This is a genomic window from Paraburkholderia tropica (genome assembly GCF_900109265.1).
Lineage (GTDB): Bacteria > Pseudomonadota > Gammaproteobacteria > Burkholderiales > Burkholderiaceae > Paraburkholderia > Paraburkholderia tropica.
Map to the genome: position 1 here is coordinate 227,002 of NZ_FNZM01000002.1, position 230,686 is coordinate 457,687.

The 230,686-nt window shown below is 66.2% G+C and carries 195 protein-coding genes, 1 other RNA gene and 4 pseudogenes (2 of these 200 running past the window's edge); 104 read left to right on the forward strand and 96 right to left on the reverse strand.

Annotated elements, in window-relative coordinates:
- Positions 1-654, forward strand: the 3' portion of a protein-coding gene (locus BMY06_RS03410) for a glutamate-5-semialdehyde dehydrogenase (RefSeq protein WP_065065150.1). 618 nt of this gene lie to the left of the window's left edge; 654 of the gene's 1,272 nt are visible here — the last part of the coding sequence; its start codon lies off the left edge, out of view; it ends in the stop codon at positions 652-654.
- 36 nt (positions 655-690) lie between these two features.
- On the forward strand, positions 691-1,107 hold the full coding sequence (locus BMY06_RS03415) for a CopD family protein (protein ID WP_074981532.1): 417 nt from the start codon (positions 691-693) through the stop codon (positions 1,105-1,107).
- Between the two features lie 36 nt (positions 1,108-1,143).
- On the opposite strand, the gene BMY06_RS03420 is transcribed toward BMY06_RS03415, so the two are convergent.
- Positions 1,144-1,602 carry a nuclear transport factor 2 family protein gene (locus tag BMY06_RS03420; protein ID WP_065065148.1) on the reverse strand — a complete coding sequence of 153 codons (459 nt, stop codon included), beginning with the start codon at positions 1,600-1,602 and terminating at the stop codon, positions 1,144-1,146.
- Between the two features lie 746 nt (positions 1,603-2,348).
- Here BMY06_RS03420 and BMY06_RS03425 point away from each other — a divergent pair.
- Entirely contained in the window at positions 2,349-2,951 is a 603-nt protein-coding gene (locus BMY06_RS03425; RefSeq protein ID WP_074981534.1) for a YadA-like family protein, read from the forward strand.
- A gap of 178 nt (positions 2,952-3,129) precedes the next feature.
- On the opposite strand, the gene BMY06_RS03430 is transcribed toward BMY06_RS03425, so the two are convergent.
- Positions 3,130-3,987, reverse strand: a complete 858-nt coding sequence (locus BMY06_RS03430; RefSeq protein WP_065065146.1) for a MurR/RpiR family transcriptional regulator — start codon at positions 3,985-3,987, stop codon at positions 3,130-3,132.
- A gap of 277 nt (positions 3,988-4,264) precedes the next feature.
- On the opposite strand from BMY06_RS03430, the gene edd reads away from it, so the two are divergent.
- The 4 genes from edd (at position 4,265) to BMY06_RS03450 (ending at position 9,236) form a co-directional block, all read left to right on the forward strand.
- The gene (gene edd, locus BMY06_RS03435) at positions 4,265-6,151 is read left to right on the forward strand and encodes a phosphogluconate dehydratase (RefSeq protein ID WP_065065145.1); all 1,887 of its coding nucleotides are present in this window, start codon (positions 4,265-4,267) and stop codon (positions 6,149-6,151) included.
- A 79-nt stretch (positions 6,152-6,230) separates the two neighbouring features.
- Positions 6,231-6,872 (forward strand): bifunctional 4-hydroxy-2-oxoglutarate aldolase/2-dehydro-3-deoxy-phosphogluconate aldolase, encoded by a 642-nt coding sequence (gene eda / locus BMY06_RS03440; protein ID WP_065065144.1) that lies wholly within the window; start codon positions 6,231-6,233, stop codon positions 6,870-6,872.
- Between the two features lie 432 nt (positions 6,873-7,304).
- On the forward strand, positions 7,305-8,666 hold the full coding sequence (locus BMY06_RS03445; RefSeq protein ID WP_065065143.1) for a GntP family permease: 1,362 nt from the start codon (positions 7,305-7,307) through the stop codon (positions 8,664-8,666).
- A 66-nt stretch (positions 8,667-8,732) separates the two neighbouring features.
- Entirely contained in the window at positions 8,733-9,236 is a 504-nt protein-coding gene (locus BMY06_RS03450; RefSeq protein ID WP_065065142.1) for a gluconokinase, read from the forward strand.
- A gap of 112 nt (positions 9,237-9,348) precedes the next feature.
- Here the strand turns inward: BMY06_RS03450 and purB are convergent, their stop codons facing one another.
- Positions 9,349-10,737: an adenylosuccinate lyase gene (gene purB / locus BMY06_RS03455; protein ID WP_065065141.1), complete on the reverse strand. Its 1,389-nt coding sequence runs from the start codon at positions 10,735-10,737 to the stop codon at positions 9,349-9,351.
- Between the two features lie 234 nt (positions 10,738-10,971).
- Between purB and BMY06_RS03460 the strand changes: the two genes are divergently transcribed.
- The 7 genes from BMY06_RS03460 (at position 10,972) to BMY06_RS03490 (ending at position 18,778) form a co-directional block, all read left to right on the forward strand.
- On the forward strand, positions 10,972-12,762 hold the full coding sequence (locus tag BMY06_RS03460; RefSeq protein WP_074981536.1) for a tetratricopeptide repeat protein: 1,791 nt from the start codon (positions 10,972-10,974) through the stop codon (positions 12,760-12,762).
- 55 nt (positions 12,763-12,817) lie between these two features.
- Positions 12,818-13,774: a LysR family transcriptional regulator gene (locus BMY06_RS03465; protein WP_065065139.1), complete on the forward strand. Its 957-nt coding sequence runs from the start codon at positions 12,818-12,820 to the stop codon at positions 13,772-13,774.
- Between the two features lie 282 nt (positions 13,775-14,056).
- On the forward strand, positions 14,057-15,358 hold the full coding sequence (locus BMY06_RS03470) for a Glu/Leu/Phe/Val family dehydrogenase (protein WP_065065138.1): 1,302 nt from the start codon (positions 14,057-14,059) through the stop codon (positions 15,356-15,358).
- 305 nt (positions 15,359-15,663) lie between these two features.
- The gene (locus BMY06_RS03475) at positions 15,664-16,557 is read left to right on the forward strand and encodes a glutamate/aspartate ABC transporter substrate-binding protein (RefSeq protein ID WP_065065137.1); all 894 of its coding nucleotides are present in this window, start codon (positions 15,664-15,666) and stop codon (positions 16,555-16,557) included.
- Between the two features lie 81 nt (positions 16,558-16,638).
- On the forward strand, positions 16,639-17,379 hold the full coding sequence (locus tag BMY06_RS03480) for an amino acid ABC transporter permease (protein WP_065065136.1): 741 nt from the start codon (positions 16,639-16,641) through the stop codon (positions 17,377-17,379).
- A complete protein-coding gene (gltK, locus tag BMY06_RS03485) occupies positions 17,379-18,056 on the forward strand; it encodes a glutamate/aspartate ABC transporter permease GltK (RefSeq protein WP_065065135.1) in 678 nt (225 codons plus the stop codon). The genes BMY06_RS03480 and gltK overlap by 1 nt, the downstream gene beginning before the upstream one ends.
- Positions 18,053-18,778, forward strand: coding sequence for an amino acid ABC transporter ATP-binding protein (locus tag BMY06_RS03490; protein ID WP_065065134.1), 726 nt, complete (start codon positions 18,053-18,055; stop codon positions 18,776-18,778). The genes gltK and BMY06_RS03490 overlap by 4 nt, the downstream gene beginning before the upstream one ends.
- A 150-nt stretch (positions 18,779-18,928) precedes the next feature.
- Here the strand turns inward: BMY06_RS03490 and BMY06_RS03495 are convergent, their stop codons facing one another.
- Positions 18,929-19,849 (reverse strand): class II glutamine amidotransferase, encoded by a 921-nt coding sequence (locus BMY06_RS03495; protein ID WP_074981539.1) that lies wholly within the window; start codon positions 19,847-19,849, stop codon positions 18,929-18,931.
- Positions 19,850-20,163: 314 nt separating this feature from the next.
- Here BMY06_RS03495 and pyrC point away from each other — a divergent pair, with 314 nt between their 5' ends.
- The 3 genes from pyrC to rnpB all read left to right on the forward strand — a co-directional run bounded on the left by pyrC (position 20,164) and on the right by rnpB (position 22,697).
- Positions 20,164-21,219, forward strand: coding sequence for a dihydroorotase (gene pyrC, locus BMY06_RS03500; protein ID WP_065065132.1), 1,056 nt, complete (start codon positions 20,164-20,166; stop codon positions 21,217-21,219).
- Positions 21,220-21,245: 26 nt separating this feature from the next.
- Positions 21,246-22,199, forward strand: coding sequence for a DUF3025 domain-containing protein (locus BMY06_RS03505; RefSeq protein ID WP_074981747.1), 954 nt, complete (start codon positions 21,246-21,248; stop codon positions 22,197-22,199).
- 87 nt (positions 22,200-22,286) lie between these two features.
- Positions 22,287-22,697, forward strand: an RNA gene (gene rnpB / locus BMY06_RS03510) — RNase P RNA component class A.
- 91 nt (positions 22,698-22,788) lie between these two features.
- Here rnpB and BMY06_RS03515 read toward each other — a convergent pair.
- Entirely contained in the window at positions 22,789-23,211 is a 423-nt protein-coding gene (locus BMY06_RS03515; RefSeq protein WP_065065131.1) for an OsmC family protein, read from the reverse strand.
- Between the two features lie 669 nt (positions 23,212-23,880).
- Here BMY06_RS03515 and rplM point away from each other — a divergent pair.
- The 3 genes from rplM (at position 23,881) to erpA (ending at position 25,292) form a co-directional block, all read left to right on the forward strand.
- On the forward strand, positions 23,881-24,309 hold the full coding sequence (rplM, locus tag BMY06_RS03520; protein ID WP_065065130.1) for a 50S ribosomal protein L13: 429 nt from the start codon (positions 23,881-23,883) through the stop codon (positions 24,307-24,309).
- Between the two features lie 11 nt (positions 24,310-24,320).
- On the forward strand, positions 24,321-24,713 hold the full coding sequence (gene rpsI / locus BMY06_RS03525) for a 30S ribosomal protein S9 (protein WP_065065129.1): 393 nt from the start codon (positions 24,321-24,323) through the stop codon (positions 24,711-24,713).
- Between the two features lie 213 nt (positions 24,714-24,926).
- Positions 24,927-25,292, forward strand: a complete 366-nt coding sequence (gene erpA, locus BMY06_RS03530; protein ID WP_065065128.1) for an iron-sulfur cluster insertion protein ErpA — start codon at positions 24,927-24,929, stop codon at positions 25,290-25,292.
- 79 nt (positions 25,293-25,371) lie between these two features.
- Here the strand turns inward: erpA and BMY06_RS03535 are convergent, their stop codons facing one another.
- On the reverse strand, positions 25,372-26,526 hold the full coding sequence (locus tag BMY06_RS03535; RefSeq protein WP_074981541.1) for an anhydro-N-acetylmuramic acid kinase: 1,155 nt from the start codon (positions 26,524-26,526) through the stop codon (positions 25,372-25,374).
- Positions 26,527-26,796: 270 nt separating this feature from the next.
- Here BMY06_RS03535 and tyrS point away from each other — a divergent pair, with 270 nt between their 5' ends.
- The 4 genes from tyrS (at position 26,797) to BMY06_RS03555 (ending at position 30,812) form a co-directional block, all read left to right on the forward strand.
- Positions 26,797-28,062, forward strand: coding sequence for a tyrosine--tRNA ligase (tyrS, locus tag BMY06_RS03540; RefSeq protein WP_074981543.1), 1,266 nt, complete (start codon positions 26,797-26,799; stop codon positions 28,060-28,062).
- A 49-nt stretch (positions 28,063-28,111) separates the two neighbouring features.
- Positions 28,112-28,594 carry a D-aminoacyl-tRNA deacylase gene (gene dtd / locus BMY06_RS03545; protein ID WP_065065126.1) on the forward strand — a complete coding sequence of 161 codons (483 nt, stop codon included), beginning with the start codon at positions 28,112-28,114 and terminating at the stop codon, positions 28,592-28,594.
- 35 nt (positions 28,595-28,629) lie between these two features.
- Complete coding sequence (locus tag BMY06_RS03550; RefSeq protein WP_065065125.1) at positions 28,630-29,301, forward strand: histidine phosphatase family protein; 672 nt, start codon at positions 28,630-28,632, stop codon at positions 29,299-29,301.
- Positions 29,302-29,666: 365 nt separating this feature from the next.
- Complete coding sequence (locus tag BMY06_RS03555) at positions 29,667-30,812, forward strand: branched-chain amino acid ABC transporter substrate-binding protein (RefSeq protein WP_074981545.1); 1,146 nt, start codon at positions 29,667-29,669, stop codon at positions 30,810-30,812.
- A 125-nt stretch (positions 30,813-30,937) separates the two neighbouring features.
- Here the strand turns inward: BMY06_RS03555 and BMY06_RS03560 are convergent, their stop codons facing one another.
- The 9 genes from BMY06_RS03560 to BMY06_RS03600 form a co-directional block, all read right to left on the reverse strand.
- Complete coding sequence (locus BMY06_RS03560) at positions 30,938-31,888, reverse strand: oxygenase MpaB family protein (protein ID WP_074981547.1); 951 nt, start codon at positions 31,886-31,888, stop codon at positions 30,938-30,940.
- A 28-nt stretch (positions 31,889-31,916) separates the two neighbouring features.
- Positions 31,917-33,005: a Holliday junction branch migration DNA helicase RuvB gene (ruvB, locus tag BMY06_RS03565; protein WP_065065122.1), complete on the reverse strand. Its 1,089-nt coding sequence runs from the start codon at positions 33,003-33,005 to the stop codon at positions 31,917-31,919.
- A 155-nt stretch (positions 33,006-33,160) separates the two neighbouring features.
- Positions 33,161-33,742 (reverse strand): Holliday junction branch migration protein RuvA, encoded by a 582-nt coding sequence (ruvA, locus tag BMY06_RS03570; RefSeq protein ID WP_065065121.1) that lies wholly within the window; start codon positions 33,740-33,742, stop codon positions 33,161-33,163.
- A 110-nt stretch (positions 33,743-33,852) separates the two neighbouring features.
- Positions 33,853-34,395, reverse strand: a complete 543-nt coding sequence (ruvC, locus tag BMY06_RS03575; protein ID WP_065065120.1) for a crossover junction endodeoxyribonuclease RuvC — start codon at positions 34,393-34,395, stop codon at positions 33,853-33,855.
- A 185-nt stretch (positions 34,396-34,580) separates the two neighbouring features.
- The gene (gene purH / locus BMY06_RS03580) at positions 34,581-36,146 is read right to left on the reverse strand and encodes a bifunctional phosphoribosylaminoimidazolecarboxamide formyltransferase/IMP cyclohydrolase (RefSeq protein ID WP_074981548.1); all 1,566 of its coding nucleotides are present in this window, start codon (positions 36,144-36,146) and stop codon (positions 34,581-34,583) included.
- Between the two features lie 64 nt (positions 36,147-36,210).
- Entirely contained in the window at positions 36,211-36,444 is a 234-nt protein-coding gene (locus tag BMY06_RS03585; RefSeq protein WP_065065118.1) for a Fis family transcriptional regulator, read from the reverse strand.
- On the reverse strand, positions 36,441-37,541 hold the full coding sequence (gene dusB, locus BMY06_RS03590; protein ID WP_065065180.1) for a tRNA dihydrouridine synthase DusB: 1,101 nt from the start codon (positions 37,539-37,541) through the stop codon (positions 36,441-36,443). The genes BMY06_RS03585 and dusB overlap by 4 nt, the downstream gene beginning before the upstream one ends.
- 249 nt (positions 37,542-37,790) lie before the next feature.
- The gene (locus BMY06_RS03595; protein ID WP_074981550.1) at positions 37,791-39,098 is read right to left on the reverse strand and encodes a UbiH/UbiF/VisC/COQ6 family ubiquinone biosynthesis hydroxylase; all 1,308 of its coding nucleotides are present in this window, start codon (positions 39,096-39,098) and stop codon (positions 37,791-37,793) included.
- A 26-nt stretch (positions 39,099-39,124) separates the two neighbouring features.
- Positions 39,125-40,573 (reverse strand): aminopeptidase P N-terminal domain-containing protein, encoded by a 1,449-nt coding sequence (locus BMY06_RS03600; protein WP_173816773.1) that lies wholly within the window; start codon positions 40,571-40,573, stop codon positions 39,125-39,127.
- Positions 40,574-40,764: 191 nt separating this feature from the next.
- On the opposite strand from BMY06_RS03600, the gene BMY06_RS03605 reads away from it, so the two are divergent.
- On the forward strand, positions 40,765-41,376 hold the full coding sequence (locus BMY06_RS03605; RefSeq protein WP_065065116.1) for a glutathione S-transferase: 612 nt from the start codon (positions 40,765-40,767) through the stop codon (positions 41,374-41,376).
- A 138-nt stretch (positions 41,377-41,514) separates the two neighbouring features.
- On the opposite strand, the gene BMY06_RS03610 is transcribed toward BMY06_RS03605, so the two are convergent.
- The 3 genes from BMY06_RS03610 to BMY06_RS03620 form a co-directional block, all read right to left on the reverse strand.
- The gene (locus BMY06_RS03610) at positions 41,515-43,122 is read right to left on the reverse strand and encodes an FMN-binding glutamate synthase family protein (RefSeq protein ID WP_065065115.1); all 1,608 of its coding nucleotides are present in this window, start codon (positions 43,120-43,122) and stop codon (positions 41,515-41,517) included.
- 274 nt (positions 43,123-43,396) lie between these two features.
- Positions 43,397-44,623, reverse strand: a complete 1,227-nt coding sequence (gene mnmA / locus BMY06_RS03615) for a tRNA 2-thiouridine(34) synthase MnmA (protein WP_074981552.1) — start codon at positions 44,621-44,623, stop codon at positions 43,397-43,399.
- A 33-nt stretch (positions 44,624-44,656) separates the two neighbouring features.
- Positions 44,657-45,169, reverse strand: coding sequence for an NUDIX hydrolase (locus BMY06_RS03620; protein WP_074981554.1), 513 nt, complete (start codon positions 45,167-45,169; stop codon positions 44,657-44,659).
- A gap of 350 nt (positions 45,170-45,519) precedes the next feature.
- Between BMY06_RS03620 and BMY06_RS03625 the strand changes: the two genes are divergently transcribed.
- Genes BMY06_RS03625 through BMY06_RS03635 form a run of 3 tightly spaced genes read left to right on the forward strand, consistent with a single transcriptional unit; the run spans position 45,520 to position 48,465 of the window.
- Positions 45,520-46,671 carry a Re/Si-specific NAD(P)(+) transhydrogenase subunit alpha gene (locus BMY06_RS03625; RefSeq protein ID WP_074981556.1) on the forward strand — a complete coding sequence of 384 codons (1,152 nt, stop codon included), beginning with the start codon at positions 45,520-45,522 and terminating at the stop codon, positions 46,669-46,671.
- Positions 46,672-46,684: 13 nt separating this feature from the next.
- Positions 46,685-47,011 carry an NAD(P) transhydrogenase subunit alpha part 2 gene (locus BMY06_RS03630; protein WP_065065111.1) on the forward strand — a complete coding sequence of 109 codons (327 nt, stop codon included), beginning with the start codon at positions 46,685-46,687 and terminating at the stop codon, positions 47,009-47,011.
- Complete coding sequence (locus BMY06_RS03635) at positions 47,011-48,465, forward strand: NAD(P)(+) transhydrogenase (Re/Si-specific) subunit beta (RefSeq protein WP_065065110.1); 1,455 nt, start codon at positions 47,011-47,013, stop codon at positions 48,463-48,465. Before BMY06_RS03630 ends, BMY06_RS03635 begins: the two co-directional genes overlap by 1 nt.
- Before the next feature lie 117 nt (positions 48,466-48,582).
- On the opposite strand, the gene BMY06_RS03640 is transcribed toward BMY06_RS03635, so the two are convergent.
- Positions 48,583-49,269: a helix-turn-helix transcriptional regulator gene (locus tag BMY06_RS03640; RefSeq protein WP_065065109.1), complete on the reverse strand. Its 687-nt coding sequence runs from the start codon at positions 49,267-49,269 to the stop codon at positions 48,583-48,585.
- A 197-nt stretch (positions 49,270-49,466) separates the two neighbouring features.
- The gene (locus BMY06_RS03645; RefSeq protein ID WP_065065108.1) at positions 49,467-49,859 is read right to left on the reverse strand and encodes a VOC family protein; all 393 of its coding nucleotides are present in this window, start codon (positions 49,857-49,859) and stop codon (positions 49,467-49,469) included.
- Between the two features lie 322 nt (positions 49,860-50,181).
- Between BMY06_RS03645 and BMY06_RS03650 the strand changes: the two genes are divergently transcribed.
- Positions 50,182-50,976, forward strand: coding sequence for a glycosyltransferase family 2 protein (locus BMY06_RS03650; RefSeq protein ID WP_074981558.1), 795 nt, complete (start codon positions 50,182-50,184; stop codon positions 50,974-50,976).
- A gap of 81 nt (positions 50,977-51,057) precedes the next feature.
- Here the strand turns inward: BMY06_RS03650 and BMY06_RS03655 are convergent, their stop codons facing one another.
- From BMY06_RS03655 to BMY06_RS39880, 8 genes and pseudogenes are all read right to left on the reverse strand, one after another.
- Positions 51,058-52,383 (reverse strand): THUMP domain-containing class I SAM-dependent RNA methyltransferase, encoded by a 1,326-nt coding sequence (locus tag BMY06_RS03655; RefSeq protein WP_065065106.1) that lies wholly within the window; start codon positions 52,381-52,383, stop codon positions 51,058-51,060.
- Positions 52,384-52,545: 162 nt separating this feature from the next.
- A complete protein-coding gene (locus BMY06_RS03660) occupies positions 52,546-52,854 on the reverse strand; it encodes a HigA family addiction module antitoxin (protein WP_065065105.1) in 309 nt (102 codons plus the stop codon).
- Between the two features lie 23 nt (positions 52,855-52,877).
- Positions 52,878-53,156, reverse strand: a complete 279-nt coding sequence (locus BMY06_RS03665) for a type II toxin-antitoxin system RelE/ParE family toxin (RefSeq protein ID WP_074981560.1) — start codon at positions 53,154-53,156, stop codon at positions 52,878-52,880.
- Between the two features lie 228 nt (positions 53,157-53,384).
- Positions 53,385-55,571 (reverse strand): site-specific recombinase, encoded by a 2,187-nt coding sequence (locus BMY06_RS03670; protein WP_074981562.1) that lies wholly within the window; start codon positions 55,569-55,571, stop codon positions 53,385-53,387.
- A gap of 165 nt (positions 55,572-55,736) precedes the next feature.
- Positions 55,737-56,495 (reverse strand): PqiC family protein, encoded by a 759-nt coding sequence (locus BMY06_RS03675; protein ID WP_074981564.1) that lies wholly within the window; start codon positions 56,493-56,495, stop codon positions 55,737-55,739.
- A complete protein-coding gene (locus BMY06_RS03680) occupies positions 56,492-58,144 on the reverse strand; it encodes a PqiB family protein (protein ID WP_074981565.1) in 1,653 nt (550 codons plus the stop codon). Before BMY06_RS03680 ends, BMY06_RS03675 begins: the two co-directional genes overlap by 4 nt.
- Positions 58,137-58,802: a paraquat-inducible protein A gene (locus tag BMY06_RS03685; RefSeq protein ID WP_065065100.1), complete on the reverse strand. Its 666-nt coding sequence runs from the start codon at positions 58,800-58,802 to the stop codon at positions 58,137-58,139. Before BMY06_RS03685 ends, BMY06_RS03680 begins: the two co-directional genes overlap by 8 nt.
- A gap of 311 nt (positions 58,803-59,113) precedes the next feature.
- A pseudogene (locus BMY06_RS39880) lies at positions 59,114-59,725 on the reverse strand (paraquat-inducible protein A); the annotation flags it as partial.
- Positions 59,726-60,397: 672 nt separating this feature from the next.
- Between BMY06_RS39880 and BMY06_RS03695 the strand changes: the two are divergent.
- Entirely contained in the window at positions 60,398-60,934 is a 537-nt protein-coding gene (locus BMY06_RS03695) for a YceI family protein (protein WP_065065178.1), read from the forward strand.
- A 132-nt stretch (positions 60,935-61,066) separates the two neighbouring features.
- Positions 61,067-61,636, forward strand: a complete 570-nt coding sequence (locus BMY06_RS03700) for a YceI family protein (RefSeq protein ID WP_074981752.1) — start codon at positions 61,067-61,069, stop codon at positions 61,634-61,636.
- A 103-nt stretch (positions 61,637-61,739) separates the two neighbouring features.
- Here the strand turns inward: BMY06_RS03700 and secF are convergent, their stop codons facing one another.
- The 5 genes from secF to queA form a co-directional block, all read right to left on the reverse strand.
- A complete protein-coding gene (gene secF, locus BMY06_RS03705; RefSeq protein WP_065065099.1) occupies positions 61,740-62,690 on the reverse strand; it encodes a protein translocase subunit SecF in 951 nt (316 codons plus the stop codon).
- 15 nt (positions 62,691-62,705) lie between these two features.
- Positions 62,706-64,760, reverse strand: coding sequence for a protein translocase subunit SecD (gene secD / locus BMY06_RS03710; RefSeq protein WP_065065098.1), 2,055 nt, complete (start codon positions 64,758-64,760; stop codon positions 62,706-62,708).
- Positions 64,761-64,946: 186 nt separating this feature from the next.
- Positions 64,947-65,276: a preprotein translocase subunit YajC gene (gene yajC, locus BMY06_RS03715; protein WP_065065097.1), complete on the reverse strand. Its 330-nt coding sequence runs from the start codon at positions 65,274-65,276 to the stop codon at positions 64,947-64,949.
- 337 nt (positions 65,277-65,613) lie between these two features.
- Complete coding sequence (gene tgt / locus BMY06_RS03720; protein WP_074981567.1) at positions 65,614-66,813, reverse strand: tRNA guanosine(34) transglycosylase Tgt; 1,200 nt, start codon at positions 66,811-66,813, stop codon at positions 65,614-65,616.
- A 112-nt stretch (positions 66,814-66,925) separates the two neighbouring features.
- On the reverse strand, positions 66,926-67,987 hold the full coding sequence (queA, locus tag BMY06_RS03725) for a tRNA preQ1(34) S-adenosylmethionine ribosyltransferase-isomerase QueA (protein WP_065065095.1): 1,062 nt from the start codon (positions 67,985-67,987) through the stop codon (positions 66,926-66,928).
- A 317-nt stretch (positions 67,988-68,304) separates the two neighbouring features.
- Between queA and recG the strand changes: the two genes are divergently transcribed.
- The 6 genes from recG to ubiA all read left to right on the forward strand — a co-directional run bounded on the left by recG (position 68,305) and on the right by ubiA (position 75,685).
- Positions 68,305-70,602 (forward strand): ATP-dependent DNA helicase RecG, encoded by a 2,298-nt coding sequence (gene recG / locus BMY06_RS03730; RefSeq protein WP_074981569.1) that lies wholly within the window; start codon positions 68,305-68,307, stop codon positions 70,600-70,602.
- Positions 70,603-70,771: 169 nt separating this feature from the next.
- Complete coding sequence (locus tag BMY06_RS03735) at positions 70,772-71,731, forward strand: hydrogen peroxide-inducible genes activator (protein WP_065065094.1); 960 nt, start codon at positions 70,772-70,774, stop codon at positions 71,729-71,731.
- Between the two features lie 427 nt (positions 71,732-72,158).
- A complete protein-coding gene (locus BMY06_RS03740; RefSeq protein ID WP_074981571.1) occupies positions 72,159-73,610 on the forward strand; it encodes a catalase in 1,452 nt (483 codons plus the stop codon).
- A gap of 146 nt (positions 73,611-73,756) precedes the next feature.
- The gene (locus tag BMY06_RS39475) at positions 73,757-73,933 is read left to right on the forward strand and encodes a hypothetical protein (RefSeq protein ID WP_156773907.1); all 177 of its coding nucleotides are present in this window, start codon (positions 73,757-73,759) and stop codon (positions 73,931-73,933) included.
- A gap of 167 nt (positions 73,934-74,100) precedes the next feature.
- Positions 74,101-74,589, forward strand: a complete 489-nt coding sequence (locus BMY06_RS03745) for a Dps family protein (RefSeq protein WP_065065092.1) — start codon at positions 74,101-74,103, stop codon at positions 74,587-74,589.
- A gap of 232 nt (positions 74,590-74,821) precedes the next feature.
- Positions 74,822-75,685 (forward strand): 4-hydroxybenzoate octaprenyltransferase, encoded by an 864-nt coding sequence (ubiA, locus tag BMY06_RS03750; RefSeq protein ID WP_065065175.1) that lies wholly within the window; start codon positions 74,822-74,824, stop codon positions 75,683-75,685.
- A 216-nt stretch (positions 75,686-75,901) separates the two neighbouring features.
- Here ubiA and proC read toward each other — a convergent pair whose 3' ends face one another.
- From proC to BMY06_RS03780, 6 genes are all read right to left on the reverse strand, one after another.
- The gene (gene proC / locus BMY06_RS03755) at positions 75,902-76,717 is read right to left on the reverse strand and encodes a pyrroline-5-carboxylate reductase (RefSeq protein ID WP_065065091.1); all 816 of its coding nucleotides are present in this window, start codon (positions 76,715-76,717) and stop codon (positions 75,902-75,904) included.
- 21 nt (positions 76,718-76,738) lie between these two features.
- On the reverse strand, positions 76,739-77,437 hold the full coding sequence (locus tag BMY06_RS03760) for a YggS family pyridoxal phosphate-dependent enzyme (RefSeq protein WP_065065174.1): 699 nt from the start codon (positions 77,435-77,437) through the stop codon (positions 76,739-76,741).
- 271 nt (positions 77,438-77,708) lie between these two features.
- On the reverse strand, positions 77,709-78,938 hold the full coding sequence (glcF, locus tag BMY06_RS03765) for a glycolate oxidase subunit GlcF (protein ID WP_065065090.1): 1,230 nt from the start codon (positions 78,936-78,938) through the stop codon (positions 77,709-77,711).
- 18 nt (positions 78,939-78,956) lie between these two features.
- Positions 78,957-80,045, reverse strand: a complete 1,089-nt coding sequence (glcE, locus tag BMY06_RS03770; RefSeq protein WP_074981753.1) for a glycolate oxidase subunit GlcE — start codon at positions 80,043-80,045, stop codon at positions 78,957-78,959.
- A 282-nt stretch (positions 80,046-80,327) separates the two neighbouring features.
- Positions 80,328-81,833 (reverse strand): FAD-linked oxidase C-terminal domain-containing protein, encoded by a 1,506-nt coding sequence (locus BMY06_RS03775; protein ID WP_065065089.1) that lies wholly within the window; start codon positions 81,831-81,833, stop codon positions 80,328-80,330.
- A gap of 195 nt (positions 81,834-82,028) precedes the next feature.
- Positions 82,029-83,444 (reverse strand): FAD-binding oxidoreductase, encoded by a 1,416-nt coding sequence (locus BMY06_RS03780; RefSeq protein ID WP_074981573.1) that lies wholly within the window; start codon positions 83,442-83,444, stop codon positions 82,029-82,031.
- Between the two features lie 277 nt (positions 83,445-83,721).
- Between BMY06_RS03780 and BMY06_RS03785 the strand changes: the two genes are divergently transcribed.
- A complete protein-coding gene (locus BMY06_RS03785; protein ID WP_074981574.1) occupies positions 83,722-84,303 on the forward strand; it encodes a cob(I)yrinic acid a,c-diamide adenosyltransferase in 582 nt (193 codons plus the stop codon).
- 199 nt (positions 84,304-84,502) lie between these two features.
- Positions 84,503-85,705, forward strand: a complete 1,203-nt coding sequence (gene hmpA, locus BMY06_RS03790) for an NO-inducible flavohemoprotein (protein WP_065065086.1) — start codon at positions 84,503-84,505, stop codon at positions 85,703-85,705.
- Positions 85,706-85,802: 97 nt separating this feature from the next.
- Here hmpA and BMY06_RS03795 read toward each other — a convergent pair whose 3' ends face one another.
- Entirely contained in the window at positions 85,803-86,735 is a 933-nt protein-coding gene (locus tag BMY06_RS03795) for a GlxA family transcriptional regulator (protein ID WP_231957756.1), read from the reverse strand.
- A gap of 407 nt (positions 86,736-87,142) precedes the next feature.
- Here BMY06_RS03795 and galU point away from each other — a divergent pair.
- A pseudogene (galU, locus tag BMY06_RS03800) lies at positions 87,143-88,006 on the forward strand (UTP--glucose-1-phosphate uridylyltransferase GalU); the annotation flags it as partial.
- A gap of 273 nt (positions 88,007-88,279) precedes the next feature.
- On the opposite strand, the gene BMY06_RS03805 reads toward galU, so the two are convergent.
- Both BMY06_RS03805 and BMY06_RS03810 read right to left on the reverse strand, forming a co-directional pair.
- On the reverse strand, positions 88,280-88,732 hold the full coding sequence (locus tag BMY06_RS03805) for a GDP-mannose mannosyl hydrolase (protein WP_065065084.1): 453 nt from the start codon (positions 88,730-88,732) through the stop codon (positions 88,280-88,282).
- A gap of 280 nt (positions 88,733-89,012) precedes the next feature.
- Entirely contained in the window at positions 89,013-90,896 is a 1,884-nt protein-coding gene (locus BMY06_RS03810) for a hypothetical protein (protein WP_143064401.1), read from the reverse strand.
- 223 nt (positions 90,897-91,119) lie between these two features.
- On the opposite strand from BMY06_RS03810, the gene BMY06_RS38430 reads away from it, so the two are divergent.
- From BMY06_RS38430 to BMY06_RS03845, 8 genes are all read left to right on the forward strand, one after another.
- A complete protein-coding gene (locus tag BMY06_RS38430; protein WP_124261797.1) occupies positions 91,120-91,425 on the forward strand; it encodes a hypothetical protein in 306 nt (101 codons plus the stop codon).
- A 458-nt stretch (positions 91,426-91,883) separates the two neighbouring features.
- Entirely contained in the window at positions 91,884-92,879 is a 996-nt protein-coding gene (locus BMY06_RS03815; protein WP_065065081.1) for a GlxA family transcriptional regulator, read from the forward strand.
- A gap of 329 nt (positions 92,880-93,208) precedes the next feature.
- Positions 93,209-94,690: a mannose-1-phosphate guanylyltransferase/mannose-6-phosphate isomerase gene (locus BMY06_RS03820; protein WP_074981754.1), complete on the forward strand. Its 1,482-nt coding sequence runs from the start codon at positions 93,209-93,211 to the stop codon at positions 94,688-94,690.
- Positions 94,691-94,721: 31 nt separating this feature from the next.
- Complete coding sequence (locus BMY06_RS03825) at positions 94,722-96,110, forward strand: undecaprenyl-phosphate glucose phosphotransferase (RefSeq protein WP_074981756.1); 1,389 nt, start codon at positions 94,722-94,724, stop codon at positions 96,108-96,110.
- 108 nt (positions 96,111-96,218) lie between these two features.
- Positions 96,219-98,444, forward strand: coding sequence for a polysaccharide biosynthesis tyrosine autokinase (locus BMY06_RS03830; protein WP_074981576.1), 2,226 nt, complete (start codon positions 96,219-96,221; stop codon positions 98,442-98,444).
- Between the two features lie 77 nt (positions 98,445-98,521).
- Positions 98,522-99,640 carry a GDP-mannose 4,6-dehydratase gene (gene gmd, locus BMY06_RS03835; protein ID WP_065065078.1) on the forward strand — a complete coding sequence of 373 codons (1,119 nt, stop codon included), beginning with the start codon at positions 98,522-98,524 and terminating at the stop codon, positions 99,638-99,640.
- Between the two features lie 5 nt (positions 99,641-99,645).
- Entirely contained in the window at positions 99,646-100,605 is a 960-nt protein-coding gene (locus tag BMY06_RS03840; protein WP_065065077.1) for a GDP-L-fucose synthase family protein, read from the forward strand.
- 184 nt (positions 100,606-100,789) lie between these two features.
- On the forward strand, positions 100,790-102,133 hold the full coding sequence (locus tag BMY06_RS03845) for a glycosyltransferase WbuB (RefSeq protein WP_065065076.1): 1,344 nt from the start codon (positions 100,790-100,792) through the stop codon (positions 102,131-102,133).
- Between the two features lie 80 nt (positions 102,134-102,213).
- Here the strand turns inward: BMY06_RS03845 and BMY06_RS03850 are convergent, their stop codons facing one another.
- Positions 102,214-102,912, reverse strand: coding sequence for a hypothetical protein (locus tag BMY06_RS03850; RefSeq protein ID WP_124263321.1), 699 nt, complete (start codon positions 102,910-102,912; stop codon positions 102,214-102,216).
- A 175-nt stretch (positions 102,913-103,087) separates the two neighbouring features.
- Here BMY06_RS03850 and BMY06_RS03855 point away from each other — a divergent pair, with 175 nt between their 5' ends.
- Positions 103,088-103,768, forward strand: a complete 681-nt coding sequence (locus tag BMY06_RS03855; protein WP_231957755.1) for a DapH/DapD/GlmU-related protein — start codon at positions 103,088-103,090, stop codon at positions 103,766-103,768.
- A 97-nt stretch (positions 103,769-103,865) separates the two neighbouring features.
- On the opposite strand, the gene BMY06_RS03860 is transcribed toward BMY06_RS03855, so the two are convergent.
- The 3 genes from BMY06_RS03860 to BMY06_RS03870 all read right to left on the reverse strand — a co-directional run bounded on the left by BMY06_RS03860 (position 103,866) and on the right by BMY06_RS03870 (position 107,991).
- Positions 103,866-105,170, reverse strand: coding sequence for a polysaccharide biosynthesis/export family protein (locus BMY06_RS03860; protein WP_231957754.1), 1,305 nt, complete (start codon positions 105,168-105,170; stop codon positions 103,866-103,868).
- A 164-nt stretch (positions 105,171-105,334) separates the two neighbouring features.
- Positions 105,335-106,573: a glycosyltransferase gene (locus tag BMY06_RS03865; protein WP_173816771.1), complete on the reverse strand. Its 1,239-nt coding sequence runs from the start codon at positions 106,571-106,573 to the stop codon at positions 105,335-105,337.
- A complete protein-coding gene (locus BMY06_RS03870; protein ID WP_065065073.1) occupies positions 106,570-107,991 on the reverse strand; it encodes a sulfite exporter TauE/SafE family protein in 1,422 nt (473 codons plus the stop codon). Before BMY06_RS03870 ends, BMY06_RS03865 begins: the two co-directional genes overlap by 4 nt.
- 349 nt (positions 107,992-108,340) lie before the next feature.
- On the opposite strand from BMY06_RS03870, the gene BMY06_RS03875 reads away from it, so the two are divergent.
- Positions 108,341-109,546 (forward strand): acyltransferase family protein, encoded by a 1,206-nt coding sequence (locus tag BMY06_RS03875; protein ID WP_080180179.1) that lies wholly within the window; start codon positions 108,341-108,343, stop codon positions 109,544-109,546.
- Between the two features lie 46 nt (positions 109,547-109,592).
- Here the strand turns inward: BMY06_RS03875 and BMY06_RS03880 are convergent, their stop codons facing one another.
- The gene (locus BMY06_RS03880) at positions 109,593-110,924 is read right to left on the reverse strand and encodes a glycosyltransferase (protein WP_080180178.1); all 1,332 of its coding nucleotides are present in this window, start codon (positions 110,922-110,924) and stop codon (positions 109,593-109,595) included.
- A 315-nt stretch (positions 110,925-111,239) separates the two neighbouring features.
- Here BMY06_RS03880 and BMY06_RS03885 point away from each other — a divergent pair, with 315 nt between their 5' ends.
- Entirely contained in the window at positions 111,240-112,487 is a 1,248-nt protein-coding gene (locus BMY06_RS03885) for an oligosaccharide flippase family protein (protein ID WP_065065072.1), read from the forward strand.
- A gap of 87 nt (positions 112,488-112,574) precedes the next feature.
- Here BMY06_RS03885 and BMY06_RS03890 read toward each other — a convergent pair whose 3' ends face one another.
- The gene (locus BMY06_RS03890) at positions 112,575-113,741 is read right to left on the reverse strand and encodes a glycosyltransferase (RefSeq protein ID WP_237181321.1); all 1,167 of its coding nucleotides are present in this window, start codon (positions 113,739-113,741) and stop codon (positions 112,575-112,577) included.
- Positions 113,742-114,196: 455 nt separating this feature from the next.
- On the opposite strand from BMY06_RS03890, the gene BMY06_RS03895 reads away from it, so the two are divergent.
- A complete protein-coding gene (locus BMY06_RS03895) occupies positions 114,197-115,156 on the forward strand; it encodes a glycosyltransferase family 2 protein (RefSeq protein ID WP_244144287.1) in 960 nt (319 codons plus the stop codon).
- Positions 115,157-115,197: 41 nt separating this feature from the next.
- Here BMY06_RS03895 and aroG read toward each other — a convergent pair whose 3' ends face one another.
- The 4 genes from aroG to BMY06_RS03915 form a co-directional block, all read right to left on the reverse strand.
- Complete coding sequence (gene aroG / locus BMY06_RS03900; protein WP_065057150.1) at positions 115,198-116,271, reverse strand: 3-deoxy-7-phosphoheptulonate synthase AroG; 1,074 nt, start codon at positions 116,269-116,271, stop codon at positions 115,198-115,200.
- A gap of 465 nt (positions 116,272-116,736) precedes the next feature.
- Entirely contained in the window at positions 116,737-118,203 is a 1,467-nt protein-coding gene (gene tldD / locus BMY06_RS03905) for a metalloprotease TldD (protein WP_065057151.1), read from the reverse strand.
- Between the two features lie 82 nt (positions 118,204-118,285).
- Entirely contained in the window at positions 118,286-119,149 is an 864-nt protein-coding gene (locus BMY06_RS03910; RefSeq protein WP_065057152.1) for a carbon-nitrogen hydrolase family protein, read from the reverse strand.
- Between the two features lie 82 nt (positions 119,150-119,231).
- On the reverse strand, positions 119,232-123,707 hold the full coding sequence (locus tag BMY06_RS03915) for a YhdP family phospholipid transporter (protein ID WP_074981580.1): 4,476 nt from the start codon (positions 123,705-123,707) through the stop codon (positions 119,232-119,234).
- A 397-nt stretch (positions 123,708-124,104) separates the two neighbouring features.
- Between BMY06_RS03915 and glnE the strand changes: the two genes are divergently transcribed.
- Positions 124,105-126,969, forward strand: coding sequence for a bifunctional [glutamate--ammonia ligase]-adenylyl-L-tyrosine phosphorylase/[glutamate--ammonia-ligase] adenylyltransferase (gene glnE, locus BMY06_RS03920; RefSeq protein ID WP_074981582.1), 2,865 nt, complete (start codon positions 124,105-124,107; stop codon positions 126,967-126,969).
- Between the two features lie 23 nt (positions 126,970-126,992).
- Here the strand turns inward: glnE and recN are convergent, their stop codons facing one another.
- Both recN and BMY06_RS03930 read right to left on the reverse strand, forming a co-directional pair.
- Positions 126,993-128,672 (reverse strand): DNA repair protein RecN, encoded by a 1,680-nt coding sequence (gene recN, locus BMY06_RS03925; RefSeq protein ID WP_065057156.1) that lies wholly within the window; start codon positions 128,670-128,672, stop codon positions 126,993-126,995.
- 59 nt (positions 128,673-128,731) lie between these two features.
- Positions 128,732-129,643, reverse strand: a complete 912-nt coding sequence (locus BMY06_RS03930; RefSeq protein WP_065057157.1) for an NAD kinase — start codon at positions 129,641-129,643, stop codon at positions 128,732-128,734.
- A 292-nt stretch (positions 129,644-129,935) separates the two neighbouring features.
- Between BMY06_RS03930 and hrcA the strand changes: the two genes are divergently transcribed.
- The 3 genes from hrcA to BMY06_RS03945 all read left to right on the forward strand — a co-directional run bounded on the left by hrcA (position 129,936) and on the right by BMY06_RS03945 (position 132,693).
- Positions 129,936-130,955 carry a heat-inducible transcriptional repressor HrcA gene (hrcA, locus tag BMY06_RS03935; protein WP_065057158.1) on the forward strand — a complete coding sequence of 340 codons (1,020 nt, stop codon included), beginning with the start codon at positions 129,936-129,938 and terminating at the stop codon, positions 130,953-130,955.
- Between the two features lie 207 nt (positions 130,956-131,162).
- The gene (gene hemH, locus BMY06_RS03940) at positions 131,163-132,242 is read left to right on the forward strand and encodes a ferrochelatase (RefSeq protein ID WP_074981586.1); all 1,080 of its coding nucleotides are present in this window, start codon (positions 131,163-131,165) and stop codon (positions 132,240-132,242) included.
- Positions 132,243-132,285: 43 nt separating this feature from the next.
- Positions 132,286-132,693 carry an RNA-binding S4 domain-containing protein gene (locus BMY06_RS03945; RefSeq protein WP_065057160.1) on the forward strand — a complete coding sequence of 136 codons (408 nt, stop codon included), beginning with the start codon at positions 132,286-132,288 and terminating at the stop codon, positions 132,691-132,693.
- Here the strand turns inward: BMY06_RS03945 and BMY06_RS39480 are convergent.
- Positions 132,665-132,826, reverse strand: coding sequence for a hypothetical protein (locus tag BMY06_RS39480; protein ID WP_167371393.1), 162 nt, complete (start codon positions 132,824-132,826; stop codon positions 132,665-132,667). The two genes, BMY06_RS03945 and BMY06_RS39480, sit on opposite strands and share 29 nt — an antisense overlap.
- A gap of 371 nt (positions 132,827-133,197) precedes the next feature.
- Between BMY06_RS39480 and grpE the strand changes: the two genes are divergently transcribed.
- From grpE to BMY06_RS03970, 5 genes are all read left to right on the forward strand, one after another.
- Positions 133,198-133,758 carry a nucleotide exchange factor GrpE gene (grpE, locus tag BMY06_RS03950; RefSeq protein WP_065057162.1) on the forward strand — a complete coding sequence of 187 codons (561 nt, stop codon included), beginning with the start codon at positions 133,198-133,200 and terminating at the stop codon, positions 133,756-133,758.
- Positions 133,759-134,122: 364 nt separating this feature from the next.
- Positions 134,123-136,069 (forward strand): molecular chaperone DnaK, encoded by a 1,947-nt coding sequence (gene dnaK, locus BMY06_RS03955; RefSeq protein WP_065057163.1) that lies wholly within the window; start codon positions 134,123-134,125, stop codon positions 136,067-136,069.
- A gap of 277 nt (positions 136,070-136,346) precedes the next feature.
- The gene (dnaJ, locus tag BMY06_RS03960) at positions 136,347-137,477 is read left to right on the forward strand and encodes a molecular chaperone DnaJ (RefSeq protein ID WP_065057164.1); all 1,131 of its coding nucleotides are present in this window, start codon (positions 136,347-136,349) and stop codon (positions 137,475-137,477) included.
- Positions 137,478-137,531: 54 nt separating this feature from the next.
- Positions 137,532-139,445 (forward strand): aminodeoxychorismate synthase component I, encoded by a 1,914-nt coding sequence (pabB, locus tag BMY06_RS03965; protein ID WP_074981588.1) that lies wholly within the window; start codon positions 137,532-137,534, stop codon positions 139,443-139,445.
- 87 nt (positions 139,446-139,532) lie between these two features.
- Complete coding sequence (locus BMY06_RS03970; RefSeq protein ID WP_074981590.1) at positions 139,533-140,483, forward strand: cation diffusion facilitator family transporter; 951 nt, start codon at positions 139,533-139,535, stop codon at positions 140,481-140,483.
- A 75-nt stretch (positions 140,484-140,558) separates the two neighbouring features.
- Here BMY06_RS03970 and panB read toward each other — a convergent pair whose 3' ends face one another.
- From panB to BMY06_RS04005, 7 genes and pseudogenes are all read right to left on the reverse strand, one after another.
- On the reverse strand, positions 140,559-141,374 hold the full coding sequence (gene panB / locus BMY06_RS03975) for a 3-methyl-2-oxobutanoate hydroxymethyltransferase (protein WP_074981592.1): 816 nt from the start codon (positions 141,372-141,374) through the stop codon (positions 140,559-140,561).
- Positions 141,375-141,420: 46 nt separating this feature from the next.
- Entirely contained in the window at positions 141,421-142,101 is a 681-nt protein-coding gene (locus BMY06_RS03980) for a deoxynucleoside kinase (RefSeq protein ID WP_065057168.1), read from the reverse strand.
- Entirely contained in the window at positions 142,098-142,688 is a 591-nt protein-coding gene (gene folK / locus BMY06_RS03985; RefSeq protein WP_074981595.1) for a 2-amino-4-hydroxy-6-hydroxymethyldihydropteridine diphosphokinase, read from the reverse strand. Before folK ends, BMY06_RS03980 begins: the two co-directional genes overlap by 4 nt.
- A gap of 69 nt (positions 142,689-142,757) precedes the next feature.
- Positions 142,758-144,368, reverse strand: a complete 1,611-nt coding sequence (gene pcnB, locus BMY06_RS03990) for a polynucleotide adenylyltransferase PcnB (RefSeq protein WP_074981597.1) — start codon at positions 144,366-144,368, stop codon at positions 142,758-142,760.
- Complete coding sequence (locus tag BMY06_RS03995; protein WP_065057171.1) at positions 144,365-145,051, reverse strand: histidinol-phosphatase; 687 nt, start codon at positions 145,049-145,051, stop codon at positions 144,365-144,367. The genes pcnB and BMY06_RS03995 overlap by 4 nt, the downstream gene beginning before the upstream one ends.
- A 716-nt stretch (positions 145,052-145,767) precedes the next feature.
- A pseudogene (gene hda / locus BMY06_RS04000) lies at positions 145,768-146,490 on the reverse strand (DnaA regulatory inactivator Hda); the annotation flags it as partial.
- Between the two features lie 16 nt (positions 146,491-146,506).
- A complete protein-coding gene (locus BMY06_RS04005) occupies positions 146,507-147,586 on the reverse strand; it encodes an AI-2E family transporter (protein ID WP_065057172.1) in 1,080 nt (359 codons plus the stop codon).
- 236 nt (positions 147,587-147,822) lie between these two features.
- Between BMY06_RS04005 and purM the strand changes: the two genes are divergently transcribed.
- Positions 147,823-148,884: a phosphoribosylformylglycinamidine cyclo-ligase gene (gene purM, locus BMY06_RS04010; protein ID WP_074981599.1), complete on the forward strand. Its 1,062-nt coding sequence runs from the start codon at positions 147,823-147,825 to the stop codon at positions 148,882-148,884.
- A 116-nt stretch (positions 148,885-149,000) separates the two neighbouring features.
- Here purM and kynA read toward each other — a convergent pair whose 3' ends face one another.
- The 3 genes from kynA to kynB are packed head-to-tail and all read right to left on the reverse strand — an operon-like array spanning position 149,001 to position 151,898.
- Entirely contained in the window at positions 149,001-149,966 is a 966-nt protein-coding gene (gene kynA, locus BMY06_RS04015) for a tryptophan 2,3-dioxygenase (RefSeq protein ID WP_074981601.1), read from the reverse strand.
- 10 nt (positions 149,967-149,976) lie between these two features.
- A complete protein-coding gene (gene kynU / locus BMY06_RS04020) occupies positions 149,977-151,227 on the reverse strand; it encodes a kynureninase (protein ID WP_074981603.1) in 1,251 nt (416 codons plus the stop codon).
- A 29-nt stretch (positions 151,228-151,256) separates the two neighbouring features.
- Positions 151,257-151,898 (reverse strand): arylformamidase, encoded by a 642-nt coding sequence (gene kynB / locus BMY06_RS04025; protein WP_074981605.1) that lies wholly within the window; start codon positions 151,896-151,898, stop codon positions 151,257-151,259.
- Between the two features lie 131 nt (positions 151,899-152,029).
- Between kynB and BMY06_RS04030 the strand changes: the two genes are divergently transcribed.
- On the forward strand, positions 152,030-152,539 hold the full coding sequence (locus tag BMY06_RS04030) for an Lrp/AsnC family transcriptional regulator (protein ID WP_065057177.1): 510 nt from the start codon (positions 152,030-152,032) through the stop codon (positions 152,537-152,539).
- An 81-nt stretch (positions 152,540-152,620) separates the two neighbouring features.
- Here the strand turns inward: BMY06_RS04030 and BMY06_RS04035 are convergent, their stop codons facing one another.
- Positions 152,621-153,133 carry a flavin reductase family protein gene (locus BMY06_RS04035; protein ID WP_065057178.1) on the reverse strand — a complete coding sequence of 171 codons (513 nt, stop codon included), beginning with the start codon at positions 153,131-153,133 and terminating at the stop codon, positions 152,621-152,623.
- 203 nt (positions 153,134-153,336) lie between these two features.
- On the opposite strand from BMY06_RS04035, the gene msrA reads away from it, so the two are divergent.
- Positions 153,337-153,885 (forward strand): peptide-methionine (S)-S-oxide reductase MsrA, encoded by a 549-nt coding sequence (gene msrA, locus BMY06_RS04040; RefSeq protein WP_074981607.1) that lies wholly within the window; start codon positions 153,337-153,339, stop codon positions 153,883-153,885.
- Positions 153,886-153,941: 56 nt separating this feature from the next.
- Here the strand turns inward: msrA and BMY06_RS04045 are convergent, their stop codons facing one another.
- From BMY06_RS04045 to pdxH, 3 genes are all read right to left on the reverse strand, one after another.
- Entirely contained in the window at positions 153,942-155,312 is a 1,371-nt protein-coding gene (locus tag BMY06_RS04045; protein ID WP_080180177.1) for a DUF72 domain-containing protein, read from the reverse strand.
- Between the two features lie 105 nt (positions 155,313-155,417).
- Entirely contained in the window at positions 155,418-156,632 is a 1,215-nt protein-coding gene (locus BMY06_RS04050) for an SAM-dependent methyltransferase (RefSeq protein WP_065057180.1), read from the reverse strand.
- A gap of 176 nt (positions 156,633-156,808) precedes the next feature.
- On the reverse strand, positions 156,809-157,450 hold the full coding sequence (pdxH, locus tag BMY06_RS04055) for a pyridoxamine 5'-phosphate oxidase (protein WP_065057181.1): 642 nt from the start codon (positions 157,448-157,450) through the stop codon (positions 156,809-156,811).
- 199 nt (positions 157,451-157,649) lie between these two features.
- Between pdxH and tcdA the strand changes: the two genes are divergently transcribed.
- The gene (gene tcdA, locus BMY06_RS04060) at positions 157,650-158,540 is read left to right on the forward strand and encodes a tRNA cyclic N6-threonylcarbamoyladenosine(37) synthase TcdA (RefSeq protein ID WP_065057182.1); all 891 of its coding nucleotides are present in this window, start codon (positions 157,650-157,652) and stop codon (positions 158,538-158,540) included.
- 7 nt (positions 158,541-158,547) lie between these two features.
- Here the strand turns inward: tcdA and BMY06_RS04065 are convergent, their stop codons facing one another.
- The 4 genes from BMY06_RS04065 to BMY06_RS04080 all read right to left on the reverse strand — a co-directional run bounded on the left by BMY06_RS04065 (position 158,548) and on the right by BMY06_RS04080 (position 161,502).
- Entirely contained in the window at positions 158,548-158,985 is a 438-nt protein-coding gene (locus tag BMY06_RS04065; protein ID WP_074981609.1) for a hypothetical protein, read from the reverse strand.
- On the reverse strand, positions 158,985-159,542 hold the full coding sequence (locus BMY06_RS04070; RefSeq protein WP_065057184.1) for a nucleotidyltransferase domain-containing protein: 558 nt from the start codon (positions 159,540-159,542) through the stop codon (positions 158,985-158,987). The genes BMY06_RS04065 and BMY06_RS04070 overlap by 1 nt, the downstream gene beginning before the upstream one ends.
- A gap of 169 nt (positions 159,543-159,711) precedes the next feature.
- Positions 159,712-160,560, reverse strand: coding sequence for a thioredoxin (gene trxA, locus BMY06_RS04075; RefSeq protein WP_065057185.1), 849 nt, complete (start codon positions 160,558-160,560; stop codon positions 159,712-159,714).
- A gap of 57 nt (positions 160,561-160,617) precedes the next feature.
- Positions 160,618-161,502, reverse strand: a complete 885-nt coding sequence (locus BMY06_RS04080; RefSeq protein ID WP_065057186.1) for a pirin family protein — start codon at positions 161,500-161,502, stop codon at positions 160,618-160,620.
- A gap of 290 nt (positions 161,503-161,792) precedes the next feature.
- Here BMY06_RS04080 and BMY06_RS04085 point away from each other — a divergent pair, with 290 nt between their 5' ends.
- Positions 161,793-162,698: an EamA family transporter gene (locus BMY06_RS04085; protein WP_065057187.1), complete on the forward strand. Its 906-nt coding sequence runs from the start codon at positions 161,793-161,795 to the stop codon at positions 162,696-162,698.
- 116 nt (positions 162,699-162,814) lie between these two features.
- Here BMY06_RS04085 and BMY06_RS04090 read toward each other — a convergent pair whose 3' ends face one another.
- Complete coding sequence (locus BMY06_RS04090) at positions 162,815-164,416, reverse strand: N-acetylmuramoyl-L-alanine amidase (RefSeq protein WP_074981610.1); 1,602 nt, start codon at positions 164,414-164,416, stop codon at positions 162,815-162,817.
- On the reverse strand, positions 164,398-165,009 hold the full coding sequence (gene tsaE / locus BMY06_RS04095) for a tRNA (adenosine(37)-N6)-threonylcarbamoyltransferase complex ATPase subunit type 1 TsaE (RefSeq protein WP_074981612.1): 612 nt from the start codon (positions 165,007-165,009) through the stop codon (positions 164,398-164,400). Before tsaE ends, BMY06_RS04090 begins: the two co-directional genes overlap by 19 nt.
- A gap of 161 nt (positions 165,010-165,170) precedes the next feature.
- Between tsaE and queG the strand changes: the two genes are divergently transcribed.
- The 10 genes and pseudogenes from queG (at position 165,171) to BMY06_RS04145 (ending at position 173,586) form a co-directional block, all read left to right on the forward strand.
- Positions 165,171-166,412: a tRNA epoxyqueuosine(34) reductase QueG gene (gene queG, locus BMY06_RS04100; protein WP_244144295.1), complete on the forward strand. Its 1,242-nt coding sequence runs from the start codon at positions 165,171-165,173 to the stop codon at positions 166,410-166,412.
- A 196-nt stretch (positions 166,413-166,608) separates the two neighbouring features.
- Complete coding sequence (locus BMY06_RS04105) at positions 166,609-167,103, forward strand: methylated-DNA--[protein]-cysteine S-methyltransferase (RefSeq protein ID WP_074981766.1); 495 nt, start codon at positions 166,609-166,611, stop codon at positions 167,101-167,103.
- The gene (gene xerD, locus BMY06_RS04110) at positions 167,100-168,164 is read left to right on the forward strand and encodes a site-specific tyrosine recombinase XerD (RefSeq protein WP_080180176.1); all 1,065 of its coding nucleotides are present in this window, start codon (positions 167,100-167,102) and stop codon (positions 168,162-168,164) included. The genes BMY06_RS04105 and xerD overlap by 4 nt, the downstream gene beginning before the upstream one ends.
- Positions 168,165-168,209: 45 nt before the next feature.
- Positions 168,210-168,701 carry a Cys-tRNA(Pro) deacylase gene (gene ybaK, locus BMY06_RS04115; protein ID WP_065057360.1) on the forward strand — a complete coding sequence of 164 codons (492 nt, stop codon included), beginning with the start codon at positions 168,210-168,212 and terminating at the stop codon, positions 168,699-168,701.
- Positions 168,702-168,886: 185 nt separating this feature from the next.
- Complete coding sequence (gene plsY / locus BMY06_RS04120; RefSeq protein WP_074981616.1) at positions 168,887-169,513, forward strand: glycerol-3-phosphate 1-O-acyltransferase PlsY; 627 nt, start codon at positions 168,887-168,889, stop codon at positions 169,511-169,513.
- A gap of 291 nt (positions 169,514-169,804) precedes the next feature.
- A complete protein-coding gene (locus BMY06_RS04125) occupies positions 169,805-171,604 on the forward strand; it encodes a methyl-accepting chemotaxis protein (protein WP_074981618.1) in 1,800 nt (599 codons plus the stop codon).
- Between the two features lie 218 nt (positions 171,605-171,822).
- Positions 171,823-172,038: pseudogene (locus tag BMY06_RS40625) on the forward strand (DUF4160 domain-containing protein); the annotation flags it as partial.
- A gap of 38 nt (positions 172,039-172,076) precedes the next feature.
- Positions 172,077-172,661, forward strand: a complete 585-nt coding sequence (locus BMY06_RS04135) for a DUF2442 domain-containing protein (protein WP_124263387.1) — start codon at positions 172,077-172,079, stop codon at positions 172,659-172,661.
- 73 nt (positions 172,662-172,734) lie between these two features.
- Positions 172,735-173,046: an ArsR/SmtB family transcription factor gene (locus BMY06_RS04140; protein ID WP_074981624.1), complete on the forward strand. Its 312-nt coding sequence runs from the start codon at positions 172,735-172,737 to the stop codon at positions 173,044-173,046.
- A gap of 39 nt (positions 173,047-173,085) precedes the next feature.
- The gene (locus BMY06_RS04145) at positions 173,086-173,586 is read left to right on the forward strand and encodes an SRPBCC family protein (protein ID WP_074981626.1); all 501 of its coding nucleotides are present in this window, start codon (positions 173,086-173,088) and stop codon (positions 173,584-173,586) included.
- A gap of 122 nt (positions 173,587-173,708) precedes the next feature.
- On the opposite strand, the gene BMY06_RS04150 is transcribed toward BMY06_RS04145, so the two are convergent.
- A complete protein-coding gene (locus tag BMY06_RS04150; RefSeq protein ID WP_065057196.1) occupies positions 173,709-174,194 on the reverse strand; it encodes a YajQ family cyclic di-GMP-binding protein in 486 nt (161 codons plus the stop codon).
- Between the two features lie 242 nt (positions 174,195-174,436).
- Between BMY06_RS04150 and murB the strand changes: the two genes are divergently transcribed.
- Positions 174,437-175,501, forward strand: a complete 1,065-nt coding sequence (gene murB, locus BMY06_RS04155) for a UDP-N-acetylmuramate dehydrogenase (RefSeq protein ID WP_074981628.1) — start codon at positions 174,437-174,439, stop codon at positions 175,499-175,501.
- Between the two features lie 84 nt (positions 175,502-175,585).
- On the opposite strand, the gene BMY06_RS04160 is transcribed toward murB, so the two are convergent.
- Positions 175,586-176,413, reverse strand: a complete 828-nt coding sequence (locus BMY06_RS04160) for an EAL domain-containing protein (protein WP_065057198.1) — start codon at positions 176,411-176,413, stop codon at positions 175,586-175,588.
- A gap of 328 nt (positions 176,414-176,741) precedes the next feature.
- Between BMY06_RS04160 and hmgA the strand changes: the two genes are divergently transcribed.
- On the forward strand, positions 176,742-178,100 hold the full coding sequence (gene hmgA / locus BMY06_RS04165; RefSeq protein ID WP_074981630.1) for a homogentisate 1,2-dioxygenase: 1,359 nt from the start codon (positions 176,742-176,744) through the stop codon (positions 178,098-178,100).
- Positions 178,097-179,413 (forward strand): fumarylacetoacetase, encoded by a 1,317-nt coding sequence (fahA, locus tag BMY06_RS04170; protein ID WP_074981632.1) that lies wholly within the window; start codon positions 178,097-178,099, stop codon positions 179,411-179,413. Before hmgA ends, fahA begins: the two co-directional genes overlap by 4 nt.
- 565 nt (positions 179,414-179,978) lie before the next feature.
- On the opposite strand, the gene BMY06_RS04175 is transcribed toward fahA, so the two are convergent.
- The 3 genes from BMY06_RS04175 to BMY06_RS04185 form a co-directional block, all read right to left on the reverse strand.
- Complete coding sequence (locus BMY06_RS04175) at positions 179,979-181,142, reverse strand: MFS transporter (RefSeq protein WP_074981634.1); 1,164 nt, start codon at positions 181,140-181,142, stop codon at positions 179,979-179,981.
- Between the two features lie 134 nt (positions 181,143-181,276).
- Complete coding sequence (locus BMY06_RS04180) at positions 181,277-182,461, reverse strand: MFS transporter (RefSeq protein WP_065057201.1); 1,185 nt, start codon at positions 182,459-182,461, stop codon at positions 181,277-181,279.
- Between the two features lie 393 nt (positions 182,462-182,854).
- Positions 182,855-183,730, reverse strand: a complete 876-nt coding sequence (locus tag BMY06_RS04185; RefSeq protein ID WP_080180174.1) for a crotonase/enoyl-CoA hydratase family protein — start codon at positions 183,728-183,730, stop codon at positions 182,855-182,857.
- 117 nt (positions 183,731-183,847) lie between these two features.
- On the opposite strand from BMY06_RS04185, the gene BMY06_RS04190 reads away from it, so the two are divergent.
- Positions 183,848-184,408 (forward strand): plasmid fertility inhibition factor family protein, encoded by a 561-nt coding sequence (locus BMY06_RS04190; protein WP_074981636.1) that lies wholly within the window; start codon positions 183,848-183,850, stop codon positions 184,406-184,408.
- 72 nt (positions 184,409-184,480) lie between these two features.
- Here BMY06_RS04190 and BMY06_RS04195 read toward each other — a convergent pair whose 3' ends face one another.
- Complete coding sequence (locus BMY06_RS04195; protein WP_080180173.1) at positions 184,481-185,524, reverse strand: LysR family transcriptional regulator; 1,044 nt, start codon at positions 185,522-185,524, stop codon at positions 184,481-184,483.
- Positions 185,525-185,700: 176 nt separating this feature from the next.
- On the opposite strand from BMY06_RS04195, the gene BMY06_RS38435 reads away from it, so the two are divergent.
- The 4 genes from BMY06_RS38435 to BMY06_RS04210 all read left to right on the forward strand — a co-directional run bounded on the left by BMY06_RS38435 (position 185,701) and on the right by BMY06_RS04210 (position 191,347).
- On the forward strand, positions 185,701-185,967 hold the full coding sequence (locus tag BMY06_RS38435) for a hypothetical protein (RefSeq protein WP_124263308.1): 267 nt from the start codon (positions 185,701-185,703) through the stop codon (positions 185,965-185,967).
- Positions 185,968-186,095: 128 nt separating this feature from the next.
- The gene (gene aspT, locus BMY06_RS04200) at positions 186,096-187,778 is read left to right on the forward strand and encodes an aspartate-alanine antiporter (protein WP_065057204.1); all 1,683 of its coding nucleotides are present in this window, start codon (positions 186,096-186,098) and stop codon (positions 187,776-187,778) included.
- Positions 187,779-187,846: 68 nt separating this feature from the next.
- Positions 187,847-189,532, forward strand: a complete 1,686-nt coding sequence (gene aspT / locus BMY06_RS04205; RefSeq protein WP_065057205.1) for an aspartate-alanine antiporter — start codon at positions 187,847-187,849, stop codon at positions 189,530-189,532.
- Between the two features lie 153 nt (positions 189,533-189,685).
- Positions 189,686-191,347: a bifunctional aspartate transaminase/aspartate 4-decarboxylase gene (locus BMY06_RS04210; RefSeq protein WP_065057362.1), complete on the forward strand. Its 1,662-nt coding sequence runs from the start codon at positions 189,686-189,688 to the stop codon at positions 191,345-191,347.
- A 102-nt stretch (positions 191,348-191,449) separates the two neighbouring features.
- Here BMY06_RS04210 and BMY06_RS04215 read toward each other — a convergent pair whose 3' ends face one another.
- Entirely contained in the window at positions 191,450-192,685 is a 1,236-nt protein-coding gene (locus BMY06_RS04215; protein ID WP_074981640.1) for an MFS transporter, read from the reverse strand.
- A gap of 495 nt (positions 192,686-193,180) precedes the next feature.
- Here BMY06_RS04215 and xdhA point away from each other — a divergent pair, with 495 nt between their 5' ends.
- Genes xdhA through xdhC form a run of 3 tightly spaced genes read left to right on the forward strand, consistent with a single transcriptional unit; the run spans position 193,181 to position 197,807 of the window.
- On the forward strand, positions 193,181-194,776 hold the full coding sequence (xdhA, locus tag BMY06_RS04220) for a xanthine dehydrogenase small subunit (protein WP_074981642.1): 1,596 nt from the start codon (positions 193,181-193,183) through the stop codon (positions 194,774-194,776).
- Positions 194,777-194,824: 48 nt separating this feature from the next.
- The gene (gene xdhB, locus BMY06_RS04225) at positions 194,825-197,179 is read left to right on the forward strand and encodes a xanthine dehydrogenase molybdopterin binding subunit (RefSeq protein WP_074981644.1); all 2,355 of its coding nucleotides are present in this window, start codon (positions 194,825-194,827) and stop codon (positions 197,177-197,179) included.
- Between the two features lie 28 nt (positions 197,180-197,207).
- Complete coding sequence (xdhC, locus tag BMY06_RS04230) at positions 197,208-197,807, forward strand: xanthine dehydrogenase accessory protein XdhC (RefSeq protein ID WP_074981646.1); 600 nt, start codon at positions 197,208-197,210, stop codon at positions 197,805-197,807.
- Positions 197,808-197,875: 68 nt separating this feature from the next.
- On the opposite strand, the gene BMY06_RS04235 is transcribed toward xdhC, so the two are convergent.
- The 3 genes from BMY06_RS04235 to BMY06_RS04245 form a co-directional block, all read right to left on the reverse strand.
- Positions 197,876-198,850 carry a LysR family transcriptional regulator gene (locus tag BMY06_RS04235; RefSeq protein WP_074981648.1) on the reverse strand — a complete coding sequence of 325 codons (975 nt, stop codon included), beginning with the start codon at positions 198,848-198,850 and terminating at the stop codon, positions 197,876-197,878.
- Between the two features lie 195 nt (positions 198,851-199,045).
- Complete coding sequence (locus tag BMY06_RS04240) at positions 199,046-199,699, reverse strand: 2-hydroxychromene-2-carboxylate isomerase (protein WP_065057211.1); 654 nt, start codon at positions 199,697-199,699, stop codon at positions 199,046-199,048.
- 104 nt (positions 199,700-199,803) lie between these two features.
- Positions 199,804-201,399, reverse strand: coding sequence for a TAXI family TRAP transporter solute-binding subunit (locus tag BMY06_RS04245; protein WP_074981650.1), 1,596 nt, complete (start codon positions 201,397-201,399; stop codon positions 199,804-199,806).
- Positions 201,400-202,106: 707 nt separating this feature from the next.
- Here BMY06_RS04245 and BMY06_RS04250 point away from each other — a divergent pair.
- Both BMY06_RS04250 and BMY06_RS04255 read left to right on the forward strand, forming a co-directional pair.
- Complete coding sequence (locus BMY06_RS04250) at positions 202,107-202,460, forward strand: BON domain-containing protein (RefSeq protein ID WP_065057212.1); 354 nt, start codon at positions 202,107-202,109, stop codon at positions 202,458-202,460.
- Positions 202,461-202,760: 300 nt separating this feature from the next.
- Complete coding sequence (locus BMY06_RS04255) at positions 202,761-203,021, forward strand: hypothetical protein (protein WP_065057213.1); 261 nt, start codon at positions 202,761-202,763, stop codon at positions 203,019-203,021.
- Between the two features lie 178 nt (positions 203,022-203,199).
- Here the strand turns inward: BMY06_RS04255 and BMY06_RS04260 are convergent, their stop codons facing one another.
- Positions 203,200-203,850: a sulfite exporter TauE/SafE family protein gene (locus BMY06_RS04260; RefSeq protein ID WP_074981651.1), complete on the reverse strand. Its 651-nt coding sequence runs from the start codon at positions 203,848-203,850 to the stop codon at positions 203,200-203,202.
- Between the two features lie 361 nt (positions 203,851-204,211).
- On the opposite strand from BMY06_RS04260, the gene rarD reads away from it, so the two are divergent.
- Positions 204,212-205,105, forward strand: coding sequence for an EamA family transporter RarD (gene rarD / locus BMY06_RS04265; protein ID WP_074981653.1), 894 nt, complete (start codon positions 204,212-204,214; stop codon positions 205,103-205,105).
- 175 nt (positions 205,106-205,280) lie between these two features.
- Entirely contained in the window at positions 205,281-205,661 is a 381-nt protein-coding gene (locus tag BMY06_RS04270; RefSeq protein WP_074981655.1) for a DUF5594 family protein, read from the forward strand.
- Positions 205,662-205,709: 48 nt separating this feature from the next.
- On the opposite strand, the gene BMY06_RS04275 is transcribed toward BMY06_RS04270, so the two are convergent.
- Genes BMY06_RS04275 through BMY06_RS04295 form a run of 5 tightly spaced genes read right to left on the reverse strand, consistent with a single transcriptional unit; the run spans position 205,710 to position 209,589 of the window.
- Complete coding sequence (locus BMY06_RS04275) at positions 205,710-206,567, reverse strand: sulfite exporter TauE/SafE family protein (protein ID WP_373681570.1); 858 nt, start codon at positions 206,565-206,567, stop codon at positions 205,710-205,712.
- A 56-nt stretch (positions 206,568-206,623) separates the two neighbouring features.
- Positions 206,624-208,249: a bifunctional protein tyrosine phosphatase family protein/NAD(P)/FAD-dependent oxidoreductase gene (locus tag BMY06_RS04280; RefSeq protein WP_074981656.1), complete on the reverse strand. Its 1,626-nt coding sequence runs from the start codon at positions 208,247-208,249 to the stop codon at positions 206,624-206,626.
- Between the two features lie 28 nt (positions 208,250-208,277).
- On the reverse strand, positions 208,278-208,709 hold the full coding sequence (locus tag BMY06_RS04285; protein ID WP_074981658.1) for a YeeE/YedE family protein: 432 nt from the start codon (positions 208,707-208,709) through the stop codon (positions 208,278-208,280).
- Between the two features lie 3 nt (positions 208,710-208,712).
- Positions 208,713-209,228 (reverse strand): YeeE/YedE family protein, encoded by a 516-nt coding sequence (locus tag BMY06_RS04290; RefSeq protein ID WP_074981771.1) that lies wholly within the window; start codon positions 209,226-209,228, stop codon positions 208,713-208,715.
- Between the two features lie 25 nt (positions 209,229-209,253).
- Positions 209,254-209,589, reverse strand: a complete 336-nt coding sequence (locus tag BMY06_RS04295) for an ArsR/SmtB family transcription factor (protein ID WP_065057220.1) — start codon at positions 209,587-209,589, stop codon at positions 209,254-209,256.
- Positions 209,590-209,883: 294 nt separating this feature from the next.
- On the opposite strand from BMY06_RS04295, the gene BMY06_RS04300 reads away from it, so the two are divergent.
- The 3 genes from BMY06_RS04300 to BMY06_RS04310 all read left to right on the forward strand — a co-directional run bounded on the left by BMY06_RS04300 (position 209,884) and on the right by BMY06_RS04310 (position 212,129).
- Positions 209,884-210,789, forward strand: a complete 906-nt coding sequence (locus BMY06_RS04300) for an MBL fold metallo-hydrolase (protein ID WP_074981660.1) — start codon at positions 209,884-209,886, stop codon at positions 210,787-210,789.
- Between the two features lie 154 nt (positions 210,790-210,943).
- A complete protein-coding gene (locus BMY06_RS04305) occupies positions 210,944-211,912 on the forward strand; it encodes a quinone oxidoreductase family protein (protein WP_065057222.1) in 969 nt (322 codons plus the stop codon).
- Positions 211,913-211,952: 40 nt separating this feature from the next.
- A complete protein-coding gene (locus BMY06_RS04310) occupies positions 211,953-212,129 on the forward strand; it encodes a DUF1427 family protein (RefSeq protein ID WP_065057223.1) in 177 nt (58 codons plus the stop codon).
- Between the two features lie 54 nt (positions 212,130-212,183).
- On the opposite strand, the gene BMY06_RS04315 is transcribed toward BMY06_RS04310, so the two are convergent.
- On the reverse strand, positions 212,184-212,639 hold the full coding sequence (locus BMY06_RS04315) for a host attachment protein (protein ID WP_065057224.1): 456 nt from the start codon (positions 212,637-212,639) through the stop codon (positions 212,184-212,186).
- Positions 212,640-212,915: 276 nt separating this feature from the next.
- On the opposite strand from BMY06_RS04315, the gene BMY06_RS04320 reads away from it, so the two are divergent.
- Positions 212,916-213,536, forward strand: a complete 621-nt coding sequence (locus BMY06_RS04320) for a pyridoxamine 5'-phosphate oxidase family protein (RefSeq protein ID WP_065057225.1) — start codon at positions 212,916-212,918, stop codon at positions 213,534-213,536.
- Between the two features lie 82 nt (positions 213,537-213,618).
- On the opposite strand, the gene BMY06_RS04325 is transcribed toward BMY06_RS04320, so the two are convergent.
- Positions 213,619-213,753 carry an entericidin A/B family lipoprotein gene (locus BMY06_RS04325; RefSeq protein ID WP_065057226.1) on the reverse strand — a complete coding sequence of 45 codons (135 nt, stop codon included), beginning with the start codon at positions 213,751-213,753 and terminating at the stop codon, positions 213,619-213,621.
- Positions 213,754-213,946: 193 nt separating this feature from the next.
- Positions 213,947-215,050: an MraY family glycosyltransferase gene (locus BMY06_RS04330; protein WP_065057227.1), complete on the reverse strand. Its 1,104-nt coding sequence runs from the start codon at positions 215,048-215,050 to the stop codon at positions 213,947-213,949.
- Positions 215,051-215,247: 197 nt separating this feature from the next.
- Here BMY06_RS04330 and BMY06_RS04335 point away from each other — a divergent pair, with 197 nt between their 5' ends.
- A complete protein-coding gene (locus BMY06_RS04335) occupies positions 215,248-216,138 on the forward strand; it encodes a GntR family transcriptional regulator (RefSeq protein ID WP_080180172.1) in 891 nt (296 codons plus the stop codon).
- Between the two features lie 172 nt (positions 216,139-216,310).
- On the forward strand, positions 216,311-217,354 hold the full coding sequence (locus BMY06_RS04340) for a glycosyltransferase family 2 protein (RefSeq protein ID WP_074981662.1): 1,044 nt from the start codon (positions 216,311-216,313) through the stop codon (positions 217,352-217,354).
- Between the two features lie 68 nt (positions 217,355-217,422).
- Here BMY06_RS04340 and BMY06_RS04345 read toward each other — a convergent pair whose 3' ends face one another.
- Positions 217,423-218,766, reverse strand: coding sequence for a calcium-binding protein (locus BMY06_RS04345; protein WP_237181324.1), 1,344 nt, complete (start codon positions 218,764-218,766; stop codon positions 217,423-217,425).
- Positions 218,767-219,322: 556 nt separating this feature from the next.
- On the opposite strand from BMY06_RS04345, the gene BMY06_RS40445 reads away from it, so the two are divergent.
- From BMY06_RS40445 to BMY06_RS04360, 3 genes are all read left to right on the forward strand, one after another.
- Positions 219,323-220,438 carry a sugar transferase gene (locus BMY06_RS40445; protein ID WP_065057229.1) on the forward strand — a complete coding sequence of 372 codons (1,116 nt, stop codon included), beginning with the start codon at positions 219,323-219,325 and terminating at the stop codon, positions 220,436-220,438.
- 139 nt (positions 220,439-220,577) lie between these two features.
- Positions 220,578-221,795: a polysaccharide biosynthesis/export family protein gene (locus tag BMY06_RS04355; RefSeq protein WP_124263307.1), complete on the forward strand. Its 1,218-nt coding sequence runs from the start codon at positions 220,578-220,580 to the stop codon at positions 221,793-221,795.
- A gap of 56 nt (positions 221,796-221,851) precedes the next feature.
- Positions 221,852-224,092, forward strand: coding sequence for a GNVR domain-containing protein (locus BMY06_RS04360; RefSeq protein WP_074981664.1), 2,241 nt, complete (start codon positions 221,852-221,854; stop codon positions 224,090-224,092).
- Positions 224,093-224,412: 320 nt separating this feature from the next.
- On the opposite strand, the gene BMY06_RS04365 is transcribed toward BMY06_RS04360, so the two are convergent.
- The gene (locus tag BMY06_RS04365) at positions 224,413-225,483 is read right to left on the reverse strand and encodes an acyltransferase family protein (protein ID WP_074981667.1); all 1,071 of its coding nucleotides are present in this window, start codon (positions 225,481-225,483) and stop codon (positions 224,413-224,415) included.
- A gap of 392 nt (positions 225,484-225,875) precedes the next feature.
- Between BMY06_RS04365 and BMY06_RS04370 the strand changes: the two genes are divergently transcribed.
- The 4 genes from BMY06_RS04370 to BMY06_RS04385 all read left to right on the forward strand — a co-directional run.
- On the forward strand, positions 225,876-226,979 hold the full coding sequence (locus BMY06_RS04370) for a glycosyltransferase family 4 protein (RefSeq protein ID WP_074981669.1): 1,104 nt from the start codon (positions 225,876-225,878) through the stop codon (positions 226,977-226,979).
- 32 nt (positions 226,980-227,011) lie between these two features.
- Complete coding sequence (locus tag BMY06_RS04375; RefSeq protein ID WP_065057367.1) at positions 227,012-228,229, forward strand: glycosyltransferase family 4 protein; 1,218 nt, start codon at positions 227,012-227,014, stop codon at positions 228,227-228,229.
- 127 nt (positions 228,230-228,356) lie between these two features.
- Entirely contained in the window at positions 228,357-229,748 is a 1,392-nt protein-coding gene (locus BMY06_RS04380) for a hypothetical protein (protein ID WP_124263306.1), read from the forward strand.
- Positions 229,745-230,686: the 5' portion of an oligosaccharide flippase family protein gene (locus BMY06_RS04385; RefSeq protein ID WP_074981671.1), read on the forward strand. It continues 357 nt past the right edge of the window; 942 of the gene's 1,299 nt are visible here — the first part of the coding sequence; the start codon lies at positions 229,745-229,747; the stop codon falls past the right edge of the window. The genes BMY06_RS04380 and BMY06_RS04385 overlap by 4 nt, the downstream gene beginning before the upstream one ends.

Sequence of the window (230,686 nt, forward strand, 5' to 3'; positions counted from 1 at the left end):
GGCAAGAGCCTGATCGAACGCCTGATCGCCGAAGCGCGCGTGCCGATGATCAAGCACCTCGACGGCATCTGCCACGTCTACGTGGACGACCGCGCCGATCTCGCGAAGGCGCTCACCGTGTGCGACAACGCGAAGACGCATCGCTACGGCACCTGCAATACGATGGAAACGCTGCTGGTCGCACGCGGCATCGCGCACGACGTGCTGCCGCCGCTGGGCCGTCTCTATCGCGACAAGGACGTCGAGCTGCGCGTGGACGCCGCAGCGCGTGCGATCCTCGCGGACGCCAACATCGGCCCGCTCGTGGACGCGACGGAAGAAGACTGGCGCACCGAGTACCTCGCGCCGGTGCTGGCGATCAAGATCGTGGACAACCTCGATCAGGCCGTCGATCACATCAACCTGTACGGCTCGCATCACACCGACGCCATCGTCACCGAAGACCACGACCGCGCGATGCGCTTCCTGCGCGAAGTGGATTCGGCAAGCGTGATGGTGAACGCCTCGACGCGTTTCGCCGACGGCTTCGAGTTCGGTCTGGGCGCGGAAATCGGCATCTCGAACGACAAGCTGCACGCGCGCGGCCCGGTCGGCCTCGAAGGGCTGACGTCGATGAAATACGTGGTGCTCGGCCACGGCGAAGGCCGCCAGTAGAGCGCGGCGCATCCCCAAAAACAACAAGGATTACCGATGCTTTGGGTCAAGACGTTTCATATCGTGCTGATCGCCTCGTGGTTCGCCGGTTTGTTCTATCTGCCGCGAATCTTCGTCAATCTCGCGATGGAAACGGAGCCCGCCGCCATCAACCGTCTGCTGATCATGGCGCGCAAGCTGTACCGCTTCATGACGCTGATCGCCGTGCCCGCACTGCTGTGCGGGCTGTGGCTGTGGCTCGTGGTGGGCATCGGGCGCGGCCAGGGCTGGATCCACGCGAAGGTGGGCGTGGTGGTGCTGCTGATCGTCTATCACGCGTATTGCGGCCGCCTGCTCAAGACCTTCGAGCGCGGCGAGAACACGCGATCGGACAAGTGGTATCGCATGTTCAACGAGCTGCCGGTGCTGGGCATGCTGGCGGCCGTGGCGCTTGCTGTGATCAAGCCGTTCTGATTTCCCTTCCTCACGTTTTTCCCGCGACGGGCAGCCTCAGATGCTGCCCGTTTCTTTTCTGCGCATGCGCGACGCGGCCACGCGCCAGCCATCCGCGCGCTTCACGAACACGTCGGTGAAGCGGTATTCGACCGCCTTGTAGCCCGACGCGGGCGTATAGCGGTTGATGCCTGTCGCGACGGCAATATCGCCGAGCACCTGCACGCGCACGTCCCTAAGCACCTGCGAGCCGCCTTGCGGCTGCGCGGCGGCGGCCAGCAGTTCGCGCTTGCTGCGGCGCACGTCGCCGGGAAATACTTCGAAGAACTTATCGTCGAGCAGGTCGTTGAGTACCGGGCGGTCGCCCGTCGATGCGGCTTGCGTCCACTGGTATTCGAGCATCTGAACCTGAAGCGTTTCGGAAAGGGGATTGCTCGTGGGCGCGGCGGCGCTCGCGAGGGCGGCAACCGACAGCGTGAGCGCGCTGGCGGCGACGAGAATCTGCATGCGTTTCATGACGTTTCCTGACGTGAGACCGCGAACCGGCGTGGCTCGCGCGAACGGGGAAACGTTGGGAGATGCGGGGGACTGACCAGCGTGAAGGCGCGTGCCGTTTGCACGTGAATCGCGGGATCGTGACTGCCTGAGTGGCATCGCGAGGCGTTGACCTCGTTCAGCGTTTCCTCTCAAAACCAGTCTATTTATCTGACAGATTTAGCGGAATAGGACAAATCTCAAAAGCGGACGACCGTGTCTGGCGTGCCGTTGCATCGTGTGATGACGGGTCGATATTGAGGATGTCAAAAAGCGTTGCACGGTAGTCAGCAAGTATTTTGCCCATTTTTTTTCAGTGCTGAAACTGGGAGTTGGCGATTGCGGAGCGATATTTTCTTTCGGCTGTTATCCGATTAATAAGAAAATTCTCGGGGATGCCTTTTGCGGTGAATAAGTAAATATTCAGCAGGTTATTTTTTGCCAAAATCTTTGCTACTCGGTGTTTAAGAATTTTCGTATGTTCTGCTTAGTGACTGCTTAATACAGTCGCCAGTGTCATCGCCAGCCAAGGCGTTCCCGTGATCGATGCATGTGATTCGGGTTTCAAGGCTCGGCGAATTCGACGAGAACCGCTGACATTTCAAGTCAGTGCTTTCTTTGCATGGAAAGCAGCGTCGCCAGATTACTTCGTGAATCTGGTCGTGATCTCTGCTGTTTGCGTGCAAGGAGTATTCCGCTAGCTATTCCGTCACGAATCAGGGCACGAAATGAACAAGACATACAGATCAATCTGGAACGAGACCACGGGGACGTGGGTCGCGGTGCAAGAGGACGCGGCGGCGCGCGGCAAGCGTTCCTCGAAGGCTGTGATTGCAGGCGCGAGCGGGATCGTCGGCGTTCTCAATGTCATTGGCGTGATGGGCGGCGCGGCGCTGGCCACGTCCGCGCACGCAGACAAGGCGTCGGCCACGGGAGAGAACTCGGTCGCGCTGGGTGCGAATTCGGTGGCGGATCAGGCGAACACGGTGTCCGTCGGTTCGGCGGGCAACGAGCGCCGCATCACGAACGTCGCCGATGGCGTAGCGGGCACGGACGCTGTGAACATGCGCCAGTTCCAGTCGGGCATGACGGAGATGCAGCGCAACGCCTACGGCGGTATCGCGGCGGCCACGGCGCTGACGATGATTCCGGACGTCGACCAGGGCAAGACCATTGCGGTGGGCATCGGTACCGCCAACTACAAGGGCTACCAGGCCACGGCGCTCGGCGTGTCGGCGCGCATTACGCAGAACGTCAAGGTCAAGATGGGCGCGGGTTACAGCGCGGGCGGCGACACCACGTGGGGCGGCGGTATGTCCTACCAGTGGTAAGCGCCTGACGGCGAGCGCGGAGGCGGGGCAGCCAGCCCGCTTCTGATCGCGCCGGATTCGGCCGGGGCGTGCGGCAGCGCACCGCTCAGCATGCCCGGCTATAAGGCAAAGCGGACTCCCTTGGGAGTCCGCTTTTTTTTGCTCGATGTTCGCCGCTGCAGCGCGGGGCGTCGAGCGTTCAACCGTTGGCGTCGAGTCTGCGACGATCGATGATGTCTTTCGCGCCGGCGAGCTTTTCCGCGAGCTCCGGGCCGCGCTGGAGCGCAACGCCCACCGCCAGGATGTCGCCGATCGCGAGGTGCGAAGTGCGCGAGGTCATCGGCGAAAAAACATCGGTGTCTTCGTCCACGTTTGCGTGCAAGCCCACACTCGCGAGGCGGGCAAGCGGCGAGGTACCGTGCGTGATCGCGATGACCTTCGCGCCGCGATCGAGCGCGGTGCGGGCGGCGTCCACCACGTCGCGCGTGCGTCCCGTATTCGAAATGGCCACGACCACGTCGCCGGGACCGAGCAAGGCCGCCGACATCAGGAACGTGTGCGGGTCCGAGTAAGCGACGCTCGGCATGCCGAGGCGGAAGAACTTGTGCTGCATGTCCTGCGCCGCGATGCCCGAACCGCCCGCGCCGTAGAACTCGATGCGCGCCGCTTTCGCGAGCAGATCGATCGCGGCGCCGAGTGCGTCGGTGGAGAGGTTGTTGCGCACCTGGAGCAGCGCGCCGATCGTGCGTTCGAGCACCTTCGCCGCGACGCCTGGCACCGGCTCGTCGGGACTCACATCACGGTAAACGGCCGGCAGGGCGCTCGGCAGATCGCCAGCCACGGCCTGCGCGAGCCGGATCTTGAACTCGCGGAACCCCGAGAAGCCGAGCGCGTGACAAAAACGCGCGATCGTCGGCTGGCTCACGCCGGCGCGCTGGGCAACTTCGGTCATCGAAAGATCGAGCAGCTCGCGGGGCGCGTCGACGATGTAATCGGCGAGCTTGCGCTCCGATGGACGCAATTGCTCGCGGATGGCCTTCACCTGGGACAGCAGCATTGGGAAACTCGCACTATGCTGAAAGATCCGTGGACTATAGCGGATCATGGGTCATGTACAAAAACTACAGAATCCTGACCGATGGTGCAATTGGGGGTTGTGCCGGATCGAATGAAATCAAGCTAAATAGAGGTTTTTGCAGCGCTTGCACCATTCGATCCCAGGGCAAAACCGGGATTGCGACCGTGTAGTTTTTCTACTAACATCGCGCCATCGCTGTTTGGACCGCGTGATGTGTCCCCGAGCGCCTGAGCGAGATAACAAGGAAGGAGATTCGATGGTTTCCCCGCATTCGCAGTTGATGAAGGTCACGCAACGCGTGATCGAGCGCAGCAAGCCGACGCGCGAGGCCTATCTCGCGCGCATCACGGCGGCGCAGGACCGTTTCCCGGCACGCGGTGCGCTCTCGTGCGCGAATCTCGCTCACGGTTTCGCCGGTCTCGAAGGGCGCGACAAGATTGCCATCAAGGCGATCCGCGAACCGAACATCGGCATCGTCTCGTCCTACAACGAGATGCTCTCGGCCCACGCGCCGTACAAAGACTTTCCCGACATCATCAAGAAGGCGGCCCGCGAAGGCGGCGGCGTCGCGCAATTCGCGGGCGGCGTGCCGGCGATGTGCGACGGCGTCACGCAGGGCAATGCCGGCATGGAGCTGTCGCTGTTCTCGCGTGAAGTGATCGCGATGAGCACGGCGGTCGCGCTCACGCACAACATGTTCGACGCGGCGCTGTGCCTCGGCGTGTGCGACAAGATCGTGCCGGGCTTGCTGATCGGCGCGCTGCAGTTCGGCCATCTGCCGACGATCTTCGTGCCCGCTGGCCCGATGACGAGCGGCATCTCGAACGACGACAAGGCCAAGGTCCGCCAGAAGTTCGCGACCGGCCAGTGCGACCGCGACGCGCTGCTCGAATCCGAAGCCGCCGCGTATCACGGCCACGGCACCTGCACGTTCTACGGCACGGCCAACAGCAACCAGATGCTGATGGAAGTGATGGGCCTGCATCTGCCGGGCTCGGCCTTCATCCATCCGCATACGCCGCTGCGCGACGAACTCACCGCCGCTGCCGCGCGCCGCGTGCTCGAACTGACGGTCGAGCGCGGCAACTACACGCCGATCGGCCACGTGGTCGACGAAAAGTCCGTGATCAACGGCATCGTCGCGCTGATGGCGACGGGCGGCTCGACCAACCACACGCTGCACCTCGTGGCGATGGCGCGTGCGGCGGGCATCCTGATCGACTGGAACGATTTCGACGAACTGTCGGCGGCCGTGCCGCTGCTCGCGCGCGTCTATCCGAACGGCAAGGCCGACGTGAACCATTTCCACGCGGCGGGCGGCATCGCTTTCCTCGTGCGCGAACTGCTCGACGGCGGCCTGCTGCATGAGGACGTGAAGACGGTGGCGGGCGAAGGGCTGCGTCACTACACCGAGGAGCCGAAGCTGCTCGACGGCAAGCTCACGTGGGTGCCGGCCGTGGAAAAGAGCGCCGACGACGCCGTGTTGCGTCCGCTCGCCACGCCGTTCCAGCCGGACGGCGGTCTGCGACTGATGCAGGGCAAGCTCGGTCGCGGTGTCATCAAGGTCTCGGCGGTTGCGCCGCAGCATCGCAAGCTGAGCGCGCCCGCAATCGTGTTCGACTCGCAGGAAGCGGTGCAGGAAGCGTTCGATCGCGGCGAGCTGGAGCGCGATTTCGTGGCGGTCGTGCGCTTCCAGGGCGCGCGCGCCAACGGCATGCCGGAGCTGCACCGCCTCACGCCGCTGCTCGGCGTGCTGCAGGACAAGGGCTTCCACGTCGCGCTCGTGACCGACGGGCGGATGTCGGGCGCGTCGGGCAAGGTGCCCGCGGTGATCCACGTGTCGCCGGAAACGCTGCTGCACGGCCCGATCGGCAAGGTGCGCGACGGCGATACGATCGTGATCGATGCGGAACGCGGCGTGCTCGACATCGAAGTCGATCAGGCCGAATGGGACGCGCGCCCGGTCGCGCAACCGGCGCATCAGGAAAGCAATGAAGTGGGCTTCGGCCGCGAGCTGTTCGGCGTGTTTCGCGCCGCCGCGGCGCCGGCCGAGCTGGGCGCGACGGTGTTCGGCCCGCTCGTCGGCGAAGTGCCGGCCAGTGCGTCGGCCACGCAGCACGCGCCGCAGACCGCGAGCGCCTGAACAACTGAGCGCCTGAGCGGCCGACGTCACCGCGACGCGGCAACGCAACGAACAGAATTCATCATCAAGGAGCCTGAACATGGCACAAAGCACGGTGGCCGACATTGTCCGCCTTGGCCCGGTGATTCCGGTGCTGGCCTTCGAAACGCCCGAACAGGGCGAGCACGTTTCGCGCGCGCTGCACGCGGGCGGCGTGAAGGTGCTGGAAATCACGCTGCGCACCAAGGCCGGTCTCGAAGCGATCGAGCGCGCGGCGCAGATCGCGCCGGATATCGCCGTCGGCGTCGGCACGATCACGAAGCCCGAGCATTGCGCGCTGGCGAAGAAGGCGGGCGCGACGTTCGGCGTCTCGCCGGGCCTCACGCGTGAAATCCATCAGGCGTCGCTCGACGCGGGTCTGCCGCTGCTGCCGGGCGTCATGACGCCGACGGACATCATCGTCGCGATGGAACTCGGCTACGAGATCGTCAAGTTCTTCCCGGCCGTTCCCGCGGGCGGCCTGAACATGCTGCAGGCATTCCACGGCCCGTTCCCGACGCTGAAGTTCTGCCCGACCGGCGGCATCAGCGCCGAAACCGCGCCGAATTTCCTCGCGCTGCCCAACGTGGTGTGCGTGGGCGGCTCGTGGCTCACGCCGAAGGCCGCGCTCGCGGCGCAGGACTGGGCAGAAGTCACGCGTCTCGCGCGCGCGGCGAGCGAGCTTTCGCGTCCGGTGCGCTAAGGCGTCCGCTCGATCGACGAGGAAAGGCAACTAACTGAAGTTTGATTCACGATCGACGGACAACGGGCGCAAGCGCGCGCCGCACGAGTCGGCGCTTCGGCACGCTAAATAAGGTGCTGATCGCCGTCGCCGGGCGGGCGATTTCCGGACCGCCCGCACCGCCTGGACCGGCCGTTCAGCCCGGCGGTGCCGACGTGCTTTCCCGCCCGTTTCCGTCGCGTGTTTTCACGAGCCGCGCAGGCTGCGCCCGAGAGGGCGTGCGCCTTGCGCGGCTCGCTCGTCTTTCGAGCAGACAACCCGGAAAGTCGTTATAACCTCTACAATCCCGGCCCGGCGACGGCCGACCCCCTGCGTTTTCCACGTGCGCGTTTTTCAAGATGCCGCAGGCGCGGCGGCGCGGGGATACCGAACAACTACCTGGAGAGGAGCCTCATGGGAGTGGCCCACGGCAGTTCGCTGCTGATTTACGCGCTCGTCGCGATTGCCGCGCTGATCCTGCTGATCACGCGTTTCAAGGTGTATCCGTTTCTGGTCCTGATCATCGTTTCGCTGCTGCTCGGCCTCGCCGTCGGCATGCCGATGGATCAGATCGTCAAATCGTTCGAGACCGGCAACGGCAACACGCTCGGCCACATCGCGATCGTGGTGGGCCTCGGCACGATGCTCGGCAAGATGATGGCCGAATCGGGCGGCGCCGAACGTATCGCCACCACGCTGATACGCTGGTTCGGCGAGAAGAACATCCACTGGGCGATGATGTGCGTGGCCGTGATCGTCGGCCTGCCCGTGTTCTTCGAAGTCGGTTTCGTGCTGCTGATTCCGATCGCGTTCAACGTCGCCAAGCGCACCGGCAAGTCGCTGCTGCTGATCGGTCTGCCGATGGTCGCGGGTCTCTCGGTCGTGCACGGCCTGATTCCGCCGCACCCGGCCGCGCTGCTCGCCGTGCAGGCGTATCACGCCGACATCGGCCGGACCATCGCGTATGGTCTGATCGTCGGTATTCCGACGGCGATCGTCGCCGGACCGCTGTTCGCGCTGTTCATCCACCGCTTCATCAAGCTGCCGGAGAACAATCCGCTCTCCGCGCAGTTCGTGAGCAAGGCCGATCCGAAGCCCGACAGCGAGCTGCCGAGCTTCGGCATCACGCTCTTCACGATTCTGCTGCCGGTGATCCTGATGCTGGTCGGCTCGTGGGCGGACCTCGTGTTCGCGCCGAAGACGCTGCCGAACAATCTGTTGCATTTCATCGGCACCTCGGATGTCGCGCTGCTGATCGCCGTGCTGGTAAGCTTCTGGACCTTCGGCGCGCAACGCGGCTTCAATCGCGAGCAGATCCAGAAGTTCTGCGGCGACTGCCTCGCGCCGATCGCCGGCATCACGCTGATCGTGGGCGCGGGCGGCGGTTTCGGCCGCGTGCTGATGGACAGCGGCGTCTCGAAGCAGATCGTCGAACTCGCACAGACGGCGCATCTGTCACCGCTTTTGCTCGGCTGGCTGGTCGCCGCGCTGATCCGTCTCGCGACGGGCTCGGCCACGGTCGCGATGACCACCGCCTGCGGCATCGTCGCGCCGATCGCCTCGGCGGCCGGCGTCACGGTTCAGCCGGAACTGCTCGTGCTCGCCACGGGTTCGGGCTCGCTGATCTTCTCGCACGTCAACGACGGCGGATTCTGGCTGATCAAGGAATATTTCGGCATGACCGTGGGTCAGACGTTCAAGACCTGGTCGCTGCTGGAGACCATCATTTCGCTGCTGGGCCTCGGACTGACGTTCGCGCTCTCGGCAGTGGTGTAACAGGTAAATTTGCATGAGGCGGCGCGCGGCATTCACGCCGGGCGGCCGCCGACTGAGGAGCAGTAGATGATTCTGATTGCAATGGGCGTGTCGGGCGCCGGCAAGACGCGTATCGGCGAGATGCTGGCCGAGCGCCTCAAGTGTGCCTTCACCGACGGCGACGCTTTCCACAGCGAAGCCAACAAGAAGAAGATGCACGACGGCATTCCGCTCACCGACGACGACCGCTGGCCGTGGCTGCGCACGATTCGCGCCGCCATCGAGGAAAAGCAGCGCGCGCACGAGACGGCCGTGTTCACGTGCTCGTCGCTCAAGCGTTCGTACCGCGACATCCTGCGCGGCGGCGATCACGACGTCGTGTTCGTGTATCTGAAGGGTTCGTACGAAGTGCTGCACGAGCGCCTCGCCACGCGCACCGGCCACTTCTTCGATCCGTCGCTGCTGCAAAGCCAGCTCGACACGCTCGAAGTGCCGGGCGCCGACGAAGCGATCGAGGTGAGCATCGAACTCACGCCGGAGCAGATCGTCGACGACGTGCTCAAGCAGCTCGAAACGCGCCGCGTGGGTTGATCCGCGCGGCGGTTTTGAACGGCTGCAAATAAAAAAGCCCCGGCTTCGCACCGGGGCTTTTTGTTTGGCCGCGCCGCAAGGGCGCTTGCCAAAACAGACTTACGAAACGGATTTACGAAATGCGCTTCGCGAGTTCGGCAGCCTTGCCGATGTACGACGCGGGCGTCATGTCCAGCAGACGCTGCTTCGCGTCTTCAGGAATCGCGAGACCCGTGACGAAGGTTTGCAGCGCTTCGCGCGTGATGCCCTTGCCGCGCGTGAGTTCCTTCAACTGCTCGTACGGGTTTTCGATGCCGTAGCGGCGCATCACGGTCTGCACCGGCTCGGCCAGCACTTCCCACGTGGCGTCGAGGTCGTCGTTCAGACGCTGCGGGTTCACTTCGAGCTTGTCGATACCGCGGATCAGCGCGTCGTAGGCGAGCAGCGAGTAACCGAACGCGACGCCGATATTGCGCAGCACCGTCGAGTCGGTCAGGTCGCGCTGCCAGCGCGACACGGGCAGCTTGTCGGCGAGGTGACGCAGCGTGGCGTTCGCGAGACCGAGGTTGCCTTCCGAGTTTTCGAAGTCGATCGGATTGACTTTGTGCGGCATCGTCGACGAACCGATTTCGCCGGCCTTCAGCTTCTGCTTGAAATAGCCGAGCGAGATGTAGCCCCACACGTCGCGGTCGAGGTCGAGCAGGATCGTGTTCGCGCGCGCGACGGCGTCGAACAGTTCGGCCATGTAGTCGTGCGGCTCGATCTGGATCGTGTACGGGTTGAACGTGAGCTTCAGGCGCTGTTCGACGACGTTCTTCGAGAACGCTTCCCAGTCGAATTCCGGATACGCCGAGAGGTGCGCGTTGAAGTTGCCGACCGCGCCGTTCATCTTGCCGAGCAGCTCGACCTTCTCGATGCGCGTGATTGCGCGCGCGAGACGGGCGGCGACGTTGGCGACTTCCTTGCCGAGCGTCGTCGGGCTGGCGGGCTGACCGTGCGTGCGCGAGAGCATCGGCTGGTCGGCCTGTGCGTGCGCGAGCGCCACGAGGCGCTGATGCACCGAGCGCAGCGCCGGCAGGATCACGTGCTCACGCGCGCCGGCGAGCATCAGGCCGTGCGACGTGTTGTTGATGTCTTCCGAGGTGCAGGCGAAGTGGATGAACTCGCTGGCGCGCTCCAGTTCCGGCTGACCCTTCACCGATTCCTTGAGCCAGTACTCGACCGCCTTCACGTCGTGGTTCGTCACGCGCTCGATGTCCTTGATGCGCGCGGCGTCGTGCGCCGTGAAGTTCTCGGCGAGCTTGAGCAGGAACTGCTCCGACGCTTCCGAGAAGCGCGGCACTTCCGCGAAACCGGCTTGCGACAGCGCGATCAGCCAGTGGATTTCCACGGTCACGCGATTGCGCATGAAGGCGGCTTCCGAGAGCCAGTCGCGCAGGGCTTCGGTTTTTGAGGCGTAGCGGCCGTCGAGCGGGGAGAGCGCGTTGAGCGCGAAGAGGGTATCGGGACGAGTGTCGGACATGATGGGGACGTAACGTGTGGCGTTACGATCAGAAAGGAACCGGGGGGAGCCGAGTATTTTATCACCACGCTGACAGCGTCCGGTCGGGGATTCGGGGCGGCTTGCAGGCGGGGCCGCCTGGTCGCGTGAGGCGCGCTGCGTCAGAGTTTCGGAACTGTCTGACAGACATAGGGAGGGCGGCGGCATACGGTGATGAGGTCGGCGGCGTTGGCCGCTTCTCGTTTTCCGATCCGCATGAACCGCGATTCCCTTTTTCCTCCGCTCGACGACGCAACTGCACTCGTCGATGCCGCGCTCGCCGAACACCGCGCCGGGCGGCTCGACGCCGCGCAGACGCTGTACGAGCGCGCCCTCGCTCGCGATCCCCGCTGCGCGCGTGCGCTGCACTATCTCGGCGTACTGGCGATGAGCCGCGGCGAGCTTGTCCGCGCCGCCGAACTCATGGATCGCGCGCTGGCGCATACGCCCGCCGATGCCGAGTGCTTGAGCAATCGCGGCGTGGTGGCCGCGCGGCAGAACGATCACGCGCGCGCAGCGATGTTCCAGCGCAAGGCGCTCGCGTGGTCGCCCGATTTCGCCAACGCGCACAACAATCTCGCCAACGCGTTCATGGCGCTGGGCGACCTCGCGGGTGCCGAGCACCATTACGCGCGCGCCCGCGAGATCGATCCGCAATCGGCGCATTTCGCCTTCAATCTGGGACGCGCGCTCGAAAAGGCGGGACGCGCGGACGCCGCCATCGCGCAATTTCGCGCGTCGCGCGCGCTCGCGCCGCACGATACGGCGACGCTCGCGCATCTGGGCAGGCTGCTGCGCGCGGCGGGCGAACATGCCGAGGCGGCGGCCTGCTTCGAGGCGATCGTCGCGCGCGAACCGGACAACGCACACGCGCTCTTCGAACTCGGCTACGCCTACGACGCGATGCATCGCTATGACGAGGCGATCGCGCTCTATCAGCGCGCCGCGGCACTGCGGCCCGACGCGGCGGGCGTCGTCAACAATCTCGCGTTTGCCTACACGGCGCTTGCGCGCTATGACGAAGCCGAAACGCACTATCGGCGCGCGCTGGAATTGAATCCGGATCTGCCGGAGTCGCGCTTTCAGCTCGGCATGCTGCTGCTGCGCCGCCAGGAATACGCACAAGGCTGGCCGCTGTTCGAGAACCGCAAGACCACCGCATTCGGCAAGCCGAACTATCGCAAGCTGCCGCCGCCCGAATGGCAGGGCGAGCCGCTTACGGGCAAGCGTTTTCTGATTGCGCGCGAGCAGGGCGTGGGCGATCAGATCCAGTTCGTGCGTTACGCGCAGTGGCTCGCCGCACAGGGCGCGCAGGTCGATGCGTGGGTCGCGCCCGAACTGGCGCCGCTGGTGGCGACGGTGCCGGGCGTCGCGCGCGTGCTCGACGCCGCGCCCGGCGACGCCGATATGGCGCGCGACTACGACTTCTGCTGCGACGTGATGAGCTTGCCGCTCAAATTTCCCGGCCGCCCGATTTACGCGCCGACTTCCTATATGCACGCCGATCCGGCCCTCGTCGAGATGTGGCGCATGCGCGTGGCGGCCCGCTCGGGCGGTGTGCGGCGGCGCATCGGGCTCGTCTGGGCGGGCAATCCGCGTCATCATTTCGACGCCTTCCGCTCGCTGCCGCTGAAGGCGCTGCTGCCGCTCGCCGCGCTCGACGGCCACGCCTGGTTCGCGATCCAGAAGGGCGAGGGCGTGCGGCAACTGCCCGACGTGGCGGGCCGCTGGCCGCTGCACGCGGTCGGCGACGATCTGCCCGATTTCGCCGCCACGGCCGCGCTGATCGAGGCGCTCGATCTGGTGATCACCGTCGATACCTCGGTGGCGCATCTGGCCGGCGCGCTCGGCAAGCCGGTGTGGGTGCTGCTCGCCGCGCAGCCCGACTGGCGCTGGGGCATGGGCCGCGCCGATTCGGTCTGGTATCCGTCCGCGCGGCTGTTCCGGCAGACCACGCTCGGCGACTGGCGCGGCGTGGTGGCGGAACTGGAGGCCGCGCTGCGCTGACAGCGCCCGCGCGCGGGCCTAGAATGCGGACTTCTCATTTGCTCGCCGGTCCCGCATGGAACTCAAATGGCTCGAAGACTTCGTTTCGCTGGCGGAAACGCATAGTTTCAGCCGCTCGGCCGAACTGCGGCACGTGACGCAGCCGGCGTTCTCGCGCCGCATCCAGGCGCTGGAGGCGTGGCTCGGCACCGAACTGATCGACCGTTCGGTTTATCCGACGCGTCTCACGCCGGCGGGGCAGGTGTTCTACGAGCAGGCGCTCGCGATGCTTTCGCAGTTCCACGAAGCGCGCACGCTGCTGCGCGGGCATACGGCCACGCCCGCGGAGACCATCGAATTCGCGGTGCCGCACACGCTGTCGCTCACGTATTTCCCGCGCTGGCTGCAACGCGTCGAGGCCAAGCTCGGGCGCATCCACACGCGGCTGCGCGCGCTCAACGTGCACGACGCTGTGCTCTCGCTCGTGGAAGGCGGCTGCGATCTCGTGATGGGCTATCACCATCCGAGCCATCCGGTCACGCTCGATCCCGCGCGCTACGACACGCTCACGCTCGGCATCGAATCGATCAGCCCGTATTCGGCGCCGCAGCGCGCCGGACGTGCACGCTACACGCTGCCGGGCACGCCGGACGCGCCCGCGCCGTATCTCTCCTACACGCCGAACGCCTATCTCGGACGGATGACCGAAGTGATCGTGGCGAACGCGCCCGCGCGCCTCTATCTGGACCGCGTCTACGAAACCGATATGGCCGAAGGGCTCAAGGCGATGGCGCTGGCGGGCCACGGCATTGCGTTTCTGCCGCACAGCGCGGTGGAAGACGCCGTCGCGCAAGGCAAGCTGATCCGCCTCGACCGCGGCACGCGCGGCGCGCCCGAAGGCCAGTTTACGCTCGATATGGAAATCCGCCTCTATCGCGACAAGCTCGCCGCGCAAGGCAACGACGCGCGCGAAGCGCTCGTGCGCGCGGTCTGGGACGCGGTCAGCGATGAACTCGCGCGCAACGGCGCATAACCGTCACGAAAATCGCTCGATGCAAACGCGGTACCGACTGATGCGCAGTAGCCGCGCGCGTTCGTGCGCATTCGCGTAGAAGGTCTTTTTCGCGCGCAGCAACAATGCGCGCCGCCGCGCCTGCGCAGTCGTAAAACGCCCGTAAATAGCGGATCCAGCGACAAGTTTTTTCGACTTTCATGACGTTATGCAAGAAAAGCATGACGCGATGACCAAACGGCATTGGCATAGATGTGGGCCTTTTCTGACAATGGCACCACTTCTTCGATCGCTGGAGCGTTCATGTCTTCCCAACAGCAGTCTGCAGTGTCTTCGTCGGTTCCTTCGTATCTTCACGCGGACGCACTCGGTCCGTGGGGCAACTATCTTCGTCAGGTCGACCGCGTCGCGCCGTATCTCGGTTCGCTGTCGCGCTGGCTCGAGACGCTCAAGCGTCCGAAGCGTATTCTGATCGTCGATTGCCCGATCGAACTCGACAACGGCACCGTGGCGCACTTCGAAGGCTATCGCGTCCAGCACAACGTTTCGCGCGGTCCCGGCAAGGGCGGCGTGCGTTATCACCAGGACGTTACGTTGTCCGAAGTGATGGCGCTGTCGGCATGGATGTCGGTGAAGAACGCGGCCGTGAACGTGCCGTACGGCGGCGCGAAGGGCGGTATCCGCGTCGATCCGCGCACGCTCTCGCGTGGTGAGCTCGAGCGCCTGACGCGCCGCTACACCAGCGAAATCGGCATCATCATCGGACCGAACACCGACATTCCCGCGCCGGACGTCAACACGAACGAGCAGATCATGGCGTGGATGATGGACACGTACTCGATGAACCAGGGCCAGACGGCCACGGGCGTCGTGACCGGCAAGCCCATCTCGCTCGGCGGCTCGCTGGGCCGCAAGGAAGCGACGGGCCGCGGCGTGTTCGTGGTCGGCTGCGAAGCCGCGCGCCGCAAGGGTCTGTCGATCGAAGGCGCACGCATCGCCGTGCAGGGCTTCGGCAACGTGGGCGGCATCGCTGCCCGCCTGTTCCAGGAAGCCGGCTCGAAGGTCGTCGCCGTGCAGGATCACACCGGCTCGATCTACAAGTCGACGGGTCTCGATGCAGCCGCGCTGCTCGACCACGTCGCGAAGACGGGCGGCGTGGCGGGCTTCGCCGGCGCCGACATGCTCGGCAACGACGAATTCTGGACGATCGAAACCGACATCCTGATTCCGGCAGCGCTGGAAAACCAGATCACCGAGCACAACGCCGGCAAGATCCGCACGAAGATCATCGTGGAAGGCGCGAACGGCCCGACCACGACGGCCGCCGACGACATCCTGCACGACAAGGGCGTGCTGGTGATTCCTGACGTGGTGGCGAACGCGGGCGGCGTGACGGTCTCGTACTTCGAATGGGTGCAGGACTTCTCGAGCTTCTTCTGGACCGAAGGCGAGATCAACGAGCGCCTCGAACGCGTGATGCGCGAAGCGTTCACGGCGGTCTGGCAGGTGTCGAGCGAGCAGGGCGTGTCGATGCGTACCGCGGCGTTCATCGTTGCGTGCAAGCGCATCCTGATGGCGCGCGAAATGCGCGGTCTGTATCCCTGATTGACGAATGTTTACGTTTGCCGCGCGGCGCCCGATTTCCGGGCGGCATGCGCGCGGCATCGGTACAAAATACGTGCGGCCTACCCAGGCCGCGCGTCAAGGCGGACGGTCTCCACAAGGGGCCGTCCGCCTTTTCTTTGGGCTTTTCTTTTGGGCGTTCCAGGCAGGCCGGCAATGTGGCTTCCGTGTGTGCGGCAAGCCTTACACGCGGGCGCGTGCGCGCTTACAACGCCAGGGTCCATCCATATACTTTCAAAATAATTACTTTGCTACACTGGCCGCGATTCTTGCAAAGGAGATCACAGATGAAAATCAAAAAGGCCGCGCTCGTTCTCGCCACTCTCGGACTGGTCGCCGCGAGTGCTCAGGCGCAGGACTCGGGGACGCTGAAAAAAATCAAGGACACCGGCGTCATTTCGCTGGGCCACCGCGAATCGTCGATCCCGTTTTCCTACTATGACGACAAGCAGAACGTGATCGGCTACTCGCAGGACTTCGCGATGAAAATCGTCGAAGCCGTGAAGCAGAAGCTGAATATGCCGAACCTCAAGGTCAAGATGGTTCCGATCACGTCGCAGAACCGCATTCCGCTCGTGCAGAACGGCACGGTCGACATCGAATGCGGCTCGACCACGAACAACGCGGAACGCCAGCAGCAAGCTGCGTTCACGAACACGATTTTCGTGATCGGCACGCGTCTGATGACCAAGAAGGATTCGGGCATCAAGGATTTCGCCGACCTCAAGGGCAAGACCGTCGTGACGACGGCGGGCACGACCTCGGAGCGTCTGCTGCGCAAGATGAACCAGGACAAGAACCTGGGCATGAACATCATCAGCGCGAAGGACCACGGCGAGTCGTTCCTGACGCTCTCCACGGGCCGTGCCGTCGCGTTCATGATGGACGACGCGCTGCTCGCGGGCGAACGCGCGAAGTCGAACAATCCGGGCGATTTCGTGATCGTCGGCACGCCGCAATCGCGTGAAGCGTACGGCTGCATGCTGCGCAAGAACGACCCCGAGTTCAAGAAGGTCGCCGACGACGCGATCGCCAAGGTCGAGACCTCGGGCGACGCCGACGCGATCTACAAGAAGTGGTTCGAGTCGCCGATTCCGCCGAAGGGCCTCAACCTGAACTTCCCGGAAAGCGAAGACATGAAGGCGCTCTTCAAGAGCCCCAACGACAAGGCCATCGACTAAGTCCGGTCGCGGCATTGATCAGCGTTTAGAACGGAACGGAAGAAGCGGCGCTTCTTCCGTTCTTTTTGTTGGAGTCTCTTCATGTCCTATCACTGGAACTGGGCCATTCTGCTCAGCCCGGTCTCGACGGGCGAACCCACGACCTACCTCGGCTGGCTCATTTCGGGTCTCTGGGTGACGGTGTCGGTGTCGCTGTGCGCGTGGGTGATCGCGCTCGTCGTCGGTTCGATCTTCGGCGTGCTGCGCACGGTGCCGAACACATTCCTCGCGGGTCTCGGCACGGTCTACGTGGCGATCTTCCGCAATATTCCGCTGATCGCGCAGTTCTTCATCTGGTACTTCGTGTTGCCGGAAATCCTGCCGCCTTCGATCGGCAACGCCTTCAAGCAACTGCCGCCGGGCGTGCAGTTCTTCTCGGCGTCGGTGATCTGTCTGGGCCTCTTCACGGCCGCGCGCGTGTGCGAGCAGGTGCGCTCGGGCATCAACGCGCTGCCGCGCGGCCAGCGCGCCGCCGGTCTCGCGATGGGCCTCACGCAATGGCAGACCTACCGCTACGTGCTGCTGCCGGTCGCGTACCGCATCATCGTGCCGCCGCTCACGTCCGAGTTTCTCAACATCTTCAAGAACTCGGCGGTCGCGTCGACCATCGGTCTGCTCGATCTTTCGGCGCAGGCGCGTCAGCTCGTCGACTACACGGCGCAGACCTATGAGTCGTTCATCGCGGTCACGCTCGCCTACGTGCTGATCAACCTGATCGTCATGATGCTGATGCGCTGGGTCGAAGCGAAAACCCGGCTGCCCGGCTATATCGGAGGCAAGTGATGCATCATTTCGACTGGAGCGGTATTCCGGGCGCACTGCCTACGTTGTGGACCGGCGCCATCGTCACGTTCAAGATCACGCTCTGCGCGATCGTCGTGGGCGTGCTGTGGGGCACCCTGCTCGCGCTCATGCGGCTTTCGGGCGTCAAGCCGCTCGAGTGGTTCTCGAAGGGCTACGTCACGGTGTTCCGCTCGATTCCGCTCGTGATGGTTCTGCTGTGGTTCTTCCTGATCGTGCCGCAGGTCCTGCAGAATCTGCTGGGCCTCTCGCCCGACATCGACATTCGCCTCGCGTCCGCCATGATCGCGTTCTCGCTGTTCGAGGCCGCCTATTATTCGGAAATCATTCGCGCGGGCATTCAGGCGGTGCCGCGCGGACAGGTGAACGCGTCGTTCGCACTCGGCATGCGTTACGGCCAGGCCATGCGCTTCGTGGTGCTGCCGCAGGCGTTTCGCGCGATGGTGCCGCTGCTGCTCACGCAGGCCATCGTGCTCTTTCAGGACACCTCGCTCGTCTACGTGATCAGTCTCGCCGACTTCTTCCGCACGGCCGCCAACGTCGGCGACCGTGACGGGACGATGGTCGAGATGGTACTGTTCGCGGGCGCATGCTATTTCGTGATCTGCGTGATCGCGTCGAGCCTTGTGAAAGGTCTTCAGAAAAAGGTCGCAAGATGATTTCAATTAAGAACGTTTCGAAGTGGTACGGCCAGTTCCAGGTGCTGACCGACTGCACGACGGAAGTGAAGAAGGGCGAAGTCGTGGTCGTGTGCGGCCCGTCGGGTTCGGGCAAGTCCACGCTGATCAAGACCGTCAACGGTCTCGAGCCGTTCCAGCAGGGCGAGATCCTCGTGAACGGCGAGTCGGTGGGCGACAAGCGCACCAATCTCTCGAAGCTGCGCTCGAAAGTGGGCATGGTGTTCCAGCATTTCGAGCTGTTCCCGCATCTGTCGATCACCGAAAACCTCACGCTCGCGCAGGTGAAGGTGCTCGGCCGCAGCAAGGACGAAGCCAGCGAGAAGGGCCTCAAGCTGCTCGATCGCGTGGGTCTGCGCGCGCATGCAGACAAATTCCCGGGTCAGCTTTCGGGCGGCCAGCAGCAGCGCGTGGCGATCGCGCGGGCGCTCTCGATGGATCCCATCGCGATGCTGTTCGACGAACCCACCTCGGCGCTCGACCCCGAGATGATCAACGAAGTGCTCGACGTGATGGTCGAACTCGCCCAGGAAGGCATGACCATGATGTGCGTGACGCACGAAATGGGCTTTGCGAAGAAGGTCGCGCACCGCGTGATCTTCATGGACAAGGGCGCCATCGTCGAGGACGACCGCAAGGAAGACTTCTTCGCCAATCCGAAGTCGGATCGCGCGAAGGATTTTCTGGCGAAGATCCTGCACTGATGGGGTGAACCCGCGCCGGCCGTCGTTCGGCGGCCAGCAAAAAAAGCCGCGCGGCCCTTCGGGCTGGCGCGGCTTTTTTACGTGCGCGAGGTGGCGTGATGTGGCGTGGTGCGGCGTGAAGTTGCGCGAAGTTGCGCGGATAAAAAGGCCTTATTCGCCCCAGCTCTGCAACGCCGCCACGGCTTCCGGATCGACGGCGCCGGGCTGCTGCGCGCACGGCGACACGCGCGACGCGCTCGCCGACGCATCGAGCGACGGATTCTTGAGCTTGTCGAGCACCTTCTGCGGCACCGGCACGCTGGTCTGCGCGACGACTTCGCCGTGCTGGAACATCAGCAGGTCGCCGGGCGCGAAACGCGTCCAGACTTCGTTGTCGGTGAGCGGAGCGGTAGCGATCACGGCCACGCGGTCCTCGGGCGTCGTGTACTTCGCGAAGTCGATCGACACGTCGGCATCGACGAGATGCGCCGTGGAGAACGGCCAGCGCCGCACCAGATAGTAGAGATGCGTGGAGCAGTGCGCGAACAGCGCCTGACCGTTCGACATCAGGAAATTGAAGACGCCGAACTGCGTGATCTCGCGCGTGAGCGTTTCGAGCGTGGCGAACAGTTCTTCGAGCGGCGGCTGCGAAGTCGGAAACGCCTGGCGCAGCCCTTGCAGCAGCAGGCAGAACGCGCGTTCGCTGTCGGTGTTGCCCACCGGCTGATAGACGCCCGACATCACCGGATTGAAGTCCTGCAGGTCGCCGTTGTGCGCGAAGATCCAGTGGCGGCCCCACAGTTCGCGCTGGAACGGATGGCTGTTCTCCAGCGCGCAACTGCCCTGGGTGGCCTTGCGGATATGCGCGATGGTGTTGCGCGACTTGATGGGGTAGTTCTTCACCATCTCGGCGATGGGCGAGCGCGCCGACGCCTGATTGTCGATGAAGAGGCGGCAGGCCTTGTCCTCGAAGAACGCGATCCCCCAGCCGTCGGCGTGGTGGTCAGTGGCGCCGCCGCGCGCCGCGAATCCTGTGAAGGAGAACGTGACGTCCGTCGGCGCGGCGCAGTTCATTCCGAGAAGTTGGCACATGGTGCTGGTGTCGTGCTGCGGGCGAAGCTGGGCGCGTGACCCGGTACAATGATGATTTTCCAAGCATATCACCGGCCCGCCGCGCGCCAATACGAAATTTGTCGGATGCTTTCCGCCCGGGCTCACAAGGCCGCCGCGCGGGCATCGGCGAGTCGTGTCAGGTCGCGCGTTGTCGTGCGCACGCGACGCCTTCCGTCGTCGGACGTGCTGGCAGGTGATCAGACGCGCCGCGCGCCGCCCGCGATATGCATGGAATGTACGGAACGCCGCCGCCGGCGCTCCGATCGATCCCTAGCCGCGCCTCACATCACGCCATGAACGCATCTTCCCCCACGACCCTCACGCTTTCCCGCCCCGACGACTGGCACCTTCACGTGCGCGACGGCGCGATGCTGGCGGCGGTCCTGCCGCACACGGCGCGCCAGTTCGGCCGCGCGATCATCATGCCGAACCTCAAGCCGCCGGTCACGACGACCGAGCTGGCTTCCGCGTATCGCGACCGCATCCTCGCGGCGCTGCCCGCGGGCCTGAAGTTCGAGCCGCTGATGACGCTGTACCTGACCGACAACACGCCGCCCGAGGAAATTCGCCGCGCGAAGGCGAGCGGTTTCGTGCATGGCGTGAAGCTGTATCCGGCGGGCGCGACCACAAATTCGGACGCGGGCGTGACCGACATCCGCAAGTGCGCGAAGACGCTCGAAGCGATGCAGGAAGTGGGCATGCCGCTGCTCGTGCACGGTGAGGTGACGAGCGCCGACATCGACCTGTTCGATCGCGAGAAGGTCTTCATCGACCGCGTGATGACGCCGCTGCGCCGCGACTTCCCGGGCTTGAAGGTGGTGTTCGAGCACATCACGACGAAGGACGCCGTCGATTACATCCGCGCCGATAACGCCGCGCCAGGCCTGCTCGGCGCGACGATCACGGCGCACCATCTGCTCTACAACCGCAACGCGATTTTCCAGGGCGGCATCCGTCCGCACTATTACTGTCTGCCGGTCCTCAAGCGCGAGACGCATCGCGTGGCGCTGGTCGAGGCGGCCACGTCGGGCGACGCGCGCTTCTTCCTCGGCACCGACAGCGCGCCGCACGCGAAGGGCCTGAAGGAACACGCCTGCGGCTGCGCGGGTTGCTACACGGCGCTGCACGCGCTCGAGCTCTACGCCGAAGCGTTCGACAACGCGGGCGCGCTCGACAAGCTCGAAGGCTTCGCGAGTTTCTTCGGTGCGGACTTCTACGGCCTGCCGCGCAGCGCCGAAAAGGTCACGCTGCGCCGCGAAGAGTGGACGCTGCCCGCTGAAGTGCTGGCCGGCGACGTGCCCGTCGTGCCGCTGCGCGGCGGCGAGACGATCGGCTGGAAGCTGGTTTGAGTTTGATGTCCGGCGAGACGTCCGGCATGACGCAAGGCGCGGTGTCCGGCGCGGTGCCGCAGGCGCTCGATGCGCACGCATCGAGTGCGGCGCGCGCCGAGCCTGCGGCATCTGCGGCTTCGCTCAAGCGCCGCAGCCTGCCCGAAGGCAGTTTCGCGGACATCGACTGGGCGCGGCCGTGGTTCGCCCAGCACGCGGCGCGCGGGCGGCGCTGGCAGCAGGCGGCGCTCGCGGGCTACGCGCGCTATCTGGAAGAGCTGAACGCCGATGCGCGCGCGGCCGGTCATCGCACCGGGCGCGGCGAGGCGCTCGGCTTCATCGCTCAGGACGATCTGCCCGAGGGCGCGTCCTACGAAGGGCACATCGCCGCGACAGGCGGCGTGCCCACGCGCCACAACCTCCACGACTTCTTCAACGCGCTGCACTGGTTCGCGTTTCCGCGCATCAAGGCGGCGCTCAACGCGCGTCAGGCGGCGGCGATCGATGTGCTGGGCGTGGGTCCGAGGCGCGGCGACGTGCGCGACGCGCTCACCTTGTTCGACGAAAACGCCGTGCTGTTCGCGTGCGCCGATCCGGCGCTCACGCAGGCGCTGCGCGGCTTCGACTGGCGCACGCTGTTCGTGACGGCGCGCACGCACTGGGAATCGGCGATCGGCGAAACGCTGGACGGCGCGGCGCGCTGCGAAGTGCGCGTGTTCGGCCACGCGCTGCTCGAAAAGCTCATCGCGCCCTATGCCGCGTGCACGGCGCATGCGTGGATCGTCGCGGTGCCGCAGGCCTATTTCACGTGGCCGCGCGCCGAACGCAACGCGTATCTCGACGCCACTGTCAGCGCCGAACTCGCCGCGAGCGAGCAGTTGAGCGGACGCAGCTTCGCGCCGCTGCCGGTGCTCGGCATTCCCGGCTGGTGGACGCCCAACAAAAACGGCACATTCTACGACGACGCCACGGTGTTCCGTTCGGGCCGACGCGCGCGCTGAATCGCGCCTGCCTGGTCGCTGCGTAGTCGGCGCATAGTTCAGGCGCGGCGGGCACAGTCCGCGTGACCGTGCTAAGATCGCGCCCGCAAAGCAGGCTAGGCAGTCGCGGCCCCGAGGTTTCGGCCAAGGGGGCGAGGAAAGTCCGGACTCCACAGGGCAGGGTGATGGCTAACGGCCATCCGTGGCGACACGCGGAACAGGGCAACAGAGAACAGACCGCCGATGGCCCGATTTCGGTCGGGATCAGGTAAGGGTGAAACGGTGCGGTAAGAGCGCACCGCGTCTGCGGTGACGTAGACGGCACGGTAACCTCCACCCGGAGCAATTCCAAGTAGGCAGGCGCGCATCTTCGGGATGCAGGATGGGGCCCCCATTTCGTCTGCGGGTAGGAAGCTTGAGCGCGTCAGCAATGGCGCGCCTAGAGGAATGGCTGCCACGCGCGGCGCGTCCTCGGACGCGGCGTGTGCACAGAATCCGGCTTATCGGCCTGCTTTGCCGCCTCATATCGACAAAAAGCCGGCGCGGTTCATTGAGAACCGCGCCGGCTTTTTTCATTTGCTGCGGCCGGAATCGCCGGTGTGCGCGTGTCTTACGCTGCGACGATCTCGAACGAGTGCGTGATCTCGGCGGTTTTGCCGATCATGATCGACGCCGAGCAGTACTTGTCGTGCGACAGATTGATCGCGCGTTCCACGGTCGCCGGGTTCAGGTTCTTGCCCGTCACGGTGAAGTGGAAGTGGATCTTCGTGAACACCTTGGGGTCTTCGCTCGCGCGGTCGGCCTTGAGCGTCACACTGCAGCCGCTCACTTCCTGACGGCTCTTCTTCAGGATCAGCACCACGTCGTAGGCCGTGCAGCCGCCCGTGCCGAGCAGCACCATTTCCATCGGACGCGGCGCGAGGTTGTGGCCGCCGCCTTCCGGTGCGCCATCCATGTTGACGAGGTGACCGCTGCCCGTTTCGGCGGCGAAGGCCATGCCGTCCTGACCCATCCAGCTAACTTTGCATTCCATGCGCTTGCCTCAGCTCAATATTCTCGATTCAGCCGGCATTGTAGCCCGCGTCTTACAGGTATGTCCGGGGGGACATGGCGCGTGCGGCTTATGCCCGTCGCTTGCATGTTGCGGCGCCACATCCCACGATCAAGAGGGATTTCCCTGACGCAATTAGGGAGATCGCTCTAGTTGTCCTGCACGTGCGCGCTGACGCAATTTCTTAGTTCATTGATTGTTATGGGAAAAATCGCAAGCGCCGCGCGAAATCGAAATTTCACATTATGGTTTCGTCTTTCACAATATAAATTTCCTTGCGTCGCACAAGGCCGATCCGTATAATTCGTCTCATTGGTTGTCGTGCTTCACGACACCTCAGCATGTCTCCTCCACCCTCCTCCAAAAGGTGGATTAAGCCCGAGCCAACACGCTTGGGCTTTTTTTCGTCCGCGTTTTTGTGCCCGATCCTGTGCGCCTGGCGCCTCGCCAGCAGAAAGTCCGCACAAATTTTGACCGCTGCTCAAATTTCCCTTTATAATCCAAGGTTTCCCGCATTCATGCCCGCGGGAGAAACGGGTAACCCGATGAAAACAAAGGGAAGCCCGACCAGGGAGAGCCTGCGCCGGCGCCAACGAGTGCCACTACACAAGCAGGACCGAATCAGGGCACAAGTTATTTTTTGGATCGATCATGAAGACTTTTTCCGCCAAGGCACATGAAGTGCAGCGCGAATGGTACGTGATTGACGCGACGGATAAGGTTCTCGGCCGTGTCGCCAGCGAAGTGGCGCGCCGTCTTCGCGGCAAACACAAGCCTGAGTTCACCCCGCACGTCGACACTGGCGATTTCATCGTCATCATCAACGCCGGCAAGCTGAAGGTCACGGGCAACAAGACCACGGACAAGAAGTACTACCGTCACTCGGGTTACCCGGGCGGTATCTACGAAACGACGTTTGGCAAGATGCAAGAACGCTTCCCGGGCCGCGCGCTCGAGAAGGCAGTTAAGGGCATGCTGCCGAAGGGCCCCCTGGGCTACGCGATGATCAAGAAGCTCAAGGTCTACGCAGACGCAACGCATCCGCACTCGGCACAACAGCCGAAGGCGCTCGAGATCTAAGGGGAGCCCACATGATCGGTAACTGGAATTACGGTACGGGCCGCCGCAAGAGCGCAGTCGCTCGTGTCTTCATCAAGTCGGGCAAGGGCGACATCATCGTCAACGGTAAGCCCATCGCCGACTACTTCTCGCGCGAAACGTCGCTGATGATCGTGCGTCAACCGCTGGAACTCACGAACCACGGCGCGACGTTCGACATCAAGGTGAACGTGAACGGCGGCGGCGAAACCGGCCAGGCCGGCGCAGTTCGCCACGGCATCACGCGCGCGCTGATGGACTACGACGCAACGCTCAAGCCGGCACTGTCGCAAGCTGGCTTCGTGACGCGTGACGCACGTGAAGTGGAACGTAAGAAGGTCGGTTTCCACAAGGCACGTCGCCGCAAGCAGTTCTCGAAGCGTTAATCGCGCTTTGGCGTGCGCTCCTCGCGGAGGCGCACGTTACTGCAAAAACCGCCTCGCGCAGGAATGCGCCGGGCGGTTTTTTCGTTTACGGGGCACGCCCCTATTCGAGATATGAGTCAAGAATGTGGCGAGAAACCCTTGATTTCCTGGGCTTAAGCACGAACTCAGGAACAGCCCTACAATAGCGGCTAGAAGCTTTTTTGGAGAGTTCGAATGAACGCTGTCACCGAGACCCCCGTGACTGAAATGCCCGGTCCCTTCGTTTTTACCGACGCAGCGGCTGACAAGGTCAAGCAACTGATCGACGAGGAAGGCAACCCGGAGCTGAAGCTGCGCGTGTTCGTGCAAGGCGGCGGCTGCTCGGGCTTCCAGTACGGATTCACGTTCGACGAGACCGTCAACGAAGACGACACCGTGATGAACAAGAACGGCGTCCAGTTGCTGATCGACTCGATGAGCTATCAGTACCTCGTCGGCGCCGAGATCGACTACAAGGACGATCTGAACGGCGCGCAATTCGTCATCAAGAACCCGAACGCCTCGACCACCTGTGGTTGCGGCTCGTCGTTCTCGGTCTGAACGAAGCGCAGCAGTCGTAAAAAAACGGGGCGTCATGCCCCGTTTTCTCGTTTACATCGCCGATCTCGCGCCGCGGTCTTCAGCGTGGATAAATCGCCCCCAGCACGCGCTCGCCCGCCGCGCCCGTGACCGCCGGCAGATTGCCCGGCTCGCGCGCCGCGCAGCGCATCGCCAGCCACGCGAACGCGAGCGGCTCCACCTGCTGCGGCGGCACGCCGAGCGCTTCGGTCGTCATGACCGGCACGCCGGCCACGCCGCCCGTCTCCAGCGCCTTCTGCAGCGCGTCCATCAGCACCGGATTGCGCGCCCCGCCGCCGCACACGTACACGGCGCGGCAATCGCCCGCATGACGCTCGATCTCGCGCGCGACGCTCACGGCCGTCAGCGCGACGAGCGTCGCCTGCACGTCGGCGGGCGCGAGCGTGCCGAAATCCTTCAGCTTGGCGTCGAGCCACTGCGCATTGAACAGATCGCGTCCGGTGCTCTTGGGCGGCTGCTGCTCAAAAAACGCCTCGTCGAGCAGGGCGTTCAGCAATGGCTGCTGCAAGGTGCCGCTGGCGGCGAACTGGCCGTTCTCGTCGTAAGGCTTGCCCAGATGGCGCTCCGACCAGAGGTCGAGCAGCGCATTGGCCGGGCCGCAGTCGAAGCCGCGCACCGAGCCCGTGGCGTCCAGAATCGTGATGTTGCTGATGCCGCCCAGATTGCAGACGACGCGCGTTTCTTCCTGCGAGCCGAACAGCGTCGCGTGGAATGCGGGCACGAGCGGCGCGCCCTGGCCGCCCGAGGCGACGTCGCGGCTGCGGAAGTCCGCGATCACGTCGATATGCGCGAGTTCGGCGAGCAGCGCCGGATTCTGGATCTGCACCGTGAAGCCTTTTTCGGGCCGATGCCGGATGGTCTGGCCGTGCGCGCCGATCGCACGCACCTCGCCGGCGTTCACGTTGCCCGCGCGCAGCAGTTCGTGGCAGCAGACCGCGTAACGGGCCGCGAGCGCGTTGCCCGCAAGCGCGGCGCGCTCGATCTCGTTTTCGCCCGGCTGCTGCAGCGAAAAGAGCGCCTCGCGCAGCCCCTGCGCGAAACCGACGAATGCCTCGGCCAGCACGACCGGCCGCTGGCCCTGCTCGAAGCGCACGGCGATGCCGTCCACGCCGTCCATGCTGGTGCCCGACATCAGGCCGAAATACACGCCGTCGGCGGGATGTGCGCTGTCTTTTCGTGCTTCGCGTGGCGCCACGTTCTGCTCCTCTCGGAAAGGCTAAGAAGGGAATCTGACGATGATTATCGGGGCAATAGCCGTTCGGCGTAAGCCGTTCGGCGTAAGCCGTTCGGACGAATGGAGCGGATCGGCGGATTGTGCGACCCTGTGTGCTGGTTCCCGGACGCGTCCGCGAGCGCGATTCGCCGTGAAAAACGGCGCATGCCGCCGCAATCCTCGGCCCTGTCAGTCGAATCACGTAAAATCCCGGGTTAGTCCCAGACCTAACGCACTCCAATCGATCGAAGCATGAGCACCGATTCCGCATCTTCCAATGGCGCCCACAGCGGCGCCAAACCCGCCTTTCCGGTCACCGACGAAGTTCGTCACGCGCTCGCCGTCACGAAGCGCGGTGTCGACGAACTGCTGATCGAAGAAGAATTCGAGCAGAAGCTCGCGAAAAGCGCGGCCACCGGCAAGCCGCTGCGCATCAAGCTCGGCCTCGATCCGACCGCGCCCGACATCCACATCGGCCACACGGTCGTGCTCAACAAGATGCGCCAGTTGCAGGATCTCGGCCATACCGTGATCTTCCTGATCGGCGACTTCACCTCGCTGATCGGCGACCCGTCGGGCCGCAACGCCACGCGTCCGCCGCTCACGCGCGAGCAGATCGAGTCGAACGCCAAGACGTATTTCGAGCAGGCCGCGCTCGTGCTCGACCGCGAAAAGACCGAAATCCGCTACAACAGCGAATGGTCGATGCCGCTCGGCGCCGACGGCATGATCAAGCTCGCGTCGCGCTACACGGTCGCGCGCATTCTGGAGCGCGAGGACTTCACCAAGCGCTTCCAGAGCGGCGTGCCTATCTCGATCCACGAGTTCCTTTACCCGCTGATGCAGGGTTACGACTCGGTCGCGCTCAACGCCGACCTCGAACTCGGCGGCACGGACCAGAAGTTCAACCTGCTGGTCGGCCGCGAACTGCAAAAGCAGTACGGCCAGGAACAGCAGTGCATCTTGACCATGCCGCTGCTCGAAGGTCTCGACGGCGTCGAAAAGATGTCGAAGTCGAAGCACAACTACGTCGGTATCAGCGAAAAGCCGAACGACATGTTCGGCAAGCTGATGTCGATTTCCGACACGCTGATGTGGCGTTACTTCACGCTGCTCTCGTTCCGTCCGATGGACGAGATCGAAGGCTACAAGCGTGAAATCGAAGCGGGCCGCAATCCGCGCGATTTCAAGGTGCTGCTCGCGCAGGAAATCGTCGCGCGCTTCCACTCGCAAGGCGACGCCGAGCGCGCGCTCGAAGACTTCAACCACCGCGCGAAGGGCGGCGTGCCGGACGATATTCCGTCGGTCACGCTCGCGGGCGCGCCGCTGGCGATCGGCCAGTTGCTCAAGCAGGCGGGCCTCGTGCCGTCGACCAGCGAAGCGCTGCGCAACATCGAGCAGGGCGGCGTGAAGATCGACGGCGCCACCGTGTCCGACAAGGGCCTGAAGGTCGAAGCGGGCGAGTTCGTCGTGCAGGTCGGCAAGCGCCGCTTCGCGCGCGTGACGCTGACCGCGTGATGGCGCGTTCAGGCTTGAACGGCGCGCGCGCGTCGAAGGCGCGCGCTCGATGATCGCGCTGATTCAACGCGTGCGCCGCGCGCAGGTGGACGTCGAAGGACGCGTGACCGGTGCGATCGGCCAGGGGCTGCTCGCGCTCGTCTGCGCGGAGCGCGGCGACACCGAGGCGAACGCCGACAAACTGCTCGCGAAGCTGCTGGGCTACCGCGTGTTCAGCGACGCGGCGGGCAAGATGAATCTGCCGGTGCAGAACATCGACGGCAACGGGGCGGCGGGCGGACTGCTGCTGGTGTCGCAGTTCACACTCGCCGCCGACACGAACAGCGGCCTGCGCCCGAGCTTCACGCCGGCCGCGCCGCCCGACGAGGGCCGCCGTCTGTTCGACTATTTCGTCGCTGCGGCGCGCGCGAAGCATCCCGTCGTGGAAACCGGCGAATTCGGCGCCGACATGCAGGTGTCGCTCGTCAACGACGGTCCCGTGACGTTCTGGCTTCAGGTGCGCAACGACGCATCCGCTGGCGCACGCAACTAACCGCGGTTACCGTTCCGCTCTTTCATCGCCGACTCATGACCACGCAGATTCTTTTCATCCGTCACGGTGAAACCGCCTGGAACCGCATCAAGCGCATCCAGGGCCATATCGACATTCCGCTCGCCGAGAGCGGCGTCGAGCAGGCGCAGCGGCTCGCCGCGAAGATCGCGCAGGCCGCGCATGCGGGGACGCGACTCGATGCGGTATGGTCCAGCGACCTGATGCGCGCGCAACAAACGGCGCAGCCGATTGCCGACGCGCTCGGCTTGCCGCTGCAACTGACCGAAGGCGTGCGCGAGCGCAACTACGGCGCGTTCCAGGGCCACGACAGCAACGAGATCGCCGAGCGTTTTCCCGATGAATACGCGCACTGGCAAACGCGCGATCCCGGTTTCGAGCCGCCCGAGGGCGAGTCGCAGCGCACGTTTTATCACCGCGTTCTGCACGCGCTGGAACCGATCCTCGCAAAGCATTCGGGAGGCCGCATCGCGGTCGTCGCGCATGGCGGCGTGCTCGATTGCATCTACCGTTTCGCCAACGGCGTCGAGCTGGCCGCGCCGCGCGCGTGGCCGTTGCTGAACACGAGCGTCAATGTCGTCGATTTCACGCGCGACGGCAGTGTGACGCAGGCGAGCGTCGTCAACTGGGGCGATGTCTCGCATCTGCCCACGGCCAGCGACGACGACGGCCTCAAGCGCGCGACCTGAGCGCGTTTGTGCGTCACTTGAGCGCTGGATAAGCGTCATCTGAGCGCCAACTGAGCGCATCCCCACGTCTCGGGCCATCCGGCCCGGGCATCCCCCTCCGCATCGCTGTCAAGCGGCTTACCCGCCTCTTACGACGCCTTTCCAAAGGCCAACCGCGATGCGGAGGCGCCTGATACCATTCATCCGACCTTTGTGCTTTGCCGCATCGGTGGGGCCTCGCCGCGATTTCCCGTGTTCCGGGCGATGGCCGCGGGCGCCGGCCGCGCTTTGAAGAGGCGTGCGCGCGCACCACGGGCAGGCGGTGCCGACGAAGCCAGGGTTGCATACGAAAGGCAGTTTCCAGAACAAATCGCAGGAGATTTTCAATGACGTTCAAGCTTCACACGCTGTTGCCGGTCAGCGCCGCCGTGCTCGCATTCGGCGCGATGTGCGCGAATGCATCCGCGGATCAGGTGGTCAAGATCGGTCACGTCGGCCCGCTCACGGGCGGCTCGGCCCACCTCGGCAAAGACAACGAAAACGGCGCGCGTCTCGCGATCGAAGAGATCAACGCCAAGGGTCTGACGATCGGCGGCCAGAAGATCACGCTCGCGCTCGACGGTCAGGACGACGGTGCCGACCCGCGCCAGGCCACCCAGGTCGCGCAGAAGCTCGTCGACGACAAGGTCGTCGCCGTGATCGGCCATCTGAATTCGGGCGCATCGATTCCCGCCTCGAAGATCTATAGCGACGCCGGCATCGTGCAGATCTCGCCGTCGTCGACGAATCCGTCCTATACGCAGCAGGGCTTCAAGACCACGTACCGCGTGGTCGCCACCGACGCGCAGCAAGGTCCGGCGCTCGCCGACTACGCGCTCAAGAGCCTGAACGTGAAGAGCGTCGCCGTGGTCGACGACTCGACCGCCTACGGCCAGGGCCTCGCGAACGAGTTCGAAAAGACCGCGAAATCGCTCGGCATGAAGGTCGTTTCGCACGACGCGACCAACGACAAGGCCGTCGATTTCCGCGCGATTCTCACCAAGATCAAGGGCGAGAATCCGGACGCGATCATGTACGGCGGCATGGATTCCACCGGCGGTCCGTTCGCCAAGCAGGCGCGCCAGCTCGGCCTGCGCGCGAAGGTGCTGGCGGGCGACGGCGTCTGCACGGAAAGCCTCGCGCAGCTCGCGGGCGCGGCGGCGGACAACATCGTCTGCTCGCAGGCCGGCATGGCGCTCGAGCGCATGGACGGCGGTGCGGCGTTCTCGGCGAAGTATCAGAAGCGCTTCGGCCATCCGGTCGAATACGATGCGCCGTTCACCTATGACGCGGTGTATATCGTCGTCGATGCGATGAAGCGCGCGAACTCGACCGACCACGCGAAGATCCTCGCGGAAATCCCGAGCACAAACTACAAGGGCGTGATTGGCGAGACCGCGTTCGATTCGAAGGGCGATTTGAAGCACGGCGTGATCTCGCTCTACAACTACAAGGCGGGCAAGAAGACGCTGCTCGACGTGGTGAAGATGTAAGTGCGCGCGCCGCGTCACGTTGTGTTGCGCTGATTCACGCCGGGTTACGCGGCAAGCGCGATGCGGCGCCGGTGCGAAAGCGATGCAAGGCGGCCAGTCTGCGCGAGCGGGCTGGCCGTTTTCTTTTACGTGGACGATGCCGGCGGGGCGGCCGCGCGTCGGCGCGCGCGTTTCGAGACGCCGTTGACGAGCGCCCAGCGCAGCACCGGCGCCACGGCGCGCATGCCGGGCTGCACGACGGCGCGGCGCGCAAAGGCGAAGCGCTCGAAGCCCAGCAGCCGCAGCGCGAACGGCGGCAGCAGGTCGATGCCCGCCTGACGCATCAGCGCGCCCGCGGGCCGCATCGCGGGGCGCGGCGCGGGTGCGTCCATCAGCACGCGCACGACTTCGCTCGTGCGCTCGCTGGCGACGAGTTCGGCTTGCATCGATTCGAGGTAGGCGGCGATTTCCGCGCGCGACGTGGGCACCTCGGTCGCGCCCAGCAACTGCGCGATGCGCGCGACTTCGGCGTAGTACCGATCCTGCTGCGCGCCCGGCAGCGCGGGATTCACATAACGCAGATACGCCGCGAGAAAACTCGACACCTCGGCCACATGCACCCACGTGAGCAGCGCGGGGTCGCTGGCGCGATACGGGCGTCCGTCGGGCGCGAAACCGGTCACGCTTTCATGGATGGTTTTGACGCGTGCGATCAGCGCGAGCGCGTCGGCGCGGTTGCCGTAGGTCGTGCCCGCGATGAAGGTCGCGGTGCGGCGCAGGCGGCCGAGGATATCGGTGCGAAAGGTGGAGTGGTCCCAGACGCCCGCGAGCGCGAGAGGATGAAGCGCCTGCAACAGCAGCGCGCTAATGCCGCCCGCCATCATGCCCGCGAAGTCGGCGTGCACTTTCCAGCAGATGGCGTCGGGGCCGAACAGGCCGGGATCGCCCGGCGGATTCGAATAATCGAGCTTCGGACCGCTGCCCGTGGTGAGATGCGTGACGCTCTCGGCGAGCGCCATGCGCAGGCGATGCGAGAGCTGGCCGACGAAGCCGCTCGGCTCGGGAGCGTCGTGGCGGCGGCCGGCGTGCTCGGACATCGTGGACTCGCTCGCGGGACGGCGCGCCTTACGACGCGTCCGGCTCCCAGTCGGTGCCGCGCGCGTCGCGGGCGTCGTCGGGCACCGTCAGGCCGAAGTGGCGATAGGTGAGCTGCGTGGCCACGCGTCCGCGCGGCGTGCGCTGCAAAAAGCCCTGCTGGATCAGATACGGCTCAAGCACGTCCTCGATCGTGTCGCGCTCCTCGCCGATCGCGGCGGCGAGGTTGTCCACGCCCACCGGGCCGCCGTCGAACTTGTAGAGAATCGCTTCGAGCAGCTTGCGGTCCATCAGGTCGAAGCCGACGGGATCGACGTCGAGCATGCGCAGTGCGGCGTCGGCGACCTGCGCGGTGATCGAGCCGTCGGCCTTCACTTCGGCATAGTCGCGCACGCGGCGCAGCAGGCGGTTGGCGATACGCGGCGTGCCGCGCGAGCGGCGCGCGATTTCGAGCGCGCCGTCGGGATGAATCTGCGCGCCGAGCAGCGCGGCCGAGCGCTGCACGATCCGCGAGAGTTCGCCCGCGTTGTAGAACTCGAGCCGCGAGACGATGCCGAAGCGGTCGCGCAGCGGGTTCGTGAGCATGCCCGCGCGCGTGGTCGCGCCGACGAGCGTGAACGGCTGGAGATCGAGTTTCACGCTGCGCGCGGCCGGACCTTCGCCGATCATGATGTCGATCTGATAGTCCTCGAGCGCCGGATACAGGATTTCCTCGACGACCGGCGAGAGCCGGTGAATTTCGTCGATGAACAGCACGTCGTGCGCTTCGAGATTGGTGAGCAGCGCGGCGAGGTCGCCCGCGCGTTCGAGCACCGGTCCCGACGTCTGCCGCAGATTGACCCCCATTTCGCGCGCGATGATGTGCGCGAGCGTGGTCTTGCCCAGACCGGGCGGCCCGAACAGCAGCACGTGGTCGAGCGGCTCGGAGCGGCGCTTGGCGGCTTCGATGAAGATTTCGAGCTGGCCGCGCACCTTTTCCTGGCCGACGTATTCCTCGAGCTGACGCGGGCGCAGCGCGCGCTCGAACGCCTCTTCGCCGGACGAGGCGGGCGAGGCGGAAATCACGCGCTCGGGCGCGGCGCTGACGCGGTTGGCGGCGAGTTTGTCGGTTTCGATCATGCAGCGATTGTACCGCGCGACCTGGGCGCGGGCAGGGCGCTTTCAGGCCGCGCGGCGCGTTGTTCCGCTTCGCAACTAACAGCCGACGTTGGGCCTCAATGCAGCACTTCACGCAGCGTGCGACGTCCTGCGCCGCACGCGAGCGTGGCGGACGCTCAACCCTTCGACAGCGCCTTGAGCGCGAGCTTGATGCCTTCGGACACGCCCGTGCCGGCCGGCACGTTCTTGATGGCCGCGACGCCTTCCTTTTCGGAATAGCCGAGCGCGAGCAGCGCGTTGAGGATGTCGCTGGCGTGATCGGACGGCGACGCCGCAGCGGCCATCGCGCCCAGGTCGGCGCCGAGCTTGCCCTTGAGTTCGAGCAGCAGACGTTCGGCCGTTTTCTTGCCGATGCCGGGCACGCGCGTGAGGCGCGCGGAATCCTGCATGGAGACCGCCTGCGCGAGGTCGTTGACGCTCATGCCCGAGAGCACCGCGAGCGCCATGCGCGCACCGATGCCGCTGATCTTGAGCAATTCGCGAAACGTGGCGCGTTCTTCGATCGTGCCGAAGCCGTAGAGCAGATGCGCGTCTTCGCGCACGATCATCTGCGTGAGCAGCACGACTTTTTCGCCATTGCTGGGCAGGTTGTAGAACGTGCTCATCGGCACGTCGACTTCGTAGCCGACGCCGTTGCAGTCGATGAGCAGGTGCGGCGGGTTCTTTTCCAGCAGTACGCCGGCAATGCGACCGATCATGGCGGATTCAGTGATGAGGGAAAGCGCAGAGTGTAGCGGAGCGCGGCGCGCGCGCGGTCAACGTTAGCCGTCCGGCCAGGATTTTGCGGCGCGATCAGCCGGTCAGCCAATCAACCAATCAATCGCCCGCGCCGCACGCGCACGCCTTTTTTCGCGAGCGCGGGCGCAATGCCGCCGAGCGTCGCGAGCGTGTCGCCGCCGTGAGCGTGGCAGATCGCCATGCCGAGCGCGTCGGCGGCGTCGGTGCCCGGCGTGCCGGCGAGGTTCAGCAGGCGCACGACCATCTGCTGCATCTGCTCCTTGGTCGCGCGACCGTAGCCGACCACGGCCTGCTTGAGCTGCAGCGCGGTGTATTCGGCCACCGGCACGCCGCCGGAAACCAGCCCGCAGATGGCCGCGCCGCGCGCCTGGCCGAGCAGCAGCGTCGACTGCGGATTGACGTTGACGAAGACTTTTTCGATCGCGGCCTGGTCGGGCGCGTGCTGGCGGATCAGCGTCGAAACGCCTTCGAAGATCGTGCCCAGGCGCGTCGGCAGATCGGCATCGGCGGTGCGGATGACGCCGCTCGCGACGTAGGAAAGCGTGTGGCCGTGACGTTCGATCACGCCGAAGCCCGTGACGCGCAAGCCGGGGTCGATGCCGAGAATTCTCATGAAATGCGGGAAAAACGAGTGTGTTTCGGATGGTACAACGAATGCCGGCGATGCCGCGAGCCATGCGCGGCACGGCGTGGCCTCATGCACGTGCGACGCGCCGCAAAGAAAAAGCCCGCTGGACGCGTGGTCCAGCGGGCTTTCGCCTGTTAAAGCGTGCCGATCAGCTGCGGATCAGCGATGAATCAATGACGGAAGTGGCGAATGCCCGTCATGACCATGGCGATGTTGTGCTCGTCGGCGGCGGCGATCACTTCGTCGTCGCGCATCGAGCCGCCCGGTTGGATCACGCAGGTCGCACCCGCGTTGACCACCACGTCGAGGCCGTCACGGAACGGGAAGAACGCGTCCGACGCCACAGCCGAACCCGCGAGCTTCAGGCCCGCGTTTTCCGCCTTGATGCTGGCGATGCGCGCCGAGTCCACGCGGCTCATCTGGCCCGCGCCCACGCCCATCGTCATGCCGTTCGCGCAGAACACGATGGCGTTCGACTTCACGAACTTCGCGACGCGCCAGGCGAACAGCAGATCGTCCATTTCCTTCGGCGTCGGGTGACGCTTCGTCACGACGCGCAGTTCGTGCGGCTGCACGTTCTTCGAATCGAGCGACTGCACCAGCAGGCCGCCGCCCACGCGCTTCAGATCGAACGCGTTATGGCCTTCGCCCAGCGCGATTTCGAGCAGACGCACGTTCTGCTTCGCCGCGAACACGGCCTTGGCCGCGTCCGAGAACGACGGCGCGATCAGCACTTCGACGAACTGCTTCGACACGGCTTGCGCCGCGGCTTCGTCCACTTCGCGGTTGAAGGCGATGATGCCGCCGAACGCCGAGGTCGGATCGGTCTGGAACGCCTTCGAATACGATTCGAGCGCGTCCGTGCCCACCGCCACGCCGCACGGATTCGCATGCTTGACGATCACGCAGGCGGGCACGTCGAAGGTCTTGACGCATTCCCACGCCGCGTCGGAGTCGGCGATGTTGTTGTACGACAGTTCCTTGCCCTGGAGCTGCTTGTAGTTCGCGAGCGCGCCGGCGGGCGAGGCCAGATCGCGGTAGAACGCGGCGCTCTGGTGCGGGTTCTCGCCGTAGCGCAGGTCCTGCACCTTGTCGAACGCGAGGTTCAACGTAGCCGGGTAGGCGTTGCGCGACTTGTGCTCCAGCGCGTCGGTCAGGCTCGTCAGATAGTTCGTGATCGCGCCGTCGTACTGCGCCGTGTGCGCGAACACCTTGGTCGCGAGGCGGAAGTTCGTGGCGTAGCCGACGTTGTTGCCGTTCGCGCGCATCTCTTCGAGCACCGTCGCGTAGTCGGTCGGGTCGACCACCACCGTGACGTCGCGATGATTCTTCGCCGCCGAGCGCAGCATGGTCGGGCCGCCGATGTCGATGTTCTCGATCGCGTCTTCCAGCGAGCACTCTTCCTTCGAGATCGTCTGGACGAACGGGTAGAGGTTCACGACCAGCAGGTCGATCGTCGGGATGTCGTGCTTTTCGAGCGCGGCCATGTGTTCCGGCAGGTCGCGGCGCGCGAGGATGCCGCCGTGAACCTTCGGATGCAGCGTCTTCACGCGCCCATCGAGCATTTCCGGAAAGCCGGTGTAGTCGGCGACTTCGGTCACGGGCAGGCCCGCGTCCGCGAGCAGTTTCGCGGTGCCGCCGGTCGAAAGGATCTTGACGCCGAGGTCCGACAGCGATTTCGCGAAGTCGACGATGCCTGACTTGTCGGAAACGGAGATGAGCGCTTGCTTGATCATGATGGGGGAGAGTTGCCGGGAGATCGAGGAGTGAGCGCCGGAAGCGGCAGGCGGGCGACGGCCGTTACAGCAGGCCGTGCTGCTGGAGCTTCTTGCGCAGCGTATTGCGGTTGATGCCGAGATACTCGGCGGCCAGCGACTGGTTGCCGCCGGCCTGCTCGAGCACCACCTCGAGCATCGGTTTTTCGACGCACGCCATCACCATTTCATAGACGTCGTGCGGATTGGAGCCGTCGAGGTCCTGGAAATACATGCCCAGACTCTCGCGGACGGATTGTTCGATGTTGTGCTTGCTCATGCTGCCAGTCGATCGGTTGGTTCGCGCCCGCCGTTTTGCTCGCCTTCCGCGCCGCTTTCTTCGTCGACATAGACGAGACGGTCGGATACGGCCTTCTGCTCGTCGAAGAACTGGTTGACGGCGGCGAGCTGTTCGCGCGTGGTGTCCAGCGTATTCATGCGGTGCCGGAAGGTATTGGCGCCGCAAAGGCCGCGAGTGTACCAGCCGATATGCTTGCGCGCAGTACGCACGCCCGTAAACTCGCCATAAAACGCGTAGTGGTCCTCCAGATGCTCATTCATGATGGTCTGGATTTCGTCCACGCGCGGCGACGGCAGCAGCTCGCCGGTGACGAGGAAATGCTCGATTTCGCGGAACAGCCACGGACGCCCCTGCGCAGCTCGGCCGATCATGATCGCGTCGGCGCCGGTGACGGCGAGCACGTGCTGCGCCTTCTGCGGCGTGCGGATGTCGCCGTTGGCGACGACCGGAATGCGCGCGGCGGCCTTCACGGCGGCAATCGTTTCGTACTCCGCGTCGCCGTGATAGAGGTCGGCGCGCGTGCGGCCGTGCACGGTGAGCATGGCGATGCCGCTTTCCTCGGCGATGCGCGCGATGGTCAGCGCGTTGCGGTTGTCGCGGTCCCAGCCGGTGCGGATCTTGAGCGTGACGGGCACGGCGTCCGGCCCCACGCCCACGGCGTCCACCACGGCCTTGACGATGCGTGCGACGAGCGGCTCGTTTTGCAGCAGCGCGGAACCGGCGGCCACGTTACAGACCTTTTTTGCCGGGCAGCCCATGTTGATGTCGATGATCTGCGCGCCGTTTGCGACGTTATACCGCGCCGCTTCGGCCATCATCTGCGGGTCGGCGCCCGCGATCTGCACGGAAATGGGTTCCACTTCGCCCGCGTGATTGGCGCGGCGCATGGTCTTTTCGCTCTTCCAGAGCTGCGCGTTCGACGCGACCATTTCCGACACGGCGTAACCCGCGCCGAGACGCTTGCACAACTGGCGGAACGGCCGGTCGGTGACGCCCGCCATCGGGGCGACGAACAGGTTGTTACGCAGGCTGTGACGGCCGATGGTAAGGCCGAGGGGGGACCCGGATGTGGACATGACGCGCGAAAAATGCAGCGGCGCGCCCGGTTGGCTCCGACAGAGGTCGAAGCAGGCGGCGCGGCGGCTCAAAAGGGGAAACGTCTATTTTAGCGTTAACAAGATGCGGGGGCTCGGGTCGCGGACCCTGGTGTGGCGGGGGCGTTGATGGAATCGAGGCTGCGCGGGCCGGGCGGGGACGCCCCGGCGCGCTGCTTTTAAATACGATTCGACCCTGAGCGCAATTTCAACCGCGGACGCTGTGCCGCCTCAACTGCGCTGCCCGAACATCATCTGCCGCGCGAGCGCCGCCTTTACGGGCGGCACGAATTCGAGCGCAGTCAATGCGAGGCCGCGCAGCGTCGCGAGCGGCGGGAAATCGATGGTGAACAGACGCGCGAGCGTGTCGGTGGCGCCGATCGTCAGGCGGCGGTCGAGGGCGCGGCGGCCCGCGAAATCGGCGAGCGCGAGCGGCGTGGCGCCGTGTTGCGCGAGCGCGTCGGCGAGCGCGTGGGCGTCGCGCAGACCGAGATTGAGACCTTGTCCCGCGACCGGATGCAGGGTTTGCGCCGCGTTGCCGACCGCCGCGATGCGGCTTTGGCCCGACACCAGCGTGTCGAGCGCCGTGAGGCCGAGCGGAAACGATGCGCGTCCGTGGATCTGCGTGAAGCGGCCCATGCGTGCGCCGAACGCCGCGCCGAGTTCGGCGAGGAAATCGGTGTCGGAAAGGGCCGCGCGGCGTTCGGCTTCGTCCGGCGCGCTGCACCAGACGAGCGCGTAATCGGCGCCGCGCACGCCGCCCATCGGCAGCAGCGCGATCGGGCCTTCCTCGGTGAAGCGTTCCCACGCCACGTGCAGCTGCGGCGCCGAGACCGTCACCACGCCGACGAGCGCTGTCTGGCCGTAATCGCGCGTACGCTTTTGCGTCGGCGATTCGGGCGCGGAGTCGGCTTCATCGATATCAACATCGGCTTCAGCGCGCGATTCATCAGAAGCTTCCTGCTTCTTTTTCCGTTCCGATTGCGCGCGATACAGCCCGCCTTCCGCGTTCACGAGAATGCGCGCACGCAGCGTACGCACGACGCCCGCGCTTTCCACGGGCAGCGTCACGCCGTCGTGATCGACGGTGGGTTCGTGCGCCTGCGTGTGATGCAGCCAGTGCACGCGCGTGCCGGGCAGCGCCGCCTTGAGCGCGTGCGCGAGCGACTGCACGATCGCACCGTAGCGCGCGACGTAACCGAGCGCGGGCAACGCGTAATCGTGACGGTCGATCAGCGTGCGGCCGAAGTGACCGCGCTGCGAGACGTGGATGCGCTCGATGGGCGTCGCGTCCTGCGGCCACGCGAGCGCTTGCAGCAGCGTGCGGCTGCCTTGCGAGACGGCGATCGCGCGCGGGTCGCCCGCGCAGTCTTCGGGTTCGCGTGCGTCGATCAGCGCGACCGACAGTTGCGCCGTCGCGCTGCGTCCGGCCAGCCAGCCCGCGAGCGCGAGCCCCACCGGCCCCGCGCCGACGATCAGCACGTCGTAGTCGTAGGGCGCGCGGTCGGCGTGCGTCGAAGGGTCGGTCGCTGCGTTCATAGTGGTTCTGTCGGTTCTCGTCGTGCTCACGCGCCGCGGCGCGCGTCCTGCATCAGGGCTTCGATTTCGTCGGCATGGACGGGCACGCCGCGCGTGATCAGCTCGCAGCCGGTTTCGGTGACGATCGCGTCGTCCTCGATACGGATGCCGATGTCCCAATAGCGCTCGGGCACGTCTTCGGCCGCGCGCACGTAAAGGCCCGGCTCGATCGTCAGCGTCATGCCGGCGCGCAGCGTGCGCCACGGCGGCGGGGCGTCGGCTTGCGCGCCCGGCGTGCCGCGCTCGCGATAATCGCCGACGTCGTGCACATCCATGCCGAGCCAGTGTCCCGTGCGATGCATGTAGAAGCGCGCGTAGGCGCGTTCGGCGATCACGTCGTCGACCGAGGCGAAGCGGGTTTTGTCGATGATGCCGGTGTCCAGCAGCCCTTGCGCGAGCACGCGCACGGCGGCGTCGTGCGGCGCCTCGAAGTTCACGCCCGCGCGCGTGGCGTCGATGGCGGCCTGCTGCGCGGCCAGCACGATGTCGTACAGCTCGCGCTGCGCGCTCGTGAAGCGTCCGCTCGCGGGAAACGTGCGCGTGATGTCGGCGGCATAGCCGTTCAGCTCGCACGCGGCGTCGATCAGGATCAGGTCGCCGTCGCGCGCCACGGCGTTGCCCGCCGGATAGTGCAGCACGCAGGCGTTCGCGCCCGCGGCGACGATCGAGCCGTAGGCGGGCGACTGCGCGCCGTGCTTGCGGAACGTGTAGAGCAGTTCGGCTTCGATCTCGTACTCGTGCATGCCGGGGCGGCAGGTCTGCATCGCGCGCACATGCGCGAGCGCGGAAATGTCCCCGGCGCGGCGCATGGTGTCGAGTTCGTGGGCGTCCTTGATCAGACGCATGTCGTCGAGCAGCGGAATCAGGTCGTACGCGGCGGCGGGCGCGGTCGTGCCGCCGCGCGCCTGCGCCCGCACGGCGTCGATCCAGCGCTTTACCTGGGCGTCGAAGCGCTCCGACGCCGCGAGCGCGTAATGCAGCGCGGGGCGGTTCGCGATCAGACGCGGGATCTGCGTGTCGAGGTCGTCGAAAGGCAGCGCGGCGTCGAAGCCGAACGCCTCGCGCGCGCCGTCGGGCCCGAAGCGGAAGCCTTCCCACGTTTCGCGCTCGACGTTCTTCGCGCGGCAAAAGAGGATCGACGACGGCTGGTTCTCGCCCGCGTTCGCGTCGAGCACGAGCAGCGCCTCCGGCTCCGTGAAGCCGGTCAGGTAGTAGAAATAGCTGTCGTGCCGGTAGGGATAATCGGCGTCGCGGTTGCGCAGCACTTCGGGCGCGGTCGGCACCAGCGCCACGCCGCCGCCCTGGGCGCGCAGCGCGGCGAGTACGCGTTCGCGGCGCGCGCGGTAAAGCTCTGCGCCGCCGTCGGGGCCGCGCGGCGCATCGGCAGCGGCGCGCGAAGCGGCCGAGGCGCTTTCCGTGAGGGTCGTGTCCATCATGCGATTGTAGCGTGCGATCGTAGCGTCTGATTGTCGGGTCCGACAGGTGTCCCGATGCTGCGGCGCGGGGCGTCCAGGCTGTCGTCTTCCTGACGCATCTGTCGGCAAAATCCTGCGTGACCGAAGTCAACCCGTCAGAATTTGGCGAATCCAACGTATACTTCGGCCGGATTACAGAAAAGGCAGGTGCGATGAAACTTATCGGTTCGCTCGGCAGCCCGTATGTCCGCAAGGCGCGGATCATGCTCGCTGAAAAGAAAATCGACTACAAGCTGGTGCTTGAGAACGTGTGGGGCGAGGAAACCGCCATCCACGATTTCAACCCGCTGGGCAAGGTGCCGTGTCTCGTGATGGAGGACGGCGAGGCGGTGTTCGATTCGCGCGTGATCTGCGAATACGTGGACATGCGCTCGCCGGTCGGCAAGCTGATTCCGCAGAACGGGCGTGAGCGCGTCGAAGTGCGGTGCTGGGAAGCGCTCGCCGACGGCATGCTCGACGCCGCCGTCCTGATCCGCTCGGAATACACGCAGCGCACGCCCGAGCAGCGCAGCGAAGCGTGGATCGAGCGTCAGCAGCGCAAGATTCAGGAAGGTCTGAAGGCGATGGCCAAGGGTCTCGACGCCAACGCGTGGTGCGCGGGCAACCGCTACACGCTCGCGGATATCGCCGTGGGCTGCGCGCTCGGCTATCTCGACTTCCGCCAGCCGGAACTCGACTGGCGCGAGCCGTATCCGAATCTCGCGAAGCACTTCGAGAAGCTGATGCAGCGCGCGTCGTTCGCGGACACCGTGCCGCAAGGCTGAGGTCCGCCGCCCGCGAGGCTCGGTCTCGCGGACACAAAAAAGCGCGCAGATTCGCTCTGCGCGCTTTTTTTTTCGCCATGCGTGCGCTACGCCGATGACGTTGCGCATGCATCGATCGCTGCGTCAATGACTCCGTCGTCAGACGATCTTTTCCACTTCCGGCGCGAACGAATCGCTGCGCGCGACCGGCCACCACTTCTCGTACAACTGATAGCGATAGCGGCCTTCGAGCAGATCGCCGGGCTTCAGATACTTGAGCAGCTCCGACATCAGCTTGACTTCATACGACGACACGCGCCGCACGATGTGATGCGCGCGCAGATCGGCGGGGCTGGCGAGACCGGCGGCCTGGATCAGTTCCTGCAGCGCGTGCAGCGTGTTGCGATGGAAGTTGTAGACGCGCTCGCCCTTGTCGGGCACGTTGAGCGCGCGCTGGCGCACCGGGTCCTGCGTGGCGACGCCGGTCGGGCAGCGGTCCGAGTGGCACTTCTGCGCCTGGATGCAGCCGACCGCGAACATGAAGCCGCGCGCCGAGTTGACCCAGTCCGCGCCGATTGCGAGCGTGCGCGCCACGTCGAACGCGGTGATGATCTTGCCGCTCGCGCCGATCTTGATCTTGTCGCGCAGGCCGATGCCGACGAGCGTGTTGTGCACCAGCAGCAGCCCTTCCTGGAGCGGCGTGCCGATGTGATCGGTGAACTCGATCGGCGCCGCGCCCGTGCCGCCTTCCGCGCCGTCCACGACGATGAAGTCGGGCAGGATGCCGGTTTCGAGCATGGCCTTGGCGATGCCGAAAAATTCCCACGGATGGCCGATGCAGAGCTTGAAGCCGGTCGGCTTGCCGCCCGAGAGCTTGCGCAGGCGCTCGACGAATTCGAGCAGGCCGCGCGGCGTGGAGAACTCCGAATGGCGCGACGGCGACACGCAGTCCTGCCCCATCGGAATGCCGCGCGTCTCGGCGATTTCGGGCGTGACCTTCGCGGCCAGCAGCATGCCGCCGTGGCCCGGCTTCGCGCCTTGCGAAAGCTTCACCTCGATCATCTTCACTTGCGGCTCGTGCGCGAGGCGCTGGAATTTTTCGGCGCTGAAGGTGCCGTCGTCGTTGCGGCAGCCGAAGTAGCCCGAGGCGATTTCCCAGATGATGTCGCCGCCGTGTTCGCGGTGATACTTCGAGAGCGAGCCTTCGCCCGTGTCGTGCGCGAAGCCGCCTTTTTTCGCGCCGAGGTTGAGCGCGCGGATCGCGTTCGCGGAAAGCGCGCCGAAGCTCATCGCCGAGACGTTGAAGAGCGACATCGAGTACGGCTGTTCGCGGGTCGCGCCGACCAGTATGCGGAAGTCGCTGCTGTCGAGTTTCGTCGGCGCGAGCGAGTGGCTGATCCACTCGTGGCCGACGGCCTTCACGTCGAGTTCGGTGCCGTACGGGCGGCTGTCGACGACGTTCTTCGAGCGCTGATAAACCACGCTGCGCTGCACGAGCGAGAACGGCTTTTCGTCGGTGTCGTCTTCGACGAAATACTGGCGGATTTCGGGCCGCACGAATTCGAACAGGAAGCGCAGATGGCCCCAGAGCGGGTAATTGCGCAGGATCGCGTGGCGTTGCTGGGTCATGTCCCAGAGGCCGAGCGCGACGATCAGCGCGGGCACTGCGGCACACAGCCACGACAGGTGATGGAGCGCCGCTGCGATCACGCAGGCTGCGAGCAGCAGCACCGCGCACCACATGGCGAGGTAACGTCGGGAAAACATTCGGGGACTCCTCGATCTCTTGTGTCGTCGCGCCAGCCGGTCGGGCGGCGCGCGTTCGCCGCGCCCGGGTAACGGCGGCGGCGTGCCCGAATGATGCCGCAAGTTCGTGAAACTAGCCGGGAGGCGGGCAAATTTGCCGCATTGACAAATGCGCGAGGAAAGCTGCGCGCAAGATTTGCGCAGCGATTCGCCAAGCGAGGGAGGAGGAGGGAGCGCGCGGCGCAGGGTGCGCCGCGCGTGTCGAGCCTGAGCCTGAAATTGAGCTTGAGTCTGCTCAGGCCTGGCCGGCCGTCGCGGCGCCGGTTTTCGCACCGGCGGCAAATTGTGCCGGTTTCTTGCGCGGCGAGCGCTTCTTCTTCGGCGCGACCGGTGGCAGCACGGCGGGCACGTGCGGTTCGAGCGTCGTGACCGCTTCGATGATGCCGCCGCCGAGGCACACCTCGCCGTCATAGAGCACGGCGGACTGGCCGGGCGTCACGGCCCATTGCGCGTCCGGGAAATGCAGCGAGAACTGGCCGTCGCCGAACTCAGCCGCATTCGCGAACGAGCAGGGCGCATCGGCCTGGCGATAGCGCGTCTTCGCGCCGCACGCGTGGCCGTCGGCCGGCGGCTCGCCCGCGACCCAGCTCACGTTGCCCGCGCGCAGATCGTGCGCGAGCAGCCACGGGTGATCGTGGCCCTGCACGACATAAAGCGTGTTCGACGCGATGTCCTTGCCCGCCACGAACCACGGATCGCCGCTGCCGTCCTTGCTGCCGCCGAGGCCAATGCCCTTGCGCTGCCCGAAGGTGTAGAACGCGAGGCCGATATGCTCGCCGACCGTCTTGCCGTCGGGCGTCATCATCGGGCCCGGTTTGGTCGGCAGATAGCGGTTCAGGAAGTCGCGGAAGGGCCGCTCGCCGATGAAGCAGATGCCGGTCGAATCCTTCTTCTTCGCGTTCGGCAGGCCGATCTGTTCGGCGATCTCGCGCACCTTCGTCTTGGGAATCTCGCCGAGCGGGAACATCGTCTTCGAGAGCTGCGCCTGGTTCAGACGATGCAGGAAGTACGACTGATCCTTGGTGTGATCGAGCGCCTTGAGCAGTTCGAAGCGGCCGTTGCTTTCGTTCTGGCGCACGCGCGCGTAATGGCCGGTCGCGATGGTTTCCGCGCCCAGCGTCATCGCGTGGTCGAGGAAGGCCTTGAACTTGATCTCGGCGTTGCAGAGCACGTCGGGGTTCGGCGTGCGGCCCGCGGAATACTCGCGCAGGAACTCCGCGAACACGCGGTCCTTGTACTCGGCGGCGAAGTTCACCGCTTCGACGTCGATGCCGATCAGGTCGGCGACCGACACCACGTCGATCCAGTCCTGACGCGTCGAGCAGTACTCGCCGTCGTCGTCGTCTTCCCAGTTCTTCATGAACAGACCGACGACGTCGTAACCCTGCTCCTTGAGCAGCCATGCGGTCACCGACGAATCCACGCCGCCCGACATGCCTACCACCACTCTACGTTTGCTCATCTTCTGCTGCCTTGTTGCGCCGGATCGCGGCGCTTAGCCTTTGGGTCCCACGGTGCCTGCCGTGCCGCTCGCCTTCGGCCCGACCGCGTGCGTCTGCACGAAATCGAGCGGCGCGCGCTTGCCCGCGAGGTAATCGTCGACGCATTGCATCACGAGCGGCGTGCGATGGCGCTCGCTCGCGGCGCGCAGCTCGTCGACGCTCATCCACAACGTGCGGACGATGTCCGGATCGAGCGCGCGATCTTCCGGTTCGGCCGCGACGTTGCCGCAATACGTGAAGCGCAGATAGGTCGTGCCGGACTCGCCCGGCTTGCCGAAGTGCGTCATGTACATGCCGACGAGCGCCTCGGGCGCGAATGCGTAGGCGGTTTCCTCGAGCGTTTCGCGTACGACGGCTTCGTGCAGCGTCTCGCCGGCCTCCAGATGGCCGGCGGGCTGGTTCAGGCGCAGGCCGTTCGCCGTGTGCTCCTCGACGAGCAGAAAACGCCCGTCGCGCTCGACGACGGCGGCCACGGTAACGTGGGGTGCCCAGGTTTCATCGTTCATGGGCCGCTATTTTACCGGGACGCGCCAAACGCTGCCCGGGGCCGGATCGTCGGCGCGACGCGCGGACGGCGATGCCTGGGATGCCTTGCCAATCTGCCGGGCGGCTCGCCAGGCGCGCCGCCAACCGTCCGGTCGGACGACATGCCGCGTTGTAGGCGATGCAAAAAAAGGGGATAAATCCCGCTTCAAAGGCCGCGCCCCTTTCGGTTAAAGTGGTGCGTCGTTTGCCGTTGCCTTGCCCGTTTGAGAATGTCGAGAACGTTGCAATAAGAGCCGGCGCGCCTCGTCGGCCTTACTCCGCTCGATTCGAGCCAGATCAGAAAGAGAAGCAGGCCGAGGAGGAAACAACGATGCATATCGGAGTGCCCGCAGAAACCCGGGCGAACGAAAGCCGTGTGGCCGCGACGCCCGAGACCGTCAAGAAATACGTCGCGCAGGGCCATACGGTCACCATCCAGGCAGGCGCCGGTGTCGGCGCGAGCTTTCCGGACGAAACCTATACGGCCGTCGGCGCGCAGATCGCCGACGCGGCTGCCGCATTCGGCGCCGATCTCGTGCTCAAGGTCCAGTCGCCGAGCGTCAGCGAACTGGCCTTCATGAAGCGCGGCGCGGTGCTGGCCGGCATGCTCGATCCCTTTAATGCGGACAATGCGCAACGGCTCGCCGATGCGGGCCTGACCGCGTTCGCGCTCGAAGCCGCGCCGCGCACCACGCGCGCGCAAAGCCTCGACGTGCTGTCGTCGCAGGCCAATATCGCCGGCTACAAGGCGGTGCTGGTGGCGTCGAACCTGTATCCGCGCTTCATGCCCATGCTGATGACCGCCGCCGGCACCGTGAAGGCCGCGCGCGTGCTGATTCTCGGCGCGGGCGTGGCGGGCCTGCAGGCGATCGCCACGGCGCGGCGGCTGGGCGCGGTGATCGAGGCGTCGGACGTGCGTCCGGCGGTGAAGGAGCAGATCGAATCGCTCGGCGCGAAATTCCTCGACGTGCCCTACGAAACCGACGAGGAGCGCGACGCCGCGCAAGGCGTGGGCGGCTACGCGCGGCCGATGCCGCCGTCGTGGCTCGCGCGCCAGGCGGCGCTGGTGCATGAGCGCGCGCGTCAGGCCGATATCGTCATTTCGACCGCGCTGATTCCGGGCCGCGACGCGCCCACGCTGCTGCCGTCGGAAACCGTGCAGGCGATGAAGCCGGGTTCGGTCGTGATCGACCTCGCGGCCGGCCGCGGACCGATCGCCGACGCGGCCGCCGGGCGGCGCGGCGGCAATTGCCCGCTGACCGTCGCGGACCAGGTGGTGACGGCGCACGGCGTGCAGATCTGCGGCTACACGAATCTCGCGTCGATGGTGGCCGCCGACGCCTCGGCGCTCTACGCGCGCAATCTGCTCGACTTCCTCAAGCTGATCGTCACGAAGGAAGGCACGCTCAACATCGACCTCGCGGACGACATCGTCGCGGCCACGCTGCTGGCTCGCGACGGCGCCGTCACGCGCAAGGCATGACGAGGAGACCGAGATGGAACTCATCAACCATACCGTCATCAATCTGATCATCTTCGTGCTGGCCGTGTACGTGGGCTATCACGTGGTCTGGAACGTCACGCCCGCGCTGCACACGCCGCTCATGGCCGTGACCAATGCGATCTCCGCGATCGTGATCGTGGGCGCGATGCTCGCCACCGGCCTGACCGTGGGCTTCGCGGGCAAGTTCTTCGGCACGCTGGCCGTGCTGCTCGCGGCCGTGAACGTGTTCGGCGGCTTTCTGGTCACGCGGCGCATGCTGGAGATGTTCCGCAAGAAAGAGCCGAAGAAGCTCCCGGCGGCCGGCAAGGAGGGCGCGTGATGAGCATGAACGTCGTTACGCTGCTTTATCTGGTGGCGTCGGTCTGCTTCATTCAGGCGCTCAAGGGGCTGTCGAATCCGCGCAGCGCGCGCGCCGGCAATCTGTTCGGCATGGTCGGCATGGCCATCGCGATCCTCACGACGATTGCGCTGATCGTCAAGGAATCCGCGCAATTCGGCTCGAATCTCGGGCTGGGCCTCGGGCTGCTGTTCGCGGCGCTGATCGTCGGCGGCGGGCTGGGCGCGTTCGTGGCCGCGCGCGTCGAAATGACGAAGATGCCCGAACTCGTCGCGGCCATGCACTCGCTGATCGGTCTCGCGGCGGTGTGCATCGCGTATGCGGTGGTGTCGGAGCCGGCGGCCTTCGGACTCGTCGCGGAAGACGCGCCGTATCCGGGCTTCCTTCCGTACGGCAACCGCATCGAACTGTTTATCGGCACCTTCGTGGGCGCGATTACGTTCAGCGGCTCGGTGATCGCCTTCGGCAAGCTCTCGGGCAAGTACAAGTTCCGGCTGTTTCAGGGCGCGCCCGTGGTGTATCCGGGCCAGCATCTGATCAACCTGATGCTCGCGCTCGGCATGATCGGCTTCGGCATTCTGTTCTTCGTCACGCAGTCGTGGCTGCCGTTCATCATCATGACGCTGATCGCGTTCGCGCTGGGCGTGCTCATCATCATTCCGATCGGCGGCGCGGACATGCCCGTGGTGGTCTCGATGCTCAACTCGTACTCGGGCTGGGCGGCGGCGGGCATCGGCTTCTCGTTGAACAACGCGATGCTGATCATCGCCGGTTCGCTGGTGGGTTCGTCGGGCGCGATCCTCTCGTACATCATGTGCCACGCGATGAACCGCTCGTTCTTCAACGTGCTGCTCGGCGGCTTCGGCGCGGAAGCGGGCGCGGCGGCAGTGGGCGGCGCGCAGGAGCAGCGTCCGGTGAAGTCGGGTTCCGCCGACGACGCCGCGTTCATGCTCGGCAACGCCGAAAGCGTGGTGATCGTGCCGGGTTACGGCCTCGCCGTGGCGCGCGCGCAGCATGCGCTCAAGGAACTCACCGACAAGCTCGTCGAAAAAGGCGTGGACGTGCGTTACGCGATTCACCCGGTCGCGGGCCGCATGCCGGGCCATATGAACGTGCTGCTCGCCGAAGCCGAAGTGCCCTACGACATGGTGTTCGAGATGGAGGACATCAACAACGAGTTCGGCCAGACCGATGTGGTGCTGGTGCTCGGCGCAAACGACGTGGTGAATCCGGCCGCCAAGAACGATCCGAAGTCGCCGATCGCGGGCATGCCGATCATCGAGGCGTACAAGGCGCGCACGATCATCGTCAACAAGCGGTCGATGGCGGCCGGTTACGCGGGGCTCGACAACGAACTCTTCTACATGGATAAAACCATGATGGTGTTCGGCGACGCGAAGAAGGTGATCGAGGATATGGTGAAGGCAGTGGAGTAAGCGCTGCGTTCATCGGCGGCCTGGCCGGTGGACCATGCAGAAGAAAAAGCGCGCAGCGATGCGCGCTTTTTTATTGGCGCGGTGCTTCACGCACATTCATCGTGCAAGAGGAAAGCCTCAGCGCGACGGCGCATTCACGTGCCGCAGATAATCGGCGAGCCGGCGTCCACTCACGTCGGGAAACGGTTCGAGCACTTCCACGCTTTCCATGCGCTCGATGTTGAAGTTGCGAAAGCCCTCGCGCATTTCGCACCACGCGCCGACCGTCCACTGCGCGCCCCAATAGACCAGCCCGAGCGGCCAGACGCGCCGCAGCGTCTGCGCGCCGATGCGGTCGCAATACGCGAAGCGCACGACGAGCCGCGAATCGACGGCGCGGTGCAGCGCATCCACTTTGTCCGAATACGCGCGATCGACGTGATACGACGGCGCGAACACGGCGATGCGTTCGAGCACCGCGCGTTTTTCGGCGGGCATGGCGGCGGCGATCTTCGCGAGCGCGCCGCGCGCGCCGGTGCCGAGCGCCGCGCCGCCCCACGACTCGGCCATGCGCGCGCCGACGGCGAGCGCGGTGAGTTCGTCGGCGGTGAAGGTCAGCGGCGGCAGGCTGGCGGTGCGCGCGAGCCGGTAGCCGATGCCCGCTTCGCCTTCGATCGGCACGCCCGACAGTTGCAGGTCGCGCACGTCGCGATAGACGGTGCGCGGCGAGACTTCGAGCCATTCGGCAAGCTGCTGCGCCGTGGTGAGACGGCGTCCGCGCAGCAGTTCGGCGATGCGGAAAAGACGGTCGGCGCGGCGGGTCATGGCGGTCGGGCGCGGGAGACTCGATGGGCGGGAACGGCGCGGTGTGCGGCTTGGGCGGCGGCGCGGGGCGTCCGCATAAATTGCGTTGTGCGGATTGCGTTGCGCAGATGATAGCGCCGCGCGCGCACCGCGCCTTGCCGCGTGCCGTCGCTAATGCGCTGCTGACACGCCGCCGATACGCCGCCGCTGCGCCGCGTTCAGCCCAGCTTGGCCGCGTGCAGCCCGACGCGATTGCCTTCCGTATCGATGAAAAAGCCGATGTAGCCGTAATTGTTCGGCAGTTCCAGCGCCGGGCCTTCCTTGCGGCCGCCCGCCTTTTCGACGCGATCGAGCACGGCCGTGACCGACGGCTGCGCGTTCAGATACACGAGCACGCCCTTGGTGTCGGGGCGGGCGTCGCGCGGATTGAACACGATGCAGCCGCCGGTTTCGTTGTCGGTATGCGCGAACAGGGCCATCGGCACGCCGCCCATGACTTCGCGCTGCAAGGACGTATCGAAGGCGGTTTCGTAGAACCGGGCGGCGCGCTCCAGATCGTGCGCGGGGATTTCGAACCAGGAAATGACGCGGGTGGCTTCAACGGTCGACATGATGCGCTCCTCGAATGAGCAGGTTGGACGAGATGGATGAAAACTGGCAGCAGATGACGGCACGTGGCGCACGCCGCGTGTGCCGCGCGCGCTGCGTTTTGTGCCGAGTTTCGCCGGGCGTGGTGGTGTTCGGACGGCGTGGAGAGGAGTGTGCGGCCCGCCTGCTGACAGCGTCCTGTCAGTAGGCTGCGCTCAACGTCTTTATCTTCGCGCGACGCGTTTTCGAGTTTTTCTGAGAGAGGCGCGGACGCGACTCTGCTGTAATCGTTTCCATCTCCTCCTTCATCCGCGGCCGCTTGCCGCCGCGCTCACCGCATCGCTCATGTCTCCAAACGTTTCCATCATCACGCCCACGGCGAACCGCGCCGCGTTTTTGCCCGCCATCGCGCGCTGCGTGGCGCGCCAGCAGGCCGACTGGGAGTGGCTCGTGCTCGACGACAGCCCCGAGCCGAACGCGTTCATGCGCGATCTCGCGCAGCGCGACGCCCGCGTGCGCTACCTCTGGTCGAGCGAGCCGATGACGATCGGCGCCAAGCGCAACCGGCTCGTGAGCGAGGCGCGCGGCGAACTGATCGCCCATTTCGATGACGACGACCACTACGCCTCGCACTATCTCGCGGATATGACCGCGTTGCTGCGCCAGAACGACGCCGCGCTGATCAAGCTCTCGACGTTCTGGATGTACGCGCCGCACACGCGTTTTCTCGGCTACATGGATCTGAACGCGCGCGTCGGGCTGCACTATGTGCTGAAGGGGCAGGAGGTGAGCACGGTGACGTTCCACGAGAAGATGCAGATCGGCGCGGACTTCATCCTCTTTTACGGTTTCGCCTACGTGTATCGCAAGTCGCTGTTCGAGATCGCGCGCTTCGACGATGTGAATCTCGGCGAGGACGAAAGCTTTATCCGGCGTGTGGTGAGCGCGGGCAAGAACGTGCTCGCCGCCGAGGATGCGCGCGGGAGTTGCTTGCATCTGATCCATCCGGCTTCGACGTCGCGCTGTTTTTCGCGCCACAGCTTGCCGGACTTCCTGCTGCCGAAGCTTTTTCCGGAGTACGAAGGGTATCCGCTGCCGGTCGATGCTGGCGGAGCGAAAGTGGGGCCGTCGCGTGTGTGAGCGCGAGGTGTGCGGAGTGAAGTCGTGGTTACCGGCGCGGCGGGGAGCCGCGCCGGTCGAGGCGCAGTTTAGTCGCGCGATTTAGTCGCGCGAGTCGGCGGGCTGGCTGCCCGCGTCGGCGTTACCCGCCGCCGGGCGCTGACGCACGCTGCCTGCGATCAGGTCGAAGCGGAACAGACGGCATTCGAGCGCGCCGTTGAACAGCGGCGTCTTGGCCGATTCGCGCAGGCGCAACTGGCCCGGCAGCTTGCGGTCCGAGGTCAGGATGAACGCGCGCCAGCCCGTGAAGCGCTGCTTGAGCGCGTCGCCGAGCGCCTGGAAGAACTCGGCGTCGGGCGCGTCGGTGTGGGCGCGTCGGAAGGCGTCCGGTGCATCGTAGTCGTCTTCGTTACGCGGATTGCGCTCGCGCAGCTCGCCGCGCGCGTTGCGCCCGCGCACCTCGATACGCTCGCCGTACGGCGGATTCGCCACCAGAATGCCTTCGCCCTCGGCGGGCGGCGTCATGTTGCGGGCGTCGAGCTGCTTGAGCGGCACCTTGCCGAGCCCGGCGCGCGCGAAGTTGGCGCGCGCCTTGTCGAGCATCACGTCCGAAATGTCGCTGCCGAAGATCCGCAGATCCTGCGCGCGGCTCAGCGCCGTATTGCGCGCCGTGTTGGCCTCGCTCTTGAGGTGACGCCAGGCGGCCGAATCGGCCTGCTTGAGGCGTTCGAAGCCGAAGCTGCGCTCCAGACCCGGCGCGATGTCGAGGCCGACTTGCCACGCTTCCGCGAGGAAGGTGCCGGAGCCGCACATCGGATCGTAGAGCGGCTGCTCGGGCGTCCAGCCCGTCAGGCGCAGGATGCCGGCCGCGAGATTCTCGCGCAGCGGCGCCGCGCCCTTGTCGAGACGCCAGCCGCGCTTGAACAGCGGCTCGCCGGACGTGTCGAGATAGAGCGTGCACTCGGTGGCGGTCAGGAAAGCGAAGATGCGCACGTCGGGATAAGCGGTATCGACGCTCGGACGCGAACCGGCCTTGTCGCGCATGCGGTCGCAGATCGCGTCCTTCACGCGCAGCGTGGCGAATTCGAGGCTGCGCAGCGGCGACTTGATCGCGGTGATGTCGATGCGGATCGTCTCGTTCGGCGAGAACCACTTTTCCCACTGTTGCTCGCGGGCGAGCGCGTAGATGTCCTGCTCGCCGCGATACGGACGCTGGGCGATCTTGAGGAGCACGCGGCTCGCGATGCGCGAATGCAGGTTCGCGGCCATGCCGCCGGCCCAGTTGCCGCGGAAATGTACGCCGCCGGGCACTTCGGCGCCGACCTGGAGCGCGCCGGGCGGCAGGCGCCGTTGCGCGGTTTCCGCGAGTTCGGCGGCGAGCGCGGCTTCGAGGCCACGCGGGCAGGGGGCGAAGAAATCGAAAGACATGAGAAAAGAGAGGTGACGCTGCGGGGGAAGGCGCTATTGTACGCGGGTTGTGGGGGCGGGCCGGAGCGCGTGTCCGCCAGGGCGCCGGAAGTCGGGCGCTTGCTGCCCGCATGGGCATGCAAAGGCGCGCGCCAGAGGGCGTGGGACCGCGTCAGGCGGCCCTCAGCGCGCCGCCACGACGGCTTGCGCGGCCGCGCGCGCAAGCGGCCGGATGCGCGGCCGCGGCTGCCGGCGCGCTTGCCAGAGATCCCACTGCGTCTGCAGCCCGAGCCAGTGTTCGGGCGTGGTGCCGAGCCACGCCGACAGCCGCAGCGCGAGATTCGCCGTCATGCCCGCCTTGCCGTTGAGCAGGTTCGACAGCGTGACGCGGTTGATATGCAGATCGTGCGCCGCCTGGGTCACGGTGATCTCCGGCGGAATCCATTCGCGCAGGACTTCGCCGGGATGTGGCGGATTGTGCATTCTGCTCATACGTGTGCCCTTAGGGGTAATCCTCAGTGGTAATCCTGATAGTCGACGAGGATGGCGTCGGCGCCTTCGAACAGGAAAGTGAGACGCCAGTTGCCGTTGACCCACACCGCCCAATGCCCGGCGAGACTGCCTTGCAGCGCGTGCAGGCGCCACGGCGGCGCGTTCATGTCCTGCGGCCCGCGCGCCTGATCCAGCGCGCCGAGCAGCAGGCGCAGACGCGACGCGTGGTGCGCCTGGATGCCCGCCTTGCTGCCTTCCAGAAAAAACGATGCAAGACCTTTGTGCCGAAAGGTTCGAATCATGAGGACTGTAGCCCAGGTGACTACACGCGGCAACGGCCTCCGGTGGCGTGCCGCGACGTAGATCAAACGTGAGGAACGCCTCGCAGACGGAAAAATGCATGCACACAAAGTGCAAACTGCGTGCGAGGCGGATGCGTCCCTCAGCGTCGCGCCGGCGCGGTGAGGACGCGATGGCCGGCGTCAACCTGGGCGGTAACGTTGGCCGAACGGCAGATCAAAACGCGCGTTTCACTCGTTGTCTTCACGCAACTGGCCGCGGCGCATCGGCCACACCAGGTCGGCAGGATGCCGCGTCACGCGCCGCCAGAACGCGCGCATGAGCGGGCGCACATCCTTGCGCGCGAGGTCGCGCGAGCGCAGCGCCATCTGCAAGGCGAGCGCGAAGCTCACCGTCACGTTGAGCACCGCCATGCTCGCGACGCCCGCCACGGCCCACCACAGCTCGCCGCTCTTGAGCGTCGCCGGGCCGAGCACGCCCATCGCCACGCCGATCGAACCGGCCGAGAGCGTGACGTGGCGCACCTCGAAGTGAAACGCGACCGCCGAGACGATCGCCGGCACGAGGCCGAGCATCATGCCGAGCACGAGATTGCCCCACACGCCCGCCGCGTTCAGGCGGCAAAAACGCGCGAGCCGCGCAGCGCCCGAGGTGCCGAGCGTCATGCGCAGACGGCGGTTCCACGCCAGCGCGTCCTCGACGCGATGGAGCACGAACCAGTTGTCGGCCCAACCGGCGAACAGGCTCGACGCCCACAGCAGCACGCCCGTGAGCGCGGCGTAGAACGGCGTCGGGCCGATCAGCGAGAAGGATTGCAGCGTTGCGTGCGCCTTGGCGGGCGAGATCAGATCGGCGTGAAACAGCCAGCCGCACACGAGCTGGATCGCGAGGCAGGCCGGAAACACGAGCAGCACGTTGCCGAGCACGGCCGCCGCCTGGGTGCGGATCAGCGCCACCACCGACGAGACGAAGCGCACGCGTCCCGGCGCTTCGTTCGCGCCGTCGAGTTCGCGCGCGAGCGTGGGCGCGGTCATCGCGGGCTGCTTGGTCGCGAGCGAGAAGTGGCAGAAGTGCATCACGAGGAAGCTCAGCGCGTAGTTGATGCCCGCGAACAGCCCTTCGATCATCGACGGCAGATGCGCGCCCGTGATGCCGAATTTCACGTACACCGTCACCGCCGTGACGAGGCCGCCGCCCGCCGCCATGCGCAACATCGTCAGATATTCGGCGCGGTCGCGTGCGATGTAGTGCTCGCCGGTGTCGGCGGACAGCTCGACGACCTTGCGCGAGAGCAGCGCGAAATTGCTGCGCACGAGGTGCGAGACGCTCTGGCTCGCCTGGTTCGCCCAGACGAGATCGGCGGCGAGGCGCGCCTGCGTGCGGGCGTCGTCGCTGGACATCCAGGCGTCGAGCAGATGCTCGGCGCGCACGATGCGCATGCGCATGCGTTCGACCTGGAACACGGTGTCGACGCGCACGCCGTGTCGGTAGAGATGGGCGAAGACGTCGTCGGTGGCTTTGCGGCATTCGTCGAGCAGCAGGCGCAGCCACGTCACTTCCTGGCGCAGCCGCGCGGCGTCGCCCGAGTCGCGCGCGTTTTCGACGGCGAGCATCGCGCGCGTGAGGCGGAAGAACGGCAGCTTTTCGACGGCGACGTGCGATTCGTCGCGCGACAGACGGCTGCGCACGGTCGGCGAGAGGCCCGTCGAGCTGATCTGGCAACTGAGATTGTGCAGCGCGGTCAGCAGGTCGAGCGTGAACTCGGTGCCTTGCGGGGCGCGGCTGGCGCGGATGTCGTCGGGCGACGCGGATGCGGTTTGCGCAAGCGCTTGCGGCTCGGCGATCAGCGCGCGCAGGCGTGCGAGCACGTCGGGCGGCAGCGTCGCGATCCACTCGGGATCGTGCGTGGCGGGGAACATCAGCGTGACGAGCGCGGCCAGATCGCGGCGGTTCGGTGCGGGCGGTATCAGTTGCGCCTGGACGCGGCCGACCAGCGCGCCGAACAGGCCCGAGTGAACCGGCATGCCGCCGTCGCACAGCAGCGAGATGCTGTCGCTTTCCCGCAGCAGCTTGCGCACGATGGCGCCGACGTTCGCCTTCCAGCCAGGATTGCGGTCGAGCACGTGCAGCAGGTAGCGCAGGCGCGCGTGTTCGGGCGGCGGCGGGGCGTCGGCGTCGGCGTCGGACTCGGCTGCGTTGGCTGAGTCGGCGAACGTGTCAGGCGCGGACGGCACCACCCGGCCGGCGCCGTCGAGCTTGCCGCGCCGGTGGATCCAGTGGGCGAGTTCGATCAGCCAGTCGCTGCGTTCGGCGTAGGGCGCGTCGGCGTCGGCGGTGGCGAGCAGGGCGTCGAGCTGCTGGCCGGCGCTGCGCGAGGCGCGCCATTTTTTCCAGAGCGTGGGGAAGGAGCGAAACATAGGCAAACGGTCAAAGCGACAAGGCAACGCGACATTATCGCGGGCGGCGTGCGTTTGACCGTTTGAGATGGGCCGGCGCGGCATGAGCGCGGCGCCGACTGGCGAGACGCGGGTGGGAGCGCGCGCCGCGCTCCGTCGAGGAAGCGGCGCGCGATGAGCGAGCCTTTACCCCCCCGATCCCGCCGATTCAGCGACCGGCGCGACTTGCGGGCAGGCGATGCTGACGGGCTTCGTTTTGACGACGGCGGCCTTGGCGCCGCCTTTCGACACCGCCGCCGCCACCGCTGCCGCGGCGCCCGTCACCCGCGGCGTGGCCGCGAGCGCGCGCACGCCGCTCGAAATGGCCTGCGAGAGCGATGCGACGGCGCGCCGGTGGCCGACCACGAGCGCGTCGTAGCCGTCGCCGACCGGTTCGTTGAGCACGCTGCGGCAAGTCATGACGGTCTGGGAGTCGAGCGAGCGCACGCTCCAGACCGCGTCGATCAGCGCATGCGAGCCCGGCCACGATTCGAAGCGCTGCACGTTCACGCTCACGCGATAGACCGGCACGCCTTCGGGATGCGGCGAGCCGTACACGTCGATCGTGTTCAACTGCTGCGTGAGGTCGCCCGACAGCGCGCGGCGGATCTCGTCGCCGGGCATCGACGCCCAGCGTTCCTGTTCGAGCACGCGCACCTGGGTGGCGTCGGTCTGCACCACGAACTGCGCCTTCGCGACCTGCGGCGGCACGTCGACGGGCGCGAGTTCGATCAGCCACGCCGGATTGCCGTTCGTCGCGGCGGCGGGCTGGGTCCGCGCCGCGTCGTCGGTCGGACTCAGCGTGTAGAAGTGGCTGCTGGGCGAGGCGCAGCCCGCCAGCGCCGTCAGCGCGGCGAGGGCAGCAAGGGCGGCAAGGCGCCGGAGCGGGCGCCGGCGATACGTCATGGCTTGTCTCCTGATTTGCCGCGCAGCAGCGATTCGGGATGGCGCTCGAGGTAATCCGAGAGCGCGTTGAGCGATTGCAGCGTGCGCGTCAGTTCCTGCAGCGCCTGATGCACGTCCGATTGCAGCGGCGAATCCTGCTGCAAGGTGGACTGGGCGGCGCTGAAGGTCTTCTGCGCCTCGTCCAGCGTGCCGCGCATCTGCGGCAGAAGCTGGTCGTTGACCTGACCGAACAGCTGGTTCGCGCTCTTGAGCGATTCGTTCAGGTTGTTGCCGATCTTGTCGAACGGAATCTGATCGAGCTTCTTGGCGATGTCGGCCACCTGAAGCTGCAGCTCTTCGAGCGAGTTCGGCACCGTCGGCAGCTCCATCGGGTCGCGGTCGAGATCCGCCTTGGCCGGACCGGCCTTCGGGAAGATGTCGAGCGCGATGTAGAGCTGGCCGGTGATCAGGTTGCCGGTGCGCAACTGGCCGCGCAGGCCGCGCGAGACGAGCCGCTTGATCAGTTCGTGGCTCTGCGGCGTATGCGGCGCGGGCGCTTCGCCGCGCGTGCGGCGCGACAGACGCAGCGGATACAGATCCATCGTCACCGGCATGGTGAAGTTGTGCTCCTTGGGATCGTATTCGATGCCGATATCGGTCACCTGGCCGAGCACGATGCCGCGGAAGTCCACGGTCGCGCCCACGGCGAGGCCGCGCAGCGACTGGTTGAAGTACATGACCACGCGCACCGGCGCGCCGTCCGGCTCGCGCATCGCTTCGCTTTCGTCGGAGGCGAGCGTGAAGGTCGCGGCGTCGGGCGCCTGCGGACCCATCGCCTGACCCGGCGGCGCCTGGAAGGCGAGACCGCCCGTCACGACCGTCGCGAGCGACTGCGTGTTGACCTTGAAGCCGCTCGAATCGAGCTGCACGTTTACGCCGCTCGCATGCCACCAGCGCGTATTGGTGCCGACGTACTGGTCGTACGGCGCGCTGACGAACACCTGCACGGTCACGCCCGTGCCGTCCTTGTCGAGCGAATAGCCCGTGACCTGGCCGACCTGGATGCGGCGATAGAAGATCGGCGTGCCGATATCGAGCGAGCCGAGGTTTTCGCTGTGCAGCGTGTAGCGGTGGCCTTTTTCGTCGATGGTGACGGCGGGCGGCGTTTCCAGTCCGGTGAAGTCGCTGGCGGTTTCTTCCGAACGGCCCGCGTCGGCGCCGATGTACGAGCCCGAGAGCAGCGTGCCGAGGCCCGAGACGCCGCTCGCGCCCACGCGCGGACGCACCACCCAGAAGCGGCTGTCCTTCTTGGCGAAGTCTTCGGCATCCTTGGTGAGTTCGACGGTCACGAGCACGCGCGAGAGGTTCGGCGAGAGCTTGATGGCGCGCACCGAACCGATATCGACGTCCTTGTACTTGACCTTGGTCTTGCCGGGTTCGAGGCCTTCGGCGCTCATGAAGCTGATGGTGATGGTGGGCCCGCGGGTGGCCACCGACTTCACCACGAGCGCCACGCCGATCAGCGCCGCGATGAGCGGCACGATCCAGACGAGCGAGGGCAGCCAGCGCCGGGGTTTGACGATGTCCGGTTCGGGCAGGTCGGGCGGCAAGCCGCCGCCGCCGGAACCCGCCCCGCCGGGGACCGGGGTCGGTCCTTTCGGACTATTCATGTGGGTGATCCTGAGAGTGTTGCGTGGGTTGTTGCTTGTCTTCGTCCACCGGATCCCAGATGAGGCGCGGATCGAACTGCATCGACGCGATCATCGTCAGGATCACGACCGAGCCGAACGCGATGGCGCCAGGGCCCGCCGTGATCACCGCAAGTGACTGGAAGCGTACCAGCGCCACGGTCAGGGTGACAACGAAGACGTCCAGCATCGACCAGCGGCCGATGAATTCGACCAGCCGGTAGAGTTTGGTGCGCTCGGCGGGACGCCACGTGGAGCGGCGCTGCGAGGTGAAGCAGAGCAGCCCGAGCACCGACAGCTTGAGCATGGGCACCAGAATACTGGCGATGAACACGATTACGGCGAGCGGCGCGTCGCCCGAGGTCCAGAAGTAGACGACGCCGCTCATGATGGTGTCGTCCTCGTCGCCGACGAGCGAGGCCGTGTGCATGACCGGCAGGATGTTGGCCGGAATGTAGAGCAACGCGGCGGCGATCAGCAGCGCCCAGGTGCGCATCAGGCTGTCCGGGTGGCGCGTGTGCAGCGGCGAGTGGCAGCGCAGGCAGCGCGGATGCGCGATGCCGCGCTGCAACGGCTGGACGTGGCCGCAGGCGTGGCAGGAGATCAGGCCGGCGTCGGCGGCGGTGAGGTATTTTTTCATCGCGAACCCTCGGGACGGGCGGGCGGGGTGTCGGGTGGCGCGTCTTGCCCGGCGTCGCGCGCGGTGCCGCGAATTTCCGGATCGGCGAGCGCGTCGGATCCGGCGACGTGCGCGAGCACCGAGGGCACGCCCGGATCGAGCAGCCCGCGCGGGTCGATGTCGTGGCCGTCGGCCGTGTGCGGGGTGGCGGGCGTGTCCAGCCCGTCGTTGCCGCCGTGGCCGCCGTTCCCTCCGTTACCGCCAGGCAGGCCCGGACCGCCGTTCGCGCCGCCCTCTGCCGCCGGACCCGAGCGGCCGCGGCGCGCGGCGAGCGCGCTTTCGCGCAGGGCGTCGGCGATATCCCAGAGCGTGCGCGAATCGAACGTCACGACCACGGTGAACATCAGCGTGAGCGCGCCGAACGCGAATAGCGCCGTCTCCGGAATCACGCGCGCGAGGCTGACCATCTTCACGATCGTGATCAGCACGCCGAGCATGAACACTTCGAGCATGCCCCAGGGCCGCACGAACTGGATCGCGCGCAGCACGAGATCGAAGCCGGGCGGGATGAAGCCGCGCCGGATCGGCAGCAGCACGTAGAGCAGCGCCACCATTTCGGTGAGCGGGAAAAGGATGGTTGCGCAAAAGACCATCACCGCGACGATCTGCATGTCCTCGTTCCACAGCACCACGAGCGCGCCGAACAGGCTCGATTCCGTGGTGATGCCGTTGGCGTCGAGTTCGATGATCGGAAACGACTGCGCGATGATGAAGGTGAGCAGCGCGGCGATCGTGATCGCGCAGATGCGGTCGAGCTGCGACGAGGCGCTGTGATAGAGCGTGGCGCCGCAGCGCGTGCAGCGCGCGGTTTCACGCCCGAGCAGGCGAGGTTTGCGGTAGAGCGCGTCGCATTCGTGACACGCGATCAGTTTTTCCTGGGCCATGCGGGCAGGTGGCGCAAAACGACGTGAACGGGACATGCAGCGCGGGCCGAACGGCAGCATGGCAACGCGACACGCGCGGCGCGCCTGGCCATGTTACCAAAGGGCACCTGACGCGCGCGTTTGCTTGCGCGGCGTGCGCGGGTAGCGTCTGGACAGCGGGCAACAGCACGTAGGCGGCCTTTCGGCGCGAGCATCGGCAAGCTGTAGCAATTTGCGGGCCGGGCCCTTGCGGCCATTCCGGCGACCCGCTCGACCGCCCCGGCGATCCGGGCTGCATGACGGGCGAGGAGTGTGCCACGTTTGCGCCGCCGATGCGCGCGAGCCAGCATGGCCGCGCATGCCGGCTGCGCGGCGCCGGGCGATGCCACGCCGGGCGCGAGTGCGCGGCTAGCCGCGCTATTCTCTATCCGCAGATGTTTGCAGTCACGCGCATAGGCTATCTTTGCAGCTGAGAGGCCGATTCGACGGCCCTCCCTCCTCGGGGCTCGCGCGGGCGGCGGGCGTCGTTGTCGGAGGAGACCGGCGCCCGCATCGGGGAAGATCATGGAAGGATTGTCCGGGCTGGCGCGTTTAGTCAGCGGGAGGCGGCGACGGGGCCCGCTGGCGGGCAGGGCGAGGGCGGTTCGGGTGCCGGTCGCGCCGGTCGCGCGGTGGGGCACGGTGCTGATTGGCATGGTCTGCACGCTATTGACGGCGCTCGTGCCCGGCGGCGCGGCGTTCGCGCAGATCGACGCCGACAGGAGCACACTCGTGGCGATCTCGCGGCAGATGAACGTGCCGGTCGAAGGGCGCTTCATGAAGTTCGACGCGCAGATCGCCTTCGATCCGGCGAAGCCCGCGGGCGGCACGGCGCGCATCACCGTCGATACCGGCAGCTACGACCTCGGCAGCCCGACGTACAACGATTCGGTGCGCGGTCCCGAGTGGTTCGACGCGAAGGCGTATCCGCAGGCCACTTTTGTGTCCACGTCGATCACCTCGACCGGGCCGAACCAGTACAGCGTGAGCGGCAACCTGACCATCAAGGGCCGCACGCAGCCCGTGACGGCGCCCGTCGTGCTCACGCAGCAGGGCGGCACGCAGACGTTCGACGGCACCTTGCCGATCCACCGTCTGGCGTTCGGCATCGGCACGGGCCAGTGGAAGGACACGTCGACCGTCGCGGACGAAGTGCTGATCAAGTTTCATATCGTCGTCGCGCACCGGTAGGGGGCAACGCACGCGGCGGCGCGTTTCTTTTCCATGACGTTGCCGACTCAGGAGACGCACTTGAACAAGAACGCCTTGCACAACGCAAAGTACGCCGCGAAGTATGTAGCGAAGCACGCCACTAAGCACGCCTTGCCGAAAGCGGCCGCCGCCGCCGCGCTGGTCCTCACCGCCTCGCTCGCGCACGCCGCCGACGTGTATCAGCTCGATCCGAACCACACCTACCCGAGTTTCGAGTCCGACCACTTCGGCGGCCTCTCGGTGTGGCGCGGCAAGTTCACGAAGACCACGGGCACGGTCACGCTCGACCGCGCGGGCAAGACCGGCACGGTCGACGTGACGATCGACCCGGCTTCGGTGCAGACGGGCAACACGGAACTCGACAAGCATCTGCGCGGCGAGGAGTTCTTCGACGTCGCGAAATATCCCACCGCCACCTACAAGGGCACGCAGATCGTGTTCGACGGCGACACGCCCAAGGAAGTGATCGGCACGCTCACGCTGCACGGCGTGACGAAGCCGCTCAAGCTCGAGATCGAATCGTTCAAGTGCATGCAGCACCCGATGCTCAAGCGCGAAGTGTGCGGCGTGGAAGCCGAAGCCGAGTTCGACCGCGACGCGTTCGGCATGGACATGGGCAAGAAATACGGCTTCAAGATGGCGACGAAGCTGCACATCCAGGCCGAAGGCATCAAGCAGTAAGCGCTGCGCTTTACGCTGCACGCGCGCAAAAAGAAAAGCCCCGCGAGATTCGCGGGGCTTTTTTTGTCCGTCTGCGTTCGAGGGAACGCGGCGCAGGTGTGACTTAAACCTGCGCGCCGGCGTTCGGATCGTTCGGATCGAACTTGTCCTTCTTTTCCTTGATGAGGTCCTCGCGCTTCACGCCGAGCCACATCGAAAGCGAAGCGGCCACGAACACCGACGAGTAGATACCGAACAGAATACCCACCGTCAGCGCCAGCGCGAAGTAATGCAGCGTCGGACCGCCGAAGAAGAACATCGACAGCACCATCATTTCCGTACAGCCGTGGGTGATGATGGTTCGCGACATCGTGCTCGTGATCGCGTGGTTGATGACCTGCACCACGCTCATCTTGCGTTCGCGGCGGAAGGTCTCGCGAATCCGGTCGAAGATAACGACCGATTCGTTGACCGAATAACCGAGCACCGCCAGCACCGCCGCGAGCACCGAGAGCGAGAACTCCCACTGGAAGAACGCGAAGAAGCCGAGAATGATCACCACGTCGTGCAGGTTGGCGATCACGCCGGCCACGGCGTATTTCCACTCGAAGCGGAACGACAGATAGATGATGATGCCGACGACCACGCACGCGAGCGCGAGCAGGCCGTCGGTGGCGAGTTCCTTGCCCACCTGCGGACCGACGAACTCCACGCGCTGCAGCAGCACTTGCGGATTATCGGCCTTGAGCGTGTTCATCACCTGGTCGCTTTGCTGCGCCGAGGAGAGGCCCTGCTTGATCGGCAGGCGGATGAGCACGTCGCGCGAGGTGCCGAAGTTCTGCACCTGGGCGTCGCCGTAACCGATCTTGCCGAGCGAGTCACGCACCGGTTCGAGCGGCACCGCCTGCGGGTACTGCACTTCGATGACCGTGCCGCCCGTGAATTCGATCGACAGATGCAGGCCGCGGTGGAACAGGAAGAACACCGCCGCGATGAACGTAATGAAGGAGATCGCGTTGAAGATCAACGCGTGCTTCATGAACGGGATGTCTTTGCGGATGCGGAAAAATTCCATTTTCTAGTCTCCGTATCAGCGGGACGAGCCGGTGTTGTCCGGGCCGCTCGCATTGCGGCGGCGCACGGTGGGCTTGCCGCGTGCGGCGCCCTTCGCGCCGGCCTTGGCCGATTCGCGCTTGGCTGCGCTGGCGGTGTTGCTGGCGAGCGCACGGCCCGTGTCGGTGTCGGTGTCCGCGTCGGAGAGTGCGGGCGCGCCCGCCGCTTCCGGTTCCGGACGCCACACCTGACCGACGGCCAGCGACTTGAGCTTCTTCTTGCCGCCGTACCAGAGATTCACGAGACCGCGCGAGAAGAACACGGCCGAGAACATCGAGGTCAGGATGCCGATACAGTGCACGATCGCGAAGCCGCGCACCGGGCCCGAGCCGAACGCGAGCAGCGCGAGACCGGCGATCAGCGTGGTGACGTTCGAGTCGAGAATCGTCGCCCAGGCGTGCGCGTAGCCGTTCTGGATGGCCAGTTGCGGCGGCGCGCCGTTGCGCAGTTCTTCACGCACGCGCTCGTTGATCAGCACGTTCGCGTCGATCGCCATACCGAGCGCGAGCGCGATAGCGGCAATGCCCGGCAGCGTGAGCGTGGCCTGCATCATCGAGAGCACGGCCACCAGCAGCAGCAGGTTCACCGACAGGCCGATCATGGAGATCATGCCGAACAGCATGTAGTACGCGATCATGAACACGGCGATCGCGGCGAAGCCGTAGACCACCGAGTCGAAGCCCTTGCGGATGTTGTCCGCGCCAAGGCTCGGACCGACCGTGCGTTCTTCGATGATGTCCATCGGCGCCGCGAGCGAACCGGCGCGCAGCAGCAGCGCGAGGTCGGCGGCGGCTTGCGGCGTGGGCTGGCCCGTGATCTGGAAGCGGTCGCCCAGTTCCGACTGGATCGTGGCCACCGTCAGCACTTCGCCCTTGCCCTTTTCGAACAGCACCATCGCCATCGGCTTGCCGATGTTGTCGCGCGAGACGCTGCGCACCGCGCGGCCGCCCGCCGAGTCGAGACGGATGTTGACCGACGGACGCTGATGCTCGTCGAAGCCCGCCGACGCGTCGATGATGCGGTCGCCCGTGAAGATCACGGCCTTGCGCAGCAGCACCGGCGCGGCGTTGCCTTGCGTGAACAGCTCGTCGCCCGGCGGCACGGGGTCGCCCGGATTCGGATGCAGACCGTTCGGGTCGGCGAGGCGCGCTTCGAGCGTCGCCGTGCGGCCGATGATGTCCTTCGCCTTCGCGGTGTCCTGCACGCCCGGCAGTTCGACCACGATGCGGTCGTCGCCTTGCTGCTGGATCACGGGCTCGGACACGCCCAGTTCGTTCACGCGGTTATGCAGCGTCTGGATGTTCTGCTTGAGCGCGGCGTCCTGCACGGCCTTCTTGACCGCCGGCGTGAAGGTGCCGACGAGCTGCACGCCGCCTTCCGGCGCGTTCTGCGTGGCCCACACGAGTTCGCTGATGCCGCCGGTGCCCGACAGCAGCTTGCTCGCCTGGTCGGCGACGGCCGGATCGGCGAAATTGATCACGACGCTCTGGCCGACGCGGTTCACGCCGCCGTCGCGGATATTCTTGTCGCGCAGAAGCGTGCGGGCGTCCGAAGCGTCGGAGTCGAGCTTCTTGTTGAGCGCGCCGTTCATGTCGACCTGGAGCAGGAAGTGCACGCCGCCGCGCAGGTCCAGACCGAGGTACATCGGCAGCGCGTGCAGCGCCGTCAGCCAGCGCGGCGAGGCGCTCTGCAGGTTCAGCGCGACGATGTACTGCGGATCGCTCGGGTCGGCGTTCAGCGCCTTGTTCAGCGCGTCCTTGAGGCGCAGCTGGGTGTCGGTGTCGGCCACGCGCACGCGAATGTTCGCGTTCATCGACGAGTTGTCGAAGGTGACGTCGTCGGCCTTGATGTTGGCCGCCGCCACTGCGGCTTCGACCTGCGCGAGCGTGCCGGAGTCGAGCTTCACGGTGGCTTTACCGCTCGACACCTGGACCGCGGGCGCTTCGCCGAAGAAATTGGGCAATGTGTACACGAGGCCGATGACTAGCGCCACCAGCATCACGACATATTTCCAGAGGGGATAACGGTTCATTGGTTGGCCCAACGGGGGAGGGGGATGGCCATCTCGATGCGAGCGCGTCCGGCAAGGCCCGCTTGCCGCCCCGCGCGAGGCGCTTCAGCGCGCCTCAGGGTGATGCAGGGGGCCGGGCCGGACGCACCAGACCGCGGACTCAGCCACGGCCTGAAGTGATCGACGGGGTGATCGATCGTCTGGCGCTTACAGCGACTTGATCGTGCCCTTCGGCAGGATGGTCGTAACCGACGACTTTTGCACGGTGACTTCCGTGCCGTCGGAGATTTCGACGCCCACATAGGCTTCGCTGACTTTGGTGACCTTGCCGACGATACCGCCGCTGATGATGACTTCGTCGCCCTTGGCCATGGCGGCGAGCATGTTGCGGTGTTCCTTCTGGCGCTTCATCTGCGGACGGATCATGATGAAGTACAGCACGGCGAACATCAGAATCAGCGGCAGGAAGCTCATCAGGCTGGATTCTGCGCCGCCGGCTGCGGAGCCTTGGGCGAAGGCATTGGAAATGAACGACACGTTGGTCTCTCCGTTTATACGATCACTACGATCAAAGGTACGATCAAAAAGCGAGCCGATTATTCTACCACCGGCTTAATACGCGACGACGACGCCAAATGGGCTTTCCGATCAAGCTGTTAACACCTGGTTGCCCCGCTGCGCGAAGCATGGGTTGCGCGGGTGCGACCGGTGCAGGGCGGCCCGAACGGCGATTTGCCCGCCTGGGCGGCGCTGTCGCGAAAGGTAATTGTAAAGTCTGACGGCACTCGCCGTCGCGCGCGATCGGAAACCTTCGAAAGCGCGCGCCGGCGCTGCGATCGGGACCCGATCGGGGCTCGATCAGAGTCGATCAGACTCAGTCCACCCCGCGCGCGCGGTTTTCGGCGAAACGCTGACGGAAGGCCTCGAAGGTCTTCGTCTCGATCGCCGTGCGCATCTCGCTCATCAGTTCCAGGTAGTAATGCAGGTTGTGGATCGTGTTGAGCTGCGCGCCGAGAATCTCGCCCACGCGGTGCAGGTGATGCAGATAACCGCGCGTGAAGTGGCGGCAGGTGTAGCAGCCGCACTGCTCGTCGAGCGGACGCAGCGAGTTCTTGTGCGTGGCGTTGCGGATCTTGATGTCGCCGAAACGCGTGAAGATCCAGCCGTTGCGCGCGTTGCGGGTCGGCATCACGCAGTCGAACATGTCGACGCCCGCGGCCACGCCCGCCACCAGATCTTCCGGCGTGCCTACGCCCATCAGGTAGTGCGGCTTGTCGGCGGGCAGCTTCGGCGCGATGTGCTGGAGCACGCGCATCATGTCTTCCTTCGGCTCGCCCACCGAGAGCCCGCCGATCGCGTAGCCGTGGAACGGCATCTGCGACAGACCGGCGAGCGATTCGTCGCGCAGATCCTCGAACATGCCGCCCTGCACGATGCCGAACAGCGCGTTCGGGTTGCCGAGGCGGTTGAACTCGTCGATCGAGCGCTGCGCCCAGCGCATCGACATGCGCATGGAGTCGGCGGCTTCCTTGTGCGTGGTCGGCACGCCGTTGGTCGCGTAAGGCGTGCATTCGTCGAACTGCATGACGATGTCCGAGTTCAGCACCTTCTGGATCTGCATCGACACTTCGGGCGAGAGGAACAGCTTGTCGCCGTTCACGGGCGAGGCGAAGCGCACGCCGTCTTCGGAAATCTTGCGCAGGTCGCCGAGCGAGAACACCTGGAAGCCGCCCGAATCGGTGAGGATCGGCCGGTTCCAGCCCATGAAGCGGTGCAGGCCGCCGTGCGCTTCGATGGTTTCCAGACCCGGACGCAGCCAGAGGTGGAAGGTGTTGCCGAGGATGATCTGCGCCTTCATTTCCTCCAGCTCGCGCGGCTGGGTCGCCTTGACGGTGCCGTAGGTGCCCACGGGCATGAAGATCGGCGTTTCGACCACGCCGTGATTGAGCGTGACGCGGCCGCGGCGCGCGAGGCCGTCGGTGCCGAGCAGTTCGAATTTCAGGCCGTTTTGCGGGCGTTCGCCCAGATAGGCGCCGTGTTCGGCGCGTGCGTTGCTTTGCTGACCGTCGGTCATGCGTTTGACTCCTGTGCAACCGGAAAACAGTCCGGCGCGGATGGTGATGCGCCGCCGCGCGACGTTTGACGCGCGCGGCGGCGGGGAACGGTGGCGGCTTTAATGCCTGGCTTTATGCCTTGAGCGCGTCTGCGGTGCGCGTGAGCAGCATGGCGTCGCCGTAGCTGAAGAAGCGATAACGCTCGGCGATGGCGTGACGATACGCCGCACGAATCGTTTCGATGCCCGCGAACGCGGACACCAGCATCAGCAGCGTCGATTTCGGCAGGTGGAAGTTCGTCACGAGCCGGTCCACCACGCGGAACTGATAGCCCGGCGTGATGAAGATGTCGGTTTCGGCCTGGGTGGCCGCGAGCGGGCGGCCTTCGCGCTCGGCGTCGCGCGCGGCGGCTTCGAGCGCGCGCATCGAGGTCGTGCCCACGGCGATCACGCGGCCACCGCGCGCGCGCGTGGCGGCGATCTTGTCGACGAGCGATTGCGGCAGTTGATACCACTCGCTGTGCATCGTGTGATCGGCGATGTTTTCCACGCGCACCGGCTGGAACGTGCCCGCGCCGACGTGCAGCGTGAGCGTTGCGCGCTCCACGCCCTGGGCGTCGAGCTTCGCGAACAGCGCGTCGTCGAAGTGCAGGCCCGCCGTGGGCGCGGCCACCGCGCCCGGATTCTGCGCGAACACGGTCTGGTAGCGGGTTTCGTCGCCGGCGTCGGCGTCGTGCGTGATGTACGGCGGCAGCGGCAGACGGCCGAACTGCTCGATCAGCGTGAGGCAGTCGTCGGGGAAGTGCAGCGTGTAGAACGGCTCGACGCGCTCGCCCACCGTCACGTCGAAGGCGTCGGCCAGACGCAGCGTGGTGCCGGGCGCCGGGCTCTTGCTCGCGCGGATCTGCGCGAGCGCCGTGCGCGCGCCGGTCAGGCGCTCGACGAGCACCTCGATCTTGCCGCCGCTGGCCTTCTGGCCGAAGAAACGCGCCTTCAGCACCTTGGTATCGTTGAACACCAGCAGATCGCCGGGCGCGATGCACGCGGGCAGATCCGCGACGGTGCGGTCGGTCAGCCGGGCGGGCTGGACGGAATTGTCCACTTCCAGAAGGCGGCTCGCGCTGCGCTCGGGCAGGGCGATCTGCGCGATCAGTGCTTCGGGAAGATCGAAATCGAAATCGGAAAGCTTGAACATGCGGCCTGATGAAACGGAAATGCGCCAAACGGCACTACGCCGACGGTGCGGCGCGCGGCGGTGAAAAGCGGTTGTTGCGGCGGTCTGTGCCGCGCCCGGAGTGCGCCGGGAACACGTTCGGAACGCACCTGGAACGTACCCGGAACTCGCCCGGGCGGCCCGCTCGCGCCCCAAAAAAGCGCCCGGACTGTCTGCCCGCGCGCCCTGAAACGCTATGATTGCGGGGGTACGCACGACGAGGCGGCCTGCACGGCAGGCAGTCGCGCCGATGCGCCGCGCCTGACCGGAAAGCCGATATTGTACTTGCGAAGCCGCCCATGCCCTCGTCCGTTAGTCGAATGATGTCCGAAGCCGATCCCGCGAGCGTCCCGCACGACGACCCGCGTGCGGACGCGCGCGACGAAACGGCGGACGCGCCCGCGCCGCGCAAGCGCGCGGCCGCGAAGAAAAGCGCCGCGAAACCGGCGGAAGACGACGCGAAAGCGAAGGCGAAGGAAAGCGCGAAAGAAAGCGCAAAAGAGAAGGACAAACCCAAGCTCGCCAAAACCGCCGACAAGCTCGCCAAACTCGGCCTGCGCAGCGACATCGACCTCGTGCTGCATCTGCCCATGCGCTACGAGGACGAAACCACGCTCACGCCCATCGGCGAGCTGCTGCCCGGCGGCGTCTCGCAGACCGAAGGCGTGGTGTTCGACAACGAAGTCGCGTATCGGCCGCGCCGCCAGCTCGTCGTCAAACTGCGCGACCACAACGGCGACGAACTGCATCTGCGCTTCCTGAACTTCTACGGCTCGCAGGTCACGCAGATGGCCGTCGGCAAGCGCCTGCGCGTGCGCGGCGACGTGCGCGGCGGCTTCTTCGGCATGGAGATGGTGCATCCGGCCGTGAAGGTCGTGGAAGGCGACGCGCCGCTGCCGCAGGCGCTCACGCCGGTCTATCCGTCGACGGCGGGCGTGAGCCAGGCGTATCTGCGCAAGGCCATCGACAACGCGCTGTCGCGCGCGCATCTGCCCGAACTGCTGCCGGAATCCGTCGCGCGCGAGTTCATGGCGCCGCTCGATCTGCCCGGCCTGATGGACGCGGTGCGCACGCTGCACCATCCGCCCATCAACGCCGACGAGCACGCGCTGATCGACGGCACGCACCCCGCCTGGACGCGCATCAAGTTCGACGAACTGCTCGCGCAGCAGCTCTCGCTCAAGCGCGCGCACGAGGAGCGCCGCACGCGCGCCGCGCCCGCCATGCCGCGCCACGTCGCGGGCCGCAAGAGCGAGACCACGCTGCTCGCGCGTCTGCGCGAACAACTGCCGTTTACGCTGACGAACGCGCAGGAACGCGTGGTGGGCGAAATCGCGCACGATCTCGAACAGCCGCATCCGATGCAGCGCCTGCTGCAAGGCGACGTGGGCGCGGGCAAGACCGTGGTCGCGGCGCTCGCGGCGGCTCAGGCCATCGACGCCGGTTATCAGGCCGCGCTCATGGCGCCCACTGAAATCCTCGCGGAGCAGCACGCGCGCAAGCTGCGCGGCTGGCTCGAACCGCTCGGCGTGCAGGTGGCGTGGCTCTCGGGCAGCCTCAAGGCGAAGGAAAAGCGCGCCGCGCTCGAAGCCGCCGCGCTCGGCACCGCGCAGCTCGTGATCGGCACGCACGCGATCATTCAGGACGCCGTGGAATTCGCGCGCCTCGGTCTCGTGATCGTCGACGAACAGCATCGCTTCGGCGTGGAGCAGCGCCTTGCCTTGCGCGCGAAGGCGCAGAACGCGAAGTCGCCGGACGACGCGAAACGCGAGTTCCAGCCGCATCAGTTGATGATGACCGCGACGCCGATCCCGCGCACGCTGGCGATGACCTATTACGCCGACCTCGACGTGTCGACCATCGACGAACTGCCGCCTGGCCGCACGCCGATTCTGACCAAGCTCGTCTCCGACGCGCGCCGCGAGGAAGTGATCGCGCGCGTGCGCGCGGCGGCGCTCACGGGGCGTCAGGTGTACTGGGTGTGTCCGCTGATCGAGGAAAGCGAAACGCTGCAGTTGCAGACGGCGGTGGAGACCTATGAAACGCTCGTGGCCGCGCTGCCCGAACTGACCGTCGGGCTCGTGCACGGGCGCCTCGCGTCGGCGGACAAGGCGGCCGTGATGGACGGCTTCTCGCGCAACGAAGTGCAGTTGCTGGTGGCGACGACGGTGATCGAAGTGGGCGTGGACGTGCCCAATGCGTCGCTGATGGTGATCGAGCACGCCGAGCGCTTCGGTCTCGCCCAGCTTCACCAGTTGCGCGGGCGGGTGGGGCGCGGCACGGCGGCGTCGGTCTGCGTGCTGCTTTACACCGGGCCGCTGTCGCCCACGGGCCGCGCGCGTCTGCAAACCATGCGCGAAACCACCGACGGTTTCGAGATCGCGCGCCGCGACCTCGAAATTCGCGGCCCCGGCGAGTTTCTCGGCGCGCGCCAGTCGGGCGCGGCCATGCTGCGCTTCGCCAATCTCGAAACCGACACCTGGCTGATCGACCCGGCCCGCGACGCGGCCGAACGCCTGCTGCACGAGTATCCGCACGTGGTCACGCAGCATCTGAACCGCTGGCTGGGTGCGCGCGAGCAGTATCTGAAGGCGTAAACAGATCATTTCTCATGCTGACGGCACGCGCGCGGAACCTGCGCGCGTTCTCGCCGTCTGACCCTGTTCGTGATCCCGCCCCGCATAGGGGCGTTGATTATTGGCGAATCGCCGCCATAGGTGTATAAGTACAAACTATTGATTCACCCTTTTTGATTGGTCCCTAGAAATGACGCTCACTGAATTGAAATACATCGTCGCGGTTGCTCGCGAGCGCCACTTCGGACGGGCCGCGGAAGCCTGCTTCGTGAGCCAGCCGACGCTGTCGGTGGCGATCAAGAAGCTCGAAGACGAACTCAACGTGCAGATTTTCGAGCGTGGCACGAGCGAGGTGAGCGTCACGCCAATCGGCGAGCAGATCGTCACGCAGGCGCAGCGCGTGCTGGAGCAGACGCTCGCCATCAAGGAAATCGCCAAGCAGGGCAAGGACCCGCTGATCGGGCCGCTGCGCCTCGGCGTGATCTACACCATCGGGCCGTATCTGTTGCCCACGCTCGTCAAGCAGATGATCAAGCGCGTCCCGCAGATGCCGCTGATGCTGCAGGAGAACTACACGCTCAAGCTGATCGAGTTGCTCAAGCAGGGCGAGATCGACGTGGCCATCATGGCGCTGCCGTTCCCGGAAACGGGTCTCACGCTGCGTCCGCTCTACGACGAACCGTTCGTGGTCGCGTTGCCTTCGGGCCATGCGTGGGAAAAGCGCCCGAAGATCGATCCGGACGATCTCAAGCAGGAAACCATGCTGCTGCTCGGCAGCGGTCATTGCTTCCGCGACCACGTGCTCGGCGTGTGTCCGGAACTGATGCGCTTCTCGCAGAACGCGGACGGCATCCAGAAGACCTTCGAGGGCTCGTCGCTGGAAACCATCCGTCATATGGTCGCGAGCGGCGTGGGCATTACGGTGCTGCCGCGTATGTCGGTGACCGAGGTCAAGCCGCATGCGGGCGGCGTCGATTCGGGCCTGCTTTCGTACGTGCCGTTCGACGAACCCGTGCCCGATCGCCGCGTCGTGCTGGCATGGCGCAAGAGCTTCACGCGCATGCCCGCGATCGAAGCGATCGTCGATGCGATTCACGCCTGCGAATTGCCCGGCGTGAAGAAGATCGAAGCGCCGGTCGAGGCGGTCTAACGCTTTCCTTCCGTTGTCGCGCCGCGCCCTGACATAGGGCGCGGCGTTTTCCTCCCTCCGCGCAGGCATTCGTCTGCACTCCCGTTCCTCAATTCCGACACGCCTTGCGACCCCAATAAACTCAGTCTATTTGATAGATTAAATAAATCAAATTATCACTATCAATAGTTTTTGATACAGTTTCCTCAACCGATCCCCAACACGATCAACCGGAGGAAGCGATGCAAAACCAGCTCAACACGTCCGCTGTCAACCACGCACCGTCGCGCGTTGCGTCGAGTTTGCGCACCGTCGCGTTTTCGCTGCTCGTCGACCGCGCGCTGTCGGCCTGAATCGGCCTGAATATCCGCCGCATCGAATTCCGCGCCGCATCGAATCCCCGCAATTGGCTGTACGCCTCAATCCCCACGAAACCCAGGAGTCCAGGATGACCGAACGCACTCTCACCTCGGCCGCAGGCGCCCCCGTCGTCGATAACCAGAATTCGCAGACCGCCGGCCCGCGCGGCCCCGTGATGCTCCAGGACGTCTGGCTGCTCGAAAAGCTCGCGCACTTCGACCGCGAAGTAATTCCCGAGCGTCGCGTGCATGCCAAGGGCTCGGGCGCGTTCGGCACGCTCAAGGTCACGCACGACATTTCGCACTTCACGAAGGCGAAGGTGTTCGGCGAAGTCGGCAAGGAAACGCCGCTCTTCATCCGCTTCTCGACGGTTGCAGGCGAGCGCGGCGCCGCCGACGCCGAGCGCGACGTGCGCGGTTTCTCGATCAAGTTCTACACGGAAGAGGGCAACTGGGACATCGTCGGCAATAACACGCCGGTATTCTTTATCCGCGATCCGCTCAAGTTCCCCGACTTCATCCACACGCAAAAACGCGATCCGCGCACCAACATGCGCAGCAACGTGGCGGCGTGGGACTTCTGGTCGCGTCATCCAGAATCGCTGCATCAGGTGACGATCCTCATGAGCGATCGCGGCATTCCGAAGAACTATCGCCAGCAGCACGGCTTCGGTTCGCACACGTTCTCGTTCATCAACGCGAACAACGAGCGCTTCTACGTGAAGTTCCACTTCAAGTCGGCGCAGGGCGTGGAGAACTACACCGACGCCGAAGCCGCGCAAGTGGTGGCGCAGGACCGCGAATCGGCGCAGCGCGATCTGTTCAACGAGATCGAGAAGGGCAATTTCCCGAAGTGGCATTTCCGCGTGCAGGTGATGCCGGAAGCCGATGCCGCGAAGGTGCCGTACAACCCGTTCGACATCACGAAGGTGTGGCCGCAGAAGGATTACCCGCTGATCGACGTGGGCACGATCGAACTGAACCGCAATCCGGAGAACTATTTCGCCGACGTCGAGCAGGCTGCGTTCACGCCCGCGAACGTGGTGCCGGGCATCAGCTTCTCGCCGGATCGTCTGTTGCAGGGCCGCCTGTTCTCGTACGGCGACACGCAGCGTTACCGCCTCGGCGTGAACCATCACCAGATTCCCGTGAACGCGCCGCGCTGCCCGTTCCACTCGTATCACCGTGATGGCGCGATGCGCACCGACGGCAATCTCGGCGGCAACGTGAATTACGAGCCGAACCGTTTCGGCGACTTCGCGCAGCGTCCCGGCGCAGGCGAGCCGCCGCTCGCGGCCGGTGCGGTCGATCACTACGATCATCGCGAGGACGGCGATTACTACAGCCAGCCGGGCGCGCTGTTCCGCCTGTTCGACGCCGGTCAGCGCGAGCGTCTCTTCGCGAACATCGCGCGGCATATCGCTGGCGTGCCGTCGGAGATCGTGCAGGTGCAGCTCGAACATTTCCGCCGTGCCGATCCGGCTTACGCGGAAGGCGTGATCGCCGCGATGGCGGCGCTCGCGGAAGCGAAGTCGAAGTAAAGCGATAAAAGGCAGGTAAATCAGGGAGTAGTGCACGGAGTGGTGCTGAAAGCAGCGGCGGGGCGTATCGACGTCCCGCCGCGCCCATCATCCGCGCCGCAGGAACCGAGGACGAGGCCGCGAGCCTCAAGCAAAGGAGCCGGATCATGACCAGAACGATGACGATGACGCTCAAGACCGTCGGCGCGGGACGCGGCGCCGAGATGGCGCGCACGCGCGCGCAGGGCACGCAGTTCGTGCGCCGCGTGGTGAGCTACGGCATCTTGACGAGCACGCTCGTGGCGATCGCCGCACAGGCTCTGGCGCATTTCGTCGCGCGCTGACGACGCCGGGAACACGCGCTGCTTGTGCCTTGTCCGACCTTGGGGCCGGATGCCCTTGGGTTTTACGCTACACTGACGCCCGATCGAGCGTTTGCGGGGCGCCTGCGGTATCGAGGCGAACGCGACGCCAGCGACCGGAAGTCTCACTGCTATAAATAGGAGTCGTCATGGCCAAGAAATCTGCTGTGCAGCACGTGAATATCGGCATCAGCGACAAGGATCGCAAGAAGATCGCGGACGGTCTTTCGCGCCTGCTCGCGGACACCTACACGCTGTATCTGAAGACGCACAACTTCCACTGGAACGTCACGGGTCCGATGTTCAATACGCTGCACCTGATGTTCGAAGGGCAGTACAACGAACTGGCGCTGGCCGTCGACGCGATCGCCGAGCGCATCCGCGCGCTGGGCGTGCACGCGCCGGGCAGCTACAAGGACTTCGCGAAGCTCTCGTCGATTCCGGAAGCCGACGGAGTGCCGGCCGCCGAAGACATGATCCGCCAGCTCGTGGAAGGCCAGGAAGCCGTGGTGCGCACCGCGCGCGCGATCTTCCCGGCAACGGAAGCCGCCAACGACGAGCCGACCGCCGACCTGCTCACGCAGCGCATGCAGACGCATGAAAAGACCGCGTGGATGCTGCGTTCGCTGCTGGCTTGATACACGGTTGATGTGCATGATTCCCGGTTAAAGCGCCACGCGCCGATGCCGGGACACAAAGCCCGCTGGTTGATCCGGCGGGCTTTTTCATTGACGGTGCGTGTTCGAGGGCGTGCGAGCGCGGCTTCGCGGACGCATCGCGCCCGATTTCCCGCGCGCGCCGATGATGAACTCGCGGCGAAGCGTCGCCGCCGTGGCCTACAATAGCGGCATCGTTTTTTGCGCTCCCATCATGTTCGCCCGACTCCCGCTCTATCTGCGGCTCGTCCGCATGGACAAGCCGATCGGCAGCCTGTTGCTGCTGTGGCCGACGCTCAACGCGCTGTGGATCGCCTCGAACGGCCATCCGTCGCTCTCGCTGCTCGTGATCTTCACGGTGGGCACGGTGCTGATGCGCTCGGCGGGCTGCGCGATCAACGATTACGCCGACCGCGATTTCGACCGTCACGTCAAACGCACCGCCGAACGGCCGATCACCTCGGGCCGCATCCGCGCGTGGGAAGCGGTGGCAATCGCCGCCGGACTCGCGATCGTCTCGTTTCTGCTGATCCTGCCGCTCAACGGGCTCACGAAGCAGCTTTCAGTGGTGGCGCTGTTCGTGGCCGCGTCCTATCCGTTCACCAAGCGCTTTTTCGCGATTCCACAGGCGTATCTGGGCATTGCGTTCGGTTTCGGCATTCCGATGGCCTTCGCCGCGATTCAGGACCACGTGCCTGCGCTCGCATGGATCATGCTGATCGCGAACGTGTTCTGGTCGGTGGCCTACGACACCGAGTACGCGATGGTCGACCGCGACGACGACATCAAGATCGGCATTCGCACCTCGGCGCTCACGTTCGGCCGCTACGACGTGTTCGCAATCATGCTCTGCTATGCGGTCACGCTCGGCATCTACGTGTGGGTGGGCATGACGCTGCAATTCGGCTGGCTTTACTGGCTCGGCTGGGCGGCGGCCGTGGGCTGCGCGATCTATCACTACACGCTTATCCAGCACCGCGAGCGCATGGCGTGCTTCGCCGCGTTCCGTCACAACAACTGGCTCGGCGGCGTGCTGTTCGTGGGCATCGCCGCGCATTACCTCGTGGCCGGTTCGTAAGCGCGACGCACGTTGCGAGTGTAAAAAAAGCGCCTCGAAATTCGAGGCGCTTTTTCTTTGCGCTGCCGGTTGGCGCGGCGAATCACGCATGACGCGCGATGCGCGACGTGGTGAACACGTGGCAAACACCGCGCGACCACATGGCAAACACCGCGACGCACGGCGAGACGCCGCGCGACCGCGACTTCCCACCGCCGCGCCTGCGGCTCGTGCGGCTTACTGCTTGCCGAACTCTTCGCCCATTTCCTTCGCACGCGCGTCGGCGGCCAGTGCGCCGCGCACGATGGCGTCCTTCACGGCCGAGGCGTCGAACGACGCGAGCGCCGCCGCCGTGGTGCCGCCCTTGGACGTGACACGCTCGCGCAGCACCGCGGGCGTTTCATCCGACTGCAGCGCGAGTTGCGCCGCGCCCGCGAACGTGGCGATGGCGAGCGCGCGGCCTTGCTGCTCGTCCATGCCGAGCTGGCGGGCGGCTTCCTCGAGCGCTTCGATGAAATAGAACACGTAGGCCGGACCGCTGCCCGAGATGGCCGTGACGGCGTCGATCTTGCTCTCGTCGTCGAACCAGACGGTCTGGCCGACGGCGCCCAGCACGTTCGAGGCGAGTTCGCGGCCCGCCGCGTCCACGCCGCCGCTCGCGACGAGACCGGTCGCGCCCATGCCGATCAGCGCGGGCGTGTTGGGCATCGTGCGCACGATGCGCGTGTGGCCCTTGAGCCAGCGCGACAGATCTTCGATGCGGATGCCCGCGAGAATGCTGATGACGACCTGATGCGCGCCCAGATGCGGGGCGAGCGATTCGGCGACGACCTTGGCGATCTGCGGCTTCACCGCGAGCAGGATGGCGTCGTAGTCGGCCAGCGCCGCGTCGGCGCCCGCGCCGGTGCGAACGCCGAACTGTTCCTCGCTGCGCTTGCGGGCGTCCTCGTTCGGATCGATCGCATACAGGTTGGCGGCGGGAACGCCCTTGCGGATCAAACCGCCGATGAGTGCGGCGGCCATGTTGCCGCCGCCGATGAAGGCAATTTTCATGGTGTGGAGTGCGTACTTGAATCAGTGAGAATAATCGCGCCCGCCAAAGATCGCGGTGCCGACGCGCACGATCGTGGCGCCTTCGAGCACGGCCGCTTCGAGGTCGGCCGACATGCCCATGGAGAGCGTGTCGAGCGCGAGGCCGTCGGCGCGCAGCGCGTCGAACAGCTCGCGCAGCTGCCGGTGCGGCGCACGTTGCGCCTCGGGCGTTTCAGCCGGCTCGGGAATGGACATCAACCCGCGCAGGCGCAGGTTGGGCAACGCGGCGATGGCGTGTGCGATTTGTACGGCTTCCTCCGGCGCGGTACCGCTCTTGGAAGCTTCGCCGCTCACGTTGACCTGCAGGCACACGTTGAGCGGCGGCATGCCCGCGGGTCGCTGTTCCGACAGGCGCTGGGCGATCTTCAGTCGATCGATCGAATGGACCCAGTCGAAACGCTCGGCCACGGGCCGCGTCTTGTTCGATTGCAGCGGCCCGATGAAATGCCATTCGAGGCTCGCGCGCAGGTCCGCGAGCGCCTCGATCTTGTCCACCGCTTCCTGCACGTAGTTCTCGCCGAACGCACGCTGACCGGCGGCATGCGCGGCGCGCACGTCGTCGGCGGGGAAGGTTTTCGACACCGCGAGCAGCGCAACGGATTCCGGCGCGCGCCCCGCACTGCGGGCGGCGGCGGCGATGCGCTCATGGACGGCTTCGAGGTTGTGGACGAGATCGGTCATCGGATTGGAGGCCGGCCGCGCAGCGCTGCCCGCGGCCGTTACGGCGCACATGAAACGAACGAAGGCAATTATACGGACTGCGCCGGGCCGCGAAACCTCCGCCGAAAGACGTAGGGCTTTTCGGCGTCATGCGGGGGGCAATTTCTGACGGTGCGCATCGGCGTCGCGAGCCCTGACGGATTGGCTCCTACGCCATCCGGCCGACTGTTGGCGCGATCGGCGAATCGCTACGCTGGGACGTGTTTTTTCGACGTCCGGCGCCTTGCCGGCCTCAATTCGCCGCCAGCATATGTTCGATCAACTCAATCCAGTGCGTGACCGGAATCGCCGTGCCGCTTTGCAGGTGTGCGATACAGCCAATGTTGGCCGAGACGATCAGTTGCGGCTCCAGCGCCTTGAGCCGATCCACCTTCTGATTGCGCAGTGTGTACGAGAGGCGCGGCTGCGTGATCGAATAGGTGCCCGCGGAGCCGCAGCACAGGTGACTGTCCACGGGCAGACGCACGTCGAGCCCGAGCGCGCGCAGCACGTGCTCCACGCCGCCGCGCAACTGCTGGCCGTGTTGCAGCGTGCAGGGCGGGTGGTACGCCACGGTATGAATGCCGCGCCGCCGCGTGGCCGCGAGCAACTGGTCCTCGAATGGCGGCAGGATCTCGGCCAGGTCGCGCGTGAGTTCCGCAACCCGCCGCGCCTTCTCCGCGTAGACGGGGTCGTGGCGCATCAGGTGCGCGTATTCCTTGACCGTCGCGCCGCAGCCGGAGGCGTTCATCACGATCGCCTCCACGCCTTGCTCGATATGCGGCCACCAGGCGTCGATGTTCGCGCGCACGTCGTTCAGGGCGTCGTCGGCGTAACCCATGTGCAGACGGATCGCGCCGCAGCAGCCCGCCTGCGGGGCCACCACGGTTTCGATGCCCAGCGCGTCGAGCACGCGCGCCGTGGCCACGTTGATGTTGGGCATCATCGAAGGCTGCACGCAACCGGCGAGCATCAGCATCTTGCGGGCGTGTTTCGCGGTCGGCCAGGCGAGCGGGCGCTGGCGCACCGGCACCTTGTCGCGCAGCCGTCGCGGCAGCAGGGCGCGCACTTGCTGGGCGAAGCGCATGGCCGGCGAAAACAGCATGCGGCGCGGCAGGAAGCCCGCCAGAAAACGCCGGGTCAGACGCTGGCGCAGCGGGCGCGGCACGCGCTCTTCGGCGAGCTTGCGGCCGATTTCCACGAGCCGGCCGTACTGCACGCCCGAGGGGCAGGTCGTCTCGCAACTGCGGCAGGTGAGGCAGCGGTCGAGGTGCGTGAGCGTGCTTTTCGAGACCGTCGCGCCTTCCACCATCTGTTTCATCAGATAGATGCGCCCGCGCGGGCCGTCGAGTTCGTCGCCGAGCAACTGGTACGTCGGGCAGGTCGCGGTGCAGAAGCCGCAATGCACGCACTTGCGCAGGATCGCGTCGGCTTCGTCGCCGTCGGGGGTGTTGCGAATGAAGTCCGCGAGGTTCGTCTGCATCGCCGCGTGATGGTCAGGTCAGAAGTCGGAATACAGGCGGCCGCGATTGAAGATGCGGGCCGGGTCGAACGCGGCTTTCAGGCCGCGATGGATCTTCATCAGTGGCGCGGGCAGGGGCGTGAACACGCCCGCGCTGCGGTCGTACTCGTGCCCGGTGCGGAACATCGTGGCGTGGCCGCCCGCCTGCTTGGCGGTGATGCGGACCGTCTGCGCGTCGGTTTCGGTAATCCACCAGCGCTGCGCGCCGCCCCATTCCATCAACTGCGCGCCGGGCAATTGCAGCGGCTCGGCGATCGAGGGCAGTGCGAGACGCCAGAGCGCGGCATTGGGCGCGATGGAGGCGAAAAACGGGTCGGTTTGCTCGCGCAGGCCCGCCCAGAAGCGTTCGGCTTCCACGGCGTCCACCACCTCGCCGCCGAGCGCGGTGCGCGCGGACTTCACGGCGGCTTCGGCGCCCGCCAGACGCACGGCCAGCGTGCCGTTGCGCCAGGCGCTGGCCGTCATCGGCAGCGGGCGGCCGCCCCATTCGTTGAGCTTGCGCACGGCGTCGGTGCCGTTCATGTCGAAGCGCAGCGTGGTTTCGGCCTGCGGCACCGGCAGTACCTTGACCGAGAGTTCGAGCATGAGGCCGAGCGTGCCGAGCGACCCCGCCATGAGCCGCGCCACGTCGTAGCCCGCCACGTTCTTTACGACCTGGCCGCCGAAGTGCAGCACCTCGCCGTGGCCGTTCATGACCACGGCGCCCAGCACGAAGTCGCGCGCCGCGCCTGCCGCAGCACGCCGGGGCCCGGCGAGGCCCGCGGCAACGCAGCCGCCGAGCGTGGCCTGGGTGCCGAAGTGGGGCGGCTCGAACGCCAGCATCTGGCCGCGCGCCGCCAGTGTCTGTTCGATCTCCAGCAGCGGCGTGCCCGCGCGCGCCGTGACCACCAGTTCGGCGGGATCGTAGGCGACGATCCCGCGGTGCGCGCGCGTGTCGAGCACCTCGCCTTCGAGCGCCTGGCCATACCAGTCTTTCGTGCCGCCGCCGCGAATACGCAGCGGCTGGCCGTCGGCGGTCGCCGCGCGAATGCGCTCGGACCAGCTCGCGACGATGTCCTCTTCTTCCATGTCGTCCATGGCGCGTTTGTCGTTGTGGTGCGTTCGATTGTACTGACGCGCCCCGTGCTGACAACCCGGGGCAGGCCCGCATGGCGCGCGTTCGCAAGGGTGGTTGACCGAGGGCGCGACCCGGCGCGCATGACACCCCGCAAAGCGCATGCGCTGCGCATGCCGAGCGGGCCGATTCGGCGTGCGCAGCCGCGTGCCTCCTCGCATCGTCCCGTGTGGCTGCTGCCGCGCAGGCTCGATGAAGCCGCCGCAGCGCGGCGCGCGCCCGCGTCGGCGCGCGGCTCAGAAACGCGGCAGATCGGGATGCGGCAGCAGATTGCCGCGCACGTGCATGCGGCCGTATTCGGCGCAGCGCGCGCGCGTGGGGATGCCTTTATCGGGATTGAGCAGGCCCGCCGGGTCGAACGCGTGCTTTACGGCATGGAACGCATCACGCTCCTGGGGCGAGAACTGCACACACATCGAATTGATCTTTTCGATCCCCACGCCGTGCTCGCCCGTGACCGTGCCGCCCAGTTCGACGCAGGTTTCGAGGATATCGGCGCCAAAGGCCTCGGCGCGGTGCCATTCGTCGAGATCGTTGCCGTTGAAGAGAATCAGCGGGTGCATGTTGCCGTCGCCCGCGTGGAACACGTTGATGCAGCGCAGCCGGTACTGCGCCTCCATTTCGTGGATGCGCGCGAGCAGCGGCCCAATCGCGCGGCGCGGCACCGTGCCGTCCATGCAGTAATAGTCGGGCGAGATGCGCCCGGCGGCGGGGAAGGCGTTTTTGCGGCCCGACCAGAAGCGCAGGCGTTCTTCCTCGGTGCGCGAGATCTGGATACGCGTCGCGCCATGTTCGCGCAACACGACGGTCGTGCGCGCGATTTCGTCGGCGACTTCCTCGGGCGTGCCGTCGGCCTCGCACAGCAGGATCGCGGCTGCGTCGAGGTCGTAGCCCGCTTTCACGAATTCCTCCACGGCGCGCGTGGCGGGTTTGTCCATCATTTCGAGACCGGCGGGAATGATGCCGGACGCGATGATGCCGGCCACGGCGTCGCCGCCTTTCACCACGTCGTCGAAGCTCGCCATGATGACCTGCGCGGTCTGCGGACGCGGGATCAGCTTGACCGTCACTTCGGTCACGATGGCGAACATGCCTTCGCTGCCGATCATGACTGCGAGCAGATCGAGCCCCGGCGCGTCGAGCGCGAGCGAGCCGAACTCCACGATCTCGCCGTCCATCGTGACCGCGCGCACGCGCAGCACGTTATGCACGGTGAGGCCGTACTTGAGGCAGTGCACGCCGCCCGAGTTTTCGGAAACATTGCCGCCGATCGTGCAGGCGATCTGCGACGACGGATCGGGCGCGTAATAGAGACCGTAAGGCGCGGCCGCCTCGGAAACGGCCAGATTGCGCACGCCCGGCTGTACGGTGGCCGTGCGTGCGTAAGGATCGACTTCGAGAATGCGCTTGAAGCGCGCGAGCGAAAGCACGATGCCGTGGCGGATCGGCATGGCGCCGCCGGACAGGCCCGTGCCCGCGCCGCGCGGCACGATCGGCACGTCGAGGCGTCGGCAGATCTGCACGATGCGCTGGACCTGCGACTCGGTTTCCGGCAATGCCACCGCGAGCGGCAGGCGCCGGTAGGCCGCGAGGCCGTCGCACTCGTAGGCCACGGTGTCTTCTTCCCGGTGCAGCAGGCAATGCGCGGGCAGCACCGCCATCAGTGCCTGAACCACCTCGCGCTGCCGCTGCGCGAGGGCTTCGGGCGAGAGTTCGGGCATCTTCGCCTCGGGTGCGTTCATGTCTCCTCCTGCTCGTGGGGTTCGCCGCGTGCGGCGGCGGTAGCTGCCGATGCTACTGCGCTGGCCGCAGCCGTGTCAGTCGTCTCTGTCGTGTCAGCCGCTGCAGACTTGGCGGGCGCTGCAGACTTGGCGGGCGCGCGTCTCGCGGCGCGCCTCGCATTGCGACGCTTGCAACGCGTGCACCAACCAGCCAGCTTACGCCGCCCAGCTGAAAATCTTGCCGGGATTCATCAGATTATGCGGATCGAGCGCATGCTTGATGGCGCGCATGGTGTCGACGGTATCGGCGCCGTGCTCTTCCACGAGGAAGTCCATCTTGTGCAGCCCCACGCCGTGCTCGCCCGTGCAGGTGCCGTCCATGCGGATCGCGCGCTGCACGATGCGATGGTTCAGGCGTTCGGCCTCGTCGATTTCGTCGGGCTTGTCGGGGTCGATCAGGATCGCCACGTGGAAGTTGCCGTCGCCCACGTGGCCCACGATCGGGCAGGGCAGCGCCGAGGCCTTCAGGTCGGCTTCGGTTTCCGCCACGCATTCGGCGAGGCGCGAGATTGGCACGCAGACGTCGGTGGTCACGGCGCGGCAGCCGGGTTTGAGTTGCAGCATCGCGAAGTAGGCGCTGTGACGCGCGTTCCACAAGCGGCTGCGGTCTTCGGGGCGCGTGGCCCATTCGAACCCTTCGCCGCCGTTTTGCGCCGCCAGTTCCTGCACGGTTTGCGCCTGTTCGGCCACGCCCGCTTCGGTGCCGTGAAACTCGAAGAACAACGTGTGCTTCTCGCGCAGGCCGAGGTTCGAATGCTTGTTGATTGCGCGCACCGCGAGCGCGTCGATGAATTCCACGCGTGCGATCGGCACGCCCATCTGAATCGTTTCGATCACGGCGCGCACGGCTTCGGCCATCGAGGGAAACGCGCACACCGCCGCCGACACCGCTTCCGGCTGCGGATACAGGCGCACGGTGATTTCGGTGATCACGCCCAGCGTGCCTTCGGAGCCCACGAACAGGCGCGTGAGGTCGTAGCCCGCCGACGACTTGCGCGCGCGCGTGCCGGTCTTGATCACTCGGCCGTCCGCGAGGATGGCGGTCAGGCCCAGTACGTTCTCGCGCATCGTGCCGTAGCGCACGGCGTTGGTGCCCGAGGCCCGCGTCGCCGACATGCCGCCGATGCTCGCATCCGCGCCCGGGTCGATCGGGAAGAACAGGCCGGTGTCGCGCAGCGCTTCATTGAGCTGCTTGCGCGAAATGCCGGGCTCGACGGTGACGGTGAGGTCTTCGGCGTTGATCGAGAGCACGCGGTTCATTTGCGAGAGGTCGATCGATACGCCGCCTTGCACGGCCAGCAGATGGCCTTCGAGCGAGGAGCCGTTGCCGTACGGAATGATCGGCACCTGGTGGCGCGCGCACAGCTTGACGATGGTTTGCACGTCTTCGGTGCTCTGCGCGAACACCACGGCGTCGGGCAGTTGCGGGTCGAAACGCGACTCGTCGCGGCCATGATGGGCGCGCACGGCTTCGGCGGTCGAGACGCGCTCGCCGAAAGCGCTGCGCAAGGCGTCGAGGAGTTCGGCGGGGAACGGGCGGCGTGCGAGAGCCGGCGGCGCGGGATGATTCACGCGGGTGTCTCCTTCGTTGGCGTGGCCGATCGCGCAGACCGGCCTCTATGCGTGTGGGTCGTGCTAACTGGTGCGTTTCATTTTACGCTGAACGTTCGCGTACGCGTTTGCGCCTCGGTCGGCGCGCGCGGGCGCATGCTGCACTGCACGACGGGCAGCGGCGGGTCGCACAGCCCTATCTATAATGAGCCGCGCACATGCTGCCGCAATCCGGTCGATGCACGACGGGTTCGCGCATCGACGGCATCTACGGAATCTACGTTTTGGGAGAAACACGATGGGCAATCGCCTGAGCAAGATCGCCACGCGCACCGGCGACGACGGCACGACGGGACTCGGCGACGGCAGCCGCGTCAGCAAGGACGACGCGCGTATTGCGGCGATCGGCGACGTCGACGAACTCAATTCGCAGATTGGCGTGCTGCTGTGCGAGCCGCTGCCCGACGACGTGCGCGCCGCGCTCGTCGCGATCCAGCACGACCTGTTCGATCTGGGCGGCGAACTCTGCATGCCCGGCCACACGATGGTGACCGACACGCATCTGGCTCGCCTCGACGACTGGCTCGCGGCCTGGAACGCCACGCTGCCGCCGCTCAAGGAATTCATTCTGCCAGGCGGCTCGCGTCCCGCCGCGCTCGCGCACGTGTGCCGCACGGCCTGCCGCCGCGCGGAACGGGCAATCGTGGCGCTCGGCGAGTCGGGCGCGGCGATCGAGGCGGCGCCGCGTCGCTACGTGAACCGGCTTTCGGATCTGATGTTCGTGCTTTCACGCGTGCTCAACCGCGCGGCGGGAGGCGACGATGTGTACTGGCGTCACGACCGCGGCGCAGCACGCGGCGCCGAATTCTCGAACGAATAGGCTGAGTCGGCGAGCAATCGCGGACGTCCTGAACAGCGGCACACGATCGTCGCGCGCTGCATCAGTCCACGTTATGGTCGCACCCTTAATTTCGTGGATGCGTCGGATTATCTGTCGCAGGGTGCGACAAAATGCCTGGGTTAGCGCGTCCTCGTTAAAGATGTATTGTACGTACATCTTTAACGAGGAGAAGCCGCACATGACTGCGCTCACCGCCGACCAGATTGCCCGAGTCAAGGCCACCGCGCCCGTTTTCGCCGAGCACGGCACGACGATCACGAAGCACTTCTACCAGCGCATGTTCAACGCGCATCCGGAACTGAAGAACATCTTCAACCAGACGCACCAGAAGAGCGGCAGCCAGCCCGAAACGCTCGCGCGCGCCGTCTATGCGTACGCGGCCAATATCGACAATCTGGGCGCGCTCGGCGGCGCGGTCACGCACATCGCGCACAAGCACGCGAGCCTGAACATCCGTCCTGAGCACTATCCGATCGTCGGTCGCCATTTGCTGGGGGCGGTCGTCGACGTGCTCGGCGAGGCGGTCGATCAGCCGACGCTCGACGCCTGGGCCGTGGCCTACGAGCAGCTTGCGAACATCATGATCGGCGCCGAGGCGAAGCTCTATGAAGCCGCGTCGTGGAGCGGTTTCCGTCCGTTCAAGGTGATGCGCAAGCAGGTCGAGAGCGACGAAATCACCTCGTTCTATCTGGCGCCGGCCGACGGCGCGAGCGCGGGTGGCTTCGAACCGGGCCAGTACGTGAGCGTGACGCGCTACGTCGACCAGTTGGGCGTCGATCAGCCGCGCCAGTACAGCCTCTCCGATGCGCCGCACGGCCGCTGGCTGCGCATTTCGGTCAAGCGCGAGGATGGCCGCGCCGACACGCAACCGGGCCACGTCTCGAACATCCTGCACGCCGATGTCGAAGAGGGCACGATCGTGCACGTGAGTGCGCCGATGGGCGAATTCACGCTCGACCGCAAGAAGAGCACGCCGGTCGTGCTGATGAGCGGCGGCGTTGGCATCACGCCAATGACGTCGATGCTCGCCACGCTGCTGGCGGAACGCAGCGAGCGCAAGATCGCGTTCGTGCACGCCTGCCGCAACGGCCGCGTGCACGCGTTCAAGGACTGGCTGCGCCGCAGCGCCGCCGAGCATCCGAACCTCAAGCGCGTGGTGTTCTACGAAGCGGTCGGCGCTGACGATCGCGCGGGCGTCGACTACGACTTCGAGGGCCGTCTGGACATCGGCCGCGTCGAAGCCGACGTGATGTTGCCGGATGCCGACTACTACCTCTGCGGCCCGGTCGCGTTCATGCGCGCACAGCGCGAAGCGCTCGTGGCGCGCGGTGTCGATCCGGCGCGCATCCACACCGAGATCTTCGGTTCGGGCATGCTGTAACCAGGTTCACGCGAAGGCGCTTTCAGGGCGCCATGGCGACACAAAAAACGCCGCGCGGTCTGCACGACCTCGCGGCGTTTTGCATGGCGTTTGTCGCTCACTCGTTCGACGCGCGCCGGTTCACCGCGCGATAGCCGGAGGGCGATATCGACAGGCGGCGTCGAAAGATCCGCGCAAGCCGCTCGCCGCGCGGCACGCCGCAGCGTTGCGCGATTTCGTCGATCGGCAGATTGGTTTGCGCGAGCAGCAGACAACTCGCGTCGAGCCGCGCGCGCAGCAGATATTCGGACGGCGTGAGCCCGGTCTGCGTCTTGAAGTGGCGCAGGAAGTTGCGCATGCTCATTTGCGCGACGCGCGCGGCGTCGGCGACCGAAATGGGCTGATGGTAGTTCTCGCGCAGCCAGTGCGCGGCCGAGCTGATCTTGCCGTTCGGGCTGTCCGATTCGCCATCGTCGAGCATCGGGCCGAGACGTTCCCACGCGCCCGGCATCGTATCGTCCGAAACGCGCTGCGCGAGCGCCACGCCGTGATTGCGCTTGAGCACCTTGAGCGCGGCGATCAGCGCCTCGGGCGGCGTGACCACCGAGGCGCACGCGTGATGCGCTTCGAGCGCGCGCCGCAGCCGTTGCGCCGACGCCGCCGCGATCAGGCCGCTGCGCAGAAACGAGACATCGGCGGCCGCGAGCACGGTGCGTCCTTCGCCGAGCGCGCGAATGATGCGCACCTTTGGCGCGAGCGCCTGCAACCGCGCAAGCAGCCGCTCGTTTTCGCGCGCCTCTTCGGCGCCGGGACCGCCCGCGATGAAGAGCGTATCGAAGCCGTTGCGCAGCGGGCCGTGCACGCTATCGGTCCAGATTCGCAGACCGCATCCGCTCGCGACGCTGCCGCCGTCCTCCGAGAGCACGGCGAGCGAATAGACCGGCAGCGGCCCGACGCCCGCATCGTTCGCGATACGAAACACGTCGGCGAGCAGGCTCACGTCGCCGAGCGGAAAGCCCTCGAAAACCAGGATGCCGATACGTTTGGCCATGGTCGCCAGCTTAAGGTGGGGGCGCGTCCGTAAGGCGGCTTGCCGGCAGATCACCCGATCGATGTGCATGGCCGGTTCCTCGCGCAAGGATGGATTCGCAGGAGTACGTTGCATTGTTCGGGGCGCTCGCGCGCCACGTTTGACTGGGGTTCATGATAGGCGTGGTGTCGCGTGCGCCGCTCGCCGCAGTCGGAAAACGCCGAGAGATTGGCAGAATGGCTCGATATGCGCTGGTTAAGCTGGCCTCGCATCCTTCGTGACCGGGCGCGGCGCGAGCCGCTGCAATATCGATACCCGGCAAGCGCCGCGCGGCGATCGCGCGAGGCTCACGACGGAGCGGCAAACCCCACGGCAACTCCCGCGCGCGGCGTATCCGGCGGCGCGATCCACCGAACGGCGAGGCGAACATGATCAAGCTGCGCAAGGCGGTATTTCCGGTTGCCGGTCTCGGCACGCGATTTCTCCCGGCCACCAAGGCGAGCCCCAAGGAAATGCTGCCGGTGGTCGACAAGCCGCTGATCCAGTACGCCGTCGAGGAAGCGGTGGCCGCCGGCATCACCGAACTGATTTTCGTGACGGGTCGCGGCAAGCGCGCGATCGAGGATCACTTCGACAAGTCCTATGAGATCGAGCGCGAGCTGGAAGCGCGCGGCAAGGCGGAACTGCTCGCGACCGTGCGCAGCATCAAGCCGTCGCACGTCGAGTGCATTTTCGTGCGCCAGCCGGAGCCGCTCGGGCTCGGCCACGCGGTGTTGTGCGCGCAGAAGATCATCGGCGACGAACCGTTCGCCGTGCTGCTCGCCGACGATCTGATCGACGCGCAGCCGCCCGTGCTCACGCAGATGGCGCGGCGCTTCGATCACTATCACTGCTCGCTCGTCGCGGTCGAGGAGATCGCGCGCGCGGATGCGGGCGCGTACGGCGTCGTCAAAGGGCGCGCGTGGGACGAGCACGTGTTCCGCATGTGCGGCATCGTCGAAAAGCCCGCTCCCGACGAGGCGCCTTCGACGCTCGGCGTGGTCGGCCGCTATGTGCTGATGCCGGGCATCTTCGATCATCTGCGCCGCTTGCGGCCCGCGCCGGGCGAGGAACTGGAGTTGAGCGACGCGATCCAGTCGATGCTCGCCGACGAGCAGGTGCTCGCGCATCGCTTCACGGGGCGGCGCTTCGATTGCGGCAGCAAGCTCGGCTACTTGCAGGCGACCGTCGAGTACGCGCTGCGTCACGCCGAAGTGGGCGAGGCATTCGGCGCGTGGCTACGGGCGCGCGAGCGCAGCGACGGCAACGAGGGTGACACGGCGCAGGCCGCGCGCGAGCCGCGCAAGCCGCACACGCCGCACACGCCGCACGATGGGCCGGATCTGCATCTCGTGCGCGATGTACCCGACGCCGACGCAGCCGACGACTTCGCCACGCCGCTCACGGCGACCTGAAGACGCGATCGCGCAAACGCATTCACGCAAACGCCATCCCACGAACGCGCGCCTGGCGCTCGCGCGCGTTCGCCTTCACCGGCAACATCGCCACATCGCCACAACAATCGCTCAGGAAAAATAAGCCTTCGTATTCGGATGCACGTCGTCGCGCACGAGCAATTCTTCGGGCGCGAGCCACGCGTACTGACTGTGCTGATCGAAGCGCCCGACCGGCACCGTGCTGTCGAGCGTGAACGCGTAGGCGAGCACGACATAGTGCGTGCCGATGCCGTTCTCCGCCGCGAAATTATCCGGATACAGGTGTTCGTACACGCCGCCGAAGCGCGCCGCCGCGCGTTGCATGCCCGCGATGCCCAGCTCCGTTTCGACGATGCGCGTGAACGCCGCGTCGAGCCGTTCCTCCTTGCGGATGCGTCCGCCCGGCACGAACCATGTGCCGCGCGCGGGACGATTGCGCCGCTGGCCGACCAGCACGCGGCCTTGCGCGTCCACGACGATCAGGTCGATCGCGACGAGCGGCGCGAGACGCACCACGTCGAGAAATTCGGTTGGCGACAGCATGAGCGAGCGGTCCAGTGGGAGTGGAGAGGGCACAACCCGACGCGCGCTCGCCTCGTATGCGTGGCGGACGACTGGACGAAACCGGCGAAGCAGGCCGCAGCGCGTTCAACAGCAGTCTAGGCGTGTCAATTTCGTGGCGCACTGTCGTTTGCCGCCGAAGTTTCGCTATCGCGGGCCAAGTTGCGCATTCGCGCTTGCCTTGCCGGTTCGATCGGCGTCACGATCCCAGCTATTGGAATGGCGCGAAATGAAGGCGGAGGCCGCGCGGCCTCCGCAAGCGCTACCGCGTGACGTAACCCGCCGGCGTGATCGCGTTCGCTTTTGCGATGGCCGCGTTGCCCGACACCACGTAGACCGGCGATTCGGTCAGGCTCAGCGGCAGCATGCCGTCCTTGTAGCTCATCGTGCTCGCGTTGCCCATCATGTCGAACACGCTCACGTTGCCCGCGCTGCCGCGCGCGTCCACCTGCAACGTCCAGTTGGTCGCGCGCTTCGCGTCGAAGCCGGCGCTCGCGCTCCAGCGCGCGTCGTCGTGGCTCCAGAGCGCCGTGATCACCTTGCCGTCGGGCCGCGCGAACGCGTAGGCATAGACGCCCGGCGGCGTGTTGCGCAGCGGGCCGAGCGTGATCGTGCCGTCGACCAGACGCGTCATCGCCGCAACCGCGAGCGCGGCGGGCTTCGGACTGATGTTGCCCGCGCCGTACGCGCCTTGCGCGTGATCGAGTTCGAAGAACACGCCATAGCCCGCCGACGTTTGCGGCATGTCCTGCGAATAGAACACGTAGGTCACGTCCGCGCCTTCGCCGAGCATGATCAGATGCGTGCGCGCGACCACCGCGCCTTGCGCGTAGAGCGTTTGCGCATCCGGATAGTGCGGGCCGTAGGTCTTGCCGATGTCGTAGCTGATGCCGGTTTCGGTGACGAACAACGGCGCGCCGGGCTTGAGCAGATCGCGCATGGTCGCGCGCAGATCGCGCATCGCGGTGGGCAGCGCGGGCCCTTTTCCGACGCCTGTATCGATCACGCGTTCGGGCGGATGCGAGGGACTCGTGCCGAAATCGTAATAGCCGTGGATCGTCATGCCGTCGAGATAGCGCGCAATACCCAGTTGTGCGAAGTGTTTGAGCCACTTCGCGTTGTCGCCGACGCCCGAGTACGTGAGCCCCATCACGACGCCGTTCGGGTCCGTCGCGTGAATGCCCTGATACACCGACGCATAGGTCGCGACGAAATTCGCATCGGTGTCGCGCCAGGGCAGGCCGCCATCGGGGTCGGGCTCCCACGTCACCTGATAGTAATTGCGCGACTGGCGCGGAAAGGTCTTCGCGCGCACGCGCGCCGACTCGGTGCCCACGCGCGTCATGAAATCGCGCAGCGCGGCCTGCGAGGCGGGCGCGTAGCTGTGCGTGAAGGTGTCGGTGATCTGCGCGGCCTTGTCGGGCGGCGCGGCCCATTTCGGAATGCCGTCGAGCAGGATCAGCCGCATGATGTCGCCTCGCTCGAACCAGCTTGCGAGTTGCGGCTTCGACGGATCGAAGGTGTTCGGCCCGTTCGGCTCCATCGTGTACCACTTGCGCTCGTCGTTGGCCCACGAGAGGCCGAGATCGGTATAGAGCGGACGATAGCCGTCGCCGCCGCAGCAATGCTGGCCTGGCGCGATGAACGCGGTGCCCTGGCCGCCGAAGCGATGCAGGTCCTGCCGCGCGTAACGCGGCGCGGGCAGCACGGCGTTCACGTCGGGCAACACGCCGAAGCTCGTGATGCCGGCCGGCCGCGTGCCGCGTTGAGGCAAGCTGCCGGTGGGGTCCGAAGCCATCGACGCGAGCGTCGCCGAAAATGCGAAATAACCCGCTTGCGGCAGCGTGCAGGTGAGCGTCGTCACGCGCGTGCCGCCGGTCACGGCGAAACTGCCGCTGGCCTGCGTGCGGCTCCATGTATCGTCGATCCGCCATTGCACCTTGTCGTCGCCTTTCGCGCGCGTCACCACGTCGATGCGCACGCTCTTGCCGCGCGCAAAGAGACGCGTGCCGTCGCTGCCCGGGGTATCGGCCGTGATCGGTTCGTCGCCCGCGGGCGCGGCGGCGTTGCCCGGCGCGCTGCGGCACGAGGCGGCTTCGTCGGCGCGGCAGCTTGCTGAAGCCAGCACGCCGAACACGAGTGTCATGGCGAAGAATGCGAACTTGAAGCGCGCGAGCTTGAAGCACGCCAATGTGCAGCATGCGTCGCGTTGCGCATTGCTATCGTGCTGATGTTTCGAACGCTCTCGTTGTGCCGACGCATGCACGATGCGCCGCGAGAGGGTTGTTCGGAAGCCGCTCGTCAGCCGCGCGTCAGGGACCGATGAGCTCGATACGTCTGTCGATGGCGCTGCCACTACGTCTCGTGCGATGAATGCAGTCGTGTGCGTCGCAACAGCCGCTACGCGTATCGATCGCCTGTCGCCCGATTTGTGTGTCGGCCACGCATCACTCGAACACGCGAATGCGGACATCGTAAGAAAGCGCATGGCATTCATCGGCGGATTCCTCGCCCGGTTTCGCGGGTTAAAAAAGCATCAAAAGGCAAGCCTAAAGGCTGCCGATGAGCGTGCGCCGCCAGGCTCCAGTCATTTCGCGCAATTCTGTGCGTTGCCCAACATAATTCACACCAATATGGCAATGCGTATCGATAAAACAACTGTAATGGTTATCTGATATTGTGCGCTGCAACCTGATTTAAAAACGTCTAATATCCTCTCAGTGCGCAGAGAAATGGCGTTTTCAGCCTGGTTTCACGTCTTTAAATCAGACGAATCAGCGCACTGTCTTTGAGTTCCCGCCTCATTCCATCCTGCGCCTGGCGTAAAGATCGGAAAACTTCGCAGTATTCGTCGTATCAATGGTGCGTTTGTCGAGGCTTTAATCTGAGCCATTCCGCGGACCACCGGCTTTCGTTCATCACATTGAGCGATTTCCCGCCGGGGCGGATTGTTTCCGATAAAAGCCGTAATGTGCATGCTTCAAATCGGTCCGCGACCGGACTAAATGCGCCAATGTCTCGCCACTTTCGGTCAGTCGTCGTTGCGCGATTTTTTATCTGCCTATGATGCACTGCACACGGAATGCTATTACCAGGACTTTTCACTAGGACGGGGGCTGTTTAGGGGAAAAGCATGGCATACGCAAGTCTGGATTTGCCGTCGTTTGCTCATCCGCATTTCGTTACCGCGGGTGTGAGTCGTGAAGTGCGTCATATCGCAATACTGCTTTTCGATGGCTGTTCGTTGCTTGGTGCCGGTATCGTGGCGGAAGTGTTTCATGTCGCCAATGAATTGTCGTCCGATACCGCCAGGCGCTCGCCTTACGATGTCAGCATTCTTTCCGCAGATGGCGGCAACGTCACCTGCTCGTCGTCGGTACGCGTCTGGACGGATGGTCTCGATGCGCGCCACTACGTCGGCTTCGACGCGCTGTTCGTTGCGGGCGGGAAGGGCGCGTTCGCCGCGGCCAACGATGAACGCCTGATTGCTTGGCTGCGTCACGTGCATGCGAACACCGCCACCATCCGGCCGATCGGTGAAGGGCGTTCGTTGCTCGAAGCCGCGAATCTGTGTGGTCAGCGCACGCAGCGCGAGTTCGGCTCTTACGCGATGCAGAACACGCGTGAGGACGCAGGCGGCGACGCCGGCGACCGGCTCGAGTCGATGAAGAGTGCGCTGACGCTCGTCAAACGCGATCTCGGCGTGGATGTCGCGCGCGCCGTGACGGAGCGCCTGATGCCCGATTCGGGCGGCAACCTCTTGCCGTTTCTCGGCGATGCGCTCGGCAGCGCGCCCGCCGACAAGGTGAGGGCGGCCGCGCGCTGGTTGCAGGAAAACTGCCAGCGGACCATTTCGATCGCCGACGCCGCGCAGGTTGCGGCGATGAGCGAGCGTAATTTTCTGCGCCGTTTCAAGCTGGAGATGGGCATCACGCCATCAGACTATCTATTGCATGCGCGGCTGGCGATCACCTGCAGTCTGCTCACCGATTCGGAGTTGCCGGTCGACAAGATCGCGCGCCGTACCGGCATGGGCAACGGCGACCGTCTCGCGAAAATCTTCCGCAAACGCATGATGATTTCACCTTCCGAATATCGCGAGCAGAGCCGCCGGGAAGCCGGCGGATGAACCTCGCGGCCGCTCGACGGCATGCCGCGCGAGGTTGCGCGGTATGGCGCGGCGGCGCATGAGCCGGCCGCCCGGCGGCCGAGCCACAAGCCAGAGGTCCGATAGCCGCCTGCCCGCACGCCGACGCGGCCGTCCATCGCCTATATCGTTTTGCCGCCGCTTGTTCGCGGTTTCGGGTCGCTTGTCGCGAGACACGGCGATCCCGCCCGATATGCAGGAGTCCGAACATGATGCAAAGATCAGGGATTCAGCAGGCCACGGTTCAAGCTCCCTTGCCGCCGATGCAGCCGATGTCGTCGCCGCCGGTTTCGTCGACGGCCGATACGCCGATGTCGCAAGCGTCGCGCTCGGAGGACACCGCGTGCACGCGCATCGTGCCCGTCGTGCTGGCCGGCGGTTCGGGCACGCGCTTGTGGCCGATGTCGCGCGAACACTTTCCGAAACAGTTGATCGGCGTGGTCGGCAGCGACACGCTGCTGCAGGCCACCGTGCATCGTCTCGACGGCTTCGCGCCCGAATGGCAGGTCGCGGGCGCACCGATCGTGGTGTGCGGCGAGGCGCATCGATTCGTGATCTCCGATCAGTTGCACGCGTGCGGCATGGATGCGCGGCTCGTCGTCGAGCCCGCGCGTCGCGACACTGCGCCCGCGCTCACGCTCGGCGCCGCGCTCGCGAGCGCCAACGGCGACGATGCGATTCTCGTCGTGATGCCGTCCGATCACGCGATCGCCGACGTCAAGGCCTTGCAGCGCGCGCTCGAATGCGCCGCGCGCCACGCGCAGCGCGGCGCCATCGTCACGCTCGGCGTGCCGCCGCGTTCGCCGGAAACGGGCTTCGGCTACATCCGCATCGGCGAGGCGCTCGAAGCGGGCGCGCATCGAATCGACGGCTTCGTCGAAAAGCCCGCGCCGGAACTCGCCACGCAATACGTGGCGCAAGGCGGCTACTGGTGGAACAGCGGCATCTTCGTGATGCGCGCGAGCGTGTGGCTCGAAGCGCTGCGCGCGTTGCAGCCTGACATGCACGCGGCGTGTCTCGCGTCCTTCGTCGGCGGCCAGCAGGATGGCGACGTGTTCCGTCCGTCCGCGCAAGCCTTCGCGGGCACGCCGGCCGACTCGATCGACTATGCGGTGATGGAGCGTCTGTCCGGCAGCAACGGCTGGGCGCCCGAAGGCGTGGTGGTCGCGCTCGACGCGGGCTGGTCCGACCTCGGTTCGTGGGACGCCGTGTGGGCCGCGATGGACAAGGACGAAGCGGGCAACGTGGGCCGCGGGCGCGTGATCTTCGAAGGCGCCGTGGCGAGCTACGCGCATTCGGAAGGGCGGCTCGTGGCGTGCGTGGGCACGACCAATCTCGTGGTGGTCGAAACCGCCGACGCGGTGCTCGTGGTCGACCGCTCGAAAGTGCAGGACGTGAAGGGGCTCGTCGCGCGCATCAAGGCGCAGCACGCGCCCGAAGCCGACGCGCACCGCAAGGTGCAGCGCCCGTGGGGCTTCTACGACTCGATCGATCATGGCGAGCGCTTTCAGGTCAAGCGCATCGTCGTGACGCCGGGCGCGCGGCTCTCGCTGCAACTGCATCATCATCGCGCCGAACACTGGACGGTCGTGCGCGGCACCGCGCTCGTCACGCGTGGTGAGGAATCCTTTTTGTTGAGCGAAAACGAATCGACCTACATTCCGCTGGGCACGCGCCATCGGCTCGAGAATCCCGGCAAGGTGCCGCTCGAGATCATCGAGGTGCAGTCCGGCGCGTATCTGGGCGAAGACGACATCGTCCGTTTCGACGACACTTACGGACGCTGCAATTGAGCGGCCCGGCACGATCGGCAAGGTGACCGACATGCGCGAGCTTCAAAATCTGATGGCGAGAGTGCTGGACGTGACGGCGGTGTTCGTCGGCGCGAGCGTGGCGGCGCAGATCCGTTTCGACGATCTCGCGCCGCGCGGCATGAACGAGGCGTTTGTGTTGCTGGCGGCGGCGTTCGCGCTCGTGATCTTTCCGGCGTTCGAACTGTATCAGTCGTGGCGCGGCCGCTCGAAGGCGCTGATGGCGGGCCAGGTGGCGCTCGCGTGGATCGTCGTGCAGGGCTGCGCGCTGATCGCCATGTACTCGACCATGCATCACGTCGATGCGGTGTCGCGGCTGTGGTTCGCGTACTGGACCGCGGTGGCGGCCGGGCTGCTTATCGCGTGGCGCGTGATCGCGCATGGCGTGCTCTCGCACGTGCGGCGCGCGGGCATGAATCTGCATCAGGTGGCGATTGCGGGATCGGCGGCGCAATGCGACGAGATCGTGCGGCGCATCGATTCGGAACCCGGCTCGGGCTTTCGCGCCACGGCGCTCTACAACACCGTGCCCGACACGCCGCCGCGCAACGGCACCGGCGCCGCCTTGTGCGACACCATCGAGGGCTTCGCGCAGTTCATCCGCGAGCACGACGTGCATGAATTGTGGCTCGCACTCTCGCTCGCCGAGGAGCGCACGGTGGTGCGTCTCGTCACCGAGTTTCGCAACGATCTCGTGAACATCCGCTTCATTCCGGATGTGCGTTCGCTCGCGCTGTTCGACACCAGCAGCGTGATCGAACTGCTCGGCGTGCCCGCGATCAATCTGGTGGCCTCGCCGCTGCCCGCGAGCGCGCAGTTCAAGAAGGCCGTGTTCGACCGCGTGTTCGCAACGTGCGCGCTCGTGAGCCTGATGCCGGTGCTGTTCGGCATTGCGCTGGCGGTGAAGATTTCGTCGCCGGGACCGGTGCTGTTCAAGCAGCGGCGCAAAGGCGCGGACGGGCGCGTGTTCACGATCTACAAGTTCCGCACGATGCGCGTGCACAGCGAGGCGGCCGGCACGCTCAGCCAGGCCACGCGCGGCGACCGCCGCGTGACGCGCGTGGGCGCGTTCCTGCGCCGCACGAGTCTCGACGAACTGCCGCAGTTCTACAACGTGCTGCGCGGCGACATGTCGGTGGTCGGCCCGCGTCCGCACGCGCTCGAACACGACGATCTCTACCAGCGCGTGGTGACGGGCTACATCCACCGTTACCGCATCAAGCCCGGCATCACCGGCTGGGCGCAGGTCAACGGCTTTCGCGGCGAAACCGACCGGCTCGAAAAAATGGAGCTGCGCGTGGCGCACGATCTCTACTACCTGGGCCACTGGTCGTTCTGGCTCGACATGCGCATCATCGCGGCGACGATTGCGCACGGACTGTTCAGCCCGAACGCGTATTGAGCGCTCGGGCCCTGGAGCCGCGCGGTCCGGTCCCCGCGCGGCTCCCGCATGCAACGCACGCGGACGACGTGCGGCGCATGGGCTTCACCGGATCTCGGGAGACGGAAGATGGCGATGAACTATGTTGACGGCGGCTACGCCGTGAGCACCGAAGAGCGGTATCTGGGCGACTACCTGCAAACGATCGTCGCGAACTGGCGCACCATCGTGGTCGTGACGATCGCCGTCACGCTGCTGGGCGCGGCTTACGCGTTTCTCGCGACGCCCACGTATCGCGCCGACGTGATGTTCCATCTCGTCGACAAGACGGACAGCAGCAAGAAAGATCCGGGCCTGCCGCCGATCAACGGCATGTTCGACGAAAAGACTTCGGCCAACGGCGAGATCGAGATGCTGAAGTCGCGGCTCGTCACGCAGGAAACCGTGAACCGGCTGCATCTGGACATCGCGGCGCGGCCGCGCGAAATGCCCGTGCTCGGCGGTATGCTGGCGGGCTTGGAGAACGGCAGTTGGGGCATCCGGCTGCCGTCGTTCCTGCGCTCGAATAATTACGCGTGGGGACGCGGCGCGATCGCGGTGTCGCGCTTCGACACGCCCGACGCGCTCTACGATCAGGACTTCACGCTGATCGCGGGCGAGGACGGCGCGTACGTGCTGCGCGACGCCGAAGGCGCGGCGCTGCTGCAGGGCCGCGTGGGCGAGGACGTGACGGCCAACACGGCCGACGGTCCGATCTCGCTGCACGTCGACAGCCTGAGCGGCCCCGCGGGCACGCCGTTCACGCTCACGCGCGCCTCCACGCTCACCACCGTCGAGCGCCTGCAACGCGCGCTCGACGTGTCCGAAGTGGGGCTGCAGTCGGGCGTGATCCGCGCGAGCCTCGAAGGCCACAACAGCAAGCTCACGGCCGACATCCTCAACAACATGGCGCGCGAGTTCATCCGCCAGGACGTGCAGAGCCGCTCGGCCGAAGCCGAGCATATGCTCGCGTTCCTCGACGAACAGTTGCCGCAACTGCGCAAGCAGCTCGACGACGCCGAGCAGAAGTACAACAACTTCCGCAACCAGCACGGCACCGTCGATCTCGGCGAGGAAAGCCGTCTGCTGCTTCAGCAGGTCGTGGACAACAAGACGCGCCTCGAAGATCTGCAACAGCAACGCGCCGAACTCGCGCAGCGCTTCACCGAGCATCATCCGGCCGTGGCCGCGCTCGATGCGCAGATCGCCGCGCTCGCCAGCTCGCAGGCCACGCTGCAAGGCAAGGTGAAGAGTCTGCCCGATACCGAACAGGCGGCCGTGCGTCTGCTGCGCGACGTGCACGTGAATACCGAGCTCTACACGAACCTGCTGAACAGCGCGCAGCAATTGCGCGTGGCGAAGGCGGGTCAGGTCGGCGACGTGCGCGTGGTCGACTTCGCGGAAGCGCCCGACGATCCCGTGCGTCCGAAGCGTCTGCTCGTGATCGTGCTGTCGATCGGCGCGGGCATCGTGCTGGGCATCCTGATCGCCTTCATGCGCAAGTCGCTGTACGGCGGCGTGGAGCGCCCCGACGAACTCGAAGCGGCGCTTGGCGTGCCGGTCTTCGCGGTGGTGCCGCGCAGCCACAAGCAGCTGCGTCTGCAACATCACGTCGCGACGCGCCGGCGCGGCCTGCACGTGCTTGCGCAGCAGTCGCCGCAGGACATCGCGGTCGAAGGCGTGCGCAGCCTGCGCACCACGCTGCAACTGTCGCTGAACGAGGCGAGCAACAACATCGTGATGCTCACCGGCTCGCGGCCCGACATCGGCAAATCGTTCCTCTCGGTCAATCTCGCGGCGCTGGTCGCGTCGGTGAACAAGCGCGTGTTGATCGTCGACGGCGACATGCGGCGCGGCGACGTGCACTCGCACTTCGGCATCGCGCATCAGCCCGGCCTTTCCGATGTGCTGCTCGGCGCCGACCTGAACGCGGCGATCCAGCGCGAAGTGCTGCCGGGTCTCGACGTGCTCGCAAAAGGCTCGCTGCACGCGCATCCGTCCGAGCTGCTGATGAGCGCGCGTTTCGAAAGGCTGCTCGAAGAACTGAAGTCGAAGTACGACCTCGTGATCGTCGATACGCCGCCGGTGCTCGCGGTGACCGACTCGACAGTGATCGGGCGTTATGCGGGCACGACGCTCCTCGCGATCCGGCACGGCCGCCATCCGCTCTCCGAACTGGAAGAGACGGCCAAGCGGCTGCGCAACGGCGGCGTGAATCTGTGCGGCGTGCTGCTCACGGACGTGCCGCAGACGGGCGCATTCGTCGGCGGCGGCTATCGCGGCGGCTACTACGGTTACGAAAGCATCGCAGGGTAAGTGAGCGGCGCCTCGGCCCGCATGCGGGCGGCCGGCGCGCCGAACAATCCATTTCGCTTTGACGCGAGGAGAGAACGATGGCTCGGAAGGTTGCGTTGATCACCGGCATCACCGGTCAGGACGGGTCGTATCTGGCAGAACTGCTGTTGAGCAAGGGCTACGAGGTGCATGGCATCAAGCGCCGCTCGTCGCTGTTCAACACCGATCGGATCGATCATCTGTATCGCGACGTGCACGACCCGGAGCAGGGCATTCAACTGCATCACGGCGAACTCACCGATTCGACGGCGCTCCTGCGCGTGATCCAGCGCGTCGCGCCCGACGAGATCTACAACCTCGCGGCGCAAAGCCATGTGGCGGTGTCGTTCGAGGAACCCGAGTACACGGCGAACGCCGACGGCCTCGGCACGCTGCGCATTCTCGAAGCGATCCGCATTCTCGGCCTCACGCAGAAGACGCGTTTCTATCAGGCCTCGACCTCGGAACTCTACGGGCTCGTGCAGGAAGTGCCGCAGCGCGAGACCACGCCGTTCTATCCGCGCAGCCCGTATGCGGTTGCGAAGCTGTTCGCATACTGGACCACGGTGAACTATCGCGAAGCGCACGGCATCTACGCGTGCAACGGCATTCTGTTCAACCACGAGTCGCCGCAGCGCGGCGAGACGTTCGTCACGCGCAAGATCACGCGTGCGATCGCGCGTATCGCGGTCGGCCTGCAAAAAGAGCTGTATCTGGGCAATCTCTCGGCGATGCGCGACTGGGGCCATGCGCGCGATTACGTCGATATGCAATGGCGCATGCTCCAGCAGGATCATCCGGAAGATTTCGTGATCGCGACCGGCGTGCAGTACAGCGTGCGCGACTTCGTGCGCACGGCGGCGGAAGAACTCGGCGTGACGGTGCGTTTCGAAGGCAATGGCGTCGATGAAGTGGGCATCGTCGAGCACGTGGAAGGACGCGAGACGCGCCTCGAACCGGGCAATGTGATCGTGCGCGTCGATCCGCGTTATTTCCGGCCGACCGAAGTGGAGACGCTGCTCGGCGACGCCACCAAGGCGCAGGAAAAGCTCGGCTGGCGTCCAACCACGTCGTTCCATTCGCTCGTCAAGGAAATGGTGCGCTCCGACTACCAGATCGCGCGGCGCGACGCGCTCGTCACGCTCGCGGGCTTCCGCGCGCTCGAACATCACGAGTGACGGGCATGGACACGAACTCCCGCATCTTCGTGGCCGGCCATCGCGGCATGGTGGGTTCGGCGCTGGTGCGCGCGTTGCAGGCGCGCGGCTACCGCAACCTCGTTACGCGCACGCGCGCGGAACTCGACCTCACCGATCAGTCGGCCGTCGACGCGTTCTTCGACACCGCGCAGATCGACGCGGTGCTGCTCGCGGCCGCGAAAGTCGGCGGCATTCTCGCGAACTCGACGCAGCCCGCGCAATTCGCCTACGACAATCTCGCGATCGAAACCAACGTGATTCGCGCGGCGTATCAAACGGGCGTGGAGCGGCTGGTGTTCTTCGGCTCGTCGTGCATCTATCCGCGCGAATGCCCGCAGCCGATCCGCGAAACCTATCTGCTCACGTCGCCGCTCGAACCGACCAACGAGGCCTACGCGATCGCGAAGATCGCGGGCCTCAAGCTTTGCGAGGCGTACAACCGCCAGTACGGCACGCACTACGTCTCGCTGATGCCGACCAATCTGTACGGCCCCAACGACAACTACGACCTCGGCAGCAGCCACGTGCTGCCCGCGCTGATCCGCAAGGCGCACGAGGCGCGCGCATCCGGCGCGGCGTCGCTGACCGTGTGGGGCTCGGGCACGCCGCGGCGCGAGTTCCTGCACGTCGACGACCTCGCGGACGCGACGATCTTCGTGCTCGAACACGAGACCGGCGACGGCGTCTACAACGTGGGCGTCGGCGAGGATCTGTCGATTCGCGAACTGGCCGAGCGCGTCTGCGAGACGGTGGGCTTCGAGGGCGAACTGGTGTTCGACACCAGCAAGCCCGACGGCACGCCGCGCAAGCTGCTCGACGTGTCGCGCCTCGGCGGACTCGGCTGGCGCGCGCATATCGGGCTCGAAGAAGGGCTCGCGCGCACCTACGGCGATTTTCTGCATACGCACGGCGCGCCGGTGCTCGAAGCGCACGCGCAAGCCTGACCGGGATTCGGTTGTTGTTGGCGGCGGGCGTCCTGTGCGGACCGGCGAATGGCGCCCGCTTTTTTTTCCGGTCCGTCCTCGCGTCGCACGGGTACGCCGGCGCGCGCTGTTTGCAATCGATACATCGCGACGCAACGCGCAACATCGCGAACATCGCGACAGAACACGAACCAGGCACGAGCCGATGAGAATCCTGATCTACGGACTGAACTTCGCGCCCGAAGTCGCGGGCGTGGGCAAGTACACGGCCGAGATGGTCGACCAGCTCGTGGCGCGCGGCCACGACGTGCGCGTGGTCTGCGCGCCGCCGTATTACCCGCAATGGCGCGTGCAGGACGGCTATCGCGCGTGGCGCTACCGGCGCGAAAGCTGGCACGGCGTGCCGGTGTCGCGCGCGCCGCTGTGGGTGCCGTCGAAGCCGGGCGGACTCAAGCGCATCGTGCATCTGGCGAGCTTCGCGCTGATGTCGCTGCCGGTGCTCGTGCGCGAGGCGCGCTGGCGTCCGCAGGCGGCGATGCTGATCGCGCCGACGCTCTTTTGCGCGCCCGGTCTGCTCACGGTGGCGCGCTTGATCGGCGCGAAAACCTGGCTGCATATTCAGGATTTCGAAGTCGATGCCGCGTTCGATCTCGGGCTGCTGCAAGGCGGCGCGGGCTCGCGCGTCGCCAATCTCGCGCGCGCGTTCGAGCGCGCGGTGCTGCGCCGCTTCGACGTGGTGTCGTCGATTTCGCCGCGCATGGTCGAGCGCGCCGTCGACAAGGGCGTGGAGCCCGCGCGCGCCGTGTCGCTGCCGAACTGGGTCGACACGCACGCGATCTTTCCGCTGCCGCAGCCGAGCGTCTATCGCGCGAAGCTCGGCATTCCGCTCGATCACACGGTCGTGCTGTACTCGGGCAGCATGGGCGCGAAGCAGGGCATCGAGATTCTCGCGGATGTCGCGGCGGCGCTCGCGGCGCGGCCCGACATCAGCTTCGTGTTCTGCGGCGACGGCGCGGGCAAAGCCGATCTCGAAGCGCGCTGCGCACCGCTGCCGAACTGCCACGTGCTGCCCTTGCAGCCGACGGCGATGCTCAACGAACTGCTCAACGTCGCCGACATTCACGTGCTGCCGCAGCGTAACGATGCCGCCGATCTCGTGATGCCGTCGAAGCTGACCGGCATGCTCGCGAGCGGGCGCGCGGTGGTGGCGATGGCGCGGCCCGGCACGAGTCTCGCGGATGTGGTGGCGGAAACGGGCATCGTCGTGCCGCCGGAAGACGGCGCGGCGCTCGCATCGGCCATCGTCGCGCTGGCCGCCGATCCGGCGCGGCGCGCGACGCTCGGGCAGGCCGCGCGGCATTACGCGCAGCGCATGCTGTCGCCGCACGCGATCATCGGCGCGCTGGAAGCGCGGCTGGCGGGACTCGTCGGCGCGATCGTGGGCGAGGAAGCGGTGGTGGCGGCGCAGGCGTCGGCACAGGCCTCGGCGCAGGAGCGGGCCGAGGCGAAGGGCGCGGCGCTGAGCGAGGTCGAGCATCGCGACGCGTGAGTGTGCAGTGGCGTTTGCGCCGATTAAGCAGGATGCCGCTGCCATTCAGAAGCGGGTTCGAAGTATCGCGACGCCGCGCCTCACCACGGCGAGCGATAGAGCTGCGCGGCGGCCGCGCGCTGCGATCCGTACGGATTGCCGTAGATCTTCGCGCTCGGCGAAGTCGTGCTCGCGCCCCAGTCGTAGGCGCCCCACGCGCCGCCTTGGGCGCTCGATGCCGCGTCGGGCGACGCGGCGCGCGCGAGGCGGCTGTGCGTGCTGCTACGGCTGCCGCTTGCGCCGTTCAGCGCGCTCGCGCCGCGTGCGCGGCTCGATGCGCCCGCGCGCGTTCCGCCGCTGCCGCCTGCTGCCGGACTGCCCGTCGTATAGAAGTCGGTCGGGCTCACGATGCGCATGCGCGACTCGCTCATCAAGGCTTTCTCCTGCGCGCCGGGCGACGAACCGTCGCTGCTATACGCGCCGCCGCCGCTGTACGGATTGTGCGAGGCGGTCGGGCTGCCGAGCAGACGTTGCGCGTCGGCGCGCGTGCGGCGCGCGGCGGAGGTCAGGGTGTCGTCGGAGTCGCTGTGCCGGCCGTTCGCCGATGCCGATGCCCCGGACGCGGCATCGTCCTGTGCACGCGTCGGCGACGGCCAGGCGGCGAGCGCCGCGCAGAGGGCGAGCAGCGTCGTTGTCCGGGCGGCGAACGCCACCGGCGAACGCACCGCGCCGCGCCTCGCCGACGCGGCATGCGATGAAATCGGCGGAATCGGTGGGCCCGGTCGGCGAAGCGTGGTCATGAGCATGGTTCCCGCGCGCCGCGAACGGTGCGGCGCCATGCTTGCATGGTGCCTGCGCGGCTTCGCGTCGCTGCGCCAAAACCCCGGCCATCTCGGCCACGCGTGCGAGGCGCGCCGGTCGTCGCCGGATAATGGAGCCGTCACCCGCACAGACCCGAACGGGCGAGGAGCGCTCATGGCTGATCTGGTCGAAGGACTCGCCGCGCGGCACGATGCGGGCGGCGCGATGCACGCAGCAGGCGGGGCGGCGCCGCCGTTGCGCGCGCAGGAAGCGTCCGCCACGTCCACCACGTTTGCCACGCCCGCCGATCTGCCCGTGATCGACCTGAGCCGCGCGGGCAAGGGCAACTATGTCGCGCGGCGCGGCAAGCTCGTGCAGGCCGCGTGGTACGTCGTTGAGACCTGCGTGCTCGACAACCGGCTGCTGCCGTTCTCGGCGCTGCGCGTGGGTCTGCTGCGGCTGTTCGGCGCGAAGATCGGACAGGGCTGCCGGCTCGTGCATCCGATGCGCGTGAAGGCGCCGTGGAATCTCGAACTGGGCGACAACTGCTGGATCGGCGTCGACGTCTGGCTCTACAACCAGGCGCCGATCCGCGTCGGCTCGAACGTGTGTCTCTCGCAGGGCGCGTTTCTGAGCGCGGGCTCGCACGACATGCGCACGAACATGGACCTGCGCGTCGCGCCCATCGTGATCGAGGACGGCGTGTGGGTGTCGTCGAAATGCGTCGTGCAGATGGGCGTGACCATCGGGCGCTCGGCGGTCGTCACGCCGCTGTCGGTCGTGCACCGCTCGCTGGAGGCGGGCGGCGTGTACGGCGGCAATCCGTGCCGGTTCATCCGCCGGCGGTTCGAGTGATCGAGTGATCGTGAAATACAGAACGGGCCCTTGAAACAGGGCCCGTTTTACATGCAGCGCGCGGTGCTACGCGCGCTCGCTCAACACCACGCGCCGATCAATACCCGTACCCGACCGCGCGTCCCGCCGAGGCCGCCTGCGTGCTCGGCAGGATCAGGTTGACCACGCGGCTCCACTTCACGAGCGAAGAGGCGTCGACGAAGATCACGTCGCTCGGGTTCAGTTCGAACTCGTCGGCGGTGGCCATGGATTCGGGCGATGAAGCATCGAGGTGATACACGGTGCGATGGCCTTCCTTCTGCCCGCGCACGACGTAGACCTGCGAGGCGTCGCCGGAACCCTGGCTGATGCCGCCCGCGTTGCCGAGCGCTTCGTTCAGCGTGAGGCGGCCGTTGTCGAGCGGAATGCTGCCCGGATGCCCGACTTCGCCCAGCACGTAGACCTTGCTGTCGTTCTCCGAAAACACGCGGATCAGGTCGCCGTTCTGCAGGATGATGTTGTCGGGATTCACGCCCTTCTTGATCATGTCGGGAATGTTCACCAGCACCGTCTTCTTGCCGCGCGTCACGCTCACGCGCGAGCGGTCGCCCGCTGCCGTGAAGCCGCCCGCGCGGTTGATCGCCTCGGGCAGCGACATCGTCATGTCGTTGAGCACCATCAGGCCCGGCGTGCGCACTTCGCCGTCCACGTAGACGCGGCGGCTGCGATACGCCTCGATGCGCAGCGTCACCTGCGGATTGTGCAGATAGTACGAGAGCTTGCTGGCCACGAGATTGCGCGCGTCGAGTTCGGTCAGCCCGGCCACGTGGATCGGCCCGACGTACGCGACCTGGATCGTGCCCGACGAATCGACCGTATAGCCCGACACCACCTGGCTCGTGCTCTGATCCTGCTGCCCGTTGCTGCTGGACGAGGTGGTCGGCAGATTCATTTCGGGGTGATCCCAGACGACGATGGAGAGCACGTCGCCGGGACCGAGCGTGTAGGGCTTGGGCGTGCCGAACAGCGACTCGACGTCGTTGGGCACGACGGTGGGCCGCGCGGCGTGTTCCTTCGCGATCAGCGCGGGGTTGATCTCGACGAGCGCGTTAGGCGGCGGCGCGTCGTTGTTCGCGCCGCCCGATTGCGCCGCCTGGGTGGCGGCCTTTGCCTGCGTGACGCTCGACGGCGCCGTCATGCCCGGCGAGAACGCGCAGCCCGCGACCAGCGAAACGAGTGCCGCGAGTGCCGCCGCCGCGCCCAGCGCGCCGCGCGATCCACGTGTTGCGCGCCGCCCGGCGCGTGCTTGTTGTTCTGTGTGTGCGTCTGCTTGTGCGTTCATGTTGGCGTTGATGTGTGTGTCTGCGAGTGCCGCTGCGTCGGCGCTCGTCACGCTCGAACCACCCGGTATGCTGTGTGACATGGCTTGTCCCCTCAGTTCAGGAATCGCTCACCCCCGGCCGGCGCGCAACGCCATCGCGTGCTGCGCCGCTCCGTCGCCATGCGGCCTGACTGCGCCGCGTGTGATTGTTCAATCGTTATCTGTGTGATCTGCCGTGTTGTACCCGGCCTGTTTGCAATACGGACTCAGTTGCGCAACGTGGCCGTCGCTTCCGGCTGCTCGGCGGCATCGACGTGCAGCGCGCGCGGCGAGCGCGCACGCGCGGCGGCATGCGACGGATGCTCGTGCAGCAGCGCGAGCAGCGAGCGCACCATGCCGCTCATCGCATAGCGCGTCTCGAAGGTGCGCTGCGCCTGCGCGCGCATCACGCCGCGCTGTTGCTCGTCGAGACCGCGCCAGGCCGACAGCAGTCCGGCCGTGCCCGCGACCGTATCGGGCGCGACGAAGCCCGCGCCGTCCGATTCGATGTCGCGCCACACGTTGACCTTGTCCGACACCAGCACGGGCAGCCCGCACGCGAGCGCCTCGGCCACGGACACGCCGAAATTCTCCTGATGCGAGGGCAGCACGAACACATCGCTCGCATGGAACGCGCCCCACTTGAGATTGCCTTGCAGCATGCCGGGCCAGCTGATGCGATGCGCGATGCCGTGGGTCTGCGCGATTGCCTGCAACGCGGGCTGCCAGTCGTTCTTGTCGGGGCCGGCCATCAGCAGATGGGCGTCGGGCGTCGCGCGCGCGTGTTCGGCGAACGCGTGCACCAGCAGATCGCAACCTTTCTTCGGATGCAGACGGCCGAGAAACAGCACGATGCGCTTGTTCTGCAGATGCGGGTGCGCGCGCAGGAATTCCTCGCGCAGCGTGCCGGCGTCGAGCGCGGGCGGATGGGTGCCGAACGGCACGACGCGCTCGTTGGCGCGATACAGCCAGAACGATTCGCGCGCGAGCAGGCGCTCTTCCTCGGTCGTGAAGATCACGGCGGCGGCGTCGCGCAGCACACGGTATTCGGCCCACGGCCAATAGGCCCATTTCTTCAGATGCTTGAGCGGATAGGTGATGCGGAACCACGGATCGAGCATGCCGTGCGCGTAAACGTAGTAGGGCAGACGCGTCGAACGCAGCGCGCGCCACGCGCCGTAGCCGTGGTATTGCCAGAGACCGTGAACGATCGCGGCGTCGAAGCGCGTGGCGTTCTCGCGCAGCCAGGACGCGTAAGCCGGGCAGTAACCATAATGGCCGCGCGCCGGACCGAGCGCGTGAAGCGGCAGCGGAAAATCGCGCACATAGGGCGCGTCGATCGGATCGAGCGAGGCGACTTCGATGCGATGACCGAGGGCCGCCATCGCAAGGCCGCTCTGGCGCACGCCTTCGATGGGACCGCCCGAACGTGGATCGACGGTGGACACGAGGTGCAGGATTTTCATCGGGGCTCCGGAGTCGCGTAGGGAGTGAGCGGCGCCGGCGCGGGCGCCGGGGGACGAAAGGCGGGCTCGGTGCGTTCGTGCCTGCGCGGGCGTTGCGGGGGATGCGAGTACGGGTCGGCCTGCGCGCGGCGGCGCTGCACGTCGATGCGGTAATGAAGCTGCGAATACAGCGCGACGACGAGACCGAGCGCGACGCCATACATCAGGCCCGAGAAACGCGGCCCGAGCGGATTGCCGCCGATCGACGCGCCCGGCAGCGCGGCCAGCATCAGGATCGCCATGCTGAACGGCATCAGCAGCGGCTCGCGCGGCGCGATGCGATGCCAGCGCCGGAACGCGAAACCGGCCGCGACGAGCGCGGCGAGCACCGCGATCGGCATGCACGCGCCGAACACGACGCCTTCCGCGTAGAGCTGATAGACCCAGAAGTTGTGGCCCGCGACCCAGTCGCTGGTGTCGAAGTAGTCGGCCTTGCTGAAGGTCTCGCGCACGTAGGGGAAATAGATCGGCGAGTAGCGGTAGACGTGGCCGTAGCCCTTGCCGAACAGCAGCGTTTCCGCCGACGCCGTCACCTGATCGTACTGATCGCGGATTTCGGCGATGCGCGTGATGGTGGTCGGGTCGCGGTCCGAGTCGGAGTTCTGCGCCGCGAAGATGCGCTGCGACCAGTGATTCGTGATCGACGGGAACAGCCACGCGGTGCCCACCGCGATCGCCACCACGCACAGCAGCGCCGCGCCGGTGCGCACGGCCGATTTGATCAGATGACCGATCGACGGCGCGGCGAGCCACGCGGCGAACATGGTGAGCAGCACGGTCGCGAGCAGCAGGCTGCGCGTGACGCTCAGCAGCTCGACCACGAGCGTGGCGAGGAACACGAGCACCATCCACACCGAGAAGCGCCGCGCGACGATGAACTGATGCAGCAGCATCGCCTGCAACGCGAGCATGGTCGGCGAGACGATGCGAAAGCGGATATCGGACAGCGGCCCGCCCACGGCGAACATGCCGAACAGGAACGTGAAGACGAGGCCCAGCACGTTCGCGTAGTAGAGCGCGTTCTGTATCTGCGCGATGCGCACCGGATGCCATGGGCGGCACATCGCGAAGTAGCCGAGCGCGAACAGCAGGAACGGCAGGATCACGCGCAGATAGTTGCCGACCGGATTGTGCTGGAGCAGTTGCGCGACGAGACTGCCGCCGAGACTCAGCGCGAGCATGACTGTCACGAACGAGCGCAGGCGCGACTCGCGCGTGAAGCGCGGGCCGATCATCATCAGGATGGCGGCGGCGGCCAGCGCGGGAAACACCGCCAGCCATTGCGCGCCGTGGCCGAACTGCGAGTCGGGCGCCTTGTAGTCGAAGGCGAGCGGCACGAAGCACAGCCAGATCCAGAGGACCGCATGTTTGTTGCGCATCGGCGTTCCTCCCGGTGCGGTGCGTGGTTGCGCAGGCGGCCGACGCCGCATGCGGAGTTTCGCCCCAATATAAAACGCAGCGAACGCGTTGCCATGACGCTGGCGCGAAGGGACAGAATTGTGGCGGCTGAAAAAAAAATGATCGATCTGTCACCGTGCGTCTGGCCGAGAACGCCGGGAAGTTGGCGCACGCCGACAGGCGGGCTTGCGCAAGATGGGGTCGGCGAGCATGCCGCGCCGGATGACCGGGCGCGGGTCGGTCGGCGCGTCGTTGGCTAACGAAAGCGAAGCAGCGAAGCAAAGCAACGAATCAACCCCGCATCGGGGATCGCCATTGCGAGGAGGCGTCATGAATCTGTTGCGCGGCACGCCGCCCGCGGTGCGCGGACGATCGATCGAACTCGACTTCGTGCGCGGCATCGCGATCCTCGCGGTGATGGGCTTTCACTTTCATACGGTCCACACCGGCTACGCGTGGGTCGACATCCTCGAATATCCGCTCAAGAGCTTCGGTCACGAAGGCGTCAATCTGTTCTTCACGCTCTCGGGCTTTCTCGTCGGCGGCCTGTTGCTGCGGCAGTACGCGCAGAACGGACGCATCGCCGCGCGCCGCTTCATCGTGCGCCGCATCTTCAAGATCTGGCCCGCGTACTACGCGCTGATTCTCTTTCACGTGGTGTCCGGGCGGCATCCGCGCGACACCTTCCTGTGGCAGAACCTCACGCATCTGCAGAACTACTTCGGCACCTCGATTGCGCAGACGTGGAGCCTCGCCGTCGAGGAGCATTTCTATCTGTTCCTGCCCGCGCTGCTGATCGTGCTCGCGCATTTCCGGCTGCGCGCCAACGCGCTGATCGGCGTGATGGCCGTGCTGTGCACGCTCGTGCTCGGCGCGCGCAGCATCGCCGTGGCGAGCGGCAATCTCGACGCCGCGTTCAACTACACGCAGTACCGCATCGACAGCCTGCTGTTCGGCGTGATGCTCGCGACGGTCTACTGGATGAAGCCCGAGGTCTGGCGCGGGATCGCCGCGCGCAAGGGCTGGCTCGTGAGCGCGGTGCTGCTGCTCGTCGCGTGGCTCACGCTGGCGACGCGTCATGTGGCGCTCGACGAAAGCATCGGCTTCACGCTGCAGGCCGCGGGCTTCTGCGCGCTGCTCGTGCTCGTGCTCGAACATTCGGGCGGCTTGCGCGCGTCATGGCTGTATCGCGCGATTGCGTGGCTCGGCGTGTATTCGTATGGGATTTACCTCTGGCATTCGCTCGCGCTCGCGCCCGGCGATTTTCTGATCCGCAAGCTCGCCGCGCTGCACGTGCCCGCGCTGGCCGCGTGGCCGGTCGTGCTCGGCGCGCAGTTTTTCGTCGCGATCGTGCTCGGTTATGTGACGACGCGCGCAATCGAGTTTCCGTTCCTGCGTCTGCGCGATGCGGTGTTTCCCGACCGCCGTCCGGCCCGCGCGAGCGCGGCCTCCGCGCCGACCGCACCGGGTCCGGTCACGACCACGCCGGCTTCCGGCACGCCCGATGTCGACGGCAAGATAGGCGGCGTGGCGTGATGAATGCGCTCCCCTGAACGCGTTCGCTCCGCCCGCCTGAAAGCGCTCACACCATCGCGTCCTGCAACGTGTGCTTGAACTGATCGAGCGTGTTGCGCGCGAGCAGATGCGCGTCCATGCGCGCGATGCCCGCACCGGGCGCGCGCGCGTTCCAGCCCTGCGCGAGCGTGTCGATCGCGTGGGCGATGGTGGCGGGTTCGAGATCGTCGAGCAGCGGACCGAGCGCGCCGTCGCGGCAGAACCAGCCGATCAGGCCGTCGGCGCTCGCGAGCACCGGCTTGCCGAAGCGATACGCCTGCACCAGCACGCCGCTCATGCCGTAGTGCTTGTGGTAGCCGAGCCAGACGGCGTCGCAGGCGGAGAACAGATCGCGTTCCATGTCGTCGGGCACGAAGCGGTCGAAGATCACCGGCGCGGGCGTCAGATGCGGCGCGTGCGCGTTGATGAAGGCGCGCGTTTCGTCGTCCTGCTGACCGGCGATCACGAGGCAGGGCGCGTCGCCCTTGTGCATCAGCGCCTGCATCAGTTCGCGGATGCCCTTGCGCTCGCCGATCGCGCCATACACGAGCAGATAGCGCGTACGCGCATCGAGCCCGAGACGCGCGCGCGCGATCTGCGGATCGACGGCGTCGATCTCCGGAAACGGATCGGCGACGTAGGCGAGGCGAGTCGGGCGCGAATTCGCGTGCGACGTCGATTCGGGCGACGCAGCCGTGCGCGTCATGCGCGCGAGCCAGTCCGGCAGCGTCGGGTCGATGGTGAGCAGCGTGCGCAGACCGCGTGCGCGCAGACCGCGCCGGAACAGCATCGACTTCACGAGATCGACGAACGGACGGCGCGGCGTGCGCAGCCCGGCCTGCGCGTGATGGAAGGTCATGCCCATCACGATGGCGATCCACGGCGTCTTGCCGAAGGGCGTGTCGAGCGCCGCGAGCGTGTAGAAAAAGTAATCGGCGTAGGGCACGACCACGAGTTTCACGCGCGTCGTGCGGCTGATGTCGGCGAGCGCGCGCGCGTAGAAGTCGCGAAAGCGCATGTACACGCTGCACGCGTATTGCAGGCCGCGCGGCACCGTATGCAGATCGAGCAGCACGACGCGCAGATCGGGCCGCGCCTCGCGCAGGAGGCGCTGGACGAGCGGATGCTCGGCATACGCCGTGTCCGTGACGACGAGGCAGCGATGGCCGCCTTCCACGCAGGCCTGCGCGACCCATTCGACGTAGCGCCAGCGGTGGCCCGTGAAGTTGGGTTCGATGATCGCGATCCACTCGCCGTCGGCCGTCGTGCCGTCGCTGGCGGTGCCGCTCGAGGCGGCATCGGCTGAATCGACGTCATCGGCATCGTCACGGCGGTATCTGGCGATCGACACGGTTTCCATGTGGTCGGCCTGTCTGAGGATTGTGCGTTTCACCATAGCAGCGACGCGCGTGCGCCACGCGCCAAAATGCGGGCCGGGTTGGCCGAAAATGCCTGGCAGCTAGCGGTGGGTGCGCGGGCGGGTGCGCTATGCGGTACGCGCCACACGCCGCAACATCGCGCGTCCGATTCCGCCTGGCAGATGGCGTCTGGTGACATTTGCGCCGCGGTAACGTCCAGAGGTCGGCCCCGCGAGACCCAGGGCCGGCGCTGCGCGCCGTTCACGCGCGCATTGCACGAGCGAGTACGGCATCAGTACCGGATAAGGAGAAGCGGATTGCGCGCGATGCGGGTGCCGGCGTGGCCGGTCAAGGCGGGGTTCGGTCCCGGCGCGGCGACGTGGGTGTTGCTGCAGCAGGTCGTCGTGCGCGGCCTCGTGGCCGTCAAATTTCTGGTGATCGGGCGCATTCTCGGGCCGTCCGCGATCGGTCTCGCGAGCGTGGCGCTGCTCGCGGTCGCGATCGCCGAAGCGCTCTCCGACACCGGGCTTGCGCAGGCCGTGATCCAGGGGCCGACGCCGCCCACGCGCGATCAGACCGGTAGCGTCTGGACCACGCTCGCCACGCGCGGCCTGCTGATCGCGCTGCTGCTGGTCGCCTGCGCGCCGCTGATGGACGCGCAATTCCATCTCGGCGGCGCGCTCGGCCTCGTGCAGCTGGCGGCGCTGCTGCCGCTGTTGCGCGGCCTCGCGTCGCCGGCCTATTTCATTGCGCAGCGCGAGCGGCGCTTCCAGCATATCGCGGGCATCGAGATCGCCGCCGCGTGCGTCGATTGCACGGTCGGCGTGGGTCTCGCGCTCACGGGCATGGGGCCGTACGCGCTGTTGCTCGGCATGATGGTCGGCGAGGCCTTCAAGAGCGTGCTGACGTGGACCACGCTCGCGCCGCGTCCACCGATCCGGCTGCGCTGGTCGGGCATCGGCCATTACGTGGGGTTCTCGCGCTGGATCTGGGCGAGCAGCGTGATCATCCTCATCACCAACCAGTTCGACAAAGTGGTGGTCGGCAAGCTGCTCGGGCCGGCGCAACTGGGCGCATGGCAGATGTCGTCGAAGCTCGCGCAGATGCTGCTCGCCGATGCCGCCATCGCCATGTCGCAATATCTCTTTCCGACCTTCGCCGCGCATCATCGCGGCGGCGCGCAGGCGGCCGCGCGGCTGTTCCGCATCTACCTCGGCGTGACGGCGCTCGGTCTCGCCGTCGTGGTGATCGTGCTGCGATTCGCGGCCGAGCCGCTGTTCTCGCTCGTGCTCGGCGCGGCGTGGCTGTCGGCGGTGCCGCTGTTTCGCATCTTCGTCATCAACATGGCGATCAGCGCGCTGAATTCGGTGCTCGCGTCGTATGTGCGCGCGGTCGGCGATGCGCGCGCGGTCACGGTCGCCTCGCTGATCCAGGTCGCGACGCTCGCGGTGAGCGTGCCGATCGCCACGCAGCATTGGGGCGTGATGGGCATCGCGTGGTCGATGACGCTGGGCCTTGCGTCGGGCGCGGGCTGGATGCTGTATCGCGTGTGGCGCAAGCGCTGACGCTTGTGCACTGAGTGTCGATGCGCGTCGATGCGCGTCGATGTCGGGCGCGGCGTGCGGCGTGCGTCAAATGCGACTCAGACGCACTCAAGCCCGCAGCGACGCCTCGACGATTTCCGCAAGCTGATGCCCGAGCGTCGGCGTGTTGAGCCGGCAATAGGCCGCGTGCGCGGCCGTGGCCATCTCGCGCATCGTATCGGGCGGCAGCGCCCACGCGCGGCGCAGCGTGGCGGCGAGCGCGGCGACGCCGCCGTCGCGCCGGAACAGAAAACCGGTGTGGCCGTCTTCGACGTAGCCCGGCTCCGGTCCCATGTGCTGGCGCAGCCGGTTGTGCACGACGGGCGGCAGACTGAGCGCGAACATGTGCACGACCGACAGCCCCGCCGAGCCCGGATAGCAGCCCACGCGGCAGCGGCGGCTGATGGCGGCGATGGTGTCGTCGTCGTAGAGCGCGCCGTACCAGATCACGTCGCTGCGGTCGCGATAGCGGCGCTGCAGACTCGCGGCATGCTCGCCGCCGCCGACCACATGCAGCGCGATATCGCAGCCTTCGCGATGCAATTGCGCGATCACCTCGATCAAGCCCTCGATCTGCGAATTCTCGCGCAGCCGTCCGATGAAGAGCACGCCGTTTTCCGTGCCGGTTTTCGCGCTCGGCTCGACCGTCGACGAAACCTGGAGCGAGTTGTTGGCGACCACGAGCTTGCGCGCCGGGCAGCCGATGCGCACGAGCGAGCGCCGCGACGCCTCGGTATAGCAGACGTAACGCTGCGCGAGCGCGACCGCGATCCGGTAACAGAGCGTGCGCACGAATCCCGCATGCGTGTGGCGATACAGCCCCTGACCGTGGATCAGCACCGGCACGCGCATGGCGCGGCCCGCGATGAGCGCGAGCCAGAGCGAGAGATAGCGGACGTCGGCGAAAATCAGCACGGCGTCGGGACGTTCGAGAACGATGCGCGTGAGCACGCGGCTTTGCATGCGGATGCGCCGCGAGGACAGGCCCGCAATGCGCGTCTCGACGAATTCCTCGCAATCGGGCCGCTCGCGCGAAAAGCCGTTCGCCTCCATGCCTTCCGAGCACGCGAACACCTTCACGCAGAACAGGCGGTTCAGCGATTCGATCACCTCGACGCGATAGCGCGCGATCAACGGCTGCACGTAGAAGACGACCGGCCGGTCGCGCACGGCGCTGCGCGCCTCGTGGTCCTGTGCGTAGAGGCTCGTCCCGGAAGAAACGATCTTGTTTTCCACAGCCTGGCTCCAGCGTGCAGACGCGGTCAAAAGGGGACGAGTGTCTCGGGTAAGCGGAATTCAGCCGGTCAAATTTTCATATCCTCAGAATGTTGTAGGCGAGCCGTAGCAAAAGTGGAACCCGAAAATTTCTATTGAATCCGTGCCGCTCGCGAGGCCGCGCTATGGGCGATGCGGCATCGATAAACGCACGGAAAAAGTGCGAAAAATGGCGTAAACCGACCGGCAGATTGGCGGGATGGGCGCGTGCGAACGCGAGTGTCGCTTTGTGTTCGACAACGTTTCGTTGAATTCAGCCGATGAATAGAATGTTTCGGACAACTTCGTTCTGGCGACTCGGCGACGACCGCGACCTCGGGTAATCTCGGAGCAAGCGGAAGAACGTGCGCGCGATGTGCGTGGCGCAGACGACACGCGCAGCGACCGGCGTGTGCCCGGCGAATGCGGAGAAACCGATGACGATGATCACAGGCGATGCATCCCCACCTTCGTTCGTGGACGGCGCAACCACGCAGCACACGCGTGCGTCCGCTGCGACGGGCGCGCGCGTCGCCGTCGTGATCGCCACCAAGGGCCGCCCGGCCGCCACCGCGTTTGCCGTGCGCCTGCTCGCGCGGCAAACGGTGCCGCCCGCGCAGATCATTCTTTCCGCGAGCTGCGAAGACGATCTCGGTCCCTACGACGCCGAAGGTCTGCGCGTCGATGTGCTGATCGGCAGCGCGGGGTCGAGCGTGCAGCGCAATCGCGCGCTCGACGCGCTCGCGCCCGATATCGACATCGTGATTTTTCTCGACGACGACTTCGCGCCCGAGCGTCACTGGATCGCGCAATGCATCGAGGCGTTCGAGGCCGATAGCGGGCTTGTCGGCGTGTCGGGGCGCACGTTGCGCGACGGCGCACAAGGTCAGCCGGCGACGTGGGACGAAGCGCTCGCGCTCATCGACGGCGCGCACGACGAGGCGCGCCAGCGTCCGCCCTTGCGTGCGTGCGACGAGCTTTACGGCTGCAATATGGCGTGCCGCGCGCACGCGATCGCCGATCTGCGTTTCGACGAACGGCTCGTGCTGTACGGCTGGCTGGAGGACAAGGATTTTTCGCGACGCCTCGCGCGCAGCGGGCGGCTCGCATACTGCGACTATCTGCTCGGCGTGCATCTGGGCCTGCGCGGCGGGCGCGTCTCGGGACGCCGCTACGGCTATTCGCAGGTGGTCAACGCGATGTATCTGTGCCGCAAGGGCGTGATGTCGCGCAAGGAAACGGCGAGCAACATCGTGCGCGCGCTCGGTATGAACTGCCTGAAGTCGATGCGGCCCGAGGCGCATCTCGACCGGCGCGGACGCCTGATCGGCAACGTGATCGGCATTGCCGATCTGTGCATCGGCGCCGTGCGTCCGGAGCGCGCGGCGCGGCTTTGAAGCCTGCGCCGCGCGCGGTTTGCCGATGAAGGCGTTGCCGCTTAATTGCCGCTGCCGCGCGCGACGCGGCGCTGCTTGACGCTTTCCGCGAGACCTTCGAGCACGTTCACGCTGTCTTCCCAGCCGATGCACGCGTCCGTGATGCTCTGGCCATAGGTGAGCTCGCAACCTTCCTTGAGGTCCTGGCGGCCCGCCACGAGGTGCGATTCCACCATCACGCCGACGATGCGCTCGTCGCCCGCCGCGATCTGGCGGCCGATGTCGGCGCACACGGGAATCTGGTTCTCGTGCTTCTTCGAGCTGTTGGCGTGGCTCGCGTCGATCATCAGACGCGCGGCCAGACCCGCCTTGCCGATGTCGGCGCACGCGGCGTTCACGCTTTCCGCATCGTAGTTCGGCGTCTTGCCGCCGCGCAGGATCACGTGGCAGTCCTCGTTACCTGCCGTCGAGACGATGGCCGAGTGGCCGCCCTTCGTCACCGAGAGGAAATGGTGCGGCTGCGACGCGGCCTTGATCGCGTCGACGGCGATCTTCACGTTGCCGTCCGTGCCGTTCTTGAAGCCGACCGGGCAGGAGAGGCCCGACGCCAGTTCGCGGTGCACCTGCGACTCGGTCGTGCGCGCGCCGATCGCGCCCCACGAGATCAGGTCGGCGATGTACTGCGGGCTGATCATGTCGAGGTATTCGGTGCCCGCGGGCAGGCCCAGTTCGTTGATCGAGACGAGCAGTTCGCGCGCCGTGCGCAGGCCGTCGTTGATCTTGAAGCTGTTGTCCATGAACGGGTCGTTGATGAGACCCTTCCAGCCCACCGTCGTGCGCGGCTTTTCGAAGTACACGCGCATGACGATCTCGAGTTCGTTCTTGAAGCGCTTGCGCTCCTCTACGAGGCGCTTCGCGTACTCGACCGCCGCCTTCGTGTCGTGAATCGAGCACGGTCCGACGATCACGATCAGACGGTCATCCATGCCGTGCAGGATGCGGTGCATCGCGCGGCGCGATTCGTAGATCAGCGTCGAAGCGGCTTCCGAGCACGGGAATTCGCGGATCAGGTGCGCGGGCGGCGTCAGCTCCTTCAGTTCGCGGATACGGACATCGTCGGTGTTGTGCGGGGGCATGTTGTTTTCTCCTGATCCTGGGTGCGTAGCGTGCGTCGGTCGGACGGTGCTTCAAAAATCGGTTAGATGAAAATGCGGCTCTGAGGCAATGCACGAAAAGTGCGGGACGAAAAAAAACCGCCAGGCTTTGCTGGCGGTTTCTCGTGTGTTCGGGGTCCTGCGCGTACTATCAACCCTCTCGATCCGCCAGCGGTCTGAGATACCAAAAGAAGTAAAAATAAAACTTCGTGGCGAACATGGCGGATTGGGTGTCTTTAAAACGGTTTCGCTGAAAAAGCGTTCGTTACGTCGAAAAGGGTGATTGCCTTTATACCCCGGCGCTCTCGCGGCTGGCAAGCGGGTTTGCGAGAAAAAGCGGATTATCCGCGCAATTGCGCGGTGCGATGCAGAAAATCCGCGTGGCGGTGCGGAATTTCCGCATCGCCACGCATCGCGCGCCTGGACTGACCTGCGCGCGCGCCTGCCTTAAACCGTGCCGCCGACCGTCATGCGGTCGATGCGCAGCGTCGGCTGGCCGACGCCCACCGGCACGCTCTGGCCCTCCTTGCCGCACACGCCCACGCCCGAGTCGAGGCGCATGTCGTTGCCGATCATGCTCACGTACTTGAGCGATTCCGGGCCGCTGCCGATCAGCGTCGCGCCCTTCACGGGGTAGGTGATCTTGCCGTTCTCGATCATGTACGCCTCGGACGCCGAGAACACGAACTTGCCGTTCGTGATGTCGACCTGGCCGCCGCCGAAGTTCACGGCGTAGAGGCCGTTCTTCACCGAGGCGAGGATTTCCTGCGGGTCCTTGTCGCCGTTCAGCATGTAGGTGTTGGTCATGCGCGGCATCGGCAGCGCGGCGTACGACTCGCGGCGCGCGTTGCCGGTCACCGGCATCTTCATCAGGCGCGCGTTGAGCGAATCCTGAATGTAGCCCTTGAGAATGCCGTCCTCGATCAGCGTCGTGCACTGCGTCGGGTTGCCTTCGTCGTCGATGTTGAGCGAGCCGCGGCGATTCGGAATCGTGCCGTCGTCGACCACGGTGACGCCCTTGGCCGCCACGCGCTGGCCGATCTGGCCCGCGAACGCCGACGAACCCTTGCGGTTGAAGTCGCCTTCGAGACCATGGCCGATGGCTTCGTGCAGCAGCACGCCGGGCCAGCCCGGCCCGAGCACGACGGTCATCGCGCCCGCGGGCGCCGGACGCGCTTCGAGGTTCACGAGCGCCGCGTGCACGGCGTCGTCGACGTATTTGCTGAGCACGTCGTCGGTGAAATAGCCGTAGTCGTAACGGCCGCCGCCGCCGCCGCTGCCCACTTCGCGGCGGCCGTTCTGTTCGGCGATCACCGTGACCGAGACGCGCACGAGCGGACGGATGTCGGCGGCGAGCGCGCCGTCGCTGCGCGCGACCAGCACCACGTCGTATTCGCCCGCGAGACCCGCCATCACCTGGGTGATGCGCGGATCGCGCCCGCGCGCCATCTGCTCGATGCGTTCGAGCAGCTTGACCTTTTCGGTGGCTTCGAGCGAGCCGAGCGGGTCGGAGGGCAGATACAGATCGCGGCCCGCGATGCCCTTGAGCGAGGTGGCCACCTTGATCTTCTGCTTGCCGCCGCCGGCCTGGGCGATCGAACGCGTGGCGATGGCCGCCTGGCGGATTGCTTCGGGCGAGAGGTCGTCGGAGTAGGCGAACGCGGTGCGCTCGCCCGAGACCGCGCGCACGCCCACGCCCTGGTCGATGCTGAAGCTGCCCGACTTCACGATGCCTTCTTCCAGGCTCCACGCTTCGCTGCGGGTGGTCTGGAAGTAGAGGTCGGCGTAGTCGATGCGGTGCGTGAAGATCTCGCCGAGCGTGCGCGTGAGCACTGCCTCGTCGAGGCCGTAGGGCGTGAGGAGCAAGTCCTTCGCGGTCGCCAGATTGCGGATGCCGGGTTCGATGATGTTCATGCGCTCAGTGGGATCAATCGATGAGTCTGTGAAGGAAGATTCGGGCGCGGTGCGCTCAATTCAAGTGGCGCGCCCGGGTTCGTCAGGCACGGTCGAGCACGCGATGCCGCCACGCAGGCAGGCTCGCGCGCACGGCGGCGATACGGTCGAGGTCGAGGTTGCCGATCACCACGCCGGGGTTTTCGTCGAGCACGTCGACGACTTCGCCCCACGGGTCGATCAGCATGCTGTGGCCCCAGGTGCGGCGGCCGTTCTCGTGCGTGCCGCCCTGCGCCGCGGCGAGCACGTAGCACTGGTTCTCGGTCGCGCGGGCGCGCAGCAGGATCTCCCAGTGCGCGCGGCCCGTGGTGTACGTGAACGCCGACGGCACGACCATCAGCGCGCAGCCGTCCGGGCCGCCCATGCGGCGGTACAGCTCGGGAAAGCGCAGATCGTAGCAGACCGACAGGCCCACGCGGCCGAACGGCGCATCGAAGGTCTGCACCTCGGTGCCGGGGCGGATGGTGCGCGCCTCGTCGAACGATTCGGCGCCTTTCTCGAAGTTGAACAGGTGAATCTTGTCGTAACGCGCGCGCTCCGCGCCGCTCGGGTCGAACACGAGCGTGGTGTTGAGCACGCGGGTTTCCTCGGGCGCTTTCAGCGGCAGCGTGCCGCCGATGATCCATACGCCGTGGCGCTGCGCGGCATCGGCGAGAAAGCGCTGGATCGGGCCGTCGCCGTAGGCTTCGCGGATCGCGAGCTTGTCGGTGTCCTTGTGGCCCATGAAGCAGAAGTACTCCGGCAGCAGCACGAGCTGCGCGCCCTGCGCGGCGGCGTCGGCGATCAGGCGTTCGGCTTCGGCGAGATTGCGCGCCGGATCGGGCGTGCTGACCATCTGCAGCGCCGCGACGCGGAACGGGGTGATCGGTGGGGTGGACGGGGCGGCGTGGGAGGGAGATTCGCTCATCGGCGGCTCGTGAGTGGACGGTGTTCGTTGCCGGCCCGTTCGGGCGGCCGCGCCAGCAAGGAGGAGTTCCGTGATCCGGACCTCAATGCGCCGCCGCCGGGACCTGCGTGTCCATCTTACCCTGATCGCCGCGCAGACGCTCGACGTGGGGTTTGGCCCAGGAGCCCGTGATCGCGTAGCCGCGCGCGAACGCCGACTCGACCGTGTGCGAGAGCGCGATGTCGCCGGCCAGCGCCGCGAGACCGAGCAGCGGATTGATGATCGCGGCGACCACCACGCCCGCGCCCGCGCTCACCGTGGGCACGACATGCACGCGCAGGTCCTGGGTTTCGTGCGCGAGATCGACGGTGCCCTGCATCTGCGCGCGGCCCGGCGCGGTGACGAGCCGGAAGTCGCTGGTGCGGCCGATGCCGTTCTCGATCTGCCCCGTGCCCGTGATGCTCGTGAAGGGCAGGCCCTGGCCGATCACGTCGCGGAAGTCCATGGTCGCGAAGCGCGCGAGGCTTTGCAGGCTCAGCACGCCGAGCAGCGTGGCCACGCCCTGATCGATCTTGAGGATCTGGCCGTGGCGCAGGTCGAGCGCGAGATTGCCGTTGAGCGTCGGGAAGTCGATCTTCGAGGGGCCGCCGCGCCAGACCAGATTGCCGCTCAGCGTGCCTTCGCCGTTCTTGACGGCGTGCGCCACGCCCGCGCGTTCGAGCAGCTTGCCCGCGTCCTTGATATCGACGTGGAAATCGAGCGCGGTGCGGCGCGGCGTCTGCGAGGCGCCGCCGGCCGTGTCGGCAGGCGCGGTTTCGTCGCCGATCGCGCGCCAGTTTTCGGTGGCCGTGAAGTGCGCGTCCGGGTTCAGGATGTCGAGCTTGTCGAGCTGCCAGACCGGCACGCCGTTCTCGTCGTAGTTGTGCGCGTTGATCTGCAGGCGGCCGAGGTCGCGGCCGCGCACGATCAGCTGGTTCACCACGAGGTCGATCGACGGCATGTTCTGCGCGGGCTGCGAAACGGCCTGGCCGAGCAGGTCGTTTTCGGTCGCGGCGGGCACGACCAGACGCGCGAGGCGCGCTTCGAGCGTGCCCGGCGATCCCGGCACGGCGCCCGGTTTCCACGAGACGTGGCCCGAGACCTGGTTCGAGGCGAGATTGGCCTGCCATTCGTTGCCGTGCTCGCCGCTGCGCGAGGCGCCGACGATCACGTTTTCCCAGTGGCGCTTGAGCAGCGTCAACATGCCGACGTGGACCGCGAAGCGCGACGGCAGGTACTGCGCGAACGCGCCGGCGGGGGCGAGCGGGGCGGCGGCAACGTTTGCCGCGCTGGCCGCCGTGTTGGCCGACGCCGTGTTCGGCGCATTGACCGACGCGCCGCTCGCCGGATTCGCCACGGCGTTGGCCGCGCTCGTCGCGGCGGGGCTGGAGGCGCCGTTCGTCATGGCCGTCGCGGCCGCGTTCGCCGGTGCGCCGGTGCTGGCGGCTTCGCGGTGATCGGCTCGATCGGCATGTTCCGCCGCAGCGGTTGTGTTGCTCGCTGCCGCCTTGCCGCGCAGTTGCTGGACTACGAGGCGCCAGGCGTCGGCGTCGAAGGCGGGCAGGTCGACGGCCGCCGTCACGCCTTCGGCGGGCAGATCCGCAGGCTTGTTCATGCCGATCGCGCCGCGCACCACGTCCGGCACATGGCCCGGATTGCGCCGCAGCACGTAACGCGCCGCGAGCGGGCCGAGCGTGAGTTCCGCGTGCTGATAATTCGCGGCGTCGGTGGCGCCGGCGACCGTGCCCGCGTCGCCCGCGTCGCCGGTGCCCGGTTGCAGATCGAAGCGCAGCGGCATCTGCGCGCCCGCGGCCTTGCCGAACGGCGCGGGCAGGTCGATCGCGAGATCGGTGAGATCGGAACTCGCCTTCACGTCGGGCAGATGGCCGCGCGCGCCGTCGACCGAAAGCGAGTAGGGCGCCGTGCCCGAGAAGCGGTCGAGCACCGCCGCCGCCGTGCCGTGCAGATTGAGCCCGCGCGCCGCATCGACGGCCACGTTGCCCGCCACGTCCAGCTTGTAGCGGCCGTCCTCGCGCAGCCCGCCGTTCGCGCGCAGGTCGCCGCCGAGGAAGCGGCCCGTGAGGCGCTCGACCTGGGCGCTGCGGTTCGTGAAGCGCACCTTGCCGTTGAGCGCGGAGAGCGGCGGCACGTTGTCGGCGGCCAGCGTGTTGTTCTCGAAGCCGATCGCGCCGGCCACCAGCACCTTCGGCATCGGCTTGCGCGGGATCGTGAGCTTGAGCGCGAGCGTGGCCGGCCCTTGCGCGCGCACCTTTGCGGGCGCGTGCTTCGAGAGCGCGCCGATCGAGCTGTTGTCGGCATAGGCGAGCAGGTCGGCGAGCGGCCCGCGGCCCGCGCCCTGGATCACGAGGTCCGAGCCCTTGACGCCCAGTTCGTCGATGCGGCCGTTCACGTCGCGCAGCACGAAGTCGCGGTAATGGCCGCGCGCCACGTCGAAGCGCAACTGCTTTTCCTTGAGCGTGAACACGCCGTCGATGCCGTCGAACGCGGGCCACACATTGGGCACGCCGTTGCGCATGGTCTTGGGCGGATACGGCGACGGATCGAAACGGCCGTTCTGGAACGGCGCGACGATGCGGAACTGGCCCGCGTCCGGATCGCGCGAATAGGGGAATTTGGCGAGGTCGCCGTGAATCTCGATGGTCGCGCCTTTCGAGATGCCCGCCTGCAGCCCGTGGCCAAGATAGATGCGCGTTTTCTCGCTGATGCTGGTGGGTAGATAGCGCGCGATGGCGTTGACCTTGGCCTCGTCGAAATGCGCGACGAGGTCGAGCGCGCCGCGACCGTGGCCCGGATTCGTGTAGTGCGCGGTCATCCTGGCGCTTGCGTCCGGGTTCTGCACGCCCAGCTCGGTCACGTCGACGGCGAAGGCCTTGAGCTTGTCGCCCGGATTGCGCTGCGCGGCCACGGTCCACTTTGCCGTGCCGTACAGACGGTCGAAGGTCAGGCGCGGGTCGTCGAACACGCCCGGCAGCGTGACTGCCGACTTCGAGGCGTCGAGGCGGATCGTGCCGTGCGACTCGTCGGCGTCGATATGCCCCCAGAGATTTTCGAAGCCCGGCAGGCCCGCGCGCGGGTGATTGCGCGGCGTGAGGCCCGGCCCCGGTTCCTGCGCCGCCACGCTGATGCCCTGCAGGTCGCCCTTGAAGCGGTAGTGCAGGATCGGCTCCGCCGCCGTCGAGCGCTGCTCGGTGGCCGCTTCGCCCGCTTCGGGCGCGGCGCGTTCGAGCGCGAGTTCGTAATCGGCGACGAGCCCTTGCGGATTGAAGCGCACCAGCGCGTTCAGCACGCGGCTGGGCAGCGGCAGCGCGCGCATGAACTCGGCGAGGATGCCGAGGTCGATGCGGTCGCCGCGCACGCTCACGAGCTGGCCCGCCTGCAGCGTCTGCTGGCGAAAGCGCGCGTCGAGCGTGGTGAGCGCGAGCGTGCGCACGAGCGGCGTGCCGTCTTCGAGCGGCGGCTGGCCGAGTTCGGCGTGGAAGTCGCGCAGTTGCAGCGTGAAGTCGCCGGGCGCGAGACCCATGCGCCAGTTGAAGCCGGCGACCGGCAGATCGAGGAGAGGCTGCGTGGGCTTCACGCGCAGCGCGATCGTGTTGCCGCTCAGCACGCCGTCGGCGGACTGGATGCGGCCGTTCTCGAAATGCGCCCAGATGGTGTTGTCGATGCGTCCCGCATAGGTCGTGATCGGCAGCGGAACGTAGCGCGCGAGCGTGGGCAGATCGACGGGGCCGGTCGACACATAGGCGTTGCCGCTCCAGGTGTTCGGCTTGCCGGCGGGCGCGAGGCGCGAGTGCTTGAACTGCGCGCGGAAATCGAGCGGACCGTGCAGCACCGTGCCCTCGGCGGGCGCCTGCAGCGCGATGCGGTGATCGTAACCGTCATTGAGAATCGCGAGGCGGATGTCGGACAGCTTCAGCTCGGGCGCGTCGCGCGTGGCGTCGGCCCAGCGCAGCGTGCCGCCGCGCAGCACGATGGCTTCCTGGCGCATCAGCCAGGTCGTGAACGTGGCGTTGCCGGTATGCGCGGTGGGTACGGGCACGCCCGCGACTGTGAGCGTGCCGTCGTCTTCGCGCGTGATCAGCACGTCGGGCCGCTCGACGATCATGCTCGACAGCAACGGCTCGAACAGCACGAGCGAGCGCCACGACACCGAGGCGGTCGCGTGCGGCACGTTCAGCGCGAGCTGGCCCTGGCGATTGCGGATCGTGAGGTCGGCCACGTCGATGCCGGGCTGGAAGCCGGACCAGTGCGGCGAGAGTTTGCCGATGCGGAAATCGGCGTGGATCTTGTCGGAAACGAGCTTTTCGATGCGCGGACGGAAGTCGTCCACATGCGGCAGCACGACGTAGCGCAGACCGAGCAGCAGCACCGAAACGATGAAATACAGGACGAGCGCGATGCACGCCAGCACGCGCAGCGTGTGACGGAGTACCGGGTGGTGATGCTGGGAGCCCGCGTCTGCACTTTCCCGGCTGGCGTGTCCGGTGGGGTGCGGGCCGGCGGGGTCGTTACGCTCGGACATGCTGCGGCGGGTGGGGTATGGTAGCGTTGCGATCTGACGACGAAATGTATCACACAGGGCCGTATACAAGGCCATCCGGGGAAGCCGGGATGGCCGGTGGCGCGCGGCGTTTTACATGACGGGCAGGGCGGGTGGCGCGCACTTCGGTGTCCGGCGCAACGTTGCGGGCGAGGCGCCTGCGCACAGGCTCGGGGCCTCGCATTTGCAAGCCTTGCAACGGAACGTCACAGCAAAACTTCATGGCGGATCCTCGTGCGCGTCATCTTCGTCGCTTCGCGGTTCGCGCGTGTTTTGCGTGCGTCCCACGTGCGTCCCGTGTATTTTCCCTTTCCCGTGCATCTTTCATCCGCGCGATCATCGACGTTTATCTCCGCTTATTCCGCCGGGCCAGGCTTTCATGACTGACATTCCCCTTCTGAGTTCCAGTTATTCGCGCTATGCGGCGCGCGCTTATGCGGCCCGTCCCGGCCTCGAAGCCCAGGTCGAAGCGCTCGCCGCCGCGCCGCTCACGCGCGAGCGCATCGTCGCGCGGCTCGACGCGCTGTGCGCGCAGGCGAGCGGCCAGACGCGTGACGCAGCAAGCGGCGCACCTGCTCAGGCAGACGCTCAAGCAGCACCGGCCGCACCGATCGCACCGACCGCCCTCACCGACGAACAGTTGAAAACCGCGCTGCGCCAGTTGCGCGTGGAAGTGATCTGCGCGGTGATGGAGCGCGATCTCGGCGGTGTCGCCGACGTCGCCGAAGTCACCGGCACGATGACCGATTTCGCGGAAGTCACGATCCAGCGCGCGCTGGCGGTCGTGAGCGCCGATCTCGAAACCGTGTTCGGCGAGCCGCGCGGCCCGAACGGCGAAAAGCTCACGCTCGGCGTGGTCGGCATGGGCAAGCTCGGTGGGCGCGAGCTCAATGTGTCGTCGGATATCGACCTGATCTTCGTCTACGAAGACGACGGCGAAACCACCGGCGGCCAGCGCTCGCCGATCGCCACTCAGGATTACTTCACGCGCGTGGGCAAGCGGCTGATCGGCGCGCTCTCGGACGTGACCGCGGACGGCTTCGTGTTCCGCGTCGACATGCGGCTGCGGCCGAACGGCGACTCGGGCCCGCTCGTGTGCAGCCTCGGCATGCTGGAGGAATATTTCTACGTGCAGGGCCGCGAGTGGGAGCGCTACGCGTGGATCAAGGGGCGGCTGGTGTCGGAGCGCGAAAGCGACAGCGCGCAGCGCCTCGCCACGCAACTCGATTCGCTCGTGAAGCCCTTCGTGTACCGGCGTTACCTGGATTTCGGCGTGATCAGCGCGATCCGCTCGCTGCATCTGCAGATCCGTCAGGAAGCGCAGCGCCGCGCCATGATGCGCCCCGACAAGGCCGACGACATCAAGCTCGGGCGCGGCGGCATCCGCGAAATCGAATTCAGCGCGCAGGTGTTCCAGCTGATTCGCGGCGGCCAGGACGCGGGCTTTCGCGTGCGCCCGACGCTCGCCGTGCTCGGCTACGCGGCGGCGCGCGGCTTGATCGCGCCCGAGGTCTGCCACGACCTCACGCTCGCCTATAACTTTTTGCGCGAGCTGGAGCACCGCCTGCAATACCGCGACGACGCGCAGACGCACGCGATGCCCGTCGACGACGCCGAACGCGCGGCGCTCGCGAAGTCGATGGGATTCGCCGACTACGCCACGCTGATGAGCGTGCTCGACGCGCACCGCGAAAAGGTCGAGCACCAGTTCGACCAGATTTTCTCCGACAAGGTGGCCGGCGAAAGCGGCTGCGGCGCGCCCGAGGACGGCGCGGCGGCGTGGGTGTGGAGCGGCGCGCTCGCCGAGGAAAGCGCGGACGGCGCCCTGCTCGAACGTCTCGCGGAACTCGGTATCGACGATCCGGCGCCGCTGCTTGCGCGCCTGCGCGGGCTGTGGACCTCGGCGCGCTACACGGGCCTGCCCGAAAAGAGTCGCGAGCGCTTCGACGTCGTCGCGCAGCGCGCGCTCGACGCGGCGCGCACGCTGGAGCCGCGCGCGCGGCGCGGCGTCACGCTCGCGCGCATGTTCGACCTGCTCGAAACGGTGATCCGGCGCGGCGCCTATCTCGCGCTGCTGACCGAATACCCGGATGCGCTCGACCGCGTGCTCAAGGTGCTCGGCGCGTCGCGCTGGGCGTCGGGCTATCTGATTCGCCATCCGCAACTGCTCGATGAACTGCTCGACGACGAGGCGATTTCCTCGCCGTTCGACTGGCCCGAGTTTTCGCGCCTGCTGCGCGCGCGCCTCGCGGCCGCCGCCGACGTCGAGCAGCAAATGGACTTGCTGCGCCACGCGCACCAGGCCGAAGTGTTCCGCATCCTGCTCAACGACCTGGCCGGACGGCTCTCGGTCGAGCACGTGAGCGACCGCCTCTCGGAACTCGCCGACGCGGTGCTCGACGCGACCATCGAAACCGTCTGGAAGCAGTTCGCGAAACGCCACCGCGAGGTGCCGCGCTTCGCGGCGATCGCGTACGGCAAGCTGGGCGGCAAGGAACTGGGCTACGCGTCGGACCTCGACATCATCTTTCTCTACGACGACGAGGACGAGCGCGCCGCCGAAATCTACGCGACTTTCGCGCGCCGCCTGATCACCTGGCTCACGACCGCGACGGGCGCGGGGACGCTGTTCGACGTCGATCTGCGGTTGCGGCCGAACGGCGAATCGGGGCTGCTCGTCACCGATCTCGACGCCTTCCGCCGCTATCAGCTACGCGAAGGCGACGCCGCGAATACGGCGTGGGTGTGGGAGCACCAGGCGCTGACGCGCGCGCGTTTTTCGGCGGGCGACGCGGGCATCGGCCATGCGTTCGAGGCGATCCGCGTGCAGGTGCTCACCACGCCGCGCGACGCCGCGCCGCTCGCGCAGGAGATCGTGCAGATGCGTCAGCGCGTCGAGGACGGCCATCCGAACCGCACCGAGCTGTTCGATCTGAAGCACGATCGCGGCGGCATGGTGGATATCGAATTTCTCGTGCAGTACTGGGTGCTGCTGCACGCGGCGCAGGACCCGGAGCTGATCCGCAATACAGGCAATATCGCGCTGCTGCGCGAGGTGTCGCGCTTCGGGCTGATGAGCGAGGCGGAGGCGGACACGATCGGCGCGGCGTACCGGCTGTATCGCAAGCTGCAGCATCAGCTGCGGCTCGACGGCATGGAGACGGCGCGCGTGGATCCGGCGCGCGTCGAGCGCGAGCGCGAGACCGTGCTCGCGTTGTGGAAGCGGGTGTTTGGGGAGGCGTGAGGGAGAAATGTCAGGCTGCCAACCTAAGCCGCCAACATCTCCTTCGCATGCCGCCGCGTGGTCGCGGTGATCTCCAGCCCGCCGAGCATGCGCGCGACTTCTTCCACGCGGCCCGGCTTGTCGAGCGGCGTGACGACCGACACCGTGCCGCCGTTGCCGTCGCCGGACTTCGACACCTGGAAATGGTGATCGCCGCGCGCGGCCACTTGCGGCAGGTGCGTGACGCACAGCACCTGGCGCGCTTGCCCGAGTTGATGCAGCAGACGGCCGACCACTTCGGCCACGCCGCCGCCGATGCCCGTGTCCACTTCGTCGAAGATCAGCGTGGGCGTGGGGCTCGCGGCGCTGGCGATCACGGCGAGCGCGAGGCTGATACGCGCGAGTTCGCCGCCCGAAGCGATCTTCGCGAGCGGGCGCAGCGGCACGCCCGCGTGGCCCGCGACGCGGAACTCGATCTGCTCAAGCCCGTGCTGGCCGCCGATCGGCTCGCCATTCGAGCCGTTGCCGAGCGGCACGAGCGCCACTTCGAAACTGCCGCCCGCCATCGACAATTCCTGCATGCCTTGCGTGACCGCTGCGCCGAGCGCCTGCGCGGCCTTGGCGCGCGCTTTCGACAGCCGGCGCGCTTCGGCGAGATAGGCGTTCTGCGCTTTGTCCGCGGCGGCGCGCAGGCCGTCGAGGTCGGAGGCGGCGTCGAGCGCGGCGAGTTGCTGGCGGCGCGCCGCGTGTTCGTCGGGCAGCGACTCGGCCGGCAGACGGAATTTGCGCGACGCCGAATGCAGCGCATCCAGACGGTGTTCCACCTGCGCGAGCCGGTGCGGATCGAGGTCGAGACGCTGCGCGTAATGCGAGAGCGAATAGGACGCTTCCTGAAGCTGGATGGCGGCCGGTTCGAGCGCGGCGAGCGCGTCGTTGAGTTCGTTGTCGACTTCGGCGAGGTCGCGCAGCTTCGAGACGATCGAGTTCAGATGCGAAATCATCGCGTCGTCGGATTCGGAGAGCGCCGCGAGCGCGCCTTGCACGCCGTCGATCAGATTCGCGGAATTCGAGAGCCGCGTGTGCTCCGCGTTCACTTCTTCCCATTCGCCCGGCTGCGGCGCGAGCTTGTCGAGTTCGGCGAGCTGCCACGCGAGACGCTCGCGCTCCAGTTGCAGCTCGCGGTCGCGCGACATGGCGGTCTGCACGGCCAGACGCGCGTCGCGCGCATCGCGCCACGTGCGCGTGACGGCGGCGGCGAGGTCGGTGATGCCCGCGTGCGTGTCGAACAGCTCGCGCTGCGCGTCGGGGCGCATCAGCAGTTGATGCGCGTGCTGACCGTGAATGTCGACGAGCCGTTCGCCCACATCGCGCAACTGCGCGAGCGTGGCGGGCGTGCCGTTGATGAAGGCGCGCGAGCGGCCGTTGCTGTCCACGACGCGGCGCAGCATGACGACGCGCTCGCCGTCGGGCAGCGCGAGCGCCTGCTCGTCGAGCCATTGCTGAATGTGCGGCGGCGTGTCGAATTCGGCGGTGATGTCGGCGCGGCTTTCGCCCGTGCGCACGACGCCCGCGTCGGCGCGCGCGCCGAGCGTGAGCGCGAGGGCGTCGATGAGAATCGACTTGCCGGCGCCCGTCTCGCCGGAGAACACGGAAAAACCGCTGTCGAATTCGAGGTCGAGCGCGGCGACGATCACGAAGTCGCGTATCGAAAGGTGGCGGAGCATGGCGTCTTGGGTCGGGCTGGCGTGCCGTTTATACAGGGTTGTGGCGGTTTTGGGCGCGGTTAGTCCTGCGGGTCGTCCTGCAGCGACGGATGCTCGTTCCAGTGCAGCTTCTTGCGCAGCGTACGGTAGTAGCTATAGCCGACCGGATGCAGGAAGGGCACGGTATGGCGCGAGCGGCGCACCTCGATGACGTCGTTCAGTTCGACGGCCGTGAACGACTGCATGTCGAAATTCACGTTGACGTCGCGGCCCGCGACGATCTGGATGCTCACCTTGCAGTCGTCGGGCAGCACGATCGGGCGGTTCGAGAGCGCGTGCGGCGCGATCGGCACGAGCACGATGCCCTGCAGCTGCGGATGCAGAATCGGCCCTTGCGACGAGAGCGCGTAAGCCGTGGAGCCCGTGGGCGTGGCGACGATCAGGCCGTCCGAGCGCTGGTTGTACATGAAGCGGCCGTCCACGTGCACGCGCAGCTCGGCCATGCCGGAGAAGCCGCTGCGGTTCACCACCACGTCGTTGAACGCGAGCGCCTGATAGATCGGAGCGCCGTCGCGCGTGATGCGCGATTCGAGCAGCGAGCGCTCCTCGCGCTCGAAGCTGCCCGCGAGCAGTTGCGGCACGATCTCCTGCATGTCGGAGAACGGAATGTCGGTGATAAAGCCGAGCCGCCCATGGTTGATGCCGATGAGCGGCGTGCGGTAGGGTGCGAGCTGGCGGCCGATGCCGAGCATCGTGCCGTCGCCGCCGAGCACCACGGCCACGTCCGCGCGCGCGCCGATTTCGGCGGGCTGGAGCGACGGATAGCCGGTGGCGCCGATTTCCTGGGCGGTCTGCGCTTCGAACACGACGTCGAAGCCGCGTTGCGAAATGGTCTGGGCGAGCGCCATCAGCGGCTCGCCGATGCCTTGGGTGTTGCTGCGCCCGACGAGCGCAACCGTCTTGAACTGGCTCTCAATCTTCTGGATCTGCATGCCGCAATTACACCATAGTCAGGTCCCGAAAAGGAACCTGTGAGCCAATACGGGCGGGGCGGCGGCCGAAAAAACGCCGCCTCGCGGGCGATGCGCCCGCGGGTGCTTTTCCCGCGCAACGCGGCGCCTTTCTCCCAAAAGCCGGTGACGCGCCGATGACAGCGACCCATTTCGGGGGCTACGCCGCGTAGCGGGTTCCGCCAGCCGGCGGCCCGCTGCCGGCTCGGCCCGCCGCCCGCGCGCCCGCGTGCGTACTCGCCCCGAACCCGGCATTAGGCTAAAATTTTCAGTCATGTTAGATCCCCGCGCACAAACCCTCCTCAAGACGCTGATCGAGCGCTACATCGCCGAAGGTCAGCCGGTTGGCTCGCGCACGCTGTCGCGATTCTCCGGGCTGGAGCTGAGCCCGGCGACCATCCGCAACGTGATGTCGGACCTGGAGGAGCTGGGGCTCGTGTCCAGTCCGCACACCTCGGCGGGGCGCGTGCCCACGCCGCGCGGCTACCGCCTGTTCGTCGACACCATGCTCACCGTCGAGCCGTCCGGCGACGAGGACGCGCTCACGCGCGCGGTGAAAACCACGCTGCGCCCCGGCGAGCCGCAGAAGGTGGTGGCGGCCGCGGCCAGCGTGCTCTCGAATCTCTCGCAGTTCGCCGGCGTGGTGCTCACGCCGCGCCGCAGCCACGTGTTCAAGCAGATCGAGTTCATGCGCCTGTCGGACAAGCGCATCCTGCTGATTATCGTGACGCCCGAAGGCGACGTGCAGAACCGCATCATGGCGACGCAGCGCGACTTCGCGCCTTCCGAGCTGATCGAAGCCTCCAATTACATCAACGCGCATTTCGCGGGCCTCTCGTTCGACGAGGTGCGCCGCCGCCTGCGCGAGGAAATCGACGCGCTGCGCGGCGACATGACCACGCTCATGCACGCCGCCGTGACCGCGAGCACCGAGGAGTCGGACACCGGCGAGACCGTGCTGATCTCGGGCGAGCGCAACCTGCTCGAAGTGGCCGACCTGTCCTCGGACATGGCGCGCCTGCGCAAGCTGTTCGACGTGTTCGACCAGAAGACCAGCCTGCTGCAACTGCTGGACGTCTCCAGCCACGCGCAGGGCGTGCAGATCTTCATTGGCGGCGAGTCGCAACTCGTGCCGATCGAGGAAATGAGCGTGGTGACCGCGCCGTACGAAGTGAACGGCAAGATCGTGGGCACGCTGGGCGTGATTGGCCCGACGCGCATGGCCTACAACCGCGTGATTCCGATCGTGGACATCACCGCGCGGCTGCTCTCGCTCACGCTCAGCCAGAACTGAGCGGCTTGCCGGCCATGATCGGCGAAAGCGGCGCGCCGCGCCATTAGCCGAATGGCTAACGTTGCGGCGCGAACTGCGCTGCGTTGCCTGACGTACGCCGCCGCACACGCGCGGCCCGCCCGCCGCCTGGCTGACCCGAAGCCGCCCGCTATAATGATCCCTTGTGCAACCGTTGCTGCGCTGCTCGCGCGGCGTCCCTGATCGCCTATGCGTTTCGACCTCGAGCGGCCCCTGCAATCCGCTGTCGCGCATCGTGTTGCGGTGCTGCTGATCAATCTCGGCACGCCCGACGCGCCCACGCCGCGCGCCGTGCGCCGCTATCTCGCGCAGTTTCTCTCCGACCCGCGCGTGGTCGAGATTCCCGCGCCCATCTGGCAGGTCATTCTGCGCGCGCTGATTTTGCCGCTGCGCGGGCGCTCGTCGGCGAAAAAGTACGCCGCCGTGTGGACGCCCGAGGGCTCGCCGCTGCGCGTGCACACGCAAAAGCAGACCGACGCGCTGCGCCATCTGCTGCAAATCAACGACTACACGGTGCTGGTCGATTACGCGATGCGCTACGGCACGCCCGACATCCCGGCGATGCTCAATCAGCTCAAGCTCGCGGGCGCCGAACGCATCCTGCTCGTGCCAATGTATCCGCAGTATTCGGCCTCGACCACGGCCACGGCCTTCGACGCCGCGTTTGCTGCACTGCGGCGCATGCGCAATCAGCCCGAGATCCGCACGCTGCGCGGCTATCACGACCATCCGGCCTACATCGCCGCGCTGGCCGCGCAGGTGCATCAGTACTGGAGCGCGCACGGCAAACCCGATTTCGCGGCCGGGGATCGTCTCGTACTGAGCTTTCATGGCGTGCCGAGCCGCACGCTCGATCTCGGCGACCCGTACCACGAGCAGTGTCAGCAGACTGCGTCGCTGCTCATGCACGCGCTGGAACTTACGTCGGTCGAATGCCGCGTCACGTTCCAGTCGCGCTTCGGGCGCGCGCAGTGGCTGCAGCCGTACACGGCGCCCACGCTCAAGGAGCTGGGGCAGGCGGGCGTGCGGCGTGCGGACGTATTCTGTCCGGGTTTCACGGCCGATTGCCTGGAAACCATCGAGGAAATCGGCATGGAAGTCCGCGACGAATTCCTGCACGGCGGCGGCAAGGAGTTCCACCGTATTCCGTGCCTGAACGACTCGCGCGCGTGGATCGCGGCGCTCGGCGAGATCGTGGCGCAAAACCTGCAAGGCTGGCCTGTGCAGGCGGCGAGCGCCGGCGTGCATGCTGCGGGCGCGGTGGCGTGAAGCTGCTGCGCCGCGCGCGTTTCGCTTAATCAGGACGCAACGTATGAACTACAAAATTTCGACGGAGCCGGGCGCGCGACTGCGCATCGACAAGTGGCTCTGGTCCGCGCGCTTTTTCAAGACGCGCTCGCTGGCTACCGATGCGGTCGGCAAAGGCCGCGTGCGCATTGGCGGCGAAGCGGTGAAGGCGTCGAAGGAAGTGCGCGTGGGCGATCGCGTGGAATTCGAAATCGATCACGTGGTCTGGGAAGTGGATGTGCTGGGAATCTGCGAGGTGCGCGGCCCGGCCAGCGTGGCGCAGACGCTTTACGCGGAAACCGAAGCCGGGCGCGCCCGGCGCGCGGCCGAGCAGGAACGGCGCCGGCTCTTTCGCGAACCGGCGGCCGTATTGCAGGGCAGACCGACCAAGCGGGACCGCCGCACTATCGACAAACTTTCGCGTGAGGATTGAAGAGGGCTTCCATCGTGGCGTGGACGCCGCCGTATTCGGTGGTGTTCTCGTTCACGACGCCGGACATGCAGATGGTGGTGGTTCCGGCGATGAGTACCAGAGCGACCACCGATATGGCAAAGGTCAGTTTCACGGTACTCCCCAAGGGATCGCGCCAAAACGGCCAGGTAAACCCGGTTTCGGGTTCAATCGGTGCGGTGCCGCGCTCAGGGTATACGTGTGATTGAGCAGCACCTGTTCCTGAGTGTAGGTCAGGTGGGCGGCGCACTCAATTTCAATTTTTCCGCACTGCGGTAATGATTGTAACGGGCAGTTTCGGCGGTTTGACCGTTGTATAAAAAACCGCTGGAAAGCCCTTGAAACAAGCGATCCGGCACCCATGTGCTGTCGCAATGTACGAAGCATCTGTCGCGCCGGCACAACGGCTGCCGGGGCGGCGGAACAGACGGTCCGCACGGGCCGGTGCTTCGTGTCCCTTTTTACTATTCAACGACGTTCAGCGACATGGAAAACACGCAAGAGAACCCGACGAGCCAGAACCCCACGCCCGCGGACGACGCGTCCCAGGCCGCCGCACAGCCGCAGGCCGACGCCGGCCAGGTGGAGCAAGGCGGCGCGGACGCCGCGCTTGCCGAGGCGCAAGCGAAGGTGGCCGAGCTGCAGGACGCCTTCATCCGCGCCAAGGCCGAGACGGAAAACGTCCGCCGCCGCGCGCAGGAAGACGTCGCCAAGGCTCACAAGTTCGCCATCGAAAACTTCGCCGAGCACCTGCTGCCGGTGGTCGACAGCCTCGAAGCCGCGCTCGCGCACGGCTCGGACGACCTCGCGAAGGTCAACGAAGGCGTCGAGCTCACGCTCAAGCAGCTGAGCGGCGCGCTGGAAAAGGGCAAGGTCCTCGCGATCAACCCGGTCGGCGAGAAGTTCGATCCGCACCGCCATCAGGCTATCTCGATGGTGCCGTCGGAGCAGGAAGCCAACACCGTCGTCAGCGTGCTGCAAAAGGGCTATGTGATCGCCGACCGCGTGCTGCGTCCGGCGCTCGTCACGGTGTCGCAGCCGAAGTAAGCGGTGTAAAGGCGCGCACCGCCGGGCGTCGGCAGTCAGACTGAAGACGCGGCGTCGCGCTCCCGTCATCCGCTGTAGCGCAGTCGTGCTTTCCGGCGGCCTTGCGGTCGTTTCGTAAGGCTTTAGAAAGCGAAGGTGGCGCTTTTTCCAAAACATCGCGAAAATGCGTCGCCGATTGAAAAAAATTAACGGACGCATAGCCCAAACCCCTTGAAAAGCGCCAACGCGGCACTTATTTGGGCAGCAGTTCCGAATTGAAGTGGACGCCAGCCGCGATCACGCGGATTGCAACCTTGTTGAAACCGCGTCGAAAACCGCGCAAAGCGGCGTCCGCGCAGCGATCAAAATTGGAGATTTGACAAAAATGGGCAAAATTATTGGTATTGACCTCGGCACCACGAACTCGTGCGTGGCGCTGATGGAAGGCAATCAGGTCAAGGTGATCGAGAACTCCGAAGGCGCCCGTACGACGCCGTCGATCATCGCCTACATGGACGACAACGAAGTCCTGGTCGGCGCGCCGGCCAAGCGCCAGTCGGTCACGAACCCGCGCAACACGCTTTACGCGGTCAAGCGCCTGATCGGCCGCCGCTTCGACGAGAAGGAAGTGCAGAAGGACATCAACCTGATGCCCTACAAGATCGTCAAGCACGACAACGGCGACGCCTGGGTCGAAGCGCATGGTCAGAACCTCGCGCCGTCGCAGGTTTCCGCAGAAGTGCTGCGCAAGATGAAGAAGACCGCTGAAGACTACCTCGGCGAGCCGGTCACCGAAGCCGTGATCACGGTTCCCGCGTACTTCAACGACAGCCAGCGTCAAGCCACCAAGGACGCGGGCCGCATCGCCGGTCTGGAAGTCAAGCGCATCATCAACGAACCGACCGCAGCCGCGCTCGCGTTCGGTCTGGACAAGGCCGAAAAGGGCGACCGCAAGATCGCCGTGTTCGACCTCGGCGGCGGCACGTTCGACATCTCGATCATCGAAATCGCGGACGTCGACGGCGAAATGCAGTTCGAAGTGCTCTCGACCAACGGCGACACGTTCCTCGGCGGCGAAGACTTCGACCAGCGCATCATCGATTACATCATCGGCGAGTTCAAGAAGGAGCAGGGCGTCGACCTCTCGAAGGACGTGCTCGCGCTGCAACGCCTGAAGGAAGCCGCTGAAAAGGCCAAGATCGAACTCTCGTCGGGCCAGCAGACCGAAATCAACCTGCCGTACATCACGGCGGACGCATCGGGTCCGAAGCACTTGAACCTGAAGATCACGCGCGCCAAGCTGGAAGCGCTGGTCGAAGACCTGATCGAGCGCACCATCGAGCCGTGCCGCGTCGCGATCAAGGACGCAGGCGTGAAGGTCGGCGACATCGACGACGTGATTCTCGTCGGCGGCCAGACGCGTATGCCGAAGGTGCAGGAAAAGGTGAAGGAGTTCTTCGGCAAGGATCCGCGCCGTGACGTGAACCCGGACGAAGCCGTTGCAGTCGGCGCCGCGATTCAAGGTCAGGTTCTGTCGGGCGACCGCAAGGACGTGCTGCTCCTCGACGTGACCCCGCTGTCGCTCGGTATCGAGACGCTCGGCGGCGTGATGACGAAGATGATCAACAAGAACACCACGATCCCGACCAAGCACTCGCAGGTCTACTCGACGGCGGACGACAGCCAGTCGGCCGTGACGATCAAGGTGTTCCAGGGCGAACGCGAAATGGCGGCGGGCAACAAGCTGCTGGGCGAGTTCAACCTCGAAGGCATTCCGCCCGCACCGCGCGGCGTGCCGCAGATCGAAGTGAGCTTCGACATCGACGCGAACGGCATTCTGCACGTCGGCGCGAAGGACAAGGCGACCGGCAAGGAAAACCGCATCACCATCAAGGCGAACTCGGGCCTGTCGGAAGCCGAAATCGAAAAGATGGTGAAGGACGCCGAAGCGAACGCGGAAGAAGATCACCGTCTGCGTGAGCTGGCCGACGCGCGCAACCAGGGCGATGCGCTGGTTCACAGCACGAAGAAGGCCGTGGCCGAGTACGGCGACAAGATCGACGCTTCCGAAAAGGAAAAGATCGAAGCTTCGCTGAAGGAACTCGAAGACACGCTGAAGGATTCGTCGGCTGACAAGGCGACGATCGAGGCGAAGGTCGAGGCGCTGTCGGCGGCATCGCAGAAGCTCGGCGAAAAGATGTACGCCGACATGCAGGCGCAGCAGGCCGGCGCCGCAGCGGGCGCGGGTGCCGAAGCCGGCGCCGAGCAGGCCGCGAAGAACGATGCCGACGACGTGGTCGACGCCGAGTTCAAGGAAGTCAAGAAGGACTAAGCCGGTGCGAACGGGCCGCCGCCCACGGGTGGCGGCTCGAACGAATGGACCGGAGCACGGCCGCATCGGTTACGATGCGCGTCAGCATTGCAGCGCCTGGCGAGCCTTCCGGCTCTCCGGGCACATTTGTTTTATGGAGGCCGTTCTGTAACAGGGGCCGCAAGGGCGCGAAAAGTGCCCGCGCGGGGCGTGAAAGGAACGGCGAACGGGTCACGAGATCCAGCATTCAAGAGGAGCCGGCGTGCGCTGCAAAGCGTCAGGCCGGCGTTGAACCGATATGGCGAAACGGGATTACTACGAGGTTCTGGGCGTCGCGAAGAACGCGAGCGACGACGAAATCAAGAAGGCGTATCGCAAGCTGGCGATGAAGTATCACCCCGACCGCAATCCGGACAACAAGGATGCGGAAGAGCATTTCAAGGAGGTCAAAGAGGCCTACGAAATGCTGTCGGACTCGCAAAAGCGCGCGGCATACGACCAGTACGGCCATGCGGGCGTCGATCCCAACATGGGCGGCGCGGGCGCGCAGGGCTTCGGCGGTTTCGCCGACGCCTTCGGCGACATTTTCGGCGACATCTTCGGCCAGGCGGCCGGTGCGCGCGGCGGCCGCAGCGGCCCGCAGGTGTACCGCGGCGCTGACCTGCGCTACAGCATGGAAATCACGCTGGAGCAGGCGGCGCACGGCTACGAGACGCAAATCCGCGTGCCGGGCTGGAGCGGCTGCGAGGTCTGCCACGGCTCGGGCGCGAAGCCCGGCACCAAGCCGGAAACCTGCCCGACCTGCCACGGCTCCGGCCAGGTGCGCATGTCGCAGGGCTTCTTTAGCATCCAGCAGACCTGTCCGAAGTGCCACGGCACGGGTTCCTACATCCCCGAACCGTGCACGGCCTGTCACGGCGCGGGCAAGGTGAAGGAAACCAAGACGCTCGAAGTGAAGATTCCGGCGGGTATCGACGACGGCATGCGCATCCGCTCGGCCGGCAACGGCGAGCCGGGCATCAACGGCGGTCCGTCGGGCGACCTGTATGTGGAAATCCACATCAAGCAGCACGCGGTCTTCGAGCGTGACGGCGACGACCTCCATTGCCAGATGCCGATTCCGTTCACCACGGCGGCGCTCGGCGGCGAGATCGAAGTGCCCACGCTGGCGGGCCGCGCGACCTTCACGGTTCCGGAAGGCACGCAGTCGGGCAAGACGTTCCGTCTGCGCGGCAAGGGCATCAAGGGTTTGCGTTCGAGCATCGCGGGCGATCTGTACGTGCACGTGCAGGTCGAAACGCCGGTCAAGCTCACCGACAACCAGCGCGATCTGCTCCAGCAGTTCGAGAAGTCGCTCGTGGAAGGCGGTTCGCGCCACAGCCCGCAGAGCAAGAGCTGGTTCGACCGCGTGAAGAGCTTCTTCGACTGATGCGCGTTCCCACGCGCGTCGGGTTGCATCGATGCAGTAGCAGGTAGCAAGTCCATGGCAGTCAATCCTGGCGGCGCGGTGTTCGCGCTGCTCGACGACGGCGACTCGACGGCCACGCGCCGCTCGAGCCGCCTCTACACGGGGTTCGTGCGCGAAGTCGCGTGCGAACGCGCGGCGGATCTCGACGCGGCCTGCGCCCAGGTGCAGGCCGAACAGCGCGCGGGGCGCCACGCGCTCGTGATCGGCGATTACGAATTCGGGCGCGCGCTTGAATTCGCGAAGCACGATGCGGCGTCATCGGCGCCATCGTCAACGGCCTCCGCCAGTCAGCCAACGCAGCACGGCCACGCCGCGCTGCGTTTTTTATTGTTCGCGCACTGCGAAATGCTTTCGCGCGAGGAAGCCGACGCGTGGCTCGCCGCGCGCGAAGGCCGTGAATCGCCCGCGCCCGCGGGCATCGCGGCGGTGACGATGGGTGTCGATCGCGAGCGTTTCGAGCACGACATCCACGCCGTGCAGGACGCCCTGCGCATCGGCGACTCGTATCAGATCAACTACACGTACCGGCTCGATTTCGAGACGTTCGGCACGCCCGTCGCGCTGTACCGGCGTCTGCGCGAGCGTCAGCGCGTGCGTTATGGCGCGCTGATCGCATTGCCGGGCGACCGCTGGGTGCTGTCGTGCTCGCCGGAACTGTTCGTCGAGAAGCACGGCGAGACGTTGCGCGCGAAACCGATGAAGGGCACCGCCGCGCGCGACCCCGATGCGGCGCGCGATACCGCCGCCGCGCAATTCCTCGCGAACGATCCCAAGAATCGCGCTGAAAACGTGATGATCGTCGATCTCCTGCGCAACGATCTGTCGCGCGTGGCGCAGACGGGCTCGGTGCGCGTGCCGGCGCTGTTCAGCGTCGAGCCGTATGCGTCGGTCTGGCAGATGACGTCGACGGTTGAAGCCATCGTGCGCCAAGGCACCACGTTCGCCGACGCGATGCGCGCGCTGTTCCCGTGCGGTTCGATCACGGGCGCGCCCAAGCATCGCACGATGGAGTTGATCGAGGCGCTGGAGCACGGGCCGCGCGGGCTGTACACGGGCACGATCGGCTGGCTCGACGCCGCGCCGGACGGCGAGGCCTGCGGCGACTTTTGCCTCTCGGTCGTGATCCGCACGCTGACGCTCGACGCCGCACAATCCGGCGACGCGGTCATGCGCCGCGGCCAGATGGGCGTGGGCGCGGGCATCGTGCTCGACAGCGTGGCCGCCGACGAATACGAGGAGTGCCGTTTGAAAGCACGTTTTCTGACTCAGGCCGATCCCGGCATCGAACTGTTCGAGACGATGTACGCGACGCGCGCGCAAGGCGTGCGTCACCTCGACCGTCATCTCGCGCGGCTCGCGGCGAGTGCGGCGTGGCTCGATTTTCCGTGCGACGTCGAGGCGTTGCGGGCGCGTTTGAGCGAGACCTGCGCGAGCTTTGTCGACGAGGATGCGCCGCATCGCGTGCGCGTGGCGCTCGCCAAGCACGGCGAGTTCGTGCTCACGAGCGCGCCGCTCGCGCCGCTGGCGTCGGAAACCGTGGGCGTGTTACTGGCTTCGGATCACGGCTATGCGCCGGTTGCATCCGCCGATGCGCTGCTGCTGCGCAAATCCACGCGCCGTGTCGACTTCGACCACGCGTGGCGCGAAGCGGAGACGCAGGGCGGCTTCGACATGCTGTTCTTCAACGAACGCGGCGAGCTGACCGAAGGCGGGCGCTCGAACGTGTTCGTGAAACTCGGCGGCCAGTGGTTCACGCCGCCGCTCGCGTCGGGGCTGCTGCCGGGCGTGATGCGCGGCGTGCTGCTCGACGACGAGGCGTTCGGCGCGCAGGAGCGCGTGCTCACGCGCGACGACGTGCTCGACGCCGAAGCGCTGCTGCTGACCAACGCGCTGCGCGGCGCGCTGCCCGCGCGCTTGATGCTGATCTGAACGACCGGACAGGCGCGCGACAGATTTCGCGCGCCTCGGTTAGCCTGCTAGCTGCCTGGCCCCGGCAGGGCCGCGGAGAGCGGCGGCATGGCACGACCTTCCTTCTTGAACATGCGGGACGAGAGCGCCGTGCTGCGCCTCTCGATCGCCACCACGCTGCTGATCGCCACGGGCGGCGTGCTGTTCGGCCTCTTTTCCGGCTCTTTCTCGATCATTTTCGACGGCGTCTACTCGCTCGTCGACGCCAGCATGAGCGCGCTCGCGCTCGCCGTCGTCCGCCTGATCACCTCGCATGCCGTCGACGTCGATTTGCCGCGCAAATGGCGCGAGCGTTTCACGATGGGTTTCTGGCATCTCGAACCGATGGTGCTCGCGCTGAACGGCACGCTGCTCGTCGCGGTCACCGTCTATGCGCTGATCAACGCGATCACGAGCCTGCTGGGCGGCGGCCACGCGCTGCACTTCGGCCCGGCGCTGGTCTACGCGGTGCTGACGGTGAGCGTCTGCGCGGCGATGGCCCTGCTCGAAGTGCGCGCCAACCGGCGCATCCGCTCGGACTTCCTGCGGCTCGACATCAAGTCGTGGATCATGTCGGCGGGCATCACGGCGGCGCTGTTGATCGCGTTCGGCGCGGGCTACGCGATCGAAGGCACGGCGTGGGCAAGCTACACGCCGTATATCGACCCTGCGGCGCTGGCCTTCGTCTGCGTGGTCATCATGCCGATTCCGCTCGCGGAGATCCGCCAGGCGCTGCTCGACATGCTGCTGGTGGCGCCCGCCGACCTCAAGGCGCAGGTCGATGCGATCGCCGTGAAATTCGTCGAGCGTTACGCGTTCCAGTATCACCGCGCCTACGTGGCGAAAGTGGGGCGGTCGCGCGAAATCGAGCTGTATTTCGTGGTGCCGCCCGAGATGCCGGCGAAGCGGCTCGCCGAATGGGACGCGATCCGCGACGAGATCGGCCGGGCCATCGGCGGCGACGAAGCGCACCGCTGGCTCACGATCATGTTCACGTGCGACCCGGAATGGGCGGAATGAGAGGGGAGGGAACGGGCGCGGGCGTGTGCGGCCCGCGCGTGCATCGGCTGAATCAGAACGCGTCAGCAGAACGCGTCAGAACACGTGTTCGGGACCGGGGAAGCTGCCTTCCTTGACGGCCTGCACATAGGCGCGCACGGCCGATTCGATGTCGGGCTGACCCGTCATGAAGTCCTTCACGAAACGCGGACGCTTGCCGGGGAAAATGCCCAGCATGTCGTGCAGCACCAGCACCTGTCCCGAGCACTCGACGCCCGCACCGATGCCGATGGTCGGAATGCGCAGCTGCTTCGTGACTTCCGTGCCGAGCGCCGCCGGCACCGCTTCGATCACCACGAGTTGCGCACCGGCGTCCTGCAGCGCGAGCGCGTCGCGGATCAGTTGCGTCGCGCCCGCATCGCTCTTGCCCTGCACCTTGAAGCCGCCGAACGCATGCACCGACTGCGGCGTAAGACCGATGTGCGCGCACACGGGCACCGCGCGCTCGACCAGCATCTTCACGGTGGGCGCGAGCCATTCGCCGCCCTCGATCTTCACCATCTGCGCGCCCGCGCGCATCAGCTTGACCGAGTTCGCGAAGGCGTCTTCGGGCGTGCCGAAGGTACCGAACGGCAGATCGGCGACGATCAGCGCCTTGGGCTGCGCGCGCGCCACCGACGCCGTGTGATAGGCGATGTCGTCGATGGTGACGGGCAGCGTGGTCGTGTGGCCCTGGAGCACGTTGCCGAGCGAGTCGCCGATCAGCACGGAATCGACGCCCGCACGGTCGCACAGCGCCGAAAAGCTCGCGTCGTAGCAGGTCAGCATGGCGATGCGCTCGCCCGCGTCGCGCATTGCCTGGAGTTTGGGCACGGTGACCGCGCTGCGGCTCGTTTCCTGCAGGTAAGTCATGGGGAATCCGTTTGGAAAAGAGAGAAACCGGAGAGGAGCGCGCCGCTTAGAGCGACGTGCCCTTGACGAAGGATTCCTTGCGGCCGCGCATGGTTTCGATACGTTCGGCGATCAGCGCAAGGTCCGCATCGGAATCGAGCGGGTGCAGATTTTCCACGCCGACGGTCAGCACCGGCGCATGGTCGTAATGATAGAAAAATTCGTTGTAGCTGTCGCAGAGGCTACGCAGAAAGGCATCGGAAATGTGCTGCTCCGCAGCCACCGCGCGCTTCTGGATGCGCGCGTAGAGCGCTTCCGGGCTCGCCTGCAGATAGACGACGAGGTCGGGCGCGCTCGTCTGCGCGGGCAGCCGTTCGGCCAGCGCGCGATAGAGCGGCAGTTCGTCTTCCGGGAGCGTGAGGCGCGCGAACACGTCGTTGCGCTCGGCGAGGAAATTGGTCACGAGCGGCACACCGGCGGCGCGGCGCGCGGCCACTTCGTGCGAGAGGCGCTCGCGCTGCAGGGCCACCGAGAGCTGCGCGGCCAGCGCGTGCCGCGAGGCGTCGCGCCAGAAGCGTTCGAGAAAGGGATTGTCGGCGTGCGACTCGAACAGGGTCTGCATCGACCAGCGTTCGGCCAGACGCGTGGCGAGCGCGGTCTTGCCCGCGCCGATCGGCCCTTCGATCGCGATGTACTGATACGCCGGACGGGCCGCGCGTGCGGTGACGACGGGTAGCGGCGTGCTCATCCGCAACGGCCCGTGGGCGTGCCCGGCGTCGCGACCGTCGTGCTGGCGGAGGCGCTGTTCGACGATGCGTCGGCCGGCGCCTGCGACGCCATGCCCAGACACTGGCACAGCGGCTTCATCTTCTCGATGCGCTGGTCGGCCACGCCGGGCAGGAAGTCGCTCACGCGGCCCTTGCCGGGAATCTCCAGTTCGGGATCGACCTCGGCGAGCGGCGCGAGCACGAACGCGCGCACCGTCATGCGCGGATGCGGCACCATGAGATCGGGTTCGTCGATGATCTCGCCGCCGTACAGCAGGATGTCGATGTCGAGCGTGCGCGGCGCGTTGCGAAAGGGGCGTTCGCGGCCGAAATGATGCTCGACGCGGTGACACAGGCCGAGCAGCTCGCGCACGGCGAGCCGCGTGTCGAGCTTCACGACGCAGTTGAAATAGTCGTCGCCGCCCGCGTCGATCGGCGCGGTGCGGTACAGACTCGATTTCGCGAGCACGGTGATGGAGTGCTGTTGCGCGAGGCACACCACCGTGTCTTTGAGGGTCTGGCGCGCATCCCCCAGATTCGCGCCGATTCCCAGCCAGGCAACCGTCATGGCTTCACTTCCGACTATCGTTGCGGTTGACGATGGACCTTACCGCACTTTGCCGCGCCTTGCATGGCGTCAGTCCTCGTGCGGGTTGCCGTCGTCGCCGAACGAGCCATCCGCGTCGGCGCTTTCGGCGCCCACCGCGGCTTCGCCCGTTTTGCGTTTCGCTCCGCCGCGACGGCGGCGCTTGCGCGGCGAACGCTCTTTCGTGCCGCCCTGCGTGAGCAGGGTTTCGCGCGCGGTCGGGTCGCCGCTGATGAAATCGGTCCACCATTGGCCGATTTCGGCGTCGAGCTCGCCCGATTCGCAGCGCAGCAGCAGGAAATCATAGCCCGCGCGGAAACGCGGATGCTCCAGCAGCTTGATGGCGCTGCGGCCGCGCTTTTCGAGGCGCAGTTGCAGGCCCCAGATTTCGCGCATATCCGACGAGAAGCGGCGATGGATCGCCAGTTTCTCCGTTTGCGCGTCGATCACGTCGTCCATCGCGCGGTGCAGCGCCGGCACCGGGAATTCGCCCTCGGCCGTGTATTGCTGCAGACGCTGCTGCACGTCGTGCCAGAGCAGCGTGGCGAACAGGAAGCCCGGCGAAACCGGCTTGCCCGCACGCACGCGCGCGTCGGTGCTGGACAGCGCGAGCGAGATGAAGCGCTCGCCCTGCGGCTGTTCGAGGACCACGTCGAGCAGCGGCAGCAGGCCGTGATGCAGGCCTTCCTTGCGCAGCCACTTGAGGCATTCGAGCGCGTGACCCGAGAGCAGCAGCTTGAGCATCTCGTCGAACAGACGCGCCGCGGGCACGTTGTTGATGAGGTCGGCGAGATCCTGAATCGGACCGCGCGTGTTTTCTTCGATGTCGAAACCGAGCTTGGCCGCGAAACGCACCACGCGCAGCATGCGCACCGGATCTTCGCGATAACGCGTGGCCGGGTCGCCGATCATGCGCAGCAGGCGCGCGCGCATGTCGGCCATGCCGTTGTGGTAATCCAGCACGGTTTGCGTGGCCGGATCGTAGTACATCGCGTTGATCGTGAAGTCGCGGCGCGTGGCGTCCTCGTGCTGCTCGCCCCAGACGTTGTCGCGCAGCACGCGGCCGCTCGCGTCGACGTGGTGCGTCTTGCGGTCGAGTTCGTCGCGGCGCATGCGCTTGGCCGGCGGAGCCGATTCGGCGGGCGGCGGCGGTGCATCGACGAGCGCGCGGAAAGTCGAGACTTCGATGATTTCCTGGCCGAACTGCACGTGCACGATCTGGAAGCGGCGGCCGATGATGCGCGCGCGGCGGAACAGCTTCTGCACCTGGTCGGGCGTGGCGTCCGTGGCCACGTCGAAGTCCTTGGGCGCGACGCCGAGCAGCAGGTCGCGCACCGCGCCGCCGACGATGAACGCGCGAAAACCCGCTTGCTGCAGGCCTTCGGTCACGCGCACGGCGTTGCGGGAGATCAGCGACGGGTTGATGCCGTGCACGTCGGCCGAGAGGATCACGGGCGAGATCGGCTCGCTCGCGCCCATGGCGGCGCGCGGCTTGGTGAGCGTGGCGCGCGTGCCGGACTTTGCAGCGGGCTTGCGGCGCGTGCGGGGCGCGGCTTCGTCGTCGGATGCGGAGTGGGAGGCTGCGGCTTGCGCGCCTGCGTCGTCGTGCGCGGCGGCGCTGTCGTCCTGGCCGAACAGCTTGCGGATGAATTTCTTGATCACGATGCCTGGAACAAATCGAGGATGCGCCAGCCCTTTTGTTGCGCGTGGGCGCGCAGGGTGTCGTCGGGGTTGGTCGCGATCGGGTCGGTGACCTTTTCGAGCAGCGGAATGTCGTTGTGCGAGTCGCTATAGAAGTAGCTGTGCTCGAAGTCCGACCACGTTTTGCCGAGCGAGGCGAGCCACGCTTCGACGCGCACGATCTTGCCTTCACGGTAGCTCGGCGTGCCCGTCGGGCGGCCCGTGAAGCCCGAGGCCGGATGGCCGTCGACGGTTTCGACCTCGCAGCCGATCAGCTTGTCCACCGCGAACGCCTCGGCGATGGGCGCCGTGATGAACTCGTTGGTGGCCGTGACCACGCAGCACACATCGCCCGCTTCCTTGTGCTCGCGCACCAGTTCCAGCGCGGCCGGCAGGATGGCCGGACGGATGACTTCGTGCATGAACTGGTCGTGCCACGTCTTGAGCTGCGCGCGCGAATACTTCGCGAGCGGCGTGAGCATGGCGACGAGGTAAGCGTGGATGTCGAGCTTGCCGGCCTTGTAGTCGGCGTAGAAGCGGTCGTTCTGCTCGGCGAAGCTGGTGGCGTCCACGATGCCGAGCTTCACCATGAAGCGGCCCCATTCGTGGTCGCTGTCGGTGGGGATCAGCGTGTGATCGAGATCGAAAAGTGCGAGATTAGCCATGGGCGCTCATTTTACTTGAAGCGGGTGAAGCCGTTGCCCGCGCCCGCGTCGGGCGGCGAGCCGGGGCGCTCGGGGGCGTTCGGGGTCTGCTGGGATGCGCCGGGTTCGGACTGCGCGGTATTCGGGCCGGAGCGTGCCGGGTCGTGCTCGTCCGGCGAGACGGCGGGTTCGGTTTGGGCCGCGGCGGCAGCAGGATCGGCGGGCGCGGCGGGATGGGCCGGATTGGCCGGGGCGTTCGGATCGGCGGCGGGCGGATCGAGGTCGCCGTTCAGTTCGCCGCTCATTTCGTCGCTGACGTCGGCTTCCACTTCGCCCTTCAGCTCGGTGCCCAGCTCGCGGTGCACCACCGCGCGGAACGGCGCGCCCAGCTCGCCTTCGACGTTGTCGGTCGGCGGCTGGAACGGCGGCGCGCCCAGCGGCGTGCGCGGTTGCAGCGCGGGCGGCTTGGGCGCTTCGTAACCGGCTTCCTGCGCCGATTCGCCGGCTGGCTCGTTCGGGAACAGTTCGAGTTCGACGCCGCGCGGGGCGGCGAAGTCGGGGGCGGTGGGCGCGGTGGGTTCGTTCGGGGCTTGAGGCGCGTCGTGATCGACGGATTCTGGGGATTCGGCCGATGCGGTCGATTCAGCGGATTCAGCCGCGTCGTCGTCCGTCTCGCTGCCGAACAGCGCATCAGTCTCGCCGAAGCCTTCGTCGCCGCTTTCCAGCGCTGTTTCGTCGCCACTCGCCGCGTCTTCGCCGTCACCCTTCGCCAGCATCGTGCGCAGCAGCGGCAGCGTCACCGCACGCTTCTGTTCGAGCGAGAAACGGTCGAGCTGATTGAGCAGCTTCATCAGGCTCGGCATGTCGCGGCGGAAATGCGTGAGCAGATAGGCGGGCACGTCGTCGGCGAGATTGATGCCGCGTTCGCGCGCCGCGTGCTTGAGCACGGCCGCCTTGCCCGCGTCCGAGAGCGGCGCGAGGTGGAACACGAGGCCCCAGCCGAGGCGCGTGCGCAGATCCTCGCGCACTGCGAGGCCCATCGGCGCGGCGTTGCCGGTGGCGACCAGCGCCGTGCCCGGATGCGAGCGCACCTCGTTGAAGAGGTTGAACAGCGCGATCTGCTGCGCGCCCGAGAGCGAGTCGCAGTCGTCGACGGCGTAGATCGGCACGCGCGCGTCGAAGGTGAAGGCGGCGAGGCCGCTTTTCGGTCCGAGATAGCGCACGCGTCCGGGCGGCGTCTCGCAGGCGAGCGCGTGCAGCAGATGCGAGCGGCCGTTGCCCGGTTCGCCCCAGATGTAGAACGTGCGGTCGGCCTGCGGGTCGGCGGCGTGCGCGCCCGCGGCGAGCGCGGCGTCCAGACCGCGCAGGCGTGCGACCAGCTCCGCGTTGGCGCCGGTGTGGAAGTTGTCGAAGGTCGATGGCGGCGGGGTGCCGAGATCGAGCGTTAACTGTCGCTGCACGGTTGTCTGGCGGAAGTCAGTTCTTGTAGAGCGCGCTCGCGAGATAGCTGCGCCGCAGTTCGCGCAGCGCGATCGAGAGGATCGCGCTCGCGGGCAAGGCGAGCAGCACGCCGAAGAAGCCGAAAAGTTGCCCGAACGCGAGCAACGCGAAGATCACCGCGAGCGGATGCAGGCCGATGCGCTCGCCGACGAGGCGCGGCGTGAGGAAAAAGCCCTCGAGCACCTGGCCCACGCCGTAGATCAGCGCCACCGCGCCGAAGCCGTACCAGTTGCCGAACTGGAGCAGCGCGGCGATCAGCGCGAGCACGAGGCCGGTCGCGTAGCCGAGATACGGAATCAGCACCGCGAGGCCCGTGAACACGCCCACCGGCAGCGCGACTTCGAAGCCCGCGATCGACAGCGTGATCGCGTAGAACGCGGCCAGCACGGCCATCACCAGCAACTGGCCGCGCAGATATTGCGCGAGCATGCGGTCCATTTCGCCCGCCAGCTCCATCGTGCGCCCAAACCAGCGGCGCGGGATGAAGGTCTGCACGCGCACCAGCATCGCGTTCCAGTCGTAGAGCAGATAAAACAGCACGAGCGGCACGAGCACGGCGTTCGAGACGACTTCGATCGCCACGTTGCTGCTGGTGCGGATCGACGTCCACGCGTAGAGCGCGATGGTCTGCGCGCTGCCTTCGACGCGGCTCGTGATCAGGTCGCGCAGGCTCTGGAAGTCGAGCATCGAATCGCTGACGCCGAGAAACGCGAGCTTGGGCGTGAGCCAGTCGTGCAGATGCGTGATCATCGCCGGCACCTGCTGTTTCAGTTGCGGCCCTTCTTTCTGGATCACCGCGAGCAGCAGCACGACCAGCATCGTCACGAGCAGCGCGAACAGCAGCATCATGGCGAGCGCGGCGAGGCCGCGCGGCACGCGGCGGCGCACGAGCCACGCCACGCCCGGCTGCAGGATGTAGGCGAGCAGGCCGCCGAGCAGGAAGGGCGTGAGGACCGGGCGCAGCAGCCACAGCACGATGCCGAAGGCGAGCGCGAGCGCGGCCCAGATGAAGGCCTGGCGCTGATACGGCGTGAAAATCGGTGTGTTCGGCGACAAATCGTGGTTTCCGGTTCTGGAGCGCGGTTTGGCGGACGGGCGCGATCGTGCGGCATGCGCGCGCCCAGGCGTGCTCGATGCGTGTCCGGGCGCGGCTCAGCGGGGCTGACAGCACGCGGCCGGCGCATTCCTGGCGGCGTCTCGCCGCCCGTCTCCAAAATACTCGCCCCAGCCGCGGCGGCGGGGCACCTGCAATCGGTTAAAATCGCATTTTACCGACCTTCTGGCACTTCCCCATGAATCAACCGAAATCCGGCCCCGCTAATCAGGCGCAAGGCCTCTCCTACGCCGACGCCGGCGTCGACATGGTCGCGGGCGACGCGCTCGTCGACCGCATCAAGCCGTTTGCGAAGAAGACCCTGCGCGAAGGCGTGATGGGCGGCATCGGCGGATTCGGCGCGCTCTTCGAAGTGCCGAAGCGTTACAAGGAACCGGTGCTCGTTTCGGGCACCGACGGCGTGGGCACCAAGCTGCGCCTCGCGTTTCATCTGAACAAACACGATACGGTCGGCCAGGATCTCGTCGCGATGAGCGTGAACGACATTCTCGTGCAGGGCGCCGAGCCGCTGTTCTTCCTCGACTACTTCGCCTGCGGCAAGCTGGACGTCGACACGGCGGCCACGGTCGTGAAGGGCATCGCGCAGGGCTGCGAGCTGTCGGGTTGCGCGCTGATCGGCGGCGAAACGGCCGAAATGCCGGGCATGTACCCGGACGGCGAATACGACCTCGCGGGCTTCGCGGTCGGCGCCGTGGAAAAGAGCAAGATCATCGACGGCAGCACGATCGTCCCCGGCGACGTGGTGCTGGGCCTCGCGTCGAGCGGCATCCACTCGAACGGCTTCTCGCTCGTGCGCAAGATCATCGAGCGCGCGAATCCCGACCTGAACGCCGACTTCGACGGCCGCTCGCTGGGCGACGCGCTGATGGCGCCCACGCGCATCTACGTGAAGCCGCTGCTCAAGCTGATGGAAACCGTCGACGTGAAGGGCATGGCGCACATCACCGGCGGCGGTCTGGTCGAAAACATTCCGCGCGTGCTGCGCGAAGGCCTCACGGCTGAACTGGATCACGCGGCATGGCCGCTGCCGCCGCTGTTCTTGTGGCTGCAGAAGGAAGGCGGTGTCGCCGACGCGGAAATGCACCGCGTGTTCAACTGCGGCATCGGCATGGCCGTGATCGTGGCGGCGGATCAGGCCGATGCGGCCGCGTCGCTGCTGGCGGCGGCGGGCGAGCAGGTCTGGAAGATCGGCGTCGTGCGCGAAAGCAAGGAAGGCGAAGCGCAGACCGTGGTGGTCTGAGCGGGTCCAGCCGGCTAAGAACGCAGTCTGAAACCATCGCGCCGGTTCGGCGAGGCTTCCCGAAAGAAGCCCGCCGAACCGGCGCGATGTCGTTTACGGCGCGCGAGCGTCGCGCGTCACAGCACCGTGCGCACGTGCCACAGCTCCGGAAACAGCACGACATCGAGCATCTTGCGCAGATACGGCGCGCCATTGGTGCCGCCCGTGCCCTGCTTGAAGCCGATGATGCGCTCGACCGTGGTCACGTGGCGGAAACGCCACTGGCGGAACGCGTCTTCGAGATCGACGAGTTCCTCGGCCATTTCGTACAGATCCCAGTGCTTCGACGGATTGCGGTAGATCTCCAGCCACGCGGCCTCGACGCTGCTGTCGTGCTCCGTCGCCTGCGTCCAGTCGCGCGCGAGCCGCTCGGGCGCGATCGCGAACCCGCGCCGCGCGAGCAGGCGGATCACTTCGTCGTAGAACGAGGGCGCCTCGAGCGTCGCCTTCACCTGCGCGTGGATCTCGGGTCGATGCTCGTGCGGCTTGAGCATCTGCGCGTTCTTGTTGCCGAGCAGAAACTCGATCATGCGGTACTGATACGACTGGAAGCCCGACGAAGCGCCCAGATACGGCCGCATCGACGTGTACTCCGAAGGCGTCATGGTCGACAACACGTTCCACGCCTGCACCAGTTGTTCGAGAATGCGCGAGACGCGCGCGAGCTGCTTGAACGCGGGCGGCAACGCGTCGCGATGCACGTTCGCGAGCGCGGCTTGCAGTTCGTAGAGCGCGAGCTTCATCCACAACTCGCTCGTCTGATGCTGGACGATGAACAGCATCTCATTGTGATCCGGCGAGAGCGGATGCTGCGCGTTGAGCACCTTGTCGAGGCCGAGGTAATCGCCGTAGCTCATCGACTTCGAGAAGTCGAGTTGCGCGTCGTGCCAGCCGTCGCCCTGTTCGGCGGCCGGTGCTGCCTCCGTGTGAGCCGGTGCCGCTGCCGTCGCCGCGCCATGCCCAAACGGACAACCGCCGCGCGGCGCGTCGTTCGACGCATTCGTCTCTTCGGGCACGCCGGGAATCTGCATGTGGTCGTTCATCGTGCGTTCCTCAGGTCACCGCGCCGCGCGCGGCGAATTCCGGCTTGCGCCATTGTTCCGTGGCGAGCACGTCGCGCAGCGTTTCGACGGCGTCCCAGACATCGGCGTAACCGATGTAGAGCGGCGTGAAGCCGAAGCGCAGCACGCGCGGCTCGCGATAGTCGCCGATCACGCCGCGCGCGATCAGCGCCTGCATCACTTCATAGCCGTGCGGGTGTTCGAAGCTCACGTGCGAGCCGCGGCGCGCATGCTCGCGCGGCGTGACGAGCGTGAGGTCGAGACCGGCGCAGCGCGTCTCCACCAGTTCGATGAAGAGATCGGTCAGCGCGAGCGATTTTTCGCGGATCGCCGGCATGCCCGTTTGCAGGAACACGTCGAGGCCGCATTCGACCAGCGCCATCGAAATGATCGGCTGCGTGCCGCACAGATAGCGGCCGATGCCGTCGTCGGGACGATATTGCGGATTCATTTCGAACGGCGACTTGTGCCCCCACCAGCCCGACAGCGGTTGCGAGAAGGTGTTCTGATTGCGCCTGGGCACCCACACGAAACCGGGCGAGCCGGGGCCGCCGTTCAGATACTTGTACGTGCAACCGACCGCGTAATCGGCGTTCACGCCATTCAGATCGACCGGCACCGCGCCCGCGGAATGCGCGAGATCCCAGAGCGCGAGCGCGCCTTGCGCGTGGATGTGCTCCGTGAGCGCGCGCATGTCGTGCATTTCGCCGGTGCGATAGTTCACGTGCGTGATCATGGCGACGGCGACGTCCTCGCGGATCGCCGCGGGCAATTCGCTCGGGTCGTCGACGAGACGCAGTTCGTAGCCGCGATCGAGCTGCTCGATCAGGCCTTGCGCGATGTACAGATCGCTCGGGAAATTCGAGCGTTCCGAGACAATCACGCGACGCTTCGGATCGCGCGCGTTCTGCACGCGCAGCGCGGCGGAGAGCGCCTTGAAGAGATTGATCGAGATGGTGTCGGTGACCACGACTTCGTCTTCGGCCGCGCCGATCAGCGGCGCGAGCTTGTTGCCGAGGTGGCGCGGCAGCGCGAACCAGCCCGCTGTGTTCCAGCTGCGGATCAGGCCTTCGCCCCATTCGCCGCCGATCACGGCCTGGGCGCGCGCGGCGCTCGCTTTCGGCGGCACGCCGAGCGAGTTGCCGTCGAGATAAATGGTATCGGGCGCGAGCGCGAACTGGTCGCGCCGCGCGGCGAGCGGGTCGGCGCGGTCGAGCGCGAGGGCTGCGTGTCGGTCGTTCATGGTCGATGCAATTCCGGTGGGGAGGAGAGTCAGTTTGCCGATGCCGGCAGCGCGCGCAGCACGGCGCGCACGGGGCTGGCGTCGAGCGTCGCGAATTTGAGCGGCAGCGCGATGAGTTCGTAGTCGCCGGGCGCGACGGCGTCGAGCACCACGCCTTCGAGGATCGCCATGCGATGCGCGCGGATGCGGTGATGCGCGTCCATCGTCTTCGATTCCTGCGGGTCGAGCGAGGGCGTGTCGATGCCGATCAGCCGTACGCCGTGCGCCGCGAGCAGATCGACGGTTTCGGGCGCGACCGCGCAGAACGCGCTGTCCCAGCGATCCTGCGGCGCGCTCGCGTAAGTGCGCAGCAGCACGCGCGGCGGGATGCCGTCCAGCGCGGCCTGCACGTGTTCGGGCAGCACGACGGGCGTCGCGCCGACGCAGTCGATCACCCGGCACGCGCCGATATACGTATCGAGCGGCACCTCGCCGATGGGTGCGCCTTCGGCGTCGTAATGGAGCGGGGCGTCGGTGTGCGCGCCGGTGTGCGGCGAAAGCGTGACGCGTGCCACGTTCACCGACGAACCCGCCTCCATGCGCCAGACGCGCTCGACGGTTACGGGCGTATCGCCCGGCCAGACGGGCGTTGCAGGGTGGATGGGCGGGGAAATGTCCCAGAGGTCGTTCATCTTGCTGACAAGGTTGTCTCGTTATTTTTCGAATGATAGGCAACCCGCCGCGAAATGTGCTTGCGAAAAAAACGCCGCAAGCTACAGTTCTTGGCACATAATTTGTTACAAGACGGGAAAGGAGACCAAATATGAACGCTATCTCGCTCGACGCTACCGATTGCCGGATTCTCTCCGTGCTGCAGAACGAGGGCCGCATCAGTAACCTCGATCTGGCCGAACGCATTTCACTGTCGCCGTCCGCGTGTTTGCGGCGACTGCGCCTGCTCGAAGAGCAAGGCGTGGTCGAGCGCTATCGCGCCTGTCTGAACCGGGAGATTCTCGGTTTCGAGATGGAAGCCTTCGTGCAGGTGTCGATGCGCAACGACCAGGAAAGCTGGCACGAGCGCTTCGTGACGGCGCTGCGCGACTGGCCGGAGGTGGTGGGAGCGTACGTCGTGACCGGGGAAACGCATTACCTGCTGCGGGTGCTCGCGCACAACCTTAAGCATTACTCGGACTTCGTGCTCAACAAGCTCTACAAGGCGCCCGGCGTGATGGACATCCGCTCGAACATCGTGCTCACGACGCTCAAGGTGGAGGCGGGCGTGCCCGTCGATCTGATCGCGCAGCGCGCCGAGCAGAAGACGGCACCGGTCTGACGTTTTTGCACGCGCCGATGTAAAAAGGGCCGCTTCGAGCGGCCCTTGGCGTTGGCGCGGCGGATCGTGCCTGCGATCCGCCTAAAGCGATTGCAGCCGATGGAAACCGCCGCCGTGGAAGACCAGCGGCGAGTCGGCGTCGAGATCCTCGCGCACGCCGCAACGCTCCACTTCGCCGACGAAGATCACGTGGTCGCCTTCGTCGTAGCGGCTGCGGTTGTGGCATTCGAACCAGGCGATGGCGCCGTCGAGCACGGGCATGCCGGTGTCGCCGGCCGCGTGCGAAACGCCTTCGAAGCGGTCGCCCTTCACGGTGGCGAAGCGCTTGCACAGGTCGAGCTGCGACGCCGCGAGCACATTCACCACATAATGGCTGTTGCTGCGGAACACCGGCATCGAGGCCGAGCGCGTGGCGAGGCTCCAGAGCACGAGCGGCGGCGTCAGCGACACCGAGTTGAACGAACTCGCGGTGATGCCGATCAGCGAGCCGTCGGGCGCCTGGGTCGTGATGACCGTGACGCCGGTCGCGAACTGGCCGAGCGCGCGGCGGAAGGCGGCGGCGTCGAAATTGGGCGGGCTGGCGCGGCGGGTCATCGTTGCGCGCCTTCGGCGTAATGGGTGGCGATCAGCAAAGTCATGTGGAATTTCAGCGGATTGCCCCAATTTTAGCGAAAAGCGGCGCGCGACAGGCTGTACACCCACTCGCGCGCCGGGTTACCTGGGGCGGCGTGGCGCCATGCGCGGCGTGCGAAGCCGGCGCGGCGCAGCGCCGGCGCCCCATCACAGGAGAGTTCAGCATGAGTCAGACAGTCGAAACGGCCACCCTCGGCGGCGGATGTTTCTGGTGCCTCGAGGCGGTATTTCTGCGCGTGGACGGCGTGCTCGCGGTCGAATCGGGCTACGCGGGCGGCCACACCACGAACCCGTCCTACGAGCAGGTCTGCGACGGCGAAACCGGCCACGCCGAGGTCGTGAAGGTCGATTTCGATCCCGCGAAGATCGGCTATCGCGAGATTCTCGACATCTTCTTCGCGATCCACGATCCGACCCAGTTGAACCGTCAGGGCAACGACGTCGGCACGCAATACCGCTCGGCGATCTTCACGCATTCGGACGCGCAGCGCGACATCGCCAAACAGGCCATTCGCGAGCTGGCGGCCGAGGGCGTCTACGACGGCAAGATCGTCACGCAGGTGCTGCCGCTCGACGGCAACTATTTCCCGGCCGAGGCGTATCACCAGAATTACTTCGCGCAGCACCCGGATCAGGGCTACTGCGCGTTCGTGGTGGCGCCGAAGGTGGCGAAATTCCGCCAGAAGTTCGCGCATCGGCTCAAGGCTGACTGATCTTCCGACTGGATAGCCGATGAAAACGGCGGGCGCTTTGCGGCGTCCGCCGTTTTTTATTGCGCGGACGAATCGATGGAGGCGGCGATGTCGGCGACATCGGTGGCCGCTTCGGCACGCAGACGCTGCACTTCATCGGCGATGGCGCGCGCGAGCTTCTGGCAGGTCAGCGGCGCCGAGCCTTCGGCCTTGTTGTTGGTCGTGATCAGTACCGGCTGGCCCGCGATCACGTAGCGTGCCGCGAGTTCGGCGAGCGCGTCGCGCGTGTGCGGGTCTTCATCGACGAGCTTGTCGAACGGCTCGTAGCGCGCCTTCGCCTGCTCGTACTTGAAGCCGCTGTGCAGGCTCCAGCGCACGATCAGCGGACCGGCGGGCGCTTCGCCGTCCATCAGCGCGAGCGCGGCGGCCTGGCGCAGCGGGTCGGGCATGCGCGCGTGCAGACCCACGCAGTAGCGCACGCCCGCCGCGCGCAGCATGCGCACGAAGCGCGGCGTGAGCAGGATGGCGTCGCGGATCTCGACGGCGTAGCAGGTCGCATCGCCCGGCGCGGCGTCGGCGGCCGGTGCCGGAAGCGGCGGCAGCGCGGCCAGAAACGCGGCGAGGCGCTCGACGAAGGTCGTCGGATCGGCGAGCAACTGGTCGGTCAGCGGCGGAAACTGGAACACCAGCGCGCCCGCTTTCGCGCCGAGTCCTGCGAGGCACGGCTCGACGAATTCGCGCGCCGCCAGTTCGGGGTTCAGGAAGCAGGGATTGGCCGAAACCGGCTCGCCGCGATCGCCGCGCACGCTGGCGTCGGTGATGAGCGCGGGCGCCTTGACGATGAAGCGGAAGTGGTCCGGCACCTGCTGCGCGTAGCGCAGGTAGTCGGTGACCGTGAGCGGCGCGTAGAACGAGCGGTCGATGCTCACCGAGCGCAACAGCGGATGCGCGCCGTAAGCGGCAAGACCGTCGCGGGCGAGCTTCGAGTTGCTGTAGTCGTCGCCGTAGACGAGGCCGCGCCAGCCCGGAAACGACCACGACGACGTGCCCAGACGCACGCCTGCGGGCAGTTCGGCGCCGAGATCGAGCACGTCTTGCGCGAGTTCGGCGGGCAGCACGCCGCGCGCGCGGCGCTTCGGGGCGGGCGGGGTATCGCCGGATTCGGACGTGGGGGCGGGTTTGGGGCGTTTCGGTTTTGGCGCGGGGTCGCTGTCGGAGCTTGCGTTGGCGACATCGGCGGTCTTGGCGCGCTTCGGCAGTTCGGGCGGCACGAAGCCGAACAGATCGGTTTGCGGCGGTTCGGCCCTGTGCGTTGTGTCCACCGCGCGCGCGGCGCGGCGTTCGCGCGGTCGGCGTGTGGTCGATCCGGCGCTCGATCCACCCTCAGGCGCGAGGCCGGAACCGTCGTTCTCCAGGGCGCCGAAAAGGCCGTCGTCGCGTTCGTTCATGCTCGTCTAGTCAGTGGCGAAAGGCCGGTGGCAAAAAAGCGCCGTTCGCCTGGCGCGGACGGGCGGCGAATCCGTATTGCGCGCCGCCCGCGCCGTCGCCCCGTGTTACAGCGGCTTCTCGTACATGTAGCGGCGCGACCAGGGCAGCGTCGTCGCGCTGCGTCCGGCCTTGCGGCAGACGATCTGATAGATCGACACGTCGTCGTGCTCGAACGCGTACGCGCAGCCGGCCAGATAGACGCGCCAGATGCGGAACTTCTCGTCGTCGACGAGTTGCTTCGCTTCCTGCGCGCGCGCCTCGAAATTGTCCGCCCAGAGGTCGAGCGTGTGCGCATAGTGACGGCGCAGGCTCTCCACGTCAACCGCCTCCAGTCCGCCGCGCTGCGCCGCTTCGAGCGCGAGGCCGATATGCGGCAGTTCGCCGTCCGGGAACACGTAACGGTCGATGAACTCGCCGCCGCCCAGCGCTGTCTCGCCGCTTTCCGCGTCGCTCGACGTGATGCCGTGATTCATGGCGACGCCGTCGTCGGCGAGCAGTTCGCGCACCTTCGTGAAGTAGCCCGGCAGATTTTTGCGCCCGACGTGCTCGAACATGCCCACGCTCGTGATGCGATCGAACTGGCCCGTGACGTCGCGGTAATCCTGCAGACGGATCTCGATGCGGTCCTGCAGGCCCGCGTCCTTGACGCGCTGCGTCGCGAGATCGAACTGGTTCTGCGAAAGCGTCACGCCCACGCAGCGCGCGCCGAACTTCTGCGCGGCGCGCAGCACGAGCGCGCCCCAGCCGCAGCCGATGTCGAGCAGCGTCTGGCCCGGCTGCAACTGGATCTTGGTGAGGATGTGATCGATCTTCTTCAGTTGCGCGGTGGCGAGGTCTTCGTCGCCGTTCTCGAAGTAGGCGCAGGAATAGACCATGTTCTCGTCGAGCCACAGCTTGTAGAAGTCGTTCGAGACATCGTAGTGATACTGGATCGCGCGCTTGTCGGTGGTCTTCGAGTGCGTGAAATAGCGGCGCACGCGCGCGAGCTTGCTGGCGCTCGTGACCGTGTTGCGGGCGAGCGAATAGCTGATGTTGATGATGTCGGCGAGCTTGCCTTCGATGTCGATCTTGCCCTTCACGTAGGCCTCGCCGAGATTGTCGAGGCTCGGTTCGAGCAGCAGCGGCAGCGCCGCCGCGCTATTGACCTTCAGCGTGACCTGCGGCGCGGCGAAATTCCCGAAGTCGTATTGCTGACCGCTCCAGAGCACGAGCCGCGCGGGCAGGTTGGCCTTGTTGCGCACTTCGTCGACCCATTGCGCGAGTTTTTTCTCCCAGAACATGCGTTTTCTCCCTGTCCGATGAACGAGTGAAGCCCAAAGACACAAGCGAATTGCGATGCCAGCGATGAAGCCAAAACGGGGCGGCGCGGCGGCGTCGGTCGCCGCGCCGGGGTACGGCGGGTGTGGCTGATACGGCGCCGCGTGGGCGGCGCGTTTGAAGCGATGTGCCTGATGCCTTACGGCGCGAGGCGCTCGATGCGCCAGGCGTCGGCTGCGTGCTCACGCACGTAGCGAATGCGGTCGTGCAGCCGCGACGGACGGCCTTGCCAGAATTCGATCGCCGTCGGCACGACGCGATAGCCGCCCCAATGCGCCGGACGCGGCGGATTCTCGCCGTACTGCGCGCTGATTTCGCGCTCGCGCGCTTCGAGCTGCTCGCGGCTTTCGATCACCGCGCTCTGCTCCGACGCCCAGGCGCCGATGCGCGAGCCGAGCGGACGCGACTGGAAATACGCCTCGCTTTCCGCCTCGCTGGTCTTTTCGACCGCGCCTTCGATGCGCACCTGACGCTCGAGTTCAACCCAGTGAAACAGCAGCGCTGCGTGCGGATTGGCGCCCAGTTCGCGGCCCTTGCGGCTTTCGTAGTTCGTGAAGAACACGAAGCCGCGCTCGTCCACGCCCTTGATCAGCAGGATGCGCGCGGCGGGGCGGCCTTGCGCGTCGACGGTGGCGACCGTCATGGCGTTCGGCTCGGGCAGCTTCGCGTCCAGCGCCTGGGCGAACCAGGTGTGGAACTGGCGGATGGGATCGGGGTCGACGTCGGCGGCGTCGAGCGAGCCGAGCGAGTAGTTCTTGCGGAGGTCGGCGAGGGAGGTCATGTTTTATGCAGACGCTTCAGTGCGAACAAGTATATCGAAGAGGCGGAAATAGGGACGCGAACGACGGTTCGGCGGCCTGCCCACGGCGGCGGACCCGCAGCGATGCGGCCGCGTCCGGCCAGCTCGGGCGCGATCAGGCAAAATACGGGTCTCGCGAGGACCGGGGCAGTGCGCCGGTCCGCTTACGATTGCTACCGCCATGTCCAGTACCCCGATTTCCCCTGTCGCCGGCGCCGCCGGCCCCGCTGATCTTACCGCGAGCCTCGCCGCGGATGTTGCTGACCGGGCCCGTCGCTTCGGCGGCGTGGCGCGGCTTTACGGCGCACCCGCCCTCGATGCGTTCGAGCGCGCGCACATTGCCGTGATCGGCATCGGCGGGGTGGGCTCGTGGGTGGCGGAGGCGCTTGCGCGCAGCGCCATCGGCACGCTCACGCTGATCGACCTCGACAACGTCGCCGAAAGCAACACCAACCGCCAGATTCACGCGCTCGACGGCAACTACGGCAAGCCGAAAGTCGAGGCGATGGCCGAGCGCATCAAGCTGATCGATCCGGCCTGCGACGTGCGGCTCGTCGAGGACTTCGTCGAGCCGTCGAATTTCGACGCGCTGCTGGGCGGCGGATTCGATTACGTGGTGGACGCCATCGACAGCGTGCGCACCAAGACCGCGCTGATCGCGTGGTGCGTGGAGCATCGCGTGCCGCTCATCACCGTGGGCGGCGCGGGCGGGCAGCTCGACCCGACGCGTATCCGCATCGACGACCTCGCGCTGACGATCCAGGACCCGCTGCTTTCGAAGGTGCGCGGGCAACTGCGCAAGCATCATGGCTTTCCGCGCGGGCCGAAGGCGCGCTTCAAGGTGAGCGCGGTGTACTCCGACGAACCGCTGATCTATCCGGAAGCGGCGGTGTGCGATGTCGACAACGAGGCCGAACACGTGACGACCTCGCCGGGCCATCACGGGCCGGTCGGGCTCAACTGCGCGGGGTTCGGTTCGAGCGTCTGCGTGACGGCGAGCTTCGGGTTCGCAGCGGCGGCGTATGTGCTGCGGACGCTGGCGCATCGGGCGAATGCGCGGGCGGCGGGGTAATCGGAACTCAATGCGCGCCGGTTAGCGCGCGAGCGACCGGCAGGTAGGCGCGCAGAATCTCCAGCATGGCTGCCGCCTCGGCCTTCGAGACCGGCGGAAACGGCGACACGTACGACGTGCCGTTGCGCCGCTCATGAGCCTTCGTGATGAAGGCGAATTCCGCCGCACTCACGCCCAATGACGTGGACACGCGCTGGATGGCGAGGTTGCGTCCCGCGTCGCGCGTGCGCACCGCGTAGAACTCCAGCGTGGCCTGCACCAGTTGGAAATAGCCCTCGTAAGCCAGCGTGAAGATCTGCAAATGTCGTTCGGGGTCCAGACCTTCCGCGGTGACGAGATAGTCCGCCGCGTTGCGCAGGAAGCCCGCGATGGCGCCGGGCGTCGGGGCCACGGCTTCGAAGGCTTTCGTCTTGATGAGATTGTCGTATTCGGGCGGGCGCGTCATCACAGTATCGTCAGAGTGGGGCCCTGAACGATCTGGGCCATGACGGGATCTGACTGCACGAGCGCCGCCCATTCACCCGGCTCATACAACGAAAAGTTGATGGGGCGCAGCAAATCCTGTTCGACGGTGTGCATCGCCTCGGCGACTTCAAGAAGCGGCACGTTGCCGACCACGATCAGGTCGATATCGCTGCGGCCGCCGTCGGTACCTTTCGCCACTGAGCCGAACACGAACGCCGAATCGATACGCGCAGCGAACGGCGCGAGCGCTTCTTTCAGCGGCTCCACCACGGCAAACGACTTGCGCGCGATGCCGAGCAGTTCGGGATACAGCACAAATTCGGTATTCGCGCGGATGCTGCGCTGGCGGCCGCGCCGCGCATCTTCGCGCAGCACGCCCGCCTCGATCAGACGATCGACCTGTTTCTGCGCACTGCCACGTCCGCTGTCCGCGAGACGCAGCAGTTCCTGAAGCGTGAAGCTGCGCTCGGGTTGCACCAGCGTGGCGCCCAGCACGCGTTGCATGCCCGCAGTGAAGAGGAAATCGGCGAGGCTCACGATAAATCCTCAAAATAGGGATATTTATCCCCATTATAAGGATTTACGTGTTGATCCTCAATTCAAGGCCAACCGTCCCTCTTTTAAGGATTCGCCGTCAAAAAAAACGCCACGGTCTCCCGTGGCGCTTCCCCATCCGGCGCGGCGCGCTCAACCAGGCAAGCGCCGCTCAGTTCAACGTCGCGCTCAGCTTGCGCCGCCACTCGCTCACCAGTTGCGGCTGATGCGCGGCCAGATCGAACACCGACAGCATCGTCTTGCGGCCGATATCCTCGCGGAACGTCCGGTCGCGCTTCACGATTTCCAGCAGATGCTCCAGCGCGCCGGCGTATTTGCGCCGCGCGATCAGCGCGCTCGCCAGATCGAACTGCGCTTCCAGATCGTCCGGATTGTTCGCCACGCGCGTTTCGAGCGCGTCGGTCGGCGGCAAATCGGCGGCGGCGTCGAGCGCGTCCAGACGCGTCTTCAGCGCGTTGAAGCGCGCGTCGATGCCCTGCGTGGTCTTGGGAGAAAGCAGATCGACTTCGTTGTGCGCTTCGTCGGCGCGGTTGTCTGCGAGCAGCATCTCGATCAGGTCCATGCGCGCGTCGTCGAAACCGGGGTCGTAGGCGAGCGCGGCCTGCAGCGCTTCATAGGCGTCCTCGCGGCGGCCTTCCTCAATGGCCTGCTGCGCGACCTGGCGCGCGGCCTGCGCCGAATCGGGAATCAGCCGGTCGATGAACTCGCGCAGCTGGCCTTCGGGCAGCACGCCGATGAACTGGTCGACGGCCTGGCGGTCGGCGAACGCGACGACGTGCGGAATGCTGCGCACCTGGAAGTGCGCGGCCAGCTCCTGGTTTTCGTCGACATTCACTTTGACGAGCCGCCATTTGCCCGCGTACTCGGCTTCGAGTTTTTCGAGCATCGGGCCGAGCGATTTGCACGGGCCGCACCACGGCGCCCAGAAGTCGACCAGCACCGGCGCGAGCGCCGACGCTTCGATCACGTCTCTTTCAAAAGTGGCCAGAGTGGTATCCATTGCGTCCTCGTTGGGAATTGGCAGTCACGCGTGAAGATGGGGGCGAATCGCCGCGCTTCAATGCGCGGGCTTTTTCTCGGGCAGCGGAATCCATTCGGTTTCGCCGGGCACCTGCCCCATTTCCTGACGCGTCCACGCGGCCTTCGCGGCGTCGATCTTCGCGCGCGAGCTGGCCACGAAGTTCCATTCGATGAAGCGTTCGCCTTCGAGCTTTTCGCCGCCGAGCAGCATCACGCGCGCGCCGTTCGCGCTCGCGAGCGTGACCGTTTCGCCCGGCACCAGCACCGCCATGCTGTGCTGGTCGAGCGGCGTGCCGTCGATCGACAGGTCGCCTTCGACCAGATACACGCCGCGCTCCTCGTGCTCGGGTTCGAGCGCGATGGCGCTGCCGGGCGCGAAGTCGGCGGCCACGTAAAGCGTGCCCGAGAAGGTCTCGACGGGCGAAGTCGCGCCGAACGCCGTGCCCGCGATCACGCGCAGCGTCACACCGTTGCGCTCGATTTCGGGCAGCGTCGCGGCTTCGTGATGGAAGAACGACGGCTCGACGTCCTCGTGATCGAGCGGCAGCGCGACCCACGTCTGGATGCCGTGCATCGTGAGGCCGGTGGCGCGGTTTTCGTCGGGCGTGCGCTCGGAATGGACGATGCCGCGGCCGGCCGTCATCCAGTTGACGTCGCCGGGCAGAATCTTCTGCTCCGAGCCGAGGCTGTCGCGATGCATCAGCGCGCCGTCGTAGAGATAGGTGACGGTGGCGAGGCCGATGTGCGGATGCGGACGCACGTCGACGCCCGCGCCGGGCGCGAGCGTGGCCGGGCCCATGTGGTCGAAGAAGATGAACGGGCCGACGAGTCGCGCGGCCATGGCCGGCAGCACGCGGCGCACGTACAGGTTGCCGATGTCGCGCTGATGAGGCTTGAGGACCGCTTTGATCGATGAGGACATGGACGCTTCCTTGATGAGCCGGACGGTTCGAATGAGTGGGGCAAGGCGGCGGGGCAGCAGGGCGGCAGAGCGGCCGCGCCTGCGCTGCGCGCGCGGACTGGCGCTCATTCTAACGCCCGCTTCGGCGCTGTGTCGGCAAGCGCGAAGCAGCGTGTAAGGCGTCCGCTCGGGCTTCGTGAGGCACGGGACGCACGCCCGGCCGGCATCGACGCAATTTGTCCGGCTGGGCGAGCACGCGCCGCAGCCGCTAAACTGACAGATTCGACAGAACAATAGAGGGAGCCGGAGAGATGTCGCCGAAGGATTTGTTGCTGGCGCTGGTGGTGGTGATCGCGTGGGGCGTGAATTTCGTCGTGATCAAGGTGGGTCTGCACGGCGTGCCGCCGCTGCTGCTCGGCGCGCTGCGCTTCATGCTGGCGGCGTTCCCGGCGGTGCTGTTCGTGAAGCGTCCCAAACTGCCGCTGCGCTGGCTGCTCGCCTACGGCGCGACCATTTCGTTCGGCCAGTTCGCGTTTCTCTTCACGGCGATGTACGTGGGCATGCCCGCCGGACTCGCCTCGGTCGTGCTGCAGGCGCAGGCGTTCTTCACGCTGGTGTTCGCGGCCGTGTTTCTCGGCGAGCGGTTTCGCGCGCAGAACGTCATCGGCCTGCTGATCGCGGCGGGCGGCCTGGCGCTGATCGGCCTGCAATCGACGGCGGCGGCAGGCGTGGGCGTGCAGACCATGACGGCCGCGGGCTTCATCCTCACGCTGTGCGCGGCCTGCATGTGGGCGCTCGGCAATATCGTCACGAAGAAAGTGGGCAAGGTCGATCTGGTCGGCCTCGTGGTGTGGGCGAGCCTGATTCCGCCGCTGCCGTTCCTCGTGCTCTCGTATTTCATGGAAGGGCCGCAGCGCATCGAAACCGCGCTCGAAGGCATCGGCATGACTTCGATCGGCGCGATCGTCTATCTCGCGTTCATCGCGACGATACTCGGCTACAGCCTCTGGAGCCGTCTGCTCGCGAAGTATCCGGCCAGCCAGGTCGCGCCGTTCTCGCTGCTGGTGCCGATCGTCGGGCTCGCGGCGGCCGCGCTGCTGCTCGGCGAGCGTCTGAGCGCCGCGCAGATCGGCGGCGCGGCGCTCGTGATGGCGGGCCTCGGCGTGAACGTGTTTGGCGGCTGGGTCAGGCAGCGTCTGGTGGCGGCGCGCACCTGACACGCACCTCACACGCAGCTGAACACGCACATTTGAGTTCGCGGCATCGGCGCATGAAAAAACGCCGCGCTTCCGCAAGGAAGGCGCGGCGTTTTCGCATCTGACGCGTCGATCGATCAGGTCATGCGGCTCTTCGCGAGCGGCGGATTGGCCGCGAAATAGCGCTTGATGCCCTTCATGATCGCGTTGGCCATCTTGTCGCGATAGGCCTCGTCGTTGAGCTTCTGCTCTTCTTCGGGATTGCTGATGAACGCGGTTTCCACGAGGATCGACGGAATATCGGGCGCCTTGAGCACCGCGAAACCGGCCTGCTCGACCGAGCCCTTGTGCAGCTTGTTGATCTCGCCGACCTCGTTGAGCACGAAGCCGCCGTAGCGCAGCGAGTCGCGGATCTGCGCCGTCGTCGACATGTCGAACAGCGCGCGGTTGACGGCGGCGTCCGCCGTCTTCACGTTGATGCCGCCGATCTGGTCCGACGAGTTTTCCTTGTTCGCCATCCAGCGCGCGGCCGCGCTGGTCGCGCCGTGCTCGGAAAGCGCGAACACCGACGAGCCGCGCGCGGCGGGCGTGGTGAACGCATCGGCGTGAATCGACACGAACAGGTCCGCGCCCACGCGGCGGGCCTTCTGCACGCGCACGTTCAGCGGCACGAAGAAGTCGGCGTCGCGCGTCATCATCGCGCGCATGTTGGGCTGGGCGTCGATCTTGGCGCGCAGGCGCTTGGCGATGTCGAGCGCGATGTGCTTCTCGTAGGTGCCGCCGCCGCCGATCGCGCCCGGGTCCTCGCCGCCGTGGCCGGGGTCGATCGCGACCGTGAGCAGGCGCGTGGTGCCGCCCTTGCCGGACTTCGGCGCGGTGAAGCCGTAGTTGTCGTCGTCCTTGTCGGAGTCGTCGTCGGTCTGGGCGACGACGGGCGGCTTCGGCGCGGGCTTCGGCTTGACCACGACCGCCGGCGGCACCGGCGGCACGGGACGCGGCGACGACGGTCCCGCCGATCCCGCCGATCCCGCCGATCCCGACGATCCCGACGATCCCGACGATCCCGAAGCCGTGCCGCCGTCGTTCTGCGCGTAGCGCTGGAAGAAGTCTTCGCTGTTGTCGTGGCGCGGCGGCGTGTTCGGACCCGCGAGCGTGGACGGCGTGGGCGGCGTGTTCTGGCGCATCGCCTCGTGGGCGTCGAGCTGCTGCTGCTTGTGCTCGGTCTGCGCGAGCAGATCCATGAGCGGATCGGGCGCGACGGCCGGATACAGGTCGAACACCAGCCGGTACTTGTACGAGCCGACCGGCTGCAGCGTGAACACCTGCGGCTTCACCGAGCCCTTCAGGTCGAACACCATGCGCACGACGTGCGGCTGATACTGCCCGACGCGCACGGCCTGGATCTGCGGATCGTTCGGCGTGATCTTGGAGACGAGATTCTTGAGCGCGTCGTCGAGGTCGAGGCCGCTCAGATCGACCACGAGGCGGTCGGGATTCTGCAGCAGCGTTTGCGTGGTCGTGAGCGCCTGATCGGATTCGATCGTGACGCGCGTGTAGTCGCGCGCGGGCCACACGCGCACGCCCATGACCGAGGTCGCCCAGGCGAGGCGCGGTGCCGCGAGGCCGAGCACCAGCGTGGACGCGCCCGCCTTCAGAATCTGCCGGCGCCGCCAGTTGTGCGTGGCGGTGGCGGCGGATTCGATCGAGCGGAACGGTTTGATTAACATCTTTCTAGACATGCCTTTCCTGATGCGCTGTATGCGTACGCGGTGAGCACGCGGCCTTCGCCGTCCGGGCCGGGTTCGAGCTGGAACACCAGGTCCGGCACGCCGAGCAGGCCGCCCGCGCGTTGCGGCCATTCGACGAGACACACCGCCCCTTGCGCGAAATATTCGCGAAAGCCGGCGTCGGCCCATTCGGCCGGGTCGCTGAAACGATACAGATCGAAGTGATAAAGCTGGAGTTCCCCGCTCGCGCTTGCGACCGTGTAGGGTTCGACGAGCGTGTACGTCGGACTGCGCACGCGCCCGTTGTGGCCGAGCGCGCGCAGCGCGGCGCGCACGAGCGAGGTCTTGCCTGCGCCGAGGTCGCCGAGTAGCTGAACGTGCAGACCGCCGAATGCGTTGACGGCTGCGTGGCGTGCGGAACTGGCCGTATTGTCGGCAGGCTGGCGGGAAACTTGCGTGCTGGCGGCGCGCACCGCGTCGAGCGCGTGCGCGAAACGCGCGCCGAACGCATCGGTGGCGCTTTCATCCGCGAGCTCGAAACGGCGTTCGAGCAGAACAGGAGCGGCGGGCAGGCTCGCGTGGTCGTGACCGGGCGTGTCGGGCATTCTCGTAAAATGGCGTGATGAACCCCTCGCATTCCCCGTTGAACCAGACATTGGCCGCAGAGGCCGCGCGCGAGCCTGACGAGGCGAGTGCGTCGCGTGCATCGTCGTGCGCGCAGCAGACGCAGAGCGCCGGCGCGTCGGCGACGCTCGACGCAGCGGCACTGGCCGCGCTCGCGACGCAAATCCGCGCATGGGGACGCGAGCTGGGGTTCGGTGCGATCGGTATCAGCGACACCGACCTGTCCCATGCCGAGGCGGGCCTTGCCGCGTGGCTCGAAGCGGGCTGCCACGGCGAGATGGATTATATGGCCAAACATGGGATGAAACGCGCCAGGCCCGCCGAGCTCGTTGCCGGTACGCGACGTGTCATCACCGCGCGCATGGCCTATTTGCCGGCCGCCACGCTTGATCCGTCGGCGGCCGCGGCCACGGAGCATGCAACAGGTCAGGCCGCCGAAAGCGCTTCGCAAGGCGCGGATGAAGGGCGTCGCGGGCACGCCATCCACGACGACTGGCGTCAGCGCGAACACGCGCGTCTCGCCGATCCGCACGCCGCCGTGGTGTCGATCTACGCACGCGGCCGCGATTATCACAAGGTCATGCGCGCGCGTTTGCAGCAACTCGCGGAGCGTATCGAGGGCGAGATCGGCGCGTTCGGTTTTCGCGTCTTCACCGACTCGGCGCCCGTGCTCGAAGTGGAGCTCGCGCAGAAGGCGGGCATCGGCTGGCGCGGCAAGCACACGCTGCTGCTCCAGCGCGACGCGGGCTCGCTGTTCTTTCTCGGCGAGATCTACGTCGATGTGCCGCTGCCGACCGACGCGGACGATCCGGCCAGCGCCGCTCCCGAAACGCCCGGCGCGCATTGCGGCAGTTGCACGCGCTGCATCGACGCGTGTCCGACGGGCGCGATCACCGGGCCGTATCGCGTCGATGCGCGCCGCTGCATCTCGTACCTGACGATCGAACTGAAAGGCAGCATTCCCCTGGACATGCGGCCGCTGATCGGCAATCGTGTCTATGGTTGCGACGACTGTCAGCTCGTGTGTCCGTGGAACAAGTTCGCGCAGGCTGCGCCGGTCGCCGATTTCGACGTGCGCCACGGGCTCGACCGCGCGAGTCTCGTCGAGCTGTTCGGCTGGAGCGCGGCACAGTTCGACGAGCGCATGCAGGGCAGCGCGATCCGGCGTATCGGTTACGAAAGCTGGTCGCGCAATATCGCGGTGGCGATGGGCAATGCGCTGCGCGCGCCGCGTGTGGACGACGCGACCGGAACAAGCGAAACAAGCGAAACAAGCGAAACAAGCGCGCGCCGCGAAGCCATCGTCGATGCGCTGCGGGCGCGGGCGCAGGACGAATCGGCGGTCGTGCGCGAACATGTGCAGTGGGCGCTGGAAGCAGCATGATCGGCATGATCGATTGAACCGGCGCGGCGATTCAAGGAGAGCGGCGATGAGGAAACCATTGGCAAGCGCATCGGCAACGTATTCACTGTGGGACGACGCGGTAGACGCGGCGATGCGCGCCGCTGCCAACATTCCCGCGAACGTGCCCGCAGATCTTTCCGCCGATGCGCCCGCGCGCACGCCGAGCCGGCAGGCCTTGCGCAAGCTCGCGCCGCGCGTCTACAACGCGGTGATCGATGCGCCGTTCGGCAAGGTCGGCATCGTCACGAGCGCGGACGGCGTGCGCGAAATCCACTATCTGCCCGCTTCGACGCCGGGTGTCGCGCCGGATTCCGCACTCGCCGAACTGGCCTCCGCGCAGATCGCGCGCTATCTGGACGATGCGTCGGCGTCGTTCGATCTGCCGCTCGCGTCGCCTGGCACGGCCTTTCAGCGCCGCGTCTGGGACGGCATCTGCTCGATCGGGGCGGGCGCGGTGCTGACTTACGGCGAACTCGCGCAACGCGTCGGCAGCATCAGCGCGCGCGCGGTGGGGCAGGCGTGCGGCTCGAACTATCTGCCGATCGTGATTCCGTGCCATCGCGTGGTCGCGGCGAGCGGCATCGGCGGCTTCAATCACCACGGCGGCGACGGTTTTTTCCGCGACGTCAAACGCTGGCTGCTCGCCCATGAAGGCGTAAGAATCCGATGACGAACACCCCCGCGCACGAAAACTCGCACGAAGACGCGCAAGATCACGAAGCCGGTTTCGAGGACGATGCGCAAGACCTCGACGATGCCGATCCCATCGGGCACATCGACGCAATCGACGCAAGCGACGTAGACGAGGCCGCGCCGCTTTCCGACGCCGCTTCCGCCACGCTCGCCACGAGCCTGCTCGCCATCGACACGTTCTGCGACGCCATGTGGCTCGAACACGGTCTCTCGCGCAACACGCTCGACGCCTACCGGCGCGATCTGCGCCTGTTCGCCGAGTGGCTCGCACGCGCGCGCGAGCACGGCCTCGACGGCGTGCACGAAGACGATCTCTACGCCTACAGCGCGCGCCGCAAGGACGACAAATCGACGTCGGCGAATCGTCGGCTGTCGGTATTCCGGCGCTACTACGGCTGGGCGCTGCGCGAGCGGCACGTAAGCGTCGATCCCACCGTGCGCGTGCGTTCGGCGAAGCAGCCGCCGCGTTTTCCCACCACGCTCACCGAAGCGCAGGTCGAAGCGCTGCTCAACGCGCCCGACGTGGCCACGCCGCTCGGGCTGCGCGACCGCACGATGCTCGAACTGATGTACGCGAGCGGACTGCGCGTGACCGAACTCGTCACGCTCAAGACCGTGGAAGTCGGCCTGAACGAAGGCGTCGTGCGCGTGCTCGGCAAGGGCTCGAAGGAGCGTCTCGTGCCGTTCGGCGAAGAGGCGTCGGCGTGGATCACGCGTTATCTGCGCGAGTCGCGGCCCGCGCTGCTCGGCCCGCGTCCGGCCGACGCGCTGTTCGTGACGGCGCGCGCCGACGGCATGACGCGCCAGCAGTTCTGGCACATCATCAAGCGTCACGCGCTGAACGCGGGCGTGCACGCGCCGCTGTCGCCGCACACGCTGCGCCACGCGTTCGCCACGCATCTGCTCAATCACGGCGCCGATCTGCGCGTGGTGCAGATGCTGCTCGGCCACAGCGACATCTCCACCACGCAGATCTACACGCACGTCGCGCGCGAGCGTCTGCGTCTGCTGCATCAGAAGCATCACCCGCGCGGCTGAGCGCGAGCGCGCGGCCCACGCCGCTCGCGCATTACAATGCGCGCCATGAGCAAATCGAAACACGTCTCCGAAACGCCCGCCACGCAGATGCTGCGCCGCGCGGGCGTCGCGTTCGGCGAGCATCCTTACGAATATGTCGATCATGGCGGCACGGGCGAGTCCGCGCGCCAGCTCGGCGTGGACGAGCACCGCGTCGTCAAGACGCTCGTGATGGAAGACGAGAACGCGAAGCCGCTCATCGTCCTGATGCACGGCGACCGCAAGGTGTCGACCAAGAATCTCGCGCGGCAGATTGGCGCGAAGCGTGTCGAGCCCTGCAAGCCCGAAGTCGCGAACCGCCATTCGGGTTATCTGGTCGGCGGCACTTCGCCGTTCGGGACCAAAAAGCGCATGCCGGTCTACGTCGAAGCGACGATTCTCGATCTCGACGAAATCTGGCTCAACGGCGGCAAACGCGGCTATCTGGTGAGTCTCGCGCCCGCCGTGCTGACGTCGCTGCTCGACGCGAAGCCGGTTCAGTGCGCGAGCGTCGAATAAGCTCCGGCGCACCGCACGCGGGCCGGTACGCTCCCTGATTACCCTGGCGCGCCATCAAGGCGCGCCCGCGCTTCGGTAGAATGGGCGCCTTCGCCGCCGCGGCGCGGCCGTTGCGGGCATTGGCTGCGGGCCGGGCCCCGCGCGCTTCGTCTCACGTTTCGTTTTCATTACTTCGGGTTTCGTGCATGTACAACCTGTTCGTCGCCGTTCTGGCTTATCTGATCGGCTCGGTTTCGTTCGCGGTGATCGTGAGCGCCTTCATGGGCCTCGACGATCCGCGCTCCTACGGCTCCGGCAATCCGGGCGCGACCAATGTGCTGCGTAGCGGCAACAAAAAGGCCGCGATCCTCACGCTGATCGGCGACGCGTTCAAGGGCTGGCTCGCCGTCTGGCTCACGGTGCGTTTCGGGCCGCGTTTCGGTCTCGGCGATACGGCTGTCGCGCTCGCCGCCATCGCCGTGTTCCTCGGCCATCTGTATCCGGTGTTTTTCCGCTTCAAGGGCGGCAAGGGCGTGGCGACGGCCGCGGGCGTGCTGCTCGCCATCAATCCGCTGCTCGGCGGCCTGACGCTGCTCACGTGGCTGATCGTCGCCTTCTTCACGCGCTATTCGTCGCTGGCGGCGCTGGCCGCCGCCGTGTTCGCGCCGCTGTTCGACGTCTTCATGTTCGGCCCGCACGTGATTGCGCTCGCGATTCTCGCCATGAGCGCGCTGCTGTTCTGGCGCCATCGCGCCAACATCGGCAAGCTGATGAACGGCACCGAAAGCCGTATCGGCGATAAAAAGAAGAAGGCCGCCGCCGCGAGCGAGTGAGCGCTCGCTGCAAAATCAAATGGGCCAGACAGGCCAAAGCGGAGCCCGCCGCGAGGCAAGCGCGGCGCGGCGCCCTAAAAAGATGTTCGAGTTGTGAACCGACGCGCATTTTCTGCGCGTGTCGTCTGATCAGTTGCGCGCATTTGTCAGACGTTTGACTGCATTTTGTGCGCATTTGCACCAAAAAAGCGCCTTAAGTCGTCTGCCGGCGGGCCGTTAACCCGTATGTCATTTTCTTATTGCCATACGTACTCGCGGTCCGAATTACTTCTTCCCCCGGCGCTCCTCCCCATGTTCTCCACCATTCGCGCGCGCATCGTCGCGCTATGCGTTTCCATCGTCGTCGTGGCGCTCGCGGCCAATACCGCACTCGATTACTACGTCGCCAGCTCGCATAACAAGGATTCGATCGACGCCACGCTCTCGGCCGTCGCGGCCAGCCACGCCGAAGGCATCGGCGAATGGGCGGCGACGCACGCGCGCATGATCGAGTCGCTGCAGGACGCCGTGCTTCAACCCGATCCGTCGGCGGCGCTCAAGCAGATCGCGGCGGCGGGCGGCTTCACCAACGTCTACGTGGGCTACGCCGACAAGACCGCGAAATTCTCCGATCCGACCGGCATTCCGCCCGATTACGATCCGACCGGCCGTCCCTGGTACAAGCAGGCGGTTGCGGCGGGCAAGGGCGTGGTGACGCCGCCTTACGTCGACGTGGGCACCGGCAAGCTGGTGGTGGCGTTCGCCGCGCCCGTGATCCGCGACGGCCAGGTGAAGGGCGTGATTTCCGGCGACGTCGCGATGGACGACGTGGTGTCGAACGTGCAGTCGATCCATCCGACGCCCGCGAGCTTCGGGATGCTGGTGGACAGCGCGGGCCAGATCGTCGCGCACAACGACGCGAAGCTCACGCTCAAGCCGGTCACCGACCTCGCGCCGGAACTGACGGGCGACAAGCTGGCCGCGCTCGATGCGTCGGCTCGCCCGCCGTCGTTTGACGTGGGCGGCGACGCCAAGCTGATGCGCGCGCAGCCGATTCCGGGCACCGACTGGCGTCTGATCGTCGCGCTCGACCGCAGCGAAGCCACGGCGGGCATGCGCTCGCTGCTCACCGCGTCGCTGATCGCGCTCGTGGTGGTGGCCGTGGTGGCGGCGCTGGTGGTGGGCGCGGTCACGGCCGTGTCGTTCCAGCGCCTCTCGCGCATTCGCGACGCGATGGACGCGATCAGCGCGGGCGAGGGCGATCTCACGCAGCGCCTGCCCGCCACGGGCGACGACGAGGTGGCGCAGATCGCGCGCTCGTTCAACGCCTTCATGGACAAACTGCGCGACGTGATGCGCCATATTCGCGATGCGAGCGAGTCGGTGCGCACGGCGAGCGACGAGATCGCGGCGGGCAACGTCGACCTGTCGGGCCGCACCGAATCGGCGGCGGCGAGCCTCGAGCAAACGGCCGCGTCGATGGAGGAAATCACGGCGACGGTCGGCCAGTCGGCCAACGCGGCGCAGCAGGCGGACGTGACGGCCAATTCGGCGTCGGTGGTGGCGTCGCGCGGCGGCGCGGTGATCAACGACGTCGTCGATACGATGGGCGCGATCGAGAAGGCTTCGGTGAAGATCGCCGACATCATCGGCGTGATCGACGGCATCGCGTTCCAGACCAATATTCTCGCGCTCAACGCGGCCGTGGAAGCGGCGCGCGCGGGCGAGCAGGGGCGCGGTTTCGCGGTGGTCGCGGGCGAGGTGCGCAGCCTCGCGCAGCGTAGCGCGCAGGCGGCGCGCGAAATCAAGGCGCTGATCGAATCGACGGTGACGAGCGTGAATTCCGGCTCGCAACTCGTGCGCCGCGCGGGCGAAACGATGGACGAGATCGTGGCGAACGTGTCGAACGTGACGACCATCATCGCCGAAGTGACGAGCGCGGCCGGCGAACAGACGCGCGGCATTCAGGAAGTGAATCGCGCCGTGAGCCAGCTCGACGAAATGGTTCAGCAGAATGCGGCGCTGGTCGAGCAGTCGACGGCGGCGGCGTCGGCGCTGCGCGGTCAGGCGATGCGGCTCGCGGAAGCAGTCGGGCAGTTCAGGCTCGATTGACGCCAGACACGCGGCAAAAAAAGGCGGCGCTCAGGCGCCGTTTTTTTTCGCCTGATGATGCGTCCTACGCCATTCGGACGAGGTTTCAGACGCGGCGCGCGTGGCTAAGCTGTGTTCTCGATCACGCCGCCCGTTGGGGTTGATCCAGTGCAAGAGAGTGCACGGAAAACGGGCCGCGCGGCGCTCCAGAAACCCAACGTTAGGTTATTGTCTACGCCATGCCCACACTGCTTCGCGTATCCGGCGCCCGCGTCGTGATCTATTCGAACGATCATCGGCCCGCGCACGTGCATGTCGAGAGTCCGCAAGGCTCGTGTGTGTTCAACCTCAATTGCCCGCTCGGGCCGCTGGCGTTGCGCGAACGCTTCGCGCTCGGCGAGCGTGAAGTGGCGCGCCTCGCGCAGGCCATCGAACCCGAAGTCGCGCATTTGTGCCGCGAATGGCAACGCATCGCAACCTGGAGAACGCAAACATGGCCAGCAGCAGGGAGCATCTCAACCGCGAGCCCGTGGGCGCCCAGACCATCGGCCGCGAGCAGTTCGACGCCGCAGCGGGGGCGGCACAGGCGAGTCCGGTTGCGGTCGCCGCGCGGTACAGCCGTACGCATCACAAACTCGAAGTGTCGTTCGCGAACGGCGTAGACATCGCCGTGCCCATCGCGCTCATTCAGGACCTGCAGATGCTCGCGCACGCGCCCACGCCGGCCCAGCTTGCCGACGTCGAAATCTGGGGCGGCGGGCAGTCGATCTACTTCCCGCGCCTGGACGAGTCGGTGTGGGCGCCGGGGCTGCTGAGCGGCATCTACGGCACGAAGCTCTGGATGCGCGATCTGGCGCGTCAGATGGGCTCGGTCAAGTCGCCGGCGAAGGCCGCCGCCGCGCGCGAGAACGGGCGCAAGGGCGGGCGGCCGCGCAAGGCCGTCGCGTCCGTCGCGTCCGTCACGTCCAGCAAGCCCGTTGCCGGCGCGCAGGCGCTCCCCAGCGAGCCGGTCAGCCGGGCGGCGGTGGGGCCAGGCGTCGCGGCGGGGGGCAAGGTCGTCGTGCGTAAGCGTCCATGAGCGTCGTGCGCGTTCATCTGGCACGCGCCGGTTTCACCTTGACATGCAACCTCGTGGTTGCATAATAAAATCCATGAACGACAACGCCGTATTCCGCGCGCTCGCAGACGCGAGCCGCCGCCAGTTGCTGGATCGGCTGCACGCCAGGAACGGCCAGACGCTGTCGCAGCTCTGCGAAGGTCTGACGATGTCGCGCCAGGCGGTCACCAAGCATCTCGGCGTGCTCGAAGCGGCGAATCTCGTCGTCACCCGTCGCGAAGGGCGTGAAAAGCGCCATTTCATCAATCCGGTGCCCATCGGCGAAATGGCCGCGCGCTGGATCGGCAAGTTCGAGCGCGCGCAGGTAGACGCGCTCGTGGAGCTCAAACATTCGCTCGAGGCGTGAGCGCGCGCAGCGCGCAGGCATCGAAGTCAGGAGGCAGCCATGAGCCAGCAAGACCGTGCAGCAACGCAGGCCGGCACGCACGCCGCGCAGGAGTCGGTGTTCGTCTACGTCACCTATATCCGCACCACGCCGCAGGCGCTTTGGACGGCGCTCACGAGCCCGGAATTCACCGCGCGCTACTGGCACGGCGTGCGCGCGGAAAGCGACTGGCAGCCGGGTTCGCCGTGGCAGTTGCGTTTCGCCGACGGACGCGTGGCCGACTCGGGCGAGATCGTCGAATCCGAGCCGCCGCATCGTCTGGTGATCCGCTGGCGTAATCAGTTTCGTGCCGACCTGAACGCGGAAGGCGACTCGCTGTGCACGATGGAAATCGTCGCGCAGGACGACGTGGCGAAGCTCACGGTCACGCACCGAATGGCGCGGCCGGGGTCGAAGTTTATCGAGGCGGTGTCGGGCGGCTGGCCGCTCATCCTTTCGAACCTCAAGACGCTGCTGGAAACCGGTGAGGTGATGATGCCGCTGCTGTTCAAGCCCGATTGACGGCCTGAAAGTACGCGGAAAAATGCGGAGAAATACAAAACGGGCGCGACGCCCACGTGAGTGCGCGCCGCGCCCGCCGATCCGACTATCGCGAAAGTTCGCGAAAGCTCAGTCGCTCAGGATCAATCGCGGAAGTTATTGAAGTCGAGCGGCGTATCGGTCACGTCCTTGCGCAGCATGGCGATCACGCTTTGCAGGTCGTCGCGCTTGGTGCCGGTCACACGCACGGCGTCGCCCTGAATGCTTGCCTGCACCTTGATCTTGCTGTCCTTCACGAGGCGCACGATCTTTTTCGCGAGATCGCCGGACACGCCCTTCTTCACGGTGATGATCTGCTTCACCTTGTCGCCGCCGATTTTCTCGATCTTGCCGTAGTCGAGAAAACGCACGTCCACATTGCGCTTGGCCAGTTTCGACAGCAGCACGTCCTTGACCTGGCCGAGCTTGAAATCGTCGTCGGCGAACGCGGTCAGCTCGCGTTCCTTTTGCTCGACGCGCGAATCCGAGCCCTTGAAGTCGAAGCGCGTGGAGATTTCCTTGTTGGATTGCTCGATCGCGTTCTTCACTTCGATCATGTTGGCTTCGCTGACGACGTCAAACGATGGCATTGCTTTCTCCCAAAAGTGCGAGTGGCGCTGCGCGGGCGGGCCGCACCGGCGTTTTCCGGCGGCGTCGCGCGCACTCGCTATAATCACGGACCGACGCTATTTTACCGGCGCCTTCGTGTTTGCCCAAGGTTGCGCGGCGGGCCGGGTCTGCCTCGCATTGCCGGGTTCTACCGGGCTTTGTCCGGCTCGGCCTGATCTGGCCCGCGTCCTCCGTCCGTCTTTTCCGTATCCGTTCTTCCGCGATGTCCGCTTCCGCCTTGTCTGCTGATCCGTCCCCGCGCAACAGCGTGTGGTTCGCCGCCGCTTATCCGCTGCGTGCGCACAACACGTTCGGCTTCGATGTGCGCGCGCGTTACGCGTGCCGCGTCGAAAGCGAGGCCGATTTCGTCGCCGCCGTGCGCGATTCGCGCGCGCAAGGCTTGCGCACGCTTGTGCTGGGCGGCGGCAGCAACGTCGTGCTCACGCGCGACTTCGACGGCCTCGTGCTGCTGGTCGGGCTGGCGGGCAAGCGCGTCGTTCACGAGGACGGCGATGCCTGGTACGTCCAGGCCGCCGCCGGTGAGAACTGGCACGATTTCGTCGCGTGGACGCTCGCGGCGGGCATGCCCGGCCTCGAAAATCTCGCGCTGATTCCCGGCACGGTGGGCGCCGCGCCGATCCAGAACATCGGCGCTTACGGGCTGGAAATGGGCGATCGCTGCGCGGCCGTGCGCGCGATCGAAGTGGAGACCGGCAGGCCCTATGAATTCGACGCGGCCGCCTGCGAGTTCGGATATCGCGACAGCTTCTTCAAGCGCGAAGGCCGTGACCGCTTCGTGATCACGGCGGTCACGTTCCGTCTGCCGAAGTCGTGGCAGCCGAATGCCGGTTACGCCGATCTCGCACGCGAGATCGCGCAGCGCGGTCTGAGCGAAGCGCAGTGCGCGCAGGACGTGTTCGACGCCGTGGTGGCCGTGCGCCGCGCCAAGCTGCCCGATCCGCGCGTGCTCGGCAACGCGGGCAGCTTCTTCAAGAATCCCGTGATCGAGGGCGAGCAGTTCGACGCGCTCGTCATGCGCGAGCCGGGCGTCGTGTCGTATCCGCAAGCCGACGGACGCGTGAAGCTCGCGGCGGGCTGGCTGATCGACCAATGCGGCTGGAAAGGGCGCGCGCTGCGCGAGGCGGCCGTGCACGAGCGTCAGGCGCTGGTGCTCGTGAACCGCGGCGGCGCGACCGGCGCCGATATCCTCGAACTGGCCCAGGCGATCCGCCAAGACGTGTTCGCGCGCTTCGGCGTGGAGCTGGAGCAGGAGCCGATCAGCCTCTAGGCCTTTTGTCCGTCGCGTAAAACCACGCACAAAAAAACGCCGCGCCTTCGCAAGAAAGCGCGGCGTTTTTCATGGCGGAGCGAGTCAGGCCGCGCTGTCCTGTGCGGTGAACACCGGCCCCTGCACGAAGCGCACGTCGTATTGCTGCAATTGCTCGAACTGCGCGGCATCGACCACGCGGTTGAAGATCAGCGGAATGCGCAGGCGCGCGGCATAGCTCACGAGCGGCTTCACCATCGAATCGCGCAGCGCCGAGCTGGCATCCATCTTCACGAAATCGAGCCGCGCCATGTCGGACACCGAAAGAATCTGTCCCGCATTCGGCAGATTGCCCGCCACCTTGAAGCCATAGCGCTGATAACTCTGCGTCAGATAGCCGACGAAGGTCCGGTGCGCGACCGCCGCCGCCGGCAACTCGATCACCACACGCCCCGGATTCAGGCCGAACGAGACCAGCACGTTCGAAAAATGCCGCCCGTGATCGTATTTCACGCTTTTAAGCAGACGCTCGTGCACGCGCAGAAAGAGCAGCCCATGCTGTTGCGAGCCGAGAAAGTTGATCGTGTGCAGCGCGCGAACGCAACGGTCGAGCGCGACCAGCTCGGGATCGTCGAGCGAGTCGGAAAACGGATCGTAAGGCCCGACCTTGCCGTCGACCTCGCGCAGCGTCACGGCCTGAAAACCGAGTTCGTCGCCGAAACGCGAGGCCTGCGCGAGATCCGCCGTCAGCGATTGCGCGCCGCCGTGCACGCTGATGTCGTAGATCGGTTCGTAGGCGCTCAGCAACTCCACGCCGCGCCGGTGGGCGACGGCCACGGCGCTGTGCGCGCCGGTCCCCATCGCCAGATGCTCGCCGAGAAAAGGATGATCGGCGGCGCGGGCGACGAGCGCGGGAATGGTGGGAGCAAGCATGGTGACGAAAAAGAGGGCGTCTCGGAGCGCGGAGTGATCGGATCGGGCAGCCTCGGGGCCGCATGACTCGATGTTAGCAGTCCGCCGGCCTGCGGCATGCATGGATTGGTGATAACGATATCCACGCAAACGCGGCTTTGCCGGGGTTTCGACGTCCTCCCAGGGTTTACGTTGAATTTCACTAATCATAATCCGTTTTACTATTCGTAAATCGCGCGACGGATTCTGTCAGAGAAAGCCGCCGCGCCCGGCTCGATCAATCGAAAGTCGGCGTGCCGAGGGGCGTCTATGCTGAAGACGCGCCTGCACGCAGAACATGGAGACAGTGATGAATGCACCCTTGCGCCACGCCGCGGCCAATCGCGCCGCGACCGACGGCTATATGAGCGGCTTCGCCAACGAGTTCGCGACCGAGGCGCTGCCCGGCGCGCTGCCGGCCGCGCAGAATTCGCCACAGCGCTGCGCGTACGGCCTGTACGCCGAGCAGCTTTCGGGCACCGCCTTCACGGCGCCGCGCTCGCACAATCGCCGCACGTGGTTCTATCGGATCCGTCCGGGCGCGGTGCATCAGCCGTTCACGCCGCTCGTCGCGCACGCCCAGATCGGCGGCGCGACGCGCCTCGTCGCCGATTTCAACGACGTGCCGCCCACGCCGCCCAATCAGTTGCGCTGGGACCCGCTGCCGATGCCGACCGCGCCGACCGACTTCATCGACGGCTGGGTGACGATGGCGGGCAACGGCTCGGCGGCGTCGATGAGCGGTTGCGCGATCCATCTCTACGCGGCCAACCGCGCGATGACCGACCGCTTCTTCTTCAATACCGATGGCGAATTGCTGATCGTGCCGCAGGAAGGGCGCCTGTCGATTCGCACGGAAATGGGCAAGCTCGACGTCGAGCCGTTCGAAATCGCCGTGATTCCGCGCGGCGTGCGCTTCACGGTCGATCTGCCGGACGGCACGGCGCGCGGCTATCTCTGCGAGAACTTCGGCGCGTTGCTGCGCCTGCCGGATCTGGGCGTGATCGGTTCGAACGGCCTCGCGAATCCGCGCGACTTCCTCACGCCGTACGCCGCGTACGAAGATCTTGAAGGACAGTTCGAACTCGTCACCAAGCTCAACGGTCAGCTCTGGCGCGCCGACATCGGCCATTCGCCGCTCGACGTGGTGGCCTGGCACGGCAACTACGCGCCGTACAAATACGATCTGCGCCACTTCAATACGATCGGCTCGATCAGCTTCGACCATCCGGATCCGTCGATCTTCCTCGTGCTGCACGCGCCGACCGACACGCCGGGCGTCGACTCGATCGACTTCGTGATCTTCCCGCCGCGCTGGCTCGCGGCCGAGAACACCTTCCGTCCGCCCTGGTATCACCGCAACGTCGCGAGCGAGTTCATGGGCCTCGTGCACGGCGCGTACGACGCGAAGGCCGAGGGCTTCGTGCCGGGCGGGTCGAGCCTGCACAACTGCATGTCGGGCCACGGCCCGGACGCCGAGACCTTCGAAAAAGCCTCGAACGCCGATACGACGAAGCCGCACAAGGTCGGCGACACGATGGCGTTCATGTTCGAGACCCGCACGCTGATCCGGCCGACGCGCTTCGCGCTCGAAACGGCGCAGTTGCAGGCGCATTACTACGAGTGCTGGCAAGGCCTCGAGAAACATTTCACTCCGGAGCAGCAATGAGCAGCCAACCCCTTCCCGACGACCTGCGCGCCACGCTCGACCCGCGCCGCAAGAGCTGGATCGAGTCCGCCAACGACGCCGCGTGCGAATTCCCGATCCAGAATCTGCCGTTCGGCGTGTTCAGCACGGCGCAGCATGCCTCGGCGCGCGTGGGCGTGGCGATCGGCGATTCGGTGATCGACCTCGCGGTGCTGTATGACGCGGGCCTGCTGAGGCTGCCGGCCACGGTGAAGCACAACGTGTTCGCGCGCGGCGCGCTCAATGACTTCATCGAACTGGGTCGCGACGTGTGGCGCAGCGTGCGCGTGCAGCTTTCGTCGCTGCTTGCGCGCGACACGGCAGCCTTGCGCGATGACGCGGCGTTGCGCGCTCGCGCATTCGTGAAGCTCGCGGAGGCGAAGCTGCATTTGCCGGTGAATATTCCGGGCTATACCGACTTTTATTCGTCGAAGGAACACGCGACGAACGTGGGATCAATGTTTCGGGATCCGAAGAATGCGCTATTGCCGAACTGGTCGGAAATGCCGATCGGCTATAACGGGCGCGCTTCTTCCGTGGTGGTGAGCGGCACGCCGGTGCGTCGGCCCAATGGGCAGTTGAAGTTGCCGGATCAGGATCGGCCGGTGTTCGGCGCGTGCCGCAAGCTCGATATCGAACTGGAGACGGGATTCGTGATCGGGCGCGGCAATGCGCTGGGCGAGCCGATCGCGTGTGAGGATGCCGAGGCGCATATTTTCGGCATGGTGCTGCTCAATGACTGGAGCGCGCGCGATATTCAGCAGTGGGAATATGTGCCGCTTGGGCCGTTCAATGCGAAGACTTTTGCTTCGACGATTTCGCCCTGGATTGTGACGCTTGATGCGCTGGAGCCGTTCCGCGTCGCGCAGCCGGTGCAGGAGCCGCAGCCGCTCGCGTATTTGCGGCATGGCGGGGAGCATGCTTTTGATATCGAGCTGGAAGTGCTGTTGCAGCCTGCCGGGGCGCAGGAGGCGTCGACGATTTCACGGACTAATTTCCGGCACATGTACTGGAGCATGGCGCAGCAGCTTGCGCATCATACGGTGAGTGGGTGTAACACGCGCGTCGGGGATTTGATGGGCTCTGGGACGATCTCCGGGCCGACGCCCGATTCGTTTGGGAGCTTGCTGGAGATTACCTGGAATGCGAAGAATCCTGTCGAGTTGAAAGGGGGCGCTACGCGGGGGTTTATTGAGGATGGGGATGTGTTGACGCTGCGTGGGTGGTGTCAGGGGGAGGGGTATCGGGTGGGGTTTGGGGAGTGTGTTGGGGAGGTAGTGGCTGCATTAGGTTGATTGTTTGTTTTGCGCTTTTCTTGTTTTCTTGTCGGTCTGCACGCGTCGCCCCTGTGCGGGGCGGCACCTACTTTTCTTTGCAGCCGCAAAGAAAAGTAGGCAAAAGAAAGCGGCTCAAACCGCCAGTGTGACGCCGTCCACCCCGCACCATCTTCGATAGTGGTTCCGGGGCGTCTGTCGCCTCGCACCACTCAACTCAGTGACAAAGCCGTCATTCATCCGGGGGCGCTCCGCGCCCCGTGGGGCATGGCAGCAAACCGAAGGTTTGCGAGTGCCCCAAAAAGATAAATTAGTACCTTTGGTTTCCCCCGCATACCCGGCCGTTGCGCGTTGAGCGCAACGGGATGTGAGGATGCCTTGTCACTACGTGGGAGGGCGCGGGATGACGGACGCTCCTGCACCACTCCGAATGACGTCGAGAGAAACACAGCGAAGCATTAGCGGTGTGAGCCGCTTTCTTTTGCCTACTTTTCTTTGCGGCTGCAAAGAAAAGTAGGTGCCGCCCCGCACAGGGGCAACGCATGCATACCGACAAGAAAACAGGAAAAAGCGCAAAACAAAAAAATCACCGAATATGCGAAGCACCAGCCAATCCGCGCACCCGTTCCCACCTCAAAGCCCCAAGAAAAACAACCGCGGCGGCAAACAAAACCCAAAGCATGGCATCGCGCCCGGCATGCTCCATCAAAGCCCCGGTAACAATAGGCCCACCAAAACTGGCGACACTCCATGAAGCACTAACCAGCGCACTAGCCGAAACGAGCGCCCCGCCTTCAAACCGCTCACCGCAGGCGACAATCGCCAACGTATAAATAGACCCGGCAGCGGCCCCCAAAACAAAAAGCAAAGGCCACCGCAACCAGGGCGTCCCCACAGCAAAAGGCAACAAAGGCAACAGCACGACAACAATCAAGCCCATCAACCCATGCACCCGCTCGCGCCCGAGCCGATCAGCGAGCCACCCGATGGGAAACTGCATCGTCGTATCGCCGAGCAACACAACCGAAGCAAACAGCACGGCCAGCTCGCTCCCAATCCCATGCCCCATTGCGAATAACGGCAGCAACGACAGCGCAAGCGTATCGAACAACGCAAAAAAACCGGTCGCGATAATCAGCGCCGGCATCTTCGGCAACACATGCCGCCAACTCCCATGCGGCTCATGCAGATCCGACTTGTGCGGACTCGACCGGATGGCAAACAGCATCGGCAACGCGATCAGGAAAATCGCCCCGCAGATCGCAAACCGCCACGCCGTAGAGTCCGCGATCTGGCTCACCAGCACGGGCCCGGACATCTGAAACAAGGTAAAGGTCGTCGCATAGATGGCGACCACGCGTCCGCGATTGGAATCGTCCGCGAGTTCGTTCACCCACGCCTCGCCGATCGTGAACAGCAGCATGAGCGCCGCGCCGCACACCATCCGCAGCGCCGCCCATACCCACAGATTCGCGCAGGTCTGCATGAGCGCAGTGGCCGCCGCGACCGCAATCACCGATCCGACGATCACTTGCCGCGAGCCGAATCGCCCCGCGATCCACGCCGTGAGCGGCACGACGATCAGCCCGCCGAGCGCCTGTGCGGCAGTCAGCAGGCCGACGATGGCACTGCCGTATCCGGCGTCGGTGAGTGCGAGCGCCGTGAGCGGCAAGGTCGCGCCGGAGCCCAGGCCGACCACGGCCACGCTCAGGATCAGCGCGAGGAAATCTCGGGTAAGGACGGTTTTCATCGGGCGCCATCCTACACTGCGCACGCGAAAAACGCGGCATGGGATGCCGCGCTGCTTCAGTCAATCAGCGCGTCATCGCGCCGAGCGTCGAACGTCGAACGTCGAACGTCGCGCTTCGAGTCGACACGTCCCGTTCAGGCGACCGAGGTCGGCCCGTTGACCGCCACGCGGCGACGCGCGCGCCGCTCGAGTTGCGCCGAGACGAAGGTGAGCCCGAGCGCGGCGAGCGCCATCGCGAGTCCCACCCACGGCAGCGACGTCAACGGCGCGCCCGCGCTGATCGCCACGCCGCCGATCCACGCGCCGCTCGCATTGCCGAGATTGAACGCGCCCTGGTTCAGCGTCGAGGCGAGGTTCGGCGCATGGCTCGCGCGATTGACGATGAGAATCTGCAGCGGCGGCACGATCGCAAACGCGAGCACGCCCCACACGAAAATGGTCGCCATCGCCGCGATCTGATCGTGCATCGTGAACGCGAACACCGCGAGCAGTACGCCGATCATCGCGAGCAGACTCAGCAGCGAGCGCATCAGCTTCCAGTCGGCGAGCTTGCCGCCGAGTGTGCTGCCCACCGTCAGCCCGAGGCCGAACAGCAGCAGCACGAAGGTCACTTCGTGCGGCGAGAATCCGCTCACGTCCTCGAGAATCGGCGTGATGTAGGTGAACACCGAGAACAGGCTCGCCGATGCCAGCACGCTCATGCCCAGCACCATCAGCACCTGCGGATTCTTGAGCACGCTGAATTCGTGCACGAGGCTCGCCTTCTGCATTTCGATGTGCTTCGGCAGGCACACTTGTAACGCGAGCGCCGCGAAGAGGCCGATCACCGTCACGGCCCAGAACGTCGTGCGCCAGCCTGCAAGCTGACCGAGCGCGGTGCCGAGCGGCACGCCCAGCACATTGGCGAGCGTGAGGCCCGTGAACATCAGCGCGATCGCCTGGGCGCGCCGGTTGGGCGCGACGAGTCCGGCCGCGACCACCGAGCCGATGCCGAAGAACGCGCCGTGACAGAACGCCGTGACGATGCGCGCGGCCATCAGGATCGAATAGGTCGGCGCCAGTGCACACAGCAGATTGCCGACGATGAAGATGCCGATCAGCCGCATCAACGCCGCCTTGCGCGGCACGTTGGCGATGGCGATCGCCACGATGGGCGCGCCGATCGTCACGCCCAGCGCATACGCCGAGACCAGCATGCCGGCGGCCGGAATCGACACGGACAGATCGCGCGCGACGTCGGGCAGCAGTCCCATGATGACGAATTCGGTGGTACCGATACCAAACGCGGCGACGGCAAGGGCAAGCAGGGGCAAGGGCATGGACGTGTGGGCCGGTTCTCGGCGGGGACGGCGTGGTCGGTTCGGTTCGCGAGGCCGGCGGTGAGCGGCTCGCGCGCTGTTTTTGTGCGACGGTTGTGCTGAACGTGCCAATCGTGCTGAATTTGGCGTACTGATTAAGCCAATGCCGAATTGTACTGAAATGCGCCTCGCTGCATCCGGCACGCTTTTCGTGTGTTCTTCCACGAAAACACACCTGATGCGCGTGCGGGGTTGTTGTTCGCGTCGGCGTCTCGTCTGAGGATTGCCCGGAAAAAAGCGGGCCGATGCAGTGTGGCGGACGGCGCGGGCGGTGCATCGTGGCGACTGACAGATTCAATTTAGCGCCTTGAACAAGGGCCTTCAAGAATCAAGTGTGGCGAGGTTTTCGCGCGCTCAAAGCGGTTCGCCGTGGCGTCCCGCGCCTTGCGCGAAACGCGCGGCCATCGGCAGCCCTTCGTCGAGCGCGGCGCGATAGCCGCCGGCGCCTTCGCGGCGCAATGCTTCGGCGAAGTCGTCGAGTGCGCTGTTGTCCCAGGCCGAGCGGCGATCCGCGAGCAGCGCCGCTTGCGGGAACGCGGCGAGCGTGGCTGCGAGCGCTTCGGCTTCGGCGCGCGCGCATCCTTTGCCGACGACGCGATTCGCAAGACCGAAGTCGAGCGCCTCGCGCGCGTGGACGGCGCGCCCCGTGAGGATCAGATCGAGCGCGCGCGACAGGCCGATCAGGCGCGGCAGACGCACCGTGCCGCCGTCGATCAGCGGCACGCCCACGCGGCGGCAGAACACGCCGAGCACGGCGTCTTCCTCGACGATGCGCAGATCGCAGAGCAGCGCGAGTTCGAGCCCGCCCGCGACGGCGTAGCCCGTCACGGCAGCGATGCAAGGCTTGGCGAGCCGCATGCGCGTCGGGCCGAGCGGACCGGGGCCGCCGCCGTCTTCGCGCAGGGCGTTGCGCCGCGTGTCGTCGTTGAGCGCGCCGAGGTCGGCGCCCGCGCAAAAGGTGCCGCCCGCGCCGAACAGCACGGCCGCGCGCCAGTGCGGATGCGCCTCGACGCGCGCGAATGCGGCGGCGAGCGCATCGGCGGTCGGTCGGTCGATCGCGTTGCGCTGCGCGGGGCGATCGAGCACGATCGTCGCGACCTGGGCGCGGGCTTCGATGCGCACGGCGTCGCCGAACGTCTCCGTTATCGCGTGGTCCGGCGTGCTTTCGCGTGGCGCTGCGTCGTCGCGTTGCTCGTCGCTTCTGTCGTTGCCTTTTTCACCTTGGCTCATCGGGCTTTTCCTCGCGTGCGCGGGGCGTGCGCATCCACGCCGCATAGGTCACGAAACCGTCACGAATCCCTCGTAGCTTAGGCCGTTTTTCCTCCCCGCGAGAGGCGCATCACCCGCATGTCCCCGACGTCACTGCCCACGCCCGGCGCGCTGCCACCGAATCCTTCAACGCTGTCGAAACCGCTGCAATCCGCGTGCGGAACGCACTGGATCGTGTCCTTGCCCGATCACCCCGGCTACGATCATGTGCGCTTCAAACGCGTCTTCACGACCGACGGCACGCGCCACGAAGTGGTGGTCGTCGATCTGCACAAGCTGCTGCTGTGCGCCGACCGTGACGACACCGACTACGTGCTCAAGCCCGTCGACGACTGGCATGTCGGCAAGGTGCGCGGGATCCGCGAATTTCTCGATCCGGAAAACAAACGCGTGCCGCAGATGCCCTACGTGACGATCTCGAAGCGCCGCGCGGCGGGGATTGCAGGCTGGCTCGGCATCGCGCATGTGGGCGTGGTGGCGTTCCGCAACGGCCAGCATCGCGCGCGCTATCTGGCGTGGGCCGGCGCGCAGTGGCTGCCGGTCGAGGTGCACGAGCGCGAGGCGGCGCTGCTGCGCGAGTTGTGCGGCGCCGCGGGTCTGGAAAGCGAGCCGGCGGAATACGGCACGCCGCCGGGTTGAGCCGCGATGGCGCTGCCCGCGCCGGCGGTGCAGCGCTTCTTACGTGCTGCCTTACGTGCTTCCTTACGTGCCTCAGCGTTCGTTCATCGCCTGCAACACGGCGCTGCTGCCGGGCGCGCCGTTCATCGGCCGCCACGCGGAGCCGCCTGCCGAAGTCGAAGCCGACGACGCCACGCTCGACGCCGACCGGTTCACCAGCGCGCCGTCGTGCGCGTGCTCGAAATGCTCGACCGCGTGATCGACGAAGCGCCGCGTCTTGGCGGGCAAATACTGGCGGCTCGGATACACGATCGACATGCGTGCCTCGGGCGCGTCGATCTCGTAGTCGGGCAGCAGGCGCCTGAGCGTGCCGGCGGCGAAATCGTCGGCGACGAGCGGCGCGGGCACGATCGCCACGCCCATGCCCGCGAGCGCCGCGAGCCGCACCATCAGCATGTTGTTGACCGCGTAAGCGGGCTGGAGCGTGACCGGCTGCGCGCGTTCGCCGGCCTTCGCGAAGCGCCACGTCGCGCTGCGCTCCTCGGGCGGCAGCGTCACGGCCGCGTGCTGCGCGAGCGCGTCGGGCGTGCCCGGCTCGCCGTGCTCCGCGAGCCACGCGGGCGATGCGCAGGGCACGAACGAAGTGGTGCCGAGCGAGCGCTCGACGAGTTCGCCGTTGCCGTCGCCACTTTCCGTCGACGCGGCCACGATGCCCACGTCGAAGCCGTCCTCCGCCAGGTCCACGGGCCGCTCGGCGAGCGTGAGGCGCACATGCACGCGCGGATAACGCCGCCGGTAGCCGTCGATCAGCGGCGTGAGCGTGGCGAGCGACAGCGCGCCGGCGGCTACCACGCGCAGCGTGCCGCTCGGCTCCCGCTCGGTATGCGCGAGCGTATGTTCGAGGTGATCGAGTTCCTCCAGCACGCTGCGGCAGCCCTCGAGATAGCGCTGACCTGCTTCGGTGAGCGATAGATTACGCGTGGTGCGGTTGATGAGCCGCGTGTGCAGATGCGCTTCGAGCATCGCGACCGAACGGGTGACGAGCGCGTTCGAAACGTCGAGGTGCTGCGCGGCGCGGCGAAAGCTCTGTGATTCCGCAACCCTGACGAAGACGCGCATGGCGTGTATCTGGTTCATGGAAATTCGCCTCGCATGCTGAATGCATTTACCGGTTAAGGGGCGTGCGCTCGAACAGAACAGCCGAGCGCGAATGAAGCGGACTGGCGGCTAGCTCGCGATTACGACTTTGAATGAAAATCATATTGACAGTCCTGTGAAATTACAATATCTATCTCAAAAAGAAGTGTCATTTCATGGTTGTAAAAGATTCAAATACGCGGCTGGCATGGGTATTGAATGAGGTGGGAATATGGCACGTTCGCGCAGTCGTATTTGAATTTGAATTACGATCGAGCGGTGTTCATCCAGCGGATAGCGGTTTTCCGGGTCTTGTACAAGCTTGCGAGGAATCGATGTCTGGGCCGATTGCGGAGATTTCCTGGCGAAAAACGTTTGTTGTCAATGCGTTGCAGCCGATGATTTTTATGCTGGTTCACAGCCTTTACATAAATAGCGAATAAAAGCGGTTTTCCGGATTTATTGCGTGTCGCGCAAATATGCGATGCGCCCGGAAATAGATGCGTACATGCCATGGGCATGTCTTTTTATGCGCGTTTGGGCAAAAAGAACGTAAATCGGCAGACCAGACATGATCGTCGAATTGCTGAAGTCGCAACCCGAGATTGCCCTGTTTACGAGTCTCGCACTCGGTTATCTGATTGGTTCGATTCGATTCGGGCCCATTTCGCTTGGCGGCGTGTGCGGCACGCTGATCGTGGCGCTTTTGCTCGGTCAGACGGGCGCGCGTATCGCGCCCGATCTCAAGAACATCGCCTTCGCGCTGTTCATCTTCGCGCTCGGCTTCACGGGCGGCCCGCAGTTCTTCGCCAACATCGGCAAGGGCTGGCGTTACGGGCTGCTTTCGATCGTCGAGATCGTCTCGGTGATGACGCTCGTCATGATTGCAGTCGTCCTGATGAAGCTCGACGCGGGCACCGCCGCGGGCCTGCTGGCGGGCGCGGCGACCGAGTCGGCGGTGATCGGCACGGCTTCAGAGGCGATTGCGCGGCTCGGCATCAGCCCCGAGGCGGTGGGCACGTTGCAGGCGCACATCGTGACCGCGTATAGCGTGAGTTACCTGTTCGGTCTGATCACCATCGTGCTGTTCACGAGCCAGGTCGCGCCGCTGATCCTGCGCGTGAATCTGCGCGACGAGGCCGCGCGTCTCTTTCGCAAGCTCGGCGGCGACGGCGTGCTCGACGAAGGTCAGCGTCTCGCGCTGCCGCCGCTGGTGGGCCGCGCGTTCAGGGCCGGTCCCGCCGCCGGCATCCAGGTCGCCCAGTTCGAGGCGCGTTTCGGCAACAACATCACGGTCGAGCGCGTGCTGCGCGAACAGCGCCAGATCGACGCGGACGGTCAGCTTGTGCTGCAGAGCGGCGACGTTGTCTTCATTGCGGGGCGCCGCGAAAGCATGGTCGATGCGTCCGCCAGTCTCGGCGAGGAAGTCTCGGGCGAAGGCTTCACGAAGCTGCTCGCGCAGCGGGTGGACGTGATGCTCACGCGCCGCGACGCCGACGGCCTCACGCTCGCGCAGATGCGCGAACGCGCCTCGGCGCAAGCGGGCCGCGGCATCTACGTGAGCGCGATCACGCGGCTCGACACCACGGTGCCCGCGCTGCCCGGCACGGTGGTGCGGCGCGGCGACGTGCTTACGCTGCTCGGCGCGCCCAGCGACGTCAAACGCGGCGCGCAGCGACTCGGCTACGTGATCCAGCAGACCACCAAGACCGACTTCGTCTATCTCGGGCTCGGCGTGCTTGTCGGCATGCTGATCGGCCGCTTCGGGCTGAAGGTGGGCGGCGTCTCTCTGGTGCTCGGCACCGGCGGCGGCTGTCTGCTCTCGGGCCTGCTGTTCGGCTGGGCGCGCTCGCACTTTCCCGTGGTCGGCTCGCTGCCTTCGGCGGCCGCCCAGGTGCTCAAGGACTTCGGCCTCGCGACCTTCATCGCCGCCGTGGGTCTGTCCGCCGGTCCGGACGCCATCAAGCTCGTGCGCGAGTACGGCCTCGCGCTGCCGCTCGCCGGCATCCTGATGGTGCTGATACCGGGCCTCCTCTCACTCTGGATCGGGCGCATGTTTCTCAAGCTCGAAGCGCCGATGCTGCTCGGCGCGATTGCAGGGCAGCAGTGCAGCACGCCGGCGATCAGTGCGCTCGTGGGCGTCACCGGCAATTCCACTCCCGTGATCGGTTACACGATCACCTATGCGTTGTCGAACATCCTGTTGCCGTTGATGGGGCCCGTGGTGGTCGGGCTCGCGGCGAAGTTCGGCTGACCCGCGCGGCGGCTCAAGCGTCGGGTTTCATCGGCATCAGGCTGTCACACTTTCCAAGCGAGGGCACGATGGAATGGCTACATGACATCTTTCACAAATCTCCGGAAATCGCTCTGTTCCTCTCGCTGGCCGTGGGTTACTGGATCGGCCAGATCAATTTCGGCAAGTTCCAGTTAGGCGGCGTGGGCGGGTCGCTGCTCGCGGCCGTGGTCATCAGTCAGGCGGGCGTGACCATCGACAACGGCGTGAAGTCGGTGATGTTCGCGGTGTTCATCTACGCCGTGGGTTACGACTCCGGGCCGGGCTTTTTCAACTCGCTCAACCGCAAGACGCTGCGTGAGATCGCCATGGCCGTGTTCATGGCCGTCGCGGGCCTCGTCACGGTGGTCATCTGCGCGAAGCTCTTTCACCTCAACAAGGGTCTCGCCGCCGGTCTCGCGGCGGGCGGCATGACGCAATCGGCGATCATCGGCACGGCCGGCGACGCCATCGCGCGTCTGGGTCTGCCGGCCGATCAGGTGAAAGCGATGCAGGCCGACGTGGCGATCGGCTATGCCGTGACCTATGTGTTCGGTTCGCTCGGCGCGATCATCGTCTGCGTGAACATCCTGCCGAAGTTCATGGGCCGCAGCCTCAAGGACGCGTCGATGGACGCCGAACGCGAAATGGCGGGCGGCTCGGCGGCGAGCGGGCCGGGCCAGATCACGGCGCTGCCCGAACTGTTCGGCCGCGTGTTCCGCGTGGACGCGGGCGCGGGCCAGACGGTCAAGCAGCTCGAAGCGGCGGAGAAGGATTTCATCGCGATCGAGAAGATCCGGCGCGCGGGCAAGGTGCTCGATTCGACGCCCGATTTCGTGCTGAGCCGCGACGACGTGGTGCTCGTGGTCGGCCGCCGCGAGCAGATGGTCGAAGTGGGCGCGCTGATCGGGCCGGAAGTGCCGGACTCGGGCGGCATGAGCCTTGTGATGCAGACGCGCCAGCTCGTCTTCACGAAGAAGGGCATGAATCACACGACGATCGCCGACGTGCGCAAGAACGTCGATCGCGACATGCGCCACGGCGTCTACATCGAGAAGATCGAGCGTGCGGGTCAGCCCGTGCCGGTGCTGCCGCAGACGCAGCTCGAACACGGCGACGTCATCACGATCTACGGCACGGCCACCGACACCAAACGCGCCGTGCAGGAAGCCGGCTACGAGCTTGCGTACAGCAACAAGACCGACTTCATCTACATGGGCGTCGGCCTCGTGCTCGGCTTGCTGATCGGCCTGATCGTGGTGAACGTGGCGGGCATTCCGCTCACGCTCGGCTCGGGCGGCGGCTGCCTGCTCGCGGGTCTGCTGTTCGGCTGGATGCGCGGCAAGCATCCGATGTACGGCGTGATGCCGCCCGCGGCCTCGCAACTGCTCAAGGACTTCGGGCTCGCGGCGTTCGTCGCCGTGGTGGGTCTGAACTCCGGCCTCCAGGCGGTGGTGACGGTCAAGCAGAGCGGCATCACGATCTTCCTGCTCGGCGTGGTGGTGACCATCGTGCCGCTGATTCTCACCATGCTGTTTGGCCGCTACGTGCTGAAGTACAACAACGCGGCGATTCTCGCGGGCGCGCTGTCCGGCTCGCGCAGTGCGAACCCGGCGTTCGGCGGCATTCTCGACAAGGCCGAGAGCGCCGTGCCGACCGTGCCGTTCGCCATCACCTACGCGATCGCCAATGTGCTGCTCACGCTGCTCGGGCCGCTCGTGGTCGGTCTCGCATGACATGAAGCCAAAGCGGGCCGCGCGAGGAGCGCAGGCCCGTCCTCGATGATCTGTCGAAACGCGCGCCGCGTTCCACGCAACGACGACGTTCACCGCGCACGGTGAGCATGACGAACGAAGCGGCGCGCATCACGTCTTCCAATGGAGAGCACCATGGCAAAAGGTAAAGGCAACGATACGAAGGAAAAGGCGGGTCTCGACGCACTGAGCCCGTTCGAGCTCAAGGACGAACTGATCAAGGCGGCCGGCGGCGGCGCGGCCGAACGTCCGGCCAACTTCTCGATGCTCAACGCGGGTCGCGGCAACCCCAACTTCCTCGCCACCATTCCGCGCCACGGCTTCTGGCAGCTCGGTCTCTTCGCGATGCGCGAATCGGAGCGCTCGTTCTCGTACATGCCCGAAGGCGTGGGCGGCTTCCCGCAGCGCGCCGGCATCGTCGAGCGCTTCGACCAGTTCCTGCACGAAAAGCACGGCGAACCGGGCATCGACTTCATTGGCGGCGCGGTGTCGTATGTGCGCGACCAGCTCGGTCTTTCCGCGGGCGATTTCCTCTACGAAATGTGCGAAGGCATTCTGGCCTGTAACTATCCGGTGCCCGACCGCATGCTCAAGCTCTCGGAGATCATCGTCGGGCAGTATCTGCGCCGCGAGATGATCGGCAAGCATCCGTTCGTGGGCGAGTTCGACGTGTTCGCGGTGGAAGGCGGCACGGCGGCCATGACGTACATCTTCAACACGATGCGCGAGAACTTCCTGATCAAGGCGGGCGACACCATCGCGCTCGGCATGCCGATCTTCACGCCGTACATCGAGATTCCCGAACTCAACGACTATCAGCTCAACGTCGTGCATCTGAATGCGACCGTCGAGAACCACTGGCAGTACTCGAAGAAGGAACTCGACAAGCTGCGCGATCCGAAGGTCAAGGCGTTCTTCCTCGTGAATCCGAGCAATCCGCCGTCGGTGAAGATCGATGACGAAAGCCTCGAATACATCGCCGAGATCATCAAGGAACGTCCGGACCTGATCCTGCTGACCGACGACGTGTACGGCACCTTCGCCGACAACTTCGTTTCGCTGTTCGCGCTCGCGCCGAAGAACACGATTCTCGTGTACTCGTATTCGAAGTATTTCGGCGCGACCGGCTGGCGTCTGGGCGCGATCGCGACGCATCGCGACAACGTGCTCGACGCCACGCTCGCGAAGCTGCCGAAGGACGAAAAGAAGATCCTGCACAAGCGCTACGAGTCGATCACGACGGAGCCGGACAAGCTCAAGTTCATCGACCGTCTGGTGGCCGACAGCCGCACCGTCGCGCTCAATCACACGGCCGGTCTGTCGACGCCGCAGCAGGTGCAGATGGTCCTGTTCTCGCTGTTCTCGCTGATGGATACGCCCGACGCGTACAAGAACGCGCTCAAGCGCGTGATCCGCAGCCGCAAGCGCGCGCTGTTCGAAGAGATGGGCATCGCCTACGACGAGAGCGATCCGAACCAGGTCGATTACTACACGATTCTCGACATGGAATATCTGGGCGAGAAGCTGTTCGGGCGCGACTTCGTCGAGTGGCTGCTCAAGCAGGTCCAGCCCAACGAGCTGCTGTTCCGTCTCGCGAGCGAAGCGCGCGTCGTGCTGCTGCCGGGCAAGGGCTTCGGCACGCCGCATCCGTCGGGCCGCGTGTCGCTCGCGAACCTCAACGAGTCGGATTACCGCAAGATCGGCCGCGCGGTGCGCAAGCTCACCGAGGAATACGTGCAGCGCTACAACGAGGCGACGGGCAAGAAGCTCGCGACCGATACGGTGCAGAAGAAGTAAGGCATCGATATCGGCTGCGATGAAAAAAACCGCCCGCAGCGCGAAGCGCGTTGCGGGCGGTTTTTCTATTGGGTGCGGTGAAGCCGCGAGTCTGACGAAAACTCAGTCGGCGCGTTGTGTGGCGCTCGCGGCGGCTTTCGCTTCGGCGGCCGCCTTCACGCTCTTGCGATGCAGCGAGACCGACAGCGCCACGGCCGCCGCCGACGCAATCGCCGCGAACAGATACACCGAGCCATAGCCGAACAGATTCGCCACATAGCCCGCGAGCGGGCCGGTGATGCCGAGCGACAGATCGAGGAACACCGAGTACGCCGAGAGCGCCGCGCCGCGGCTCGCCGCCGGCACGAGGCCCACCGCCTCGACGCCCAGCGCCGGAAACACGAGCGCGAAGCCGAAGCCCGTGAGCGCCGCGCCCGCGAGCGCGAAATGCGGCGTCGGCGCGAGCCACAGCAGCAAAAGACCGGCGCACTCGCACGAGAACGAGGCGATGGCCACGCGGAAGCCGCCGAAGGTCTTGATGGTGTTGGCGAACAGCAGGCGCGCGCCGATGAACATCAGGCCGAACAGCGTCAGCGAGAACGCGGCGTTGTCCCAGTGGCGCGCCGCGTAGAACAGCGTGATGAAAGTGGCGATCGAGCCGAAACCCGCCGAGCCGAGCGCGAGGCCAATGCCGTGCGGCAGCACGCGCGTGAACACGCTGCGGTACGACATGCGCTCGCCGTGCACGACCGGCACCGGCGCGATCGGGCGCGCGAGCCAGAAGCCGAGCGCGGCCAGCGCGATCACGGAGACGCCGAGCGTCCAGTAGCCGACGAAATGCACCATCTCCACGCCGAGCGGCGCGCCCAGCGCGAGCGCGCCATAGGTGGCGATGCCGTTCCACGAAATCACCTTGGCGTTGTGCGAGGTGCCCACGCGGCCGATGCCCCAGAGGATCGCGCCCGTGCCGCACAGGCTTTCGCCGCAGCCGAGCAGCAGGCGGCTCACGACCAGCAGCGTCAGCGAGAGGCCGGGCCAGTGATCGACGAGCGTGCCGAGCAGCAGCAGCACGCCGCTCGCGCCGCAGATCATCAGGCCGATCGACACGGTTTTCTTCGGGCCGAGCGTGTCCGCCGAGCGGCCGGCGAGGGCGCGCGAGCAGAGCGTCGCGATGTATTGCACGCTGATCGCCGCGCCCGCCACCACGGTGCTGAAACCGAGGTCGTTGTGCACGTAGCCCGGCAGCACGGCAAGCGGAATGCCGATCGTCAGGTAGCAGAGGAAGGTGAAAAAGACGACCGGAATGATCTGCAGGGTCGTCGATGCGGCGGAGCGCGGGGGCGCCAAATCAGCGGACATGGGGAAAACGCGGATGGAAAACGGCGGGAAAGGCGTGATTGTCCCATGGAACCGGTTCTTATGCAGACGTTGAAAAAACGTTTCGGTGAGCGGAACAACACCTTTTGCGCGTGTTTCGCTGCTTAAACGTTCTGTCATCTGCGCAGGCGGAAATGGGCGAGGTTGCGCGATGTTGGCGCAATTTGGCGAGCCCGGACGCCGCCAGGCCGTGTCATCGCGGAAAAAACGGGGCGCGAGCGCCGGGATGAGGCATCGACGCGGAGATTTCGGTGTCCTGTTTGCGTGAAACGTGAGAGAAATAACGCAATCAGGACGTCGCGACATAAGCCCGCCATGCGCGTGCGAGCGCGATTTATCGTCTCAACGATATATCCCCCATGCACTTGCGCCTATGGGATCGCAATATTGGTGGTGATAGCTTTCAAATCGTCCACTGTTGCGTGGCGAGCCGCAGACGCTTGCCGCGCACACGCATACAACGACGAGCCAGAAACCATGAATCAGCCGATCCGCTTTTATCACCGCAACGCGATCCGCGAAGTCAGCGACGCGGGCGTGACCCGCACCGTCCTTCAATACCTGCGCGAAGACGCGCGCTGCACCGGCACCAAGGAAGGCTGCGCCGAAGGCGATTGCGGCGCGTGCACGGTCGTCGTGGGCGAGCGCACCGCCGAGGGCGGCGTCAGCTTCAAGGCCGTCAACGCCTGCATCCAGTTCCTGCCGACGCTCGACGGCAAGGCGCTCTTCACGGTCGAAGACCTGCGCCAGCCCGACGGCTCGCTGCATCCCGTGCAGCAGGCGATGGTCGATTGCCACGGCTCGCAGTGCGGCTTCTGCACGCCCGGTTTCGTCATGTCGATGTGGTCGCTCTACGAGAAGCACGGCCATGAACACAGCCACGAGCACAGCCACGAGCAAGCGGCGCAAGGCTGCGCGGGCAAGGCGTCGTGCAGCGTGCCGTCGCGCGACGAGATCGCCAATGCGCTCACGGGCAATCTGTGCCGCTGCACGGGTTATCGGCCGATCCTCGACGCCGCCGAGCAGATGTTCAAGCTCGACGCGCCCAAGGCGCCCGTCGACGTGAAGGCGATCGCGGCCTCGCTCGCGACGATCGAGCGCGCCGAGACCTTCCACTACGAGCATCGCGGCCAGCAGTTCGACGCGCCGCGCACGGTCGAGGCGCTCGCCGCGATCAAGGCCGCGCGCCCGAACACGCGCATTCTCGCGGGCAGCACCGATATCGGCCTGTGGGTCACGAAGCAGATGCGCGATCTCGGCGACATCGTCTACGTGGGGCAGGTCGAGGCGATGCGCGCGATCGACGTGGACGAGCAATGGATACGCATCGGCGCGGGCGTGACGGTCGAGCGCGCCTATGCCGAACTCGTGAAGCACTATCCCGAACTCGAAGAAATGTGGCTGCGTTTCGCCTCGCTGCCGATCCGCAATGCGGGCACGCTCGGCGGCAACGTGGCGAACGGCTCGCCGATCGGCGACTCGATGCCGGGCCTGATCGCACTGGGCGCGCGCGTGGTGCTGCGCGGCGGCGAAGTCGAGCGCGAGCTGGCGCTCGAAGACCTCTATCTCGCGTACCAGAAGAAGGACATGGCCGAACACGAATTCGTGCTCGCGCTCAAGGTGCCCACGCGCAGCGGCGCGCGCGCGAATCTGAAATTCCGCACCTACAAGGTCTCGAAGCGTTTCGACTCCGATATCTCGGCCGTGTGCGCCGCGTTTTCGTATCTCGCCGATGGCGAGCATGGCGAGACGATCCGCGAGCCGCGCATCGCGTTCGGCGGCATGGCGGCCACACCGAAGCGCGCGAGCCACGCCGAAGCCGTGCTCGCCGATGCGCAGTGGCACGAAGCCACCGTGCAGGCCGCGATGATCGCGCTCGGCAACGACTACGCGCCGCTCTCGGACATGCGCGCGACGAGCGAGTATCGGCTCGAATCGGCGAAGAACACCTTGTATCGCTTCTGGCTGGAAACGCGTCCGCACAATCCGCTCGCGCCGCAGGCGCTGAACGTGCGCGCGGTGGCGGCGGAAAGTGCGGATAACGCGGACAGCATCGAAAGCAGCGCGGTTTGACCGGACAGGAAACGGGAAAAAGCGAAACAACATACGGAGAACGACATCATGAACCAGCAAGCCGAACCGTTCCTGGAAGAAGCGAAAGCGCGCGAGCCGTTCGCGCAGGTCCACGTCTCGCGGCCGCACGAATCGGCGCATCTGCACGTGAGCGGGCGCGCCACCTACACCGACGACATTCCGGTCGTCGCGGGCACGCTGCACGCGGCGCTCGGTCTCTCGCAGAAAGCGCATGCGCGCATCGTCGCGATGAATCTCGCCAAGGTGCGCGCGACGCCCGGCGTTGTCGCCGTGCTCACCGCCGAGGACATTCCGGGCGTGAACGATTGCGGCCCGATCATCCACGACGATCCGGTGCTCGCGGACGGCGTCGTGCAATACGTCGGCCAGCCGATGTTCGTCGTGGTGGCGACGTCGCACGATACGGCGCGTCTCGCCGCGCGCCGCGCCGAAATCGACTATGAGGAACTGCCGCCGATCCTCACGGCGCAGCAGGCGCGCGCCGCGCAGCAATACGTGTTGCCGCCGATGAAGCTCGCGCGCGGCGACGCGTCCACGCGCGCGGCGCGGGCCGCGCATCGTCATGAAGGCGAGATGCTGCTGGGCGGGCAGGAGCAGTTCTATCTGGAAGGGCAGATCGCCTACGCCGTGCCGAAGGACGACGACGGCATGCACGTCTGGTGCTCGACGCAGCATCCGAGCGAAATGCAGCACCTTGTCGCGCATGTGCTGGGCGTGCAATCGCACAACGTGCTGGTGGAATGCCGGCGCATGGGCGGCGGCTTCGGCGGCAAGGAATCGCAGTCGGGCCTGTTCGCGTGCTGCGCGGCGCTCGCGGCGTGGAAGCTGCTGTGCCCCGTGAAGTTGCGCCCCGATCGCGACGACGACATGATGGTGACCGGCAAGCGTCACGACTTCCACTACACGTACGAAGTGGGTTACGACGATCACGGCACCATCGAAGGCGTGAGCGTGGACATGACCTCGCGCTGCGGCTTTTCGGCGGACCTCTCCGGCCCGGTGATGACGCGCGCCGTCTGCCACTTCGACAACGCCTACTGGCTGCCCGATGTGTCGATTTCGGGCTTCTGCGGCAAGACCAACACGCAGTCGAACACCGCGTTCCGCGGCTTCGGCGGCCCGCAGGGCGCGTTTGCGATCGAGTACATCATGGACGACATCGCGCGCTCGCTCGACCTCGATCCGCTCGACGTCCGCAAGCGCAATCTCTACGGCAAGACGGAGAACAACGAAACGCCGTACGGCCAGACCATCGAAGACAACGTGATTCACGAACTGATCGACGAGCTGGCGCAAACGAGCGGCTATCGCGCGCGCCGCGCGGCGGTTCGCGCGTTCAACGCGAACAACGAGGTGCTGAAAAAGGGCATCGCGATCACGCCGGTGAAGTTCGGCATCGCGTTCAACGTCACGCACTTCAACCAGGCGGGTGCGCTGGTGCACATCTACACCGACGGCTCGGTGCTCGTGAACCACGGCGGCACGGAAATGGGCCAGGGGCTGAACACCAAGGTCGCGCAGGTCGTCGCGCACGAACTCGGCATCGAGTTCGGCCGCGTGCGCGTGACGGCCACCGACACGAGCAAAGTCGCGAATACGTCCGCCACGGCGGCCTCGACCGGCAGCGATCTGAACGGCAAGGCCGCGCAGGACGCCGCGCGTCAACTGCGCGAGCGGCTTGCGGCGCTCGCGGCTACCACCTGGGGCAAGGGCGCGGTGAACGCGGCGGACGTGCGGTTCGCGAACGACTGCGCGATCGTCGGCGACGAAGTGGTGCCGTTCGGCACGCTGGTGCAGAAGGCCTATCTCGCGCGCGTGCAATTGTGGTCCGACGGTTTCTACGCCACGCCCAAGCTCTACTGGGATCAGGCGACGCTGCGCGGCCGACCGTTCTATTACTACTCGTATGGCGCGGCCGTGTCCGAAGTCGTGATCGACACGCTCACGGGCGAAATGCGCGTGCTGCGCGCCGATGCGCTGCACGACGTGGGCGATTCGCTGAATCCCGCGCTCGACGTGGGGCAAGTGGAAGGCGGCTTCATTCAGGGCATGGGCTGGCTCACGACCGAGGAACTCTGGTGGAAGCCGGACGGCAAGCTCATGACGCACGCGCCGTCCACGTACAAGATCCCGACCGTGAACGACACGCCGCCCGAGTTCAGCGTGAAGCTCTTCAAGAACCGCAACGCGGAGGACAGCATTCACCGCTCGAAGGCCGTGGGCGAGCCGCCGCTGCTGCTGCCGTTCTCGGTGTTCTTCGCGATTCGCGACGCCGTGGCGAGCGTGGCCGATTACCGCTTCAATCCGCCGATGAACGCGCCCGCGACCGCCGAGGAAATCCTCAAGAGCGTGCGTGCGGTGCGTGCGATGGCGCGGGCCTGAGTCCACGGATCAGCGAGGGAAACGCAACATGATCAGTCATCCGAATCATTGTGTGCGCGTGGATGCGACGGGGCGCGTCGTGATCGGCCGACGCAGCACGCCGGTGCCGCAATACGGGCCGATGCACGTCGTGCTGTTCGGCGCGGGGCACGTGGGCCACGCGCTGGTGACGCTGCTCGGCATGCTGCCGTGCGTGGTGCAATGGGTCGACGAGCGCGACGAACTGTTCCCCGACGAAGTGCCCGCCAACGTGCAGGTCGAGGCCACCGACACGCCCGCGGCGATCGTCGACAGCGCGCCGCCGGGCGCTTACTTCATCGTGATGACGCACAATCACGCGCTCGATTTCGAGCTGTCGCTGCGCATCATGAAGCGGCGCGATTTCGCGTGGTTCGGGCTGATCGGCTCGAAAACCAAGCGCGTGAAGTTCGAGCGGCGTCTGGCCGAGCGCGGCATCGCGCGCGAGCGCATGGACGAGATCACTTGCCCGATCGGCGTGACGGGAATCGTCGACAAGGCGCCGTCGTCGATTGCGGTGGCCGTGGCCGCGCAGTTGATGCAGTTGCGCGTGGCGATGCCGCTCGACGTTCATCGGCATGCGCAGGAGAGCGGATTCGCGCGGGCGTAGCGCGCTCACGCTTGCGGAAGTTTGAAAAAAGCCGGACGTTGTTGTCCGGCTTTTTTGTTTTTGCGGCGTCAGATGGCGGCTTTCGAGGACGTGTCCTGCTTCGCGCGCCGCTTGCGCGCGGGCACCGTCAACGACACCGAGACGGCATCGATCAACTCGCGCAGCCAGCCCACGTCGCTAGGACGGTCCGGTTGCGGATGCCACATCTGATAGCAGCGGATGCGCGGAAACGCGAACGGCGGCTCCACCACCGCGAGCGGCAGCATGCCCGCGTAGTGCAGCGCGAAGCGGCGCGTGGTCGTGAAGATCAGATCCGATTGCAGCAGCACTTGCGGCACGAGGCCGAAATACGGCAGCGTCGCGACGATGTGGCGATGCGCGCGCGCCTTCGCGAAACCCAGCTCCACGGGGCTCGCGTTCGCGCCGGTGTAGGGCGTGGGCGCGAGATGGCCCGCCGCCAGGTAGTCCTCGCGCGAGAGCGGCGCGTGGGCGAGCGGGTGGTCGGCGCGCATCAGGCAGACGATCTTGTCGGCGAACAGGTCGCTGCGCGCGAAACGCGGATCGGGCTTCGGCCAGTTGCCGATCACGATGTCGAGTTCGCCCGCGTCGAGCGCGGCGTGATGGTCGAGCGTCGGCGAAAGCGAGAGGATCTCCAGCCGCGCAGCGGGCGCCGCCTCGCGAAAACGCGCGATCAGCGTCGGCATGAAGAAGTCGTTGAGATAGTCGGGCGCGGCGAGGCGAAACGTGCGCTTCGAGCGCAGCGGATCGAATTCGCCGTGCGGCGTGGCGACGAAATCGACGTCGCGCAGCACGCGCTGGGCGTATTGCAGCAGCGACTCGCCGTATTCCGTCGGCACCATGCCGGCCTTGCCGCGCACGAGGATCGGGTCGCCGAGCACTTCGCGCAGCCGCCGCAGCGCGGTGCTGATGGCGGGCTGCGTCTGGTTCAGCCGCAGCGCGGCCTGGGTGACGCTGCGCTCGACCAGCAGCGTGCGCAGCACGCGCACGAGCCAGATATCGAGGGAAAGGGCAGAGTCGTCCATGGCGATGAAAGCGGGAACGCGGGGAACGCAGTGAGCGCGCACGCGCCGCGCTTCGTGCGCACGGCGTCAGGCATAACCTTAAGCCGCGGCGCGCGCGCTGGCCATAGGGCGCGCGGTATGGCGGGGATCAGCGCGGGCGGCGGACGTGGTTTATACGTTGCTTGGACGTCGCTCGCCCGCGTTCGCCGCAGGTTTTCAGGCCTTTTCCGGCTTCGGCAAACCCGAAGGCAGCGCGCTGATGCGCTTGACCTCGCGCGAGTCGAGCCAGTTCGGCGTGCGCGCGCAGTAGAGCACCATCGGCAGCGCGTCTTCGCCCCAGAACAACTGCTTGTTCATCCAGAACGTGGGCACGCCGAATACGCCCATCGAGATCGCGTCGTTGGTGTTGCGGCGCAGTTGCGCGCGCACCGCTTCTTCCTCGATCAGCGCCTCGCCGTGCGCGATGCCCACGCGCTCGCACAATTGCTCGAAGCCTTCCTCGGTCGACGGGTCGCGGCCTTCGCGCCAGATGAAGCGGAAGATCTCGCGCACGCAGGCGAAGTCGCCGCCCGCCGCGATGGCGAGCAGCATCGGCTTGACCGAGTCGAACGGATGCGCGGGCGGCATCTTGAACGGAATGCCCAGTTGTTCGGCGCGGAACAGCGCGTGACGGTACGTGAAGATGCGCTTGGCCGGAATCGATGCGCCGAGCGGCTGGCCCCAATGGCGGTGCAGGTCGGTGAGCAGGACCGGCGTCGGCGCGAAGTCGAAGCCCGGCCACTTGTCGTACTGCTCCAGCAGCAGATACGAAAACGGCGACACGAAGTCGTAGAACCAGGCTGGCTGGCTGGCGTCGATGCCGCTGATCATGCTGTTCCTCCGCTATGGGCTTTCATGCGGGCCGCAGCGGCGACCCGTCGTTTGAGTATCGATCGTATTCGGTGCTGCGTGCTGCAATTTCTGCGCGGGCGGTGTCAGGCGCCGCGTGTTTCGTTGCGTGTTTCTGCCTTGTCTTCCACGTTCGCTTCCGCGTTATCTTCCGTGTTCGCTTCCGTGTTCGCTTCCGCGCCGGCTTCCTTCGCCTCGGGCGCTTCTTCGGCGACGCGTTCGTCCATCGCGTCGCCCGTATCGACTTCGGCGTTCTCGGGCGTGCTGCTCATACCGCCAAATCCGCCCATTGTGCCGAATCCGTCCAGACCGCTCGCGCCATGCTCACCGCGCGCCGCGCCGCCCTCGCGGGCGGGCGACAGCCGCGAGCGCACAAAGCCGATGTGCTCGCGCAGCACGTAGAACTGATCCGCATACGCGAGCGGCATCTTCATGCCGTTGACCGATTCCTCGATGGTGTCGAGCTGGCGCAGCAGCGTGCGCCGCTCGGCGGGCGAGTTGTCGGCGAGCGCGGCGCGTTCCAGCGCGATCAGCGAGCCATACCAGCGGTAGATGCGCGATTTTACCCGCCAGGCGTAGAGGCCGGGCACGAGCCGCAGCCCCGGAATCAGCACGACGATGATCGGCACCAGCACCACCAGCAGGCGGTCGGCGAGGCTCGCGAGCCAGAACGGCAGCACGCGGTAGAGGAAGCCCTTGCCCGATTTGTAGTAGCGCGCGGCGTCGTCGCTGATCGGGAAGTCCTGGGCGCGCGGCGCCGGGAATTCGCCGGCGCGCTGGAGCAGCGTCGAGCGGCCGTGCACTTCCTTGGCTGCATCGACGAGCAGATCGGACAGCGCCGGATGCAGCGAGTCGCGCGCGACCAGTTCGGCCGTCGGCGCGATGAACTGCAACGGATGCGGCGGCAGGTTGCGGCCGAAATCGAACGCGCCCATCGGGATCGTGATCGCCGTGAGGTAGGGAAAGCGACGCGCGTAGGCATCGGCCTGGGTGAAGTCGAAAAAGCGCACCCCCGGCATGCGCATCAGGCGGCCCATGACGGGCGGCTGCGCGGAGTCGCCGGTCAGGAAAGCCGCGTCGATCTTGCCTTCGACGAGCGCGCGGGCGGCGTCGTCGCCGGAGAGCGGCAGCAACTGCGTCTTGCCGCCGGGCACGATGCCGTTGGCCTTGAGCAGCGTCAGCGCGAGTTCGCGCGTGCCGCTGCCCTCCGCGCCGATGGCGAGGCGCTCGCCTTCGAACTGCGACAGCCGCGTGACGGGCGGCCCGTGATAGAACACCGCGAGCGGCACGTAGGCGACGCTGCCGAGCGAGACGAGCCGGTCGGGCACCTTGCTGGCGAGGCCGTCCTGCACGAAGGCGACGTCGACGTGCGAAGCCGGATCGGCGAGCCGCTGCAGGTTCTGCGCGGAGCCTTCCGACTCCAGCACGTTCAGCGTGATGCGGTTGCGCGCGAGGATCGCCTTGTACTTCTGCGCGGCGTTCCAGAACGTGCTGCCCTTGGGGCCGGCGCTCATGGTGAGCGTGCTGGGCGGCGCGGGCTGGATCAGGCGCACGGCGAGCCAGATGGCGGCCACACTCACGAGCAGGATGGGACCGAAGGAGACGGCCAGGTCGCGCCACGAAATCGCCACGAAACGCGCGACGAGACGGGGAGGAGGTTTGCGGCCGGTGGGGGACTTCATCGGGGAAAGGCGGGCCTCGGAGGTTCGTGGGGCGGGCGATGCGAGCCGGGTAGTCGGACGCCGGTGCACGTGCGCGGACGTGGCGTCTGCACGGTCGGCGCGCGCTGTGCTCAGTGCGCCCGGCGCGCTCGCTGCGTCGGCCGTTTCGGGCGGGCGGTCCGCCCGGGCCGTTCGCGGCCGGTCCGCCCGCCGATGGTACATGAGAATCGCCGTTGCGGCGGCTAACAGGTTGCCGTGAGCGTGCCGCGCGGTTGCCGTGGCGCGCAAGCCGCGCCGCGCCCTTAAATCCTTTGCGCTCGCGCCGCGCCCAGGCTAAATTGTGGAGCGCCGCGGCGGCCCTTGCCGTTCGCCGCGAGACACAGAACAAAACGAACAAAAGACAATAACGAGGTACGCGGCCAGGGCGCGTCAGGGTGGATCGACCGATCCCGCCCCCGCCCAGCGCACCGTGCCCATTCCAGCCTCTCGCACTCTCTCGCATCAGCGTGGCCAGACCACGGCTATGTCGTCGCGCGCGCCCTCGAAGGCGCCTCCGGCGGCTGCCCGCGGGTGTCGTAACGAAGCCGCCGGTGCGCGACCGGCAGACGGCGCATGCGCCGTCTGCCGTCGGCCGAAGCGGTCCATCCTCGCTACGGAGCTAAGCATTGGGCGAAGCAATGAGCGAAGCAACGAGAGAAGTACTTACGCGATAGCAACAAGGAGAGAACATGAAATCGGTCGCTATTCTGAAGACCCTGGCCGCAGTCGCTTGCGTGACGGTGGCGTGCAGCGTGTACGCGCAGGACAACTCGGCAGCGAGCGGCGCGGCTGCCGCCACGACCACGAAGGCCGCTCCGGCCGGCAAGAAGGCCGACCGCAAGCTGGGCTACACGGTGCGCAAGGCGCTTTCGAAGGCGCAGGGCATCGACGTGTCGAACATCACGGTGCGCTCGCGTAGCGGCGCGGTTACGCTGACCGGCTCGGTGCCGTCGCAGGACCAGATCGATCAGGCCGGCCAGGTCGCGCAAGGCGTGGCGGGCGTGAAGTCGGTGACGAACAAGCTGACGGTCATGCAGCAATAAAGTCGTAAGCCGATCACTCGCGCCTCCGGCAGCACCGCCGGGCGCGCGGGCGGCACGAACGGGCTCCGGCATCGCGCCGGAGCCCGTTTTGTTTTTTTGGGGTGCTTTCATCGTCCGCGGTTTTCGGCCTGCGTTTATCGGCTCGCTTTTATCGGACTATTTCCAGCGCGCGAGGAAAAGCGCGCGCGCAAGTGCGGACTGACACACAGCGGACGCGCAATTGGCGGTATATGTTGGAAGTGCGCAGGTCCCGGTCATGCTATCCGTGGATCGTGCGCGGACTCATTGCAGGTAACTGTCATGACTATCCATACCTATACCGATTTGCCGCTGATCGACCGGGCCGCGTTCGAGCTGGCCTGTGCGCGGCATGGCTTTGCGCCCATCCATTTCGACGTGCGCGGCGAAACCGATCCCGACGATCCCGAGCACGGCGAACTCCTCGTCGTGCGGCGCGGCGCCTGGGCCCAGGCGTATCGCATCGATGCGCGCGGGCAGTGGCTGCGTCAATTCGAGGTCGATCTGAACGGGCGGTTTTTTCGCCAGGCGCCGTATCTCTGACGCGGGTTGAATCCGCCTGAAGCGCCTGAAGCGGCTTCAGGCCGGGGGCACGCCGGGTACGCCGATGGCGCGCGCCGGCGGGTCGTGGCGCGCGCGCCGCTGAGGCGCGGCGCGCGGGTTTCGCTATGTGAATCGCGCCAGGCGGAATCGCGCGAGGCCGAATTCAGCCGCGCGGCGCTCAGGCCAGCACGAGGCGCACGCCGACCAGCGTCAGCGTGGCCGCGAGCAGCGTGAGCGGCACCGCATGCGCGACGTCGGAGCCGACGATGCGCACCGTCGGCAGCGCGGGATAGAGCAGCAGCAGCACCGTCACGCCGATCGCGCCGGCGCCCACCGAAGTCATCGAGACCAGCACGCCGAGCACCGCGCCCGTGAGCACGGTGAAGAACAGCGTGCGCGCTTCGCCCGGCGCATGGCGATGGCGCGAGGCGAACGCCGCGAGCTGCGGCCGGAAGATCAGCGCGACAGCCGTGATGAGCAGCGCCGCCCCGAGCACCGACTGGATCAGATGCCCGGCGCGCGGCGTATCCATGCCGAAGCGGTGCAGCAGGATCAGCGTGATGGTCGCGGCGGGCACGCTGCCGGCCGCGAGCCGCAGCGTCACGCGCCAGTCCACCGATCCCTTGAGGCCGTGCACGAGCGTGCCCGCCGATTTGGTCGCCGCCGCGTAAAGCAGGTCGGTGCCGACGGCGGTCGCGGGGTGCACGTTGAACAGCAGGACGAGGATCGGCGTCATCAGCGAGCCGCCGCCCACGCCGGTCAGGCCGACCAGAAAGCCAACTGCGAGGCCGGAGACGGAATACAGCAGATCGATATGGGGTAGGGTCATCGCGGACGGCGCGGACTATCGCGGACTAAAGTGGCCTGACTGCCTGGGCTATGACGCTTCGCACCGTGTCGCGATCACGTCCGGACTGGCGCGGCGGCGTCGATCGCGTGGGGATCGTAAGCGCGTCGTCAGGCTGGACAGCGGCAAGGGCTGGCGGCGAAAATCCGCTATTGTCGCAAAACCGGCGGTTCGGCGCAGGGTTGGCCGATATTTCGCTCGCTCCGGACCTCGCGTGTCGGCCTGTCGTCGGCGTGAGTGCGTCCATCGGATGGGCGCGAGCCAGCTTGCCCCGGCCTTCTCGCAGCGCGGTTCGATCGCCGACAGTTCGCGGCCGGCCCGCAGTCAGACACCAGAACGAATCATGAATCCCGGCATCGCGTACGCATTCTCCGCCTTCACTCTGTGGGGGCTGTTTCCCGTCTACTTCAAGACGCTGCACCAGATTCCCGCGCTCGAAATGCTCGCGCATCGCATGGCGTGGTCGCTCGTGTTCGTGCTCGGCGTGCTCGTGGTGCGTCATCACTGGGCGTGGCTGCGGCCCGCGCTGCGCGACCGGCGTCTGCTCGCGCGCTTCGCGGCGAGCGCCGTGCTGCTGTCGGCCAACTGGGGGCTCTATATCTGGGCCGTGAACGCGGGGCATATCGTCGAGGCGAGTCTCGGCTACTTCATCAATCCGCTGATCAACGTGGTGTTCGGCTATGCGTTTTTGCGCGAACGGCTGCGGCCGCTGCAATGGTGCGCCGTGGCCATCGCGACGCTCGCCGTGGCCTGGCTCACCTGGCAGAACGGCACGCCGCCGTGGATCAGCCTCGCGCTGGCGGTGACCTTCGGCGGCTACGGGCTCTTGCGCAAGACCGCGAAGCTCGGCGCGCTCGAAGGGCTCGCGCTCGAAACCGTGCTGCTGTTTCCGGTCGCGCTGATCTATCTGACGATCATCGGCCTCGCGGGCGCGAGTCATTTCGCGCGCGCGCCGCTCGGCCTGCAACTGCTGCTGGTGGCGGCGGGGCCCATCACGGCCGTGCCGCTGCTGTTGTTCGCGGCGGCCGCGCGGCGCATTCCGCTTTCGATGCTCGGCCTCATTCAGTACGTGACGCCGACGCTCCAGTTGCTCACCGGCGTGCTGATCTATGGCGAGCCGTTCGGCTCGGTGCGCGCGTTCGGATACGGCGCGATCTGGGTCGCGCTGCTGATCTATTCGTTCGAAGGGCTGCGCAGCACCTTGCTGGCGGCGCGCCGCCTGCGCGAGACGGCTTGAGGTATCGCTTGAAGCGCGAGACGTGCACGCAGTGTTGTTGATCGGCAGCAAATCCTACGGCGACTGGCTGCTGCGCTGACGTCGCGGTAGGATGTTTCGGCAAGCTGCGAACACAGCACGGACAAGCCGCACACAAGCGGCATCCGCGATTCGCCGAACAGGGAGACACGCGCGCATGAGCAACGAAGCCGTCCATCGCTTCGAGGAAGAATTCGCGCCGCGCATTGCCGCGCGGCTCGCGAAGCAGTTTGGGCCGGACGTGCACGTGGAGGTCGTGCCGAACGCGGGCCGCGGCCATCCCACGCGCGTGCGCCTTTCGGGGACGTCGAGCGAGAACCGCCATCCGTTTGCGTATCCGCTGAACGTGTTTTTGACGTGGGACGTCGACGAGATCGAGCGGCTCATGGAGCCCGGCGGCGAGGCGCGCTTCGCGCATTATCTCGACGCGACGATGCGCAAGATGGCCTCGTGGGAGACGGCGCGTCCGGTGGACTTTTCCACGCGCACGCAGGGCGAGCCGGAAGTGCTGATCGGCGGGCTCGATTTCGAGGGATGAGCGGCGCGGCGGCACTCAGCCGCCCCGCTTGAACCGAAGCCGCGCGCGTTACACCACGCCCGCCGCCATCATCGCGTGGACGGCCTTCACGGCCATGCCCACGGCCACGCATCCCGCGAACACCGCGAACGACTGCTGCAGACGCGCGCCGCTCACATGGCGCGCGAACACGCGGCCGATCAGCATGCCGACGAGCGCGCCCGCCGCGAACGGCACGGCGTTGAGCCAGAGCATGTGGCCGCTCGCCGCCGACGCGGCCACGCCCGCCGTCGAGACCAGCGCGATCACGGCCAGCGACGTCGCGACGATGCCTTGCATCGGAATGTCCGAGGCGCGCTTGAGCGCGGGCACGATCACGAAGCCGCCGCCCACGCCGAGCAAACCCGAGAGAAAGCCCGCCATCGCACCCGAGAGCGCGAGCGCCCGCGCGCAGGGCGCGGTCCAGTCGAGCTTGCCGCGATCGGCGTTGAGACGGCAGGGCAGGTCGGACGCGCACAGGTCGGCGCCGCCTTGCAGATCGAGCGCGTCGTCGTCGGTCCTCGCTCGTTGCTGATGAAACATGCGCCACGCCACGCGCGCCAGCACGAGCGCGAATATCAGCATGAGCGGCGCGTCGGGCACGCGATGCGCGACCCACAGCCCGGCGGGCGAGATGATTGCGCCCGAGACCGCCATCAGCGCGGCGGCCTTGTAGCGCACCTTGCCTTCGCGCAGCGCGAGCAGCGCGCCGATGCCCGCCGCGAGCGCCACCGCGAACAGGCCGATCGGCGCGGCCTGCGCGACTTCGAGGCCGAGCCCGAACACCAGCAGCGGCACCGCGACGATCGCGCCGCCCGCGCCCGTCAGCGCGAGGATCAGGCCGACGACCGAGCCGAGCGCGGCGCTGACCAGCGTGACCATATCCATATGCGCCATGTGGAACTTCTCCGAAGTGACGTCAGGTTCGGCAGGCAGCGCGACGCTTACTCGTGCGCCGCGCCGGTGAACCACTCGCGGCCCTTGAGCATGCCGCTCCAGTAGAAGCGCGGCAGCACGCTGGCCTTGAGGAACCACATCAGACGGCGCGGACGCGTGGGGTCGAGCGGGAACGTGGGCAGCAGCTTGCCGCCGTAGCCGAACTCCGCGAGCACGACCTTGCCCTTTTCGACCGTCAGCGGACACGAACCGTAGCCGTCGTAGCGATAGCGCAGCGGCTGGTTCGCGCGCGCGGCCAGCACATTTTCGGCGACGATCACCGCCTGCTTGCGCGCCGCCGCGCCCGTCTTCGCGTTGGGCGTCGAGCTGACGTCGCCGAGCGAGAACACATTGGGCCAGCGCGGATGCTGCAAGGTCGCGTGATCGACTTCGCACCAGCCCGCGGCGTCGGCGAGTTCGCTGTCGCGGATGAAGTCGGGCGGCACCTGCGGCGGCACCACGTGAATCATGTCGAAGCGCTTTTCCACGCGCGTGACGTTGCCGTCGGCGTCCTTCACTTCGAAGGTGGCCTTGCGCGCCGGGCCGTCGATCGCAACGAGGTTCGCGTTGAATTCGAGCTTCGCGTCGTAGCGCTTCACGTATTCCATGAGCGGCGGCACGAAGGTCGGCACGCCGAACAGCACCGCGCCCGCGAGATCGAATTCGACCTTGATCTTCGAGAGCACGCCGCGCTTCATCCAGTGATCGCAGGCCAGATACATCGCCTTTTGCGGCGCGCCCGCGCACTTGATCGGCATGCCCGGCTGCGTGAACAGCGCGGTGCCGCCCTGCATGCGCTGCACGAGTTCGAACGTGTACGGCGCGAGATCGTAGCGATAGTTCGAGGTGACGTTGTTCTTGCCGAGCGTTTCCTGCAGACCGGCGATGCGTTCCCACGCGAGGCGCAGCCCCGGCGCGACGATCAGTTGGCGATAGGCCACGGACTCGCCGTTGGTGAGGCGCACGAGGTTCGCATGCGGCTCGACGCGCTCGGCGGCGGCGCGGATCCACGTCGCGCCGCGCGGGATCACGCTCGCCATCGGACGGCGGGTTTTCTTCACGTCGAATGCGCCGCCGCCCACGAGCGTCCAGGCGGGCTGATAGTCGTGATGATCGTTGGGCTCGACGATGGCGATCCGCAGATTCGGCTGGCGGCGCAGCAGGCTCGACGTCACGCAGATGCCCGCGAGACCGCCGCCGATCACGACGACGTCCCAGGCTTTCTCGTCCGCGTTCCAGTTGCAGGCGGGCGTGGCCGTGACGGCGGGCGCGACCGGTTCGGCGACCGGATGCGCGGCGGCGCTGGCCTGCGCGAACTGCCAGAGGTTGGTCGCGCGATTGCCGGTGCGGCAATAGGCGAGCACGGGCGCGGGCAGGTCGGCGAGCAGTTGCGTGAACTGCGCGATTTCATTGGGGCCGATCTTGCCGGGCGTGACGGGCAGCCAGGCGAATTGCAGGCCGAGTTGCTCTGCGGCTGCGCGGATCTCGGCGGACGCGGGTTGCGTCGGGCCGCCTTCGCCGTCGGGCCGGTTGCAGATGACCGAGCGAAAGCCCGCCGCCGCGATCTCGGCGAGGTCGGCGGGCGAGATCTGATCGGCGCTCGCGAAGCGCGCGTCGTGTTGCACGATTTGCATGGACTCGAAAACTCCTGAGTGGGGCAGATTAAGAACGGCGGGTGCGCGACTCGAACACGGCGAACAGCGCCATGCCCGCGAGCATCGCGGCCACGAACAGCCACGCGCGCGGCTGACCGCTCGCGGCGCTGACGAGCGCGGGACCGGGGCAGAAGCCCGCGAGACCCCAGCCCGCGCCGAACAGCAGCGCGCCGATGGCGAGACGCAGATCGATGCGCGTGGCGGTGGGCAGTTGCATGGGCGCGCCGAGCAGGCTCGCGGTGCGCGTGCGCGCGAAACGGAAAGCGGGTGCGGCGACGAGAATGGCGCCCGCCATCACGAAAGCCAGCGACGGGTCCCAGCGGCCCGCGAGGTCGAGGAAGGCTAGCACCTTGGCCGGGTTCGCCATACCCGAGACGATCAAGCCGAGGCCGAACAGCAGACCGCAGGCGAGGGCGACGAATGGGCGGATTGCGCGCATTTTTCAGGCTCCGACGAGGTGCCGCGCCACGTAGACCGTGACGAAACCGGCGGCCATGAAGAGGCCGGTTGCGGCAAAAGAACGCAGCGAGCCGCGCGCGATGCCGCACACGCCGTGACCGCTCGTGCAACCCGAGCCGTAGCGCGTGCCGATGCCGACGAGCAGGCCCGCGACGATCAGCGTGATCGGCGACGCGGTGATGATTGCGGCGATGCTTGAAGCGGGCAGGGCGGCGCTGGCTGTCGTGGACGAAGCCGCGCCCGACGTCGCATCCGACGTGGCGCCGACATTCATCCGCGCGAGCCACCACACCCAAGGCGCGGCGCACAGCCCCGCGACGAACGCGAGCCGCCACGCCCGCTCTTCCGCCGCATCGCGTACGCGTAGCAAGCCGCCGACGATGCCGCTGATGCCCGCCACGCGCCCATTGCCGAGCACGAGCAGCGCGGCCGCCGCACCGATCATGAGACCGCCCGCGAGCGAGGCGAGCGGCGTGAAGTGAGCGAGATCGATATTCATGGGCGTCACCTGGCCATCACACGGCTTACGCGGGGCGCGCCTTGAGGCGGCCGCAGTAGAGGCTCGACAGCGTCTGCATCACCTGGATGACTTCGTGGCTGGCGAGGCGGTAATAGATGTACTTGCCCTCGCGGCGCGTTTCGACGAGACCTTCCTCTCGCAGCACGCCCAGATGCTGCGAGAGACTCGGCTGATGCACGCCGACGAGCGCTTCGAGCTCGCCCACGTTGCGCTCGCCTTCGGTGAGCTGGCACAGCAGCAGCAGACGGTCTTCGTGCGCGAGCGCCTTGAGCAGCGCACAGCATTTCTCGGCAGATTCGCGCAGGGCGCCGAGCGCTTCGGGAGTGATCGGTGAGTTCATGGTCGTGCGGCGAATGGGCGCCGGTGAGCGCCGGATCAAGGTTCGGTCGGCCCGGCCGCGTCACAGCGTCCCGGACAGGCTGACAGTTTGTTGACAAACATTATATCCGTTCATAATATGTGTTTCAATAAAGCATCGCGATGACGTTGTCGGAATGAATGCGTCGGCCCGTACGCCGCCCCGCAGTCTCGCGCGCGTTTTAGTCGCATTTTTCGAAAGGGAAGGCGTTGCAGCGTGTTCCGGCCGCTGCGCGCCGTTGTCCGAATCTGTCCGAGTTTGTCGTCTGGAGCACCCATGTCCGAGTCCCCCATCGCTGCCGCCCCCGTGACCCCTGCGTCCCCCGCGGCGCTCGTCGAGCCGTTCTTCGATCCCGCCACGTCCACGGTGACCTACGTCGTGCACACGGGGCGCGGCTCGGTGTGCGCGGTCGTCGACCCCGTGCTCGACTACGATCCGAAGTCGGGCCGCACGTCCACGGGTTCCGCCGACCGCGTGATCGCTTTCGTGCGCGAGTACGGGCTCACCGTGCAGTGGCTGCTCGAAACCCACGCGCACGCCGACCACATCTCGGGCGCGCCGTATCTGAAGCAGCAACTGGGCGGCAAGATCGCGATCGGCGAACACATCCGCACGGTGCAGGGCGTGTTCCGCACGGTCTTCAATCTCGGCGATACGGTGGCCGCCGACGGCAGCGAGTTCGATCATCTGTTCAAGGACAACGAGACCTTCCACGTCGGTCCGCTCACGGCGCGCGCGATGCACGTGCCTGGCCACACGCCCGCCGATCTTGCCTACCAGATCGGCGACGCGGTGCTCGTCGGCGACACGCTGTTCATGCCCGACGTCGGCTCGGCGCGCTGCGACTTCCCGGGCGGCGACGCGCACACGCTCTATCGCTCGGTGCGCCGTCTGCTCGATCTGCCCGGCGAGACGCGTCTCTTCATGTGCCACGACTACCCGCCCGAGTCGCGCGGCCCGGCGTTCGAAACCACGGTCACCGCGCAGCGCCGCGGCAACATCCATCTGAACGACAGCGTGACCGAAGACGCCTTCGTGCAGATGCGCACGGCGCGCGACCGCACGCTGGCCATGCCGAATCTGATCCTGCCGTCGATCCAGGTGAATATCCGCGCGGGTCGCATGCCCGAGCCGGAGGCCAACGGCGTGCGCTATCTGAAGATTCCGCTGAACGCGCTCTGAGCGGCGTGTCTCGACGATGCCAAAACGGCCCGCCCTCGCGCGGGCCGTTTTCTTGCGCGCGCCTTGTCCGAAATTCGAAAGCATCTGTCCACACCACGGCATCCCGGCAATCTAGACTGGTTCTCACGCTAGAACGCACTCACGGAGTCATGCCATGAAAGCCATCCGTTTCACGACCTTCGGTACGCCCGACGTCCTCGAATTCGTCGATCTCCCGACGCCGCAGCCCGCCGCCGGCCACGCACTGGTCCAGGTGAAAAGCGCGTCGGTCAATCCGAGCGACGTGAAGAACGTCTCGGGCCATTTCGATCACACCGTGCCGCCGCGCGTGCCGGGCCGCGATTTCAGCGGCGTCGTGGTCGCCGGCCCCGACGAATGGCTCGGCGCCGAAGTCTGGGGCACGGGCGGCGACATCGGCTTTACGCGCGACGGCACGCACGCCGAGTTCATCGAGATTCCCGTGGCCGCGCTGGCGAAAAAGCCCGCGTCGCTGACGCATGCGCAGGCGGCTTCGATCGGCGTGAATTTCGTGGTGGGCTGGCTCGGCACCGTGGATTACGCGCAACTGGCCGCGGGCGAAACGATCGCCGTGATCGGCGTGTCGGGCGGCGTGGGCGGCGCGGTCACGCAGATCGCCAAGGCGCGCGGCGCGCGCGTGATCGGCATCGGCCGCGAGGCGCCGGACGCGGATTCGCCGGCGGCGCGCCTGATCGACGCCTTCGTGCCGATGGACGCCGACACCGCGCGCCGCGTGCGCGAACTCACGGGCGGCGCGGGCGCGGACGTGGTGTACGACGCGGTCGGCGGCGTGGCTTTCGAACTGGCGCTCTCGCTCGCCAAGCGGCGCGGCCGGGTGGTGGAGATCAGCGCGACGGGCAAGCGCCGCGTGGAGTTCGACCTGATCGACTTCTATCACAACGAAACGCAGCTGCTGGGCGCCGACAGCGCCAAGCTCGGCGTCGCCGACGCCGCGCCGATCATGCGCGCGCTGGCCGAAGCGTTCGACGCGGGCCGCTTCGCCGCGCCCGTGGTGGCGGCGCACTATCCGCTCGAACGCGCGAAGGACGCCTATGCGGCGGTCGCCGCGGGCACGCGCGGACGCGTCGTGATCGACATGGCCTGACGGACGTGATGAACCGGACGCAAGGGCGGGGAGCGCAACGATGAAGGCTTATCTGGTTTCGTTCGCGGTGGGCGCGCTTGCGGGCCTGCTCTACAGCTTGCTCGACGTGAAGTCGCCGGCGCCGCCCACGATCGCGCTCGTCGGCCTGCTGGGCATGCTGGCCGGCGAACACGCGATCGGCTTCGTGCGCACCTGTCTCGCGCACCTCGCGGGTTAGGCGGGCATTACGCAGGATCGGCGCGGGATCGACGCGATTTTTACGCGCGAAGGTTCAGGTTTCCGCGCGCACGAGCCGCTCGGGCAGATGCGTGCGCAGCGTGCGCGGATCGAGCAGCGCGAGATCCTTGTCGAGTTCGAGCGTGACGAGATGGCGCGTCTGCGCGTCGAGCGCCTTGCGCAGCGCGCCGAGAAACGCGGGCGGCGCGATCAGCGCGAGCGTGCCGTAACGCGCGTCGTTGCGCGCCTTCGCGAGCAGGGCCGCGACCTGCGCCGCGAACACCGTGGTTTCGTGCTCGTGATGCTGCGTGTCGGGGTCGCTCGACTGGCGGCCGGACCCGCCCGAGCGCTCGGTGCGGCCCGAGCGGTCGCTCACGAGGCTCTGTTCCTGCACGCGGCTTTCGGGATGAAGCAGCGTCTCGACTTCCTCGATGGCGCCGAGCGGATTATCCGTCGCGAAAATGCGTGCGGTGACGCGGTTGGCGACGACGACCCAGATCGTTTTCGACATGCTTTCCTCCCGGCCTGAAACAGCCAATGCGCTGCGGCGGATGAGGCGAACGCCCCGGCCGAAGCGATGAGTGGACTCGCGCGGCGCGGCGCGAGCTACAAGGGTAGCGCTTCGCGCAGCGCAAAGGAGCTACGATGCACGCGCGCTTTTTCTCTGTGCTGCGAGCCTCCCGAAATTCGGGAGGATGATTCCCGATCGCGCGGGATTCTCTTTGCCGACGGTAGGCCCTATCTTGGTATCTCCAGCGCGCTGCCGCGCAGCCAGAAGGAGCCGAAGATGGAATCGCCCGTTCACGCTTACCCGAGCGACGTCGCGTTCACGCCCACCGTGAAGGCGATGCAGACGCAGCTGGGTTCCCGCGAAATGTATGCCCGGATGGAGACGCAGCGCGGTTTCGGCACCGACCTCACGCCCGATATCGAGGCGTTCGTCGAGGCGCAGCGCAGCGTGTTCCTCGCCACCGCGAACAGCGAAGGCCAGCCGTACATTCAGCATCGCGGCGGGCCGCCGGGCTTTCTGCGCGTGCTCGACGCGCGCACGATCGCGTTCGCGGATTTCATCGGCAATCAGCAATACATCACGCTCGGCAATTTGACCGACAACGCGAAGGCGTATCTGTTCCTGATCGATTACGCGCGCAGGCGCCGCGTCAAGATTTGGGGCGAGGCGCGCGTGATCGACGACGACCCGGCCTTGATCGAACGGCTGATGCCGCCCGGCTACAAGGCGCGCGCGGACCGCGCGATCGTCTTCACGGTGACGGCGTGGGATCTGAACTGCCCGCAGCATATTCCGCAGCGTTTCGAGGCCGCCGACGTGAAAGCGGCGCTGGACGAGCGCGACGCGCGCATCCGCGAGCTGGAGGAGGAAGTGGCGAGGCTGCGCGCGCAGCATTGAGGGCGAAGCACAAACGAAGCACAAGCGAAGCACAAACGAAACGGCCCCGCGCGAAGGCGGGGCCGGGGGCAGGCCTATCGCGTTACTTGGCCTTGTCCGCTGAATTGGTGATGGCGTTGCCGCCCTTCGAGATGTCTTCGCCGGCTCCGGCGATGGTGTTGCAGGCGGCGAGGGTGACGGCGAACAGCGCAAGGGCAAAAGCAAGGTAACGGCTCATGTCGGCTCTCCTTGTGATGGATTCCCTGATCGCGGTGCACAACGGCGTGCGGTAAGGCGATGGCCGGCACCGGGCAGCCATCCGGTAAATTGTACCCGCACGGCGGGGCGCAGCGGGGCCATCTGTACGCGGAGGATGCGCGGCGGGTGCGGCAATTGCGCCGTTCGCCGCCGCTGCCACTGCCGTCGCCGCTTCAGGTCCGGCGCTGCTTGCGCACCACGAGCCACTTCGGCGAGCGAAAGCGCACGATGCTCACGTAGAGCCACACGTAAGTGAAGGCGAACACCACCACGAAGCAGAACAGATGCAGCGTGTGGCGCCAGAACAGCGTGGCCGGAATCACGGCGATCAGACACAGCAGCCACAGATACGGCGACGTCAGCGAATTGCGGCGCGTGAGTTCGCGTGCGGTGCGCGCGCCCACGGCCCAGCGCATCAGGCGCTTGTAGACCAGCATGTGCAGATGCACGCCGTCGGGAATGCCGGGCGACATGCCGCGCACGAACTTCTTCCGGTAGATCGAGAAACAGGTCTCGAAGATCGGGTACATGAACAGCAGCACCGGATACCAGGCCGAGACGTCGCGGTTGCGCATGACGAGCAGGATCGCCAGTTCGGCGAGCATGAAACCGATGAAGTACGCGCCGCCGTCGCCGAGAAAGATCAGGCCCGCCGGGAAATTCCAGATGAAGAAGCCCATCACCGCGCCCATCATGATCAGCGAGGCAGAGAGCACGACCGGGTCGTGCACCTGGAATGCCACGTAGGCGAGCGAGGCGAACATCATGAACGCGACCATCGAGGCGAGGCCGTTGAAGCCGTCGATGATGTTGACGGCATTCGCGAGCGCCGCGACGGCCAGCACCGTGATCACGCACGAAATGGCCGCGTAGGAAAGCAGGAAGTCGAGCGGCGGCACGCTGATGCGCGTGACCGCGATGCCGAGCAGGAAATACGCGAGCGCGGCGGCGGCCATCGTGCAGACGAGGCGCGCGAGCGGCGAGACCTTCTTGGTCAGATCCTCGACGAGCCCGGAGCCGAACGCAGGCAACCCGCAGGCGACGATGCCGAGAATGCCGCCGGACACGGTCGGCCAGGCGTGGTGAAGCTGCGCGGCGGCCACCACGAGTCCCGCCAGAATGCCGGTTCCGCCGATGCGCGGCACGGGCCGCGCGTGGAATTTCTGCACGCCCGCGAGATCGGAATCGACGGAAAACCTTTCATGCAGATGCGCGTAACGCACGATCAGCAGCGTGACCAGCAGTGAAACGATGAAGCCGAGGGCGAAACTGAGCATGAAAGGTGAACGCCGGTCAAAAAGTTAAATGCGCGTTGAATGCGGGCTGAATGCAGCGTGAATGCGGGCCGAAACCGCGATTATACAAAGGCGCCGGGACGCCTCCGTGGGCTGCCGGGCGCATGCGCGCCGACGGACGCAGGATTGGAGCGAGGTCAATACGGAGCCTTGCCGCGCTGCCGATAATTGCGCCGATCATGCGCGAACCCAATCTACTCATTCCGTCGTCGCCGTCGCCGCTTGCGAGCGCCGATGTGCAAACAAACGCACAGCCCGCCGCGCCGTTGACGCCGCCGGCCTCCGCGCTCGACGCCCGCTCGCTCGTTTCGACGCTTTCCACGCGCTCGCCCAACCCGCTTAACGCCACCAGCTCGCCCACGCCGCTGCGCGCCGCACGCGGCGGAGCGTCGCGCGCCGACCGCGTCTACGAGAGTTTGCGCGAGGACATCTTCGAGCTGCGCCTCTTGCCGGGCGTCTGGCTGACCGAGGCGGCCGTCGCGGCGCGCTTCGAAGTGTCGCGCACGCCCGCGCGCGAAGCGCTGCAGCGCCTGCAAGGCGACGGCCTGATGCGCGGCTACGTGCGCGGCGGCTGGGAAGTCGCGCCGATCGACTTCAGCCGCTTCGACGATCTTTACGAAATGCGCGAGCTGATCGAAACCTTCGCGATCCGCCGACTCTGCGAGCGCCACGCGCGCGGCGATCGCGCGGCGGTGCAGGCGCTCGACGCGCTGGGCGCGATCTGGCTCGTGCCGGAGGCGGCTCGGCTCACCGATGCACGCCGCGTGGCCGCGCTCGACGAGGCGTTTCATCTCGCGCTCGTCGACGCCGTGGGTAACGCCGAGCTTTCAGCGGCATTGCGGCGCGTGACCGACCGCATCCACGTGGTGCACCGGCTGGGCTTCGTGTACGGCGAGCGCGTCGGCGAAACGTATGCGGAGCATGCCGAACTGATTGGTGCGATTCGGGCGGGCGGCGTCGGGGTTGCCATCGAGCTGGCCGAACGCCACGTGCGCCGCTGCCGCGCCGAAATCTGCCGGCTCGGCGCCCAGCGTCTCGAACTCGCGCGCGGCGAGCCTGCGGGGGTGTGAGCGAGGACGGCGGTGTCGGCCCGACGCCACGGTGCGGCGGGCGCGCCCGCCAGGCGTTCCGGGTCAACGGGGCCGCATGATAGTATGGCCGCCCGCGCCGCCCGGACTGGCCTCCCGGCGGTGCCAACCCCACTCGTCCCACTCGCCCGCCTGCACGGGCCGCCCATCGCCGATGAACCTGGAAGACGAACGCACTGAGGCAGGTCCTGCCGTGTCCGCGAACGACGCCTCGCGCCCGCTGGTCTCGATGCTGCTCATCGCCTACAACCAGGCCGGTGTGATCGCCGATGCCGTCGCGGGCGCGCTCGCGCAACGCTATTCGCCGCTCGAAATCCTGATCTCCGACGACTGTTCGAGCGACGGCACCTTCGCCGCCATCGAAGCCGCCGTGCGCGACTATCGCGGACCGCATCGCGTCGTGCTCAACCGCAACGAGAAAAACGCGGGCATCAGCGCGCATCTGTCCCAGCTCGCGGCGAAAAGCCAGGGCGACCTGCTGGTCGTGACGGCCGGCGACGACGTCTCGTCGCCCGAACGTTGCGAGCGTCTCGTCGCGTGCTGGAACGCGCATGGACGCAAGATCGACCTGATCGCGTCCGACCTCGAAGAATTCGAAGGCGCGAAGGGGCAGCAAGGCAAAGACGGCGAGGCGGGCCGCATCGCGCCGACCGACCTCGGCCAGTACCGCAATTTCGACGACTGGGCGCGCGAGCGTCCGTGGCTCGTGGGCGCGTCGCACGCGTGGTCGCGGCGGCTGTTCGAGCGCTTCGGGCCGATGCTGCCGGGCGCGATGGCCGAAGATCAGATCATGACGTTTCGCGCCGTGATGTCGGGCGGCGCGGTCAGCCTGCGCGAACCGCTCGTGCGTTACCGGCGCGGCGGCTTGTCGGGCAAGAAGCGGCTGCGCACGGTCGAGCAGTTCATCGCGCGCGTGAAGCAGACCAATGCGTTCGGCCTCGTGGAGTCGGCGCAATTCGAACGCGATGCCGATATCGCGGGTGTCGGCGACGCGATGCGCGCGCTGCTCGTGCCCAAGCTCGCGCGCGAGTGCTACGTGCGCGATCTGTTCGCGGCGCGCGGTTTCGGCGAGCGCCTCATGCTCGCGCTGCGCAGGCCGCACATCAAACTCGGTTTTCGCATCCGCATGTTTCTGTACGCGGCGTGTCCGTCGGTGTATCGGCCATTCTTCGCGCTGCGCGCGCTCGTCAAACGTTAAAGCCCACAGGCGGGTTTTATCAGGCTTTTCAGCACGGCCATTTAATTCGTCATCCGAATGAATCGAAATCAGGTGCCCGGCGTACCGGCGGGCGTGATTTCCAGCAGGATCGGGTGATCGGGCACGTCCACGCTGATCTGGCCTTCATTGCGATGCGTCGCGAGCGGCTCGGCGGACACCATCGGATCGTACACATCCACGCGGCGCGCGTTCGCGCCGAGACCCACCTGAACGGGCACCGGCGGGCTGACGAGCGGCGTGCCTTTCGCCCGATCCCAGATCGGCGTTTCGTTCCAGAGCGCGAGCACGAAGCGGCCGTCCTTTTTCTTCAGCAATAAGCTGTACGCCGAAACCGGCATGCCGGAGAGCGTGTACGCGAGCGTGTCGCGCGCGGCCGCTCTGGTGCGATGCGGCGTGTTCGTGTTCAGAATCGTCGTCAGATTGCGGATGGTGTGCGCGACGACCTTCGGGCTGTTGTCATTGCGAAACATGCCGTAATGCATTTCGGCGTTCTTGTTTTGCGGATCGGGTTTCTGGTCGAGCAACTCGTAGACGAAAAGCCGCTTCACGCCCGCCGCCGCCGCATCCATATAGCCGTTGAGCACGCCTTTGGCCTGGGTCGGTTCATCCACGCCCAGCATGTACCAGCCCGATTGCGGCATCGAAAAATAGCCGAATTCGGTCACGACGACCGGCAACTCGAACTTCTTCACCGAGCCGAGGGCCGCCGGCAGCCAGTGGTCGCCGTTCGCGTTATAGCTCGGCTGTTCGCCGTTTTGCGGATAGACGTGGGTGTTCGAATAATCGGCGGAACTCGTGCGCGTGTCGACTCCCTTCGGGTCATAACCTGTCACGTCGTACACACGCACGCCCGCGAGCGCGGGCGTGGTCTGCACGCGACTATAGATGTCGCGCTGCGAGGCGAGCCCGGCGGCGGCGCCCTTGAGCCCGTTGTAAGTCACCGGAAAGTTATCGATCTCGTTGAAGCCTTCGATGGCGGCAACGCTGCCGGGCACGGCGGTATTCAAGGCCACGGCCTGGGCGATCGATTCGTCGATATTGGTGCGCACGAGAAAATTGAATTTGACGCCGCGACGCGCGAGGTACACATAGTTGTCGAAGGGCGGCGAGCCGTTCGGCACGATGTCGCGCACGTGGCGAATGCCGAGCCAGTTGAGATCGTCGGCGATGTTGTGGACGTTCACGTAGGCGCCATCGGTGTAATTCACGTGCGTGTTGACCGCGAGCGAGTCGATGAAATCGCTGGCGGGCATCGCGCGCACCGCATCGGCGGCGTGTGCCGGCGTTGCGGCGAGACCCACTATCAGGCCGAAGACGGCGCAAGCGCCGATGATCGTATCGACGAGGCGCCCAGTCGCGTGCGGGCGGGCTGCGTTTATAGAGAGCTTCACGGCAGGTTCCTCGCGTGGTGCGGTTTGCCGACATTCTGCGGCGGAGTGAACGCGCGAGTGTGTGCGTAGGCGAACGCGGCGAGCGAATGGGGAAAACGAATGGGGAAAACGAATGCGGCATTCCGCAGAGGAATCGCCTTGTGTGTCCCGCCGCACACATCACGGAAAAAATTGCGTCGCCAATAATACGGATTCCTATTAAATGGCGTAAATCGTCACGCGCGCGCTGCTAAGAGAAAACGCAGATCACACAAAAAAAAGAAGCCACGAAAAGACACGGCGAATGTGCGAGACCGTACATATCGCCTCGCCCGCGCATGGCGTGCTTCATGGTGTGCGTGCCTCGCCACGAAGCCGCCGCCACGAACACAAACCGTTGGTGGGATTGCGCACGGTTTGCCCGTTGTCCACACCGTAATGTGTCGCTGTGGCCTGTTGGGGCGGGCGAAGTACGAATCTGCATCCCCAGGCAAAGAGAGAGCGTGCGTTCGCTCTCCGAGGACGACCACGTCAGACCCAAAACGTCTGATGAACACGACACGCACTGGGGTAGGACATGTCAGATCTAACGCAAGGGCCTCAGCTGACGCAAGGAACGCAGCTGACGCGAAGTTCGCTACTGACGCAACGCACGGTCGACGTGGTGCTGATCGTGCTGGGCGCAGTGTGCGCCGTGCACCTGAACCTGAATTTCACGCAGGTCGGCGCGGCACATCATCCCGATCCGACGCTGGTGGCGTTTTGTGCGGCACTGGCGCTCTCGGTGTTTCCGGCTTGCGGCACTTACGGCTCGCGCGGCAGCCGCTCGATTTTCAGCGTCGCGGGACGCACGGCGCTCGCGTGGCTCGCCGTGCAGCTCTGCGGCCTCGTGCTGCTTTACGCGATTCATCACGATCATCTGCTGCAACTGCCGTGGTTCATCTACTGGACGCTGACGACCGGCATCTCGTTGATGGCCTCGCACACGCTGTTCTTTTCGGAATTCAGCGTGCTGCGTCTCACGCGCGCCTGGTGGCATCGCGAGCCGATCGAAGTGGAGATGGGTTCGGTGCGCGCCGCCGTGGTCGGCCACGCGCTCAAGCGCATGTTCGACATCGTCGCGGCGCTCAGCGCGCTGGTGCTGCTTTCGCCGGTGTTGTTCGTCGTGGCGCTGCTGGTCAAACGCGATGGCGGCGCGGCGTTCTATGGGCACACGCGGGTGGGCCGTCACGGCAAGCCGTTCCGTTGCCTGAAATTCCGCTCAATGGTGGTGAATTCCGAGCAGGTGCTCAAGGACCTGCTCGCCCGCGATCCGGAAGCGCGGGCCGAATGGGAGCGCGAATTCAAGCTTAAAAACGATATCCGCGTGACGCGCATCGGCCGCTTCCTGCGCCATTCGAGTCTCGATGAACTGCCGCAACTCTGGAACGTGCTGCGCGGCGAAATGAGCTTCGTGGGCCCGCGCCCGATCATCGATCAGGAACTGGAGCGCTACGGCGACGCGCGCAAGTATTACCTGATGGCGACGCCGGGCATCACCGGACTGTGGCAGGTGAGCGGCCGCAACGATATCGATTACGCCACGCGCGTCTCGCTCGACGTGTTCTACGTGATGAACTGGACCTTCCGTCGCGACATCGGAATTCTGTTCAAGACGTTTTTCGTCGTGATTCGCGGCAGCGGCGCGTACTGACGTACTGAGATTGCTTGAGTCGTTTTGTTTGAACACCGGATTCAGCAGGGGAAATGAGCGGCGCGTTTGCGCCGGGCGGACCAGGTATCTGCGTCACACGGAATGACGCGGAACATGGGCAACGGATGGGGGTAGGTCAATGGAAACGAACGCGTATCAATCGATTGGCGCGGGCGCGAAGCGCCGCGTCGGCTTGTGGGTCGTGTGCCTGGCGATGGCCGGGCTGGGCGGCTGCGCGCTCGCGCCGGGCATGACGTATGCCCCCGCGAAAGGCGGCGGCACGTCCGGCGAGGCGAACGCGGGCGCGACCGGCACAGGCGCGCCCGGCTCGAACGTGCCGGACAGCGTGGTGGCCAAGGGCTTCGCGGGCGCGCCCTCGGGCACGCTCGTCGAGATCACGCGCGACCTCGTGACGAAGGAAGCGGCGGCGCGCCCCACGGGCATTCCCACCGACGTGCAGAAGCTGTTCGCCAAGGCCGTGCCGTATGAAATCGGTCCTGGCGACATTCTCAGCATCGTGGTCTGGGACCACCCCGAACTGAACCTGCCGATGTCGGGCGGCGGCGGCGACGGCAGCGGCGCGAGTTCGGTGTCGTCGGGCTATACGGTCGATACCAACGGCTTCATCCAGTACGCCTATATCGGGCCGCTGAAAGTCGAAGGGCTCTCGGAAATGGGCGTGCGCGACGCGCTCGCCGACAAGCTTGCGAAATACGTGCGTCAGCCGCAGGTGACGGTGCGCATCCAGACCTATCGCAGCAAGCGCGTGTATCTGGACGGCGAGGTCAAAACGCCGGGCGTCGAAGTGCTCAACGACCGCCCGATGACCTTGCCCGAAGCGATCAACCGCGCGGGCGGCTTCACGAGCAACGCCGATCGCTCGCAGGTCGCGGTCACGCGCGGCGATACGACGGTGGTCGTCGATATGCCGGAGATGATCCGCAAGGGCTTCAACCCCGACCGCATCATCCTGCGCGACGGCGATCTCGTGCGCGTCTTCGGGCAGGCCGACAGCAAGGTGTTCGTGGTGGGCGAAGTGGAGCGTCCGGGCGGCGTGATGTTCAACAACGGCCACATGTCGCTCAACGAAGCGCTCGGTAACGCGGGCGGCATCAGCCAGGCGTCGGGCGACGCTTCGCAGGTGTACGTCGTGCGCGGCCGCGATACTTCGCAGCCCACGGTATTCCATCTCGATGCGAGCAATGCGTCGGCGATGGCCACGGCCGATTCGTTCCAGCTCAAGCCCAACGATGTGGTGTTTGTCGATACGTCTTCTCTCGTCAAGTGGAGCCGTGTCATCAGCCTGATTTTGCCGACGACGCAGGCCGCGGCAGCAACCCGCGCGGTCGGCTACTGATGTCCGCATGAACGCGAAGCGCGCCTTTCGGCGCCTTCGTCACGGAGAGGATAAAAATGAATCAGCGCGAATATTTGCTTGAGGGGCCGGCCGACTCGATGATGCCGGTCGCGCCCGAAAGCGGACACATGGGCAATCTGCTCGATACGCTCTATGCCGGCCGCAAGACGATCCTGGTCGCGACCGTGCTGTGCACGCTCGTCGGCTGCGTGTATGCGCTGCTGGCGGCGCCGGTGTATGAATCGGACATGCTGATCCAGGTGGAGGAAAATCCGAACGCCGCGAAGTCGGCGCTCGCCGATCTGTCTTCGCAGTTCGCGATCAAGACCGAGGCCTCGGCGGAAATGGAAGTGCTGCGTTCGCGCATGGTCGTTTCGGCGGCCGTCAACGCGACCAAGCTCTATATTCATGCGTCGCCGCGCTATTTTCCGGTCGTGGGGCGCTGGGCCGCGCAGCATCTGAATCTCTCGAACTGGTCCGGCTGGGGCGGTTATGCGTGGGGCGACGAAGCCATCGAGGTGTCGAGCTTCGAAGTGCCGGCGCGCCTGATGGGCCGCCCGTTCGTGCTGACGTATCAGGGCGAGGGCGCGTACACGCTCGCGTTCGGCGGCACCACGCTCGAAGGCAAGGTGGGCGAGACGCTGCACGCGCCGGTGGTGGGCGGCACGATCGACCTGCTCGTGAACCGCATCGACGGCGAGCCCGGCGTGGTGTTCAACCTCTCGCGCAGCTCCGAACTGAGTGCGATCCAGCAGTTGCAGTCGGCGCTGGCGATTTCGGAAAAGGGCAAGGAATCCGATGTGATCGGCGTCGCGCTCGACGGCGGCGATCCAGTGCTGACCAGCACGATTCTCAACGCGATCGGCAACGAGTACATCCGCCAGAACGCGCAGCGCACCCAGGAAGAAGCGGAGAAGTCGATCGCCTTCCTCGACAAGCAATTGCCGCAACTGAAGGATCAGCTCGAAAAGGCCGAGAACGAATACAACACGTTCCGTTCCGAACATGGCGCCGTGAATCTGGGCGCCGAAGCGACCTCGCTGCTGGCGAGTTCGGCGCAGGCGCAGCAACATCTCGCTGACCTGCGTGGGCAACGCGCGCTGTTGCTCGCGCGTTTCACCGACGACAACCCGGCCGTGATTGCAATCAACGGTCAATTGTCGGAAGCCGAAAAGGCGATGAGCGAACTCGCGGGACAGACGCGCGCCTTGCCGCCGCTCGAACAGCATCTCGTGCGCCTGCAACGCGAAGTCACCGTCGATACGAACATCTACACGAACCTGCTGAACAACCGTGAGCAGATGCGTCTGCTCAAGGCCGGGCGCGTGTCGAACGTGCGCATGATCGACGCGGCCGTGCCGCCGGAAGGGCCGATTCGTCCCAAGCGCGCGGTGCTGGTGATTGCCGCGTTCTTCACGGGGCTGTTCGTTGGCGCGGCGATCGTGCTGGTGCGTCATCGTCTCAAGCGCGGCGTGTCGCTCGTCGACGAGATCGAAGTGGGAACCGGCCTTGCCGTGTTCGCTGCCGTGCCGCGGAGCCGTCTGCAACATACGCTCACGCGCCGCGTGCCGAACGGCACGCCCGGCACGAACACGGTGCTCGCGCATACGGCGGCCTTCGACGCCGCGGTCGAAAGCCTGCGCAGCTTCCGCAGCGCGCTCGAATATTCGCTGGCGAATGCGTCGAATCATGTCGTGCTGCTCGCGGGGCCGACGCCGATGGTGGGCAAATCGTTCGTCTCGGTGAATCTCGCCGCAGTGTCCGGCGCATCGGGCAAGCGCGTGTTGCTGATCGACGCCGACCTGCGGCGCGGCTCGCTGAATCTGCACACGGGCGTGCCGAGCAGCCCGGGTCTGACCGATGTGGTCGATTATCTGCAGGACTATGACCAGGTCGTGCATCGTCAGGTGATGCCGGGCGTGGACTTCGTGGCCACGGGCGGTTATGTGACCAACGCGAGCGAACTGTTGCGTCAGGACAGCTTCAAGGATTTCGTGGATTGGGCCAACGAGACCTACGACCTCGTGCTGATCGACGCGCCGCCGGTGCTGCCGGTCGCGGACGCCGGCATCATCGGACAGCTTGCGGGCACGGTGTTCGTGATCGCGCGTCAGGGCACGACGAGCGTGGCGGAACTGCGCGAGTCGGTGCGCCGTTTCGAACAGGTCGGTGTGCCGATTCGCGGCGTGATCTTCAACGATATGACCTCGCGTCCAGGCCGTTACGGCGATGCGTATGCCGCTTACGGTTATTCGAGCCACGGTTTCGCGAAAGACGCGGGCATGGCGCAGCGCTGAATTCCACGAAAGCGTTAAACAGGAAGCCCACCACGGTGAACCCGTGGTGGGCTTCTTCCATTCTGCGGATGAATGCGGACGAGCGCGGGTGAATGGCGACAAAGAAGCAATTGCCAAGGCCTAGTTCCGGTTCGCACATCCGCGCGCGCGAACAGGAATGCAAGCCGTGATGAACATCCTGAACCGCGCGATACACGCATGAAAAGCCGCTCGACGCAGTGACTTTAATCGTCGCCGATACGCGGAAGCCGGACGCAAAAAAGCCCGACGTAAGACCGTCGGGCTTTCATTTTCAGACGTTTTAAATTCCGCTTGAAACCTCAGCTCATAGCCGCTTCGCGCAGACGCGAACGCTTGCCGTCGAGCTTCGAAAGCAGCGGTTTCTCCAGATACCGGTGAACCACCAGCGCGAACACCACCGCGATACAGGCCACGCACGCGGCGGCGAAATAAAGACTGAACGTCGAATGAAACACGCCCGCTTTGATCGCCTTCGCGAAGGCGTTCATCCAGAAACCGTGCGTGAGATACAGCACATAGGAAGCGTTGCCGAGCGTCGTCAGCGAACGGCCGATGCGGTTTCGATCGTCGGGGATCTGCATGAACAGCGCGACCAGCAGCATGGACGGCAGGCCCCACGCCCACCATCTGAACGAATTCGGCAGACCGAACGTCGCGGTGTCGGGCGAGGCGGCGGAGGCCCACCAGAACAGCGCGACGCAAGCCAGCAACAGGAGTTGCCACGTGCGCCGGCCCAGCTCGGGCAAATGCGTGCCGATCGCACCGAGCGCAATGCCGAGCAGGAATTCGATCACGAGCGGGCTGCCGTAATACTGCGCCTGCGCGGTTGCGCCGAGTTTATCGAGCACGAAGGGCACGGCGGCCAGCAGCGCGACGATGCCCAGCGTGCGTAGCCGCTGCCACGGCAAACACAGCACGACGGTGCAGACGAGATAGAAATACAGCTCGTAGATGAGCGTCCACGCCACGCCGAGAATCAGACCGGACGACGTCGTGGGCGGCAACAGGAAAACCGATTCGGCGATGCCGACCGCGTCCAGTTCCATATGCTTGAACGCGAGCCCGCTGCCGGCCAGCACGACCATGATGGCGACGCAGGCCCAATACGACGGAAAAATGCGCGTGAGGCGGCGGGAGAAGAATCGGCGTGCCGACGTTTGCGCGGAAAAGCCGCCCGTCGTATGCCACATCACCAGTCCGCTGATGACGAAAAAGATATCGACGCCGCACGCGCCGACGCGCGTCGCCGAAGCGGGCACGATGGCCAGCGAACTGCCGGCGGCTTCTTCGAGAATGTGATGCGCGAGCACCGCGAACGCGGCGAAAAAGCGCAAATGCTGGAGGCCGTACAGGCGGGTTGGACGTGCCATGGATGTCGTCGGTGAGTGCAGCGATGGCGAAAGGCGCCGCCCGGAATAGACGGGACGCGCTGACGCATTCGTCCAACTCGATGCTCCGGCGGCGTGGCGGGATTTTCCGGAGGAATTATAGAAATGTCTTTATTTCAGCGGACCAATTAACTGCTTCGCTACGTGGTGCGCAGCACATTGCGCCTTGCTTGCGCTTCGGTCGCGCCTCGCTCGCGCCGCGCGCCGCGCGAAATGGCGCGGCATGAGCGTAGGCGAACATTCGACGCGGGGAAGATCGGCCACACTTCGGTCCATACCAATTGCATGGTGTGGCTCGTCGAATCCGGTCGTGTGTCGCGGTGCTTGCGCGCACGGATGACGCCGGGTCATGAGCGATGCCCTGGACCGATCCAATGAAAGACCCGCTTGCTCCCAATCTGCTGATCAACGGCCGTTTTCTCGGACGGCGCGCGACCGGCGTCGATCGTTTCGCGTTCGAGACCATTCGGGCGCTCGATCAATTGATCGAGTCGGGCGATCCGCGTGTGGCCGGACTGCGCAGCGAGATCATCGTGCCCGCTGCGTTGGCGGGCATGGCGAATCCGTTCCGGCATGTCGGGCTGCGTGCGAGCGGCAAGGGCGGCGGTTTGCGTTGGGAACAACTGGCTTTGCCGCAGGCCGCGCGTGGGCGCTTGCTGCTCAATCTCTGCAATTCCGGGCCGCTGATGTATCGGCGTCAGGTCACGGTGTTGCACGATGCGGCGCCCGCGCGTGTGCCCGATAGCTACAGCCGCTCGTTCGTCGCGTGGTATCGGCTGATGGCGCCGCGTATCGGCCGGGTTTCGCAGCGCGTGATTACCGTGTCGGAATTCTCGCGGCGCGAGTTGTCCGACGCGTACCGGATTCCGGCGCGCAAGATCGGCGTGGTGTACGAGAGTGGCGAGCACATGCTGCGCGTGCAACAGGACGAGAACAAGGTGGCCGCGTCGCTGGGCGAGCGCCCCTTCGTGCTCGCCGTTGGCAGCCTCAATCGTCACAAGAATTTTCAGCTTGTAGCCGATGCGGCGCGCCGGATTCGCGACGCGAAATTCGACATCGTGGTGGTGGGCGGCGGCGATGCCAAAGTCTACGGCACGGGGCAGGACGCGTTGCCCGGCTTCGTCAGGCATCTCGGCTACGTGAGCGACGGCGAACTGGCCGCGCTGTATCGCCGCGCGGCGTGCTTCGTGTATCCGTCGCGTTATGAAGGTTTTGGGCTGCCGCCGGTCGAGGCGCTGGCGCTCGGCTGTCCGGTGATCGCCTCGCGTCTGCCGGCCGTGCAGGAAGCGTGCGGCGATGCCGTGCTCTACACCTCGCCGGACGACCCCGCGGAACTCGCGCAACTGCTCGAACGCATCACGGCCGACGCCGCGTTGCGCGCGACCCTGCGCGAACGTGGCCGCGCACGCACGGCGGAGCTGACTTGGCACGCCACCGCCGTCAAGCTGATCGAGGAGATTTCGCCGTGGCTAATGTAACACTTGCCTCGAACCTCGCCAATCTCGCGAACGTGGCCAATGTGGCTAACGTGGTCAATGCGGCGAACGACACGCGCCGCTTTGGCCGCGTCGCGCTCGTGCACGAATGGCTGGTGACCTATGCGGGCTCGGAGAAGGTGGTCGAACAGATTCTCCAGCTGTTTCCGCAAGCCGATCTGTTCAGCGTGGTCGACTTCTTTCCGGAAGCGCAACGCGGCAAGCTCGGCGGACGTCATGCGAAAACGTCGTTCATTCAGCATCTGCCGCGCGCGCGTTCGTCGTTTCGCAGCTATTTGCCGCTGATGCCGCTCGCGATCGAGCAGTTCGATCTCTCTTCGTACGATCTCGTGATTTCGTCGAGCCACGCCGTGGCCAAGGGGATCTTGACGGGACCGAATCAGGTGCACGTGAGCTACGTGCATTCGCCGATTCGCTATGCGTGGGATCTGCAGCATCAATATCTTTCCGAAGCGGGTTTGCAGCGCGGCGTGAAAAGCTGGATCGTGCGCATGCTGCTGCATTACATGCGCATCTGGGATCAGCGCACGGCGCACGGCGTCGATACCTTCGTCGCCAATTCCGCCTTCGTGGGGCGGCGTATTCGCAAGGCCTACGGCAGCGAAGCGACCGTGGTGTATCCGCCCGTCGACGTGCAGCGTTTCGAATTGAGCGATCGGCACGAGGACTTCTATCTGATCGCCTCGCGCATGGTGCCGTACAAGCGCATTCCGCTGATTGTCGAGGCTTTCGCGGCGATGCCGTCCAAACGTCTCGTCGTGATCGGCGACGGCGCGGATTTCGAGCGCGTGAAAGCCTGCGCCGCGCCGAACGTGACCTTGCTCGGTTATCAGCCCGACTCGGTGCTCGTCGATCACATGCAACGCGCGCGCGCATTCGTCGTGGCAGCGGAAGAAGACTTCGGCATTTCGGTGGTCGAAGCCCAGGCGTGCGGCACGCCGGTGATCGCATTCGGACGCGGCGGCTCGCGCGAGATCGTGATCGATTCGCCGGACCCGGAACGTGGCACCGGCCTCTTCTTCGCGGAGCAGAGCGTGGAGGCCATCGTCGAAGCAGTGGAACGCTTCGAGCGTCAGCCCGCGCTCAAGCCCGAGGTATGCAGGCGCAATGCGATGCGCTTCACGGAAGAGCGCTTCAAACAGGAGTTTCTCAGCGTGGTTGAGCGCGCGATGGACGCCGGCAAGGGCTTCACCGATGCGCCACAAGTGGTGCGGCGGTGGCAGTCGGCATGACGGTTGTTCGAGCGCGCTTCGAATGTGCTTCGAATGTGCCTTGAGCCGCTGCCATAAGCAGGCCTGACGACATGAGCGACATCGCGCGCGCGTGATCGGCGGGCGAACGAATCTTGGGGGCAGGGACGTGTCGATATACGGGTTGATCGTGTTCGTCACCGGACTGGTGGCGTTGTACACCTCGCATCGCTGCGCCATCTACGCGATGATGGTGTTTGCGCTGTTTGGCAGCACACAGGCGGTGGGCCTCGGCAGCATCGGGATCTTGCCTGCGCAACTCTTTCTGGCTTTTTTCGCGATCCGGGCGTTCAATCTCGCCGGCGGCAAGACGCTCGCCGATGCGGTCTCGCTCGACAAGCCCGGCTTCTGGCTGCTGTGCACCTGCGTATGGGGCGTCGTGGGCGCGATCCTGTTGCCGCGCCTGCTGCTCGGCTCGACGCTCGTGTATCCGGTCGACCGCAGCAGCCAGGAAGTGCTGCTCAAACCGCTCGGGCCGGTGTCCGGCAATCTGTCCCAGTCGGTCTATTGCGTCAGCGATGTGATCGTCTATTGCGCGACCTACGCGTTCCTCAAATATCGCGGCGTCTATCGAACGCTCGCGAATGCGATCTTCGTGCTGGCAGCGCTCGACGTGGTTGCCGGTTGCCTCGATATCGTCTTTCACGCGGCCGGTATCGATGCGATGTCCGCGATCAAGACCGCTCAATTCGCCGACCTGACCGGCGAGGAAATGGGCGGCCTCGTGCGCATCAGCGGCACCTTCAGCGAGACCTCGGCGTTCTCGGGTTTTACGCTGCCGCTGTTCATCTTCTGCCTGAATCTCTGGCTCGTGGGCTATCGCACCAAAATCGCGGGCTCGCTCGCGCTGGCCACGGGCATTTTGCTGCTGCTGTCGACGTCGGGCACGGCCTATGTCGGGCTCGGCGCTTACGCGGGCGTGCTCGTGTTCAGCCGCCCCGGCGTGATCTCGCGTTCGGCGATCGCGCGCAAGCAGCGGCTCTGGGTGGTCGGCGCCTGCGCGGGGCTGCTGGTCGTGCTTTACGTGATTCTGTTCCTGCCGAGCGTGGCCAATGCGATCACCGACTTCTTCAACACGGCCGTGTTCAGCAAGGCCGGCAGTTCGTCGGGCGTCGAGCGGATGGGCTGGAACGCGCAGGGCGTCACCAACTTTCTTGATACCTATGGCATCGGCGTCGGGCTCGGCAGCATTCGCACGTCGAGCTTCCTGATCGTCGTGCTGGCGAATCTCGGCGTGGTGGGCGTGGTGTGCTACGGCATGTTTCTCGGTACGTCGCTGCTCACGCCGATCCCCAGCGCGTACGGCTTCAGCGAGCGCGCCATCTGCTACGCGGCTCGTCACGGCATGATTGCGACGCTCATCGTGGCCTCCGCTTCCGCCGGGGTGTTCGAACTGGGCGCGCCGTTCTACATCTTCGCGGCGGCGGCCGGAGCCCTGTCGCCGCGCGTATCGCGTCGCACGATGGCGCGTGCGCGCTGGGTTTCGCAGGGGGGATCATGAAAAAGCTCGACACCTCGCTGTCGAAACTCGATCTGTTCGCCGTCTACCTGTCGTACGCGTTTCGCTACCTTTATCCGCTCGTCCTGATTCCTTATTACGGACGCGTGCTGGGCGCGGGCGGCTACGGCGTGGTGCTGGCCGGCACGTCGTTGTCGAATTCGCTGTGGTTGTTCGTGAACTTCGGCTTGTCGACGGTCGGCGGACGCGAACTCGTGCAAACCGATCAGGCGGGCCATCACGACGTGGTCTTTCGCGAGCACTTCACGGCGCGCCTCGTGATCGCGGCACCGGCGGTAGTGATCGGCCTGATCGCGGCATTTCGTTCTGATGTGATTTCGAGCGTGCCGTACGCGCCGTTCTTCATCGTCGCGGGCGGTATTCTCGCCGCGTTCAATCTCGGCTGGTATTTCTCCAGCACGGGCCGCGTGCGTACGAACATGGCGATCGAAGTCATGGGGCTCGCGCTGTCGCTCATGATGCTGTTCGTGTTCATTCACAAGCCTTCGGACGTCGGCCTTGTTTTTCCGTTGACCTTCGCTTCCGGGCTGCTGCAAACCGGCGTGTCCTACTGGCTGGTCCGCAAGGAGTCGACGGGCTGGCTCGTGCCGCTGCGTGCCGCGTTCGCGCTGATCAAGCGTTCCACCACGATCTTTCTCTACAACGGCACGGCGATTCTGATGCTTGCCGCGTCGTCGTACATTTTGTCGCTGATGGCCTCGCCCGCCGAAGTCGGCGCGTTCGGGATCTCCGAGCGCCTGATCGCCGCCGCTTTAGGCGTGATGGCGCCCGCCGCCCAGGTGCTCGCGCCGAAAGTCATGTATCTGGTCGCGCACGACGAAGCGAAAGCCAACTGGTTCGCGCGGCGCATTTTTGCCGTGTTTCTCGTGGGCGCGATCGCGGGCGTGATTCTCACCGAAGCCCTCTCGGACTGGCTCGTG

Coding starts and splice junctions, on each gene's coding strand:
- BMY06_RS03445 (WP_065065143.1), top strand. CDS start 7,305: ATGGGAGTGGCCCACGGCAGTTCGCTGCTGATTTACGCGCTCGTCGCG.
- BMY06_RS03630 (WP_065065111.1), top strand. CDS start 46,685: ATGGAACTCATCAACCATACCGTCATCAATCTGATCATCTTCGTGCTG.
- BMY06_RS04355 (WP_124263307.1), top strand. CDS start 220,578: ATGGAAACGAACGCGTATCAATCGATTGGCGCGGGCGCGAAGCGCCGC.
- BMY06_RS03855 (WP_231957755.1), top strand. CDS start 103,088: ATGGCTGATCTGGTCGAAGGACTCGCCGCGCGGCACGATGCGGGCGGC.
- BMY06_RS03430 (WP_065065146.1), bottom strand. CDS start 3,987: ATGCTGCTGTCCCAGGTGAAGGCCATCCGCGAGCAATTGCGTCCATCG.
- hemH (WP_074981586.1), top strand. CDS start 131,163: ATGCGTTTCGACCTCGAGCGGCCCCTGCAATCCGCTGTCGCGCATCGT.
- BMY06_RS03880 (WP_080180178.1), bottom strand. CDS start 110,924: ATGGAAACCGTGTCGATCGCCAGATACCGCCGTGACGATGCCGATGAC.
- BMY06_RS04370 (WP_074981669.1), top strand. CDS start 225,876: ATGAAAGACCCGCTTGCTCCCAATCTGCTGATCAACGGCCGTTTTCTC.
- BMY06_RS04325 (WP_065057226.1), bottom strand. CDS start 213,753: ATGAGCCGTTACCTTGCTTTTGCCCTTGCGCTGTTCGCCGTCACCCTC.
- dnaK (WP_065057163.1), top strand. CDS start 134,123: ATGGGCAAAATTATTGGTATTGACCTCGGCACCACGAACTCGTGCGTG.
- purH (WP_074981548.1), bottom strand. CDS start 36,146: ATGATCAAGCAAGCGCTCATCTCCGTTTCCGACAAGTCAGGCATCGTC.
- BMY06_RS03495 (WP_074981539.1), bottom strand. CDS start 19,849: ATGTGCCAACTTCTCGGAATGAACTGCGCCGCGCCGACGGACGTCACG.
- BMY06_RS03650 (WP_074981558.1), top strand. CDS start 50,182: ATGTCTCCAAACGTTTCCATCATCACGCCCACGGCGAACCGCGCCGCG.
- recN (WP_065057156.1), bottom strand. CDS start 128,672: ATGCTCCGCCACCTTTCGATACGCGACTTCGTGATCGTCGCCGCGCTC.
- BMY06_RS03875 (WP_080180179.1), top strand. CDS start 108,341: ATGAATCTGTTGCGCGGCACGCCGCCCGCGGTGCGCGGACGATCGATC.
- BMY06_RS03775 (WP_065065089.1), bottom strand. CDS start 81,833: ATGAACGCACCCGAGGCGAAGATGCCCGAACTCTCGCCCGAAGCCCTC.
- BMY06_RS03415 (WP_074981532.1), top strand. CDS start 691: ATGCTTTGGGTCAAGACGTTTCATATCGTGCTGATCGCCTCGTGGTTC.
- BMY06_RS04245 (WP_074981650.1), bottom strand. CDS start 201,399: ATGAAGTCCCCCACCGGCCGCAAACCTCCTCCCCGTCTCGTCGCGCGT.
- BMY06_RS03625 (WP_074981556.1), top strand. CDS start 45,520: ATGCATATCGGAGTGCCCGCAGAAACCCGGGCGAACGAAAGCCGTGTG.
- ruvA (WP_065065121.1), bottom strand. CDS start 33,742: ATGATCGGTCGCATTGCCGGCGTACTGCTGGAAAAGAACCCGCCGCAC.
- kynU (WP_074981603.1), bottom strand. CDS start 151,227: ATGAACGACCGACACGCAGCCCTCGCGCTCGACCGCGCCGACCCGCTC.
- xdhB (WP_074981644.1), top strand. CDS start 194,825: ATGAACCAGCAAGCCGAACCGTTCCTGGAAGAAGCGAAAGCGCGCGAG.
- BMY06_RS04260 (WP_074981651.1), bottom strand. CDS start 203,850: ATGACCCTACCCCATATCGATCTGCTGTATTCCGTCTCCGGCCTCGCA.
- BMY06_RS03820 (WP_074981754.1), top strand. CDS start 93,209: ATGTCGCAAGCGTCGCGCTCGGAGGACACCGCGTGCACGCGCATCGTG.
- eda (WP_065065144.1), top strand. CDS start 6,231: ATGGCACAAAGCACGGTGGCCGACATTGTCCGCCTTGGCCCGGTGATT.
- BMY06_RS03825 (WP_074981756.1), top strand. CDS start 94,722: ATGCGCGAGCTTCAAAATCTGATGGCGAGAGTGCTGGACGTGACGGCG.
- aspT (WP_065057204.1), top strand. CDS start 186,096: ATGATCGTCGAATTGCTGAAGTCGCAACCCGAGATTGCCCTGTTTACG.
- BMY06_RS04035 (WP_065057178.1), bottom strand. CDS start 153,133: ATGACCCGCCGCGCCAGCCCGCCCAATTTCGACGCCGCCGCCTTCCGC.
- erpA (WP_065065128.1), top strand. CDS start 24,927: ATGAACGCTGTCACCGAGACCCCCGTGACTGAAATGCCCGGTCCCTTC.
- BMY06_RS03980 (WP_065057168.1), bottom strand. CDS start 142,101: ATGAGCACGCCGCTACCCGTCGTCACCGCACGCGCGGCCCGTCCGGCG.
- BMY06_RS03680 (WP_074981565.1), bottom strand. CDS start 58,144: ATGAATAGTCCGAAAGGACCGACCCCGGTCCCCGGCGGGGCGGGTTCC.
- BMY06_RS03910 (WP_065057152.1), bottom strand. CDS start 119,149: ATGAGCGAATCTCCCTCCCACGCCGCCCCGTCCACCCCACCGATCACC.
- BMY06_RS03515 (WP_065065131.1), bottom strand. CDS start 23,211: ATGGAATGCAAAGTTAGCTGGATGGGTCAGGACGGCATGGCCTTCGCC.
- glnE (WP_074981582.1), top strand. CDS start 124,105: ATGACTGACATTCCCCTTCTGAGTTCCAGTTATTCGCGCTATGCGGCG.
- BMY06_RS04300 (WP_074981660.1), top strand. CDS start 209,884: ATGTCCGAGTCCCCCATCGCTGCCGCCCCCGTGACCCCTGCGTCCCCC.
- BMY06_RS03645 (WP_065065108.1), bottom strand. CDS start 49,859: ATGTCGACCGTTGAAGCCACCCGCGTCATTTCCTGGTTCGAAATCCCC.
- BMY06_RS04335 (WP_080180172.1), top strand. CDS start 215,248: ATGCGCGAACCCAATCTACTCATTCCGTCGTCGCCGTCGCCGCTTGCG.
- BMY06_RS03685 (WP_065065100.1), bottom strand. CDS start 58,802: ATGAAAAAATACCTCACCGCCGCCGACGCCGGCCTGATCTCCTGCCAC.
- gltK (WP_065065135.1), top strand. CDS start 17,379: ATGCATCATTTCGACTGGAGCGGTATTCCGGGCGCACTGCCTACGTTG.
- BMY06_RS03930 (WP_065057157.1), bottom strand. CDS start 129,643: ATGCAGATCCAGAAGATTGAGAGCCAGTTCAAGACGGTTGCGCTCGTC.
- BMY06_RS04340 (WP_074981662.1), top strand. CDS start 216,311: ATGAACCTGGAAGACGAACGCACTGAGGCAGGTCCTGCCGTGTCCGCG.
- BMY06_RS03830 (WP_074981576.1), top strand. CDS start 96,219: ATGGCGATGAACTATGTTGACGGCGGCTACGCCGTGAGCACCGAAGAG.
- BMY06_RS38430 (WP_124261797.1), top strand. CDS start 91,120: ATGAATGCAGTCGTGTGCGTCGCAACAGCCGCTACGCGTATCGATCGC.
- BMY06_RS03665 (WP_074981560.1), bottom strand. CDS start 53,156: ATGATTCGAACCTTTCGGCACAAAGGTCTTGCATCGTTTTTTCTGGAA.
- xdhC (WP_074981646.1), top strand. CDS start 197,208: ATGATCAGTCATCCGAATCATTGTGTGCGCGTGGATGCGACGGGGCGC.
- BMY06_RS04045 (WP_080180177.1), bottom strand. CDS start 155,312: ATGAACGAACGCGACGACGGCCTTTTCGGCGCCCTGGAGAACGACGGT.
- BMY06_RS03870 (WP_065065073.1), bottom strand. CDS start 107,991: ATGCGCAACAAACATGCGGTCCTCTGGATCTGGCTGTGCTTCGTGCCG.
- BMY06_RS03450 (WP_065065142.1), top strand. CDS start 8,733: ATGATTCTGATTGCAATGGGCGTGTCGGGCGCCGGCAAGACGCGTATC.
- recG (WP_074981569.1), top strand. CDS start 68,305: ATGCCCTCGTCCGTTAGTCGAATGATGTCCGAAGCCGATCCCGCGAGC.
- rplM (WP_065065130.1), top strand. CDS start 23,881: ATGAAGACTTTTTCCGCCAAGGCACATGAAGTGCAGCGCGAATGGTAC.
- BMY06_RS03865 (WP_173816771.1), bottom strand. CDS start 106,573: ATGAAAATCCTGCACCTCGTGTCCACCGTCGATCCACGTTCGGGCGGT.
- BMY06_RS04280 (WP_074981656.1), bottom strand. CDS start 208,249: ATGCAAATCGTGCAACACGACGCGCGCTTCGCGAGCGCCGATCAGATC.
- BMY06_RS04140 (WP_074981624.1), top strand. CDS start 172,735: ATGAACGACAACGCCGTATTCCGCGCGCTCGCAGACGCGAGCCGCCGC.
- BMY06_RS03795 (WP_231957756.1), bottom strand. CDS start 86,735: ATGGCCAAACGTATCGGCATCCTGGTTTTCGAGGGCTTTCCGCTCGGC.
- ruvC (WP_065065120.1), bottom strand. CDS start 34,395: ATGAGAATTCTCGGCATCGACCCCGGCTTGCGCGTCACGGGCTTCGGC.
- BMY06_RS03640 (WP_065065109.1), bottom strand. CDS start 49,269: ATGACCCGCCGCGCCGACCGTCTTTTCCGCATCGCCGAACTGCTGCGC.
- queA (WP_065065095.1), bottom strand. CDS start 67,987: ATGTTCAAGCTTTCCGATTTCGATTTCGATCTTCCCGAAGCACTGATC.
- BMY06_RS03605 (WP_065065116.1), top strand. CDS start 40,765: ATGAAACTTATCGGTTCGCTCGGCAGCCCGTATGTCCGCAAGGCGCGG.
- tldD (WP_065057151.1), bottom strand. CDS start 118,203: ATGAACATCATCGAACCCGGCATCCGCAATCTGGCGACCGCGAAGGAC.
- dnaJ (WP_065057164.1), top strand. CDS start 136,347: ATGGCGAAACGGGATTACTACGAGGTTCTGGGCGTCGCGAAGAACGCG.
- BMY06_RS03735 (WP_065065094.1), top strand. CDS start 70,772: ATGACGCTCACTGAATTGAAATACATCGTCGCGGTTGCTCGCGAGCGC.
- rpsI (WP_065065129.1), top strand. CDS start 24,321: ATGATCGGTAACTGGAATTACGGTACGGGCCGCCGCAAGAGCGCAGTC.
- BMY06_RS04160 (WP_065057198.1), bottom strand. CDS start 176,413: ATGCTTGCTCCCACCATTCCCGCGCTCGTCGCCCGCGCCGCCGATCAT.
- BMY06_RS03555 (WP_074981545.1), top strand. CDS start 29,667: ATGACGTTCAAGCTTCACACGCTGTTGCCGGTCAGCGCCGCCGTGCTC.
- trxA (WP_065057185.1), bottom strand. CDS start 160,560: ATGGATACCACTCTGGCCACTTTTGAAAGAGACGTGATCGAAGCGTCG.
- BMY06_RS03945 (WP_065057160.1), top strand. CDS start 132,286: ATGAACTACAAAATTTCGACGGAGCCGGGCGCGCGACTGCGCATCGAC.
- xerD (WP_080180176.1), top strand. CDS start 167,100: ATGACGAACACCCCCGCGCACGAAAACTCGCACGAAGACGCGCAAGAT.
- BMY06_RS03505 (WP_074981747.1), top strand. CDS start 21,246: ATGACGCAAGGCGCGGTGTCCGGCGCGGTGCCGCAGGCGCTCGATGCG.
- secF (WP_065065099.1), bottom strand. CDS start 62,690: ATGGAATTTTTCCGCATCCGCAAAGACATCCCGTTCATGAAGCACGCG.
- BMY06_RS03815 (WP_065065081.1), top strand. CDS start 91,884: ATGGCATACGCAAGTCTGGATTTGCCGTCGTTTGCTCATCCGCATTTC.
- BMY06_RS04315 (WP_065057224.1), bottom strand. CDS start 212,639: ATGTCGAAAACGATCTGGGTCGTCGTCGCCAACCGCGTCACCGCACGC.
- BMY06_RS03475 (WP_065065137.1), top strand. CDS start 15,664: ATGAAAATCAAAAAGGCCGCGCTCGTTCTCGCCACTCTCGGACTGGTC.
- BMY06_RS04150 (WP_065057196.1), bottom strand. CDS start 174,194: ATGCCATCGTTTGACGTCGTCAGCGAAGCCAACATGATCGAAGTGAAG.
- BMY06_RS03550 (WP_065065125.1), top strand. CDS start 28,630: ATGACCACGCAGATTCTTTTCATCCGTCACGGTGAAACCGCCTGGAAC.
- BMY06_RS04285 (WP_074981658.1), bottom strand. CDS start 208,709: ATGCGCGCAATCCGCCCATTCGTCGCCCTCGCCTGCGGTCTGCTGTTC.
- BMY06_RS03970 (WP_074981590.1), top strand. CDS start 139,533: ATGGCACGACCTTCCTTCTTGAACATGCGGGACGAGAGCGCCGTGCTG.
- grpE (WP_065057162.1), top strand. CDS start 133,198: ATGGAAAACACGCAAGAGAACCCGACGAGCCAGAACCCCACGCCCGCG.
- BMY06_RS03490 (WP_065065134.1), top strand. CDS start 18,053: ATGATTTCAATTAAGAACGTTTCGAAGTGGTACGGCCAGTTCCAGGTG.
- dtd (WP_065065126.1), top strand. CDS start 28,112: ATGATCGCGCTGATTCAACGCGTGCGCCGCGCGCAGGTGGACGTCGAA.
- BMY06_RS04365 (WP_074981667.1), bottom strand. CDS start 225,483: ATGGCACGTCCAACCCGCCTGTACGGCCTCCAGCATTTGCGCTTTTTC.
- tyrS (WP_074981543.1), top strand. CDS start 26,797: ATGAGCACCGATTCCGCATCTTCCAATGGCGCCCACAGCGGCGCCAAA.
- BMY06_RS04320 (WP_065057225.1), top strand. CDS start 212,916: ATGGAATCGCCCGTTCACGCTTACCCGAGCGACGTCGCGTTCACGCCC.
- ubiA (WP_065065175.1), top strand. CDS start 74,822: ATGTTCGCCCGACTCCCGCTCTATCTGCGGCTCGTCCGCATGGACAAG.
- BMY06_RS03560 (WP_074981547.1), bottom strand. CDS start 31,888: ATGTCCGAGCACGCCGGCCGCCGCCACGACGCTCCCGAGCCGAGCGGC.
- mnmA (WP_074981552.1), bottom strand. CDS start 44,623: ATGAGCAAACGTAGAGTGGTGGTAGGCATGTCGGGCGGCGTGGATTCG.
- BMY06_RS04235 (WP_074981648.1), bottom strand. CDS start 198,850: ATGGACGACTCTGCCCTTTCCCTCGATATCTGGCTCGTGCGCGTGCTG.
- BMY06_RS03465 (WP_065065139.1), top strand. CDS start 12,818: ATGGAACTCAAATGGCTCGAAGACTTCGTTTCGCTGGCGGAAACGCAT.
- BMY06_RS03895 (WP_244144287.1), top strand. CDS start 114,197: ATGACGATGATCACAGGCGATGCATCCCCACCTTCGTTCGTGGACGGC.
- BMY06_RS03760 (WP_065065174.1), bottom strand. CDS start 77,437: ATGACCGATCTCGTCCACAACCTCGAAGCCGTCCATGAGCGCATCGCC.
- tsaE (WP_074981612.1), bottom strand. CDS start 165,009: ATGCCCGACACGCCCGGTCACGACCACGCGAGCCTGCCCGCCGCTCCT.
- murB (WP_074981628.1), top strand. CDS start 174,437: ATGTCCGCTTCCGCCTTGTCTGCTGATCCGTCCCCGCGCAACAGCGTG.
- rarD (WP_074981653.1), top strand. CDS start 204,212: ATGAATCCCGGCATCGCGTACGCATTCTCCGCCTTCACTCTGTGGGGG.
- BMY06_RS03610 (WP_065065115.1), bottom strand. CDS start 43,122: ATGTTTTCCCGACGTTACCTCGCCATGTGGTGCGCGGTGCTGCTGCTC.
- BMY06_RS04065 (WP_074981609.1), bottom strand. CDS start 158,985: ATGACGCGCCCGCCCGAATACGACAATCTCATCAAGACGAAAGCCTTC.
- BMY06_RS04175 (WP_074981634.1), bottom strand. CDS start 181,142: ATGAAAACCGTCCTTACCCGAGATTTCCTCGCGCTGATCCTGAGCGTG.
- xdhA (WP_074981642.1), top strand. CDS start 193,181: ATGAATCAGCCGATCCGCTTTTATCACCGCAACGCGATCCGCGAAGTC.
- BMY06_RS03840 (WP_065065077.1), top strand. CDS start 99,646: ATGGACACGAACTCCCGCATCTTCGTGGCCGGCCATCGCGGCATGGTG.
- purB (WP_065065141.1), bottom strand. CDS start 10,737: ATGTCCGACACTCGTCCCGATACCCTCTTCGCGCTCAACGCGCTCTCC.
- BMY06_RS03585 (WP_065065118.1), bottom strand. CDS start 36,444: ATGAGCAAGCACAACATCGAACAATCCGTCCGCGAGAGTCTGGGCATG.
- BMY06_RS04085 (WP_065057187.1), top strand. CDS start 161,793: ATGTCGCCGAAGGATTTGTTGCTGGCGCTGGTGGTGGTGATCGCGTGG.
- pdxH (WP_065057181.1), bottom strand. CDS start 157,450: ATGACCTCCCTCGCCGACCTCCGCAAGAACTACTCGCTCGGCTCGCTC.
- ruvB (WP_065065122.1), bottom strand. CDS start 33,005: ATGATCGAAACCGACAAACTCGCCGCCAACCGCGTCAGCGCCGCGCCC.
- BMY06_RS04310 (WP_065057223.1), top strand. CDS start 211,953: ATGAAGGCTTATCTGGTTTCGTTCGCGGTGGGCGCGCTTGCGGGCCTG.
- BMY06_RS38435 (WP_124263308.1), top strand. CDS start 185,701: ATGGTTGTAAAAGATTCAAATACGCGGCTGGCATGGGTATTGAATGAG.
- BMY06_RS04275 (WP_373681570.1), bottom strand. CDS start 206,567: ATGGATATGGTCACGCTGGTCAGCGCCGCGCTCGGCTCGGTCGTCGGC.
- dusB (WP_065065180.1), bottom strand. CDS start 37,541: ATGTCCACATCCGGGTCCCCCCTCGGCCTTACCATCGGCCGTCACAGC.
- BMY06_RS04195 (WP_080180173.1), bottom strand. CDS start 185,524: ATGAACCAGATACACGCCATGCGCGTCTTCGTCAGGGTTGCGGAATCA.
- edd (WP_065065145.1), top strand. CDS start 4,265: ATGGTTTCCCCGCATTCGCAGTTGATGAAGGTCACGCAACGCGTGATC.
- BMY06_RS03740 (WP_074981571.1), top strand. CDS start 72,159: ATGACCGAACGCACTCTCACCTCGGCCGCAGGCGCCCCCGTCGTCGAT.
- BMY06_RS04180 (WP_065057201.1), bottom strand. CDS start 182,461: ATGCCCTTGCCCCTGCTTGCCCTTGCCGTCGCCGCGTTTGGTATCGGT.
- BMY06_RS04050 (WP_065057180.1), bottom strand. CDS start 156,632: ATGTTCTGGGAGAAAAAACTCGCGCAATGGGTCGACGAAGTGCGCAAC.
- BMY06_RS03595 (WP_074981550.1), bottom strand. CDS start 39,098: ATGAACGCAGCGACCGACCCTTCGACGCACGCCGACCGCGCGCCCTAC.
- pabB (WP_074981588.1), top strand. CDS start 137,532: ATGGCAGTCAATCCTGGCGGCGCGGTGTTCGCGCTGCTCGACGACGGC.
- kynB (WP_074981605.1), bottom strand. CDS start 151,898: ATGAACGACCTCTGGGACATTTCCCCGCCCATCCACCCTGCAACGCCC.
- BMY06_RS40445 (WP_065057229.1), top strand. CDS start 219,323: ATGTCAGATCTAACGCAAGGGCCTCAGCTGACGCAAGGAACGCAGCTG.
- BMY06_RS04255 (WP_065057213.1), top strand. CDS start 202,761: ATGACTATCCATACCTATACCGATTTGCCGCTGATCGACCGGGCCGCG.
- BMY06_RS03785 (WP_074981574.1), top strand. CDS start 83,722: ATGGGCAATCGCCTGAGCAAGATCGCCACGCGCACCGGCGACGACGGC.
- BMY06_RS04270 (WP_074981655.1), top strand. CDS start 205,281: ATGAGCAACGAAGCCGTCCATCGCTTCGAGGAAGAATTCGCGCCGCGC.
- BMY06_RS03915 (WP_074981580.1), bottom strand. CDS start 123,707: ATGTCCGAGCGTAACGACCCCGCCGGCCCGCACCCCACCGGACACGCC.
- glcF (WP_065065090.1), bottom strand. CDS start 78,938: ATGCAGACGAACCTCGCGGACTTCATTCGCAACACCCCCGACGGCGAC.
- BMY06_RS03860 (WP_231957754.1), bottom strand. CDS start 105,170: ATGTCACACAGCATACCGGGTGGTTCGAGCGTGACGAGCGCCGACGCA.
- BMY06_RS04215 (WP_074981640.1), bottom strand. CDS start 192,685: ATGTCCGCTGATTTGGCGCCCCCGCGCTCCGCCGCATCGACGACCCTG.
- BMY06_RS04090 (WP_074981610.1), bottom strand. CDS start 164,416: ATGTCTAGAAAGATGTTAATCAAACCGTTCCGCTCGATCGAATCCGCC.
- panB (WP_074981592.1), bottom strand. CDS start 141,374: ATGACTTACCTGCAGGAAACGAGCCGCAGCGCGGTCACCGTGCCCAAA.
- plsY (WP_074981616.1), top strand. CDS start 168,887: ATGTACAACCTGTTCGTCGCCGTTCTGGCTTATCTGATCGGCTCGGTT.
- BMY06_RS03620 (WP_074981554.1), bottom strand. CDS start 45,169: ATGAACGATGAAACCTGGGCACCCCACGTTACCGTGGCCGCCGTCGTC.
- BMY06_RS04030 (WP_065057177.1), top strand. CDS start 152,030: ATGAACGCTATCTCGCTCGACGCTACCGATTGCCGGATTCTCTCCGTG.
- BMY06_RS04250 (WP_065057212.1), top strand. CDS start 202,107: ATGAAATCGGTCGCTATTCTGAAGACCCTGGCCGCAGTCGCTTGCGTG.
- proC (WP_065065091.1), bottom strand. CDS start 76,717: ATGAAAATTGCCTTCATCGGCGGCGGCAACATGGCCGCCGCACTCATC.
- secD (WP_065065098.1), bottom strand. CDS start 64,760: ATGAACCGTTATCCCCTCTGGAAATATGTCGTGATGCTGGTGGCGCTA.
- aroG (WP_065057150.1), bottom strand. CDS start 116,271: ATGCCCCCGCACAACACCGACGATGTCCGTATCCGCGAACTGAAGGAG.
- BMY06_RS03670 (WP_074981562.1), bottom strand. CDS start 55,571: ATGTTTCGCTCCTTCCCCACGCTCTGGAAAAAATGGCGCGCCTCGCGC.
- pyrC (WP_065065132.1), top strand. CDS start 20,164: ATGAACGCATCTTCCCCCACGACCCTCACGCTTTCCCGCCCCGACGAC.
- BMY06_RS04295 (WP_065057220.1), bottom strand. CDS start 209,589: ATGAACTCACCGATCACTCCCGAAGCGCTCGGCGCCCTGCGCGAATCT.
- BMY06_RS03745 (WP_065065092.1), top strand. CDS start 74,101: ATGGCCAAGAAATCTGCTGTGCAGCACGTGAATATCGGCATCAGCGAC.
- BMY06_RS04125 (WP_074981618.1), top strand. CDS start 169,805: ATGTTCTCCACCATTCGCGCGCGCATCGTCGCGCTATGCGTTTCCATC.
- purM (WP_074981599.1), top strand. CDS start 147,823: ATGAATCAACCGAAATCCGGCCCCGCTAATCAGGCGCAAGGCCTCTCC.
- hmpA (WP_065065086.1), top strand. CDS start 84,503: ATGACTGCGCTCACCGCCGACCAGATTGCCCGAGTCAAGGCCACCGCG.
- BMY06_RS04135 (WP_124263387.1), top strand. CDS start 172,077: ATGGCCAGCAGCAGGGAGCATCTCAACCGCGAGCCCGTGGGCGCCCAG.
- BMY06_RS03425 (WP_074981534.1), top strand. CDS start 2,349: ATGAACAAGACATACAGATCAATCTGGAACGAGACCACGGGGACGTGG.
- BMY06_RS04210 (WP_065057362.1), top strand. CDS start 189,686: ATGGCAAAAGGTAAAGGCAACGATACGAAGGAAAAGGCGGGTCTCGAC.
- BMY06_RS03995 (WP_065057171.1), bottom strand. CDS start 145,051: ATGGCTAATCTCGCACTTTTCGATCTCGATCACACGCTGATCCCCACC.
- tgt (WP_074981567.1), bottom strand. CDS start 66,813: ATGACCGACGGTCAGCAAAGCAACGCACGCGCCGAACACGGCGCCTAT.
- ybaK (WP_065057360.1), top strand. CDS start 168,210: ATGAGCAAATCGAAACACGTCTCCGAAACGCCCGCCACGCAGATGCTG.
- BMY06_RS03480 (WP_065065136.1), top strand. CDS start 16,639: ATGTCCTATCACTGGAACTGGGCCATTCTGCTCAGCCCGGTCTCGACG.
- BMY06_RS04145 (WP_074981626.1), top strand. CDS start 173,086: ATGAGCCAGCAAGACCGTGCAGCAACGCAGGCCGGCACGCACGCCGCG.
- BMY06_RS04240 (WP_065057211.1), bottom strand. CDS start 199,699: ATGATCAGCGGCATCGACGCCAGCCAGCCAGCCTGGTTCTACGACTTC.
- BMY06_RS04185 (WP_080180174.1), bottom strand. CDS start 183,730: ATGAGCCAAGGTGAAAAAGGCAACGACAGAAGCGACGAGCAACGCGAC.
- BMY06_RS03845 (WP_065065076.1), top strand. CDS start 100,790: ATGAGAATCCTGATCTACGGACTGAACTTCGCGCCCGAAGTCGCGGGC.
- BMY06_RS03470 (WP_065065138.1), top strand. CDS start 14,057: ATGTCTTCCCAACAGCAGTCTGCAGTGTCTTCGTCGGTTCCTTCGTAT.
- BMY06_RS04305 (WP_065057222.1), top strand. CDS start 210,944: ATGAAAGCCATCCGTTTCACGACCTTCGGTACGCCCGACGTCCTCGAA.
- BMY06_RS03805 (WP_065065084.1), bottom strand. CDS start 88,732: ATGCTGTCGCCAACCGAATTTCTCGACGTGGTGCGTCTCGCGCCGCTC.
- BMY06_RS03600 (WP_173816773.1), bottom strand. CDS start 40,573: ATGATGGACACGACCCTCACGGAAAGCGCCTCGGCCGCTTCGCGCGCC.
- kynA (WP_074981601.1), bottom strand. CDS start 149,966: ATGAACGACCACATGCAGATTCCCGGCGTGCCCGAAGAGACGAATGCG.
- BMY06_RS03660 (WP_065065105.1), bottom strand. CDS start 52,854: ATGAGCAGAATGCACAATCCGCCACATCCCGGCGAAGTCCTGCGCGAA.
- BMY06_RS04360 (WP_074981664.1), top strand. CDS start 221,852: ATGAATCAGCGCGAATATTTGCTTGAGGGGCCGGCCGACTCGATGATG.
- fahA (WP_074981632.1), top strand. CDS start 178,097: ATGAGCAGCCAACCCCTTCCCGACGACCTGCGCGCCACGCTCGACCCG.
- BMY06_RS03420 (WP_065065148.1), bottom strand. CDS start 1,602: ATGAAACGCATGCAGATTCTCGTCGCCGCCAGCGCGCTCACGCTGTCG.
- BMY06_RS04190 (WP_074981636.1), top strand. CDS start 183,848: ATGTCCCCGACGTCACTGCCCACGCCCGGCGCGCTGCCACCGAATCCT.
- BMY06_RS04080 (WP_065057186.1), bottom strand. CDS start 161,502: ATGTCCTCATCGATCAAAGCGGTCCTCAAGCCTCATCAGCGCGACATC.
- BMY06_RS03635 (WP_065065110.1), top strand. CDS start 47,011: ATGAGCATGAACGTCGTTACGCTGCTTTATCTGGTGGCGTCGGTCTGC.
- glcE (WP_074981753.1), bottom strand. CDS start 80,045: ATGGAAGAAGAGGACATCGTCGCGAGCTGGTCCGAGCGCATTCGCGCG.
- BMY06_RS04330 (WP_065057227.1), bottom strand. CDS start 215,050: ATGCTCAGTTTCGCCCTCGGCTTCATCGTTTCACTGCTGGTCACGCTG.
- hmgA (WP_074981630.1), top strand. CDS start 176,742: ATGAATGCACCCTTGCGCCACGCCGCGGCCAATCGCGCCGCGACCGAC.
- msrA (WP_074981607.1), top strand. CDS start 153,337: ATGAGTCAGACAGTCGAAACGGCCACCCTCGGCGGCGGATGTTTCTGG.
- BMY06_RS04290 (WP_074981771.1), bottom strand. CDS start 209,228: ATGAATATCGATCTCGCTCACTTCACGCCGCTCGCCTCGCTCGCGGGC.
- folK (WP_074981595.1), bottom strand. CDS start 142,688: ATGACGGTTGCCTGGCTGGGAATCGGCGCGAATCTGGGGGATGCGCGC.
- BMY06_RS03655 (WP_065065106.1), bottom strand. CDS start 52,383: ATGTCTTTCGATTTCTTCGCCCCCTGCCCGCGTGGCCTCGAAGCCGCG.
- tcdA (WP_065057182.1), top strand. CDS start 157,650: ATGTCCAGTACCCCGATTTCCCCTGTCGCCGGCGCCGCCGGCCCCGCT.
- BMY06_RS03695 (WP_065065178.1), top strand. CDS start 60,398: ATGGTCTGCACGCTATTGACGGCGCTCGTGCCCGGCGGCGCGGCGTTC.
- BMY06_RS03460 (WP_074981536.1), top strand. CDS start 10,972: ATGAACCGCGATTCCCTTTTTCCTCCGCTCGACGACGCAACTGCACTC.
- hrcA (WP_065057158.1), top strand. CDS start 129,936: ATGTTAGATCCCCGCGCACAAACCCTCCTCAAGACGCTGATCGAGCGC.
- BMY06_RS39475 (WP_156773907.1), top strand. CDS start 73,757: ATGACCAGAACGATGACGATGACGCTCAAGACCGTCGGCGCGGGACGC.
- BMY06_RS03810 (WP_143064401.1), bottom strand. CDS start 90,896: ATGACACTCGTGTTCGGCGTGCTGGCTTCAGCAAGCTGCCGCGCCGAC.
- BMY06_RS03675 (WP_074981564.1), bottom strand. CDS start 56,495: ATGACGTATCGCCGGCGCCCGCTCCGGCGCCTTGCCGCCCTTGCTGCC.
- gmd (WP_065065078.1), top strand. CDS start 98,522: ATGGCTCGGAAGGTTGCGTTGATCACCGGCATCACCGGTCAGGACGGG.
- BMY06_RS03850 (WP_124263321.1), bottom strand. CDS start 102,912: ATGACCACGCTTCGCCGACCGGGCCCACCGATTCCGCCGATTTCATCG.
- aspT (WP_065057205.1), top strand. CDS start 187,847: ATGGAATGGCTACATGACATCTTTCACAAATCTCCGGAAATCGCTCTG.